This window comes from Teredinibacter waterburyi (assembly GCF_001922985.1).
Taxonomy (GTDB): domain Bacteria; phylum Pseudomonadota; class Gammaproteobacteria; order Pseudomonadales; family Cellvibrionaceae; genus Teredinibacter; species Teredinibacter waterburyi.
Genome location: NZ_MRUH01000022.1, coordinates 1 through 230,686 on the forward strand (window position 1 = coordinate 1; position 230,686 = coordinate 230,686).

Sequence of the window (230,686 nt, forward strand, 5' to 3'; positions counted from 1 at the left end):
ATGCTCTCAGTATCGCTAAGCCCAGTCATAAAAATAACGGGGATATTACGCAACGCAGGGTTTGACTTTAATTTTTCACAGGTTTCAAAGCCATCGATAATCGGCATAATTGCATCTAGCAGAATAACGTCGGGGGTGAGCTTTTGCGCAATGGTAATCGCTTGGTTGCCATCCAGGGCTACGAGCGTTGTCATACCGGTATTTTCGAGTGCGTCGTTTAGCATTCCCAGCGTATCGGGAGAGTCGTCAACGATGAGTATGAGACGGGTATCGTCTTGTAGGGTTTTCATTGCGGTATTGCCTTTACTAATTCAATGATTTTATTAAACCTCACCTCCTTGATGTAGCGTTTAAACTGGGTAACAAATACAGGGCTTATATTGGCCGTATCACTAAGCTCGGCGGCGATAGATTTTAGCCCACTTAGATGGCCAATTTCTGCAAGCTCAATAATATTTTCACATTGCTTTTGACTGGGAAGTTGCTGTTCAGCGGCTACAGAGAATTGTGTACTGGCTGCTTTGTTTTTACCGCTTGCCTGAATGTAAGATTGGTCGGCCGTTTTAGATTCGTATATCCATTCAAGATTCAAAAATTTGTCTAAACTCTGTAGCAAATCATCGAGTCGAATGGGCTTAATAAGGTAGTGGTTGTAGGGCGCTTCTTGAATTTCGGTTTTACTGCGCAACAGCAACTCGTCATCGCTTAGTATGTCTTCGTTGGCATTGGCCGTAACCATGACGATGGGAACCTGGAAGCCGATTTGACGTAGTGTTTCCGCAAGTTTCGGCCCGTCCATACCCGGCATGCGCCGATCGATTAAGAATATATTGGGGGTAAAGTCCTCGATCATATCGAGGCAGGATTCAGCATCGGGTGCCTCTACCACGCCGAAACCCAATGGCGTTAACAAGTCGCCAATCAAGCCTCTATGGGTTGCATCATCGTCCACCACCATAATTGAGCGGCGTTCACCTTGGTAACCGTAAATTTTTCGTGGCTTAACATATTCACTGCGAGGAATATCGACGCGCGACAACATTAACCACACTGTAAAAATACAGCCGCCTTCTGGATTGGGTTCTACGGATATGTCACCGCCCATAATGTCGGTTAGTAAACGGGTAATGGTTAGCCCTAAACCTGTGCCGGGTACGGCCGGGTTACCGGGCCGACGAACGCGCTCGAAGGGTTTAAATATACGTTCGAATTCGTCCTCATGAATACCGACACCAGTATCGGTAATTTTAAATTCAGCAACTTGATTGCGGTAGCTAATACTAAATTTAACTTGACCATGCTCGGTGAATTTAACCGCATTCGATAGCAAGTTGATAAGAATCTGGCGCACGCGCTTTTCATCGCCCATTACGGCTGCCGGTATGGGGGATAGCCGTTCAAAAACAAAATCTAAATCTTTGTCTTCCGCTTGAATTCTGAACATCAATTCCAGTTGATCGAGCAAGCTTTTAAAGCGAATCGGGTTGCGCTGTATTTCTAGGCGGCCTGCTTCTATTTTAGATATGTCCAGAAGACCTTCAATCAAATCCGCTAGGTGTTCACCGCTACGTTTGATAACCGAAATCTTATCGCGCGCTGATTCTGCAATGGACTGATCCATCTCCATAAGTTGGGCATAGCCTAGTACGGTATTTAACGGTGAACGCAATTCGTGACTTATACCAGTCAAGTAGCGGCTTTTAGCATTGTTCGCCGCTTCGGCCTGCTCTTTTGCCATCTGTAACTTTAAGTCGGTTTTTTCGTGAGCTTCTATTTCTTGAACAAGTTTTCGGGTTTGCGTTTGCGATTCTTCTTGGGCCACGATCTGGCTCTGATGAGCTAATACAAATAGCCAGCAAATAACGCCGGCAACAATGGTAAGAATAAAAAATACCTTCCAGAGGGTAGCTTCTAAGAGCAGGTTAATATCTAGGCTGTCGGTGCGAATGTTTGTGTAAATTAACGCTAGAAGTATGCCGGTAACGGCCGCAACAACTGAAAGCAGCAGCACGAAATGCAGTAGGCGTAAATTGATATAGTCGGCGGCAAAATCGGGTAGCCATCTTTGCGTGAGTTGAATAAAACGTGCGCCTAGATCGAGACCAGTTTTACACGAATCCTGACAGCGCGCATCAAGAGAACAGCAAAGCGAACAGATATAGCCATCATAGGCCGGGCACATGGCCATATCTTCCGTTTCAAAATGATTCTGGCAAATACTGCATTCCACATCTTCGCATTTGTCGGTAAAAATAAATGGGCTGCGCGCTATATAGTATTTTCCCTTGGTAATTACTGCCAGTAATGGCGCAATCACAAAGGCGCTTAGCAGCGCTATAAAGTGCGCGAGAGCGTGGGCATGATCACCGAAAATACCAAGGTAAGAAAGTATGCCGATAGACGATGCCGCTAGCATTGCCCCTACGCCAACGGGGTTAACGTCGTAAAGGTAAGCGCGTTTAAATTCAATATGCTTTGGGCTCAAGCCTAAGGGCTTATTCAGCACCAGATCTGCAACCAACGCGCCGACCCAACTGACGGCAACTATGGCATAGATGCTGAGCGTACTTTCAAAGGCGTGGTAGATACCTAGTTCCATAAGGAGCAGGGCAATGGCAACGTTAAATACCAGCCAGACTACACGGCCAGGATGGTTATGAGTTAGCCGCGAGAAAAAATTGGACCAAGCGATGGAGCCCGCGTAGGCATTTGTGACATTAATCTTCAGCTGAGAAATAACCACAAAAATGCCGGCTAGGGCGAGTGCGAGGTGTTGGTTATCGGTAACGAAACGAAATGCAACCGCGTACATGGTGGCAGGGTCGGCGGCATCACTAATGGTGCTGCCATACTTAACGGCGACCACGGCGAGGAACGAACCAATCAGCATTTTTATACAACCCACAACAATCCAGCCTGGCCCAGCGAGAATTAATGCTGTCCACCATTTTGCGCGGTTCTCTGGAGTTTTTTCCGGTAAAAATCGTAGGAAGTCTACCTGCTCGCCAATTTGTGCGACTAGGGCAAACATCACCGAAGCGGCGGCACCGAAGAGCAGAATATCCAAACCGATTTGTGTTTGCTTGGTGCCTTGATAGTCCTGCCAGTCTCGGTATAAGGTCGCGTCGTTGAAAAAAATAAAAATAAACGGCAGTAGTTGTAAAGCAATCCAGATGGGCTGAGTCCAGAGTTGGAATCGACTTATAAAAGTTATGCCGTAAAAAACCAGTGGTATTACCACGATGGAGCTAATCACATAGCCAATCGCGAGGGGGATGGCGAGAGTTAATTCCAGAGCCTTGGCCATAATGGCGGCTTCTAGGGCAAAGAAAATAAATGTGAAAGAGGCATATATAAGTGAGGTTGCGGTAGAGCCGATATAGCCAAAGCCTGCACCACGAGTGAGCAAATCTATGTCGACGCCATATTTTGCAGCGTAATAGCAGATGGGTAAACCCGCTGCAAAAATCAAAACGCCAACGACTAAGATAGCAGCGGCGGCGTTCTCAAAACCGTAACTAAGTGTAATGGCGGCGCCGATGGCTTCTAGGGCGAGAAAGGATATTGCCCCTAGGGCGGTGTTGGCGACGCGCCCTAGTGACCAGCGACGCGATGCCTTGGCGGTAAAGCGCAGAGCATAGTCTTCTAGGGTTTGGTTGTTCACCCACTGGTTGTAGTTTCGTCTTACGCGATAAATTTGCTGTTTCGCCGCCATAATTTCATACCCTCGGCCACGAAGCGCTTACCTCTGCCAAACACAACTGAAATGTAACTGTTTAATTTAGATCTAGCTCGGTTTAGGTGCGGCTTGTAGTTATAAACCGCGTTATGTGCTGTAGGTGTGTAAAGCTGCCCCTCCTGGATTTCCCTATGTCACACCTAATCTTTAAGGATTATGAGCGATTATCGGGCCAAGATTAATTCGTTGTTCAAATCTTCCGTATTATCGACTGATTAATTCACTCAACTTAGCTGCTTCTCACCTCGCTTACGCGCACAAAATATAAGGCTTTGTGCCGCTTTCATATGCGTTAAATAACGTAGTTAAGGGGATCATTTGTCGAATACCCAGTAGCGGCGACAACATCGACAATGGCGCTACACCACAGTTTTCCGTGATAGAACCACTACAGAGGATAAACCATGAAAGCTACATCAGTTATTAAGAGTTTGACGCGCTTTGAGTTCCGACGAGGTCTCCTAAGAGTTGTTGGGGTGAGCGCTTTTTTATTGGCGAGCTTGTCGGCGCAAGCCGATAGCGCAAATACCACAGGCCTTGCTGTTACCGATGATACGGTTACGGTTGGCATCCTTCATTCACTAACCGGCACCATGGCGATTAGTGAGACAGGCGCACAGGAAGCCGAGAAACTGGCTATCAAGCAAATTAATGATATGGGCGGCATTCTCGGTCGGCAGATTAAAGTGATTCAAGAAGATGGTGCGAGTGACTGGCCAACCTTCGCAGAAAAATCCCGTAAGCTATTGGTAAAAGATAAGGTTGCAGCTGTATTTGGTTGTTGGACTTCAGCTTCGCGAAAAGCGGCCCTGCCTGTTTTTGAAAAAGAAAACGGCTTGCTTTATTACCCAACCTTCTACGAGGGGCTTGAGCAATCTAAAAACGTGATTTACACCGGTCAAGAAGCGACTCAGCAAATTCTTGATGGCTTAAATTGGGTAGCAAAAGAGAAGGGTGCGAAAACATTTTACCTTATTGGCTCGGACTACATCTGGCCACGTACCTCGATGAAAATTGCGCGTAAGCATATCGAGAACGTTCTTGGAGGCAAAGTTGTTGGTGAAGAATACAAGCCGCTCGGCAATACCCAGTTCGGCTCTGTAATTAACAAAATTCGTTTGAAAAAGCCTGATGTTATCTATGCCGCGGTTGTTGGTGGCAGTAACGTTGCGTGGTTTAAGCAATTAAAAGCAGCCGGTATTACTTCTAAGAAGCAAACCCTACTAACCATTTCGGTAACTGAAGATGAAGTGTTAGGCATAGGCGGTGAAAACCTTGAAGGCTTCTACTCAATAATGAAGTACTTCCAAAGTCAGGATAACCCTAACAACAAAGCGTTCGTTAAAGCCTTTAAAGAAATGTGGGGTGACGATAGCGTAATTGGTGATGTGACCCAGGCAGCCTATCTCGGCCCATGGTTATGGAAGGCCGCTGTTGAAAAAGCTGGAACCTTTGATGTTGATAAAGTGGTAGCGGTTTCTGAAATGGGCGATATCGAATTGACTACAGCGCCGGAAGGCTACGTTAAATTGCATAAAAATCACCACCTATGGAGTGTTGCGCGAGTAGGTAAGTGGAACAAGGATGGTCAAGCAACTGTTGTCTATGAATCTGAGTTGTTAGAGCCAGACCCCTTCCCAGCTGGCTACCAGTAGCTGGTGAGTATACGGACAAGGACGTTCGTTTCATTGTTCCAATTAGATTAATTAATTAGCGGAGATTTCAAATGGGCGAATATACCTACAGCGAATTGGGGTCCATATTGGCAATGCAGGGCTTCGCGGGTATTAGTTTATTCAGCGTACTACTTTTAATGGCCCTCGGTTTGGCCATTATTTTTGGTCAGATGGGTGTGATTAATATGGCCCACGGTGAGTTTATGGCGGTTGGTGCCTACACCACCTACTTTATGTCTAGCCTTACTGAAAGCTACCTTCCAACTTTAATGCCTTACTACTTCTTAATTGCGATATTGCTTTCGTTTCTGGTTGCGGGGTTACTCGGCTATCTCGCCGAATTCGCTTTGATAAGGCATTTGTATAAGCGCCCACTCGATACCTTGCTTGCGACCTGGGGCTTAAGTTTAATTATGCAGCAATCGTTTCGTTCTATTTTTGGTGCACGTGAAGTAAGCCCGACGCTACCGGATTGGTTGATGGGATCTTACCAACCGACGGAAACGATTGATATTCCACTTAACGGAATGTTCGTATTAGCACTGACGGCTGTTGTAACACTAGGTGTTTTTTATCTTCTATTTAAATCGAGTTGGGGTTTGCGTGTTCGCGCTACCACCCAAAACCGAATTATGAGTGGTGCTGTCGGCATCAATACCAAGAAAATCGACCGCTATACCTTCGCGTTAGGCTGCGGCATCGCCGGTATTGCTGGGGCTGCATTTACCACCATTGCGTCTACAGGGCCAACTACGGGTTCACTCTATATTGTTGATACCTTTATGGTTGTGGTCTTCGGTGGCGCTGCCAGCTTATTTGGCACCATTGCATCGGCATTTTCTATTGCCCAGGCGCAATCTATTCTCGAGTTCTTTATTAGCGGATCTATGGCGAAGGTATACACCTTACTCGCACTGGTCATTATTTTGATGTTTAAGCCAGAAGGGCTTTTCGCTAGCAAGGTTCGTCGTTAGACGATGGTCATCTAGGGTTTATAACTAGCGGTTTAAACTTGGTTGAGCGTTAAACCCTAATACCAAACTTGCTGACGGTAACAGGCTTAAAAATATTTAGGAGACGAGTATGAGCTTTGTATATGAGAAATTGATGGGCGGAAAAAGTGGGCTTACAGGGTTCATTATTCTCGCTACATTGATCCTAGTTATATTTCCCACATTCTTAGATTTGTTCCGCTTAAACTTGGTGGGTAAGTATCTTACCTATGCGTTTGCGGCGGTAAGCTTAGTCCTGCTTTGGGGCTATGGCGGTACTTTAAGTTTAGGGCAGGGAATTTTCTTTGGCCTGGGCGGCTACGGCATGGCGATGTTCCTTAAGCTGGAAGCCTCATCGCCTGAAAATACCGCGATACAATCCACACCCGGAATTCCAGACTTTATGGACTGGAACCAAATTACCTCGCTACCGTGGTTTTGGGAACCCTTCAACAGCTTTACCTTTACGATTCTAGCGATCTTAATTTTACCCGCAGCTTTTGCTTACCTTGTTGGTGCGGCAATGTTTAAACGCCGCGTAGGTGGTGTTTACTTCGCCATTATTACTCAGGTAATCGCGGTAATTTTAACGGTACTTATTGTTGGCCAGCAGGGCTTTACCGGTGGTATTAACGGTATTACCGATTTGCGTACACTACACGGCTGGGACATTACCTCCAATAATGCCAAGTATATATTTTACTTCGTAAATTGCTTTTTATTGTTGGGCGTAATTGTACTGAGTCGATTCATTCTAACTAGCAAGTTTGGCCGCCTACTTTTAGCCATGCGCGATAAAGAAGATCGGGTGCGTTTTTCAGGCTACGATGTTTCTAACTTCAAAATCTTTATCTTTTGTATCGCCGCACTAATCTCCGCGATTGGCGGCGCTATGTTTACCTTGCAGGTTGGCTTTATGTCGCCGTCGTTTGTGGGCATTGTGCCTTCCATTGAAATGGTGATCTTCTGTGCGATTGGTGGACGTATGTCGCTAATAGGTGCGGTCTACGGAACATTGCTTATTAATTTTGGTAAAACCACTTTCTCCGAGTCGTTCCCTGAGCTTTGGTTGTTCTTAATGGGCGGTCTGTTTATATCGGTAGTCATGTTTTTCCCGAATGGATTGGCGGGAATCTGGGACGACTACGGACACTATTTGACTGACCGGCTTAAGCAGTTAAAAGACAAGTTTACGACGGTTGTATTGAATAGAGAGCCAAAACAGTTAGCGGAAGATGCTGGGTAGAGCAGTCACTAACCTAGCCTTATAAAACTAAGTTTATCTGGAGTGTATTATGAGTTCCGAAACTGATTTTACCTTGTCGATTGAAAACCTAACGGTTTCTTTCGACGGCTTTAAAGCGGTAGATGATCTAAATCTGTATATCGATAAAAATGAACTGCACGTGGTGATTGGCCCTAATGGGGCTGGCAAAACTACGGTGCTAGATCTTATTTGCGGCAAGACAAAGTCTACCTCTGGCAGCATAAAATTTCTTAATAAAGAACTCACCAAAATGTCGGAGCACGAAATTGTACGTGCTGGCGTGGGCCGTAAATTTCAAACACCTTCTATTTACGAAAATCTATCGGTGTTTGAAAACCTCGAAATTTCTTATCCCAAAGGTCGTGGTGTGGTCGGGTCGCTGTTCTTTAAACGAACCGATACGGTTTTGAATAAAGTCTACGAAATTGCCAAAGAGATTATGCTTTTTGATGCACTTGAGACCGAAGCTGGCTTGTTGAGCCATGGCCAAAAGCAGTGGTTGGAAATCGGCATGCTACTGATCCAAGACCCGCAGTTACTAATGCTCGATGAGCCCGTGGCGGGGATGAGTGTAAAAGAGCGCGAGCAAACGGCGGAATTATTAAACCGTATTAGCGAGGGCCGATCTGTATTGGTGATAGAACACGATATGGATTTTGTTGCACGTATTGCACACAAGGTAACGGTGTTGCACCAAGGTAAAATTCTGGCGGCGGGGAATATGCAAAAAGTTCAGAACGACCCCAAGGTTATTGAAGTCTATCTCGGTCACTAGTTGTGCAGGTTTGTCTGCTTTCGCTGTTGTCAGTGCTTGTTAATCCGAAAGGTGAATTATGCTAAATGTTTCCAATTTAAAAGTGTCTTATGGTCAGAGTGAAGTTATTCACGGTTTAGATTTCTCTGTGCCTCGCAACGAAACGCTCGCAATTATGGGGCGTAATGGCATGGGTAAGACCACGCTATTTAAATCCCTGATAGGAATCTTGCCGTTGTCTGATGGCGAGGTTGCGATAGATGGTGTGAATGTTTCAAAAATGGATAGCTATCAGCGTGTCGAAAATGGTATTGCCTATGTTCCGCAGGGGCGGATGATTTTCCCTTCCTTGACCGTACAAGAAAATATTGAGACCGGCATGGAGGTATCAAAATTAAAAAAGATACCCGACGAAATTTATGCGTTGTTTCCGGTGCTGCGCGATATGCGCAAGCGCAAAGGTGGCAACCTCTCTGGTGGTCAGCAGCAACAGTTGGCGATTGCACGTGCGCTGGTCACCAACCCTAAGGTGTTGTTGTTAGATGAACCTACGGAAGGTATTCAGCCCTCAATTATTAAAGATATTGCCAATGTGCTCAATGAGATTAAAAAGATGCGAGACATTACTATTATTGTCTCTGAGCAGGTGTTGAGTTTTACCATGGCCGTGGCTGATCGCATTATCGTTATCGATAAGGGTACGTTTATTCACGAAGATCTAAAAGAGAATGTTAATACCGACAAGATTAAGAAATACCTGTCGGTGTAAAACGGTAGGTATTTAGCGTTTATCTTGCAGTGATGGGTATATACGTTATTTGACGTAGTTTGGTTAGTCGTTTATCCAATACTTTTAGATTTCGCTGTAACCCATAATTAACAGCAATTGTTAGTAAATCGAAAGTTTTTAAATTGAATCGAACCTTGGGAGATTAAACAATGGCAGAAACAATCATTAAGGTAGATCTAAAAGAATCACCTTATACCAATGAAAAAATTCACAACCGTTGGCACCCAGATATTCCAATGGCGGTAAAAGTAAAGCCGGGCGATGATTTTAAGATTGAATGTTACGATTGGACCGGCGGCCAGATTTCCAATAACGACGACGCGGCCGATGTGCGTGACGTCGATTTGAGCCAAGTACACTTTTTATCTGGCCCCGTAGGTGTTGAGGGTGCAGAGCCCGGTGACCTTTTGGTTGTTGATATTCTCGATATTGGTACGTTCGACGAGAGTTTGTGGGGGTTTAATGGCTTCTTCTCGAAGAAAAATGGCGGCGGGTTTTTAACCGATCATTTTCCCGAAGCGCAGAAGTCTATTTGGGATATTAATGGCATGTTTACCAAGTCGCGACATGTTCCCGGTGTTGAGTACGCCGGTTTGATCCATCCGGGTTTGATCGGCTGCTTGCCATCGAAGAGTTTGCTTGAAGAGTGGAACACCCGCGAGCAAGCCTTATACGATACAGACCCAGATAAAACGCCACCACTGGCGACCTTGCCCTATGCCGATACCGCTCATATGGGGACGCTTTCCGGCGACGCCAAAGCGAAAGCCGCGGCGGAAGGTGCTCGTACTGTACCGCCAAGAGAGCACGGTGGTAACTGCGATATTAAAGATTTATCTCGCGGTTCTAAAATTTACTTCCCCGTATATGTTAAAGAGGCCGGCCTTTCGGTAGGCGACTTACACTTCAGTCAGGGTGACGGTGAAATTACCTTTTGTGGTGCGATTGAAATGGCGGGTTGGATTCACCTCCGTGTGAACCTTATTAAAGGCGGCATGGAAAAATATGCGATTAAAAACCCTATTTTCAAACCGAGCCCAATAACGCCGAAGTATGACGACTACCTAATCTTTGAAGGTATCTCGGTAGATGAGGGTGGCAAACAACATTATCTTGATGTGCATATTGCTTACCGCCAAGCGTGTTTGAATGCGATTAACTATCTAGAGAAGTTCGGCTACTCGCGAGCACAAGCCTATGCCATTTTGGGCACTGCGCCGGTGCAGGGGCATATCAGTGGTGTAGTGGATATTCCGAATGCCTGTGCGACTTTATGGCTGCCGACGGATATTTTTGAATTTAATGTACAGCCTGGTAGCGATGGTCCAACCATTGAATTAGATGGTTCTGTGCAGGTTCCTCTCGCACCTGATTTGGATTAGGTAATGTATTAGTTCACCGCCCCGTAAAATGCCAAGCCCGTATGTTGTTCCTGTGTTTGGTTAGCTCGTTGGGGCGGGTATTTATTAGCGCGCCGCTAGAGCGTTGATTTTTACCCGCTCCTCAAAATTAGAATTGAATATCAGTAATAACGGAGACCTTAAAATGCCAGTTTACGATTACAAGTGTGCCGAGCATGGTGTGTTTAATGATCTTGCGACGATGGATGATAGCGATAAGCCCTGTGCTTGTCCGCGCTGCGGCGAATTGTCTGCCCGTATTATTCGGCTTTCGCCAGAGCTGGTTAGGATGGCACCGGAAAAAAAGCACGCTCATGAGGTAAATGAGCGCAATCAGCACGAGCCTACTCATTCGACAAAAGATCGCCGCGCCGATGACGAGCAGCATTCGAAAGGTTGTGGTTGCGAGCGCAAGATAGGCAAGTCGAATTTACTGTATACAGCGAAGGGTGAGAAGATGTTCCCGTCGATGCGTCCTTGGATGATTAGTCACTGACGCTTGAATGGCGCAGGTTACTGCGTCATTACCATATCGCTTTTTAATTCCGCATGGTTAACTTCAGCCGTTTAAGTCGCTCGGCCTAACGGTTGTAGCCTCTTGTTGTAGTTTGTTCTAAGACGGCTCTTCTGTACCGCTTTGCTACGACCACCCTTCACCTTCCGTGATTCCCCGTATCTGTGTTACGTTACTTGGTATCTTGCCAATTTCAGTTATCGATATAAGGTTAACAAGTGTAGTATCTAGCTAGCTTGGCGATCATTTTTTGAGCTCTCCCCCGCCCGTCAGTATATAAACAATGGTCTATACTCTTCTTTAGTTATCAATGCCCCAGATTACGTCTCAATGCTCAATCGCGTGCCGCAGCAACTATTTTTGGCGTCGCTATATAGATCGGAATAGGAATATGTACTATGGCGAGGATACTTGTAGTCGTCCCTGACTTTTACCCCGCGATTTCAGGTTACGCAAACGCGAGTGTTAACGCGCTTTACGCTTATTGCAGCCTTGATCACGAAGTACACCTGTTAAGTTACAAGGCTGCAGAACTTCCGGAAGGGTTAAATTGCCACCTGCATATAGTCGATATTGATGATACGGCGAACCTTGACGAGAATATCGCGGCTTCACTTGCGGGTAAGTGGGATGGCGTTATCTTTGAGACTTTTGAAAGTAGCGATATTCATCTTCGCTTAGTTAAGTTGATTGATGTAAATATCGACAATGTTACCGTGAGGATTCACGGCTGTACCGAGACGGAAGTGTTCACTTCTGGCGAGTTGGCTTACCCAAGAGATATGTTCGCAGCGGCGCGCGAGCTAAGCGCGAAATTACGGCAGGTGTGGTCTACCACCCGCTACTATATTGACTATCATCGCACGCGCTATTTTAACCACGATCTGGAGCGCGCGCGCATTAGCTATCACCAACTACCTAACTTCCCCCCAGGTGATCATTACGCAGAAGCTCGCCACCTGCGTAAGCATCGACGGGAGTCGAACGCTAGTGTCGTGTTTCTAGGCCGGCTTTCATCACAAGGCGTACACCAAAAAAATGTCTATAACTTTCTCGGTGCGCTCTATCACTTAAAAGTGAATCAGCTTCTCCCCGAAGGATTTGTGGCCTATTTGGTTGGCGATGGAAATGAGGCGGAGCGGGTATTGGCGAGAATAGATACACTTGGCTTAGCGAGCGTAATTGCGTATCGCCCCAGCCTTGAACATAGCGAGACCTTAAAGTTGTTAGCGGAAGTGCGCGGTGCTTGTTTACTGTCGAAATACGAAGGCCATTCGATGTTTGCCCTTGAATGTTTTTATACCGGTGTTCCTATTTTGTTAAGCGAGAAAGTTGGTGCTGCGGAGCATAGAAATCTTGCCAGTAGTTTACTGGTCGACCCCGATGATATTTTTGCGATAGCCGATCAGATGCTTAGGTTGCTCGAGCTTGGAAGGGTTGTACGTGCAGATACTACTGAGCAAACGGATGGCTACCTCTCTAATTATTCATTCGATGTGCTTCGTCAACGTGCTAACACTTTAATCGACTTGTTGTGCGCTTAAATGACTGAGTCGAAAAATAAGGCGCCTAGAAATAGCATACCTAGCGTCCTATACCTGGTTTCGTCAAGAGTAGTTTGGCTTGTTGGTGTCGAGCACAGAATTTAGGTTGGCCGTCGTAGCTACGGAATGCCGACCGCTTATATCAAGGAGAATCTTAATGAGTGAAATTCAAATCCCAGAAGCCTGGTTTAAGTCGAAAACGATTGCGCCCGACTGGCAGTTGAACGAGGTGAATCGTACCTTATCGGGCCGTTCACTATCTTACCCAAGTTACGCGGACCTTATGGCGGATTTGTTTGATGGCGAAGATATATGGTCGCATTACAGTTTCGACGAGAATCTCGTTGACGATCTACACACTAGCGAACCGCAAGCGCATATAACAGAAGAGACATTAGATTTCGTTACCGAGACGCTCGGCAGCCCGCCCAAGCTCGTTATAGAAGTGGGTAGTTTTGTCGGCGCGTCGGCGCGGGTATTTGGCGATTGGGTGAAGCCGCACAATGGAACGGTGTTGTGCGTTGACACTTGGTGTGGCGACATCAATATGTGGCTGCATAAAAGATTCTCCGGTTTGATGGCCAAAGCCGATGGTAACCCGAAGATATTCGATCACTTTATTAACAATATTATTCGCTACGACCTGTGTTCACATGTTGTGCCCATACGGCTAACGTCTATTGCCGCCGCGCGGATGCTTTCGGCGCTTAATTATAAGGTGGATGTGGTCTATCTCGATTCTGCCCACGAAGCAGGGGAAACCTTTATGGAGTTGGCGCTTTATTGGGATTTGTTGCGGGATGGTGGTGTTTTGATTGGCGATGACTACACGGTATTCCCAGCAGTAAAGAATGATGTTGATACCTTTTGTAGGTGTAAGGGTATCGACAACTTACAGCTGTTAGAAGAAACGAAGGATACGTACTTGATAAAGAAGTAATCAAGTTGAACTGTGACGTTGGTTACTCAGAGTTTAGCTGCGCTCGGCAGGCTCTTGGCTTGCTTAGGGGGGCGATAGCGAGGGTAGATTAAAGTTTATAAGCAATTTTTGCGTATAGGTTGGACGGAAATTGGTCACGTTTTGGGAATGATGGGGGTGTAGGTTAGTGGTTCTTTACCATCTACCCCTTGCGGGAGATGGTAGCTAGAGGGAGACTTGAACTCCCGACCTCAGCATTATGAGTGCTGCGCTCTAACCAGCTGAGCTACCTAGCCACTATATCTAACCTAGTGCGTTATAGAGCTTAATCCATTTAGCTTTTTATATCGCATGTCGAACTATCTTACCTAGATGTTTTATCTTCTAGGCGGTTTAACGAGTTCCTTAACTTTTAAACCTTACTTCCCCTCGCTCTAGCCAGCAAAGTTAGCGGTGGTCGAGAGGGCGGCTATTTTCACTAGTCGCCCCTCTAAAGTCAAGCCCTGAGCGCTGCGCTTTTGCCTTTAAACGTTAAATCGGAAGTGAACAACGTCGCCATCCTTAACGATGTAGTCTTTTCCTTCCAAACGCCACTTGCCAGCTTCTTTGGCGCCAGCCTCGCCTTTGCCGGCGATAAAGTCGTTGTAGCCGACGACTTCTGCACGGATAAAGCCCTTTTCGAAGTCGGTGTGAATCTTGCCCGCAGCCTGTGGCGCAGTGGCGCCGATCGGGATAGTCCACGCACGCACTTCTTTCACACCTGCGGTGAAATAGGTATGTAGGCCAAGCAATTCATATCCGGCGCGAATTACTTGGTTGAGGCCGGGCTCTTCCATACCGAGGTCTTCCAGGAATTCCTGTTTCTCGTCATCATCGAGTTCGGCAATTTCGGCTTCAATCTTGTTGCAAAGGGTCACCACAATCGCATCTTCACTCTCAGCGATTGCTTTTACCACGTCGAGTAGGGGGTTGTTCTCGAAGCCATCTTCTTCAACGTTGGCAATGTACATGGTGGGCTTTAGGGTGAGCAGACTTAGCTCTTTTAGTGTTTTACGCTGTTCGTCGGTTAGGGTGAAGGTGCGTAGTGGCTGAGCCTCGTTGAGGTGAGGTTGAACAAGCTCAAGCAGTGCTTTAATCTCCATTGCATGCTTGTCTTTACCCTTGGCAGCCTTGGCGTAGCGTTGGATGGCTTTCTCTACGGTTTCGAGGTCCGCGAGTGCAAGTTCAGTGTTGATGACTTCGATGTCCGATGCAGGGTCAATACGTCCTTCCACGTGGACAATATTGGGGTCGTCGAAGCAGCGAACCACGTGGGCGATGGCGTCGGTCTCACGAATGTTGGCTAGAAACTTGTTGCCCAGCCCTTCTCCGTTAGACGCGCCAGCGACTAAGCCTGCGATATCAACAAACTCCATAGTCGTGGGAACAATTCGATCAGGTTTTACGATCTCGGCAAGCTTGTCTTGGCGAGGGTCTGGGACGGCGACAACACCGGCATTAGGTTCAATGGTGCAGAATGGAAAGTTTTCCGCGTCGATGCCCGCTTTCGTCAAGGCGTTAAAGAGCGTGGATTTCCCCACGTTTGGAAGGCCTACAATGCCGCAGTTAAATCCCATATCTAAGTGTCCGATTTGTCGTGTAACAGATGTTGTTAATGCTTAATTTTTTTGCTGTAGTGTTTAGGCTGTGCTGGTGTGCAGCTCGCGCATGGCCTTTTCCCAATCGCCGTTAACTAAATCGGGAACGGCTTTTTCGCTCTCCCGAATGGCGTCGTCAATCAACGCCTGCTCGGCACTCGGGGCCTTCTTTAAAACATAGTTACTGACCAGCTTGGCGTTGCCGGGGTGGCCAATTCCTATGCGTAAGCGGCCAAAGCCATTGTTGTTGCCTAGCGCTGCAATAATATCTCGCAGGCCGTTGTGACCGCCGTGACCGCCGCCAATCTTTAATTTGGCCGCCCCAGGTGCGAGATCTAATTCGTCGTGTGCAACGAGAATATTTTCTGGCGCTACCTTATAAAAGTTGGCTAACGAGGCTACAGCTTGGCCACTGCGGTTCATAAAAGTTGTGGGTATCAGTAACCGTACATCTTTGCCGCCAATAATAACTCGACCACTAAAGCCAAAGTGTTTGGGGGTGTTTTGTAACGTCTCGCCATAAGTTTGCGCGATTGCCTCAACAAAATCTTGGCCGGCATTATGACGGGTATGCGCGTATTCTGCACCTGGATTTCCGAGGCCTACAATGAGTTTTATGGCGTCTTTCATAGGGTCGTTGTCTGGGGTCGTGTTGAGTAGTTAGGGCGTTATTTTAGCAGCGAGTTGTATGGATGTTCGTGCTAAACGCAGACAGGCAGCCGAAGCTGCCTGTCTTTGCGGTAAATCCAGCGGTATAAACCGTTCTGAACTTACTCTGCGTCGCTTTCCGCTTCGCCATCTTCTGCAGCATCATCTTCAATTGCGCCCTTAGGCTTGTTGATAGATGCAACAGGTAGATCGTGGTCAGCGCCGTGGCTAAGAGCAACGGACTCAACACCTTTGGGAAGTGTAATGTCGGAAATGTGAACGGTTTGACCCAGTTCTACGTTAGCCATATCCACTTCGATAAACTCTGGTAAGTCAGCTGGCAAACAGCTGATTTCAAGGTCAATCATGGTGTGTGCGATTACGCCGCCCTGAACCTTAACGCCTTTACTGGTAACTTCGTTAATGAAGTGCAAAGGCACGCGAGTTTGCAATTTCTTGGTTTTCGAAACGCGCATAAAGTCGATATGCATTACTACTGGCTTGGCTGGGTGACGTTGCAAATCCTTAAGGATTACGTCTTCTGCTTTGCCGTCAACAACTAGGCTGATGATGTGCGAGTAAAAAGACTCGTGCTCAAGGTGCTTCATCAGTTCGTTGTGAGAAAGCGTAATGCTTTGTGGGTTTTTACGGCCACCGTAAACGATGCCGGGAACTAGGTTGGCTTCGCGACGCAGGCGGCGGCTCGCACCTTTCCCTGAATCGTCACGCTGCGCTGCTTCTATTGTAAAGTTATCTGCAGACATTTTATCTACTCCAAATATATGCCCAAACTATCCCGCGACCAGGAACAGTAAGGGGTTGTAGTGTGTCGACGCGATCCTAACTAGATGTTAACGAGGCGGCGCCGACGGTTGTGCCCACTAAGGGCAATTCCTAATGGAATTCTATAAGCCCTCGCCGAACATAGCGCTCAACGATTCTTCGTTGCTAATACGGCGCATCGCTTCGGCGAGCATGTTCGACAGGGTGAGCTGGCGAATCACTGGGCATTGTTTTGCTTCTAAAGATAGCGGAATCGAGTCTGTAACGACGAGTTCGTCCATCTGTGAATTATTCAAGCGTTCTATGGCCGGCCCGGACAATACTGGGTGGGTTGCATAGGCGACCACTTTTACGGCGCCGCGTTGCTTTAAGGCTTTGGCGGCATTGCAAAGGGTGCCAGCCGTATCCACCATGTCATCTACCAGTAGGCAGGTGCGACCTTCGATATCACCGATAATATTCATAACTTCGGCAACGTTGGCTTTTGGGCGACGCTTATCGATGATGGCCAGGTCGATATCGAGTTGCTTGGCAACTGCACGGGCGCGAACAACACCGCCAATATCGGGTGAAACCACCACCAGATCTTTAAAGTTTTGTTTTTCGATGTCTTGTAGCAGTACCGGCGAGCCGTATACGTTGTCTACGGGCACATCGAAAAAGCCCTGAATCTGTTCTGCGTGTAAATCAACCGTAAGTACGCGGTCAACGCCGACCGTTACCATCATATCGGCAACTACTTTTGCCGTGATAGGTACTCGTGCAGAGCGTACGCGTCGATCTTGGCGGGCGTAACCAAAGTAGGGGACTACAGCGGTAATGCGGCCAGCCGAGGCGCGGCGCAGTGCATCCACCATCACGATTAATTCCATGATGTTATCGTTGGTAGGTGCGCAGGTTGGTTGAATAACAAAAACGTCGCGACCGCGTACGTTCTCGTTGAGCTCGACCAAGATTTCACCGTCTGAGAAGTTTTCTACGGTGGCATCCCCGAGAGGTATCCCCAAATTGCTAACAACACGTTCAGCGAGTTCTGGGTTAGCGTTACCGCTAAATACCATCAAATCAGGCACTATCTGGCTCCTTCTTCAGAATGGATCGAATTTTACTTACGGAAGGATATTGGAGGAAATGCAGAGGAAAATGGCTGGGGCGGAAGGACTCGAACCTACGAATGACGGGATCAAAACCCGTTGCCTTACCACTTGGCGACGCCCCAGTGAAAACTGCCCTCAAGTGAGGCACTGATGCAATGGCGAATCGTTAATACCTTTAGCCACAAAACCGTTTATATGCTTTGGTCTATTGGCGAAAACGTTCCAAGCGCTATCTTCAGATTTAAATGATGCAAAAACACATGCACCGGTACCTGTTAATTGCGCCGAGCCATACTGATTGAGCCAATCAACCGCATCTCTCACCTGCGGAAAAAGCCTTTCAACCAAGGGTTGACAGTCATTTTTCCCGCCCTTCTCGAGGAAGGCCGCTACTGTAATGGCGGTCGTATCTCTTGTCAAATCTTTATGCGAAAAAATTGCTTTGGTGGAGACATGACAATTTGGCGCCAATACGACGAACCAGCGTGTCTCCATGTTGAGCGGTTGAAGCTTTTCACCGATTCCTTCTGCCCAGGCGGTTTGACCGCGAACGAATACGGGAACATCGGCACCCAGCGAGCGCCCTAGCATGGCTAGCTCATCGATACTTAGCTCACAGCGCCAGAGTTTGTTCAGGCCGAGCAGTGCGCTGGCCGCGTTGCTACTGCCGCCTCCAATGCCGCCGCCCATAGGTAATATTTTGCTTAGCTGCATGGTTGCGCCCTGTGTGCAGCCTGTGTGTTGCTGTAATAGTTGCGCAGCCTTATAAATAAGATTGTCTTTTGCTGCTAGGCCCGGAATGTTGGGGCTAATTTGAATCTTGCCGCTATCATTGTGGCTGATTGTTAAGGTGTCGCCAGAATCGAGCAGCTGGAAGACCGTTTGCAGCAGGTGGTAACCCTCGGCATTCTGGCCAAGGATGTGAAGGAATAGGTTGAGTTTTGCCGGACACGGCAGGATCAGTTCAGTCATTTGTTTTCTGCTGGGCTGCGAGCCAGCGCTTGAGGATGATGGTAAGCTTTAGTGCGTCGCGATTGGCGACAATCTTTGCCGGTAGGCGGAGCCCTTCCAGCTCTTGGTAGCGGGGATAACTTATCAGCCAGCCGCGCTGCTCTATGAGGGCGACAGTGCCGTCGGGGTTGTATTCGATTCTGCTCGCGACACTATCGGGCGAAGCAATGCCGCGCACCCAGTAGCGCATTTCACTTACCGGAATTGTCCAGTCAAGACGCTCAGCCAGAAGCTGTTCAGCATTGGCTGCACGCCATTGCTGGCCATCGGCGTTGAGCGTTACCTGTTTGTTTTTGCGGCTGAGGCTGGCTGCGCCTTGACCGAGTGGGCCGCTAAAGTGAATGTTGTAGTCTGAGCCGCGATTGCGCCACGTAAAATTAGCACTCTGTCCCTTGCCGTCTAGTTTGAGTCCGAATTTGCCGTCTAGATCCCAATGGGTAAACTGTTCGGCGCTAGCGGGCACAGTAACTTGGGCATCACCTTGCCTAGAGCCGAGGCTCTGGCAGCCTTGCAAAAGCACGCTTAACACAAGTGCAAGGCCTACTAAACATTGACTCGAATAACCGTAAGCTGGCGACATAATCTAATTAAGCTCTACCTGCAGGCGCTGTAGCGTTTTCTTTATGATGCTACTGCTCGGATTTTGCTGCAGTGCATCCCGCCAAACCGCGCGCGCCGCGTCACTATCGCCCGATACCCAAAGTACTTCGCCTAGATGCGCGGCTATCTCGTGGTCTGGCATGGCCTTCAACGCCGCTCTCAACCGTACTAGCGCTGCTGGGATATTGCCGCGCCGGTACTCTACCCAGCCCATGCTATCCATCACAGCGGGGTCGTCCGGCGCCAGTACGAAGGCCTTGCTGATATAGGTGTAGGCTTCGTCGAGGCGATCGGTTAAGTCCGCGAGTGTGTAGCCTAAAGCGTTAAGTGCGGCGGCATTCTCCGGGTTGAGCGCAATTATTCGTTTAAGGTCCCGCTCTGCACCCTCTAAATTATTGATGCGGGTGTAGAGCATGGCGCGCGAGTAGAGGGCGTTGGTCGCATCGGGGAATTCTTCCAGAGCTTCGCTTAACAGCAGCTCTGCTGCCGCGATTTGACCCGCGCTCAACAGGACTTCGGATTCTAGAATATAGAGGCCCTCGCGGTAGCCTGATTGCGGGGACTCCGGCGCTAAAGCCGTGCGCGCCTGACGCAGCATGGTTAGCGCTTCTAGAGACTGATCTTCAGCGACCAACAGATCTTTGGCGCGAGACAAGGCGGCGACGTAGTTATGGCCCGGCTGGACCTGCTGGTAGTGTTTGATGGCGCTGCTTCGATCTTGCTTTTGACTGTAGATAACGCCTAGGTTGAAGTTCGCCGAAGAGAGGTAGTGGCCGGTTTCGATTAAGGTTAAGAAGTGTTGCTCGGCGTCATCGGTTCGTCCTGACTCCAGCTCCACTAGCCCGAGAGAGAAGAGTATCTCGGGGTCTTGAGGTGCAACCTTAAGCAGCGACTTAAATTGTTCACGGCTTTCATTAATGTCGTATGCGGACATTAACCTCGCGTAGCGGGCTCGCAGTGCGAAATTTCCGGGGTTGGCCGCGACCAGATCCGCTAGCTTTTTAAGCGCCAGCTCCGGTTTGCCGAGCATTTGTAAAATATGCGCTTCTTGATAAGAGGCCTGTAGATTATTGGGTTCTATCGTCAGCGTGCGTTTTATCGCCGTTAACGCTTCTTCTGGGCGATTGGACTCTGTTAGCAAAATACTGGTGCCGAGGAGGAGTAGGCTGTTCTGTGGGTGGCGTTTGGCTAGCGCTTGGTAGCGACTAAGTAAGTCCTGCAGTAAGAATGGGTCGCCACCCACGGCGCGTAGTGCAATCGAGTCGAATGGCGCGGGTTGACCGAGGCCGGCAAGTTGCTCCGCTTGATATAGCGCTTCGAGCAAGCGATTTGCCTGAATCAATTCGGCCATGAAAATCAGCTGAGCATCCAGGTTGCTTGGTTCTAGTTCGTGCCATTGTTGGGCTAACGCTAAAGCGCTGCTGTGAGCTTCTAGGATGCGGGCTATTTGGGTGGCGCGTCCAGTAACGGCTGGGTCCCTAGTGGTCAGGGCCTGTTGCTGGTAATTGCTAAGTGCGATGTCATAACGGCGTCGGTCGATAGCCATTTCCGCCACTAATAGGGCGTATAGAGATTCGCTGCTAAAGGGGCGGTCCACCTTGGCGCTCGATATTGCCGCTGCATTTTCGTTTGTGTTTTTGGTTGGCGTATCGGTGGCTTGTTGGCTCGCCATATTGGCGCAGCCAGAGGTGGCAGCTATCAAAGAGCCAAGTATTAGCGAGCGCCACCAGCTGTTGCCACTATAGGAGGAGGCGTGTGCGGTCGACATTTTTGTGCGGGTGATGCGGGTGAATAGGGGCAATGTATCTAATCTCTCTCGGCTGACTCTGGTGTTTCTAGCGCTTTAGGCCATAACTAAACTATACAGGCCGTTGAGCCGGTATGGGCTTTAAGGCTTTTTCGGGAACAGGTATTTCCCCCGGCGAGTATAAGTACTAATCAATATGAGTGTAACCAGTATAGGCTGGAGTCGCTGACCTAGCTTGTGACAGGGTTTGCGCGCCAGAGTTCTGCTGTGGCTAGTTCCCCAGTATATCAAGCTTGCGTCTGGAGGGAAGTGCCCCAATTTCGGCGATAATACCGTACTACGGCGGGGGTGATTTTCGTGACCGATGTTTTTAAAACCCTGTAACTATGGGCTGCTTGGCGCAGGTGAAAACGCTTTTGCTCGGCACAGCGCTTGCCTTCTTCGGTGGTAAACAAGAAAATGGGCGGTTTTTCACGCTGTATGCTGCTGTGGGCCAAGTAGTGTTGACTCGGATTGGTTCGCGTCGGAGAGGTATCCGGCTGTATATAAATAGCCATCAGGTCGTTGGCTGATTTCGGTGTGAACGGTCGCTTAAGGAGTTGTTAGGCGGCTCTAATTTTAGGTTTTTCGGTAGATATGACGTTTATTGCGCTAGGTATCAATCACAATACCGCGAGTCTCGAAATACGCGAGAGAGTCGCATTTGCCCCTGCCGAAATCGAGCAGGCGCTTCAGAACGCGCAAAATTCCAGTGTGGCCAGCGAGATCGCAATACTTTCCACCTGCAATCGCACGGAAATCTACTGTCAGTCAGAATCCGATTCTCGGCAGTTGTTGCAATGGCTAGCCGATCACAAGAATGCCGAGTTTGAACAATTGGTTGCGGCCCACTATGTGTATCAAGGTGGTGACGCTGCTCGCCATATGATGTCGGTCGCTAGCGGATTGGATTCGCTGGTACTCGGCGAACCGCAAATACTCGGTCAAATGAAATCTTGCTACGCGGTGGCTCAAGAAGCCGGCGTGCTCGGTACGGGACTGCACGATGCTTTTCAGCGGGTGTTTGCGGTGGCGAAAAAAGTACGTTCCGAGACGGCGATTGGTGAAAACCCTGTTTCGGTTGCCTATGCAGCCGTGGCTCTGGCGCAGCAGATATTTTCGGATCTAAAGCGCGATACCGCGTTGTTAATTGGTGCCGGGGAAACCATAGAACTGGTTGCTAGACACCTAAAGAATCATGGAATTAAGCGGATTATTGTCGCCAATCGAACCCTCGGTAATGCCCGCAAGCTGGCAAATGAATTAGATGCGGAGGCGATATTGCTGGCTGACATTCCGGATTATCTATATCAGGCGGATATCGTCATCTCCTCCACCGCGAGTCAATTGCCGCTGTTAGGTAAGGGCGCTGTCGAGCAGGCGCTTAAAAAGCGTAAACACCGCCCCATGTTTATGGTTGATATTGCCGTACCGCGCGATATCGAACCGCAGGTCGCTGAACTTGCGGATGTTTACCTGTATACGGTGGACGACTTAAAAGAAGTTATCGACGAAAATAAAAAGTCTCGTGAGGAAGCGGCGCATATCGCTCGCGAGATCATTAATGCGGGGGTTGAACGGTTTGAGGCGGATCAACGAGCGCTTTCGGCGGTGACCGTAGTAAAAGCTTTTCGGCAGTCGGTCGATGGTCTGCGTGAGCAGGAACTTCAAAAAAGTTTGCGAGCCTTAGAGGCCGGCGGTGATCCGGCAGAAATAATGGCTGCACTTTCGCGCAACCTAACCAATAAATTTTTGCATCAGCCAACGTCGCAATTAAAAAAGGCCAGTGCTGATGGCCGCGACCATATGATTACCGAGTTCCAGACACTGTTTGGATTAAATACTCTAAAAGATGAAGAGTCCGATTCTTGATTGCTCGGTCGACACCCATACACATACTCAAAGTGAAATAACGAGTTTATGAAAGATTCCATTAAAGCCAAGCTAGAAAACCTTGCCGAACGCTACACCGAGGTGGGCGCCCTGCTGAGCGATGCCGGCATTATTGCCAACCAAAATAAATTTCGCGAGCTGTCTAAAGAGTACGCCGAAATTGAACCTGTGGTTGAGTGTTTTAATCGTTACCAAACCGTCATGGACGATATTGCCGAAGCCAAGGCGTTAATGGCAGACGGCGATGCCGATATGCGCGAGATGGCTCAAGAAGAATTAAAAGATAGCGAAAAACTTATCGAGCCACTTGAACTGGAATTGCAAAAGCTATTGTTGCCGAAAGACCCCAACGACGGCAAAAACGTATATTTGGAAATCCGCGCGGGAACGGGTGGCGATGAGGCTGCAATTTTTTCCGGCGATTTATTTCGTATGTATTCGCGCTTTGCCGAGGAAATGGGCTGGCGAGTAGAAGTGATTAGCGAGAACCAAGGCGAACATGGCGGCTACAAGGAAATCATTACCCGTGTCGTTGGGCAGGGCGTGTATTCGAAAATGAAGTTTGAGTCGGGTGCTCACCGTGTTCAGCGCGTGCCAGAAACGGAATCTCAGGGGCGGATTCACACCTCAGCTTGTACCGTTGCGGTAATGCCGGAAGCCGATGAGGCAGAAGAGGTCAATATTAATAAAGCGGATTTGCGCGTCGACACATTTCGCGCTTCCGGCGCTGGTGGACAGCACGTCAACAAAACCGACTCCGCTATTCGAATTATCCACATTCCTTCGGGCATAGTGGTGGAGTGTCAGGACGAACGATCACAGCATAAAAACCGAGCCAAGGCGATGTCGCTACTGGCCACCAAACTTAATAACGCGCAATCGGAAAAAGCGGCGGCAGAGCAGGCCAGCGAACGTAAAAGTTTGGTGGGAAGCGGTGATCGCTCCGAACGCATTCGAACCTACAACTACCCGCAGGGGCGTGTAACTGATCACCGAATTAATTTAACCTTGTACAAGTTAGACGAGATTATGCAGGGCGCTTTAATTGATGTAGTGCAGCCGTTGGTAAATGAATATCAAGCCGACTTGCTCGCGGCGTTAAGCCAGTAATGATCACTGCAGCTGTACATTCTGTCGCCGCCTGTTTGCGCGCGGCGCAGCTGCAATTACACAAAAGTGATTCTGCACGGCTAGACGCGGAAGTCCTGCTCGGCCATGTGTTAAACAAAAGCAGAACCTGGCTGTATACCTGGCCGGAAAAGCCCCTTTCTCCCGATAACTATCAAACCTTCCAGCAACTGCTCGCACGCCGTGAGACGGGTGAGCCAATTGCACATATTACCGGCGAGCGCGAATTTTGGTCGCTGAGTTTTTTTGTTTCTGCAGCGACACTTATACCGCGTCCTGATACCGAACAGTTGGTTGAGGCCGTGCTGGATATTGTGAATGTCGGTGCGGGAAAAGAGATTGGATGTAGCACTCCTCAGCGAATGTTGGACTTGGGAACAGGGACTGGCGCGATTGCAATTGCGCTAGCTACGGAATTGCCGCAGGCTGAAATTATTGCTGTGGATTATTCCGCAGAGGCTGTTGCGCTCGCTGAAAAAAATCGCCAGCGTCATGGCTGTGACAATCTTCGTTGTATTCAAAGCGACTGGTATGACGCGCTGCGCCGTGATGCTGGCGTGATTAACCAGTTTGACGTAATCGTAAGTAATCCACCTTATATCGCTGCCAGCGATGAGCATCTCCAGCAGGGTGATGTGCGCTTCGAGCCGCGCTCTGCGCTTGTCGCGGAACATGACGGTTTGGCGGATATTGAAATTATCATCGCGCAGGGACGAGAGTTCTTGGCTTCTGGCGGTTGGTTGTTATTGGAACACGGCTGGCGTCAAGCTGAGGCGGTGGCCGCGATTTTTAACCGTTGCGGGTATGCTGCGATTACCACCCGACAGGATTTGGCCGGAAACGATCGCGTAACGCTTGCCCAGTATAAAATTTAACAGGCTAACTCGCTAACTAGAAAGGAGCGACAAATGGACGATAAACAATTGTTGCGTTACAGCCGCCATATTTTATTGCCTCAGGTCGATATTAAAGGCCAAGAAGCGATTAGTGCGGGGCGGGTGTTGATTATAGGAATAGGTGGTTTGGGTTCGCCGGTTTCCATGTATCTTGCAGCTTCTGGTGTGGGGACTTTGGTGCTGGTAGATGACGATAAGGTCGATGTTTCGAATCTGCAGCGGCAAATTGTCCATCGCGAATACACCCTAGGCTTGAGTAAAGTTGAATCGGCGGCGCAAACACTAGCGGCGATTAATTCTACTGTTTGTATTAAAACACTTGCTCGGCGCTTGGATGAGATTACGTTAATGGAGCAGGTGGAGAAGGCTGATGTGGTAGTTGATTGCAGCGATAACTTTGTTACCCGCAAGTTGCTAAACCGTACTTGCTTAGCCACGCGAACCCCCTTGGTGTCGGGTGCAGCAATACGTTTAGAGGGGCAGCTCGCCGTGTTTGATTTTCGTGATCAAACCTGCCCCTGCTATCAATGTTTATATGCGCTTACGGGAGATGAAGATCTAACCTGCTCGCAAAATGGGGTGCTTTCGCCGGTGGTGGGTGTGGTCGGAAGTCATCAAGCTTTAGAGGCGCTGAAAATTCTAGGCAGTTTTGGCAAGTTAAACGCGGGACGCCTTGCCCTGTTCGACGGTTATGCAAATCAATGGCGCTACTTGAACGCACAGAAAGATCCGAAGTGTGAAGTCTGCGGTAATCCTTAGGCGTGTTTTTTTAAAGTAAAAAAACGGCCGCATAGGCGGCCGGTGTTGCTGTTACGCAAGTGAGGTTATTGCTTTAGAACTTAATTTTAAGCTCCAAAGCAACAGTGCGTGGACGCCGCACAAAACTGTAGAAGGTGTTGGTATTAAATTGCGAGTCGGAAAGCGGTGCATTGCCGGAGTAGGAAACCACCTCCTCGTTTAACAGGTTTTTGCCCAGTATTGCGATACTAATATTTTCTGACTCCATACCCAAACGTAAACCCATCATAGTGTAAGGGTCGATGTCGCCATTCGGGTCAAGATTTACGTGTACCTGTTGCTCGGCAACTTGCTGTAAATCCAGTAGCGCAACAAGGTTCCAGCCGTCGTCGAGTGGACGGTAGTAATCTAGTGATAGGTTAACGGTATAGTCTGGCGTGTAGACGCCACGTTTACCTGTGTAGTCGCAGGTATCCAAAATGTTATCACCGTTTAAGTCGACTCCATCACGTGTCTGGCCGGGGTAACAGTTGCCATTTTTAAAATCTTTGTATTCAAAATCGAGTAGCGATATGCCGTAGCGAGCGGTAAGGTTTTCCGTTACCAAGAAACGACCATCAACTTCCAAGCCTTGCACTAATACCTCTTTTGCATTGCCAACATTAAAGCCGACACCGCCGTCGAACTGACTGATCTGCAAATCGTGGTATGTGGTGTGGTAAAGCGAAAAGTTTAATTCAGCACGACCATCGAGCAGGGTGTTTTTCATGCCAAGTTCAATTGCGTCAGCAGTCTCTTCTTCAAATTCGAAATACAGAGTTGGGTTGAGCTCGGCTCCAGAGGCCGTGCCCGCTGGCGCGGAAAAGTAGCCAACGCTATTTGACCGAGGGTCAAAGCCACCCGCTTTAAAACCGGTAGTAAACGAGGCATAGGCCATGCTGTCGCCATTGATGTCGTACTCAATGTTGAGCAAAGGGGTAAACGCCGATTCGTCACGACTGCCGGAAATATTGTGGCCACTATTTTCTAATACCGGCCAGTTGCTGGGGTCGGTATTGGGTAGCGGGATATAGCGTGCCTGTTCACTTTCCGCTAAAAATAAGCTCAAGTAAGCGTAGGCAGCAACCGGATCGTTCAACGGTTCCGATGTGCTGGGGTCGATAATGTTGAGTACTTTACTCGCGTCTTTGGTTTCTTCGGTATAGCGGGCGCCCAAGGTAATATGCCATTCGTCATTCGCGTTCCAAGTCGCTCGCGCGAAGAGCGCCCAAGCTGTTGATTCTTGGATAAAGTCGCGTCGTAAACCGGTGTTCGACATCATTGGGGCTGAGTTTGTTAGAAAATTCCCCTCGAGAATATCGATCTGATCGACAAATGTTTGGGTGTAGTCTTGATAGAAAACGCCTGCTAGCCACTCAATCTTTTCGCCAACCGGTGAGGCCAAGCGAATCTCCTGACTAAACTGATCGTAGTCTTCGTAGAGGTTCACATTGAGGATATCGGCGGCAACAAAATCGCAGTCGCACAGTTCATGATAATTAAAGTTTAGCTTGCCGGTTATAGCGGTCAGTGCGTAATCGCCGATGTCGTAATCGGCTTTAAAGGTGTAGTTGTTGATTTTGTTGGTGCTGGTCTCAAGTGTGTTGACTTGGCGTTCATAGTTGAGCTCGGAGTCGATACTCGGTTGGCTGAGTATCTCTAGGTAGTCGGCGTAAGTTGGCTGCCCGTCGATAAGTGGCTGGTCATAAGTGATTTCAATTGCCCGTCCAATTGTGTCGAATTCACTTTGTTCTGCTTTGAAATAGAGGTTTAGGTTATCGCCGGCATCCCAGTCAACACTCAAACGCAGTGCGGATTCATCACGCTGTGGCTGGTCGCTGTTGAGGTAGGTGTTGGCCATATAGCCGTCATCGGACAGGCCTCGTGCCGCTAAGCGAACGCGGACGTCCTCGCTAACTGGGCCGGATACCATGCCGTTCACTTCCCAGGTATTAAAGTTCATTTCCTTGGACGCAGACACCGAGCCGGTGAAGTCTGATGAGGGTTTAGCTGTGGTGAGGTTGAGCGCCCCAGCAATACTGTTTTTGCCAAACAGTGTGCTTTGCGGACCGCGCAATAGCTCGGCGCGCTCCATATCCATCATCGGCGCGCGAAACAGCTGTGCGCGGCCGTAGTAGATACCGTCTATATACATGCCGACGGACTGCTCAAAACCCTGGCTGTTGTCGGAGCCGATACCGCGTACTCGCACCTGGGTGCTAAAGCCAGTTTCGGTAAAATGAATATTGGGCATGTGCACCGTTAGGTCACTGAGGTTTTCGATACCGGATGCTTCGAGCTGTTCGCCGGTAATGGCCGACACGGATAGCGGCACATCTTGTAGGCTTTCCACGCGTTTTTGCGCGGTGACAATAACCTCTTCTAGGCGCAGATGATGCGCGGGGTCGGTGACTTGTGCCTGCGCAGATAGGCCGACACTAAGGCTCGCCATGCCGACGGCAAAGGCGAGCGGTCGTAAGGCAAAACGGGGGGACGGAAGCGCTTTCTGGGGCGCGCGACCAATTGACTGCTGAAAAGAGGCTGATTTGTGCATTATTCCTCCGAACTCTATGTTGCCTACTTGGCTTTATAATTTTGTTTTCTGCTTGTTTCTTCGTTTGGCGTGCGGCGGATGGGCAAGTCGGGTGTGTAAGCGCACAGTTGGTCGCGCTTTTTGCTCGCGATTATCTGACCGCAAACCGATATGTTCGCGCAAAGTCCGTTTTGCCAGTGTATTAAGTCTAGCCAAAAATAGCGGCAAGTTAGCATTTATTCGATTGGTGCAAACTCGCGCCATATCTGCTGCCTCGGCATGATGGCTATACCGGATGGCAATAATAGCTGCAGTCGGTAAAAGTTAACACTAACCAGATCGAAAAACGCCTTAGTATTGAAGAAATACGGTTAGCCGGGTGGAAGCGTGTTGCTAAAGGCGCCAGAGTGGGATGTTTGCTGCTGCACATTGGTTGCGATCAAACAGGCCTTTTACGTCGAAAAGCGCTCCCTTGGGGCGCAAGCAGGCACCAATTTCGTGGATGGTTAGTGCTCTATATGCGTTGTGGGCAACGGTAAATACCATCGCGTCTAAGAGTTTAATGTCGTCCAGTGAGCTGAGCGCGACCTGGTATTCCTGTTGCGCTTCGGCAGCATCGGCGAGCGGGTCGTGAACGAGAAGCTCTACTTCGTATCCCTTAAAGGCATTAATAACATCGATCACTTTAGAGTTGCGTAAATCTGGGCAGTTCTCTTTGAAGGTTAAACCCATAATCGCGACGCGGGCGCCCTTTACAATTTTGCCTGCACGAATCATCTGCTTGATAACTTGTTGGGCAATATATTCGCCCATATTGTCATTTATTCGACGGCCAGCGAGTATCACATGGGGGTGGTAGCCCATTTTTTCGGATTTGTGGGTAAGGTAGAAGGGGTCGACACCGATACAGTGGCCGCCGACTAAACCGGGCCGAAACGGCAGAAAGTTCCACTTGGTGCCGGCGGCTTCAAGAACGTCTAAGGTGTCAATATCCATGCGATTAAAGATGACCGCGAGCTCGTTCATTAGGGCGATGTTTAAATCACGCTGGGTGTTTTCAATGACTTTGGCCGCTTCTGCAACACGGATTGATGCGGCTTTGAAAACCCCGGCGGTGACTACGCTAGCATAGACTTCTGCGACGATCTCTAATACTTCCGGTGTTTGCCCCGCGACGATTTTGGTGATTTTTGTAAAGGTGTGTTCTTTGTCGCCCGGGTTTATTCGCTCCGGCGAGTAGCCCACAAAAAAATCCTTGCCGCAGACCAGGCCAGATTCGGCTTCTAATACGGGTACGCAGTCTTCTTCGGTCGCACCGGGGTAAACCGTGGATTCATAGACAACAATGTCACCTTGCTTTAATTGCGGCCCCAGACTTTTCGAAGCGCTTAAAAGAGGCGTAAGATCGGGCTGCCGCGCACTGTTAATGGGGGTTGGCACAGCTATAATGTGGAAGTTGGCCTGACTAAGGTCGCTCGCATTACTGCTGAAAACAATTTTCGCTGACTGTAATTGGTCGCCGTTAACCTCAAGAGTTCTATCGTTACCCGCTTGTAGTTCTGCGATTCTGCGCGGACTAATATCAAAGCCAATAACGGAGTGCTTTTGCCCGAATGCGACTGCAACCGGCAGGCCAACATAGCCGAGCCCAATAACCGAAATTTTTCTGTCGTTCATGTTTGCCCGTGAAGTAAGCTGCTGTTTTGATGTTGGCTATCATAGCCGTTTGCCGATAAAGCTGCGGAATAGCTTGCAGTGTGGACCTTGACTGTGTACAAAGCCTAGCTCACTTTTAATGAAGATACCCCCGAAATATGTCCAATCAGCCCGATACTATAACTCCTACAGCCGCGCCAAGCACTAAGCCTGCGGTTGAGCGATTACGTTTTGACCAGATGGAGTTGTCTTCTCCTATACAGCGTGCGCTGGCTGAAATGGGCTTTGAATTTTGCTCTCCAATCCAAGAAAAGTCGTTGCCATTTAGCCTAAGCGGTCACGATGTCCTGGGTAAGGCGCAAACGGGTACAGGGAAAACAGCCGCATTTTTGATCGCGCTGTTTGAAGATTTGCTGGCAAATCCCGCGCCGGAAGAGCGCTACGGCGGTGAGGCTCGAGCCTTGGTGATTGCGCCCACGCGTGAGCTGGTGATGCAGATCGCCTCAGATGCGAAAATTATTGGCAAGTACACCGGTTTATCGGTGCACACCTTAGTTGGCGGCATGGACTACGGCAAACAACTACAGGCACTGCATTCTGGGCATGTGGATATTTTAGTGGCGACGCCTGGGCGTTTACTGGATTTTTGCGAAAAGCGTGAAGTCTACTTGGATCAGCTCGAGCTGATGGTTATCGATGAAGCTGATCGCATGCTGGATATGGGCTTTATCCCTCAGGTGAAGCGAATTGTTCGTATGGCGCCGGCTAAAACACATCGTCAAACACTGTTGTTCTCTGCGACTTTTTCCGATGATGTTTTGCGTTTGGCAGAGCAGTGGATGTTGGATCGCGTTACGGTAGAAATTGAACCTGAATCAGTAGCGACCGATACCGTCGAGCAGCTGGTGTACTTGGTTTCCGGTGACGAAAAGTTCACTCTACTGAATAATTTGATGGCGCGTGAAGATGTCACCAGTTTGATGATCTTCGCCAACCGCCGCGATCAGTGCCGACGTTTACACGAGAAACTGCGCAAGAAGGGTTATCGAGTGGGGTTGTTGTCGGGCGAGATTGCTCAGGCAAAGCGTATAAAAACGCTAGATGACTTTAAGGCGGGTCGCATACAAGCGATTGTTGCAACCGATGTTGCTGGTCGTGGTATTCATATTGACGATGTGTCTCACGTTGTGAACTACACATTACCAGAAGAGCCGGAAGACTATGTACACCGAATTGGCCGTACCGGTCGTGCTGGCAGCAGTGGTCAGTCGATAAGTTTTGCCTGTGAAGACGATGCCTTTTTACTGCCGGATATTGAAACCTTACTGGGTCGTAAGCTGGAATGCTTGCAGCCGCCAGATGAGCTTTTAAAGTAATTTACCCCCATCTCTGCCCGCTTTGCGTTCGAGGAAGGTTGTCATTCTTCCTCGTTTACTTTCTTTATTATCCGCGTTCGCTACCTGTAAATCCTCTCTGCGCGCCCTAGTTGCGGTTTGTTTATTTCTTCACGCCTTGATTGTTCGTGGCCGACTATCTGGCGCACTATCTAGCCCGTTATCGATTTGTTGATCTACCTAGTTATTCGTTTAGCCCTCTACTTTCTTGTCCAGCGTGCGCCCACATACTCCTTAGTTACCTCTCGCGGGGCGCTGTATCAACTACACTTACTGGATTAGTTGGTCTTTGTGTATGCGTGTGGGGTTCGGAGAAGGTAATGAAGAAGGTTCTTGTTGTAGAAGACAGTGTCATGGTGATGAAGGTGTTAACCCATGTTTTGTCGCGTAGTGATCAGGTGCTCCCTGTCTATGCGAAGAGCTTTTCCGAGGCGAAGGCCCGAGTGGAGTCTGGGGAGCATGAGTTTTTTGCAGCGCTAGTTGATTTGTCTTTACCCGATGCGCCGGATGGCGAAGTCGTGGACTACACCCTTGGACTCGATATTCCCACTATTGTGCTTACCGGTTCCTTCGATGAAAAGCGCCGAGCTGATCTACTGAATAAAGGTATCGTCGACTATGTTACTAAAGAGGGGCGCTATTCCTACCAATATGCGCTCGGCGTTTTACATCGTCTAATTAAAAATCAGCGAGTAAAAGTGTTGGTGGTGGACGACTCATCTACAGCCCGCAAGTTTGTCTCGCAGATGCTGCGTTTGCATCTTTACCCTGTGTTTGAGGCGGAAGATGGCGTGGAGGCGATTAAAGTATTGCTCGCCAACCCCGATATTAAAATTTTGATTACTGACTATCATATGCCGCGAATGGATGGCTTTGAGTTGGTGAAAAATATTCGCGTAAAGTATGAAAAGTCAGATTTGATCATTGTCGGTTTGTCGTCGGAAGGGGATGGCACCTTATCGGCTAAATTTATCAAGCACGGCGCCAACGATTTTTTGCGCAAACCATTTAACCACGAAGAGTTTCATTGCCGGATTACTCACAATGTTGAATATCTGGAGATGATCGAAAAATTGCGCGATGCCGTTAATCGCGATGATCTCACCGGCTGCTATAGCCGCAAATACTTTTTCCAGCACGGCGGTGAGCTTTATCGCAATGCAGTTGCTGCAAATGTACCTATCTCGCTTGCGATTCTAAATCTAGATGATTTTCGCAAGATTAATGAGCGTTACGGAAATGATGTCGGCAACGATATTATTTGCCAAGTGGCGACGAATTTACGCCGGGTATTTGGACGTTTTCTTGTGGCGAGGGCCGATGGTGAGGAGTTTTACGCACTTTTATCGGGGCTGCCAAACGACAAGGCCTGTGCATTTGTCGACCGAGCGAGGCAGGTTGTTTCCGCCGATTCTCACAGTATCGACAGTACCGGTGACGCCGCTTTTGCCGGCGTTTCCTTGAGCGCTGGAGTCACCAGTGTTACCGGTGAATCACTAGATTTGATGATTGCACGTGCGGGCGATTGCCTGCAGCGTGCAAAAGATGTCGGTGGTGATATGACAATGGGGGATGATTAGACTTGATCGCAGTCGCGTAACTCATTCAACCAAAACAGAGTTCCGCCAGTAACGGCGGCGGGCATGGCGAATATATTGAATATGGGGATAACGCTGCAGCCCATTACAATTGCCCCGAATCCGGTACTGCTGTATTTGCATTGCCAAATATTGCTGCGTAATTTCACAAAGGATAACTTGTGGTTGTCGGCTGGGTAGTCCGCATATTGTATGGTCATACACCAAGCTCCCCACGCTAGCCCTACAAGAGGTGCGAGCAATTGAATAATGGGTAGGGTGCCGAGGAAGATCATAATTAACGTGACCAATATCCCGCGGGTAATAAAATACCAAAGCTTAGTTAGTTCGCGTCCGAGGACGCGCGGGATCATAGCGCTAAGCGGTTCCGAGATTGGTTTTACGCCGGTAAGTAACTCTTCGGTTTTTTCAGCAAGTAAGCCGTAAAACGGCGCGGCGATAATGTTGGTAATAATGTTAAAGCTGTAAGCGTAAATTAACAGCGCGATAACAATTAATACCGCGCCGAGAATACGGCCCAGCAAGGTGATCGCCGGCTGTGCCCACGCTAACCAGTTTGGTGGCTCAATGGCAAGCGCGCCTGAAAAAACACCCAGATAGGATATCAGTAGGCCGGTAAGCACCACGAACAGGATGATGTTAACCAATAGCGGCACGAGTATGTAGGCTCGTAAGCTAGGGTGCCAGAGTAAACGAGCCCCCTGAAAGAAGTAGTTCACACCGCTGGCGGTTTGGTTTTTTACGGGTATTGGATCCATTGTATTCGCCGGTGATCGCGTAGCGCGTTTCGTTTTTGTAGGCTCGTTAGAGCGTGGCGCCAGCAGCGGTTAGGGCTTGCTTGTACTCATTACTTTGGCGGTGGTCGCTGACAATTTTCAGCAGGGTTTCACCACGCGGGTTTTTAGCGTTTAGGTTGTGTCCCGCCTCTTTGAAAAACTGGACAAAGGTTTCAAAATTTTCGGCCTGCATACCGCGATAGGCGCGTTCGAGAATATTAAAGTCGGCATTTACGTCGCCGTGGCTTTCTACATTAAGAAAGCTGCGGACGCGCTCGTCGTCGAAGATTTCACCAAGTACTTTTTGTTTATCTTTCTTTTGGGACATTGTTATTTCCTGAGTTCGGTTTATTTTGTGTTGGAGGACTGGCGGTTTGCGTCAGCTAGCCCTCAAGCTTTGCAAGTAAAATAGCATTCAATTGCTGCGGGTTTGCCTGGCCGCGCGATGCTTTCATCGCCTGACCTACGAAAAACCCGAGCATCTTAGGCCGCTTGGACTCGTCTGCGCTGCGATAGTTTTCAACTTGGGCAGAATTGTTGGCAATGACTTCATCAACAATCTTTTCCAGTGCGCCGGAGTCGGAAACCTGCTTTAGGCCTTTCGCCTCGATAATCTCATCGGCGTTGCCCTCGCCATCCCACATTGCCTCAAATACGGTCTTGGCAATTTTGTTGGAAATGGTTTGATCTTTAATTCGCACGATTAAGCCCGCTAACTGTTCGGGACTAACCTTGGCGGCAGCAATGCTCAGCTCCTCGCTGTTTAAGCGGGCCGATACTTCCCCCATTACCCAGTTTGCCGCCAGTTTTGCGTCACCGCAGGCCGCAGCGGTAGATTCAAAAAATGCCGAGGTAGCGGCGTCGGCGCTAAGGCTGCCAGCGTCGTAATTGGAAAGCCCAAAGGTCGCTTCGAAGCGCGCCTGTCGCGCATCTGGTAGCTCTGGGAGCATTTTGCGCACCGCCTCGATATAGTCGTCATCAATAATAACGGGCAGCAGGTCAGGGCAGGGAAAGTAACGGTAATCGTTAGCTTCTTCTTTTGAGCGCATTGAGCGAGCGGTGTGGGTATCACCGTCGTAGAGGCGTGTTTCTTGTTTTATCGTGCCGCCGTCTTCCAAAACTTCGATTTGTCGCTCAACTTCTTGGTGAATACAGCGCTCCATAAAACGGAAGGAGTTGAGGTTCTTGGTTTCGGTGCGAGTGCCGAGCTCTTCTTGGCCTTTCGGGCGTACCGAAATATTAACGTCGAAGCGCATCGAACCCTGCGACATTTCGCCATCGCAAATCCCCAGTGATGTTACCAGCGAGTGAAGTTTGCGGGCGAAGGCGACGGCTTCTTCGGAGGTGCGCATATCCGGATCGGTAACAACTTCAATTAGGGGGGTGCCGGCGCGGTTGAGGTCGATACCGCTCATGCCGTGGTAATCTTCGTGCAGGGATTTACCAGCATCTTCCTCTAAGTGGGCGTGGTGAATGCCGACACGTTTGGTGCGGCCACCCTCTAGCTGTAGGTCAACGTAGCCGCGGCCGACAATAGGCTCTGCCAACTGCGTTGTTTGATAGCCTTTTGGCAGGTCTGGGTAAAAATAGTTTTTACGTTCAAACACTGAGCGCTTGCCAATTTCGGCATTAACCGCCAAGCCAAACATCGTGGCGAAGCGAAAAGCTTGTTCGTTGGGCGAAGGCAGGGTGCCGGGCATGGCCAGATCGATGGCGCAGGCCTGCGTATTGGGCTCGGCGCCAAAGGTGATACTCGAGCCGGAAAAAATCTTGGTTTTTGTGGCCAACTGCACGTGAATCTCGAGGCCGATAACTGTTTCCCATTCCATATTTGTTTCTCTCTAACCTCGTTAAGCGATATCTGCTGGAGCTTGTTGGTGGAAGTCTGTGCGCTGCTGGAACTGATGCGCCAGATTGAGCAGTTTGGCTTCGGCAAAGAAGTTGCCAATTAGCTGCAAGCCAACGGGCTTGTTGTCGACCATACCGCAAGGAATCGACATGCCTGGCAGGCCTGCGAGGTTGGTAGCGATGGTGTAGATGTCCTCTAAATACATGGCTACTGGGTCGTCGCCCTTGCTGCCAAATTCGAACGCGGGGGATGGTGAAGTGGGCCCCATAATCACGTCGACTTGTTTGAATGCGTCGTCAAAGTCTTGTTTGATTAAACGTCGAACCTGTTGGGCTTTACCGTAGTAAGCGTCGTAATAGCCGGCACTTAGACAGTAGGTGCCAACCAAAATACGGCGTTTAACTTCGTCGCCAAAGCCTTCGCCGCGGGAGCGTTTGTAGAGGTCTTCTAAGTCTTTAGGGTTGTCGCAACGGTAGCCGTAGCGCACGCCGTCAAAACGCGACAAGTTGGCGGAGCACTCGGCTGGCGCGATCACATAATAAGCTGGGACGGACAAGCCGGTATGTGGCAGTGAGATTGATTTAATCTTTGCTCCCGCCGCTTCGTAGAGTTTGATAGCGGCTTCTACTGCCGCCAGCGTGCCGGGGTTTAAACCCTCGCCGAAATATTCTTTTGGAATACCAATGGTTACGCCTTCTAGCGAGTCGCCCAAGTTGGCGGTGTAGTCTTCTAGTGGTTGATCTACGCAGGTTGAGTCTTTGCTGTCATAGCTGGCCATAACATTGAGCATTATCGCCGAGTCTTTCGCCGTACGGGTCATTACGCCACCTTGGTCGAGGCTGGAGGCGAATGCAATCATACCCCAGCGCGAAACGCGACCGTAGGTGGGTTTGATGCCCGTAATGCCGCACAGGGCTGCTGGCTGGCGAATCGAACCCCCGGTGTCAGACGCTGTAGCGCCCGGAGTTAAACGCGCGGCAACCGATGCCGCCGAGCCGCCAGAGGAGCCCCCCGGCACACAATTGGTGTCCCAGGGGTTTTTAACCGCGCCGAAATAGCTGGTTTCGTTGGACGACCCCATGGCGAATTCATCCATGTTGGTTTTGCCCAGCATAACCGCGCCGGCGTTGAGATAGTTTTCTACGACGGTGGCGTTGTAGGGGGGTACGAAGTTGTCGAGCATTTTCGAGCCGCAGGTGGTTTTTACACCATCGGTACAAAAAATGTCTTTATGCGAGAAGGGCACGCCACACATGATGTGGGTATCGCCAGCGGCCAGCTTTATATCGGCGGCGCGAGCTTGGGCGAGGGCCTGTTCGCGAGTAACGCTGATAAACGCGTTGTAGTTTGGGTCTAAGGATTCAATACGGTTGAGGAAGTGTTCGGTAACCTCCACGCTTGAGAATTCTTTTGCCTTTAGTTTCTGGCTTATTTCGGCAATGGTCAGGTTGTGCATTGCGGGGTCCTGATGTGTTGTCAGTTTATGCTGCTAGATACCACTTCGTCAGTGCTCTAAGTAAGATGAATAACGGTTAAAACCTAACAAAGGTTGGTCATTCAAGCGGTCTTTGCCATGGGGCGTTTCGATGAAGAATCGCCCATGTCACACCACTTAAATACGCTATTCTTACTAGAGTTTGCTGAGTCTTGTGCGTTGCTTTAATTCGTTGATCTTGTTGTTCTAATTCAATGGTTATTCGATCACTTTAGGAACAAGATAGAGGCCATCTTCTGTCGCTGGTGCGATAGCTTGGAATCTTTCCCGCTGGTTGGGTTCAGATACTTCGTCGATGCGCAATTTTTGAATAGCGTCGAGGGGGTGAGCCATAGGGGCTGTGCCGTCGGTATTGGCGGCTTGCAATTGATCCACTAAGGCTAAAACGCCAGTGATACTTTTTGCAGTTTCATCGATGGTTTCATCGTTGATATTTAGGCGCGCTAAATGCGCGAGTTTTTCAATTTCGGATACGTCCACTCGATGCTCCAACAGGCTTATTACAGTAAAGCGCGTAACGTTACCATATTTGCGCCTTGCTCAAAATCCCCGGCGTTGTTAGAGTGCCCTTCATTTATGTAAGCGCAGTCTAAACTGCCTCTTTTAAATAGAGAAACACAGGTTTTGTTCTATGTTAAAACGCCTCCGCGGTATTTTTTCAAACGATCTTTCGATCGATCTCGGCACCGCCAATACCCTTATTTATGTTCGTGATCGCGGTATCGTTCTCGATGAGCCTTCGGTAGTTGCGATTCGAAACCACAATGGTCAGAAATCGGTCGAGGCTGTAGGTATGGCCGCCAAGCGTATGCTCGGGCGCACGCCAGGCAATATTACGGCAATTCGCCCACTAAAAGATGGTGTAATTGCTGACTTTCAGGTCACTGAAAAAATGTTGCAACACTTTATTCGCAAGGTACATGAAAATAGCTGGTTTCAGCCTAGTCCACGGGTGTTGATATGTGTGCCGTGTTTGTCCACCGAGGTGGAGAAACGAGCCATTCGCGAGTCTGCACTTGGCGCTGGTGCTCGCGAGGTGCGATTAATTGAAGAGCCAATGGCTGCAGCCATTGGTGCCGGGTTAAATGTCGATGATGCCACCGGCTCTATGGTGGTTGATATTGGCGGCGGTACTACTGAAATTGCGATTATCTCCCTCAACGGTGTTGTTCTATCTGACTCTGTCCGTATCGGTGGCGACCGTTTTGATGAGGCGATTGTTAATTTTGTCCGCCGTAAATACGGCAGCGTGATCGGTGATGCTACCGCTGAGCGCATAAAGAAAGAGATCGGCTGCGCCTACGCCGGTAGCGAGCTGCTGGAAATTGACGTACGCGGCCGCAATTTAGCCGAAGGTGTACCGAAAAGCTTCACCTTGAACAGTGACGAGGTGCTCGAAGCGCTCCAAGAGCCGCTGTCTGGCATAGTCCAATCGATTAAGAGTGCGTTGGAATTAGCGCCGCCAGAATTGGCTTCCGACATCGCCGAAAGCGGTATTGTTCTAACCGGCGGCGGCGCGCTACTACGCGATTTGGATCGCCTGTTAACCGAAGAGACTGGCTTACCGGTTCTGGTTGCTGAAGACCCTTTGACGTGCGTGGCGCGTGGTGGTGGTCGCGCTATGGAGCTAATGGATCAGCGCAATATCGATTTGCTTTATTAGTCTTTCTTACTTCAGTAATACTGTTTGGTTGAGGGGCGTCGTCAATAGCGTGTTGCTTACATAGCCTCGTAATTTTAGCTCTTTAGTTGTCGTTTTCCGATGAAAGTCTCTAGTCAATAGCCTGTAGTCTGCTCGGCTTGTAATTGTTCTTTCTGTTAGATTGCCGCCGCGCAAGAACGATATTGTAGAATATGTCGTCTTAGTCGTTCTGGTACAGGGGAGGTCCCATAAAGCCGTTATTTTCACAAGGCCCATCGCTGGCTACTCGGATGACGCTGCTGACGGTGTTGTCGCTTGCCATAGCGGCGATCTATACCTATACGGACTGGTTCGACGACCTTAAAAATCGTGCCACCGATATCTATGCTCCGCTCTACTGGGTGTCGGACTTGCCTGGGCGAGCTAGCGAGTGGGCCGATAACCGCAGTATGCCTCGTGCAAAGCTTGCTCAAGAGAACGAAGCTCTGCGCACCGAGTTGCTTGTCCACAAACGCAAACTACAACAACTTGCCTCTCTAAAAGCCGAAAATGTGCGACTGCGGCAACTTTTAAACTCTGCCGATACCCTCGAAGATCGTGTCATCATTGCCGAGTTGATCGGTATTGCGCCCGACCCTGAAATACACAAGGTCATTCTCAATAAAGGCAGCGCGGATGGCGTTTACGTCGGCCAAGCGATGTTGGATGCAACCGGTTTGATGGGGCAAATCGTGCACGTGGGTGTACACGCCAGCCAGGCACTGCTTATCTCGGATACCAGTCATGCCTTACCGGTGCAAGTGAATCGGAATGGCGTGCGACTAATCGTTGAGGGTATTGGCGATCTCTATAAGTTGGCGGTGCGGCACGCCCCTAACACGGTTGATATTCAGGTGGGCGACTTATTGGTCAGTAGCGGTCTCGGTCAGCGTTTTCCGGTTGGCTACCCCGTTGCAGAGGTTACTGAAGTTATAGCCGACCCTGCCAAGCCTTTTGCGCAGGTGACGGCACGGCCCATGGCTGAGCTTAATCGCAGCCGCCATGTGCTGTTAGTGTTTGATCAACCGCCAGCGGAAGAGCCATAAATGTCTTCCCGTCGGCGTGTGATGGTACTTATTTTTGCCAGTTTATTGCTGGCTTTGATTTTTTGCGTTTATCCTTTGCCACCCGCTTTTGCCTTGGTGCGCCCAGAATTATTGTGCCTGTTGATGATCTACTGGATTATGGATTCTCCTCAGCACTTCGGAATGCTGTTTGGCTGGTGTATTGGGCTGGTTCAAGATGTCGCCGAAAATACGGTTTGGGGGGCACATGCACTAGCCTTAATGCTGGTGGCCTATGTCTGTCAGGTGTCTTACCAGCGCATGCGTAGCTATTCTGTCTGGCATCAGTCGATGTGGATTTTTGTCTTTCTCGGTATGCATCAGGTTATCGCTAATTGGGTGCAGAGTATGGCCGGGTACCACGCTCAGGTTTACTCGCTATTGATGCCAGCCGTGGTGACCGCACTGTTTTGGCCCTTGCTAATACTGGTTATGCGGCAGATTCGTGTCGTCCATATCTTTCATTAAATGATAAACTCTCCCTTCTGAAGCGCACATTCTTTATTGATTGTAGTAAGTGCGTGCTTTTCCCCCTAATTTTTGAGCCTAGACTCAAACTACCAGCAACAGGATGTGCATCCCGTGTCAGCGTCTGTGTCCCTCTATCTTGCCTCTCAGTCACCGCGGCGACGTGAACTGTTAGATCAGATCGGCGTCTCATATAAAGTGGTCTCTATCGATGTTGAAGAGTGCGCTGCTCCTAGCGAGTTGCCCTTGGCCTATGTGTGCCGTTTGGCGGCAGACAAGGCGGCTGCAGGTGTAGTGCAAACGGCAGGTAACATTCCCGTACTGGGCTCCGATACTGTTGTGGTGTGCGACGATTTACTTCTTGAAAAACCTCAAAGTCGCGAACACGCCGTTGCTATGCTGCAGCAATTGTCGGGTCGTGGCCACCAAGTGATTACGGCGGTTTGTGTTGCAAATACCGAGCGCAGCGAAACTCTATATAGCCTTACTGAGGTTGAGTTTCGCGGGATTTCGGTTGCCGAGGCCGAGTCCTATTGGGAGTCGGGCGAGCCGGCAGACAAGGCGGGAGGCTACGCTATTCAGGGCCTTGGCGCTGTTTTCGTCAAGAAGATGAGTGGTAGCTATACCGGTGTGGTGGGCTTACCGCTTTATGAGACGCAGTTGTTGTTAAATCGGTTTAACGTGCCCATGTGGCAGAGAAACTAAACCATACTTAATCAACAGTAATTAAACACTTACTTAATATTGGTTTTCAAACCTATGAGTGAAGAAATTTTAGTTAATTTTGGCCCGACAGAAACACGAGCCGCACTGGTCGAAAATGGTGTGTTGCAAGAAGTGTATGTAGAGCGTGCACGCAATAAAGGGTTTGTTGGCAATATTTATAAAGGCAAGGTTGTGCGGGTATTGCCTGGGATGCAGGCTGGATTCGTCGATATTGGCCAGGAGCGCGCTGGATTTATTCATGTTGGTGATATTGCTGCAATGCGCGAAGACGATGGCGAATTGCGCATGGGTACTGCGAGTAGCGACGCCGACATTCGCCAGTATCTACGCGAGGGGCAAGAAATACTGGTGCAGGTAACTAAAGACCCTATTAGTAGCAAGGGCGCACGCCTGACCACACACCTTTCCGTGTCGGCGCGCTATTTGGTTTACATGCCAAACAGCGAGCATATTGGCATTTCAAACCGAATCGAAGATGAAGATGAGCGCGCGCGCTTGAAAGCGATTGTCGAAAAGTTAGCGGCGGAGCACAGCGAGCAATACAAGGGTGGCGGGTTCATTGTGCGCACAGTAGCCGAAGGTGCCACAGAAGAAGAAATGCGCGCAGACATCCCATTTGTTTTTCGGCTCTGGCACGATTTGGCCGACACAATTAAGGCCGCTAAAGCGCCGGACATTATCTACGAAGATTTGCCCTTGTACATGCGTACCATCCGCGATTTGATGCGCCCGAATATCGAGCGAGTAAGAATTGATTCGAGAGAATCCTTTGCGCGTATGGAAAAGTTTGCTGAGCACTATGCCCCAGAAATTGGCGGCCGGATTGAACACTATCCAGGCGAGCGGCCACTCTTCGATCTCTATGGGGTTGAGGATGAAATTCAAAAAGCCCTGGATAAAAAAGTTGTTTTGAAGTCTGGCGGTTATCTGATTGTTGAACAAACCGAAGCGATGAACACCATCGATGTAAACACCGGCGCATTTGTTGGTCATCGCAATTTAGAAGAAACCATTTTTAAAACCAACCTAGAGGCGGCTGCAGCTATCGCTCGCCAGCTGCGGCTGCGTAATCTAGGCGGTATTATCATTATCGATTTCATCGATATGAAAGATGCAGAGCATCAGCGCCAAGTGTTGCGCACACTCGAAAAGTGTTTAGAAAAAGATCGCTCTAAAACCAGTATTACCGGCGTGTCCGAATTAGGTTTGGTGGAGATGACTCGTAAGCGCACGCGCGAGTCTCTCGGTCAAGTGCTGTGCGATACCTGCCCTGTGTGTGACGGCCGCGGCAAACTGAAGTCTGCTGTTACCATATGTTACGAGATTTTCCGCGAAATATTACGCGAAGCTCGAACCTACGAGAATGAACGCTTTTTAGTGTTGGTATCGCAGGCGGTAATTGATCATATACTCGATCAAGAATCCGATAGTGTTGCAGATTTGGAAGCCTTTATCGGTCGGCCAATACAGTTTCAGGTTGAAACACTCTACAACCAAGAGCAGTACGATATTATCTTGGTGTGATTTGTCGCGGCTGGGGCTCATCTCGTCGACCCGGCGACGGTATTTGAATAGTCGACGCTGAGTATAACCATCGCAAAGCGGAAAAAAATGAAAGGACAATAGGTTAGGTGCTACGTTTTTCGAGAGCAGCTTTGAAACAGGTCTCCAAGCGCTTCTGGGGGACGGTATTCACGCTTATTATTGCGCTAGCGGTGTTGGTGCAAATAGGGCGTGAGGCATTCCCGTTGCTCAACGATTATCGTGACGATATCGCCGCTACCATCGGACGCCAACTGGGAATTAACCTTCATTTGGGGGAGCTGTCGGCTTCCTGGTCTGGATTGCGTCCGAGCATTACCTTAAGTCAGGTTGAGGCGTCCAGCCTGGATCAACAACTTATCTTTACCGCCGAAAATGTCGTCGCTGAATTGAGTTTAATCGACTCTTTAATGCGCTGGCAGTTGGCATGGCATCGTCTGGGCTTCCAAGATTTAGCAACAACCCTAGAGCAAACCGAGCAGGGCCGTTGGCGAGTGCGCGGCATGCCGCCAATGAAAGCGTCGTCAAAAAGCTTCAAAATTGATGACCCGCTCGATATTTTTCTGTTTGGTCGGCGGGTAGAAATCACTAATGCTCAGCTGCACTTGCTGTTTCGTACTGGGCAAGATTCACAAGTCTCCGTGCCCACCATCGTGCTGGAAAACGACCGAGACTTTCACCGCGTGAGGGCATCCGCCTCTGTTGATGGTGAGCCTGAATTTGTCACCTTAGTGGTAGAGGGCACCGGCGACCCACGCGATGACGAGAACTTTAATTCAAAAGGTTATCTTTCTGTACGTAACTTTCCGATGGAAAAAGCCTTGGCAGCCTTTGCGGGAAACTTTTGGGAGGGCGACGAAGAGCAGGAGTGGCGAGAAGGTCACAGGTTAAATTTACAGCTTTGGTACGAGGGCACTAGCTATAAGGGCATCGATATTACAGGTGTGCTACAAGCTGATGGTTTACCGTTAAAAGTCCCTGATCACATTCAGCTGCCAACGGGTTTGACCACGATTATTAGTGGCGGCTGGAGCGGGCTGTCGGGCTGGGATGTCAACTTGCAAAAAATGCAGTTAACCTGGCCTGAATTCCGTTCTCCGGCTATAGACGTCAATTACTACGGAGGCTTTGCGCGCGCATCCGGCTTTCGATTAAGTGACTTGGATATCGAAAGTTGGGTTAGCTTGGCGCGCAATATCGGCTTGCATCAGAGCTTTGCGGGTAACATCGTCGACACGCTCTCGCCAAAGGGAACGCTCACAAATATCAACGTGAGTTTGACCAGCAAAGAGGAGGGCTATTTTAAACTGCGTTCCCACCTAGAGGCAGGTAGCGTAAAAGCGTTTCATGAAGCGCCCGCAGCGTCGGGAATTGATGCCGATATCGAGGCAAGCCTGTGGGGCGGCACGGGCAATGTTTTCGTCAGTGATCACGCTGAACTCGATTTGGCCAAGATTTACGATCAACCCATTGTGTTTAATCACTTAGACGCCCAAGTTCGCTGGCAAATAGATCCGAAACTTCGGCGCGTGTATGTTACGACTGGGTTGATTGAGGCAACTACCGAATACGGCGACGCCCACGCTAATCTAGCGCTTACGTTACCCTTTGATCGCGCCGCCGGCGAGCCCGTCATGACCTTGGCGGTTGGCGCTGAGTCTATACCCGTTACCGCACACACCTCGTTCGTACCAAAGTTAATTCCGGCACCTTTGTATTCTTGGCTAAGTACTAGTATTCGCGCAGGAACCGCTAGCGATTTGAGCTTTATTTATCACGGTTCTCTGCTAAAAAAACCCGAGGTTACCCCCAGCATTCAGCTTTTTGCGAAGATTGAAAATGGTGACCTATCGTTTGATCCCAACTGGCCAAGGCTCGAAAATTTGAGCGGCTATATCAAGCTTGATAACGATAATCTAGATGTCCACATTGATCAGGCCTCGTTACTTGGTAACCGTGTGAACGATGCCAATATTGCGCTGCTGAACCATGTGGCTGGTGGTGATCCGGCGTTGCGTATTTCTGGCCAGCTAGACAGCAATGCTGGTGCGGCAATGGAGCTGCTAAAGCAAAGTCCGGTGCGTGAAGTGTTCGGTTCTACGTTTGATTCTTGGGGCTTCGCCGGCGATGTTTCGGCGGCGATTGAATTGTTGGTACCTTTAAGTGAATCGGGCGAAATGCGACAGGCGATCGACGTCAGTTTTACTCAGGCGCGTATCGATATGCGTGATATTGGATTACTGGTCGAGAATGTTAGCGGCGAGCTAAATTACGATTCCGATAAGGGTTTAACCGCCGAATCGATAACCGCAGAAGTTTGGGGTGAGCCGGTAAAAGCTTCGATCGATAGCCCTAGGGTAAGCGCGCCGAAAGGTGTAAAAAAACTGGATACCCGTATTCATTTTAGCGGGCGGGTTACTGTTGCCGATGTATACCGTTGGACTAATCGCCCAGAACTTGGCTTTTATTCTGGGCAAACCGGTATTGCCGGCGTGCTAACAATTCCTGCCGCTAATACTCGTGCTTACGATGCGTTGATTGAAATAAAATCGAATATGGTTGGCGTGGCCGCAGAGCTTCCGCAGCCTTTAGCGAAATCGGCTAATCAAGTACGTCAACTAGACCTGAGTTTGCAACTGCACAACGGGTTTCAACAGTACAGTATCAGCTTTGATGATTGGGTTAAGTTCAGTTTGAAAAGTGGCGAGACTATTCCCACCAGTGCTCAGCTTGCTTTTGGAAAAGATCTAAAACCTCTTACAGAAGGACACTTTGATGTATTTGGTAATGTACCATCCGGCGATTTAGAAGAGTGGAATGATGCCAAAGCGCGTTACTTTGCGTTTACCGAAATAGCCGAAGCGCGTGCGGAAACCGCTGCAACAGAGGAAGATATTCCCATACGTTTAGATATCGAAATTGGCCGAGCTTCACTGGGTTCAAGTCACGCTGATAATGTATCGGTTACAGGCTTGGGAACCTTTGAGCAATGGGGGCTACGTGTCGATAGTGAAATGATTGCTGGCAACATCATTATTCATAGTGACGACCGACCAATTGAAATGCATTTGGATTATTTGCATATTCCCGAGGTTGACGCTGCCGCAACTGAAGACGCCGAAGATGCCATAACTAAAACTGATCTCAACAAAAAGTCCTCGCCAGAAACAAACCTGCTGAGTGACAGTGTGCTCGCGGATATAGATTTGTCCGAGTTAGTTGCCGTTAATTTCTCAACGCAGCTATTGAGTATCGCGGGTCGTGAACTCGGCAATATTAAATTCGACCTGCGCTTGTTAGGCGACGGAATTATTTGTAAAAACATCTCTGGAAATCTCGATGGGATCTTAATCGGTGACGCAACCTTCTCCAAAAAAGATAAAACGGACCGAGCCAAAGCGGGGCGGAAAGAGTCAGCTGTGCCGGCTATCCCTGCTGAGCGTAGAGAGCCGGATTCAAAAGTGTCAAACCATACAGAGCAGTATGCAGAATTTATTTGGACCCAAACCGAAGCTGGTAATTACAGCCATTTCACTGGACGGTTACGCGCCTTCGACGGCGGCGAGGTGATCCAGGCTTGGGGCCAACCTAAGGTTGTAGAAATGGACGATACGATGGTGGATGCTGATTTATCTTGGGCTGGAGCGCCGGATGAGATTAGCCTGCAGACTATCCGTGGCGTCGTTGTTTTTGAAATGTTAGATGGCAGTTTTATTCGCGATGCAGCGGAAAATGAAAATGGCTTGTTGCGGTTGTTGGCGTTGTTTAACTTTGACACCTTAGCGCGACGTTTACGTTTAGACTTTTCTGACCTCGCCAAAGAAGGCTTCGCGTTTGAAAGTGTCTCGGGACGATTTGAGTTTGCCGATGGTTGGGTCTATATAAAACAGCCTTTAGTTGTAGAGTCTACATCTTCAAAAATACAAATGGCAGGCACCTTAGATCTATTGCGCGAAGAGGTTGATGCGGAGTTGGTGGCGACGCTACCACTGGGTGGTAACTTATCATTCGCGGCGGCGTTAGTGGCGGGATTACCGGCTGCTCTTGGTGTGTATCTCATTAGTAAAATATTCAAAAGCCAAGTTGATAAAGTGTCGAGCGTTACCTATGAAATAGGTGGCCCTTGGGAGGATCCCACGCTTAAGTTTCACAAGGTATTTAGTGATTCTGCGGCAGAACGAAAAGGTAAAGAAGCCGAATCATTACAGCGCGGCCGGGACTCTGAAGCTGCCGAGTCTTCACCCGCTACTGAGGCGTCGCAAGACGAGGCTGGTAATGACAGCGAGAAGCTAAAATGACGGCGCCTTTACTTGTCGCTGGTTTACAAATGGTCAGCCGGCCGGCTACAGCGCCGGGCGCGTTGCGGCACAATCTTTCTATCGCTCAACAGCAAGTCGCAACGGCAGCGCAGAAAGGCGCAGAATTAGTGGTGCTGGCGGAAAACTTTCTGGTGTTTGCCGACTCTCAACGCTACTCCCAGCAAGCACAATGTGAGTGGTTACTGGCATTAGCCGCATTGGCCAAACGCTATCAGTTGTGGCTCGTGGCCGGTAGTTTGCCGCTCAGTTATTTTGATTGGCGGCCTAACGATAGGGTTGACGAGCTGCGCTGGTCGAATAGGTCTGGCGACGAGATTGGGTCTGCGCAGAATAAACCCTATGCAACCTGCGTGGTTTTTAATAGCGAGGGCGCGATCGCGGGCGTATATCGAAAGATGCATTTGTTCGACGTGAGTGTTGCGCATAGCCAAGTAGGGAATGAACAAGTAGGGAATGAACAAGTAGGGAATGAACAAGTCGGCGATGATCAAGTGGGTGAATCAGCCGCGAGCACGTCCGTTAGCGCCAAGGCTACAACAGCCCATTCAAGCGAGACACCGACGCGACAGAGCTACCGAGAGTCGGATCAATTTCAACATGGGGATGAACCAGCGTTAGTCGAAACCCCTTGGGGGCGATTAGGTTTGGCAATTTGCTACGACTTGCGCTTTCCCGAATATTTTCGCCATCTAGCTCTTGAAGGCGCCGATTTTTTTGCACTTCCATCCGCCTTTACCTACACCACCGGCCGCTCCCACTGGGAGATTTTGTGTCGTGCGAGGGCAATTGAAACACAGAGTTTTTTTATTGCAGTGAATCAGGGCGGAGAGCATTCAGTAAACCGAAAAACCTGGGGCGATAGCATGATCGTCGACGCTTGGGGACGGGTCTTATCGAGGGCGGGCAGTGAAAGCACGACGACACGATCGGATGCACAGTTGGGCGAGACCTTAGTGCTAGCGACGTTTGATCGCGAGGCACAGCAAATAATGCGTCGCGATATGCCCATTGCCGAACACCGGCGTTTATAGGTTTTATGCCCTGCAATGCTATTCGTTTACTGTAAACAATCACGAATATATTTGAACAGCTTGCGTGCAATAACCGGTGGTTTGAGTTCGGTGCGCTTGGCGTTGTCTTCCGCTTCTTTTTGAGCTCCGCGAATTAGCTGGCGCAGATGTTGGCGGTCACAGTTGGGGAAGGATTCAATAAAGTTCTCTAGCGATTGATTCTCGCCGGCCATTAGTTGGTCGCGCCAATTTTCGATCAGGTGATGTTGGCGAACCGTTTTATGTTGGTCCTCAAAAATCTTTTCATAGGCACTGTTAATGGCCTCGTGGTCGGCGGCGCGCATAAGCTTGCCGATAAATTGAAAGTGACGCTTACGCGCACTGCGCTGGGTAACATTAGGCGCTTCTTGAATCGCTTTTAGCAGGGCGCCATCAACTGGAATAGTTGCCAGTTGAGCGGGTTTCAATTCCACCAGTTTTTCGCCTAAAACACGCAGTTCATGCATTTCCTTTTTGACGCGAGTTTTACTCTTTTCGTCAAACTCCTCGTCATATTCGTACTCTTGTTCTTTGTCATTATTCATTTGGTTCTACTCGGTAACAGGTTTTACTGGTAAAAAGTGATGGGCGGCGAGCATAAATCATTACGCGTAAAAATACGTCGCTAAACCCAAGAAGGCGAAAAAGCCGACGACATCGGTAACGGTTGTCAGGGTTACTCCGCCTGCGAGAGCTGGGTCTACCTTCATCGCCCGCAAAAATATTGGCACCAGTGCGCCGGCTAATGAAGCGGTGATTAGGTTTATCACCATGGCTGCGCCTAAGATCATTGCCAATTGTAAGTCGTTGAACCACCAGGCGACTACTAAGCCTACAATCAGCGCCCAGAGTAGCCCGTTAAATATTCCTACACGCAGCTCTCTGGATAGCAGCCAACTTAAATTACTCGGCCCAATGTGACCAAGTGCCATGCCGCGAATCACCACGGTAAGCGTCTGTGAGCCAGCTACGCCGCCCATACTGGCAACAATCGGCATAAGTACGGCTAGCGCTACAACTTTTTCAATTGTGCCTTCAAAAATATTAATGACGGAGGAGGCTAAAATTGCGGTAATTAAATTAACGCCTAACCAAATGGCGCGGCGCGGGGTTGTTTTAACGGCGGTCGCGAAGGTGTCTTCGTCTTCGTCGAGACCGGCCATACTCATTAGCGAGTGATCGGCTTGGTCGCGAATCACGTCGACCACGTCATCGATGGTAATACGGCCGAGGAGTTTGCCCTGCTTGTCCACCACCGGCGCAGAAATCCAATCGTGTTGTTCAAACAGTTTTGCCACTTCAATATCCGACATGTCGCAGCGAATCGGATCTGTGTCGGTGACCATGACTTCTCGAACCGTAACATTTGGCGCGGAGGTAAGAAGCCTGCTTAACGGCAACAGACCTAAATACTCATCTTTGCGGTTCACCACAATCAAACTGTCGGTAGATGGTGGAAGATCACTGTGGCGGCGCAGGTAACGCAGCACCACGTCAAGGCTAAAGCGCGGGCGCACGGTAATCGTATCGGTGTTGGTAAGACCGCCAGCGGTATCTTCACTGTAAGAAAGAATGGTTTCTACGCGACTGCGGTCTTGATCGGTCATGGCCAGCAACACTTCCTGAATAATTGCTTCGGGGAGTTGTTGCAATATATCTACGACGTCGTCTGATTCCAGCCCTTCGGTGAGACGAACCAGTTCTTTTGTGTTTAAGCGCTTTAAAAAATGACTCTGAATGTCGTATGACAATTCTTCAAGCACTTCACCGGAAACGTCTTTATCGATAAGTTCCCACAAGAGTGATCGTGAAGGTGGCGGTGATGACTCTATGAGTCGTGCAATTTCGACCGGACGTAAGCCGTTTAATAGTCGCCGTACTTCGCGAAATGTGCCGCTTTCGAGAAGTACCTGAAACTTACCCAATTGGGCGTGCGGCTGGCTCTCAAACTGTTCCGAGGGGTGCGGCATAGAGTAAATGTTCCTATGGGTTACGGCGTAGTGTTCATGTGGAGGTGAGGCGTTGTAACGAGAGCAAATTGTATACGTTAAACAGGTTCGCCGAAACGTTTAGTTCTGTAACGGTGTGGCCGTGCTTTGGCGTATCGAGTGAAGATAAGTATCGGCAGGAACGGTTGAGAAGGTCGTTGTACGTGGGTAATCGGTAGTAGTGAGCTGTTATTAAGGTGGAGTGTTAATTAGATCGATGGTTGCTTTGCTGTCTGGTGGCGAGGTGTTCTTTTAAAAACGTTTCGATGCTAGACGCGCGTGAAAAATACCAACCTTGGAAGTAATCGTAACCGAGATTTTTCATGGTGTTGTATTCTTCGAGCGTTTCAACGCCTTCGGCGATTACACGCATACCCAGGCGGTGAGCCATTTCTGCAATACCTGCATTTAGCGCTTGATGACGAGTGTTTGTTTGCACATCTTTTACGAGCATTTGGTCTAGTTTTAATGAATCGATCGGTAGGGATAGCAAATGGGTAATCGACGAGTAGCCGCTGCCGAAGTCATCCAGAGCGATGCTAACTCCCTTATCGCGCAGCAGGTTGATATGCGACTTGCAGGCGTCGATATTGTTTATCATTTCGCGTTCGGTTATTTCGATGCAAATGCGCTCCGGGTCTATACCGTCTTCTGTAAACCATCGCAAAAGATAGGAAGCAAAGCTGCGGTCAATTAACTGGCTCGCGCTGACATTGATATTGATGCGATCTAGTTTTAGGTTTGATTGTTCGGCTTGCGCTAACAGATCGCCACATTGAGCAACGATCCTACGGGTAAGCGCGTTGTTTACCGGGCTGCGTTCTACTACAGGGATAAAGTCGTTTGGACCGACCTTTCCCAGCGTTGGCGAGGTCCAGCGCGCTAGCGCTTCGGCACAGAGGTTACCTTTGCCCTCTAGTGGGTAGTAAGCTTGAAATTCGGCGCCAAATTCGCGATTAGTAACCGCGTTGCTGAGTTCAGATTTAATGCTCATTGTGCGAGCATAGGTGGTTTCCATGGTGGCAGTAAAAAAGCACACGTTCCCGGCATTTTTTTTAGCTTCATACATGGCTAAGTCGGCGCGCTGGATAAGTGTTTCTAGTGTGCCTGCGTCTGGGTAAAAGGCGACACCGACTGAGGCCGAGGAGAAAATTTCTTGTGTGTTAACGGTAAACGGTTCGGCAAAACAGCTTAGTACGCGTTCAACTAGGGCGTAGCACTCGTTTTTGTGGTTGGTAATGTCGGCTATGATGACAAATTCGTCGCCTCCTAGGCGTGCGATGAAATCTGAACTCCGAACAACTGTCTTAGCTCTCGCAGCTACTTGGCGCAGCAGTTCATCGCCCGTCGAATGACCTAGGCTGTCGTTGATTTCTTTAAACTTATTGATATCGAAGTAAATCAAGGCGACTTCCGAACCAGTCCGCGCGGCACGAAAGAGTGTTCGTCGGGCTTGACTGTCAAAGTAGGCGCGGTTTGGCAGTGTTGTGAGAAAGTCGTGGTGAGCACTTTGTTCTAGCTTTTGATTGCGGTCTGCGGTTTCTTCCAGTGCAGCTTTAAGTTTTAACTCGATTGCTTTGCGCTCTTGCGCGTAGCGGATGCTGCGAGAGAAGTTGGTGGAGCTAACCTCGTTTTTGGAAAGATAATCCTGTGCGCCAGAACTCAGCGCCTCAACCGCAATGCTTTCATCTTGTGTGCCTGTAAGCACCAAGATAGCGGTGTTTGGGTTTAGTTTTGATACCGCTGAAACCGTTGCGGCGCCGCTCGAATCAGGAAGGTGCAGATCCAGTAGAATGGCGTCAAATTTGCGCTCATTTAGCAGTGATGTTGCTTGTTGCAGTGTGGTTGCGAGGGTGATGTCTGCTAGGTTGTGATAAGACCCTTCTAGCATCACCTGTATCAGCTCGGCATCGGCGGGGTTGTCTTCTACAACTAAAAACTGGCCTTTAGCCGTACAAGACTGCAAGTGGGGCGGCGACTTTACTATCATCTATGCGATTTCTTAGATAACGAGGGTTAGCGAGCTGTCAGTCTGTTCCGTAGGTATAGACGACTTTCAGACCGCTTGCAATTCCGTTTTCGTAGCTGATTTTACCGCCATGTAATTGGCCGATGCGTTCACAGAGTGCCAAACCCATGCCCACGCCGGGGTAGTCTTGCTCTGCGTGACCGCGCCAAAAGTGACGCCCTAAATTGGGGCGTTGCTCTTCACTAACACCTATGCCGTTGTCTTCGATCGAAATACTGCTGTTATTCCCAATTGAACTAGAACTAATAGTGATTTGGCATCCGTCGTCTTCGGCTTTACGCTGAAACAGGATGGCATTGAGTAAGATATTTGAAAAAAATCGGTGCCAGTGTTCTGCGACGCCAGTGAAATTTGGCAGGGTGTTAACAATCTTTAATTCTGGTTGCTTGGTGTCGGGAAACTGGTTTTGATACTGGGCACAACAGTCGCGCCAAACGTTGTCGATTAGCACGTTGAGGTCGATGGCGGTGGCTGGCATACGCGTTGACAGTCGCGAGTATTCTAACATCGCATCGAGCATGATTTGCGCACGCTTGCCGCTGTCGATCATCAGTGAAAGCCAATAGATCTCGCGTTCCTCCAGGCGATCGCTGGCGCGCTGTTTTAATAGTTCCGAAAAACGCAGCATTGACCTGAGTGAAGCGCCGAGATCGTGGGAAACACCATAACTTAAGCGTTCGAGTATTTCGCGGTCATTGGTTGTGTTTTTCTTGGCTCCGGAATCGTTAGCGGTATCGCTATTCGGTTCGGTTTCCGAAGCTTTTATCGGTGTTGAACTCACGGGCTCTATTCCTTTTTGCCCGTAGGGAGTTGGACTATAGATAACCAGAAGTTCTCAATCGAGCGAATTGCATCTAAGAACTGATTGACGTCCACGGGTTTGGTAATGAAGCTGTTGGCATGCTCTCTGTAACCGATAGCAACATCCTGTTCTGCATCCGATGATGTCAAAATAATTACGGGTACGGTTTTGTAGGTGTCATTTTTACGAAGCTGCTTGAGTATTTCTAAGCCGCTAACGTTGGGGAGGTTGATGTCTAGCAGAATTAAATCGGGCGGAGCTTTTCCTTCTGTAAAATAGTGCAGGGCTTCGTTGCCGTCGGTGATCACGGTCATATCGACAAGCATCCGCGCTGACTCTAAACCGATCTTCACCAGTTCAATATCCGCTAGGTTATCTTCAATCAGCATTACTTTAATCGGTTTTGTCATCTTCTATCTCATTACTAGCTTGTAGAATTGTGGCGCGACATTAGTTAGGGGAGTGGTGACGGATCTAAGGTTGATCTCTCGCGTTTTTTGTTAGTGTTTTTCTTTTTGTTTTGGTCGATGGCCGGCTGTTCAGTAGGCATCATTTTATATTGACTATAGCTGGTATCACAGCTTTGGCGATTCTCCGTTTAGGTATTTTTTCGGTAAAGCCGATCTGCGGTTCTTAGCAACGCCGTTAGATAACCTAGTGGGGTTTGGGTGAGCTTTGCGCGTTGGAAGGTGTTGTTTACTGGACTAGGTTTGTACCGCGAGGTCGTTTCGCTGCGGGGTTAGCGGAGCCGTGACGGTAAGTAGTAGCGCTTTATTCGCCCTCGCCAAAGTAATCGTTAATAAGTGTTTCGATGGCGTCCAACGCGGCGACCTCGTCTTCACCATCAGCAGTTACGCAAACATCGGTACCTTGGGCGGCGGCTAACAACATTAGCGACATAATACCTTTGGCATCGGTAACTTTACCTTTTACTTCGACGCGAATATCACTGGAGAAGCGACCGGCTAAGCTGGCGAGTTTGGTTGCAGCCCGCGCGTGTAGGCCAAGTTTATTGATGATTTTTAGCTGTCGTTGTTGCATTGCGTTGTTATTTTGATGGGCCTTGATAATTCAAGGTGGGTTAATGAGTGCCAAGTTGACGATGGCGAGCCTGTACATTCTTATAGTCGTTTTTGAGCGCTTTTGCGAGTCGCTCGCACATATAAACTGAGCGATGCCTGCCGCCGGTACAGCCTATAGCAACGGTTAGATAGCTGCGGTTATTCTGTTCGAATTTCGGTATCCATTTCTGCAAAAAGTCGCAAATGTCGTTAAACATGTCGTTAACATCCTGCTCAGCGCTAAGAAACTCCGTCACGCCATTATCTAATCCAGTTTGTTCGCGCAGTGCTTGGTTCCAGAAGGGGTTCGGCAGACAGCGCACATCAAAGACAAAATCCATATCAATTGGAATGCCGTACTTAAAGCCAAAGGATTTAAACATAATAGCCATCCCTTTCGACTGCTCGCCAACAATAAGACGCTTTACCGCACTGCGCAGTTCATGCAAGGAGAGTTGAGTTGTATCGAGGGTGTAGTCGGCAATCTTAGCGACAGGGGCTAGTATTTCACTCTCTTCTGCTATGGCCTCGTGCAGGCCGGTTGATTCGTCTGAGAGAGGGTGGCGGCGACGCGTTTCGCTGAAGCGTTTTAGTAGTACTTCGGTAGAAGAGTCTAAGAATATAACTTGAATATTGGCGCGGGGGATGCTGCCGCTGTCGATAAAGTCGACCAGCTGGTTCAAATTGGAGTTGATGTTCCGAGCGTCAATGCCTATGGCGAAGTCGGATTGCTGTTGGCTGGCAGTGGGTAAAATTTGCTCCACTAAAGCTGGCAGCAGGGTAACGGGAATATTGTCGATACAGGTAAAGCCTTCGTCTTCAAGCAAGTGAAGTGCTGAAGATTTGCCCGATCCTGACCTGCCACTGACTACCAGTAAGCGCATGGATAATCCTTTGGGGGAGATGTTTCGAAGCCATGCTTGACTAGCTTTAGCTAGGCCAAGCTCTAGGAGGAAACACTCGATGCATGGGAAGCTTTAGTCGCTGCTAGTGAGCTTCTACGAACTCACTGCTTGCTGCGGTTTACAATAGTCGCTTGGCTGTCCTTTGCAGTACTTGCTAGGCGTAGTGTTTCCGTTCTGGGCCTAGTTTACACCAGATGCGACTCGAAACAATTCCATGTCGCTGTCGCTTTTTCTAAGTGCCTTGACGAAGGTGTCGGTTTGCAGGGCTTGGGCGAGCTCGGCCAATGTTTCTAGGTGGGATGCGGCAGCGTCTTCAGGCACCAGCATAGCGAAGATAAGATCGATGGGCTTGCCGTCTATTGCGTCAAAGTCGACAGGCTCGTCTAGGGTAAAGCAGGCACATAGTGTCTTTCCGCCCGTAGCAAAACGACAGTGTGGAATGGCGATACCTTTGCCTATGCCGGTTGAGCCAAGACGCTCTCGGTTGATTAGGTTTTGAAAGAGTTCGGTCGGGTCGGCGTCGGGAAGTGCGTCGGCAAAGGTTTGAGCCAAATTTTCAAGCAGGCGTTTTTTACTTCCACCCACTACTCTGGCTTTAGTTCTGTCGGCACTTAAAATCGATGAGATCTGCATAGCATTGTTCACTGCGTTGCTGCAATCAGGCGCGCATTCTACCAATATTGCGCGCTGTGCCAAGCTCTAATTCACATTCTTGAACTTAGACTAGTCGCTTACGCTCATTTGATGGTGGAATATTAAGCGATTCTCGATACTTGGCAATGGTTCGTCGCGCCACTTGTATACCTTGTTCGGCCAGTAGCGCGGTGATCTTGGAGTCGCTGAGGGGTTTGCGAGTGTTTTCCGCTGCGACCAACTTTCGGATAATCGCGCGAATAGCGGTGGAGGAGCATTCTCCCCCCGAGTCGGTGGCAACATGGCTGGAAAAAAAGTATTTCAGCTCGAAAATACCCTGGGGTGTATGCATATATTTTTGTGTGGTTACACGAGAAATGGTGGATTCATGCATTTCTACAATCTCGGCCACATCGTGTAATACCATAGGTCGCATCGCTTCCGGGCCGTGTTCTAGAAAGCCCTGTTGTTTTTCGACGATACAGGTGGAGACTTTTAAGAGCGTCTCGTTACGACTTTGTAGGCTTTTTAAAAACCAGCGCGCCTCCTGAAGATTGTCCCGCAAGAAGACGTTATCTGCACTGCTATCAGCGCGTTTTACTAGTGAGGCGTAATCGCTGTTAATTCGCAGCTTCGGGGCAATATCGGGGTTTAGCTCTACCATCCAGCGATTATTGATTTTGCTAACAAACACATCGGGAACGACATATTCGGTAGTGTTTTCACCGATATGCTCGCCAGGGCGAGGGTTGAGCTTTTGAATAACTTCAATTGCTGCCTGAAGTTCATGTTCCTTAAGCTTTAGCTTGCGCATCAATTGCTTAAAGTCGCGGCCACCCAAAAGTTCTAGGTAGTTTTTTACCAGCTCCTTGGCGTTCTCGACATCGCGATTGCCATTGTCAATTTGATTTAACTGGATGAGTAGGCACTCGCGAACATCTTGGCTAAATACGCCGGGCGGATCAAATTGCTGAAGCCGGTGCAGTACCGCTACCACTTCGTCTAGCTCTAGCTCTTCGTGGTGAGCCTGCAAACCTTCGAATATTTCGGCGAGATTTTGATTGAGCATACCGCTCGGTTCAACCGCATCGATAAGCGTCTCGGCGATCTCGTTGTCCAGCGCGGACATGGGGGTGAGGTTGAGCTGCCAGTAGAGGTGATCTTGGAGCGACTCTGACGATGCGCGACGCGAGTCATAGTCGTAGTCTTCGCCGTCGGGGCGCGATAGTCCAGAGCCGGTGGGGATTGGGTCGTATATGTCGTCCCAGCTGGTGTCTACGGCAAGGTCTGTAGGAATGTTGTCTTCATTCCATTCCGTTTCGGCAGTGTTGCTACTGTCGTCATTCGTTTGGGTGCTGGAGTCGCTTTTTGTCGCTTCTGCTTTGCTTTGTTGCGCTGATTCGGTGGCGCTATCGCTGGCTTCGTTGTGATTTAGATCGCCATTTTCGCCGCTTGAGCTGGCAGCGCTACTGTCGAAATCTTCCTCGCCGACGTCAAGCATGGGGTTGGAGTCGAGCGCTTCTTGGATTTCGGCCTGGAGATCCAGAGTCGATAGCTGTAACAGGCGTATGGCCTGCTGCAGCTGCGGCGTCATCGTCAGTTGTTGTCCCAGTTTTAGCTGGAGTGATTGCTTCATATTGGCTAGTCGCTGCCGTTTTGGGCTTTATTCTAAGTTGGTGTTGATTGCGACGTTGGTCGGTCTTACTGGTGGCAACTCAGTGCCGAGCGCTAGGCTGGCAGGTAGATGAGGTCTGAGCGCACAAGACTAACTAACGCCTGTTTTGCTCTAGTTTAGTCTCGCAGCGGGCGACAAGCAATGATTTTGAGCTATTTTGAAAGCAACTATTATGCCGGAAGTGGTAGCGTGCTTTAAAGGAATGTCAAGGAGGGAAGTGCTGCGCTCGTAGCTGGTCTGATAGCGGATGCGAAGATACTACTCCCATTTTTTATGGATTTCGATAGTTTTGCACCTTGCTAGGGCGTATTTCGATCACAATCGGCCGGAAATTGTTAGCCGCGGTTGATAGCGGGCGTTTGTTTCGATTGGCTTTGTTTGCAGCGGTTTCCGGTTCGCTATAGCGTAAAGTGTTGACCGAGGTACACTTCTCTCACTTTTTTGTTGTTTAGTACGTCGACGGAGGCACCTTCTGCAATGATGTGACCTTCAGACACAATGTAGGCTTTTTCGCAAATATCGAGGGTCTCGCGCACATTGTGATCGGTAATGAGCACACCAATACCGCGCTTTTTCAGATGTTGCACAATTTGTTTGATGTCGCTTACCGAAATCGGGTCGACACCTGCGAAGGGTTCGTCTAGCAATACGAATGCCGGCTCGGTTGCGAGTGCGCGCGCAATCTCCACTCTGCGGCGCTCGCCGCCAGACAGCGCCATACCCATGCTGGCGCGAATATGTTGGATATTAAATTCGCTTAACAGAGTTTCTAGCTGATCTTGGCGTTGTTTGCGATTCAGCTCTTTGCGTGTTTCCAATATCGCCATGATGTTATCGGCAACCGTGAGTTTTCGAAATACCGACGCTTCTTGAGGTAAATAGCCTAATCCCGCGCGTGCGCGCTCGTGCATTGAGAGCCGAGTGACGTCGCGCTCGCCAATACTAATACGGCCGCGATCGGCTTTTACGATGCCGGCAATCATGTAGAAGCAGGTTGTTTTACCCGCGCCATTGGGGCCGAGCAGACCGACGATTTGGCCATCCTCAACAGTAAGCGAGACATCAATGACGACTTTTCGTCCCTTGTAGCTTTTGGCTAGGTTTTCGGCTTTTAATTGCGGCATGGGGTTGTTACAGGGCTCTTATTGAAGTGCATCAGGCTGTTGATTTGTCGGCTTGTTTGCGGAGCTGGGTTGAGTATTTTCGGCGGCCGCATCATCGCTGGTTTTAGTTGTTTTGTTGAGCGCTTTAGGTGGGATGACCATTTTCACTCGTTGATCTATGGCGGAGCCGTCGGCTTTGCTGTCAGCTTTCACCACTGATTTTTTTACGTCGTATTCGATCCGGTTGCCACTCAGGCTGGTGCCTTCTTGTTTGAGTGCGGCGTTGTCGATGAGATGGAGCGTTTCTTTGCCAATAAAGTATTCTAGGCGGTCGGCCTGAGCGGTTACCGGCTGTTGCCCCGCTCGAGGTGTTTGACTGAATAGCGCCGGGTTTCCGGTTGCGACAACTTTTGAATAATTGTCGTTGTTGCCGTGAATTACAACCTTGTCGGCAACAATTCTCATACTGCCTTTTTCCATAACCACTGTGCCAGCGTAGGTGGTAGTAGCATTTAGATCGTCGAGTTCGGCCGAGTCGGCTTGAATACTAAGGGGTTTATCTTTGTCGTCAGGTAGTGCTATAGCCACGTCTGCAAACAGCGCGATAATAAGGATATGCAACACGGTCTTGCATCGCTGTATGGCGGCTTGAGCGTGATTGTTAAGGGCAGTTATCATCGGGCTAAACTTCGCTGAATTAGTTGGTTGGCTATTGTATCGATTTTTGCACTGAGGCTAATTGTGATCATTGCAATGATTGCAATGAAGGTACCGCAAACTCGTGCACGGCGCGGACCTTGCTTAATAGTCGTATTTTGCGCGCATTAAAGTCTGCGTGCAGCCCCACGGCTTCAATCGTGCCGCTAGTGGTTCGTATTGTAACAGGCTCTTCGGTCTCGGCGATTTTTTGTGCGGGATAGATGGTCAAGGTTTCGGTGCTGAATTCTGAGCGGTGCGGCTTTAGCGCTGCCGGGTTCGCGGGCAGGCTGGCTTGCGGCAACGGTAAGCGATCTTGCCAGATACGCACATTATCCCAAAGCTCGATCTGTTCTTGATTTTGGTTTATTCGTCCCTCTCGCGCTTCGATATGCCAAGGTTGGTTATTTTGGTAGAGCGTGAACTGGGGGTCTTTGATTAAGGTGTATTCTTGCCCGACTTCAGAGTTGTCTGACGCTGCGCCTGCTTGAGGCTCAATAAGGTAATGTTCTAGGCGGCGAGCGGTAAATTCGTATTCTAGTTCGCCAGCTTCGTTAAAGTGTCGAGTTGAGGCGTGATCGGCTAGGGCGTAGGGGTGCAGCGGGGCATCTGTGCGCGATGGATTGCCAGCGGGCAGGATTTTTTCCGACGAGTCCCAGAGCACCACGATACCGCAAATGGCGACAAGGATTAAGGCAAGGGTAGTGATGTTTTTGTTTGGCATGATTAGCGCGTGTACTTCTCAAGTGCTTGTTGGTAACTACCCTGTGCGGTCATGATAAGGTCGCACGCTTCACGAACAGCCCCTTCGCCACCCATGCGGCTACTTTGCCAGTGGGATAGCTCGATAACGGCAGGGTGAGCATTTTGCACGGTTAAAGCGAGCCCGACCCTGGTCATGACGGTTAGGTCGGGGTAATCGTCTCCCATAAACGCAATTTCGCTCAATTCACAAGGGTGGTTGGCGAGCAGTTCCTGCATGGCGATAAACTTGTCTTCGCGGCCTTGAATTACGCGGGTTATTCCCAAATCTTGCGCACGCTTTGCTACCAATTCACTTTTGCGTCCAGTGATAATTCCGACGTTAACCCCAGATCTCATAAGCTGCTTCAACCCTTGGCCGTCGAGGGTATGGAAGGCTTTCATCTCATAGCCTTCGCTACTGAAGTAGAGTTTGCCGTCAGTTAGCACGCCGTCAACGTCGAGCAATAAAAGCTTTATTTGCTTGGCTTTTGCGTGGATCTCATTGAGGGTCAAGTGGTGCATCTCGGTTTTACTCTAGGTTCGCGGTGTTATTGGTGTGGGGGTTCGTAACTTAAAGGAGGCCGGCCTTAAGCATATCGTGCATATGTAAAATGCCGACCGGTCGCTGATCGTCGTCGACGACTAGCAGCGCGGTAATCTTATATTTTTCCATCAAATTTACCGCCTCAGCAGCGAGCAGGTTTGGCGAAGCTGTCCGTGGCCTTGCCGACATGACCTCTGCAATGCAGGTATGTTTAACGTCGAGGTCGCGATCGAGGCAGCGTCTCAAGTCACCATCCGTAAATGCGCCGATGAGTTGGCCGTTGTCATTTGTAACACCAGTAATACCAAAGCCTTTGCGGCTGATTTCACTCAGGGCATCGAGTAGTGCGGTACTTGGCGTTACGGCAGGAATTGCGTCGCCGCTGTGCATTACGTCACTTACCCGCAACAGCAGCTTGCGTCCGATGGCTCCGCCTGGATGGGAGAAAGCGAAGTCTTCGGCGGTAAAACCGCGCGCTTCCAGCAAGGCTACGGCTAAGGCGTCGCCTAGCACCAAGGTTACAGTCGTGCTGGACGTTGGTGCCAAATCAAGGGGGCAGGCCTCGCTAGCGACGCTGATGTCGAGCCAGACGTCTGCGGCTTCCTGCAGTGGGCTGCGCTGTTTTCCGCTCATTGTTATCAGCGGAATGCCCAGACGCTTAATCATCGGCAAAAGCGTTAGCAGTTCCGGTGAGCTGCCAGAGTTGGAAATCGCAATAAACACATCGTTGCGGGTAACCATGCCTAGATCGCCGTGACCAGCCTCGCCCGGGTGGACAAAAATTGCTGGTGTGCCAGTGCTGGAAAGGGTCGCGGCAATTTTTTTGGCGATGTGACCAGATTTGCCCATGCCCGATACGATGACCCGACCTTCGCTTTTAAGCATCAGCTTGCAGGCCGCTTCAAACTGGTCGCCAATACGCTGTTCCAGCTGTGCCACAGCGTCACGCTCCATCGTTACGGTGCGGCGCCCAGCTTGAATAAAGTCAAAAGTATTTGTCATGGTACCTATTTTTAGTGCGCCTGCTGAGTCGTGAAAAACAAGACAACATAATAGCCTATATAGGCTGTGAGCAGGACGGCTCCGGCGAAACGAAAGATTGCTGCTTGTTTGTTGCCCGAGGTCTTGAGGTTGGCTTGTTCGGGCTTTACTTCCGGCGAAGCGGCGCGAGTTCGGTTTTTCCATAGTGTGGCGCCAATCAGCAAACCCAGTAGCAACGTAACGAGTAGCATGATGCCGTAATCGCGGTAGAATACCGCAGCATCTAGTGCCAGCGGGTGAATAATCGCGGGAACCGACATCACGGCAAGTAAATTAAACATATTTGAGCCGAGTATATTACCCAGGGCGATATCGTGATGACCTTTTAGGGCGCTGGCGACCGAAGCGGCCAGTTCCGGCAGGCTAGTCCCTACAGCAATAACGGTTAGACCAATAATGAGCGGGCTTACACCTGCGAGTTCGGCGGCGCTTTTCGCCCCCCAAACTAATATTTCTGAGCTTACAATCAGCGCCACCAAACCGATAAGGAACCAGAAAATCGCTTTGGATGTGGTGAGGTTGGGAATTTCTTCCTCTTCCGCCGCTTCGCTCGGGTTTAATGTCTTCTGCTTGATGATTACCAAAAATGCGACTGCGGGGATTAGCACGGCGATTAGTACATAGCCTTCGTATGTATCCAGCGTACCATCGGCCAAAAATAGGCCCGCCAGCAATGTAACCCCTAGCAAGATTGGCAGTTCATGTTTGAAAATATGGTGTTGTACGGGAATTCGAGCAACGAGTGCGGTTATCCCCAGTACCAGGCCGATGTTGGCTATGTTAGAGCCAATCGCGTTGCCCACGGCGAGATCGCCGGCTCCTTTTAGGGAGGCGCTGATAGCCACCATAACTTCTGGGGCGGATGTACCGAAGGAGACGATGGTAAGCCCAATAACCATTGGGCTTATACCAAACGAGTTCGCAATCGAGGCGCTACCCGCAACAAAACGGTCAGAACTCCAGATAAGGCCGGCGAAACCCGTTAAAATCGCGACTGCCGCAAGCAGCTCTATAGGTAGGGATTGCAACATAGTCGTGGCGTCTCGTTTGACTGGATCGGTGGTTGGGGGTGAGGTGGCGTACAAAAATTCACTTTTGTCACACCCCGCAGTTCATTACAATGCGTAACGTCTTTGGGGGCGCCATCTTACAGTGACCATTCTTGCTGGTTCAACTGCCGTTCAGGTTAGTTGTGTAAAACTTCAGACTAGCACAGAGGCCCGTCGGCCTATTTTCTTTGGATATCGAATTTTTTAGGAGTATTAAACGTGACTATATCAATGGGCTTTGCCCCTAACGTCAAACAAATTCTCGCGCGTTTCGCACTGTTCTGTTGTGCGTGCGGGGTGCTGTTTTCGTCTGTAGTCGATGCGGCTTCGCCAGCGCCTGCCGCGGTGAACAATGAAGGCCCAGTTGCTATTGTTGAGCAGGTAACAAAAGATTTGATGAGCCTAGTTGCTACTCACAAAGGACAGCTAGACACCAACCCTACAGTTTTTTTCAATAAAGTCGAAACCTTACTTGATGAGGTAATCGCCTTCCCTTACATAGCCAAAAACGTGATGGGGCCAGACTATTGGAACAAGGCTACCCCAAAGCAGCAGCAAGCGTTTGTGGAGAACTTTAAGCGTGGCATGGTAGAAACTTATGCAAAGGGCATGGCTAGCAATCTAGACCTTAAAATAGAAGTGATGGCTGCCGAGAGCGAGGTTGGCGATCGCAAGGCCAGCGTGGTTCAGCGTATTACAGGCCCAGACAGCACCAACCGTATTGTATACACCTTAGGCTTAGGTCGCAGCGGCGAATGGAAGCTATTAAATGTGGTGCTGAACGGTATTAACCTAGGTGTTACTTTCCGCGGTCAATTTAACCAGTCTGTAAAGGATCACAAAGGCGATTTGCAGGCGGCGATTGACGCCTGGCACTAGTTTCCTCTCCCTAGCTGCGCTACCGTTCCGGTACGACGCGACCCTCTCTGAATGAAAGCGGGTGCTATCCACCCGCTTTTTTATTAAAATGGCCGCCTTTTGAGCGGAACAGCCTCGGTTTCTGCTTGCGACTGTTATCTTTGTCGACCTTTCTACGATGTTTCGCCGCCTCTTTGGGTCGCGAGCCGTTAACGGAAAGGCAGAGTCTAGCCGCGAGCTCGATGCCGTCATTTCTGACGCTCACCCATGACTAATCAAGGCCATAGCTATGCAGCCACACGAAATTAAAGCCGCGCTCGAAGCGGCGATTGCAGATTCTGAAGTCGATGCCGCCACAGAGGGGAATCACGCTCATGTGACGGTTGTAAGCCCCGTCTTCGAAGGCTTATCCCCCGTTAAAAAACAGCAGCTTGTTTATGGCGCTCTGCGCGAAGCCATTGCTAGTGGCGTCATTCATGCGGTGCATATGAAAACTTATACCCCTGCAGAGTGGGCCGCGCTGCAAAACTAAGTCTTCTGGGGTTGGCTGTTTCTCCATATGATCAGCGTTTTTAGCCCATTTCCCTAATAATTACCAATTCTGCCACAGGCAAAAAAATCCCTATGGATAAACTTATTATTAAAGGTGGCGGCCCTATTAAGGGTGAGATCAAAATTTCTGGGTCGAAGAATTCTGGCTTGCCGATACTTGCTGCAACCTTGCTCGCTCGCGATCCGATGCATATTTGCAACTTGCCGCATCTCAACGACATTACCACCATGTTGGCGCTACTTCGCTGTATGGGCGTGGGTATTACCATTGATGAGAAGATGTGTGTCGAAATTGACCCGACCCTATTAACCGAGTGCGAGGCTCCTTACGAGCTGGTGAAAACCATGCGCGCCTCCATTCTTGTGTTGGGACCGATGCTGGCTCGGTTCGGTGTTGCCGATGTGTCCTTCCCTGGCGGCTGCGCAATTGGTAGTCGGCCGGTGGATATTCACCTGAAAGGCTTGGAGGCCATGGGGGCGACCATTGAAATTGATGGTGGCTATATTCGTGCGCGTGCGCCACAAGGCTTGAAAGGTGCTCATTTCGTGATGGAAAAAGTGACTGTAGGCGGCACCGAAAACCTGTTGATGGCCGCTTGTTTAGCTGAGGGTACGACAGTGCTCGAAAATGCCGCGCGGGAACCCGAAATTGTCGACCTCGCCGAATGCTTGATCGCCATGGGTGCAAAAATTAAAGGCGTTGGTTCCGACCGACTAGAGATCGAAGGCGTAAAGGATCTTCACGGTTGCGTATATAGCGTAATGCCCGACCGTATCGAAACTGGCACCTACTTGGTTGCGGCGGCGGCAACACGAGGCTCGATTAAACTGCGTCGTACCCGTGCCGACATTCTCACCTCGGTGCTGAAAAAGCTTGAGGAAGCGGGTGCGAAAATCACCTCTGGTGACGATTGGATCGAATTGGATATGGAAGGTCGGCGACCGCGTGGCGTCAATATACGTACCGCCCCTTATCCGGCGTTTCCAACCGATATGCAGTCGCAGTTTACCGCCATGAACGCAGTCGCGGAAGGCGCTTCGGCGGTGACCGAAACCATTTTCGAAAACCGTCTGATTCAAATTCACGAACTTAACCGCATGGGTGCAACCATTGGCCTTGAAGGCAATACTGCGCTGATTAATGGCGTTGAGCGGCTGAAAGGCGCGCCCGTGATGGCTTCCGATTTGCGCGCTTCTGCCAGTTTGGTAATTGCGGCGTTGGTGGCCGATGGTGAAACCATAGTCGACCGCATCTATCACATAGATCGCGGTTACGAATGTATCGAAGAAAAATTGCAGTTATTGGGCGTTGATATTCGTCGCGTACCCGGTTAACTCAAACAGTCTGAAGCAAGGAATTACCTATGTCGCAACTTACCATTGCGTTGACCAAGGGTCGAATTTTACAAGAAACCTTACCGTTATTAGCCGCGGCGGGTATCGAACCACTTGAAGATATTAGCAAGAGCCGCAAGTTAACCTTTGAAACCAGCTCGCAAAATGTGCGGTTGTTAATTCTGCGCGGAGTGGATGTTCCCACCTATGTTGAATTTGGTGCGGCGGACGTCGGCGTTTCCGGCAAGGACACACTCATTGAACACAACAGTAACAGCTATTACGAGCCGCTCGACTTACAAATTGCCAAGTGCAGAATGATGACGGCTGGAATTGTCGGCAAGCCTGTTAAGCCCGGTAGAATTCGAGTTGCCACCAAGTATGTAAACTTAGCTAAGCGCTATTATGCGGAGCAGGGCCGTCAGGTCGATGTTATTAAGCTTTACGGCGCGATGGAACTGGCTCCGATTATGAACCTGTGCGATGAAATTGTTGATATTGTTGACACTGGCAATACGCTTAAAGCCAATGGTCTCGAAGCTCGCGATAAAATTGCCGACATCAGTTCGCGACTAATTGTGAACAAGGCGTCGATGAAGATGAAACACTGTGAAATTGAAGCGCTTATCGATGCAATCGGCAGCGCCGTTAGTGAACGTAACTAGGAACTGAAAGATGTTAATCAATCGGCTTGATACCAGTAGCCCAGACTTCGATGCCAAACTTACTTCTCTGCTCGAATGGGAAGGTGCGGCGAATGCGGAGGTTGAGCGTGTGGTTAAGTCTGTGCTTAGCGATGTGCGTCAGCGTGGTGATACGGCGCTAATAGAGTACACCAACCGTTTTGATCGACGAGATGTAAAGCGGGGGCAGGACTTAATTATCGAGTCAGCCGCTTTGCAGGCGGCGCTGGCAAAAATCCCGCAACAACAAGTGGATGCCTTGAAGCAGGCAGCTGCTCGAATCGAGGCTTACCACCAGCATCAGGTTCAGGCGTCTTGGCAATATCAAGAAGCCGATGGAACTATACTTGGCCAAAAAGTTACCCCGCTGGATCGTGTTGGACTTTATGTACCGGGAGGCAAAGCCGCCTACCCATCGTCGATTTTAATGTCGGCGATACCGGCCAAGGTGGCGGGCGTAGAAGAGGTTGTACTGGTCACACCGACGCCTGATGGCATTACCAACGATATTGTACTTGCGGCTGCAGCGATTGCGGGCGTAGATCGTGTTATTACCGTAGGTGGGGCTCAGGCGGTCGCGGCACTTGCATATGGCACAGCAACGGTCCCTAAGGTTGATAAAATTGTCGGCCCCGGCAATATCTATGTGGCTACCGCCAAGCGCGAAGTGTTCGGTGTAGTGGATATCGATATGATCGCTGGCCCCTCGGAGATATTGATTGTCTGCGACGGTAAAACCAACCCCGATTGGGTGGCGATGGATTTGTTTTCGCAAGCCGAGCACGATGAGATTGCTCAGGCGATTTTACTCTCGCCGGACCGAGAGTTTTTGGCGGCCGTTGAAGCGAGCATTGCGCGTTTACTGCCGACTTTAGAGCGCGAGGCCATCGCGGCCGTTTCGCTGCGCAATCGCGGCGCTTTAATTGCGACCGATACGATGGAGCAAGCTTTAGAGCTAGTGAATCGCATCGCACCCGAACACTTGGAGTTGTCGGTAGATGACCCCGAGGCGTTACTGCCGAGCATTCGCCACGCAGGCGCTATTTTTATGGGGCGGCATACTTCGGAATCAATTGGGGATTACTGCGCCGGACCGAATCACGTGCTGCCGACATCGGGCACTGCAAGATTTTCGTCGCCGTTGGGGGTTTACGATTACGTAAAGCGCTCGTCAATTATTTACTGCTCGCCAGAAGGCGCTTCAAACCTCGGTAAGGTGGCTTCAGTTTTGGCTCGTGGTGAATCCTTGGAAGCGCATGCGCGCGCGGCCGAGTATCGAATAAAAGACGACGAATAAAGAACAGCGAATAACGAGCGACAACGAACCTGCATCGTCAGTGCTTCACTATCTTTAGGCTGTTCTGCCTGGGGCAAAGTTATAAATCTAAAAGAGACTTTGAGCAGTACTGCTTAGGGGCGAATAACAATAACGAGGATATGATCATGCCGACCAAACGTCTGGCCCAACTACTTTTTATGGCTATCGCTGCCTGCTTGTTTAGCGCCTGTAGTAAATCTGAAGACAGCGAGCTAGCGATTGAAAGCCTTGCCCCTAGCGAGAAGCCCGCTGCGCAAATAAAAGCAGAGTCAGCAAATCGCGTTAGTGAATTGATGGAAGTGTCGGGTTTTAACGATCAGATACTGCAGATGCAATCTGGAGTCCTCGCGTCGGCAGACCAGTCGCTTGCCGCCGATTTAGCCGATCGTTACACCGTACTCGATATTTTATCGAAAGCTTTTTCCCCTGCTTTTTTACAAGCCGAGGCGCAGCGTCATATCGAACGCGAGTTGTCATCCGCCGATGTTACTGCCGCTTTAGCGTGGTTGCAGTCCGAGACCGGGCAGACGATTACGGCATTAGAGATGCAATATGCGAATGCCGAAGCGCAGCAAGCCGCAGCAGAGGCTTTCCGTGACTTGTCTAAAAATACCGAGCGGTTACAGTTGGTGGGGCGTCTTGATGACGAAATTGGTGGTACTGCCAGTTCAGTAGATGTGATGCTGAGCGTCCAAAACTCGATGAAGCAGGCGCTGAATGCAAAGGCGGATAGCGGCTCCGAGCTTGCGGTGCTCAGCGAGCAGCAGTTAGCAGAGCAAGCGACTTTGCTTGTCGATCAGTTTCGGCCTTTGGTCGAGGCCAGCTATTTGTATAACTATCGCAGTTTAACGGTCGAGCAATTGCAGTCTTATATTGATTTCGCGGCTACTGAATCGGCTCGGCGTTATCACGCGGTTTTGGCCGACAGTATTAAGCGTGCCATGTCTGCTGCCGCCGGCAATGCTGGTTTGGCCATCTCGGAGATGGCGCGTTAAATATCTTAGATGTTTTCCGGCGCAACGACTGGGTGTGGTGTGTCAACTAGCGGCGCATCCTTCTCCGTCAAGTTATGTTTGTAAGTCTTTGAAATAAAAGAACAAAAATAACAATAATTTTTGGCATATTTCATGCTCCAGTGTATATCGAGTTCAACAGGAAGGTAGCCTTTGGTTACCTATTCGCAACGGAGATATATTTTGACCAGCTTTTGGTTACTGCAAAACACTTCTGACTTACGCTCTTCTAGCTTTGAATTAAACTCGGTATCGGATGATGCGCTAAAGTCTGCGAAACGCTTACTTAACGACTTGTCGGTAAAGTTGTGTGTGTTAGATAGCCGTATGTTTTTAGGTTTCTTTTCTGTCGAGAGTGCGCTTAGAGACCTTGCCTCGCTTGCAGAAAATGACGTGGTTACACTGCACCCACCGGTTGCAGAAATTGTTTCCTCGCTAACGCTGGCGATGAAAGCAATTTTTCGGGCCGGCCCATCTCAGGCAAAAAGCGGCCTATTTTTGGCATCCAATACCGTCGAATGCTTGAATCAAACCTTAACGGCCTACTACGTTGATGGCGACAAGGATGCATTGCTGCTTCTTACTGAAAACGTCCAGTCTCTACTAATGTGGATACATGAAATCGAGGGTTAGACGTTCCGCTTTCTTTCTTCAGCTAGACCTCGCAAGAAATACTCGAACAGATATAATTTGATTTACCGCATGTAGCGGGCATGGTCCCCGTGTTTTAATCCTTCCGACGATTAAAATATTACAAGGGGATAAGAATGCAATCTGCCAATAAGCCAATACCGGTAAGGAGTGCCCACCTTAACCGTTGGCCCGCGTGGATGGATATGGCACAGGGTGCGACCGGATTAATACTCGTACTTTTTATGTGGACTCATATGTTCCTCGTGTCCAGTATTCTACTTGGCAAAGACGCCATGTATTTTGTTGCGCGTTTATTTGAGGGGGAGCCTATGCTCGGCAAACCCTACCCAATATTGGTAAGTTTATTTGCCGTATTTATTCTAACCTTGATTGTTGTTCACGCCGTTCTAGCCTTGCGCAAGTTTCCAAACAGCGCGAGCCAGTATCGTACATTACACCAACATCTCGGCAACTTGAAACACGCCGACTCCTCCCTTTGGTATGTACAGGTTTTGACTGGGTTCGCGCTTTTTTTCCTCGCTTCTGTCCACCTCTATCAATTAATTACGCACCCCGCCGACATAGGCCCTTACGCTTCATCTGATCGTGTCTGGAGTGGTCGCGTTTGGCCGTTGTATTTAATCCTATTGTTTGTCGTTGAGTTGCACGCAGGTATAGGTATCTATCGGTTGGTCATTAAGTGGGGTTTGTTTTTGGGTGATAACGCTAAGCGTAACCGAAAAATACTTCATTCAATCAAGTGGGCACTAACAATCTTTTTTATCGTACTCGGCCTCTTCACCTTAGGTGCTTACATGAAAATTGGTGCGGAACACGCCGACCGTGTCGGCGAGCGCTATGTGCCTAGCTATCATCAAACTGAAAGTAATCATCAAATTCAAACTGATCTTCAGGTTGAAAGCGACGCAGATGCAGAAAGCCCTGCGAGTCCACATTGATGCAGCTACACACAAACAATCTACTTTTAGATAAATCATTTAATTCGGCAAACAATTGGAATCTAAAATGAAAACAATTTACACCGACGCATTGGTTATTGGCGGTGGCTTAGCCGGACTGCGAGTAGCCATTGGTATTCGCCGTCGCGGTCACGATGTGGTTGTGCTGAGTTTAGTGCCGCCAAAGCGCTCCCACTCTGCGGCCGCACAAGGTGGCATGCAGGCCAGCCTTGGCAACTCATCAATGGGGCAGGGCGACAATGAGGATGTTCACTTTTTTGATACGGTGCGCGGTAGCGACTGGGGTGCCGATCAGGATGTTGTACGCATGTTTGTTAACACCGCACCGAAAGCTGTCCGCGAGTTAGCGGCATGGGGGGTGCCGTGGAATCGCGTTGAACGCGGCGATCATCAAAGTGTTATCGACGGCAAAAATGTAACCCTCACGGAAAGCGAAGAAGCGCACGGGCTAATTACTGCGCGTAACTTTGGTGGTACTCAAAAGTGGCGCACGTCTTATGTGAGTGACGGCACCGGCCACTCTATGCTCTATACCATGAGTAACCAAGCTATTGCGGAAGATATACCTGTACACGAACGTATGGAGGCGGTCGCGTTAATCCATGATGGTGAACGTTGCTCTGGTGCCGTAGTGCGGAATTTAAAAACCGGTGAGTTAATTAATTATGTTGCCAAATCGACCTGTATCGCGACTGGCGGTTATGGTCGTCTCTATCGCGCGACTACAAACGCAGTCATCAATGAGGGCATGGGTACGGCTATAGCGTTGGAAACCGGTGTTGCTGCTTTGGGCAATATGGAAGCCGTACAATTCCACCCAACGGCTATTTTCCCCGCCGGTATTTTGGTGACGGAAGGTTGTCGCGGTGACGGCGGTTTACTGTTGGACGTCGATGGTCACCGTTTTATGCCGGATTATGAACCGGGCAAAAAAGAACTCGCTTCGCGCGATGTGGTAAGCCGCTGTATGGAGACCCATATTGCCAGCGGTAAAGGTGTGCAATCGCGCTTTGGTGAGCACCTTTGGTTGGATATTCGCCTGTTAGGTAAAAAACACATAGACACCCGCCTGCGCGAAGTGAAGGAAATTTGTAATTACTTTTTAGGCATTGAGCCGGCAGATAGTTTAATTCCAGTTCGTCCGGCTCAGCACTATTCTATGGGCGGCGTACGAACTGATTTTCGTGGCGAATCACCTACTTTGAAGGGCTTGTTCGCGGCAGGAGAATCCGCCTGTTGGGATATGCATGGTTTTAATCGCCTCGGCGGAAACTCGGTTGCTGAAACCGTGGTTGCCGGCATGATTGTTGGCGAATACATGTCTGACTTTTTAGAAAGCTCTGCCGGTGATATCACCGTCTCCTCCGCACTCATTCGCGATGCTTACAATAAACAAGCAAAGTACATGGCTGGGTTTGGCGACCGTAATCGAACCGAAAATCCCCTGCATATTATGCGCGAAATGCAAGAATTGATGTCTGCAAACGTGGCGATTTTTCGCAATACCGAACGCTTGTCTAGCGCCGTAGAAAAACTCCAGCAGCTTGCGATTCGAGCACAAAAAATTAGTGTTCGCAGTAGCGCTCGCGGTGCCAACCCTGATCTGGTTGCCGCTTATCGTGTGCAAAAAATGATTAAGTTGTCGCTGTGTGTTGCACAGGGAGCGTTACAGCGCGAAGAAAGTCGCGGCGCTCACTTCCGTGAAGACTTTCCTTTACGCAACGATAAAGATTGGTTGTGCCGAACCTTGGCAACATGGAGTGAAGGCGCAACGATGCCAACTCTTAACTATGAGCCACTGCATGTTAATAAAATGGAGCTGCCTCCCGGATGGCGTGGCTATGGTGTTGAAGATCGGGTAGATCACCCCGACACCGCGGCACGTCAAGCTGAGGTAGATGCGGTGCGAGCTAAGTTTGAGGGCGGGGATAGATTTGCTGCACAAGAAGCGTTGATGCCCTACAGCGATAAACTTCCCGAGAAGTTGCGTCGTCGCAATGCTCGCCTAGGTGAGAAAGGAGATACGCAATGAGCCAAAATACCAAGCATGAGGTGAGCAGCTTGAATACTATTCCTGTGAAAAATGTAGACGGTTTGCGCCGTCTTACCATTAATATCTTCCGCCACAATCCGGAAGACGCGAACAGCGTTCCGCATATGGATAGCTTTGTAATTGAAGAAGCGGATTCCATGACACTGTTTATCGCTTTAAATGAACTGAGAGAAAATCAAGATCCAACGTTGCAATTCGACTTTGTTTGCCGAGCCGGTATTTGTGGTAGCTGCGCTATGTTGGTGAACGGCCGCCCTACACTGGCATGCCGAACACTGACCAAGGATTTACCCGAGGTCATAACCCTGGCGCCGCTGCCGGGCTTCGCGCTTATTGGTGATTTATCTGTGGATACAGGTGTTTGGATGCGCGGCATGAGTGAACGCTTACAAACTTGGGTGCACTCGCAAGAGGAGCGTGACTTCTGTGAAATGGAAGAAAAAATGGAGCCGGAGTTAGCGGATAAAATTTATGAGCTGGAACGCTGTATCGAGTGCGGCTGTTGTATTGCCGCCTGTGGTACGGCGCAAATGCGGCCGGATTTTGTCGGCGCTGTGGGAATCAATCAGCTTGCTCGTTTTCGTTTAGACCCTCGCGACGAACGTACCGACGCCGATTTTTATGAGGTCGTTGGCGATGAAAATGGCGTGTTTGGTTGCATGACCCTGCTAGGCTGTGACGATATGTGTCCTAAATCCTTACCCTTAGCTCAGCAGCTCGCCTATATGCGTCGCAAGATGGCGCTGGCTTCCTAGGGTTGTTAGTAGGAGCGTGTTAGCTGTGGGGTAGGAATTTCAGTCGGAGCAGAGACGTAATCGTCACAACATAACGGAATCACAACCTAAGCGCTGGCGAATGTCGGCGCTTTTTTTTGGATGGATTCAGGCGTTAAAGTTTAGCTGGCGATAGGTTGAGAGCCCAGTACGGCTTCGACGGTACGAATCTTTCCTTCGCGGACAATTTCGATAGTGACCTTGTCGCCGGGGCGCGATTGGCCAACTTCTTGAAGCCCCCACCGGCCGTCGCCGACGAGTTCACCATTGATGCGGGTGATTACGTCGCCAGAGCGCAAACCGGCAGTATGGGCTGGGCCCTGCGGATAGATCGAGGTAATCAGCATGCCGTTGGTGGAGCGCAAGTTAAAGGACTGCGCCAGTTGCGGTGTTAACTGTTGAAATTCTACGCCCAGCCAGCCGCGTACCACGCGTCCAAATTCAACGATATCGTTTAAGGTTTGGATCGCGGTATCGGCGGGTATCGCAAAGCCAATCCCGCCGGAGCCGGATTGATCAAGGTTGGCGGTGTTGATACCAAGTAAGTTGCCATGAGCATCGACTAGCGCACCACCGGAGTTGCCGGGGTTAATGGCGGCATCGGTTTGAATGAAGTTTTCAAAGTCGGCGATATTGAACCCGCGTCGGCGAGTTGCGCTGATTATCCCTTGGGTGACCGTTTGTCCCATACCGAATGAATTGCCGATCGCCAGTACCACGTCGCCGACTTGCGCGTTGTCGGGCGAGCCAATGGGAATTGGCGAAATATTATCTAGATCAATTTTTAGTACGGCGAGATCGGTTTTGCGGTCGACGCCTTTAATCTCTGCGCGCGCTTCGCGGCCGTCTTGCAGCGCCACAACAATCTCGTCAACTCCCGAGATAACGTGATTATTGGTAAGAATGTAGCCTTCACTTGAAACGATTACACCAGAGCCGCGCGCGAGTTGCATACGCTGTTGAGCAGGGATATCGGAGCGATTGAAGTAAAGCCTGAATATGGGATTGTCAGCAAGCGGGTGGCGGCGATTCTTGATTTGTTTAAGTGTATAGAGGTTCACCACAGATGGTGCTGCACGCCTTACTGCATTGGCGTAAGAGGTTTGGCCCTGGCCGTGCCAGTTGTCGCCTTCCTCTGGTGATAGTGAAGCTGAACTATTGCCGCTGTTGCTTTGCGGTGGCCTACCCGTTTGCAGTTGGGGGAATAATACTAGTGACGCAAGCGCAACCAGCACGCCAAGTGTGGCGGGCCAGCGAAGGTAGAGGAAAAGTGCGCGTAAGCGTTGAGTCATTAGTGGCTCTAGATGTTCGCGCAGCGGTGGACGCTGCGCATCGAGGTTATTGATTAACTGGTGGTTTTTGTCTTTGGCTTAGTGGCGTGTAGAGGGTGTTGCGCGTGCAGCTCGTCGTCATCTTTCAAGCCGTAATCTTCGCTTAGAGTACCTTTTTGCCCTGGTGTTTTTGGGGCCCAGTCTTTGGGGGCTTCGTATTTGATGTCGTCCATCTCGAACTTTGCTTCGATGCCCAGATGCGGGTCGCCGGTCGCCAGCATGTCTCGACCGATTTCAGAATTGGTCAGAGATATAGCCCCCTTGGCAAGGTGCTCGTGAACCTCTCTATAGCTTTGGGTGAGATTGTTCACCAGCTTGGATGTGTCGGCAAAATGCTGAGCAACTTCTTGTTGATATTGGTTCAGCTCTTGGCGGGCGAGATCGAGGCTCTTTTCGAGGTCTCGTTGCTGTTCTGGTGGCACCAGTGAGCGACTAATAACGGCGCCAATCAAACCGCCAACACAGAACACGATTGCGCTGATCATTAATAAAATTTCAAGCGAAAACAAAGTAAGCCTCCAATAATTCCTTGCGCTATATAGTTGGCCTGATGCGTGTTGCTTGCATCGAGGGCTCTGAATGCTGCCTATAATACACCAGTGAGGGTTTGGAGCAGCCACAAGAATCGACAAAATTAGCTAAGGCTTGGAATAAACGCCTCAGCGAGCTGGTATAGTAGCGTCTTTGTGTATGCGAAATAGTCGTTGAATCTCCGCTTTCGACGTTATGTTTGAATCTATCCGCAACTCTAGCCGTTTTTTAGCAGTGTCTTTATGGTCGACTCCCCTTTACAGCGTTACACCAGCGATCTGGCCGCGGGTTATCAGCCGGATGCGGCTCAGAAACACGCCATCGAATTACTCGACGAGTTAAGTCGTCAATTAGCAGCGCCTAGTGCGAAAGCTAGCTGGGTTCGCGCCAAACTCGATACCGGTTCGCTTTGGCAGCGTATGCGCAATGCCTTACAGCCACTGCCGGCTGTACCTCAGGGGCTGTATTTTTGGGGTGGGGTTGGACGCGGCAAAACCTATTTGATGGATCTTTTTTTCGAAGCCTTGCCTTTCGAGCAGAAGTTGCGCACCCACTTTCACCGCTTTATGCGCAGCGTACATAAAGAGTTGAAAACCTTACCAGAGCAGGCAAACCCCCTAGATATTGTCGCCGAGAAAATTGCACAGGATACTCGCGTCATCTGTTTTGATGAGTTTTTTGTTGTCGACATTACCGACGCGATGATTCTAGCTAACTTGTTGCGCGCTCTGTTTGCGCGTGGTGTTGTGCTGGTGGCGACATCCAATATTGAGCCTAATGGTTTGTATCGCGACGGTTTGCAGAGGGCGCGTTTCTTGCCCGCAATCGGGTTGCTAAACCAGCATACTCAAGTGGTAAATGTGGATGGTGGTATTGACTACCGCTTGCGTGCATTGGAGCAGTTGCCATTATACCAATGGCCACACAGCGAACAGGCTGTTACTCAGCTGCAGGCTTGCTTTAATGATTTAGTTTCCGAGCATGAAGTGATCCGGCAGAATTGTACTGTCGAGATTGAGGGGCGCCATATCGCGGTTAAACGCTTGGCGGACGGGGTTGTGTGGTTTGATTTCTTAGCGCTATGCGACGGTCCGAGGTCACAGAATGACTATATCGAGCTGGCACGTGAGTTCCATACGGTGATTGTTGCGGGCGTTCCGGCGTTTACCGCAGCCAATGACGATCAGGCGCGCCGTTTCATTTATCTTGTTGATGAGTTTTACGATCGCGGAGTGAAACTGATCTTGTCGGCTGATTTGCCGCTCGCAGAGCTTTACGGCGATGGGTGTTTAGGGTTTGAGTTTGAGCGCACTATGAGCAGGCTTCGAGAAATGCAAAGTACCGATTATTTAGCTCGAGCCCACAAGTCTTAATAGGTCGTGGTATTGCGAAAGGTTTGAATGATCGCGGCATTTTCCGCTTCGCTTAATTTTGGGTTGGGTAGGATAATAATTGTCGCTTCTTTTGGAATCGGGTTCGCAAGCTGCTTTGGGAAGTGTTTTTGTAGCAGCTTGGTGAGAGAGCCATCGCTAAAAATTTGTTCTATACCATATTGATACCGAGCGGCTATGAGGGGGTTGTTACGACTCACCACTATTTGTACGGGGAGCGGGTAGTAAATGTAAATATCCGGAAGTATCGTCAAGGTAGGCTGGGTTGTCGAGGCGTTGGCTAAGGCTCCATCGACTTCCAGCACACTTAGCGGCAGGAGCTGAAAGCGCCCACTGGTAAGCATACGGAATAGATTGCCAAAGCTTTCCGATGTTACGACATTTACGTCCGCCGCTCGGTAGATCTCAACCTCAGTCCAGTTACTTCCCTGCCCAATCTTGAATTGTTTTAATTCGTCTAATGAACGAATTTGACTCAACTGAGCCAAGTTCCGGCTGTCGATAATAGATTGTCGCAAACCGATCATATGTTTGAGGTAAGGTCGCGAAAATACAGCAATTTGGTCTGTACCGTGAAACTGGTTAGAAAGGTCGCTATTTACTAGTGAGTCCCACTCGTTTTCGAGAAGCCCTTTGCGTGCTCTCGCTACCGACATTGGGCGGGAATCTGTATTGAGCTTGTAGGGGCCGAATTTATCGCTGCCGGCATCTAATATCAGCGAGATTAAGTCTAGGTAAAATGCATCTAGCGATTGGCTCCCGTAAGAGGGGATGTGGCGAATTTCCTGCGGTAAAGCTGGCGTCTCGTCGACTACTCCGCCACGAGCGAAGCCAGAAGCCGCTGACAGCGCCGCTGTTAAGGCAGCGCAGCAGATAAGAAATCGCTGAAATCTAATCAAAAGCCGCAAAGCGATCGTTTCTCCATAAGTGATGGCCGCAAGTGATGGCCGCGCCGCTTGATACTGGGTGCGGCAATATAATGGCTGAAGGCCAGTTAAGTATGGCCTAAGGTTTGTGTTTTCGCGATTAATCGGGATAAAAGCACGCTTAAATTGCGTTAATTCTATAGGTAGGTGGCGCTCTAATAGCTTTCAGTTAAGTCGTGTGCTTAAGCTAGTGATTCTTGTTCTAATAACGGAGCTAGAAGTGTCTATGGAGTTGCTTGATTATTGCTCAAGGCTTCTGTAGAATCCGCGCTCCTTTTGGTCTGTGGGCTATTCCGCGACCGCATTTTGGATTTTAAATATAAACCCGTACCTTCGTAAGGCAGATATAACATGAAGACCATCAGTGCCAACAATGAAACAGTTCAACGCGACTGGTACATCATCGACGCAGAAGGCAAGACTCTCGGCCGTATGGCTGCAGAGATTGCTCACCGCTTGCGCGGGAAGCATAAGCCTGAGTTTACCCCTCACGTGGATACTGGCGACTACATCGTTGTAGTTAACGCCGAAAAAGTACACGTGACGGGTAAAAAAGCGAAAGATAAGATGTACTATCATCACACCGGTTATATCGGTGGGATCAAGTCGATTAGCTTCGAAAAATTAATCGTTAAAGCTCCTGAGCGCACCATTGAAACAGCCGTACGCGGCATGTTGCCAAGAGGCCCATTGGGTCGTGCAATGTTCAAGAAACTCAAGGTGTATGCCGGCGATGTGCATCCACATACCGCACAACAGCCGCAAGAACTCAACATATAAGATCAGGAGCATAACATGGCAGCTGAACAATACTACGGTACGGGTCGTCGTAAAACGTCCACCGCGCGCGTATTCCTAACGACAGGAACAGGCGTAATCACTGTAAACGACCGCACTCTAGATGAGTACTTCGGTCGTGAAGTAGCTCGTATGATCGTGCGCCAGCCTTTGGTGCTTACCGATAATAATGAGCGCTTCGACGTAAAAGTCACTGTAAAAGGTGGTGGTTCATTCGGGCAGGCCGGTGCAATTCGCCACGGTGTTACGCGTGCCTTGATGGCCTACGATGAGGCCTTGCGCCAATCGTTGCGTGCCGCAGGTTACGTTACGCGTGACGCGCGTGAAGTTGAACGGAAGAAAGTTGGTTTGCGCAAAGCGCGTAAGAAGCCACAATTCTCAAAGCGTTAATTCGCACGCTTGGTTGTTTGGGTGGGGCTTTTTGTGCCACCTCAAAACCTTCGGAAAACGCCCAAGCCGTTGTGGTTTGGGCGTTTTTGTTTTCTGTCGTCGCGTGTATGGATGTGGCAAAAAACGCCTTTTTCCTTGTTACTTTTGGGGAATTTCTTTACCATATCGCCACTTTTTATGGGGGCGTTTTCTCTGTAATAGGTTGCGCAGAGCCTGGGGTTTTGCTCCAGTCCAAATAAGTCTCTTGGTTTAATTTCCGTGATCGACCCCTGCGAGTGTCGGTGGTACGGAATTAGCGACTATAATAAGCCTGACTTTTTTCAGGGCCTCTGTGGTTGTGAATGGCTGCTCGTTAAGTTCAGTAATTTACAATCCTCGCCACCTGTTCATACGAATATCATTTTCCGAGATTCGCGACATCAATCAAAACTGGCCTACAGTAAGCTGTAAGGGGAGAAGATCGTCATGAGTAATGACGGAGTTAACCAAAGTCGTCGGCGGGTACTAACCGCGATGACGTCTGTTGTCGGTGCCGCCGGTGTAGTGGGCGTTGCTGTTCCATTTGTGGGTTCTTGGAACCCGAGTGCTAAAGCGAAAGCCGCTGGCGCTCCAGTAGAGTTTAATCTATCAAAACTAGTACCTGGTCAGATGGTAACGGTTGAGTGGCGTGGCAAGCCTGTCTATGTTGTACGTCGCACGCAGGAGTCTCTTCAGAGTCTTGATGCCGTTGCAGATCGTTTGCGCGACCCAGAGTCTGCGAAATCAGTTCAGCCGGCTTACACACAGAATGTCTACCGTTCAATTAAAGAAGAATTTTTGGTTTTAGTGGGTATTTGTACTCACTTGGGGTGTGCCCCGACCTATCGGCCCGATGTAGGTGCTGAAGATCTTGGTGGATCTGAGTGGCTGGGCGGTTTTTTCTGTCGCTGCCACGGTTCAAAATTTGATTTGGCCGGTCGTGTGTTTCAAGGTGTTCCAGCGCCAATCAATCTGGAAATCCCCCCTTATAAATTTCTAAACGACGATGTGATTCTCATCGGCGTAGATCAGGAGGCTTAAGAAGATGACAAGTTGGCTTACTGGTTTGTGGAATTGGGTCGATGCACGTTTGCCTGTACAGCGTGCGTGGGATACCCACATGGGCAAGTACTACGCGCCCAAAAACTTTAACTTTTGGTACTTTTTTGGTGTGCTCTCATTGGTTGTGCTGGTTAACCAGCTGCTAACCGGTGTTTGGCTTACTATGAGTTATAACCCAACCGCGGAAGGCGCTTTCGCCTCTGTTGAGTACATCATGCGCGATGTGCCTTACGGTTGGTTGATCCGCTATATGCACTCAACCGGCGCCTCGGCGTTCTTTTTGGTTGTGTATCTGCATATGTTCCGTGGCCTTATGTACGGTTCCTACCGCGCTCCTCGAGAGTTGGTGTGGATCTTCGGGATGGTGATCTACGTTGCTTTGATGGCTGAGGCCTTCATGGGTTACGTATTGCCTTGGGGGCAAATGTCCTACTGGGGCGCGCAGGTTATTGTGAACTTGTTTGGCGCAATTCCTTATGTAGGCGAAGATCTCGTTCAGTGGATTCGCGGCGATTACCTTATTTCCGGTGCGACTTTGAATCGCTTTTTTGCCTTGCATGTTGTCGCGGTGCCAATCGTGCTGTTAGCTTTGGTGGTATTGCACCTGCTAGCGCTTCACGAAGTTGGCTCGAACAATCCCGACGGCGTTGAGATCAAAAAGAATAAAGATGAAAACGGCATACCGAAAGATGGTATTCCCTTCCATCCATATTATTCAGTACACGATCTCGTTGGTATTACGGTATTTCTGTTTGCCTTTTGTGGGGTGATATTCTTTGCTCCAGAGATGGGCGGTATGTTCCTTGAGCACGCCAACTTTGAACAGGCAAATGGTCTGAAAACGCCAGAGCATATCGCGCCGGTTTGGTATTTCACCCCGTTCTATGCGATTTTACGGGCTGTTACTTTTGATCTGGGTGGCGTGTTCACTTCCAAGCTGCTCGGCTTTATTGCCATGGCCTTGGCGATTGTGATTCTGTTCTTCCTACCTTGGTTGGATCGCTCAAAAGCAAAATCTGTACGCTACAAAGGCTTTGTCTCGAAGTTGATGCTGATTTTGTTCGCAGCTAACTTTGTTGTTCTAGGTATTTTAGGACTTAAAGCTCCATCGTTAGAGCGTACGATGCTCGCACAGATTGCAACGCTCTTTTACTTTGCGTTCTTTTTAACCATGCCATTTTGGACCAACGCAGGTCGTAAGAGCTTCTTCTCTATTGTGGTTAGTTGGGCTTTGGCATTGTGGATTGCCTATGCATCTGCTGTAACGCTTATCCATGCGATGAACGCCCCAGACTCTCACGTTGTATGGTTTGTTTACCTCTACGGTTTTGCAGTTGCAGGTTTTGTTGCGGCGCTGCCTTGGTTAACTGCGAAAGACTCTGAGAAGCCCGAGCCGGCGCGTTTGCAGATGAAAGGTTTACCTAAGACGCTTGTCTGGGGTGGGTTTGTACTGTTCTTGCTGTTGGTGATTATCCCAATTAAAGCCGTCGGTGCTACCGGCGGTGCCTGTGGTGCTGTGCCCTGTGATCATTTCGAAGCTGATCTAAGCGATAAAGAATCTTTACAAACCGGCGCTAAGTACTTCGTCAACTATTGTATGGGGTGCCACGCGGCGTCTTATTCACGTTTTGAGCGAGTTGCGACTGACTTGGATATCCCGTCTGAAGCAATGTTAGAGAACTTGGTGTTCGGTGATCAGCGGATCGGTGATTTGATGACCATTTCTATGACGCCAGAAAAGTCCAAGAAGTGGTTAGGGGCTGCTCCTCCCGATCTTACCTTAGCTGCGCGCGCGCGTTCGCCCGAGTGGATTTATACCTTCCTACGTAACTTCTACAAAGATGATTCGCGTCCAACTGGTGTAAATAACAAAGTGTTCGCCAGTGTGGGCATGCCGCATGTGCTGTTAGAGTTACAGGGCCTGCCCGAGTGTGCGCCCGGTGAAGCGCATGACGGCCACGGTGACGTGGTTCGTAACGAAATGGGTGAGCCAGTGTTAACCTCTTGTGGGTCATTACAGGTTGGTGATTTTAAGGGCTCCTTGACGGCTGAAGAGTATGATCAGGCTGTCTACGATTTAGTGAACTTTATGACTTACATGGCTGAGCCGGTTGCCGACTCACGTGTAAGAATTGGTATTTATGTATTTCTATTCCTGTCTGTACTTCTCGTATTTACCTGGTTGTTGAATCGTGAGTATTGGAAAGACGTACATTAATAAGCGCTTGGCAGTGGTAAGGCCCTAATGGGCCTTTCTCTGTCTTTGGACTACTAACATACTTTGGGGATAGAAAATGGGAGTTGTAACTAAACGCTCATCCATGACCTACTTTTCCGACAGCAAGGACCACTATAGTCATCGCGTTAGAATCGTGTTGGCGGAAAAAGGTGTAACTGTGGATGTCGTTGATGTCGATTCAACACAAATTCCCGCTGAATTGAGTGAGATCAATCCATACAACTCGCTGCCAACCTTGGTTGATCGCGATCTTACCTTGTATGAAACTCGCGTTATGATGGAGTATCTAGATGAACGTTTTCCGCATCCTCCGTTATTACCCGTGTACCCAGTAGCGAGAGCTGAGAGCCGTCAGTTTATCTACCGAATTGAGAGCGATTGGTGCCCTCTAGTAGATATATTGGCGGGAAACAAAAGCAAAGAAGCAAAAGAGGCTGCCGCTAAGGATCTAAAAGATAGCTTAGTTGCAATCGCGCCGATCTTTGCCGAAAAGCCTTATTTTATGAGCGATGAGTTCACTTTGGTGGACTGTTGTTTAGCACCGATTTTGTGGCGTTTAAAAGCCTACGGTGTCGCGTTGCCGAATACTCGTCAGGTATTGCCGTTGTTGGAGTACATGGAGAGAATTTTCAACCGTGGATCATTCATCGAAAGCCTTACCGATTACGAGCGCGAACTTAGAACTAGTTCTGTAAGTTAATTGCTGAGGAAGGATGCAGAGTTACCAATGTCGATGACATCTAGTAGACCTTATATGATCCGCGCTCTTTATGAGTGGATTGTAGATAACGACTTCACCCCCCACATAGTTGTAAATGCTTTGGCTGGAGGGGTGGAAGTTCCACAGCAATACGTGAATAAAGAGGGGCAGATTGTCCTTAACGTAGCCCCTAGAGCGGTTGCCACCCTAGAGCTGGGTAATAAAGCAATCTCGTTTAACGCGCGTTTCGGTGGAATCCCTACAGACATTTACGTGCCCTCTCACGCAGTGTTAGGGATTTATGCTCGCGAGAATGGTCAGGGCATGATGTTTGATTCGGAGCCTGGCGGCCAGCCCGATCCAGATCCAGCTGCACCAATACCTCCCTCAGGTAAGCAGGATACAAAGCGCCCTAGCTTAAGGGTCGTTAAGTAACGCCCCCTTGTCCGCCATCAAACACAGCTCAGGCTGTGTTTATCTTCCCCTTGCCAAGAATTTTGATTAGACTTGCTGTTTGCTCAGTTTCTGATCTGTATTAAGTAAACGGCCTTTTGGCGCAAGAATTCCCATTTTGTCGCTTTTGGGTGGTTTTTGATGGCGACAATCCGGTACCTGTTGCCATACAATCTTCTTAATACCACAAAAAAATTATAACTATTCAGAGGGCTCCAAATGGCAATACTACAGCATACGTTTGGTATCATGACTAATCCTGCGGCGGAGTGGTTGTTGATTCGCAACGAAAACTCGTCGTTTAAACAGGTGTTTTTGGGGCACGTACCAATTCTTGCTTTGATTCCTGCGATTTCAGCGTTTTACGGCGTTACTCAAGTAGGCTGGAGCGTCGGTTCTGCCGACCCTGTAAAGCTTTCTGTAGATAGTGCTGTGGCACTTTGTGTACTCACTTACGTTGCATTAATGGTTGGTGTATTCGTGTTTGGCGAATTTATTAACTGGATGTCGCGAACATATGGTGTTTCCGATACTGAAGAGCGTCGCCATCATGCTGGAACGGCATTGGCGGTATGTGTAACCACGCCATTATTTTTGGTGGGAATCTTTAATGTTGTGCCCTCTATCTGGGTAAATGCTGCCGCGATGTTGGTGGCGGGTAGTTATTCAGTATATCTAATTTACGAAGGCCTACCGGTGGTGATGAATATCAACAAGGAGCGTGCATTTATGTATGCTTCATCGGTAATTACAGTGGGTTTAGTGCTGATGGTAACCGCTATGATTGGTACTGTTTTGGTTTGGGGGATGGGTGTTGGACCAGTCTATGTAGACTGATTAGCATAATGCTGTATGTGCGAGAGCGGCCTGGGCTCTCTCGTAACTGCTTATTCGAACATTGAGTAAAGTCGACTATTATAATAACTATGACTATTCAACTAAGCGAAAATAACAGTTCTGCTCGCCGTGAATTTCCAAGCATTATGGATATTGAGGCATCAGGATTCGGCAATCAAAGCTATCCGATCGAGATTGGCGTGGTTGCGTCATCTGGCGCTCGCTATTGCTCGCTTATCCGCCCAGAACCCGAGTGGACTCACTGGTGTAAAGATGCTGCGAGTATTCACTGTATCCCTCGGCGCTCGCTGTTATTACGAGGAGCGCCAATTCGTGAAGTTGCCTCTGAGTTAAACGAGTTCTTAAAAGACTCTACCGTTTATAGCGACGGCTGGTCACACGACAAGACATGGTTGATAAAGCTGTTCTATGCCGCCAATATGCCGCCCACCTTTCGGCTAAGCCCGATAGAAGCGATTACCAGTGACGAGCAGTTAGCGATTTGGGATGACACCAAGCAAATTGTCGCCGCGAATATGGGCTTGTTGCGCCACCGCGCGAGTAGTGATGCTCTGATGATCCAGCAAACCTATCTCGAAACGCGACGGAAACTCCGAGATTATCAAATGCTTGGCAACCGTCGCTTAGAAGAACTCAAGCTCCGGCATGCCGATAAGCCTCTGCTAGGCTATGGTTCCGTTGCAAAATAATAGCGCTTACGTCTAGCCTCTTGTGCTCCGGCACCCGCATCATAGCAATGTCTTGCTGAGTTTTAGTCGTCCCTGGCGCATCAAACTAAGCCAGTCTCCTTTTAGCTTTCCTTAGGGGCCAGTATCAACGTCGCTAGCATTGATGAGCGGTGGTACGGGGCAATTTAACGAGTCGGCAATCGCTCGGTACAACTCCACTTCCTCTGTTGTCACCATGTTATCGCTGCCGATGGTTATCGCTAGGGCTTTCAAAAGCCGCGGTTTTTCCAGCTCTTTTAGATTGGCTATAGCGGCTAAGGCACTATCGAGCTTGCTAAACGTAAACCCTTCGCTGCTAAGTGTAAATTTAACTTTTGAGACTTCTAAGCTATTGATACCTTTTTGGAAAGCCCCGCCAGGAGATTGGCTTTTACCTGCGTACACCACAAGGCTAAATATAAGGCTAATTTCGTCTTTTAATTCTAGGAGGGAGAGCCCTTTTGAAAGGGTGACTGGGTTTAAATTATTGGTGACTATTCGGTGGAGGCACCATTCAAATAAGCTGATTTTCTTGTCGGCGTGAATAAGTGTTAGCAGGCACCTGTTGAAGACTTGCAGTTGCGGTGCTGACATCAATTTAAGCGCCGGAATACTCATCTCAATTAAGGTAATGGCCGATCGCCGCGGTAATTGGTAGACGTACTTGTGCAGCGCTGTTACCACCTTATAGGTCGCAGGGTGCGCGATAGTTCTTAATTGCTCGAGTTGAAGTTCACGTACATCGTTTGCCTTATCTAATATAAGGCAATATATCAGCGCTCGAGCACTAAAGGTTTGATGGGCTGCATCGCGCAGATTAACCGGAATTTCGTTGATTGCGGCGCTCGCGTGGGCAGCATGCTTTGGGGTGATGGGTTCTAGGCTTAGCGCTGCGACAGCAACAAACTGCGAGAGTGACTCTAGTTTCCCGCTAGCGACTGAGTGTGCCCCCGCGCCGCTAGAGTGCTGTTCGGATGAGTTGAAATTTCCGCTTTGGTTGGTTCCCAAGCTTCCCGCTTTAGAGGGTTTCGATTGCTGCGGTTCGTTTTTAATATAGCTGCCGTTCCAGCCTGGTAGCACGCGCTTGATACGTTGGTGCAGTGGTGGGTGGGTCGCCAGTGGGCTAAATGCGTGAGAGACGCCTTCGACGAAAAACATATGGCTGAACTGAGCCGCATTGCCGTTACTTATTGTCGACCCTGTAGTTGCGCCACCGATTTTACGTAAGGCGTTGCCAATACCGTTAGGATTTCGAGTGAATTGTACGGCGGATGCATCTGCAAGGAATTCTCGCTGTCGACTTACTGCGGCTTTTATAAGGTTACCGAAGAAGGTTCCGCTGTAGCCGATTGCTATAAAGGCTAGTCCGAGTAACGCAAAACTGTTGCCATTTTTTCCCTTTCGCGATGAATATGTTCGATGTGGCGAACTATAAAGAAGTAATTTACCGATTAAGCCGATAACTAAAATGCCGTGTAAAATTGCCACGAGCCGCATATTCAGGCGCATATCGCCATTGTGAATATGGCTAAATTCATGGGCGATTATACCTTGCAGCTCTTCTCGATTTAACAGTTCGATACAGCCACGAGTAATGCCGATCACGGCGTCGCGACGGGTAAGTCCAGCTGCAAAAGCGTTAATACTTTGGTCGTTGATGCGATACACCAGCGGCACTGGGTTACCTGAAGCAATGGCGATTTCTTCCACTACATTGAGTAGACGTTTTTCCGCTGGAGAGGCAGTCTCGTGGCTAAGAACATAGCCTCCGAGTGCGACGGCTACGGCACTACCACCACCGTTTAATTGCATCCACTTGTACACGCTGGCAACTAACACAGTTGCCACGACTCCAGCTGCGATTGAGTATCCGAGCTGTGATTGCGCAACATCGAGCAAAAAAGCCAGTAGAGAACTGCGATCGAACGGTTGCTGAATAAGACCGGAGTTATCGGAAAAGAAAAGTAGTGCAGCGACGGCTGCAACCGTGAGTGCGATTAGTGAAATTACCGCGAGACTAAGCAACAGTACCAGCAAAGTGGTTCGTTTTTTTGCACTTTGCTGGTGTTGGAAAAAATTCATGTGACGCGCTTAGCCTAGGCTGCCAAATTGGGGGTGTGATCTAGAAACGGCGTTAGAAGCGCACTTGTGGGGCAGCTTGAATCGCAGCGCTATCTTCAAACTCGAGAAGTTTTGCGTCCTGGCTATGGCCGAAAAAGGCGGCAAAAAATACTGGGGGGAAGCTTTGGCGATAGCTGTTGTAGGCGGTGATATTATCGTTGTAGGACTGACGAGCAAACGCGACACGGTTTTCGGTGGTGGTTAGCTCTTCGCTTAATTGCGTCATGTTGTCACTGGCTTTTAGGTCGGGGTAGGCTTCCATGACAACATTTAAGCGCCCCAGTGCGCTACTCAATGCGCCCTCTGCTCCAGCCAATCCTGCCATAGCCGTCGCATCGCCAGGGTTGGCAGCCGCTGCTTTTAGGCCGGACATCGCCGCATTACGTGCGTTAATTACCGCTTCAAGCGTTTCTCGTTCGTGGGCCATATAGCTTTTGGCAACTTCCACTAGATTCGGGATTAGGTCATAACGGCGTTTGAGCTGCACCTCTATTTGCGCAAACGCATTTTGGAATTGGTTCTTCAGGTTTACGAGTTGGTTATAGATTGAAGCTATGTAGAAAAACACGAGTAGCAATACGACTAGGGTTACGATTGTAGAAGTAGACATAAAGTGGAGCTCCAGTCGAAAAAGGGGTTAACGGCAGTCTAGCCGTAGGGCAGGGCTGTGCCAATAAAGAGGTGCGGCGTTTGTGATCTAAATTCGTAATTTATAGCGCGTGGATGCGAATGCAACAACTCACTAGGTTAGCGGCGTTAGTCTATATATTCGATAGCGCGTACAACTTTGCTAATACCCGACGCGGAACTGACAACCGTCGTTATTTTATCGGCTTGTACTTGAGTCATTTTACCCATCAGGAAAACAACCTCATCTTGAACCACTACTTTCACGCGGCTGGAATCGATATCGCGGTGCGCCATAAGTTTTAAGCGAATTTTTGATGCCAGCCAATTATCATTGGTACGAGACAAAATGCTGCTGTTAGGGCTTAGTTTAAGCTCGTTATAGACCTGACGTACTTTGTTGACAGCGCGCGCGGTTTTGCCTGCGAGCTCGTATTCGGCTTTGCTCGGCACTTCGCCACTGATTAATACGACTTGGTTATACACGGTAACTTCGATATGCGCATCGGCAAGTGCTGGGCTAGCTTTGCGAATGTTAACCGCGACGATCGTTTTTAAGTTAGCGTCGTCCCAGTAGTTGCCGAAACTACGTTTACTGGGGTCGGTTTGAATTGGCTCGTTAGTGGTAGCGTCGACGAGCGTTACGCAGCCAGTTAGTACTGAAGAAATGCTTGCCCAAAACAGAATGCTGGCAAGGGTTTTGAGCGTGGCGCTACATGGAAAATTAAACAGGAAATCAACCTTAAACAAATATTTAAACATGGATCTAGGTCACTCCAAACCAAAAAGCTTGTTGTCGATTAGGTCGCAAATACAAAATAGGCTAAGTAGATGAATTTCGTGGATTCGGCCGCGTGAATTTACCGTAACACAAATCTCTACATCATTATCGGTGAGCAGTGTTGCAATATCACCGCCATCGCGACCGCTTAACGCGACCACGGTCATGTCGCGATCGTGAGCTGCACTTACGGCTTGCACTAGATTAGTCGAATTTCCACTACTGCTGATTACCAATAAAATATCGCCAGCTTGGCCCAGTGCTCTGATCGGCTTGGCGAATACATCGCCGTAATTGTAGTCCGCGGCTATAGCGGTATAAGTAGACACATTACTGCCAAGCCAAACGGCGGGTAAGCCGGGGCGTTCTTTCTCATAACGGTCTAGCAAAGCCGAGGTGAAAATTTGCGAGAGAGCGGAGGAAGTCCCGTTACCGCAAACCAGTATTTTTTTATCGTTTAGCAGCGCAGCTACCATTGCATCGCTGGCTTGCTCGATGGGTATCGCAAGAGCCTCCCCCACCTGCATTTTGGCTTCGACACTTTTTTGAAAAAGATTGTAGACGCGTTGAGACATAAAATTTAAAAGGCCGATTTAATCCATTGCGTTTCCGATTCGCTCATGCCAATCACGTCAAAACGCAACGCCATGTTAGCAGAATTTGCTTGTTGCATAAGGTAATACTGAGCGGTGCGCTGAATCTTTTGTTGTTTGCTGCGTGTAACGGTTTCGATGGCAGAGCCAAAGCGGTTTGATTTACGAAAGCGTACCTCGATAAAAACAAGCGTATTGCCGTCACGCATAATGAGATCTATTTCGCCAAGCTTACAAGAGAAGTTGCGGGCTATTGGATGTAGACCGTGATCGCGTAAATAGTGTTCCGCAGCGGCTTCGGCTTTTGCTCCTGCTGTTTGTGGAGCCGCTTCAGGTTTTGTTGTCGTTTTATCCGCGGCTCTCTTTAACTCGATTTTCATCCCTGTAACCTTTATAGAAGTGTCAATCCGTCGCAACAGACTTATTTATTAGCTATTGCTCAGCGGCTGGTTTATCGACTGTTATAGCTGCTGTCGTTGGGTAGGCTCGGCCACGGACAAATTGCGCCCAGGTTTGTTCGCGTACGACACGACGTTCAGTGTCTAGGCGAATGACACCGGTACTACCGTAAAAGTGTGATTGACTTACGCTCTCAAGTTGTTTGAGGCGAGGGTATATGTGGAACGCGTCTACGCCGAGGGCGTAGAGCCGCTGATAGCTGTTCGCATCGTTACTGGCTTGCTCGATTGCCTGTTTTTCTGCTAAATCGGTACTGAAGAACCAGGGTAAAGTCGTGAATCGAATACCGTTCATATCGCGATCGGCATTGTCGTCGGCGTTGCCATCGTAAACATAACTCGTCGCGTAGACAGGAATATTGCCGGCGTAGTGAAAGGCAAGTATCGGTTTTAGTTGACGAGCTTGAGTGCTGTGGGCGACTAAGAAGATCAAGTCTATGTCGGCGCGTGGACGTGGTTCAAACTCGATGGTTTGGCCGAGTATTTGGCGCATTTCACGCGCACGTTCTTGACTGTCGCTGATGTCCATCGCTTGGCGAATTAAGTTGGAATACTCTTTTTGCGTCTCGTAACGGTAGTTGCCGACGAGGTGGCCGCCAAGCTCTTGCCAAGTTTGCGTGAAGGCGCTGCTATTGCGATCGCCCCATTGATTGTTCGGCGCTAGGATCATGACGCTGCGGTGCCCGTCTAGCCAAGCGCGCTCGGCTACCTGTCTGGCTTCATCCTCTACGGCTAGACCGAACTGAAACAGCTGTTCGGTGCCTCCTGTTGGGTTTTCGACATAGTTCAAGGCTAGTGTCGGCACAGGAAGGCTCGGACGCAATGCAAGCTCATCGATCCGCGCTTTGTCGAGAGGGCCAATAACTAAATCCGCGCCACTGGTTACCGCATGGTCGTAAACAAGGTTTATATCGTTGATTTCGGTGTCGTAAAACTGCATAACGGGCATGGCTTCGCCCTGTCCTGCGAGGTTGTAATACGCGGCCATCAGACCGTCGCGAACAGCTTGCGAAGCTTGGGCATATTTTCCGCTAAGTGGCAGTAACACGGCGACGTTTTGCGGTTGATGCTCGACCAGTTGCTTGAGTAGTTGCAGATCGGCAGGTAGTCGCAGGCTGGCGGGGTGGTCGGGCCAGTTCAGCGCCCAGTTTTCAACACTTTGGAGCTGCTGGCGCATATTGGTCTGGTTGTTTTTGCTTAGTGCGGCGAGGGTATACCAGCCCTGAGTAATAGTGTCGGCGGCGCGGTCGGCTTCGTGTAAAAGCTCACTGTAAGGCTGTCTCATTAAGACTTGCCAGAGGCTATCTTGATTAAGTTCGCGTTCTTCACTTTGGGGGGCGGTGCTTTCCAGTAATGCGTCCAAGCGCAAACGCTGCTGTACGGCACTGTGGAATTCAGCAATGTTTTCCAGTGTGTCGGCACGGCTAAACAACGCTTCAACTTGCTTCTCTGGAGCCGCATTTTGCAATAAGCGCGCGAAGCGTGAGTTCCAGAGTAGTCCTTTGGCGACAAAATAGCGGCCATCTTGGCTGGCTATGTGTGCAGCGAGCAGCGAGTATGTGAAATAATGCTCGTCGTTAAGCGTTGCGGGGTTAATGCTGTCGAGGCTGTTGTGAGCCCAGTCGCGTTCACCGAGTTGTAACATCGCTTGCACCGCGGTGAGCATTAACTCTGTGCGCTCAACGCCGTTGCTGGATTCGGCGTCTTTAAGTAGCGCTGAAATGGTGTCTTTGTCCCAGCTTCGTTCGCCAGCATCGCCGGTTTTCGTGGGCGTGCTGCCACAACTGCTGAGCAGTGTAAGCAGGCAGGTAATCAGTGTTGCTAGCGCTAGCGAGCGCGGTCTATTCGTTTGCGACTGAGTGAGTAACACACATCCCCCAAAATATTATTTTTTAAACGGCGTATTCGCCGCAGCATTTATCTCAAGTGACGGAAATATAACAAATGAATAACTCGAACGCGCTATACATCGTCGCAACTCCGATAGGAAACCTTGGAGATATGACCATTCGGGCGCAAGAAGTTCTGCGGTTGGTGGATATTATTGCCGCTGAAGATACGCGCCATAGTGCTCGCTTGTTACAGCATTTCCAGATTTCGACACCGTTATTGGCTTATCACGACCACACCAATGAGGCCCAAACTCAGCGCCTGTTAGACCGCCTTATCAGCGGAGACAACGTGGCACTTATATCGGATGCCGGCACGCCATTAATCTCCGACCCAGGCTACCGCTTGGTTGCCATGGCTCGACAGCAGGGTGTTAACGTGGTGCCGATACCCGGTGCCAGCGCGGTTATTACCGCTTTGTGTGCCGCAGGTTTGGCATCTGATCGGTTTGCGTTTGAAGGTTTTTTGCCAGCTAAAACCGGTGCTCGGCAGCAGCGTTTAGAGCCCTTGGCCGCCGATCCGCGCACCTTAATTTTTTACGAATCACCACACCGCATTCAAGAGTCACTGCAGGCTATGGCGCAAACCTTTGGTGAGGGACGCCAATTAGTCTTGGCACGGGAACTCACCAAAACATTTGAAACCTTTCTCAGCGGCAGTTTTATTGAGGTGCTGGCCATGCTGGAGGCTGATGCGAATCAGTTGCGCGGTGAGATGGTTGTGCTGGTGCAGGGTTATTCTGCGCCAAGCTCCGAAGCCGACAGCGTTGACCCTGAAGCTCAGCGTATTATGCGAATCCTGATGTCTGAGTTACCCCTGAAACAGGCCGCCGCTCTAGCTGCGCAGATTTCCACCGAGAAGAAAAACAAACTCTATCAGTGGGGCTTGCAAGAAAAGAATTGAGTGGCAGCCGTTGCGATAGGTTATGTGAATAGCCTATTTGCGCGCTAATCCGAATACACCCGCAGCGGCCAATAACGCCGCGGCAGTCGAAATAGACGCGTTCTGCTGCCAGTCGTAAAGTCCAAGGCAAACACTTCCAATAAGCGCTGTAACCGACAGCAAAACCACCAGCCAACCTTTGGCTTTCGTCAAGCGCGAGTATCTCTGCCGCGTCATAGCGGCGCTCATCTCTTCCAGTTGCGGCGCGATCTTAGCGAGTTGTTTAACTTCGGAGAGCGTGTCGAACAACAGGTGTGGTATTTGAGGGAATTTTTCTAGCCATTCCGGTGCTCGATACTGCAAATCCTGCCAAAGTGTTTTGGGGTGGTAGCGATTCTTTAGCCAGCGTTCGAGGTAGGGGTGCGCGGTTTGCCAAAGGTCTAGTTCTGGGTAAAGTTGGCGACCCAAGCCCTCGATGTTGAGCAACGTTTTTTGCAGTAAAACCAACTGTGGTTGCACTGGCATTTGGTAGCGTTGTGCCGTTTGAAACAGTGAGATAAGCGCCTGGCCAAACGAGATGTCTTTTAGCGGCTTTTCAAAAATGGGTTCGCATACGGAGCGAATCGCCGATTCAAAGCCGCTGATGGATGTTCCCTGTGGAACCCAGCCGCTGAGCACATGCAGTTCTGCAACTTGGCGATAGTCGCGGCGGAACATAGCCAATAGGTTACGTGCTAGGTAGTACTGATCTTCTCGGGTAAGCGAGCCGATGATGGCCATGTCGACCGCCATATAGCTCGGGTTTTGCGGGTTGCTACGCGCTACAAAGACGTTGCCGGGGTGCATGTCAGCATGAAAAAAGTTGTGTTCGAACACCTGGGTAAAAAATAATTCTACGCCCAGTTCGGCCAGTTTTTTAAGGTCGGTATTTTGCGCCTTAAGTGCGGCTACATCGGTCACCGGAATACCGTAGATACGCTCCATCACCATGACGTTTTTACGCGTATAGTCCCAGTAAACTTCCGGGACATAAAGCATGCTGGATTTTTCAAAGTTGCGGCGCAGTTGTGAAGCGTTAGCGGCTTCGCGCGCTAAGTCGAGTTCATCAAAGATGGTTTCGCGATAGTCATCGACTACCGCTACTGGTCGCAGGCGTTTCCCTTCGCGGGTATAGCGTTCTACCAAGCCGGCGAGCAGGCGCATTAAATTGACGTCTTTTTCAATAATAACGCTGATGTTGGGTCGAATAACTTTAACGACCACATCTTCGCCGGTGTGTAAGACGGCGGTATGAACCTGTGCCACTGAGGCCGAGGCTAGCGGTTGCGAGTCGAAGGTTTTAAATAAATTGTCAACGCTGTCGCCGAGACTAGCTTCTACTATGCCGATAAATATGGCGTTGTCGAATGGAGCTACATTGTCTTGCAGATGGTCGAGCTCTTCGACGATATCGGCTGGGATTAAGTCGGGGCGGGTGGAGAGAAGTTGGCCAAACTTTACAAATACGGGCCCTAATTCCTCGAGCGCATGACGCAAGCGGTTACCGCGGCTGGCTTTCGCTTTGGGGTAGAGTTTGAAGGGCAATAGCAACAAGCGTGCAAGACGGGGCACCTGATTCTTATCGATAAGCTGGTCGAGACGATAGCGTCCGAGGGTGTGAAGAATTTGGATAAGCCGAAAAAAATTACTCACGAGAAGCCTTGTGTTTTGTTCTTGTTATTGTTGTTGCTGAGCTTGCTGTAATAGCAGGCGTTGCAGGCGCGCTTCGAGACGGTCGCTAGCTTCACGTAACTGATCGACCTGCTGCACGTATTGGTCGACCTCAAGCTTGTGCGGCAACACCCGCAGTTCTTCTGTTAAAAAGTCGGCGGTGAAGCTTGCCGCTTTGCGGCTGCGCGGTTTAATCCAATTAGTTGCGGCACGTAAGGCCTGAGCAATTTGGTGCGCGGGTAGGTCGCCAAGCCGCGAGGCTAGCGCGTCTTCCCAATCAATATCCAATTGCGATAGCACTTGTTGATATTCGGACAGCAGTCCGATTTGGCCTTCAACTCTAACACCGCTGTTTGCCAGTGACGTGGAAGGTTGGGAAGCGAGTTTGATAAGGTCTTGCAGGCTGCCTTGTAGCAGGGTTGCGACGGGCGTTTCGCAATGCGCCATAACATCAAGTTGGTCTGCGAGAACAACAAAATACAGCTTTAGTTGCGGTTCGGTTATCTGCACCGCAAGAACATGGTTTTCAAGTTTCTGTAGGCCTACTTTGGTCGCTGGGTCGTAGGTTAATGCGGTATTGACGATCTTCTCTAACACCGCCGCAAGTGCGGTGACATAGGTTGGGTCGTGGTCTGCGGTTACATCATCAGCTGCCATAATTCGAGTCTCAGGCCTTAATGCCCTTGTGTAGAGCTACCACGCCGCCGGTCATATTGTAGTATTTGGTCTCGCTGAAGCCTGCGTTAGCCATCATCCCTTTTAGGGTTTCTTGGTCTGGGTGCATGCGAATGCTCTCCGCTAAGTATCGATAGCTATCGGCGTCGTTGGTGACCAGCTTGCCCATAAATGGCAGGATGCGGAACGAATAGGTGTCATATACTTTTTCGAGTAGTGCGTGTTGCGGTTTGGAAAATTCCAAGACTAACAAGCGGCCGCCGGGTTTCAGTACGCGGTACATGGCTTTTAGGGCCAGATCTTTATCAGTTACGTTGCGCAAGCCGAAGGCTATGGTAATACAATCAAAACTATTGTCGGGAAAGGGTAGGTATTGGGCATCCGCCTGAGTGTAGTGAACATTGCCGACTACGCCTTTGTCGGTGAGCTTGTCGCGGCCAACTTTGAGCATGGAGTCGTTAATGTCCGCGAGTACAACTTGGCCTTTGGGGCCAACCAAACGCGCAAATTTTGCGGTGAGGTCGCCAGTGCCTCCAGCGATATCGAGCACTGTGTCTCCGGCGCGAACGCCGGAAAGTTCGATGGTAAATTTTTTCCAGATGCGATGAACACCGCCAGACATCAAATCGTTCATCAGGTCGTATTTGGCCGCGACAGAGTGAAACACATCGGCGACGCGCTCAGCCTTTTCTTCGACCTTGACCTGCTCAAAACCAAAGTGAGTGGTTTTTTCTTCTGACATCTGGATTCCCCTTCTACTGAAGGCGGTATTGTACCCCAATTGTTGCGCCGCGCGCGTTAACCCAGAACAAAAGCGAGTGACTTTAAGCGTCTTGCTGGGGGACAGGCTTTTGCTCGCGGGATTTGGAGAAAATTAATAGTCTGGGAGAATGTTTGCTAAGTGGGGGGGACTACTGCGGGGTTGGTGGTTCCATCCACTTAACTGCGGATAGGTCCTGATCGGCTTCAGCCTGCTCTGCGGCGGCAACTCGCGTGAGGTAATCTTGCCACTTGGACTGATGGTCGCGGCCGAGTTCGTGCAGGTAACCCCAAGTAAATAGGCCTGAGTCGTGGCCATCATTAAAACTGATTCGCAGCGCGTAGTTACCTTGAGGCGCAACGGCATCGATGGCGACGTCGTGTTTGTTTCGCTGCAGTACTTCTTGGCCCGGTCCATGACCTTTTACTTCCGCAGAGGGAGAGTAAACACGCAAGTACTCCGCCGGTAGTACGTAACTGCCTTCGGCATAGTGCAACTCTAAACTGCGGGATTGGCGGTGCAGCTGTATTTTTTTCGGCTTGACCATAGGGCGCTCTAGTGTGTTCGGGCTGGTGGTTGTTGAGCCCTGCGGCCGCGGCACGCAGGGCTAAGTTATTAGAGAATAAAGCGACTCAAGTCTTCATTGTGAGACAGCTCACCCAGCTGCTCGTCGACGAATTCAGCGGTTACGGCAACACTTAACTCGGTGCCGTCGGCGGCGAATGAGACATCTTCCAAAAGTTTTTCTAGCACGGTATGCAGGCGTCGAGCACCAATATTTTCGGTATTTTCGTTGACGCGGAAGGCCGTTTCAGCAATTTGGCGAATACCCTCAGGCGTAAAGCTCAGCGTGACATTCTCGGTTGCTAGTAACGCTTGGTGTTGCTCGGTAAGTGAGGCGTCGGGCTCGGTCAAAATGCGTTCAAAATCATCAGGCGTTAGCGCCTCTAGTTCTACCCGAATAGGTAGGCGACCCTGTAATTCAGGAATGAGGTCGGACGGTTTGCTGAGGTGAAAAGCGCCGGAGGCAATAAATAAAATATGATCGGTTTTGATCATGCCGTGTTTGGTGTTGACTGTGCAGCCTTCGATTAAAGGTAGTAGGTCGCGCTGCACGCCTTCGCGAGACACGTCTGCACCGGAACTGCCGCCACGCTTAGTAACCTTGTCGATTTCGTCGAGGAAGACAATGCCGTTTTGTTCTGCTGCTTTGATGGCGCGAGCTTTTAAATCCTCTTCGTTAACGAGCTTGGCGGCTTCTTCTTCGGTGAGTTTTTTAAACGCTTTAGCGACACTAAGTTTAATTTTTTTTGTTTTGCCACTGGAGATATTAGAAAACATATTCTGCAGCTGGCTGGTCATGTCTTCCATGCCTGGCGGCGCCATGATTTCGACGCTGGGGTTGCTAGCGGACACATCTATTTCGATTTCTTTGTCGTCGAGTTCGCCTTCGCGGAGTTTTTTACGGAATATTTGTCGAGTACTGCTTTGCTGCGTTTCAGCATCGGTTCGCGCGGGTGGCAAGAGTGCATCCAGTACACGTTCTTCTGCGGCATCTTCGGCGCGGTGACGGCACTTTTCCATTTCTTGTTCGCGGAACATCTTAATCGCGTGGTCGATAAGGTCGCGGATAATTGATTCGACGTCGCGGCCAACATAGCCAACTTCGGTAAACTTGGTGGCTTCTACCTTGATGAATGGTGCATTGGCGAGCTTTGCGAGGCGTCGTGCAATTTCAGTTTTACCGACGCCGGTCGGGCCGATCATCAAAATATTTTTAGGTGTAATCTCGTTGCTAAGCTGTCCGCCGACCTGCATGCGGCGCCAGCGATTACGCAGGGCAATGGCGACGGCTTTTTTTGCAGATTGTTGACCGACGATATGCTTGTCGAGTTCGTGAACTATTTCGCGTGGAGTCATGGACGACATAAATAGGGCTCTTACATCAGGTTTGCGCCGAGGCTAAACTTTGCTCGGCCACAAATCGGGTAGGTTAAAATTCGAGGGTTTCGATGGTGAAATTGTGATTGGTGTAGACACAAATATCACCGGCGATACTTAACCCTTTTTCGACAATTTCCGGTGCCGATAGCTCGGTGTTTTCGAGTAGGGCGCGTGCAGCTGACTGGGCAAATGCGCCGCCGGAGCCAATCGCTATTAAATCGTTTTCGGGCTGAATGACATCGCCGTTGCCGGTTATGATCAGTGAGGCTTCTTTATCTGCAACGGCGAGTAGTGCTTCGAGTCGTCTTAACGCGCGGTCGGTTCGCCAGTCTTTGGCGAGCTCCACGGCGGCGCGAACTAGCTGGCCGTTGTGGGCTTCCAGCTTCGCTTCGAAGCGCTCGAAGAGGGTGAATGCGTCCGCTGTTCCGCCGGCGAAGCCCGCGATAACTTGATCTCGGTAAAGGCGTCGTACTTTGCGAGCGTTGCCTTTCATGATGGTGTTGCCCAGTGATACTTGTCCGTCGCCGCCGATAACCACTTGGTTGCCGCGTCGAATCGATAAAATAGTAGTGCCTCTGTATTGTTCCACAGTGATTCCTTGGTTTTGCCAATCCCGTTAACGTGGGGGTAGGCGTGTAAATTTCAAGCGTTGTTGATTGGGGGGGAGGGTTTTGGCTGTTGTTGAGCTTGAGTTGGCCAAATGTTGCGAGCGATAGACGCGGGTGTCGGCGAGTCGGCTATAGCTATTCGGGCAGTGCTCGCTTGAGAACGAGTGCTTGATGGCTGTTGGATACAAGGGTAGCACGTGCCTTTGCGAGTTCCGAGCGAGACGTAAATGGCCCAACGAGCACGCGGTGCCACTTTTCACCATTGCGAACACGGGCCTCTTCGACCTGCGCGTTGAGGTTGAGTAGCAGGAGTTGCACGCGCAGAGATTCCGCATCGTCTAGACCCCGAAAGGAGGCGACTTGCAGAATATATTCTTGGTTGCTCGGTTGTGCCGTATCGTTCTGTAGGGCTTTTTGTGCTGCGAGACTCTTTTCTGGCACAGCAACTTCGTTTTCTTTGAGTAGTTCGTAAAAGTCGAACCTTGGCAGCTGCGGAAGTTGGGGCTTTTTAATGAGCGGCTCGCTTGACGCTTGCGTAGGCTCGGCGCCATTGGTTATTGCTTGCACTGGGTCGAGAGACGATAAGCGCATCAGGAACATAATAAAACCACCGACCACGCATCCCGTAAACAACCATACCCAAGCGGGTACACGTGCTTCGTTCTTCTTGCGGCTGGCCGTTGGGCGGCGTTTGCGGGCGTAATCTTGCGCCATAGAGCGATTGGTTACCTTTGGGGGTTGGTGTGGAGATATTTGAGGGTGATATAGGGTCACCCAGTTTACGGCGTATAGGTGCTGTTTTGTTCGCACTGCTTTTGTTCGTGCCACTCCTAATCAGGCTGCTCTCTAAAAGTTACCACGACTAAAAAAGTTATTAGGGCGACATTTTAATGTCGCAGTATAGCTTTGTATCGCAAGGAACGCAGCGATGTATAAATATGGGCCGATAGACCGAAATAAACTGCCGCTAGACTACCACAAGATAGGTTTTGATTAAGGGAATTAACACGCTTTATTATTGACTTACAGTTGTTACCTCATCTGATATCGAGGTTTTGTATTGCCAGTCTTTACCGATGTTTGGTGGTAGTGGATACCGGCATCGACGAAGTTCGCCTAGCTTGGTTTCGGGGCGATCCCCATGCTTGATGAATTTTTCCTAAATCGGGCCCTCAATTAAAGTTCGAGTGCATCGACGTCGATAGACCAGCGCGTGCGGCGCGATAATGCGTGTTGATCTAGCTCGAAAATCACCTTTCGTAACAGTGTTTGTAATTTAGCTCGAGTCTGAGCGCGCACTTCAAATTGGTAGCGAAAGCGATCGTTTAGACGTTCCATACGTGCGGGTACGGGGCCTAGGTATTGCATTTGCGGGCTGGGCTTGGTGTGTTTGGCGCAGGCTCTTGCGACGAGGGAAAGGAATTCTTGGGCGTTTTCCGCGCGTTTAGATTCCGCGCGAAAAACGGCTAGATAAGAGAAGGGTGGTTGATTGCATGTTTGGCGTTCGTTGAGCAGTTCTCGCGCGAATCGATGGTAGCCGCGGGTTAGTAATAGTTCCAGCGCAGGGTGTTCGGGGTTGTGACTTTGGATCAGCACCGTGCCCTTGGTTTCTGCTCGTCCGGCGCGGCCCGCCACTTGAATAATAAGTTGCGCCATTCGCTCTAGCCCGCGGAAGTCAGAACTGAACAGCCCCTGATCGGCGTCGGCAATGATGACAAGTGCTAGATTGGGCAGGTGATGACCTTTCGCAAGCATTTGCGTGCCAATTAAAATCATCGGGTCGCCGCCTTGGATTTCCTCTAAACGATGCTCGAAGGCGGACTTTCCGCGAGTCGAGTCTCTATCGATACGGTGCACGGGAATGTCTGGAAATTGGCTCTGCAGCCAAATTTCAGTTTGCTCGGTGCCTTGCCCTTGAGGTTCTAGTTCACGCATTCGACATTCTGGGCATTCACGCGGTATCGGGCGCTGGGCGTCACAGTGATGGCAGTGAATGTGCGGCGGATGACGGTGAAGTGTCATCTTCGAATCGCAGTTTCGGCATTCGGCGGACCAGCCACAGTGATGGCAAAGTAATGCCGGGGCGTAGCCTCGCCGGTTAATAAATACTAATGCTTGCTGCCCTTGGGCAATGGTTTGTTGGAGTGCAACCAAGGCCTCGGGGCACAAACCTGCGTTCAGCTGTTTGCCCTTTAAATCTAACAGTTTTACGCGCGGCGGGACGGATTTTCCGGCGCGCTTGGTGAGTCGAACATGTTCGCTGCGGCCGCGAATGGCGTTATTGAGGCTTTCTAGTGACGGCGTTGCAGAGCCTAGAATGACTGGTATTTCGAGTTGACTGGCGCGATAAATAAGGAGATCGCGGGCGGAGTAACGAAAGCCATCTTGCTGCTTGAAGGAGAGGTCGTGTTCTTCGTCGATAATAACTAAACCTAAATCCTGCATTGGTGTTAGCGACGCGAGTCGAGTGCCGATGACGATTCTGGCGATACCGTCGCGAGCGGCCTGCCAGCCTGAGGTGCGCTTGGCTTCGGATACGTTGGAGTGAAGTTCGGCGATCTCGCAATTAAAGCGCTGTTGAAAGCGGCCCAGGGTTTGTGGTGTTAAGCCTATTTCGGGGACGAGCACCAGTACTTGTCGGCCAGCTTGTAACACTCTGGCGGTTAGCTGCAAATAGACCTCTGTTTTACCGCTGCCGGTAGCGCCCTCTAGTAAATAAGTGGCGTACTTGTGGTAGCGGATCGCGTCGACAGCAATTTGTTGTTCCGAATTCAGAGGTAGTGGCGCTTGCTTTAGCAGTTGTATGGGTTCTTCGTTTGGCTTGTGTAGACTGTTAATTTTGTCCTTGTCGAGATTGAAGTCTTCAATCAAGCCTTTTGCCTGCAAGGCTTTGAGAGCGCTGCGCGGGATGTCGTGAGTGTCGAGTTCATCATCGGCGAGCCAGCGATTTGCCAGCAGGTGTTGATGGGTAAGCTGTTGTTTAGGGGAGCGCTTGAGTGCATCGTTTGGCAACCCGAGGCCTTCAGTAGTGTGGCGCCAAGCTTTGCGTTGCGGCGCTAGCTTTCCCTGCCGCAATTGTTGCGGAATACTGCTTTGCAGGACTTCGCCTAGGGGCGCTTGGTAATAGTTGGCGGCCCAGGAACAGGTGGCTATGGCTTCGCTGGTCAGTATAGGTTTTGGGTCGAGAAGACTGTCGATAGCCCGTATTTTGTCGGGATTGATGCTTGGTTGTTGATGGCAGCTTGTGATAATGCCGATGAGCTCTCGATTGCCAAATTTTAGCTGGGCGCGACGCCCGATAAAGTCTAGTGGTGCCGCAGCTACCGTTGGCACAAGGCTCGCTGGTACTAGGTAGTCGAAGAGCTGCCGCATGGGAACGGGAATCGCAACGGCGAAGTACCAGTTGGCGCTGCTGGAGCTCTGTGGCAATAGGCTGGGTGTGGTCAAATTCATGTCGCGCATGATACGAATCTGCCTCGAAATTAACCACTACTAGTTTAGCGGCTGACTAGTTTAGCTGACGCCACACGCTAGCCACTAGTAAATAAGCAAGCAGCAGCGTTAAATTCCGGGATAATAAATCCCTGTTGAGCGTTTGCAGGACTTGTGCTGCATTTTTATTCTGGTAGTATTCGCGCTCTTAATTTCCCCTTTCGGGGTTATTGCGACCGATTAACGCGATACCGTGCTTGGCAAACGATCAGGTGGCGGTATCCAGAAGCGCCTAAATTAGGCGGCAGAGGCAAAATCATGCAAGAAGCTATTCAACCAAAGTACGGCCCAATGAAAGCTACCTGTAGCTGTGGCAATGTTATTGAAACTCGCTCGACTATGAAGAAAGAAATTCTTCTCGACGTATGTTCAGCTTGTCACCCGTTTTACACTGGTAAGCAGAAAGTTGCCGATACCGGTGGTCGTATCGATCGCTTCAACAAGCGTTTTACTCGCCGCGCGAGCTAAGTTAAGCGAAAATTCGCTTTTAGTTCAGTGTCGATAAAAAAACCGAGCCTAGTGCTCGGTTTTTTTATGGGAGAACGAAAGCCACTCGATCGCTCGAATGGCGCCAAGTTGAATAGCTAGAATAGCTCTTCGGTTAGGATTTCTTCTGCGCCGTAAGGAGATGCTTGCTGGGTTGGGGCGTCTTTTAGCTCGGGTACATTTTCACTGCGAAATATTTCGAAGATTGCATCTGGGTCGTCCGAGCGCGCTCTGTCTCCAGTTTCGGGGTCAATTCTTACGGTCACCAAACCTGCGGGTTGTGGGCGCTTGTATTCTGGTGTGTTGGCTAAAGCGGTACGCATAAAGTCGATCCAGATAGGCAGCGCGGCCGATCCGCCGTATTCACGTTTGCCCAGCTCGGTATTGGCGTCAAATCCTACCCACGTGGTAGCGGCAACGCTGGCGCTATACCCTGAAAACCAAGCGTCTATAGGGCCGTTAGTGGTTCCCGTTTTCCCTCCTAGGTCAGTGCGGCCCAGAACCTTGGCGCGAACTCCTGTACCTCTTTGGATCACGTCTTTTAGAATGGAGTCCATGATATAGGCGATGCGGTCGTCTAGGACTTTTGGTGCGCGGGGGTAGTCAGCAGGTTCCAGGGTGCCGAGCAGGCTTTTGATATGAAACGATAGCGCGAAAGGGTCGCCTGTGAGCTCAAAAGTTTCAATATAAGGGCCGTTCAGCGAGGCTGTTGGCAGGGGCTCTGGCTCTTCTGCTTGGGCGCTGCTCGGTGAGTTGGATTCTACGCGGAGCGGTGATTGTAGGTTTTCGTTCTCAATCTCGGCGTCGCAGTCGCGGCAAACGGTGCGTGGTTGAGCCTCAAATACGACTCTTCCATCGGTATCAACAATACGCTGAGTCAGGTAGGGCTCAACCTGATAGCCGCCGTTGGCAAAAACGGCATAACCTGTCACGACCTCTAGGGGGGTGAGGCTGAGGCTGCCTAGGGCGAGGGTTAAGTCGCGCGGCAGATCCTTTTCGTTGAACCCGAACCGATTCATGCCGGAGATCGCGTTGCCTATGCCGATCTCTTGGAGGATGCGGATCGATACGAGGTTGCGCGAGCGATATAGAGCTTTGCGAAGGCGGGTGGGCCCGTCAAAGCGGCCACCATCGTTTTCGGGTCGCCACGTACTTTCTAGCTTGGCGTCGTCGAATACGATGGGTGCGTCGTTGATAATTGTCGCCGGAGTCATACCGTTTTCGAGCGCGGCGGTGTAGACGAAAGGTTTGAAGTTGGAACCCGGCTGGCGCTTCGCTTGAGTGGCTCGATTAAAGTGGCTTTGGCTGAAGTCAAAGCCGCCTACCAAAGATAGGATCGCGCCATTTTCTGGGTTTAGGGCGACGAGCGTGGCCTGAGCTTCGGGAACTTGACTGAGCTGCCAGTTGTTATCGGGAGTTTGTTTTAGGCGTACTACGTCGCCAAGGGCGACAACGTCTGACGCTGTAGTTGGGCTCGGTCCGCGGGTGTTTTCATTGATGTAGCGGCGGGCCGCTGAGATGCCTTGCTCCCACTCAACTTTGCGCAACGAACCGTCGGCGAGAGTGGCTGTGAAGCTTTGTTCGTCTAGGGTGACGACCGCGGCTGGTAGGAGGTCTCCGTATGCCGGTATATCGGCTAGAGACTTATGCCACTGGAGTAGAGTTTCTTCGGGAACTTGGCTAAACAGCGGGGTAGGCAGGCTGTCTTCTGAGTCTGCGCCTGGGGCGTCACTCTCTGGCGCTTCGGTTTCCGGCCTCACCTGCAGGACGGTACTGGAGCTAAGCTCTAGCTGGAGTTCTGGGCCGCGATAGCCGTGACGGCTGTCGTAAGTAAGGAGCCCATCGACTACCGCTTGTTTTGCGCTATTTTGAAACTCGCCATTAACTGTCGTATATAAGCTGTAACCTTCTGTATAGGCTTTCAGTCCAAATAGGCCGATTGCTTTAGCGCGTGCCATTTCGGCAACGTAGGGCGCGTCTACATCGTTAATACTGCGGTGGTACTCCGCCGAGACCGGCTCCAGAACCGCTTGGTTGTATTGCTCATCAGTAATTTTATTTAACTCTAGCATTCGCCCCAAAATCCAATTCCGTCGTGCTAATGCTCGGGGCGGGTTGACTATCGGGTTCATTATCGATGGCCCTTTCGGGAGCCCTGCGATCATGGCAATTTGAGCTAGACTTAGCTGGTGAAGTGATTTGCCGTAATAGACTTGGCTGGCGGCTTTTATTCCGTAGGCGCGGTTGCCGAGAAATATCACATTGACATAGAGCTCTAAAATTTCTTCTTTTGTGAGCTCCTTCTCAATACGAAAGGCGAGCAGGATTTCATTAAATTTACGTGCGAAGGTTTTGCGCCGCGATAGAAACTCGTAGTTGCGCGGTATTTGCATTGTGATGGTGCTGCCGCCTTGGCCTCGCTCGCCCGTGAGTATGAGCTGAGTAGCCGCACGCAGTATACCTTTGAGCGAGACGCCAGAGTGTTCGAAGAATTCGTTATCCTCCGCCGCAAGCAGTGCATCAATATATTGCTGAGGTATCTCGTCAAACTTCACGGGGGAGCGTCGTCGCTCGCCGAACTCTGCGATAAGGTCGCCGTCAGCCGTGTAGATCCGAAGAGGTGTTTGGAGCTTTACGTCGCGCAGGCTGTCGATTGCGGGCAGCTCGGGACTAAGGTAAAGGTAGAGTCCGGATAGTACGCAGAGCACAGAGCCTGCAGCTGCGAACATCAACCATAGAGCGATGGAAAAAAGGCGCTTGTTTAATTTCATTTGATAGCTAGTTTTCGAATAATGGGTCAGAAGTTGACGTGGTTGGCTATTATAAGACCTTTTTCACACTTTACCTATGTAGTCTCTAGTTGCAGCTTGTACTTAAAGTGCTATAACATAAACATAACCTAAGTAGCGGATATAGATAGAAAAATGGGTATTCTCAGTATATTCGACAAGAAAAAGAAGCCTGTACTCGGCCTTGATGTCAGTTCAACCTCGGTAAAACTGCTGGAAATCAGTCAGCAGGGTGATGGCTATCGGGTCGAGAACTATGCCGTCCGCCCTTTGCCGCCTAATGCGGTTGTCGAAAAAAACATAAATGACCTCGAGGCTGTATCGCAAGTAGTGAAAGCGGTCGTCCAGTCGTCGCGCACTAAAATCAAAGATGCGGCCGTTGCTGTCGCTGGCTCATCGGTGATCACGAAGATTATCGAGATGCCCGGCGATCTTAGTGAGGACGCGCTCGAAACACAGATTTCCTTAGAGGCGGATCAGTATATCCCCTATCCACTTGAGGAAGTTGCGATCGATTTCGATATTCTCGGCCCCTCCGCAAAAAATCCAGACCAAATCAACGTTTTGCTGGCGGCTTGTCGCAGAGAGAATGTTGACATTCGAGTGAGCATGCTAGATTTGGCCGACCTCAAACCTAAGGTGGTGGATGTTGAGGCCTATACGATGGAGCGCGCGTTTGCTTTGATCCAAGAGCAGTTAGAGGATCAAGAAGAGCAGGTGGTTGCTATTGTCGATATTGGCGCAACCATGACAACACTCAGCGTTTTGGTTGACGGAAAGACTATCTACACCCGCGAGCAGCTGTTTGGTGGGAAGCAACTGACCGAGGAAATCCAGCGTCGTTATGGTTTGTCCGCAGAAGAAGCGGGCTTGGCCAAAAAACAAGGCGGTTTGCCGGACGACTATGAGCCTGAAGTGCTTGAACCCTTCAAAGATGCCGTGGTGCAGCAAGTGACGCGTTCGCTGCAATTCTTCTTTTCATCAAGTCAGTATAATGATGTCGATCATATCGTGTTAGCTGGTGGTGTAGCTGCATTGAATGGTCTGGCGGGCCTGATCGAAGAAAAGCTTGGGACGTCCTCCACCGTTGCCAACCCTTTTGCCAATATGTCGGTTTCATCGCGAGTAAATCACGCAGCGCTGTTAAACGACGCTCCCGCGCTTATGATTGCCGCGGGCCTAGCTATGAGGAGCTTTGTGTAACATGGCTCAGATTAACCTTTTACCATGGCGAGAAGAATATCGCTTAGAGCGCAAAAAAGAGTTTTTGTCGCAGTTGGCGGGTGTGTGTTTGCTTGCTGTCGGCGTCAGTTTTCTGTGGATCAAGTCAGTTGATGCACAGATCAGTACTCAGAATGAGCGCAACCGCATGCTGAACGCCGAAATTTCTCAGCTCAATGAGCAAGTGAAAGAGATTAAGACCCTTAAGAAAGAGCGATCTGAGTTGTTGAGTCGAATGAAGGTGATTCAGGCTTTAGAGGGAACTCGCTCAATCATTGTTCACTACTTTGATGAGTTCACCAAGGCTATACCCGACGGCGTATTTATCACGTCACTATCACGGCGTGGCAATTCGTTTCAGATCGAAGGTATAAGTGAGTCGAATAATAGGGTGTCAACTTTTATGCGACAGCTCGATGAGTCGGAGTGGTTTTCCGATCCCAACCTGCGCTCAGTTACCGCATCTCCGGCATATGGCAATCAGGCTAGCGAGTTCAAGATGCAGCTTAAAGCCGTGATTCCCGACGAATCTAACGATGGGGATAAATAGCATGGCTGATCTCAATAAGTATATCGAGCAGCTACAGGACTTTGATGTAAACAACATTGATTGGGATAAGGTCGGTGTTTGGCCTGCCCCAGCCCGCGCCTTCCTTTGTATTGTTGCCGCCGCCGCAATTATCTTTGGCGGTTATATGTTGTTTGTAAAAGATAAGAATGTGAGCCTTGCTTCTGCGCAAGCAAAAGAATCAGAACTTAAAACCTCATTTGAACGCAAAGCTTTTGAAGCCGCGAATTTAGAGCGTTATAAAAATCAGATGGTGGAAATGAAGGAGACTTTTGGTGCCCTTGTGTCTCGCCTGCCTACTGACACTGAGGTGCCAGGTTTACTTGAAGATATTGACGATAAAGGTGTGGATAGTCGTTTAACTATTAAAAGTATTGCGTTGCAAAACGAGGTCTCCACAGAGTTCCATATAGAGTTGCCAATAAAAATTGTGGTGAGCGGGGGGTATCATGAGTTCGGTGCTTTTGTGAGCGGTATCGCTGGTATGCCGAGAATCGTTACCTTGCACGACTTCACGATATCCAAAGAAGCCAAGAAAAATGCCGCGGGTAACAGTGTTTTGTCTATGGATATCTTGGCCAAGACTTACCGTTACAAATCTCAGGACAAATAGTGATGAATATTTTATTGCGCACTTCCGGTCCGCTGATTTTCGTGATGTTGCTCGCTGGGTGTGGAGCCGGTGATGAGTATGAGGATCTTCAGCAATATATCACTGAGATTCGGAAACGACCCGCGGGAAAAATCGAGGAACCACCAACATTCCGCCCGTTTGAAGCTTTCGTTTATGCGACAGCTGCGAACCGAAGCCCGTTTGATCGCCCGGTCGATATCGCACAGCGTATCGTTCTCAGTTCCGGCGAGAGTGTAAAACCTGATTTAAATCGTGAAAAAGAGTATCTAGAGAAGTTCGACTTATCCGCATTGGCGATGGTAGGGACGCTCGAGAAAGATGGCACGCTATGGGCGCTTATTGCGGACAGTAGCGGCGTTATTTTTCCGGTTACAACAGGAAATTACATTGGTACTAACCACGGTAAAATTGTCGAAACTGATGAGTCGAAAATTGAAATATTGGAGATTGTCTCTGACGGTCTCGAAGGCTGGCTCGAAAGACCTAGCGTTCTCGCTATTACAGAGAAGGATTAATTAGCATGTTCACACGAAAATATAGCGTCCTACTTGCGACACTACTACTGGCGGCTTCGGGCCTTGCTAGTGCCAGTACCTTGCAGGATATATCCTTCTCAGAGCTGCCCGGTGAGCGGGCTGAGATAAGGCTCGCATTTGACTCGCCGATTAGTGCCCCCCAAGGCTATTCGATAGATCAGCCTGCGCGAATCGTGCTTGATTTCTCTGATGTTGAGAATGGCTTGCCGCAAAAGAAATATCCCATGAATGTTGGTGACGTGACCGGTGCAGTGGTAGTCGCCGGTGGTGGTAAAACGCGGTTAATTATTAATTTGGCAGCTGCAGCTCCATACGTATCACGTCTTTCTGGTAGTGAGTTGGTTATAGAGATTGGCTCAGAAGCGTCGGTATCGTCGGTTCCTCAATCTAGTGGCCAGACGGCAAGCAATGTTGCCACTAGTGATTTTGCAGCACCAGTCAAAACAAACAAGGCTGTAATGTCAGGCCCAGCGATTACCGGTGTCGACTTCCGTCGCGGAGACGCAGGTGAAGGTCGCGTTATTATTAATTTGTCAGATGCTAATGTCACTATAGATATCGAAGAGGTATCTAGTGGTATTGATATTCGTTTTATGGGTGCGGATGTCCCTTCCGAGTTGCGACGAAAGCTGGACGTAATGGATTTTGCCACCCCAGTAAAAATGCTAACCACTGCGGTCGATTCTGGTGGTGCGTTGGTTAGCATAAACGCCGAAGGTGAATATGATTATTTGGCTTACCAAACCAATAACGAGTATGTGGTAAGTATAAAGCCTTTGACGCGTGCGGAGCTGGAAGAGAAGAAAAAGCAGTTCGCCTATACCGGTGAGCGCCTTTCGGTTAACTTTCAGGATATTCAGGTGCGGTCGGTATTGCAGCTTATCGCTGATTTTACCGATTTGAATCTGGTGGCTAGTGATACGGTTTCTGGCAGTATTACTTTACGTTTAGATAATGTTCCCTGGGATCAGGCTTTAGATCTTGTTTTGAAAACTAAAGGTTTGGATAAGCGTCAGATCGGCAATGTCTTGATGGTTGCGCCTGCCGCTGAGATAGCTGAGCGAGAAAAACAGGAAATCGAAACTCAGAAGCAGCTGCAAGAATTGGCACCTATGCGCACAGAGTATATTCGTATTCGTTACGCTAACGCTCGCGAACTATTTAATCTGTTCGTTGGAAGTGCTGGTAAAGGTGGCGCTGGCGCTGGCGGCGCCTCGTCCGGTGGCGCTGGAGGTAATGCTCGGAATTCAACTGGAAGTATTTTGTCTGATCGAGGTCAAGCTATTGTTGATGAGCGTACCAACTCAATTATTCTCACCGATACGGAAGAAAAGATTAACGACTTTAAGCAGTTGGTCGATCGGATAGATATTCCTGTAAAACAGGTAATGATTGAAGCGCGAATAGTTATAGCGAACTCCGATTTTAGAAAAGAGCTGGGCGTGCGAATGGCCGGCGATGCAGTAAAGACCAATTCATCTGGCAGTCATGTACATGAATTTACCGGCTCAATGGAGGGCCTGTATGCAAACGAAGATGGCGGTGTTACCGGCACGTTTTATGATACTAATGGAGATGGCGAGCTAGGCAGCCATGTGTTCCCAGCTAACTCCTTAGTTGATCTTGGAGTGTTTGGTGCGAATGGTAATATCGCGTGGAATATTATAAGCGGTAACTTCTTGCTAGGGCTCGAGCTGTCTGCACTGCAAGATACCGGTTTTGCCGAGATTGTATCTCAGCCAAAAGTTATTACAGGCGACAAGCAGCAGGCAACTATCGAGTCGGGTTCTGAAGTTCCTTATCAGGAGGAGTCTGCTAGTGGCGGTACGACCACGGCGTTTAAGGATGTTGTTCTTAGGCTTGATGTTACGCCTCAAATCACCCCTGATAACCGTATTATTATGGAGCTTAAAATTGACCAGGATTCGGTTAGTGGGGTTGCGGCGAATGGCGTACCTATCTTGGATATTACACACCTTGAAACATCAGTGTTGGTCGCTGACGGCGACACCATAGTGTTGGGTGGTATCTATCAAACGGAAACTATAAAGGGGGAAAGCAAAGTCCCCTTGTTGGGCGACATCCCTTTTGTTGGTCGTCTATTCCGAAAAGATATTCAATCCGAAGATAAGCGCGAGCTTTTGATTTTTGTGACCCCGCGTATTATGAAGTCAGACTTCTTAGAGTAGTCGTGAGCCAAGCCATTTTTTTAGTCGGTCCCATGGGGGCCGGCAAGTCTACAATCGGTAAGTTGCTCGCGCAGAGGTTGGGGTTAGAATTTCTGGATACTGACCATGTTATTGAAGCGCGTACCGGTGCGGATATACCGTGGATTTTTGATGTTGAAGGCGAGTCTGGGTTTCGTGATCGAGAGACTTTAGTCCTGCGGGATCTCGCGGATTTACAGGAAGCTGTAATCGCTACTGGGGGTGGTATCGTTACTCGGCCAGAGAACTGCGATATTTTGAGAGATGCTAAGCATGTTATTTATTTGACTGCTGGAATTGATCAGCTCGTCGAGCGAACCTACAAAGATAAAAAAAGACCTTTACTCCAAGTGGAAGATCCAAAAGCACGTATCGTTGAATTATTCAACGCGCGCGATCCACTCTATCGCGATGTTGCTACTACAGTCTTAGTGACCGATGGCCGCAGTCCGCGTGGCATAGTACAAGCTATTGTTGACTCGCTTTAGGCGCGGTCTTCGTCAACTGTTGGATGCATCCCAAACGCTTATATAGTCGCTATAGCTAAGGTCAGCTACAATGTTGGCCCCATTCATTCAAATTAGCTTAGCTTATGACTTTACGCACTATTACGGTCGACTTAGGTGATCGCAGTTACCCTATATTTATCGGTGAGAATTTGCTTACCAATCCCGAATATTTTCTCCCATACTTGGCGGCAAGTCAGGTGCTTGTCGTCACTAATGAAACCATTGATCCACTCTATTCTAAGCAGTTAAGGCAAGCGTTAGCGGGTGTGGCGAAGCTTGATTGGGTGGTGTTGCCGGATGGTGAACAATTCAAAACCCTCGAGACGTTAAATCAAATATTTGATAGCTTGTTAACGGGGAAGCACAACCGGAAAACAACGTTGGTGGCACTTGGTGGCGGTGTGATTGGCGATATGACGGGGTTTGCGGCCGCAGCTTATCAGCGCGGCGTGAACTTTATTCAGGTGCCCACTACGTTACTTTCTCAGGTCGATTCGTCCGTTGGGGGCAAGACGGGTGTTAACCACGCCTTAGGTAAAAATATGATCGGCGCATTCTATCAGCCGCGCAGTGTCATTATTGATACCCAAGTGTTAGCGACTCTGCCAGATAGAGAGCTGTCTGCAGGGCTTGCGGAGGTAATTAAGTACGGCCTAATCGCGGATATTCAATTTCTCGAATGGTTAGAGTTGAATCTGGAAAGGCTGCTGGCCCGAGATTCGGATGCCCTTGCCTATGCGATTGAGGTGTCCTGTAAGACCAAGGCTTGGGTGGTAAGCCAGGATGAGCATGAGTCAGGTATTCGAGCGATATTGAATTTAGGTCATACTTTCGGGCATGCGATCGAGTCATCTCAAGGTTATGGTGTTTGGGTTCATGGCGAGGCTGTGGGCGCTGGTATGGTGATGGCGGCGGATCTGTCTAATAGGTTGGGGTGGATTGATCATCAATTTTATCGCCGTGTAGTCAACCTTATTAAGGCGGCAGGTTTGCCAATAGCTCCACCCAAAAATATGACTCCTGAGGTTTTTCTTAGTTATATGTCGGTGGATAAAAAAGTACTGGATGGCAGTTTGCGATTGGTTTTATTGCGAGAGCCTGGCAAGGCAGTGGTTACAGAAGATTTCCCTGCTGAACTATTGCAGCAAACGTTAATGGCATTTTAATGGTTCAAATTCACGAAGTGCGTGATTTCGAAGCATACATAAATAGCACTGGGGTTGGTTTGTATGGATGGGCATCTAGGACGCGAATTAGACAGTAAAGCGCATGGCGCCGGAGCAGTCACGTCGGATGATGGCGGCTCAGCTGATTCTTCGGGTCCCGTTTTTTCGACGCCAGCGCTACAGGCTTTAATCCAACAGATGGTTCATCTTGTCGAATTTGGTGAGGGATTACCGCTTATCCAGGCGGTGTCTGGGGCAGGTAAAACCACCTTGCTCGCCCAGCTCCACTCGCAACTTCAGCATCACGACTACGTCGCTTCAGTAGCCGTTGTCGATGGGGAGTCGGCGCTAGAATTTGTTGAGAAGATCGCGGATGGGTTTGGTTTAGGTGGTGTTGTTGGTGATGACGTAGGCGAGGTTATTGCTGAGCTTCGCCACTTTGCGCAAGCGCTTGTACACGATCAGAAGAAGGGTATCCTACTTGTCGATGACGTGCATTTTTTGGATGACGCGGCGTTGGGCGCTTTGGTGAGCTTGTTGCAAGGGCATGGCGAGTCTGGTTATGGGCTTGGCGTAGTGATGGCCTCGGAGCTAGGCTTGGTCGAGAGAATCGATGCGCTGGGAGTCCTTGAGGTTCCCGTCTACGACTTTGATGTGCCGGAATTTTCGCCATCGGAGGTTGGTAAGTTCTTGTCTTTGCACTTTGGGAATATGCAGGCCCATACCAATTCATTGACGCCAGAATTGGTACAGAGTTTTTGGACTAGGTCTGATGGCTATCCTGGCCGAATCTTGGCGTTGGTGAAAATGGAGTTGTTAAAGTCCGAGCGCTCAACGTCGGTTAGTCGCAACGCCGGTAGTTGCGATCTTTCGTGGTGGCAGCGGGCCGCTACTTTGCCTCTAGGGCACGTCGCTGCGGTTGCGGTATTGGGTACTGTTTTAGTATGGGCGTTGCTATTTCGCGGTGGTTCTACACCGGTTAGCGACTCCAGCGAGACGCGTCGAGTTGAAACTTTACAGATAACGGCTAAATCCCCATCAATTGAGACCTCGAAGCCAGAATCTAGCGTAGTTCGTACTTCTGAGGCCGCATCTACGGAAGATTATTCTGGAGGGCAGGTAGCGATTGAGGATGATTCGATGGGTGATGGCGGCTCACCTCTATCCCTCGGGCAAGACCGGTATCTCCCTCCAGCGCCAAAGCTAGGCGAGGACGCGGATGCGCGAGCGGAATTGAAGGCTGATCGTGTGGGAGTAGCGAAGAGTATCGCCTCATCCAGCACGAAACTGGCGGTCGACGCACCAAGTTTGGGCGCAGCTGGTATCGTGCCCCCTAAATCGAGTGCTTCACCGAAAGCTTTAGCCGACGAACGTTTTTTGCTATCTCGTAAAGACTCGGAGTATACGCTGCAAATATTGGCCGCTAGTCAGCGTGAGTCCCTTGAGGGCTTTATTGCACAGCAGCCTAACCGTGACGACCTCTATTTATACCGTGGGCAGCGAGAGGGTAAGAACTGGTATGTCGTTGTCGCTGGCGTCTATCCTACTCGAGCAGCAGCCATTGTGGCGCGTAACGCTCTACCTGAACGGCAACGTAAAGCTGGCCCTTGGCCTAAGGCGCTGTCGACGGTTAAGGTTGAGATCTCTTCCGTTCGCTGATTTTTCGCGAATTTAACGAAGTTTCGACCCCCTCAAAATAGGGGGATCGCCTATAGCTCTTGCCTTAGACCATAACTGCAGTTAACATTCAGCGCCCAATTATCAATAGCCCCTCTGACTGGGGCTTTTTTGTCTTGCGGCGGCGCTATCTAGGTACCTTACTCTCTAGTAAAGTGTCGCTGGCGGGACGCATAATCAGGGGTAACCGATCGGTTTACAACTGAGCTATCTCTGGGCAAGCGACTTATAAGCCCTTCGGATCGAATTGTGCATAGTAGACTTTTGCGCCGTATCTCCTCCGAATTTTCTAACGGGAATTCGTAATACAATAGCCGCCAACGTAAAGTTTTCGGTTGTTGCTAAATACAAGAATCAGCAGATAAGAAGTGAATGAAAATAGTGAATGAGCCAAAAACAACCGGTCTCTACCGGGTGGATGAATTTAAAGACAACTGCGGTTTCGGACTGATTGCTCACCTCAAGGGGAAGCCTAGTCACAAGCTGCTCACCACTGGTATTGAAGCCTTGACCTGTATGACGCACAGGGGCGGCATCGCCGCGGATGGCAAGACTGGCGACGGTTGTGGTTTGTTAATTCAAAAGCCTGACAGTTTTTTGCGCGCGGTCGCTAAGGACGAGCTGGGGTTCGAGTTGGCTGAACACTATGGCGTTGGCTCAATAATGTTGAGTAACGACAGCGAAAAGGCAGAAGCCGCTAAGACGATCGTTGCCGAAGAGCTGGCTCGTCTTGGTTTGGCCGACATCGCTTGGCGAAAGGTTCCGACCGATTCAAGTTGCCTTGGTCCAATTGCGCTGGAAACCTTGCCGGCTATATACCATTTGTTAGTCAATTCAGCTGAGTCGAGCGAGCAGGAATTGATGTCGAAGTTGTTTGTCGCGCGCCGTAAGGCGGAGATTCGATTAGCAAAAGATCCTTCGTTTTACATTGCGAGCTTAAGTCACAAGGTGTTGTCGTTTAAGGGCCTGATGATGCCTGTCGACTTACCTATTTTCTATACAGATTTGGCAGATGAAAGATTGGAAACCGCGATTTGTGTTTTCCACCAAAGGTTTTCTACCAATACCTTGCCGCAGTGGCCGCTAGCGCAGCCGTTCCGTATGCTTGCTCACAATGGTGAAATCAACACGATTATGGGGAATCGCAATTGGTCTGTAGCGCGAACTAAAAAGTTCCAGACGCCATTGTTGCCTGATGTGAATGATATCGTTCCTTTGGTGAATCGCACTGGGTCGGATTCCTCGAGCCTCGATAACATGCTTGAGTTGTTGTTGGTGGGTGGCATGGATTTGCATCGGGCCGCTCGCATGCTAGTGCCGCCCGCTTGGCAGAACGTCGAGCATATGGATGGCGATTTAAAAGCCTTCTATGAATTTAATTCGATGCATATTGAGCCTTGGGATGGCCCGGCTGGTCTGGTGCTAACCGATGGCCGTCATGCGGTCTGTACTCTAGATCGCAACGGTTTGCGTCCGTCGCGTTGGGTAATCACAAAGGACGACATCATTACCGTCGCCTCAGAAATTGGGGTTTACAAATATAAGCCTGAAGATGTCGTGTCCAAAGGCCGGCTTGGTCCAGGCCAGATACTGTCGGTCGATACCGAAACCGGTACCCTTAGCCATACCCAAGATATTGATGCTATGTTAAAGGTGGGTCAGCCCTATCAAGCATGGATGAAAAAGCACGCCTTTAGAATCGAATCTAGCTTGAATCATGAGTTACCCGAGACGCAGCTAGATGACGACGCGGTTATGTCCGCTATGAAATTGTTCCAGGCTAGCTTTGAGGAGTGCGACCAAGTTATTCGTCCGCTCGCAGAGGCCGGCCAGGAAGCTGTAGGCTCTATGGGTGATGATACCCCTATGGCGGTCTTATCTCAGAAACGCCGCTCGGCCTACGATTATTTTCGACAGCAGTTTGCCCAGGTAACTAATCCGCCGATCGATCCTTTACGGGAAGCGATCGTAATGTCTTTGGAGACTTGTATCGGTCGCGAGCTATCGGTATTTGACGAAACCGAGCATCACGCCGACCGCGTGATTTTGACTAGCCCGATTTTGTCTCCAGCCAAGTTCAACGCGCTGATGAATCTAGAGCGTGCCAACTACGCGGCAACCGAGATTGACCTGAATTACGACCCAAAACGCCTAAATTTGTATCAGGCTATCGAACTGATGCTCGAGAATGTCGTTACTCAAGTTAAAGCGGGGAAAACACTTGTGGTGTTGACCGACTTTAACATTGCTGCTGACAAACTGCCGATACACGCATTGCTTGCGACAGGTGCTGTCCACCATCATCTGACCAAAGAAGGGTTGCGCTGCGACGCTAATATTATTGTCGAAACCGGCACTGCACGCGACTCACATCATGTTGCTGCGCTTATAGGTTACGGCGCTACTGCCGTTTATCCATACCTAGGCTATTACATAATTAACCGGCTTATCCATTCTGGCGAACTCGTTGCGGATTATGCTGATGCGAGCAAGAACTACCGTAAAGGCTTAGATAAAGGCTTGCTTAAGATCTTATCGAAGATGGGTATTTCTACCGTTGCATCCTATCGCGGCGCACAGTTGTTTGAAGCTGTAGGTTTGGCCGAAGAGGTTGTTGAGACTTGTTTCCCTGGAACGCCTAGTCGGATTAAGGGGGCGGATTTTAGTGACCTTGAAGCCGATCAAAAGTCGCTTGCTAAAGACGCTTGGAAGCGTCGTAAACCTATCGAGCAGGGCGGCCTTCTTAAATATGTGCACGGTCAGGAATATCACGCTTACAATCCGGATATTGTGCAAACCTTGCATAAAGCGGTGCGCTCTGGCGATTACGCGGACTGGCAGAGCTACGCCAATCTGGTCAATCATCGTCCAGTTGCAACGCTGCGCGATATGCTCAAGCTCTCCGATCAAATCACGCCGATTGCCATCGACGAAGTTGAGCCTATTGAGTCAATCCTAAAGCGCTTTGATTCGGCGGCTATGTCGCTTGGTGCTTTGAGCCCTGAAGCTCACGAAGCACTAGCGCAGGCAATGAACACGCTCGGCGGGCGTTCCAATAGCGGTGAAGGCGGTGAAGACCCCGTGCGCTTTGGAACCAATAAAGTGTCGAAAATCAAACAGGTCGCCTCCGGCCGGTTTGGCGTGACGCCACACTATTTGGTCAACGCTGAGGTGCTGCAAATTAAAGTTGCACAGGGCGCTAAGCCTGGTGAGGGTGGTCAGCTGCCCGGTGGCAAGGTGAACGACCTGATTGCGCGCTTGCGCTATTCTGTTCCTGGCGTCACGCTTATTTCGCCTCCGCCGCACCACGATATCTATTCTATCGAAGATTTGGCGCAGCTTATTTTTGACCTTAAGCAGGTTAATCCTAGCGCGTTGGTGTCGGTTAAATTGGTGTCCCGTCCTGGCGTCGGTACCATTGCCGCGGGCGTTGCTAAGGCCTATGCCGACCTGATTACAATTTCGGGCTATGACGGTGGTACGGCGGCAAGTCCGTTGACGTCTATTCGTTATGCGGGTTCACCTTGGGAACTAGGCTTGTCGGAAACTCATCAAACTTTGCGCGCTAACGACTTGCGCGGCAAGGTGCGCGTACAAACGGATGGTGGTTTGAAGTCGGGTTTGGATGTTGTTAAAGCCGCGATTCTAGGTGCTGAGAGCTTTGGCTTCGGAACGGCCCCAATGGTTGCATTGGGTTGTAAGTATCTACGTATTTGTCACCTGAATAATTGTGCTACCGGCGTCGCTACACAGCAGCATTTATTACGTAAAAATCATTATGTAGGCACTGTTGAAATGGCGATGAACTTCTTTAAGTTTGTTGCCCAGGAAACACGTGAATGGATGGCGAGTGTAGGCGTTCGAAGTCTTGAAGAACTGATCGGTCGAGTTGATTTGCTTGAGGCTATTGATGGTAATACAGAGAAACAGCGCAAGTTGGATTTAAGCCCGATCATATATACAGACGCATTTTTGCAGTCGAAGCCGCAATTTTGTCAGCAGCCTAGAAATGCACCGTTTGATAAAGGTGAGTTGGCTGAACGTATGGTAGAAACCGTTTTGCCTGCTATTGAAGCTAAGTCTGGCGGTGTTTTTGAATTCGATATTACCAACTGCGATCGCTCCGTTGGGGCGCGCATGAGCGGTGAAATCGCCAAGCGACACGGCAACCAAGGTATGGCCGACAAACCGATTGAACTGCACCTCAAAGGTATTGCTGGTCAAAGCTTCGGTGTGTGGAATGCTGGTGGTTTGAACATGTACCTCGAAGGCGATGCCAACGACTATGTCGGTAAAGGTATGGCTGGCGGTAAGTTGGTGATTCGTCCCCCTCGCGGCTCGTCTTTCAAAAGTAATGAAACTAGCATCATGGGTAATACCTGTTTGTATGGTGCAACTGGCGGCAAGGTGTTTGCTGCAGGTGGTGCTGGTGAGCGCTGTGGTGTCCGCAATTCCGGGGCACATGTGGTTGTCGAGAGTGTTGGCGATCACTGTTGTGAGTATATGACCGGTGGCGTTGTTACAGTGCTCGGTGAAACGGGCGTTAACTTCGGCGCGGGCATGACAGGCGGGTTCGCCTATGTGCTGGATGAGAAAAATAACTTCGTCGACAAGTACAACCATGAATTAGTCGATATCACACGAGTAAACACCGAGGCACTGGAAGCTCATCGCAATCATTTGCGTGGTGTTATTGAAGAGTTCGTCGCGGAAACAGAAAGCGCATGGGGACAGAACATACTGGATGATTTTGATAATTACATCGGAAGATTCTGGTTAGTCAAACCCAAAGCAGCAGATCTCGAGAGGATGTTGCACAGCGTAAAAAAGCGCGGAGAGTAGTTCTCGCCGATAGCTCTAAGAGTTAACGGCTCAGCAAAGTATTTTACTCACTCACTAATGTTTGGTGGGTTTAGAGATAGGTTTAACGGCATGGCTGAAAGATTAAACAACAATTTCCAGTTTATCGATGTTGGGCGCCAAGACCCAAACAAGAAAGATATTGGCACTCGCAAACATGAATTTGTGGAAATTTACCAACCCTTCCAAGAAGAGCAGGTGAAGGATCAATCGCACCGTTGTTTGGAGTGTGGTAACCCCTATTGTGAATGGAAGTGTCCGGTACACAACTATATTCCTAATTGGCTAAAACTTGCCGCAGAAGGTAACGTAATCGAAGCGGTAGAGCTTAGCCATCTCACTAACTCTCTGCCCGAAGTGTGTGGTCGTGTGTGTCCGCAAGACCGTCTTTGTGAAGGTGCTTGTACACTTAATGATGGTTTTGGTGCCGTGACGATCGGCAATACTGAAAAATACATCACAGATACAGCCTTGGCGTTAGGCTGGAAGCCCGATATGTCCAAGGTGGTTTGGACGGATAAAAAGGTCGCCGTTATTGGCGCCGGTCCAGCCGGTATTGGCTGTGCCGATGTGTTGGTGCGCAACGGCGTTAAACCGGTTGTATTTGATCGTCACCCAGAGATTGGCGGGCTGTTAACGTTTGGTATACCGGAGTTCAAGTTAGAAAAAACGGTAATGCAAAAGCGCCGTGAATTGTTTACAGAGATGGGCGTTGAATTTCGTTTAAACATCGAGGTCGGTAAAGACATTTCCATGGCAGAGCTACTCGAAGAGTACGATGCCGTCTTTATGGGGATGGGAACTTATACCTACATGAAGGGCGGGTTCCCCGGCGAAGACTTAAACAATGTTTATGATGCCCTGCCGTTTTTAATTTCGAATGTAAATCGCAATCTGGGTTTTGAAAAAGACCCGGCCGATTTTATTAGTGTTAAAGGGCAAAAAGTTGTTGTTCTTGGTGGTGGTGATACCGCTATGGATTGTAACCGTACATCGATTCGTCAAGGTGCCGAAAGTGTTGTTTGTGCCTACCGTCGCGACGAAGAAAATATGCCAGGCTCACGCCGCGAAGTTGCCAACGCTAAAGAAGAAGGCGTTGAATTTATGTTTAACCGTCAACCAATAGCAATTGTTGGGGACGACAAGGTAGAGGGCGTAAAAGTTGTCACTACTCGTATGGGGGAGCCTGACGAGAACGGTCGTCGTCGCCCAGAAGCTGTTCCAGATAGTGAAGAAATTATCCCTGCAGATGTAGTGTTAATTGCTTTCGGTTTCCGTCCTAGTCCAGCGCCTTGGTTTGGCGATCACGATATCTCGGTTAACAGCTGGGGTGGAGTTGAGGCGGCAGAAGAGCAAGAATTCAAGTTCCAAACATCAAACCCTAAGGTCTTTGCTGGCGGTGATATGGTGCGCGGATCGGACTTGGTTGTTACTGCCATCTGGGAAGGTCGCGAAGCGGCTCAGGGTATTCTCGACTATCTGGATGTGTAAATAACGCAAATGACTGAATTAAAAAACGACCGATTTTTACGAGCGCTGTTGCGTCAACCTGTGGATGTAACACCTGTTTGGATGATGCGCCAAGCGGGGCGTTATCTGCCTGAATATCGTGCTAGCCGATCTCGGGCTGGCGACTTTATGGCACTGTGTAGCAATCCGGAGCTGGCTTGCGAGGTTACCTTGCAGCCGTTGGAGCGCTACCCCCTCGATGCAGCAATTTTATTTTCCGACATTCTCACTATTCCGGATGCAATGGGCTTGGGGTTGTATTTTGAGCCTGGTGAAGGGCCGCGGTTCAAAAAGCCAGTGCAAACAGCCGCCGCAATTGAAGCCCTTGACGTTGTCGACCCCTATAAAGATTTGGGTTATGTGGTAGATGCGGTATCAACCATTCGCCGCGAATTAAATGGTCGAGTACCCTTGATTGGTTTTTCTGGAAGCCCTTGGACTCTGATGACCTATATGGTTGAGGGTGGTTCTAGCAAAGATTTTCGTCGCGCCAAAGCGATGCTTTACGATCAACCAGAAGTGGCCGGCATGTTGTTGGATAAGCTTGCCGACTCGGTCATTGCCTATCTCAATGCACAAATTAAAGCAGGCGCGCAGGCGGTGCAGATCTTTGATAGTTGGGGTGGCGCGCTAGCTCACGATGCCTACTTAAAGTTTTCATTGGCACCGATGAAAAAAATTATTGCGGGCTTAATTAAAGAGCACGAAGGACGGCAAGTACCGATCATTTTGTTCACTAAAGGTGGCGGACAATGGTTGGAGCCGATGGCCGATTCTGGGGCTACAGCTCTCGGATTAGATTGGACCACGCCTATCGCGAATGCCAAGGCACGGGTGGGCGGTAAAGTCGCCTTGCAGGGGAATATGGACCCTTCTGTATTGTATGCGAGCCCCGATCGTATTCGCGCAGAGGTAGCCAGAATACTGTCTGAGTTTGGTCGGGGTAATGGTCACGTGTTTAATTTAGGTCACGGTATTACGCCCGAAGTAGATCCGGAGCACGCCGGTGCGTTTATTCGTGCGGTACATGAATTCTCCGCACAGTATCACGCTCAACCTTAACCTGATTGTTGATGCTATAGCTGGTCATACCTATCAGTTGTAGCGTCTTATAGCTCTTAGGTCTAAAAGTTCTTTGCTGCTTAAGCCCCAGTCAGCAATTTCTGAAACCCGTTGGTCGTCCCTCCTTACGTCTATCCCCGTTTGTCCATTATACTTTCCGAGAGCTATACATTAGCTAAAATGGCGAACTTTATGGTAACTTTGATCAGTTATGGCAATTTTTAATCTTTAAGCTTCATTGGGGTTACGGTTGCAGATGGCGCTTTAGCTTTTGGCTAGAGTAATTTAGAGTTTTTGCGCATACAAGTGCATGGCGTGACTGAGGGTACGTTTTTGGGAATTAAGCAGGTTAAAATCGATGTCAACGAGCTTACGGTTGGCATGTTTGTATCTGGTTTGGATCGCCCGTGGACGCAAACTCCGTTTCCGCTGCAAGGCTTTTATGTTCGTGATTTAGATGAAATTAAAGAGCTTAAAGTACACTGTAATCACGTTTATATCGATGTTGCCAAGGGTTCCTCTCCGGTCAAAACAAATTTACGTCGTTTAACCTCTAACGCTGGTTCCTCGCGCAAAGCTATGCGCGCGGCCAAACAGTCCCGTATTTCCGATGTGGCCCCCCTGAAAATTAGACGCGATGTTTATCGTGAGGTCGCACCACTTGAAAAAGAAATTGCGCCAGCACGGGAGCTACACCAGCAGGTATACAATGCTGTGGGTGCTGTTATGGAGCAGATTGACCAGCAGCATCAAAACGTTCCGATTCATGAGACTAAGCGTGTTGCTAGTCAAATGGTCGACAGCGTATTGCGCAGCCCCGATGCTTTTACCTGGCTTAGTCGGGTGCGAGAAAAAGACCAATATACTTATTCTCATGCGGTGCGCTCTGCTGTTTGGGCTATTCTCTTTGGCCGCCATATTGGCTTACCCAAAAACGATTTAGACGTACTTGCAATGGGTGTACTGCTAAAAGACATCGGCAAAACGCGTTTGCCTAAGCATTTACTTGAGAGTAAGTCACGCACACCTACCGAGCAGGAAGCCTACGAGAAGTTTATCGAATATGGTGTGGAGATTTTACGCAAGTTACCAGATGTTCAGCCGCGTGTGACCTCCGTTGTTAAAACCCATTGTGAGCGGGTAAACGGCAGCGGTTATCCGCAGCACTTGCGAGCAGATAAGATTCCGCTCCTCGGTAAGATCGCGGGGATTGTTACTTTCTATGATGAAACGGTTAATCCGCGTGGTATTGACCAGCCGTTATCGCCGTCAAAAGCGGTTGCCAAGCTTTACGAATATCGAGAAATCGAATTTCAAGAGGAGTTGGTGGTTGAGTTTATTCGCGCTATTGGACTTTATCCTACCGGTACCTTGGTGGAGCTTTCAACCGGCGAAGTTGCCGTGGTTGTAGAGCAAAATTTTTCTCGACGTTTAAAGCCAATCGTTATGGTTGTCTTAGACACCTACAAACAGGCATTATCTAAGCCGCTACTAATGGATTTGGCTGCGGAAGAGCGCACCAAACAAGCCAAGGTTGACGCTGGTAAAATACTCGCGTCAGAGGTAGAGCGAATAGAAATTGTGCAAGACCTTGAGCCGGGTGCCTACGATATCGATATCGCTGGAATTCGCGATAAATACATCAGTCGTAAGCAGGCAAAAGGCCTGTTCTCACTATTTAAGCGCGGTGGTTAAGTCGCGCTTATTGGCTTAGAGTAAACACCCAGCGATTGCCCCATCTTAACTGCAGAGCCAGCAACTACGTCTGAGCCCCAATCTACGGCACCTTTTGGAAATAGAACAACCGCGGTGGAGCCTAGCTTGAAACGTCCCATTTCGGCGCCCGAAGGGAGTTCGATGGGTTCGGAAGCGGTATAGCTGAACTTGGTTGTTTTGTTGCCGCGAGGAGCGATTTCACCTGCCCACACCGTTTCGATTGAAGCAACGATCATGGCCCCAACTAAAACCACGGCCATAGGCCCAATCGCTGTATCAAAAATCGTGACTACCCGCTCGTTGCGGGCGAAGAGTGCATCGACGTTATCGGTGGTGGTTGGGTTCACCGAAAATAACGCGCCGGGCACATGAGTCATTTCGCGCAACTTTCCGCCCAGCGGCATATGAACGCGGTGATAGTCTTTTGGTGAGAGGTAAATCGTACAAAACTCGCCATCTTCAAATTCTGCGGCTAGAGCGGAATCTCCGCCGAGCAATGCTGTACAGCTAAAGCTTTTCCCCTTCGCTTGAAAAATAGCGTCTCTATCTATCTTGCCGCGTTGACTAACTGCCCCATCTGCAGGGCAAATAACATTTTCCGCTGTGTTTGCGAGCGGGCGGGCGTCGGATTTTAAGGCGCGCACGAAGAAGGCGTTAAAACTGGCATAGGCGTTTAGGTTTTCTTCCTCCGCTTCAGCCATATTGACTTGATAGTGATCCGCAAAGGTTTGAATGAAATAGCTTTTTAACCAGTTGTTGCGAGAGGCGGCAAGGCGGCCGATAAGTCGTGAGATCAGGTGTTGCGGCGCTAAATACTGCAATGCGATAAAAAAATAAGACTTCATAATCGACTCTGTTCGACGGGTGTATCTGGATGGTTTCCCCACTCGGCCCAAGAGCCGTGGTAGGCCTTAATATCAAAGTTTAAAATCCGGCCAACAAGGTAAGTAAAGCCTGACCGATGGTGGGATTGGCAATGGGTGACAATCTCTTGTCCTTTGCGAATACCCAGCATCCCTAGTCGTTCCTCAGCATCTTCCCGGATGCGGTAGTGATGGTTTGGGTCCATAAGGTTGGTCCACTCACAATTGATTGCACCCGGGATGTGGCCGCCTTTCTTGGCAAAGACTTTATCCCCTCGATACTCCTCCGGTGAGCGAGCGTCCCATACGGTAAAGTTTGGGCGGCCGAGATTGTTAAGAATATCGGGGATTTCTGCAACCGGTTGATGATTTATTTTCAACGCGGGGTAGGTGGGCGGAACGTGATTTTCATTTTGCTCAAGCTCTAAACCCGCTCCGCGCCAAGCAAGCATGCCGCCGTTTATGTAGGAATAGTGTTTGTGGCCGATAACATCGAGCGTCCAGATAAATCGCCCAGCCCAGCCACCGCCCTCGTCGTCGTAAACAATGAAATGCGTATCGGGTGTCAAGCCAAGGTGACCGAATAAACGCTGTAGCTGACTGAATTCCGGCAGTTTTCCGGGCGCAATTCCCTGTCCGGAAAACAGCGCTTGCACCGGCAGGTGTATGGCGCCAGGAATATGACCTGTTTGATACGACTGCTCTGCACAGAGATCAATAATCCGAATAGGGATGCGATCACTGGCGTCAGCTAAGGCTGGGGTCTCGCTAGTGGTTTCAGGCTCTTGTTGGAGTAGGGCATTGCGTTCCTCTAGGAAGCCGGCAAGTTGCTCGGGTTCCAACAGTAGCGGCAGGATTGACGAAGTCATGAGTCTAAATTCTCCGGGCTGGCTCGGCGACGGTTAGGGGCTGCTAGGGGCACGTACCGAGACATCATTTAGCGATTCAACAATGCGAAGGTAGCTTTCGAACCTAGTACTACAAATGGCGCCTTTTTCTAGGGCTTCCGCTATAGCGCAGTGCGGTTCGATTTGATGTTTACAGTCACGAAACTTACAGTGACCCGCAAGCTCGCGTAATTCGACAAAACCATAGATCACCTCGGCAGCATCGAGATGCCACAACCCAAATTCACGAATGCCGGGGGAGTCGATACAGTCACCGCCGGATTCAAAATGGTAGAGCCGTGAGTGCGTGGTTGTGTGCTTGCCTTTACTGACCTCTGCAGACAGTTCGCCAACTTTTAATTCTTCATCTGGCAGCAAGGATTGAATTAGCGACGATTTGCCAACCCCAGACTGGCCGACGAATATGCTTGTTTTGTCCTGCAGTGCTGTTTTTAGATCGCGAAACCCATCGAGTAGTTTCGCGGACACCTCAATTACGTTGTAGCCGAGTTGTGTGTAGATTGCGGTTGTCGCTTCCATTTTTGTTCGCTTTTCGGCTTGGAGCAGATCGCTTTTGTTGATCAAAAGTACTGGCGTAATATCGAGGTTTTCTGCTGCTACGATATATCGATCAATCAACCCGGCGAAGGGTTCAGGCTCTGAGGCAATAGTGATCAGCATGGTGTCGATATTGGCGGCGACTGGGCGCATCTTGCCGTAGATGTCCGGGCGATAGAGCCTGTTGCGGCTGGGTTCGATCGATGTGATTACCCCTATATCATCGCTAGCGCGCCATACTATGCGGTCACCGGTAACAAGTTCTTTAATGTTTGCGCGGATGTGACAGCGGTGCTTTACGCCATGCTCATCTTCAATTTCGGCTTGTTTGCCATAGTGAGTAATAACCAATCCGCGCTGCTCTATACCGAGCGATGTATCGTCGGTTAGGCTATCCGAATCTCGTGCTTTTCGTCGCGAACTTTGTTGCTGAGCGGCAATTCGGCGCGACTGCTGGTGGGTGAGTTTACGTTTACTCACGGTTGAGCAAATGTGTGAGTGGGACAGGTAAGCGGTAAGCGAGCGGGTAGTTCTGGCAAATGGGGACTTCCTCTTCTAGAATCGGCAAACACCAATTGTAGTGGAAAATGAAATGACAATCAGTGAAAACAACCTTATCTGGATCGATTTGGAAATGACCGGTCTCAGTCCAGAGAACGACACCATTATCGAGATTGCAACTATCGTCACCGATAGCCAGCTAAATACACTTGCCGAAGGACCTATGCTGGCTATTGTACAAGCGCCGCAGGTCATGGCCGCAATGGACGAGTGGTGTACGACGCAGCACGGTAAGTCTGGGTTAACCCAGCGGGTACTCGATAGCAAAACGTCCATGGCAACAGCCGAGGATGCAACGTTAGCGTTTTTGCGTAACTGGGTGCCGGCGGGCAAGTCGCCTATGTGTGGAAATTCGATTGGGCAGGATCGGCGTTTTTTACAGCGATTTATGCCGCAGCTCGCCGACTATTTTCACTATCGCAATATCGACGTTAGTACCTTAAAAGAGTTGGCTGCGCGCTGGCGCCCGGAAGCACTGGAAGGGTTTGCAAAGTCAGGCGCCCACTTGGCGCTTGATGATATTAGAGAGTCAATTGCAGAGCTTCAGCACTATCGAAAACACTTTATTCGCTAGTGAGAACTAACCCGCAAAGCCATTAAAACAAAGGGATTTTGTCATCTAAACGTTAACTTGCTGATGTTCGGCGTGTGTAGCATTCAGTTGCTAACGAGGGGGGTTCCCCTTAACTACACACACTTTTAGCTCGACGGATTGAGTACATGGCTTCATCAGATAGCAGTGGGCCTGGCAAGGGTTCTACCCCTAGCTCTACACCCACACGGGAAAAGCGCGGTGCACAGCCGCCAATACCTAGGAACTTAGAAGAGTTTTTGAACGAGGAGCAACTACTGTCACTGCGACTTATGCGTGGTTTCGGCTGGAGTCTTGCGTTTATAAGACGGCCGCTATTTCAGGAACCGCTAGTCGTTGTTACCAGTGACGAACAAAATAAAGTCGGCATCTTGGAACCTGACGGTTCTATCAATACCCGTGAGTCCGTCGCGATGCGCCATTAGCGTGACGGATACCTGAGCGGAATCTGAGCGCGCTTTTACCTTCTCTCGCGTATAATCACGTCTCTGTTGCCGTCTTTCGACGGCATTTTCATTTCTTAGATGTATAAAAGGTTGTTATAGCGTGCTCACCTCATTTATGTATCGGGGTCGCCACCTGTTGACGTTTGGTTTTCTCGCCGTCTTTCTTGGCAATTTTGGTCAGTCTTTTTATCTCGGTAGTTATGGTGCGAGTATTCAGCAGGCACTACACCTTTCAGCTACTCAATACGGTTTTATCTATTCGTTAGCGACGCTACTTGCCGGCAGCAGTTTAATGTTGCTGGGTGGGCGCATCGACAAGATGCCGCTGTTGCGTTTTGTCAGTTTAGTGGCGGCGGGTTTATTTGTGGCGAGCTTGCTGTTTTTACTGGCGTCGAATGTGTACGGCTTGCTGGCGGCGTTTTTTATGGTGCGGTTGTGTGGTCAGGGTTTGTTGCCGCACACAGGTATAACCACAATGGCGCGGTGTTTTGATAGTCACCGAGGGAAAGCGATTAGTATTGCCGGTAGTGGTGTTCCTGTTGGCGAAATTGTTTTGCCGCTGTTGGCCGCGTTCAGCATTGCAACCTTTGGTTGGCAGCAGAGCTGGCTATTGGTAAGCCTTGTTATTCCGCTGGTGTTTTTGCCGTTAACTTGGTGGTTGTTGCGCGCCGCCAGCGCCGAGGGCTTTGATTTTTCGGGCGGTGAGGAACCAGCAAACACAGAGACGAATAAGTCGCCTGCGGCTGGGCGTATGCAGGTGCTAAAAGATGGTCGATTTTGGCGTGTCTTACCTGCATTGTTGTCGGCACCTTTTGTGGTTACCGGTATTTTTATTCATCAGGCGTTTGTTATGCAGCAAATGCTTTGGGCGCCGGAGTGGTTCGCACTTTGTTTTGTGGTCTACGGTGCTGTTCATTGGGTTAGTTCGATCGCTATGGGGTTTCTAGTCGATCGCTTTAGCGCGCGTAAACTCTTACCGTTTTACAATCTGCCGCTGGTGCTTTCTATGGTGACCGTGGCGCTGCTGGACGGTAACTTTGTTGCGGTGTTGATGCTCGCATTTTTGGGGATGGCAATTGGTGGTAGTGGGCCAATTGGCGGTGCATTATGGGCCGAAACCTATGGAACAAAAAGTCTGGGGTCGATTCGTTCGATGGTAACTTCTTTTGGGGTTTGGTCTACCGCAATTTCGCCAATTTTGTTTGGTGTTCTAATCGATCATGGTGTGACGCTGACGGGCCTCTGCTGGGTTCTCGCCGCGGCGGTGCTGTTGGCGTGTATCAGTGCGGCGTTTTCCTATCGGGATGAACCTGGTGAGGTTAACCGCGCGAGCTAGGTGTCTTTAGGTCAAAACTGCAGTTTGAATAGGATTTCATCTAGGCTGGGTTGCCAGCCGAATTCGTGTAGTTTTACGCGGTTATTGTTTACCGTTACGCCTTCTTTTATCAGCAGCGCAGTTTGTTTTTTGGCGGCGTTTGAGTCGGGCGCGAAGGCTAGCTGGCCGTTCGACTTGAGTACGCGATACCAAGGTACTTGAATTTCATCTGACGCATAAGCCATACACTTTCCGACTAAACGCGCGCGCCCCGGCAGCCCCGCTAGATCTGCAACTTGCCCGTAGCTGGCGACTTTTCCCGGCGGAATCGCGACGACGGTTTGCCAAATACGTTGATGCTTTTCGTGACTGCTCATTTGAATATTGGTCATGTGCTTATTGGTTTTCTCTTGTCGGTTATGGCGCTAGGCCTAGTGCTTATGGGTAGGAAAATTTAGGTTCGATAATTAATTCAATTTAATGACTGGCTTTTAATTTTCGCTGCCGCCTTTTGGGTGGCGTTATTTGTCGGCTAAGTGCCCAGTCAATATGCTCGGCTACCAGTGCTGTAATAGGTGGACTTGTCTCGTTTCGCTTTTTTGTAAGGGCCTCAATGATCTGCTGGGATGCTGGTGCGTTACCTAAGCCAACGGCAAGATTGCGCAGCCAGTTTTGATAGCCAATACGGCGGATCGCGGAGCCTTCGGTGTTTTTTAAAAACTGCTGTTCATCCCATAAAAACAAGTCGACGAGGTCGCTTGACTCTAGTGAGTGGCGCGGGTGGAAGTCGGTTTCGGTGGTCGGCTTGGCAAACTTATTCCAAGGGCAAATAGCTTGGCAGTCGTCGCAGCCGAATACTCTGTTACCCATAACCTCGCGGAACTCTATAGGAATTGCGCCTTTGTTTTCGATGGTGAGATAGGAAATACAGCGTCGTGCGTCGAGCTGATAGGGTGCTGGGAATGCGTCAGTTGGACATATTTTTAAGCAGGCCTCGCAATCCCCGCAACGGTTCTCCATTTTTTTAGTCGCTAGAGGAAGCGGCAGGCTGGTGAGAATTTCCCCAAGAAAAAACCAGCTACCCGCATGTTCGTTGATAAGTAGCGTGTGTTTGCCTACCCAGCCAAGTCCAGCTTTTTCGGCGAGAGGCCTTTCTAGTACTGGCGCGCTATCTACAAATGCGCGTTGGTTTAGGGGGTGCGTAAAGTTGTTGTCGTCACAAAAAGTTTGAATTTGATTGGCAATTAGCGCGAGGCGTTTGCGGATAAGCTTGTGATAGTCTCGACCTAAGGCGTAACGTGACACATAAGCTTTTTGCGGTGACTTTAATATTTTTATCTGTTCTGTGTCGGGCGGCAAATAATCCATTCGTGCTGAGATTACTCGCTGCGCGCCGGGTAAAAGTTTTTCTGGCGATCCGCGTTTGTCGCTATTTTCGGCCATCCAAGCCATAGTGCCGTGAAAGCCGCGTGATAGCCACTGCTCTAGGTGTTGCTGTTCTGTCGTGAGGTTAACGTCGGTAATCGCGATTTGCTGAAAACCCTGCTCTCGTCCCCACTGTTGAATAAGCTCGGTGAGTTTTACTAAGAGTGCCTCTGGCGCGGGGCTGGAATTCGGCATGGCATATGACTTTTATTTGTTAGGGGTTTGGCTAGGCTCAGTATTTTGGCTTTGGGGGGCGCTCTAAGTCACGTATAATTTCGTTAAATTTCTTTTGTGATCAAGCTTTTATGGCAAATTTAAACCTTCCTGAATACTTTTATCAAAGTCACCAAGTGCGAGAGCTTGAAGCGCTGGTGTGTGAGCACAGCGGCGTCGCCAGTATACAGCTGATGAAGCGAGCCGGTACGGCGGCTTTTCACTTGGCGCGTGAACTTTGGCCCAATTGCGACAACCTTGTTGTGCTGTGTGGTGGGGGCAATAACGGCGGTGATGGTTATGTTGTCGCTGCACTGGCTGCACAAAAGGGGGTGAATGTGCGGGTGCTGGCAGCGGTCGATCCGGCGCAGTTGACGGGTGATGCGGAGCGAGCCTACCGCTACGCTCTTCAAGAATCTGTTGTTGTAGAGTTTGTTAACGACTGGTCTAAACCCTCTATAGATGATGCAAACACCGTTTTAGTCGATGCTTTACTTGGCATTGGTCTGATGGGTGACGTGCGAGCGCCTAGCGCAGCGGCAATTGCGTTTGTTAATCGCTCGGGGTTGCCGGTACTTGCCCTCGATGTTCCGTCTGGATTGTGTGCCGATTCCGGTGCTGTGCTTGGTAGTGCTGTCGTTGCCACAGCGACCTTGAGTTTTGTAGCAATCAAGCCCGGCTTGGTTAGCGGAGCTGTCAATCACGTTGGCGAGCTCTATCTTGAAGATCTCGGTTTGCAAAGGTTACGGCAAGTAAACGAGGGCTTCGAGCAGGCGCTATCAGTCGTTAAGCCAGCCTTAAAGCGTGTTACCACTAACGGCGAGCTCGAAGCGCTGCAGCCCCGCGACGCCAGTGCGCATAAGGGTGACTTTGGCCACGTAATGGTGATTGGTGGTGGTGCCGGTTTTGGTGGTGCAGTGATCTTGGCGGCAGAGGCGGCTGCGCGAAGTGGCAGCGGCTTGGTGAGTGTCGCAACAGACCCGCTGCATGTGGTGGCTGTCTTGGCGCGGCGACCAGAGTTAATGGCGGTTGGCGTACCTTCTGGGCAAGAGCTAGAGCTATTGTTGGAGCGGCCCAGCGTTTTGGTTGTTGGCCCAGGCTTGGGCCGTAGCCCTTGGGCTGAGCAGATGTTGCAGCAGGCGGCCGCAACTCAGAAGCCTATGGTTTTGGATGCGGATGCGCTCAATATATTAGCTGCAGGTCGGGTTTTAGCTAAAAGTGGTAAGCGCGCAAACTGGGTATTAACGCCTCACCCTGGTGAGGCGGCGCGACTACTAAATAGCACGGTTGACGCTGTTCAGCGAGATCGCTATAGCGCGGCGCGTAATTTACAGGCGATCTACGGTGGCGTGGTTGTTCTAAAGGGGGCGGGAACCGTTATCGCCAGTGATCAGGGGCTAATGGTCGCCTGTGTAGGCAATCCGGGAATGGCCAGTGGTGGTATGGGCGATGTCTTGGCAGGTGTTATCGGTGGGCTTATGGCGCAGGGGCTCAGTCCTCTAAATGCCAGCACCTTGGCTGTTTGCGTTCATGGTGATGCAGCGGATCTTGCCGTTTTGGATGGTGGTGAACGAGGCATGTTGGCGAGTGATTTAATCCCCTATATGCGCGAGCTGTTAAATCCATGAGCGTTAAAGCAAACTCAGCGGCAATGAGCTTTAGTGTGGTTTTGGCCGATGAGGCCGCAACCGTATCGGCGGGTCGAAAGTTTGGTGAGGCACTAAAGCAGGGAGCGGTTGTCTATCTCGAGGGTGTTTTAGGGGCCGGTAAAACCACATTTTGTCGAGGAGTGCTGCAAGCTTTTGGTCATTCAGGTGCCGTTAAGAGCCCCACTTATACACTGGTTGAGCCTTATGTGCTTGATATCGGTACGGTATACCATTTTGATTTGTACCGATTAGGTGACCCGGAAGAGTTAGAATATATGGGCATACGGGATTATTTTCAGGAATCTGCTGTGTGTCTGGTAGAGTGGCCGGTGCGTGGCGAGGGCTATCTGCCCTGCGCTGACATTGTGGCGACACTCTCGCCGCTGGGCGATGGCCGGCGGCTGGAGCTGCAAGCAATCAATGAGCGCGGAGCGGCTATACTTATTCTAATGAGCTAGTGCGCGCGAATTCGTGAAACTAGCAGGCGCTAGTATAAAAATAATGGCGAGCATTAGTGATTAAACATCAAGTTTGTGGGGTATTCAGCTTGGGCAAAATGGTATCGGTTCTGGCACTTGGGTTCGCGCTCTTTTTGTCTTCAGCGTCGTATGCGGCCGATATTACCAATATCCGTGTATGGCGAGCGCCAGATAGCACGCGCTTGGTGTTCGATCTAAGCGATGCGGTGGAACACAAGGTTTTCCCTCTTAAGTCTCCGGCTCGTTTGGTTATTGATATCGACGATGCTCAAATTAAAGCGAAATTTGATGAGCTTGATTTCGCCGGCTCGCCGATAAAGCAGCTTCGATACGGCAAGCGTGGCAATGATCATTTACGTGTTGTCTTGGATTTAAAGTCTGATGTTAAGCCGCGCAGTTTTGCTTTGGTGAAGCACGGTGACAAACAAGATCGCCTCGTTATAGATTTGTATGATGCCAATACCGAAACGATCAAGACGGTTGCCAAGGTTACCGAAAATGCCAGCGGTAAGCGCGATATTGTTATCGCAATCGACGCCGGCCACGGTGGCGAAGACCCTGGGGCCTTGGGGCCTCGAAAAATTCGTGAAAAGGATGTGGTATATAAAATAAGCCAGCAACTGGCCGCTATGATTGATGCCGAACCAGGCTATAAAGCTCACATGGTTCGCGAGGGTGACTACTATATTCCCTTAAAGTCGCGACGCAACAAAGCCCGCGAAGTTCGCGCTGACTTGTTTATTTCTATCCACGCCGACGCATTTAAAAACCCGAAGGCAAAAGGTGCTTCGGTATTCGCGCTTTCTCGTAGCGGTGCCACGTCTGAAACGGCAAGATTTCTAGCGTCGAAAGAAAATGAAGCTGACCTAATTGGTGGTGTTAGCGGTGTTAGTTTGGATGATAAGGATGAAATGCTAGCCGGAGTGTTAGTCGACTTATCGATGACGGCAACTTTAGCGAGCAGCCTGAATGTAGGTGAGCGAGTCTTGCAGCAGGTAGGTCGCGTTACTCGCTTACATAAGCGCCAAGTGGAGCAGGCAGGGTTCGCCGTGCTTAAGTCGCCAGACGTCCCTTCGATTTTGGTTGAGACCGGATTTATTTCAAACCCAGAAGAAGCGAATAAACTCAACACCTACTCTCACCGCAAAGAATTGGCAGAAGCTATTTTTGGTGGAGTAAAAGGTTATTTTAACGATAGCCCGCCAGCGGGAACTTTAATAGCGTACAAAAAAGGCGGCAGCAGTATTTTGCGGCACGTGATTGAAAATGGCGAAACACTTACCGCAATAGCCTTGCGCTACAACGTGTCGGTTGACGCGATTATCGCGACTAACGAACTTCGCAACCCCACCATTCGAATTGGGCAAATTCTTAAAATCCCTATCGGCAGTTAATCATGAATCAAATACATATTCTTAGCCCGCGCCTCGCCAACCAAATCGCGGCGGGAGAAGTCGTAGAACGTCCCGCATCGGTGATTAAGGAATTGGTTGAAAATAGTGTTGATGCGGGCGCTCGCCAGTTGGATGTTGAAATCGAAAATGGCGGCACTAAGTTGATGCGTGTGCGCGACGATGGTAAGGGAATTGGGCGAGAAGATTTGCCTCTTGCGCTAAGTCGTCATGCGACTAGCAAGATTAGTATTCTCGACGATTTAGAGGCCGTTGCTACCTTGGGGTTTCGAGGCGAAGCTTTGGCGAGTATTAGTTCTGTTGCGCGATTAAAGCTCACCAGTAACGATGGTTCGGAAGAGAGTGGTTGGAGTGTTGAAGCGGAGGGTCGCGATATGCTGGCGACCGTAACGCCAGCAGGACACCCGCGGGGCACATCGGTCGAAGTGCGCGACTTATTTTTTAACACCCCGGCGCGACGGAAATTTTTGCGTACCGAAAAAACAGAATATGGACGCATTGAAGATGTTATAAAACGCTTAGCTTTGTCACGTTTCGAGTTGGGGTTTTCACTAAAAAATAACGGTAAGGTGGTTCATTCTTGGCGGCCGGCGATGACTCAGTCGGAGCAGGAGCGTCGCGTCGCGCAAGTGTGTGGGCCAGCGTTTATAGAAAATGCTGTGCACCTTGATATAGATAGAGCTGGGTTGCGTTTGTGGGGGTGGGTGGCTTTGCCAACTTTTTCTCGCAGCCAAGCGGACCTCCAACATTTTTATGTGAATGGCCGAGCTATTAAAGATCGCCTTGTTACCCACGCGGTAAAGCAAGCGTATCAGGATGTGCTGTATCACGGTCGCCACCCAGCATTTGTGTTGTATCTTGAGCTGGATCCAGCCAATGTCGATGTCAATGTTCACCCTACAAAACACGAAGTACGCTTTCGCGATAACCGTTTGGTCCACGATTTTTTGTTTCGCAGTCTCCATAAAGCATTAGCGGATGTTCGCCCCAGCTCGGAGGTTCCTGCAGTGGCAACCGAACCCTATTCACAAGAGTCTATTCCGCAACAAAATCATTTGGGTTTGGCTACGCGCTCCGAAGCATCTAGTTTTTCTGGATCGGCTGGAGGGCAAGGGTTTGGCTTCGGTGGTTTTAATGGTTCTGGAAGGGATGTAACGGTCTCGCGAGGTGAATCGGCGGGCGATGCGATTGCCGAGGGCGCGGGTCATTACGCATCCTTCGGGAGTGCTTCCGCCGCACAGGGTTATATCGGCCCAACTATCGACCGGCAGGCTTTAACCGATCTTGAAACAACAGGTGAAGTTCCGCCCTTAGGGTTCGCCATCGCGCAACTAAAAGGTATTTATATTCTCGCGGAAAACGCCAACGGTTTGGTGGTTGTCGATATGCATGCGGCGCACGAGCGCATTACCTATGAGCGCATGAAAACTCAGCAGGCGAGCCAAAAAGTACAGTCGCAACCCTTGCTTGTGCCACGGGCAATTGCTGTAAGTGAAAAAGAAGCTGACCACGCCGATGATCACGCTGAAATTTTCACTCGGCTGGGGTTCGAGTTGGAGCGCGCAGGGCCCGAGTCGCTTTTGATTCGACAGGTTCCCGTAATGTTAAACGGGGCTGATATCGAACTGCTAGTGCGCGATGTATTGTCGGACCTAATCGAGTTTGGCACCAGCCAACGAATTCAAAATAATATTAATGAAATATTGGGAACTATGGCGTGCCACGGTTCCGTTCGAGCAAACCGCAAGCTTTCTTTGGCGGAAATGAATTCTTTATTACGTGACATGGAGGCTACCGAGCGCAGCGGTCAATGTAATCACGGGCGACCGACCTGGAGCCAAATGAGTTTGGACCAGCTCGATAAATTATTTTTACGGGGGCAATAGTTCGTTGCTTGGAGAAAATGCTAACACGACAATTGCTACGCAGGTTGACGGCAAGCCTTTAGCTATTGCCATCATGGGGCCGACGGCATCGGGTAAGACTGAGCTCGCGATTCGTTTGCACCAAGAGCTCGGCGCCGAAATAATTAGTGTCGATTCGGCGCTCGTTTATCGTGGCATGAATATTGGAACTGCTAAGCCTAGCGCGGAAGAGTTGGCGCGTGGTCCGCATCGATTAATTGACTTTCTCGATCCGAGTGAAAGTTATTCTGCCGCAGAATTTTGTAAGGATGCGAGCCGTGAGATTGAATCGATTGTTGCTTTAGGCAAAACGCCACTACTAGTGGGCGGCACCATGCTGTATTTTAAAGCTTTGCTGGAGGGTCTATCAGACATGCCGGCAGCTGCACCAGAAGTTCGCGCTGAGCTGGAGTTGGAGGCGACAGCAATTGGCTGGCCTGGTTTGCATGCTGAGCTGCAGCGGGTCGACCCCGTTTCGGCGGCGCGAATTCATCCCAATCACTCGCAGCGTATTAGTCGTGCGTTGGAGGTTTATCGGTCGTCAGGTAAAGCTTTGAGTGAATGGCAGGGAAGTTTTCAAGGTGGACTACTCGAAAAGTATCATTGGGTACAAATTGCAATTGCACCACAACAGCGCAGTGTTCTCCATCAGCGAATTGCATTGCGCTTTGACAAAATGCTGGAGGACGGTTTGGTGGCCGAAGTGCAAGCACTGTTTGATCGCGGCGATTTGCATCGTGATATGCCGGCGATTCGAGCGGTGGGTTATCGGCAGGTGTGGGAATATTTGTCTGGAGAAACTGATTTCAATGTAATGCGCGACAAAGGTGTTGTTGCGACGCGTCAGTTGGCGAAGCGTCAGTTAACCTGGCTGCGTGGCTGGCAGGGGCTGAGCTGGTTGAATACTCAGCAAGAATCGGGAGAAATATTAACTTCCCGTGAAATTGTGAATAAAGCCTTGAATTTTTTGCCTACAAGGGCCATATAATGGCTGTAGTTTTGGAATTGCGGAAGCTCGACCAACTTAGCATTTATTAAGGTAGTCTAAGTTTGTGTTTGCAGCGTATATTTGGCGAGACCTATTCCTATATGTCGGTGACATCTCGGTTATAGACGCTGGCATTGATCACCGAAACCGCTGTGCAGGTTTTACGGCAATTAGCGCGGTTCCGTCTATAGTTAGTTGAACAGTATTTATACGCTTGCGTCGGTTTGCTCCATCTTGTTGTCGGTGTTTACAAAGGTGCGTAACCCGGAAGTCGACGATTAATTTTTTTGTTCCTCATAAGGAGAATAAACATGTCAAAAGGGCATAGCTTACAAGACCCTTATCTTAACGTTCTGAGAAAAGAGCGAATCCCAGTTTCTATTTATCTGGTCAACGGTATTAAGCTGCAGGGTCAAGTAGAGTCATTTGACCAATTTGTTGTCTTGTTAAAAAACACCGTCAGTCAAATGGTTTATAAGCACGCCATATCGACCGTAGTGCCTTCTCGCCCAGTACGTGTTCCTATGTTGAACCCAGAAAATGGCGAAGAAATCGATAGCGGCAGTTAATCGGAGTATTGTTTGTTTTTTGATCGCCCTGAAAGCGGTGAGCTATCTGTTCTTGTTCACCTAGAGCTGCCGCTCCCAATCGAGCAGAATGACTCGCGAGAGTTTGAAGAACTTGTACTGTCAGCAGGTGGAGATCCGGTGGCGATGATCACCGGTAGTCGACCTGCGCCTAGCGCAAAGTACTTTGTTGGAACTGGCAAGTTAGATGAGCTGTTGTCTGCGGTGCGTGAGCACGAGGCGCAGATTGTCATCTTTAATCACGAATTATCCCCCAGCCAAGAGCGTAATCTAGAGCAAGCACTCGAATGTCGAGTGCTTGATCGCACCGGTTTGATTTTGGATATATTCGCCCAGCGCGCTCGTACCCACGAGGGTAAGCTGCAGGTGGAGCTCGCCCAGCTCAAGCATATGTCTACTCGCCTGATTCGCGGTTGGACCCACTTGGAGCGTCAGAAGGGCGGTATTGGGATGCGCGGCCCAGGTGAAACCCAGCTTGAAACTGACCGTCGATTATTGCGCGCTCGAATTAAAGCCATCGGCAAACGTTTGGACAAAGTACGCAAGCAGCGCGAGCAAGGGCGAAGGTCTCGACTTCGGGCTGATATACCGACGGTATCTCTTGTCGGCTATACCAACGCTGGAAAATCGACTTTGTTCAATGCGGTAACCGATTCTGATGTCTATGCGGAAGACCAGCTTTTCGCAACGCTTGATCCCACCATGCGACGCATTAGTGTGCCGGACTTGGGGGCGACAATCATGGCGGATACTGTTGGCTTTATTAGCAACTTACCCCACCGCTTGGTTGAAGCATTTCGTGCCACTTTGGAAGAGGCCGCAAGTGCAGATTTGCTGTTGCATCTCATCGATGCTGCTGACGATGAGCGCGCGCGCAACATAGAACAAGTTAACGAAGTGCTAGAGGAAATTGGCGCCCACACTCTGCCGCAGTTGTTGGTCTACAACAAAATTGATTTGCTGCAGGAAATGGCTCCGAGGCTCGACAGGGATGATCAAGGCCGTCCAATCGCTGTGTGGTTATCGGCGCGGAAGTTGGCGGAAACTGGTGAGGGACGAGACTTGCTGGAAGCGGCTATTGCCGAACTCTTAACCGAGAATGTTGTACATCAAAACATTATTTTAGCGACGGATGAAGGTAGTTTGCGGGCGCGATTATTTCGTCAAAACGCCGTGCAAAATGAACGCTACTTAGCTGACGGTCGCTGTGAGTTGGAGATCCGTTTGCCGGAGTCGGACTTGCGGCGTATTCTTTCAGCGGAGAGTTTGACTCTCGAAGATTTGACGCTTAATGATCAGTTTGGCGTTGATGGTCAGCAGATTGCGAGTTAGCGGCGCTCTGGTTTAAATAGTTGAAATACAATAAATTACCACCATATCTTGTTGATGCGTTTAGTCTCCCATCTTGGCCTTGCTGCTTTAGTCGCATTTATTCCTGTGCGTCTCTCTAGTGTGCAAAGTGCTTCAGCGAGTTGGGACTTTACGGCGCGGGATCGCCTATGCACGGTTAATCCGGCATAGATAATTAAAAACAATTGGAGTATACCCATGACCTGGAATGAACCGGGCGGTAACAATAAAGACCCTTGGGGTGGCAAGCGCGGTAATGACGGGCCACCCGATTTCGATGAGGCGATCAAAAACCTGCAGAAAAAACTGTCTGGAATTTTTGGCGGTAAAGGCGGATCCGGCGGCCCGGGTTCTAATGCTGGATCTGGCGGTGGTTTACTGATCGGATTAATTGTTGCTGCAGTTGTTGCCGTTTACTTTTATGCCGGTTCGGGTATCGTCAACGAGCAAGAGCGAGCTGTGGTTTTGCGATTGGGCGTATACCATGAAACTAAAGGTCCCGGCTTTCGCTGGAACCCACCTCTAATTGACAAGGTTTATGCCGTCAACGTTACCAAGGTTCGTTTGTGGACGACCTCCGAGCAGATGTTGACTAAAGACCTCAATATCGTCGATATAAAGTTGTCCGTTCAATACAGTATCAATCTATCGGATGCTCGTGATTTCGTGCTGAACGTGCGGGATCCGGAAGGAAGTTTGCAACAGGCCGCAAACAGCGCCTTGCGCCATGTAGCTGGCTCCACTCAGATGCACCAGATTCTAACGCTTGGGCGTGAACAAGTAGCTGCAGATGTGCAAGCTCGCTTGCAGACCTACCTGGATAACTACCGCACCGGTATTCGCATCGAGAAGGTGAACATTGAAGATTCAAACCCGCCGCGCGAAGTACAGGAAGCCTTTGATGACGTGATTCGAGCGCGGGAAGATGAAGAAAAGTTCAAGAATCAGGCGCAGGCCTACGCCAACGGTATTATCCCTGAGGCACGGGGTGGAGCTCAGCGCGTGATTGAAGAGGCTACTGCCTATAAAGAGCAGGTCATCGCTCGCGCCGAAGGTGAGGCAAAGCGCTTTGAATTGCTACTAGGCGAATACAAAAAAGCGCCAGAGGTTACTCGTCAGCGCCTCTATCTAGATGCAGTGGAAGATGTGTTGTCTAACTCGTCTAAGATTATGGTCGACGTCGAGGGAGGTAGTAATTTGCTTTATTTACCGCTTGATAAGTTGGTTAACAATAGTGCAGCGCCTGCCGGCGGTAGTGGTGGTTTAACCGCTGCCGATATCGACCTACTCACCAACCAGGTGGCAGATCAATTACGTCGTGAGTTAAGTACAACTCCACGCCGCAGGGAGGGACGCTAATGTCTACTAAAGCTCTTACGTTTCTAATTGCGGCTATTATTGCTATTTTTATAGGCGCGAACTCTGTTTACATTGTGAACGAATTTGAGCGCGGTGTTTTGCTGCGCTTTGGTAAAGTGCTGCAGGCCGATCTACAGCCGGGGTTACGGTTTAAGCTTCCTTGGATCGATCAGGTGCGCAAGTTTGAGTCTCGTGTTTTGACTTTGGATGCACGCGCAGAACGCTTCTTGACAGTCGAAAAGAAGTCTATGATTGTCGACAGCTTTGCTAAGTGGCGGATTATCAATGTGGGCACTTACTACACTGCAACAAATGGTGAAGAGGCTCGAGCCGTCCGCTTGTTGGAGCAGCGTATCAATGAAGGTTTGCGCAATCAGTTTGCACAGCGAACCTTGTTAGAGGTTGTGAGTGGTGAGCGCGATCAGTTGATGGTTGACCTGACGGCGCAGTTGAACGGGTTTACTCAGACTTCTCTTGGTATTGAGGTGGTTGATGTTCGCGTTAAGCGCATTGATCTTCCCGCCGAGGTTAGTGGCCCGGTATTCAGTCGAATGGCTGCCGAGCGTGAGCGTGAGGCGCGAGAGCATCGCTCAAAGGGTAAGGAGCAGGCTGAAATCATTCGTGCTGACGCCGATCGTCAGCGCACTATTCTTGAGGCCGAAGCCTATCGTGATGCTGAATTACTGCGCGGTGAGGGGGATGCGAAAGCGTCGCACATATATGCCAATGCCTATAGTCGCGATCCAGAGTTTTACTCGTTTGTGCGTAGTTTGAAGGCTTACCGAGCTACTTTTAGCGGCAAGCAGGATATTATGCTGGTAGATCCGGGTAGTGAATTCTTCCGCTACCTTAAAAACTCAAACGGTAAGCCTTAGTCACTGTCTAAAGCGTTGCCAATCGTGGTAAAATTACATAACCGGCTCAATAGAGCCGGTTTTTTTGTGTCGGGTCGATAAAGATGGCGGGTTTACGGCGCTTGCGATTGGCGTTCACTGCCGCTATTTGACCCTATGACAAACTGGAAGCGGCCCGTTTCCTACCCTTTTCTTGATCTGCCGGCTGGTTATTTATGTGGCAAAATCTCGCGCAAGCGATCTGCCTTGTGTTGATCATCGAAGGGATTTTACCCTTCCTGTATCCTAGTCGTTGGCGTCAGTTAGTTGCCTCTATGGCATTGCAGAGCGACCGTAAGCTACGAGTTATGGGTTTAGTCAGTATGTTGATTGGCGTAGGCCTGCTCTTGCTGGTTCATTGAAAACAGAGAATAAGTTGCGCATGAATAAAGTAGACCGATGGCTGTTGCCTGATGGTATTGAAGAAATGTTGCCGGATGAAGCCCGCAACGTCGAAGCCTTGCGGCGTAATTTGGTCGACCTTTTTCAGCGTTGGGGATACGATTACGTTATCGCGCCGCTAGTAGAATTTACCGACTCCCTCTTGACTGGGTCCGGCAGTGAAATTGAGCTACTGACATTTAAAATTACCGATCAACTCTCCGGTAAAACCATGGGTATCCGCGCTGATATTACCCCTCAGGCAGCACGTATGGATGCCCATAGCTTAATGCGCGAAGGTGTAAACCGTCTTTGTTACGCAGGTCATGTTATTCATACTCGGCCGAAGGCGCCGTTGGCTTCACGCACTCCGATTCAGGTTGGCGTCGAGCTGTTTGGTGAACCAGGAATTGATGCCGATATTGAAGTTTTAAGTGTGCTGCTGGAAACACTTAGTGCGGTCGGCGTACCGAAGCAGTATATCGATATTGGTCATGTCGGTATTTTTCGTGCCCTCGCAGAAGCGGCCGAGTTCTCTTCCGAGCAAGAAAATGCGCTGTTTGCATTGCTCCAGTCCAAGTCCGAGACCGATATTCGCAATTGGCTAGAAGCAAACGTCGCGGACGAAGTTAGTCGACGTTGTTTGTTAGCCTTGCCTCGTCTCGCGGGCAGCGCTTCTATTTTATCAAAAGCGGCCGAGTTGCTTGACGGCGCTCCAGATGAAGTGATGGCGGCCTTGGATGAATTGAGTGAGTTAAATGATGTTTTGCACGAGCGATATCCCGACGCGCAACTTTATTTTGATCTCGGTGAACTGCGTGGTTACCGCTATCATACGGGAATCGTATTTGGTGCTTTTGCCCCCGGTGTTGGTGCAGCCATAGCTAATGGTGGTCGCTATGACCATATTGGTGAAGCCTTTGGACGAGCAAGGGCCGCCACCGGTTTTGCTGCGGATCTTACTGCGATAAGCCGGATTGTTGAGTGGCCAATAGCAGAGAAACCTGCAGTATTTGCTCCGGCTTCTGGCAGCGAGCAAATGTGGATTGCGGTGCGTGATCTACGTGCAGCGGGAGAGCGAGTGGTTAGTGGTTTGTCTGGCCAGTTACAGCCATTTGAGCATCAAGTCTGTGATCGAATTTTGTTAGAGCGTGACGGTGTCGTTGAACTTCAGTCTATATAGACTCTGGCTGGCGAGTCGTTGTGCCTTGGTTGGTTTTAATTAAGTGAATTTCTGGTTTAAAGGCGTTGGTGATTCAAGTTAAACGCGGGTATTGCCTTAGTGGCAAGCTTGTAAAGCTTTCAAAGTCATCGGCGTGTAAGAGCAATACAATACGTAAAGAGTGTTAGATAGCAATGGGTAAAAATGTCGTTGTGCTAGGCACCCAGTGGGGTGACGAAGGTAAAGGAAAGATAGTCGATCTTTTAACAGAGCAGGTGTCCTATGTCGCTCGCTTTCAGGGCGGCCACAATGCGGGGCACACCTTGGTAATCGACGGCAAAAAAACGGTGTTGCACCTTATCCCCTCAGGAATATTACACAGCGGCGTAACCTGCTTTATTGGTAATGGTGTGGTGTTGGCTCCAGATGCGCTGATGACCGAGATTCGAGGTCTGGAAGAGCAGGGTGTGCCAGTGCGAGAGCGCATCCGGCTGTCTCCCGCTTGCCCGTTAATTTTGCCTTTTCACGTTGCGCTAGATTGCGCCCGCGAAACCAAGCGTGGCGCGGCTAAGATTGGTACCACTGGGCGCGGCATTGGTCCAGCCTACGAGGATAAGGTAGCGCGTCGAGGTTTGCGTTTGGGTGATATGCTGCACAGCGAACGCTTTGCGATAAAGCTTAAAGAGGTGATGGAGTACCACAATTTTGCGCTTACCGAGTATTACGGTGCAGAAGCGGTAGATTACGATCAAGTATTAGCTGATTCGCTGGCTTACGCTAAAGAGCTTATCCCGATGATTTCCGACGTGTCTGACGACTTACACAGCGCTCGTGAGGCGGGGAAGTCAATCTTATTTGAGGGTGCGCAGGGTTCTTTGCTGGATATCGATCACGGCACCTATCCGTTCGTGACTTCGTCCAACACTACTGCCGGCGGTACTGCTACGGGTTCCGGTTTCGGTCCGCTTTACCTGGATTACGTGTTGGGTATAACCAAGGCCTATACCACTCGTGTAGGTTCCGGTCCTTTCCCGACAGAGCTGGATTGTGAAGTGGGTGAGCACCTTGGTGTAAAAGGGCATGAGTTTGGAGCGACTACTGGCCGTAAGCGACGTACTGGCTGGTTTGATGCTGTGGCAGTGAGACACGCTGTGCGCATCAATAGCATGAGCGGTATGTGCCTCACAAAACTGGATGTTCTTGACGGTTTAAAAGAAGTGAAAATTTGTGTCGGCTATAACAGCGCTTCTGGCACTAAAATGGGTATTCCTTACGATGCTGAAGGCTGGGAGGAGGCTTGTCCTGTTTATGAGTCAATGCCTGGCTGGGATAGCTCTACTTATGGTGCTAAGTCTATGGCTGAATTGCCTCAAGAAGCTGTTGATTATATTCGGCGCTTAGAGGAGTTGGTCGGTATCCCAGTGGATATTATTTCTACCGGTCCTGACCGCAATGAAACTATCGTTTTACGCAGCCCTTTCGACGAAAAGTGATCTAGTCGGGGCTTTGCCTCTCTGCCGTAAAAGTGTCATCGATTTGACCTAATGTGTTTGGATACTCAAAGCCTCAGCGGTTAACGCTGGGGCTTTTTTTTGTCTAGTCGCCGCTGAGTGATAGTGGTGGCGTGCGCCAGGTCACAAGGTTCTGCTTAACACCTAGTGACGCCGTAATAATCTTGGGAAGTGTTAACTGTTCAGCATCATGTCTTAAGGCACTTAAATTATTATTTTTAATAACCCGAGAGTGTTTATTGATTTTTTCGGGAATAAAAAGGTAACCTGAAGCTTCATTTGGGGAATAAATAGGATATTTCTTATGCAATTTAAAAAGCTAATAACAACCGTTGCGCTCACGATGATCGCCTCGGGTATGGCACTAAGTGCCGGTGTGCATGCGCACGACAAGTCAAATAATGGTGCCTACGGATTTAAAGGCCACCACAGCTTTCACGGTTTTAAGCACTACCCCAAGTCCGAAGGAATGCCTTACATCAGCGACCCGGGCCAGTTTAAGGGGCCGTTTCACTGGGGTGGGTGGCATCATAAGAAAGATTTTGTAACCCGTTTCGGACCCTTTTTGTTTAAGAATGGGCGCCCATTCCGCTTTGTTGGTTCTAACAATTACTACCCTATGTACAAGTCTCAAGCAATGGTTGATAGCTTGTTTCAAGACGCATCTGATGCAGGTTTTGATGTAATGCGTGTGTGGGGTTTTTCGGTGGTCGGTAACGCTGACTTGACCGACACTATTCACAGCGGTGGTGAGGGTGTGTACTTCCATTATTGGGATGCAGAGGCTGGCGCGCCTGCTTTCAATGAAGGTGAAGACGGTTTGGTTCACCTCGACTATATTCTAGCTAAGTCTGCAGAGCTCGGATTGAAGGTAGTGTTTCCATTGACTAACAACTGGAAAGATTTCGGCGGTATGGACCAAATGGTTCGTTGGCGTGAAAACCAGTTGGCCGGTACGGATGCTGCTCGCGATATGTATCACGATGACTTCTACACTGATGAGGTTATTAAGCAGTGGTACAAAGATTGGATTAGCACCCTGCTGAACCGCACCAATAGCATTACTGGTGTGGTGTATAAGAATGATCCAACCATCATGGCTTGGGAATTGGCTAACGAGCCGCGCTGTAAGGGTAGCGGTGTTTACCCTCAGTCGGAGACATGTAATGTAGACACCTTGACCGATTGGGCCGACGAAATATCGACTTACATTAAGTCGGTTGACGGCAGTCACTTGGTTTCTGTCGGTGACGAAGGGTTCTTTTGTGACCCTGTGACTCAGGATGAAGATGGTAATGATGTTTGGCCGCATTGGACGGCTAACTGTAACGAAGGTGTCGACACTGTTGCGTTAGCTTCTCTACCGAATATCGATATTATGTCGTTCCACGCCTACCCAGATCATTGGGGTACAGACTCAGAGTGGACCGTTGAATATATCAAGCGTCATATCAAAGAAGGCTACAAGATCGGCAAGCCGGTTATGTTGGGTGAATTTGGTTGGGGCGATAAAGCGACACGCAATACGGTTTATAAAGAGTGGAGTGACACCTTCTACCGTTACGGTGGGGCCGGTGCTTTGTACTGGTTGCTTTCTTCCGAGCAGGACGACGGTAACTTGTATCCAGATTGGGATGGTTTCACTGTTTACTGCCCAAGTCCTGTCTGTACGACTTTAAGCAACTTTGCCGAGCGTATGGATAGTGGCCGCTTTTACTTTGCGCCAGTGGCAGATGTAGAAGAAGGTGCTACTGAATTTGAAACGCCAATTAGTTTCGACGTACTGGCGAATGATATTGCTTATGGTTTCTTTAATCAGTTACAGGTTGGCTCTATTGACTTAGACCCCTCTACCGATGCGGTCGAGCAAGAGTTAACGTTAGAAGAAGGGCTGTTCACTGTCGATGCTGACGGTGTCGTTACCTTCGAGCCTGCGGCCGGTTTTGTTGGTGAGGTAAGTATTGCTTATACCGTTCGCGATTGGTGGCAGGTTCCATCCAACGAGGCAACTATTAAGGTTCTCGTTAAGGCGGTAGCAGGAGCGCCGTTCCAGTTGTTCTCATTTGAAGACGGCACTCAGGGGTGGTCGCAAGCCTCTTGGCAGAGTGATGCTGGCGTAACCTCACAATCATCGGAAGGCGTAACTGATGGCGCTTCTAGTTTGTTGGTCGATGTTGATGCGGGCGGCTGGTTTCAAGCGAGCTTTAGTGAACCGCTAGACCTGAGCGATGGCTATGAAACTATTACCCTTGATATCAGTGTTGTGGACGAAGGTACCAGTGTGAATGTTGTACTGCAGTTGGGTGACTCGTGGACATGGTGTGAAGGTGAGTGGGGTTGGGTTGATAGTTGGAATACCTCCTATCAAGTTGATCTACTTTCTCTTACCTGTGATGATGCGGACTTAAGTAAGGTGCAGACAATGCTTGTGTACCTCACTACTGATGCTTATGTCGATAACGTTTGGGCGAATGGTCATAAACTGGCTGAGTAGTTTGATTTTATAATTGCCTTAACAAAAACCCGCTCTTGTAGCGGGTTTTTTTATGGGTCAAGGTTTTGCTCGCAAGCTTAGTTTGTACAACTTGCTATTGTTCTACCGGTGGTGCAGCTGGCTCAGCGGTGTGGTGGCGATCTAAGGTTCCAATATCAAGTACAGGTGAGGCGTCTATATCTTGGGCGTCCATCATTTCTGCAACGCGCTGAAGGGATGAAATGATCATCGTCTGCTCCCACTCTTCTAGCTTGGCAAACTCGCGAGTGAAGCGATCTTGCAGAGGGGTTGGTGCGGTCTTTAAGGTTTCGTTACCGAGTTCGGTAAGGTTGGCAAAAACCTTGCGCTTATCTTCGGTCGAGCGGGTTCGGCTGAGGAGCCCTCTTTTCTCGAGTCGGTCCATTATTGTCGTAACCGTAGCTTGGCTTAGATTGATGTCGTTAGCGACCGTGCCAATTGTGGTTGCCCCCTTGTTGTGCAGGCACTGCAAGGTAAGAATTTGTGGAGCTGTGAGTCCCGAGGTTTTAGATAGGTACTTCGAGTGAAGGTCGGTAGCGCGTATTACGCGTCGTAAAGAGATAAGCACACTATCTATTGGGTCCACGGTAATTCCTACTGCATAAGGGGTTTGGTGATGGCTGTATGCGTTTCGACCGATTCTAGGCCGTTTCACTATTTCTGCAAGAAAAAACACCACCTTTATATTTATTTTATTTAGTGTACAATATATTTCCTGTCGCTTATATAGCTTTATTTCGGCTATTTGTAGCCTTTATAGGCGATTATCACTTAATAGTCATTATATTTATATATAGATATATAAATATTACTGATCTAACGAAGCGGGTTTTTAGAACCTTCAGCAGGAAAATACAGAGAATGTGTGCAGCAAACATTGGTCGACCTGTCCGCTCACAGGAATGCTTAAAGGATGGCTCCGTAATGGAGATGAGAAACCCGGCGGCTGACGACGGACCGAAACTCACCGAATTGGTGCGCTTGTGCCCACCTCTTGACGCTAACTCGCGTTACTGCAACTTATTGCAGTGCTCCCACTTTTCCGCGACATCTATAGTTGCTCTCGTAGGCGAAAGGTTGGTAGGGGCAATTACTGGGTACATTATTCCTCAGTCGGCGATAGGCTCTCAGGCAGTAACCGCAGCTCCGGCAAAGGCTGAAGAGGAAACTCTGTTCGTCTGGCAAGTGGCTGTTGCGGCCGAGGCTCGCGGCGAGGGGCTGGCATCGCGAATGTTACAGCGACTCATCCAGATGCCGGCATGTAAAAATGTAGCCTATATAGAAACAACGATTACAGAAGATAACCAAGCCTCATGGGCATTGTTTCGCAGGTTTTCTGAGCAGCATTCAATTACGCTGACTAGCGCCCCTTTGTTTGACAGCGAAATACATTTTGAAGGCGAACACGCAACTGAACATTGCGTCCGTCTTGGCCCCCTTTCTAGCGTTAACTGATTACTGTTGCGCTACATATCTATCGGCAGCGCTAGCTGGCGATTCATCACAAACTCATTTTATGCTTTAAACCTCGATAGGAGGAATTATGAAAATTTTTGACGAAATTGAATCTGAAGTTCAATCATATGCACGGGCTTTTCCTCGCGTGTTCCATCGCGCGAAAAATGAATATCTGTACGATCAAGAAGGAAACGAATATTTAGACTTTTTAGCTGGGGCGGGCACCCTCAACTACGGACATAATAATGACATCTTCAAAAAGGCGTTGATCTCCTACGTCGAGGACGATGGCATCACCCATGGTTTAGATTTGCATACCAAAGCAAAAGGTGAGTTTTTAGAAAGTTTTAATGAAAAAATTCTTAAGCCGCGCAACCTAGAATATATGATGCAGTTTACTGGGCCGACCGGTAGTAATGCCGTTGAAGCTGCGTTAAAGCTCGCACGCAACGTTACCGGTAAGGAGAATGTGGTTACATTTACCAATGGTTTTCACGGTGTTAGTTTGGGCTCTCTCGCGGTAACAGGTAACAGTCATCACCGAGGTGCTGCAGGCACTAGTTTAGGTGGCGCCTGCCGTATGCCTTACGACGGTTATCTTGGTGAGAATAGTGATACCACCGAATATCTTGACAAGGTGTTGTCGGATTCCAGTAGCGGCTTTGATAACGTGGCTGCAGTAATTGTAGAGACAGTACAGGGTGAGGGCGGTATTAACGTTGCCTCATTGCAATGGCTGCGCGATCTCGACAAAGTTTGTAAGCGTCACGGCGTACTTTTGATCGTTGATGATATCCAAGCGGGTTGCGGTCGTACCGGAACTTACTTTAGTTTTGAAGAGGCTGGTATTTATCCAGATATTGTTACCCTTTCCAAATCACTCAGCGGCTACGGTTTACCTTTCGCTGTTGTTCTGATTCGTCCTGAGTTAGATCAGTGGAAGCCTGGAGAACACAACGGAACGTTCCGTGGTAATAACCTAGCATTTGTCACTGCCAAGGCTGCAGTTGATCATTACTGGTCCGACGATAGTTTTTCAAAGTCTATTAAGGCCAAGGGCGCCTATGTTGAGCAGCGCTTAAATAAAATAGCTGAAGAATATGGTAATGGTCAATTTACGACTCGAGGCCGAGGAATGTTTCGTGGGATTAACTGTGTGAATGGTGAAATAGCGGGGAAAATTACCCGAGCATCATTCAAACGAGGATTAGTCATCGAGACGAGTGGCGCGGACGATCAGGTGGTTAAATTTTTATGCCCGCTAACGATTAGCGATGAAAACTTAAAGCGCGGAATGGATATAGTCGAACAATCCATATCTGAGGTGTGCGCAAAAGAAAACACCATACCGGAAGAGAAAGAATTCTTTACTCCTTATAAAATGGTGATCTAACTATGATAGTAAGAAACTTAGCTGAAGCTGAAAATACCAGCCGTAAAATTGAATCTCCAGACGGTAACTGGAACAGCGTTCGAATGCTGCTTAAGTCCGACCAGATGGGGTTTTCATTTCACGTTACTACAATTTATAAAGGTGCAGATTTTCGAATGCACTACCAGAATCATCTCGAGTCTGTGTACTGCATGGCTGGTTCTGGTGAAATTGAAAATTTAGATGATGGTAAGGTGTACCCGATTGAAACCGGTACGCTGTACGTTTTAGATAAACATGACCGTCATATATTGCGAGCCCATGAAGAGATGAAAATGGCCTGTGTCTTCAACCCGCCGTTAACCGGTAATGAGGTTCACAATTCTGAGGGCGCTTATGAATTAAGTGGTGCCGACGAAATTACAGAGGTTTAATGATAATTCTATGAAACCGACTTTATCTAGCCGGAACGATAGTCAGCCAACAGTGGAAAAAATTGGTGGAACATCAATGACCAATTTTGAGGCTGTTTATACGAATATAATTTCAACTCCATCATTGCAAGGTCACACCGGCGGACGAATATTTGTGGTGTCAGCCTACGGTGGTATTACCGATAAACTTCTTGAGCATAAAAAGACTGGTCAGCCAGGCGTGTTTGCTTTTTTTGCTGGCAGCACGAGTGAAAATAGTTGGCGTGATGCGTTAGTGAGTTTGAAAACAGATATGTTGGCGATTAACGCTGAATTATTTTCCTGCGCAGAAAGCTTAGGGCGTGCGAATACTTTCATTTGTACGCGAATTGTTGAAGCGGAAAATTGTTTGTCGAATCTACAGCTAATTTGTCAGCATGGACATTTTGATTTGCAGAATCATCTCGCAACTGTACGTGAAATGTTAGCGAGCATAGGTGAGGCTCACAGTGCTTGGAATATGGCTGAATTGTTGCGGTTGCGAGACGTAAATGCGCGGTTTGTAGATCTGACCGGCTGGGATGATGAAAAGCACCTCGATCTCGATGAGCGTATTCGTTATTGTTTTGCTGATGTCGATATCGCCAACGAAGTTCCAATTGTGACCGGTTACGCGCATAGCATACATGGCTTAATGAACACCTTTGACCGCGGCTACAGTGAAATGACGTTTAGTCGCATCGCTGTGCAGCTAGAGGTGAAAGAGGCCATTATTCACAAGGAATTTCACCTCAGTAGTGCCGATCCTAAAATTGTTGGTGCCGCTAATGCTGTGCCGATTGGGCGCACTAACTATGATGTGGCCGATCAGCTTGCAAACTTAGGTATGGAAGCTATTCATCCTCGTGCCGCCAAAGGCTTGCGCCAAAAGAGTATTCCGTTACGCGTTAAAAATACGTTTGACCCAGAGCACGGTGGGACCTTAATTACGGGCGAATATATTAGTTCGCACCCGCGGGTTGAGATTATCGGCGGCTGTAATGGTGTCTATGCCGTTGAGGTTTTTGACCAAGATATGGTTGGAAATTTGAGCGAGTATGAGTGCACGATTATCGGGGTGATTAAGCGTTATCGCGCTCAGACAGTCGCGAAAGATATCAATGCAAACACAATTACGCACTATCTGAAAACAAACTTGAAAACCGTGAAACGTATTAATCGAATACTTCGCGAGGAATTTCCAGATGCTGAAATCAATATGAAAAAGGTCTCGGTTGTTTCTGCTATGGGTAGCGATATGCAGGTCCCGGGTATTTTAGCTGACGCTGTTACCGCCTTGGCAAAAAAAGGAATTAGCGTATTGGCGATGCATCAGTCGATGCGCCAAGTTGATATGCAATTTATCATTGAAGAGGGCGACTATGACGAGGCCATTTTGGCTCTGCACCAAAAGCTAATTGAAGTGCACGATCATGGGAGTGCCATATGTCTAGCCGTCTAAAGGTTTATGGGTGCAGTATTTGTTTAGCTATCGTGGTTGGGTTTTTTAATTCAAGTGCATACGGCGCAAAGTCGATAGAACAAGATGCCGCCAAGCGTCAGGATATTAAAGCGGCAGAAGTCGTAGAAAATCTCGATAAGCCGCTGTACAGCCCATTCGTAGAGCGCTATGTGCTCGACGAACTCCGTAATGTGCGTGCAGACCTCGCCGCGCAACGCGTAGAGCTTGTGCAAATGGTTGTTGACAGAGAATTAAATTCTGTCGATCGCGGTGTTACCTATGCAACTAACACCGTAACCTATTTTTTCTATCTGATTGCCGGTGTAAGTACCATTATGGTTTTGGTGGGCTGGACCTCGATTCGTGAAATTAAAGATCGAGTCGAGACACTGGCCGATGAAAAGGTTTCAAAGTTAGTCGCCGAGTACGAACATCGGTTGCGCTCGATCGAAACCCAGTTGAACCAAAAGTCTCTGAGTATTGAAGAGAACCGTGAGGAGATCGCGCTGACACAAGAACTGCAGTCGTTGTGGTTGCGTGCTGGGCAAGAGAACTTGCCTGCTAACAAGATTCCTATATACGACCAGATTTTGAAATTGCGAGGCGATGACTGTGAGGCTTTAAGCTATAAGGCAGATGCGTGCCTTGAGGTGGGCGAACCGCAGTGGGCGGCCAACCTCTGTCATCAGGCATTAGCTATAGATGCAGACAATACTCATGCGTTCTATCAGCTTGCTTGTGCTTACACCGTTTTGGAAAAGTATGAGGAAGCTGGGCATTATCTAAAGCGCGCCTTACAGGGTACTGAAGACTATAAAGAAGCAGCTCTGAATGACCCCGCGTTGGCATCGTTGCGCGAGCGCCCCGGTTTTAACGAGCTGTTCGCCGACAATTTTCTAGCCGAAAAAAAATAGCCTGATGGATTTTAATTTATGTTAATCAGCTTCGTTGTCTTCCTCAGTATATTTGCCGCTATCGGTTTAAGCTCCTTTTTCAAGAGCACACACCAAGCTGATGATTATTACCTTGCTAGTCGTTCTGTTAACCCTATGTTGGTTGGTCTTTCCGCTGTTGCCACGAATAATAGTGGTTACATGTTTATTGGTGTTATTGGCTATACCTACGCTACGGGCTTTTCTGCGATCTGGTTGATGATTGGTTGGATTTTGGGTGATTACCTCGCGTCAACATTCGTTCATCATCGCTTACGTAAACAAACTGCCAGTTTGGATCAGGTGAGTTTTATTGGGGTGATTAGCAGCTGGCAGAAAGAGCCAGACGTTAATACTGATGACGGTAATAGCGGTGGCCAAACCTCAAAAACGCAATCTCTGATGGGGCTGATTTCACTTGTGTTTTTACTCGCATACGCTAGTGCTCAGTTGGTCGCGGGCAGTAAGGCGCTGCAGGTTTTGTTTGACTGGCCGGCCTACGCGGGGGTTTTGATCGGCACTGTTTTGGTTGTTTCTTATTGTCTTGCCGGCGGTATCCGCGCATCTATTTGGACCGACGCGGCGCAGTCCTGCGTGATGATTGTAGCGATGGCCTTGTTGTTGATTACCGCTGTAGTTGAGCTTGGTGGTATTACATCTGCCGTTGACGCGATGAGTGAAGTGGACGGCTACCTCGATATTTTTCCAAGCGATTTAGTCTTGCCTGGAATTGCCGGTGGCCTATTGTTTATTATGGGCTGGGCGTGTGCAGGTTTTTCTGTGATTGGTCAGCCGCATATTATGGTCCGCTTTATGACCCTGAAAAATCTTGGCGATATGCGTAGTGCGCGGATCTGGTACTACCTTTGGTTTACAAGCTTCTACGGGCTGGCAACGGCGGTGGGAATGCTTTCTCGAGTTTATCTTCCTGATGTCGCTGGGTTTGATGCTGAGCTAGCCTTGCCGACGATGGCATTACAACTACTGCCGCCGGTACTGGTTGGTCTGGTGCTCGCGGGGATCTTTGCCGCAACATTATCGACCGCCGATTCGTTGGTATTAAGTTGTTCTTCTGCACTCACTCATGACATTTTTCCTGGGGATATTAAAAGCCCAGCCAAAATTAAATTTGCCACTTTTTTAATCGCTATCCTGGCCGCAACTTGGGCGCTGTTAAATCAGCAGAGTGTGTTTAGCTTGGTATTAATGGCCTGGTCTGGGCTGGCTAGTGCGTTTGCACCGCTGCTGCTATCGCGCTGTTTTGGTTGGCGTCAGAGTAATTTTGTCGCCTTAGTCGCGATTGTCGCGGGATTGTCGGTCGCTATTGGCTGGCGCTTGCTGGGATTGCAAAGTACTTTGTATGAGGGTGCTCCAGGTATGGTAGCGGGTCTTGTGATTTTGTTTGTTGGCCATCGTCGCCATGATGATTCACTAGATGCTAAGCCTGTGATCGTCGAATCTTAAATTCTAACTTAGGGCTTCCGATTAAACGGTAGCCTAATAGTAAGAACAGCACGGCAGCGTATATAAAGGTTTCGGCGTAATCGGCGCGAATTAACCAGACGTAATGTATTAACCCGAGTAGCGCTGTGAGATAGGCGAGCTTATGCAGCCGGATCCAATTTTTGCCCATGCGTTTGCGGAAATAATTTGCGGATGTGATGGCGAGCGGGATTAAAAGTAACCAAGCGCTAAAGCCGATGGTGATATAGGGGCGCTTGCGAATATCGTCCCAAACATAGGTAAATGAAAGAGACTGGTCGAATACCCAATAAATGGTTAGATGTAAGCACGCGTAAAAAAACGCGTATAGCCCCACCATACGCCGTAACTTCATTGGAGATTTCCAGCCGAGAATATTTTTAAGTGGTGAAATAGCTAGCCCTGTCAGCAGGAAGATTAGTGTCCACTTGCCGGTTTGATGGGTAAGGAATTCAACGGGATTTGCACCGAGATCTTGCTGAATAAACTTGAGAATTAGCCAAAGGCCGGGCGTTAACATCGCGACAAAGGCGAATAGCCGTACAGCACTAAATTTAGACAACCTCATGTAACCCTGCCGCTATCAAGTTTGGTTCTAATAATATTTAGACAGGTCCATTCCCGTGTAAAGTGAAGCGACTTCTGCTTCATAGCCGTTAAACAATTTTGTAGGTACTTTAAACAGTTCACCAATGCGACGCTCTCTCTGTTGGCTCCAGCGCGGGTGGCTAACATTTGGGTTTACGTTGGAGTAAAACCCATACTCTCGCGGTGCAATCATATTCCAGCTGGTTTCTGGCTCGGTTTCGGAAAAACGAATTTTTACGATGGATTTAATACTTTTGAATCCATACTTCCAAGGTACCACCAAGCGCATAGGTGCACCATTCTGGTTCGGCAGTGGCTTGCCGTAGAGGCCCACTGCAATAAAGCTTAGCGGGTGCATGGCTTCGTCTATTCGCAAACCTTCTCGGTAAGGCCACTCAATAGTGCGGCGTTTTTGACCAGGCAGTAACGCGGCCTTGTCGTAGAGTGTTTCAAAAGCAACGTATTTGGCTTTGCTAGTAGGTTCAAATCTTTTTAATAGATCTGCGAGAGGGAAACCGGTCCATGGGATTACCATCGACCAAGCTTCGACACAGCGAAGCCGATAAATTCGCTCTTCAAAACTATGGGGTTTTAAAATGTCTTCGAGGGTAAATGTCCCAGGTTTCGCGCACTCGCCTTCAACGCTAACCGTCCAAGCTGAGGTGTTTAATGCTTTGGCATTTTCATGTGGATCGCTTTTTGCCGTTCCAAGTTCATAGAAGTTGTTGTACTGGGTAATATCTTGATAGCTGGTGAGCTTTTCATCCATCTCCTGAGTACGTTTGGCAGCTCCTAAACGTCCGGCTAGGCTATCTAAACTCGAGTTTGCCCATAAAGGTAGCGATGCAAACGCTACTGCTGAGCCCAGCGCTCCAGAGCGTAGAAATCGTCGGCGGGCGTTGAATAATGCTTCATCGGTAACATCATTTTCCGTCAGCCCATAATTGCGATCGAATTTAGATGCCATCTGTCGTCTCCTAAATAGGTTATGTTCTGAGAGCTCTAGCGTGAGCTATTCGATCGATCACCGTAGGAAATCCGTTTACGCAGGGCAAACTGTTGGCGCTCTGCAATTGGGTTCGCAATTGAATAGGTATAGAGACTTATACGGCAGAAACACCTAAAAGTTCCCTGACGAGAGGAATGACTCAACTTTTAGTTGGTCGCGGTTAGATGCCAATCTTGCCGAGGATATCGATAATTTCACGTAGGGTTTGTGCGGCAATAGGGTGTTCAACAGCAAAGCGAGACTCGAGCTGGGCAACAATGTCTCCCAAGTCATCTCCGCTTGATTCATTAGCGAGAACGGAATCGATTTCAGCATCGAGGCCGCGTAGCATCGCAATTGTCTCTGGGTCGGAGAGATCAGAGTGTTTTAGTGCTTTATTGAGTTCAGCTAGTAGCGGTTTTAGGGAGTCTGCTGGAGGGGTCATAGTCTTGCCTTGAGTGTGCAGAATTTAAATGAGTTGTTTGGAACCGACGCCCCTGAGAGCGCCGATCCTGTACCTCTGCGTGACCTATTTACTCTTCCAAATCTACGGCGGCGGGGTCGCCGATCGTTGGCTTGCTATGTAGGTTGGATTTAACCGAACCTTTACGATGAGCCAATGCAGCTTCAAGTTTTTTTGCGCTGCCAGAGATCGCGGCGTATAGATCTTCATTTGAAGCATGAACCGAGACTGCGGCGCCAAGGTATTGTGTTTGTGCTTCAACTTTTTGTTCGTGTCGCTCTACAGTAAGGATGACGGAAAGGCTGTCTATGTGCGGGTAGTGGTTTTTGACTTTGGAGAACTTATGGGTAACAGATTCGCGAATGCTATCGGTTATGTCTAGATGGTGACCGGATATATTAATTTGCATATAGGATTTCCTGTTTAGATTTACCGCATGTTACGAGTACAAGGCAGAAACTTGGGCAGCGTTGATTTTATTGGGTAGTAATGACGCCAACTAACATTAGGTGACTTTCTCCAAAGGTGATCCGCGCACACGTAAATGATTACTTTCCCTCCCAATTTCTGTTGTCTCAATACCTAAATTAGGGGCTATCGCATTGATTTGCAAGTGCTGAGACTGTCTTATTTGCGCTGCCGCAATATAGTCGGGGTTATCCCCATTTGTTTAAGCGGAATAAGCTGCTCATTTTTAGATCAGAATATTTAAGGCTTTCGCCACAAGATAGGCCTAACGGCTACCCCAAGGCTACCGCTTTTGGTACGCTTGCTGGCTAAGTCAATTTGGCCACATTGGTAAAGTCGGATCGAGTGTTTTCGAGCGATTATCTGGGTCGAAAATTATAGGAGGAATAGCTATGCCATCGTTTGATATTGTTTCCGAGGTCGATCAGCAAGAGGTTCGAAACGCGGTCGAAAATGCACAGCGAGAATTGGAAACTCGGTTTGACTTTCGCGGTGTTGAGGCAAGTTTCAAATGGACGACAACGGAAACCACAGTGGCTGCGGAAGGCGATTTTCAGTTGCAGCAAATGGTGGATATCTTGCGCAACAAGCTTATCAAGAGAAATGTCGACCCTGAGACCATGAAACAAAGTGACCCGGTACATTCGGGTAAGACTTTCAGCTTAAAGATTACCTTTTTAGAGGGTATTGAGGCGCCAATGGCGAAAAAGGTTGTGAAACTAATTAAGGACAGCAAGCTCAAAGTTCAGGTCGCGATTCAGGGCGAGCAGGTACGGGTTACGGGTAAAAAGCGCGATGAGCTGCAAGATGTGATGGCTTTGGTGCGTAGCTCGGATTTGGGGCAACCCTTCCAGTTCAATAACTTTCGCGATTAGGTTGGCGCGATAATGTTAGAAAAAAAGCACCTTATCCAGCTAGCTAACGTGACTATGCCGTTTGGTAAGTACGCGGGCCGAGTGATTATTGACCTGCCAGAAGACTACCTACTTTGGTTTGCCACCAAGGGGTTCCCAGATAATCAGCTAGGCCAGTTGCTGGCCTTGGCTTTAGAGATAAAAACGAATGGGCAGGAATCTATTTTGGATCCGTTGCGTAATTATCCTGTGGTTCACTAATGACGGCTTAACGCCATTTATGCATCGTCGCTAAGCCTGCGAATTATTGACTGCTTCAACCTTACGTTCAATGAATAGTCGTTACACTCAGCGCTTCATCCCCTGCCATGCAGATTACGACTGTCTGGCGCCGCAAAAATAAAAGATCGGAGGCTCCATGAATATTTTGACTTTACACATAGCCAAGCTTTTTAAAACATCGCTATTGGTAGGTATGCTCGCGACTGCGACCGCGGCTTTAGCCGATGATTTCAGTGCGGTTAAAACCAAGGTGGAAGCTGCTATCTCCGCCGACTCGCGGCCAGCTAAGGACGCTCTGAGGGACGGCAATCGGAAACCGGTAGAAACGCTTGAGTTTTTTGGTTTGCGCGACAATATGAAAGTTATTGAGTTGGTGCCTGGCGGTGGATGGTACACACGCCTATTGGCCCCTACACTGGCCGACAAAGGCAAGCTTTACGTCGCCTATGGCACCGCTTGGATGGGCGACTTGCTCGAGCAGCCCGGTTTCGAAAAAGTTGAGGTATTAGCACCAAACCACAAACTCTACCGCCAAGATGGGAAACATTTATTTAGCCTCGAAAAGGCGGAATTAGGTGTTAACAAAGTCGATATGGTGCTGACCTTTAGAAACTACCATAACCTAGATGACGCGGCTCGGAAGACCGTAAACGATGCGGTCTTTAAATCGCTTAAATCCGGTGGTGTTTACGGTGTCGTAGATCACACCCGCCGCCATATGGAGGGCGATAGCGGTGAGAATGGTCGGCGCTTTGATCCCGTGCTGGCCATTAAAGAAATACAGGCGGCGGGCTTTGTATTGCAGGATTATTCCAGCTTACATTACCGGGCTGACGATGAGCTGCGCTACGAAGTCGGCCGCAAGTCGGTAACGGGCAACACCGATCGCTGGACCTTAAAATTTGTTAAGCCGTAAGCCCACGCCATAACGACTCATCTTCAACACTAACAGCTCGCGTACTATCAGAAAGGCCTTTGCGGTAACTCGCAAAGTCGATCTGATACTACGCGCCTCAATCGTTCGAACCATTTTCCCTACCCTAAAACGGCGTACTAGCTAAGCAAGAAGTACGGTTTTTGTGTGATGTGCGTCAAAGATATTTACTTTGATGTTTTTGGCGCTAGAATCTGTGACCAGCATCACTATTTATGGCGTGGTTTTAGGGATTTATCGATTATGGAATTTAGAAATGGCGAAGATGAGCGAGTGTGGTACCGGTTTGATCGTTTCTATCGCACCAGTGATGGCTGGTTTTTTACTACTCGAGAGGGTTCAGAAGTTGGCCCCTTTGCCAATCGGCGCGCAGCCGAAAATGGCGCCCGTATTTTTCTAGATAGCATCCGTAAGCGACAGGTTGTTGGTACCTATGCTTCGCAATTGGCTATGTCTGGCCTTTGGGCGACCACTCATTATCAATAACGATGTTGTTAACCCCGCAGTAGCCGACGTAATACATAATACTTGGGGAATCTGCTGTGGGTTGCTTTTCTGCAAGTCCTTTTCGCAGCGGTCCGTCCCGCTGTCTGCTCTGCCTAGTCCTCACTCGTCGTGTCGCCGTTTAATTTACTAAATGATTCCCGTCCTAGTAGCATGTATTCTGGCGGTCGGCGTTGCTCGCGTATTTTGTTGGTTCTAATCTTGGTTAGCCGTGCTTGGATCGAAAGCTGTCCCTGAGATAATCCAGCGTTTAAATTTGTGTAATTTCTCACATATTGTGGCTTAGTTCGACAGCTGATTCCTTTGACTCTTGCTATATAAACGATGTTTATATAGGGTTGTATTCGTGATATGTACATTGTAAATATAATGTACAGCAAACCTTATCCTGAGAAAATACATGGAACGAATCAGTCGAGCTTGGGCGGAGTGGGTGTTAAGGCACCGTATCGCTATTTTGATTGTCGCCGCCGTTATCGTCTGCAGTGCGCCGCTTAGTTATCATCAGCTTTATCACGACAACTCTAACGAAAGTTACTTTCTCGAGCAGGACCCAAACCTGGAGGCCTTTGATCGTTTGGTCGATTTATTTGGCGATCCAGAGTACCTTTTAGTTGGTATTGAGGCTCGCGCGAACGATCACGATATCTTCACCGCCGATACCATTCAGATGATTGATGAGATCACGCGTTTTCTCGAGGATCATCGGTATATAACCAAGGTTCGTTCGATAAGTAAGTATCAATACACTCACGACGACGGCGGAATGCTCGCTACTGATAACCTGTTTGAGGATATTGATTCACTGGATCAGTCCTCCGCGGAGCTGCTGACGGCTCGCGACATTATTGCACGAGAGCAGATCGCTCTAGAAAACATCGTTACCAGAGACTTTAAGCATACCCAGATAATTGCACGCACTATTTATCGGCCTGGCGAAAATCAGCATAAGGTTGAGCTTGTACAGGAGTTGCGAGGCTTTGTTGAGAGTCGTGGTTACGAGGAGCGAGGGCATCGCTTACACTTTTCCGGAGTGCCGGTTATTGGTGAGCGTATTGAAACTCTAACCGAACAAGACAAAGCGTGGCTAAACCCGCTAACGGGGTGTGTTATGTTCGTTATCATTTACCTCGTATTTCGGTCGATGTTTGCAGTGCTGGTACCGCTGTTAATAACTTTGGTGACCTTGGTGATAATTACTGGGATTCAGGGCGCACTAAAGTGGCCTTTTACGGCGGTAAATGCAGCGTTAATCCCTGCCATTATTATCTTGTGCATGGGAGCTAGCGTACATGTGCTGGTTGAGTTTTTTCAGTTTCGCTATGCGGGGAAGTCGCCGCTGGAAGCCGCTAGCGAAACCGTGACGGATCTTTTGTTTGCGATATTGTTTACTTGTGTGACTACTGCAGTAGGATTTCTTGCGCTATCGATAACTGAATTAAAGCCGGTGCGACAATTTGCGGTTCTTGCTGCGCTTGCACCGATGTTAATCTTTTTGCTTAGCGCTACAGTACTGCCGGTAATATTAAGTTTTGTACCTTGGTTGCCTCGTCGGAATCGCTCGAAAAATAAATATAGCTCAGGCGAAGACGCTCATGTTTCTCTCGATGATCCCGCTAGCCGCGATAAGCTTTCAACGCTGTTAACTGGTGGTATACCGAACTTTATCAAGCGCAATTGTAAAATGATTACACTCCTAGGTTGTGTTGTAGCCGTGGCAAGTTTTGTTGGTATTACGCAGATGCGTGTCGACTCTAACATAGCGAACTACTTCAAATCCTCTAGCGCGATGAGTAAAGATCTAAATTATTTTAATCGTACATTCAAGGGGATTAGTAATGTCGATCTTATCTTGAATTCTGGTGAAGAGGGTGGGATTAAAGACCCGAAATTCTTGCAGCAGGCGGATCAATTACAGCAGTGGTTAGCGAGCTTTCCCGAAACCGGCAAACCAACCTCTATACTCGATTTTTACAAACAGATTAATCAATCATTACACGAGGACGACCCTAGGTATTTTACGCTCCCAGATAGCCGCGCTATGGCAGCGCAGTTGTTACTACTGTACGAAAATTCTGGGCCAGATGAAGATTTAACCGACCTAAAAGATTTTAGCGATCAAAACTTGCGAATCCGAGTGCCGGTGGTAAATATGGATGAAACTCAGTTAAGTCGTCTCTTTAATAATATTAGAGATGAGGTTGCGCTCTCCTATTCAAACTTAGATGTTGTGATTACCGGTACTTTGGTTATGAATAACGCCCAAAATCACTATGTAAATAATGGTATGTTTAAGTCGTTTGGCGTCGCGATATTGACTATTGGTGTGAGCTTTATACTACTGTTTCGTTCGCTTACCTACGGTTTAATCGCCTTGATACCAAGTGTTGTTCCGGTACTTTTAACCGGCGCGATCGTCTCCTTGGCTGGAATACCCATGGACTTAGGCACAATGATTGTTGGCGCTATGACGATCGGCATTGCGGTTGATGATTCCATACATTTGATGAGCCGATATTTATTGATGCGGAAGCGTGGGCTAGGGGTTGATGCAGCAATAAAGTACGCGATGAATTCCTCTGGCAGAGCCGTGATATTAACTTCTATTATATTGGTTTGCGGGTTCTCTGTGATGTTGTTAGGGTCATTTATGTCCTATATCTACGTTGGGCTTTTTTCGGCGATGATTATGAGTTTGGCCTTATTGGGCGATTTAATTTTTATGCCGGCTCTGCTTTATCTTATTGATGGGAAATCTTCTCTAGCCAGCTTAGATGAACATACCTATGCCGATAAAAGCGCCGAATCAAATTTAAAGTCTCAGCATGTGACGCTAGAGAATTAGGGAGAAAAATAGTGATGTTAAAACGATATAAGTTTTGCAGTTTAGAACGTTTAGCTACGTTGTGCGTGATACTTGTAAATATTCTATGTTTGCCGACGTTATCAGCCGATGAAGGGCAAACGTTAAACGCTGCCGATATAATGTTAAAGGTTGATCAGCGTTATAGCGGCGATACTAGTCAAGCGACGAGCGTTTTAGTTTTAGTTGATAAGCGGCAGCGTCAACGAGTTCGCGATTTAGAAATGTATCGTGTGGAAACAAAAGAGGTTGAAAAAGCGCTAATTGTGTTTCGCAGTCCTGCGGATGTTGAGGGAACCTCCTATCTTTCTTATGAGTGGAGCGATCCAGCTATTGCCGACGATTCTTGGCTATATCTGCCAGCCTTACAGAAAGTAAAGCGTGTCGCGTCTTCGGAAGAGTCGGGTGCATTTATGGGCAGCGACTTTAGCTATGCCGATATTAATGGTACAGACTATGAGGACTACCGCTATAAAATAGAAGCTGTGAGCGAGCTTGTTGATGGGGTCGACTGTTGGGTTATTTCTTCTATCCCTGTGAGTGAGGATGTTATTGATAAAACCGGATATATCAGCTCAAAATCATGGGTAAGAAAAGATAACTTCGTGGTAGTTAAAGCGATCATCGATGTAAAGAAGGGTAAGCAAACAAAATATTTTAGTGCTACGGATATCGAAAAAATCGATGGTGTTTGGACGGCTAAGACTCTGCAAATGGTTACTGTTCGACGCGGTGAGAAGCAACACAGTAGCGTATTTAAGATAAATGAAATCGTTTATAACAAGCCGTTACCGGCCAATTTCTTCGATGCTCAGGCGATGCAGCGAGGGCTCTAAAGTGAAAGCCATTCTAGTATTCGCCAGCGTTGTTTTATTTTCGCCGGTGTCTGCACTTGCTGAGGAGGATTTTTTTGCAAGTGTCGAGGTGGACTTAGATAACACGGCTGAAGATTCTGGCAGCTTCTCCTATCGCGGCTATGTTCGTCAAAACCTTAAGCTTGGCATCGAGTCCCCGCGAGAGCAGTCCAATGTTCAGCGCTACGAGGCTGGGGTGAACGGTTTGCGTAGTGAGGGATTTTTGGAGTTTAGCGGTAAGCTAGCGCCGGATATTAGATGGCAGCTAAGTACCAAAACAGAGCTAGATTGGGTGCAGTGGCAGCTGGGCGAGCAACAGTGGGGGCTAACCGATTCTCGGCTTTTCCTGCGTGATGCGTATGTGGATTTTAGCTACGGTAATAATTGGCTTCGGGTTGGCCACCAAGTTTTGGCTTGGGGAGAGTCTGAGTCGCTGGCTATTACCGATGTGCTCAGCCCAAAAGATTTACGTGAGCCAGGTCAGGCCGAACTTGAAGATATTCGTGAAGCTCTTCCGGCAATTTCAATGTCGACAATTACCCCGTTTGGTAGTTTAACCTCTGTGGTAACGTTCGCGGCGAATGCAAATCGTAACGCCGAGCAGGGCGAAGAATTTTACTTGCTTAGTCCGTGGTGTTTGCCTCCTTGTTTAGAAAGCTATAAAAAACCGGATAAGGAGTGGGAGGTTGCTGCTAAGTGGGCTTATTCTATTGCTGGTAGCGACCTTATGTTAATGGCCGCCGAGGTAAATGATAACGAGCAGCAACTCGCGGGCTATGACGAGCGAGGGCCCATCTTCTATCAGCCAAGGTCACGCGTGATCGGTGGTAGTTTTGCCAAGGTGCTCGATCAATGGTTATTACGCAGCGAGTTTGCAAACAGCTGGAGCGATCGGTTACCTGTGGTGACAATCCCCGTGCAGGATCCGGCTCCGAGTGATCCCATTGCCGGGTTTGATAAGGTGCGTGAGTTGCGAGCTATGCTTGGTTTGGATTACGGTGGCTTCGAGAATTTGCAGTTAGCTTATGAGTTTTCTTTAGTGAAATTTCATCGCGACGGTCAGGTAGAGACAAACTATGGTCACTTTCTAAGTGCACGGCATAGCGCCATGAATGACCGGTTGAGCAATCAGTTGCGGCTGATTTATATGGGGACGGTCGAAATGAAAGTACTGCGTTGGAGTCTAGAGTATCAGATGTCCGATAATCTTCACTTGGGCGCTAGTGTTGCCCTTTATGAGGGCGACGAGGGATCCTATTTCGACGACTATTTTGCGACTAACGATGTGGCCAATCTATCGATAAAATATAGTTTTTAATCCTTGGCGGAGGCAACTGCAGGAGGCTTGGTACTGCGCTATTAATTCTGTATTATTTCAAGGGAATCAACTTGTCCCATTTAGGTTGATCCGCTGGTCTGATTACAAGGTGCGAACCATTTGACACTTAAAAACCCTGATAAGCAAAATACTAGTTATCACCACGGTAACTTAAAGCAAGCGCTGGTGGATGCTTACCTACAACTCCTCCACGAATTTCCCGTCGAAAAAATTTCCCTGCGGAAATTGGCGAGCCATGTCGGGGTGGCGGCTACAGCAGTTTACAATCACTTTCCCGACAAGATGGCGTTAGTCGTTGCGGTGAAATTGGAGTGCTTGGGCCATTTTACGCGGTATTTAGAGTCTCATGCGCCTGACACACTCGAGCCGGAAGTGCGTATCCGCGTTCTCGGTCAGAGCTATTACCGTTATTCTATTGAGCACGCGCAGTATTTTGAGCGAATTTTCCAAGAGCAGGTCCCAGATGAATATTTCACGCCAGAGCTTATAAATTGCGTTATGAGTGCGGAGAAGGCATTGCGTTCTGCTGTGCTGGCTCTACTACAAAAAAATAATCTACCGGTTAATCAGTATAACGAAGCGTTAGGCACCTATGCCTGTTGGTCTATGGCTCACGGAATTACAGCGCTTGCTAGTAAGCATATGAATCACACTGCCTGTGCGTCGGGGCGTTGGCCAGAAGAGTTTTTGTTGCACAATCAAACCTCGGTTAATAACTCTTTCGAAGCTATGACTGAAATATTAATACAGGGAATATTGGTTAGTGCGCGGAATCATACCGATTAGAGGCTGATCGGGTTGAAAGGTGTCTTCGAGATTGTGGTCAGTAGGTAATGTTGCGCCCCAGTGTCTAAGTTGGAAATTTACAATTCAGACGCTGGGGCGCATTAACGCTATAGGTCGAAATTACATGCTATAGACTAAAGTAACAGCTGTTTGTGTATCGGTACTTTCGATACCTACCGGTACTTCCGAGTTGTTGTTAATGGTGTAAGACGCTTTGATAGCAAAAGAGTCTGTTAAGGTTGCGGTAATTGCCGACTCAGCTTTGGTAGCCGTGTTCGAACCAGACTCGGTGGCAATATTACTGGCAACAGTTTGCGTGAACTTGGCGCTGGGGCTAAATTTATAGACGTATGAAGCGGCCAGCCGAATGATAAAGTTACTGTCAGTTTCACCGGTTAATGTTGATTTGTTAGTGGTGTAACCGGGACCGACGCTATAGTCTAGGTGAGACTTTTCTGTTTTAAATAGGCGGTCTGAATAACCAACGGCAAGCGTTGATTGGTAGTCGTAACCACTAAAGCGAGCATCTTCATAGGAGCCAAATATGAACAAGCCGCGATGTTCTTCATCCAATTTGTAATCGGCCTGAGCCGAAACGAAGTACTTTTGAGCCGTGGTTTGATCGGCGCTTGTAATTACCCCACCATCCACATTTTCGACTTCGTCTTCCTTGTAGAGGCCTTCGAGTACATACTGAGTGCGCCAGCTACTGAGATCTTGTTTGGCATCAATTTTACCTTTGAAGGCCGTAGACTTAGTGTTGCCGGAGGTCATTAGAGCGCCAACTTCAGCATCCAGTTGAAAGGCTTTTTCTTCTTCAGAAAATGCATTTAGCGCTAATAACGGTAGTACTAACGAGAGGGCTTTTTTCATGGGGAAATCCTTATAACTTCAATAGATTAGTAAAACACGAATACCCTTTGGCCTAACTAGCATATGCCGCGGGTTTCGTATAATCAGAGAATGGAAATAATGGTGGTAGGAATGTTGCGTCGGCAATTATACCACGCTGATTGGCGACACAAAAATGTAACAAGCCCACAAATTCGATAAATAATTTCATTTCTATAGCGTTTTATAGAGTGACTAGAGTGAAAAAATCAGGAATTAAATGGAATCGACTTACCACTTCCCCGTTATTGGAATCGTTCGCTCATGCTTTAAGGAGAAGTTTGGCATTCCTCGTCAGCCTGGCTTGGCAACTGCGTCAAAGGCAACCCTAGAAATTGTTGCGCCGTACAACAATCCCGATGCGTTTCAGGGCTTGGAGTTGGCTTCGCATATTTGGCTGCAGTTTGTTTTTCATCGGAATAATACAGAGCAATGGCGACCGAAGGTTCGCCCGCCACGTTTGGGGGGGAATAAAAGCATTGGCGTGTTTGCCACTCGGTCGCCGGTACGCCCTAGTCCGATTGGCTTGTCGGTGGTGAAACTCGAGCGCTTAGAGTTGGGGCCTTCGTTGGTGCGACTGCATTTGTCGGGAATTGATTTGCTCGATGGAACTCCAGTGTTGGATATTAAACCCTATGTTCCCTATGTTGATGCGCTGTCGGAAGCGACCAACCAGTTCGCAGAGCAGGAGCCAGCATTACTGCCGGTGATTTTTAGTGACGAGTTAAAGTTGGCGCTAGAGCAGCGAAGTGATCTGTTACGGCTCATTGAGCAGGTATTACAGCAAGACCCGCGCCCAAAATATCAAGCACTGGATGAGCAGCGACGTTACGGTACGCGTTTAGACGATGTAGAGGTTCGCTGGTATTACCAGTTAATAGAGGGGGAACTTTATGTGCGGGTCGATACGGTTGAGCCTGTGGCCTAGGCCCCAGAATGATCGGCTAGGGTTTACCTGCTTTGGCTAACCAAGAGTCTAGGGCGTTGGCAAACTTCTGTTTGTCGGCGGCAGAAAGCGGGGGCGGGCCGCCACTGTGAACACCGCTGCTGCGCATCGTTTCCATGAAGTCGCGAATATTAAGGCGTGCGCGAACATTGTCTTTGGTTAGTGCTTCGCCGCGATGGTTCAACACTTGCGCGCCTTTTGTTATAACTTCGTCGGCGAGCGGTATATCGTTGGTGATCACCATGTCGCCATCGACCATGCGTTTTACTATTTCATTGTCGGCAACATCAAAGCCTGCGCCTACTTGTAAAAAGCTTAACGCGGGCTGGTTAGGCAGACGTAAAAACTGATTCGCTACGAATACAGTTTGCACTTGAGTGCGAGCTGCCGCGCGATAGAGAATTTCTTTAATTGGAACTGGACACGCATCTGCGTCTACCCAAATAGTCATAGGCTTCAAGTCGATAAGGTTAAGGCTTTGAAGTATACCACCCTCTATTCGTCGACATTAATTTTTTGCGCTACGTGAGTAAATCCAAAAGCTGATACTAAACGGTTGCAAATCTCGCGATAGTTGGCGCATTGCAAAAGGCAGCAGCTTATTCTCCGCATTGTTTTCGAGGTGTTTAATTTTAGGGCGTATACCATTTACATGTAGTTTGCGGGAAGTGAGTTTTTTTGCGGTTATGACATATTGTTGCTGTAAACCGCCAAGCCCGGAAATGTCGGGCGACTGTTTCTGATCGGTAAGATTGATCATCAGAAGGGTGTAGCGCTCGCCATCGGGGTGGCGATGTAGGTAGGCACGAATTCGCCGACTGCTACTTTCCGCGCGATATACTGCGGTGCCCATCAGCCGTTTCCAGAACCAGCTTACCCAGTAGTCGGGTCGTGGCTTAAGTGTCAGCCGGTCGATCATTCCGTAGTCACCGCCGATCAAACTCTGTCGAATCATAACTTTTTGGCCAATGCGGGCGCCGCGCCCAAGTTGATCGGCCCACCAAAAACTTGAAGTAAATCGATCGGAAAGACGAGGCTCGCCACCGCATTGCGCCGATCCAGTTTCGCCCGTCCAGAGTTCAGCATTGGGTTGATATAGATCTCTCCAGTGTTTTAAGCGATCGCTAAAATGTGCGAAATCTTCAAAAGAGCTTGGCGAGAGAAACTTTTTAAGTGTTGCAGTGCGTGTGCGCAGTGGCGTGCGTGTACTTTGAAATGGGTAATAGTGCCAGTCAACAATGTCGAGCTGAGACTGACTGGTCTGTAAAAACTTTTCGCTTAAGTTAGAAACTGGCCGCACTGTTTCGCCTAGCTTTGGCCAGAACGCGCTCCCTGGCCCCGCAATTTTTATGCTGGGGTAGTAATGTCGTAATAACTGGGTGAAGGTGCTGTAGTCGTGCGCTAATTTTACCGCAGAAGGTTGTGATTTTAGGCCATGAAATGCCCAGTAGGCGTTTAGCTCGTTGCCTAGTTCACAAATGTTAATCGTGTAGTTGTGGTCTTTACTGTACTGCAGCAAGCTTTGAATTTCGGTGCCTTGCCAGTCGCCATGCTGGCGCCGATTAAACAATCCGTATTTTACCGTGAAGTAAAACTTTAAATGATTACGTTGGATAAATTTGTGCAAGTTATTCCACATGTCGCGGCTTAAAACCAGCGCATCGGGTTCGCCTTCTGGGTTGTGAAAATAATGGATCTTATCGGCTTCAGAGCCGCCAACACGCAGGTACGCTGGAGCGAGTGCTTGGGTGAGAATATCTAATCGCTGTTTGGATAAATCTAGTGCCGGTACGCGCAATGTGCCCAGTCCTCGTCTAACGCCTTTACTTCCCTCCCACCAAAACCCGCCGACGACCACGGAAATATCAATCGAAAAGGATAGATATTCGGGTGCTGTTTGATTTACTAACTGATCGGTGCTGCAGCGAATAGCGAGGTCTTTAATATTGGTTTTGGTGCGAAGGCCTAGCAGGCGGCGAGCACGGTTGCGAAGTGCAATATAGGTTAAGGCGCGCGGAAAGGGCATGAAGTCTTATCTAGCTGGCGGGGTCCAGTTAACGAAAGGTGCGGCGAAAACAACGGCAAGTACAGTCCTCGAGTTAAATTTAACGGCGGTACTGATAGGCCATTGTAACCTTGTTGGGTGACGAATTTATGACAGTGGCTGAATGTTGATTGCGCACTGCTTCTGATTACGCTTACTGAGTAAGCATTGCGATGCGGGTTAATTTTTACGGTAGAGGTGCCGACCTTAGTCTTATCTAGCCATTATGTATTTTCTGAAATTTTTTGGTGACGATGACCATAATAATCACGCTGAGACGTTCCGCTATATCGTTGATCGCATCACTGTGCTCAAGTTCGGCGCGCACTAATTTCTGTACTTCTTGATAGGGCGTGTCGGATTCGGCACTGAGCTTGGGAATGGTTTGAATAATTGTGCGGATTAATTGGTTGTAGTCGCCGCCGCCGTTCTTTAGTAGAATTTTTTGCGCGTGGCGTTCGAGTTCTTTAACCTTTAAGTGTGCAAGCTGAGGCGCTAGCTTTGCTTCGGGCAGTGTTAGAATGTCCTGCGTTTTCATATATGTATACAACTTGTCGAGTCTATAACTCAGTAGAGGCACCAAATGGCACTTACCGAATCAACGATGATGGAGCTGCACAGTGCTGCGCCGGATTTTTCTTTACCCGCAACCTCTGGCAAAACCTTGAGTTTGGCGGATTTTAGCAAGTATGACGCACTGGTGGTGCTCTTTATTTGTAATCATTGCCCTTATGTAATCCATATTGCCCCAGCCTTGGCTGAGTTGGCTTGCGACTATATGGAAAAAAACATCGGCTTCGTTGCTATTAATAGTAATGATACCGACGCATATCCCGCCGACAGTTTTGAATTGATGAAAGCAGAGCAGGCCTTGCGCGGTTACCCCTTCCCCTATCTATACGATGAGACCCAAGCGGTGGCTAAGGCCTATGGCGCAGCTTGTACGCCAGACCTATACGTCTTTGATGGCGCGCGAAAATTAGCTTACCGCGGTCAGTTTGATGACACCCGTCCGCATCGTATCTCCTCTGGCAACTATGACTCAGGCAAAGCTCCAGCAAATGGTGACAGCTTGAAAATTGTTTTAGATCAGCTGTTGAACGGAGAGCAACCACCGGCTAAGCAATACCCTTCTATAGGTTGCAATATCAAATGGCGGCCAGGTAACGAACCCTCCTAGGTGAGTGGGTTCGGTGGAGCTTCTTGCTGGATCGTTTTCGCGGAGTTGTTGGTAAAGCGCTATAGCTTAGCGGGTGTTAGGAGTTTAGAGGCGCTAGCGGTTCCGGTTCTTGGGTTTTGTAAGGTTCCAGTTCGGTTCCAGCCAAGCGGCTGCCGCGAAACGTTACCCTGCCTTTGTAGCGCCTGTCGCCGACGCTGGAGAACTCGAATCTATAGCTCCGCTCTACCGCAAAGAGTGACTGGCTAGAGCGAACTACTCGAAGGCGTTGCAAAATAACACTTTGGTCTAGCAGTACCACACCGGCTCGTTCAGTCGCTTGTCGGGCGACGATATAGGCGCGTGAACCAATGTTGAGATGCTGCCAAATAATACCGATAAAAGTGGCCATGGCCACCCAGCTCATTACGTCCGTTAACTGCATTTATATACCTGTAAGTTACTTGGTGCGCGCTTTGCCATACATAGTTAGGTTTTGCCCTGTGGCTTGGCTGGAGGCGTGGAGGTTCATGATCGCGGCCTGCCTGCTGATTTGCAAACGCCAATTTCATCAATTGCGTAAACATTCACCAGAAAATCGGGTAATTGGGCCTACCTTGCTGTACACTTGCGCCTCCCCAGCGCCGGCTATGGTGACTGGCATACCTGCACCACAGCGTTAGTGCGAAAAGCGATACCCACCCCAAGAGATACCCTATGAGTTTTACCTCCCTCGGCTTGTCAGAGCCGATTCTTAAGGCCGTTGCCGAAGAAGGCTATGAAACCCCGTCACCGGTTCAGGCTAAGGCCATTCCGGCTGTACTGGAAGGCCGAGATGTTATGGCCGCTGCGCAAACTGGCACCGGCAAAACTGCGGGCTTTACCCTGCCGATATTAGAGCGCTTGAGCCACGGCGCACCAGCGAAGCCGAATCAGGTTCGCGCTCTAATTCTTACGCCAACTCGTGAGTTGGCTGCCCAGGTAGGCGAAAGTGTTCGTACTTACGGCAAACATATTCGTTTAAGTTCCACCATTGTTTTTGGTGGTGTGAAAATCAATCCTCAGATGATGCGTTTGCGTCGTGGTGCCGATATCTTGGTTGCAACACCGGGCCGTCTGTTAGACCTCGCCAATCAAAATGCGGTGAAGTTTGATCAGCTTGAGATACTCGTTCTCGACGAAGCCGACCGCATGCTCGATATGGGCTTTATTCACGATATCCGCCGAATTATTCAGCGTTTACCCAAAGTGCGCCAAAACCTGCTGTTTTCGGCGACCTTTTCCGATGATATCCGCAAATTGGCGAAGGGTATTATTAATAACGACCCCATAGAGTTTTCGGTAACGCCTCGCAATACTACTGCGACGACGGTTACTCAGTGGATATGCCCAGTCGACAAACGCCAGAAAGCGCTCGTGCTGCAACAGTTGATAGAAGAAAATAACTGGCATCAGGTGCTGGTGTTTATGCGCACCAAACACGGTGCCAATAAGCTCGCAAGTTTCTTGGAAACCAAGAACATCAAAGCGGCTGCAATTCACGGCAATAAAAGTCAGGGGGCGCGCACTAAGGCTTTGGCAGATTTTAAAGCTGGAGCTGTACAGGTTTTAGTGGCCACCGATATTGCAGCGCGCGGGCTTGATATTGACCAGCTGCCGCAAGTGGTCAATTTCGAGTTGCCGAATGTCCCTGAAGATTACGTTCACCGCATTGGTCGTACCGGCCGTGCTGGCGCGACGGGGCAAGCCGTGTCGCTGGTGAGCGCTGATGAATTCAAGCAGCTATCGGATATTGAGAATTTAATACACAAGCTATTAGAGCGTCGTTTTGTTGATGGTTTCGAGCCGGTTCACGACCTTCCTGCATCACGTTTAAATGCTCGCCACCGTCCCGAACCCCGCCCGAAGAAGCCTCACTCTGAGCATCGCGATGGGCAGCGTTCAGGTGAAGCGGCTCGCGGCCATAAACCTGCGGGATCAAAACCTGCTGGCACCGGTCGGCCTACAGGTGCGCGCAACAAGCCTCGCCGTGGCGGCCCAGCAAGTAGCGGCAACCGCACCGGTGATGCTCGGCCAGCACCGAAAAGCCGTTAAATTTTTTATTGTTAGTCACGCGTTCAGCTAGGGTTAGTTGTTTGTAACCCTAGCTGAATTGTCATACTTCAGCGTTATTATCACTGCATCACAATGGTGCCATGCAGTAAGCTTGCACTAGCTTACGGCGTGGGGTTTTTGGGTTGATGCAAATACTTCTCAGCAACTCCCTTCCTAAACACCTATATCGGCGTAAATATCATCAAACTAAGCTTTAAACAGACATAATCCGCTATTTTTTCAAGTTGGCAAATTAATTGCAGAATAGTTTTTGCGAGCTGAAGCTTTGCCTCTGGCTCAAGTTAGTTTGCTTACTTTTTTGTCCCCGTTTTGGGGTTTACTGCAAGTTGCTATTCGCTAATACAATTGTTTATGCCGTTTGGCATTTGGGTGTTTTACCCGTTTATTTTACTGAGGATTTTTTATGAAAGTTGACTTAGCGTTTTATCGTTCGCTCACTGTTTCCTCAACCTTTGCTTTTGCCTTAATTATGGCAGCGGCCTATTTGCAGCCGAGTTCTGACAGTGCGTCAGAAAGTGTCGCTTCCGCTTTGGAATCGCCGACCCAGCTTGCCCTTAAATAGCCTGCATTTGGTGACCACTTAAGCGAATCTGTTCGCTGTGATGGATAGGATCCGGCCAACATTTGTTGGTGTATATTGTTCCGCCTTAAGTGGTCACTCGTTATTTTTCGCGGCTATCATATCAGCGGCTTTAGCCTCTTTGAGCGCTAAATAAAACGAGTCTAGTATTCGCTTAAACGAATTTCGCCACGCAATATTTTGCCCAGTAATATTGCGCACCATAGCTTTCGGAGGTGCTATCTCCGTTGCATCTTCAATTACGGCAATTAAATCTCCTGTTTGCGAGTGGGCAATTACCGCGCGATAGTAGAGTGTGCCTAAATTAGTAAAGGACTCTTCGCCAACCGTTGCGCTGTCCCAACTGCCGTCTTTTGAATGCTGCGGCACGAATTCGGTCATTCTAAACTCCACGGCTAGAACATCATCGCCGCCCGTAAAAGTGAGCTGCAAGTCGTCTTTTCTCTTGAATTTCTTTTTAGCAAAATAATCGAAAAAACCGCAAATTCTATCCATTTCCTTCCAGCTGGAATCGTTCCAATTTTTTGCCAGATCAGAACTTGTTTTTAACGAGATTTTCAAGCGATCAAAAGTCATTGGAAAGAATAAAACTTTATTGAAGTCGGCAAGGCTAAAGTTGCGATTGATAATAAATCGATCAAATTCATCGTTTTCCCAAACATCGAAGTTCGCGGCAACGTAGGCGGGGGTGTAGGAAATTTTGGTAAGGGAGTTCACCCGCTTGTTAGTCGCGGGGGCAGCAATTGGTTTAGCGGCGAGTTGGCTGGCAGTCGGGTTGGCCGTTTCGGCGGCTGTTTCTGTCGGATCTGTCGATACAGCGTTTGCACTATTAGCGCCAATGACGGTAATCGCTAGCACACTGATAATTGTGCTTAAAGCCCAACGCCGCTGGCGCCATGTCATTTTCGAATGCCTACACTGATCGATCATTGTTACACCTCCCTCGTTCTATAACAGTTTAGGGATGATGCCTTATTGCATTGCTCATCTCAACGTCTTATCGGGAGGCTTACTAACGCCGGTAGATGTCTTTGCGCATTGGCGCGAGACGAGCAAGTAGCTTGTTTTGCGCAGTGACTGGCGCATCCGCTTTGTTCATAGCGTCTATTAATAGTTCGACAATATGATTGAAATCTGCTTCGTCGATATGCATTCCTGTATGTATATCTTCCATTGAGTCGCCGCTATATTTACAGGGGCCGTCACTTACTTCGCAAAGATGTTCCGTTAAGAGTGTGCGGAACCGACTTAATTTCGCATCGGCAAAAAAGTGAAATACTTTCTTATCGTTACCTATATTCTGAATAAGCTCTTCGACAATACGGTCTAAGCCTTGCTCGCCACCTAATTGCTGATAAAGGCTTGGCTTTGACGCCGAGCTGACGCAAGCGCTAAGGCTAAGGGTTAACAGCAGAGCCAAAAAAAACTGGCAGACAAACCTGGCATCAAGCTGCAGAGGTGAGTTAGGCGAGAAGATCATTTAAAGATTCCCTGTTAACGAGAGATACCAACCGGTTTGGTCTGGAGCACCGGCGATAGTGCCTAGATCGATATAGGCCAGCGTTAGATTTACGTGCTTGTTTGGGAACCAAGCGATAAATACATCGCGCCAATCGGTTTCGCCAAGATTCAAATTGTCGGGCTTCTGGCGATACTCTATGCCGAAGGCAATATTTGGATTGAGAAATAGCGCACTGCTAAATTCGGCTTGCAAGCTTCGACCCTTGCTAGTACTGCCAAACCCTAGTAATCCCATCTCATTTGCTGAGGTACTGCGCAGGACAAAATTCCAAAATAGGTTATAGCCTGCCGCAGCACCTAGATGGAGTTTGCTCGCCGCGAGATAATAATCTACGCCGCTATCATCTTTTGCGCCGAGTAAGTTAGCGACGCTTGCATCGCTTAGTTCTTTTGATTGAACCCCAAAGCTTAGTTGCGGCCATCGGCTGTAAACAATATCGCCGTATAGGCGCACCTTAGCGGATACGATGGACTGTTCCAGCTCGGTATTAAGCGCAGGAACGTCAAATGTTTGCTTGGCGTAAGATAGTTCAACGCGATCAAATAGATTTGCCTGCACACCACAAACATCTAGATCATAATCACTGACGCTTGCTCGACTGCAAAATCCGCTCGCCGAAATTTCGTTATCTGAGGCGTAGCCCGCTAATTGGGCCCAGGGTACTAAGCCCCCGCCTGCGGCACCTTCTACTTGGGATACCCCTGGCGTCGCCAGAATTTTTCCACCCGCTGCAAACGTGAGACTGCTGGCAAAAACGGATAGAAGGATAAATATTCTAGTGGCGATTCCAGGGTTGAGGGTTAGGCTAAAACCTAAAGAATAAGTATTCATCTTAATGGGCATTGCTTTCATAGTTTTTCAGCCAGAGAGGAAAGTCGTTTGCTGCCATTGGTCGACTCAGGTGGTAGCCCTGAATAAGATCGCAACCCATTTGAGTAAGAAGCTGTAGTGATTCCTCATCTTCCACGCCTTCGGCTACCACAGAAAAGCCGAGGTTGTGACTTAGGTTTACCGTCGAGCGTACAATAATTTGGTCGGTTTCAGAGCTGGCAAGTTTAAGGATAAAACTCTTGTCGATTTTAATTTCGTGAATTGGGAGTTTCTTTAATTTGCTAAGAGATGACTGGCCAACTCCGTAATCGTCTACCGAAATGGTATAGCCCAAGGCGCGCAGGTTATGCAAAATATCTGACGCCGCCTGTTCGTTTTCCATTAAATCGCGTTCAGTGAGTTCCAGTGTTATGTAGCTTGGCTTGATTTTATAGTGGCTCGCTCGGGCAACTAAAAATTCAGTAAAGTCGGGGTGAGAAATATCTTGCGCAGAAATGTTGATCGACGCTTCGGTAAAAATATTGTCGGCTTGCCAGCGCTGTAAATCGTGTAGAACCTCGTTGATTACCCAGTGGGTTAGTTCAACAATTAAACCGGCCTGTTCTGCCAGGGCAATAAAAAGCTCCGGTGAGATCATACTGCCGTTGGGTTTGCGCCAGCGAATCAGCGCCTCTACCTTATTGACTTTGCCCATAGCTAAGTGCAGTTTTGGTTGGTAGAACATAAAGAGTTGCCCGTCGTTTTTTGACATAGCGGTCTTTAATTCTTCGATCAGGGCTAAGCGCTCCAGGTGAGATTCGTCGTCGCCAGTGTGGTAGGGCAGCAACTTAACACCGGCTTTACGCGATTTCTCCAATGCAATACCGGTGCGACGTACCAGCGATTTGGCGGTGTTAGCGTGCTCGGGGTAGAGGCAATAGCCCGCGCAAATAGGGTGGTTTAGTTTTAGTCCGTTTACGTCAAATGGAACATTTAGTGCGTCGATGAGCTGCAACGCCACGCTTTCTGCCGCGGTGGTTGTAGTAAGAGGAATTAAGGATAAAAATTGATCGTCGCCGAACCGGGCGTGGTTCATCCTGTAACTGTCGTGTCCTTCTGCGGCCTTGATGGTTAATCGCTGGGCGATAGCTTTTAAGTAGCTATCGCCAATGGCTGAACCTAGGTTGTCGTTAATGCTTTTAAATTGCCGCACATTAAATGCCATTAGCATAAAGGGGCTTTGCTGTTCTAATTGTTTTTCAACCAGTGACAGTAGGGTGTTGCGATTATATAACCCGGTGAGAAGATCGTGCTGTGCTTGGAAGAGTACTTGCTGTTCGCGCGCCTCGACTTCGTGGCCCATTTCTCTAAAGGTATTAAATAGAATGGTCATTTCTACGGAAGGGCTAAGTGTAGACAGGTCACCTTTATAATCACCGCGTGAAAACCTTTTGGCTATCGCTACCAGCTTTTCGAGTGGCGTTGTGAGGCGGTTACCAAGCCAGATACTTGCCAAAATCGCCACGAGAATTATAAACGCTGCTATCCACAGCATGGTCTGAATACGTTGTTCAAAGTCGAGGTAGCTTGGACGTAAATCTTTCGAGATAACCGCAACCTGATTTTGAGGGCTGCTCGTTTGGCTGTCGTTCTTGGTTGTGAGCAGTACCACACGGTTACTGTAATCTGGCCGGTCACGCCAAAACCAGTGGAAGCTGTGTGCCTCGACGACCTGCTGTAAAGGTATGTCGGCTGGCAAGCTCAAGGTGCTCGCGTAGAGGTTTTGATCGATGCTAACGAAGGACACCTCTAAGCCAGTAAGCCGTTTTAATTCTTGAGCGACTTTATCATCTATTTTAAAACCAACAACGGAGTAAGCAATCGTCCGTGGTGCTCGCACTGGCAAAATAAATATTTGGTAAAGGGTGTTGGCAATCACGACAAAGTTAGCTTTGCCCGGACTTTCGAGAATACCTTGCAGTGACTGATTGTTAATTGTATCGCTCGGCTGCGTTTGTTTACTTGCGCTGGTGCGAATGAGCTCGCCACGGGTGTCGAGTAACAGCATTAAGTCCGCATTAATGCGGTCGCCGTGGTTGTCCAAAACACTTTCTATTGTGGCGGCGTCGCGGCTGGCGACGGCTTGTTTGAATCCGAAGTCGTTGGTTAATACGGTTGTTGCGGTAACTAAAAGCCCCTCTTGCGCGCGCAGGTACTGTTGGAAGACGTTCTGGGCGTTGTCGATAGTTTCTTTTACGTAGGCAGCGTTGTGGTGGCTGCTAAACCACCATGAACTCGACAGTATGGAACCACTCGATACGACTACCAGCGCTACACATAAAGCGATAATCTGAGTTTTTAAGCTATTTTGGGGCATTTTGATACGGTGCTAGGTTTGTCAGTAAAAGTGTCTTACTAGACGCATTAGTTTCTGGCTGTGAGTGGCGTTGGTTGCGGCTGGGTAGCGAGCCAAAACTGTCTCGAAAGGTATCGCGCGGTTTGGGATTTGTCTGTACTGCAAGGGTAATGCTGCCGCTACTATTAATAATGGTAGCGGCAGGAATCTCTAATTGTACGTCGGGTTGGCTAAGTTGGAGTGGATGCCATAGGCGTACCACATCTGACGATGTGTCTAAGGTGATGTCGACACGTCCGGCAGCGTCAGAAATTTTAGTTTGTGCCGTTGCAACATAGATGTAGCCGACCATGGCGTCGTGAATATTGCAGCCTAAAACTACCACACCACTATTGTCGAAGGGGATGGGGCTCTTGGGCTTTCCTGCATATAGTTTGAGTTCGAATGGCTTGGTGGAGGAGAAGGAGTAAACGTGGTGGCGTATATCGTCACTATTTGGGAAGCTTACTTTGGCTCCGGCCTGAATAATAATCAGTTGCGGTTTAAATTGTTTGTCTACTTGGTCGATAATTTCTGGGGCCGATGCAGGTGGCAATGGTGGCAGGGGCTTCCCGTATTCCACCACGACACCGCTTAGCGGTTGGCCGTGTTGATCGATAATGGTCAATACAGCTGCGAACGCGGGGCTAGACAGCGTTGCACATATCGTTGTGTAAATAGTCGAAAGTATGCAAGCAGACAACAAAGAAAAGCGCTTTTTGGGGGTAAACATCGACACTCCTAGCCTGCGTGCTGAAGGTGAATTTGAGCTGTGCGCTTCCCCGTGGAAACACACGTACAGCAGGAATAAGTATGGTAGTGAAACCCAGTTTTATCAAAGTTAGTGGGAGCTAAATTGGTAATAAATCGATTGCTCTAGCCAAGCACTGCATGAGCGAGTAGGTAGGTAAGCCAATAGCCTGCCGAGTAGGCGATTAGTAGGTAGCCGGCCATAGAAAGGTAGCTGATAAAAGTAAGTTCTTTAACCTTGCTCATGGCGATGATACCGGCCGCAGAGCCGATTATCAGTACCGAGCCGCCGACGCCGGTGGCATAGGTTAGTGCTAGCCAGCTTGCAAGGTTCATCTCGATATCCGCTTTTAGCAGGGCGGCGGTTAAGGGTACGTTATCGAGTAGCGCCGACACCAAGCCCAATAGGTAGTTGGCGTAGTGAGTGTCTAGATTCTGATACACATGGGTGAGCTGGTTTAGCACCCCAATTTCTTTCAGCATTCCCACGATTAACAGAACACCAAGAAAGAACAGTAATGTTTCAAACTCAATTTCACGGATATAGTTGAGGATGTTGCGGTTGGTCTTTTTTCGCAGTAAAAACTGGGCGATTAGGAACATGCAGCTTAAGCCGAACAGGAAGGTAAGAACGGGCGGTATTTGAAAGAGCGAGTTGAGAACCAAGGTTGAAAAAATAGTAGCGACGAATATCAGTGATATCACTACGTCGGTGCTATCTATGGGTTGTCGAACTTGCTCGATTAGCACTCGGCCACGCATGTTTATTGAGAGCAGCCCGGCTAAGAGCAGAACAGCTGCAAGTGAGGGCAGAACAAGTAACAGTAAATTGACAATGCTGACTTTGCCGGCCATAAAAATCATCAGGGTGGTGACATCGCCGGTAATCAGCGAGACGCCGCCGCTGTTCACCGCAAAAATTATAAGGGTCGCATATTTTAAGCGTTCACGCGGGTCGATTTTGAGGCTGGTGATAACGGCCACTGAGACCAGTGTTGCCGTTACGTTATCGGCAAAGGAAGAAAACAGGAACGCAAATATACCGAGTAGTAATAGCAGGCTTCGCTCGTGAAGTGCGGAAGGCAGTAAGCGTTGCACGATGGCAGAAACAAACCCCTTGCTATTGAGATAGGCGACGAATGTCATCGCAGCCATTAGAAACAGCCAGAGGGTGGCAATTTCCAGCAGGTTTTCGTTGAGTTGCTCGTTGACCTGAGCATGGCTCGCACCATGCAGCGGGAACAGAAAGGCTAATATCCAGCAGAGGGTGCCGATGAACAGCGTAGATTTAGCCTTGTTGATATGAATAACGTCCTCAAACACCACCATTAAGAACGCAACAAAGGCTAAAACCCCGATTACTACTGCCATACATCACCTTTCGCTAGAAACATCTATGGGCGCGCATTCTACGGTCGATAACGAGGAAAGCAACTGTTTTAAGCCGTAAGGGAATTGCCGTTGGGACGGCAAGCTATACGGTTAGTTTGACGGCCAGGTTAAGGTGCTACTCAGCTTGCTAAATGCTTCTCGTAAGCGGCTGTCCCAGGCGACGTTAAGTTCGCGCAAAAAATTACTACCTTCATTGAGTTTGTGATGCTGGTCTAGGCTAAAAGAGTCGCTGCTATATACCAGCGACTCAATTGGAGGCCCTACCGTCAGGTTACTGCGCATGGTGGAATCCATGGAAACTAATGCGCATAGGGCCGCTGTTTCCAAGTCGGTATCGGGAGCCAAAATTCTATCGAGTATCGGCTTGCCGTATTTACTTTCACCAATCTGTAAATAGGGTGTGGTTTCTGAGGGGGCAATATGGTTGCCTTGGGGGTAAACCAAAAATAAACTCGGGGCACTATTTTTAATCTGCCCGCCAATAATAAAGCTGGCCTCGTAACTTACGTTACTGCTGCTGCCGTACTTGCTCTGTTGAGCAAGGTTGATCTGGCCAAGATAGTCGGCGGCATCGTCCATGCTGCTAACGCTCATTAGATTGAGTGCTGCACCTTCTTTGATGTCCATTTCGAGCTTCTTGATGACACCTTGAGTTGTGGCAAGGTTACCAGCACTAAGAATCACAAATTGACGCATGCCCGGAATACCAAACTGGTGCATCTTGCTATAGGTGCTAATTTGATCAACGCCAGCATTAGTGCGGGAGTCTGAAGTGAATACGAGCCCGTCGTTCACGGCGATGGCAACACAGTAGGTCATTTAGCGATACCTTGTTGAGGCGGGTAGGGGGTGAAGTAAGCCTGATTGTTCGGTATCTGGAGGGTAAAGTCTATGGGTATTTGGTGTGGTTTTTATAGGTTCCTCATGAATGAGAATCGCTATCGTGCCGATCTGCAATGCAGCAACAAAAAGCCGAATCAAACGGCGAATAGATTAGCTCGCGTTTCGTCATTCTTCTTACTAAAGCTGTAATTGCGGTGGCGACTTGGGGGTATAGCGTAAGTCCGCTGCTTCGTTCTTGTGTTGGTGTTCTGCTGGCGTTTAATCTGTTGTTACAAAACTAAAGCCTTGCGGATATTGATGAAAGCCATCGTAGTCCGCTTTGCCAATAGTTATGTTTGATTTTCGTAATATCGCGAACACCATATTGTAGTGAAATAAAAAGTTGGGGAGTGTGTACATCATAAAGTAGTCGTTGCCGTTAAATTCTATGTTGGCAAAACAGGCTTCGACTCTTTCATTTACTTTTGAATCGTTACTGCCCATCGACCGCACTTTTCGGTTAAATATGAAAAGTGCGGATAAGGTTCTACTCTAAGCGCTACTGTGAATTACAGGTGCTAGGGGAAATACAGCTCTGGCTGTTTTCCCAGCCCCAGCCGCTTGAAGTGTTGGTGCACATTGGGTAGGACGTACCGTACCAGTTACAGCTGCTGCCGCCACTTGACGACGAACTGCTAGAGCTGGACGAGCTACTTGAACTAGACGAACTGCTAGAACTAGACGAACTGCTAGAACTAGACGAACTGCTAGAACTCGAGCCACCCACGACGCCGCCACTTCCCGATTGGTTGTTACAGGTCGTCGCACCAATACAGCTTTGTTGGTTTTCCCATCCCCATCCCGAGTTCTGGTTACTACACAAGGGGGTTAGCGTACCGTACCAATTACATTGCTGCGCTCCGCCACCGGAACTTGACGATGAACTAGAACTAGAACTAGAACTAGAACTAGAACTAGAACTAGAACTAGAACTAGAACTAGAACTAGAACTAGTGGAGGAGCTTGACGAGGAGCTGGATGAAGAGCTGGATGAAGAGCTACTGCTGCCCGTTCCAGATATGCGCCACCAGTTTATATTCCAGCCTCCAGTTGTAGCGTAAATACCAAAGTCATGAGTGCCCGCGTCTACCGTTACGGTGTGCGATAGAGTCGTCCAGCTTTGCCAACCGCCAGTACTGGGGATGGTTAGGGCACCTAAGGCTGTGGCGCCAGCATTTATGTCTAAACTCAATTGCCCCCCTGTTTCGCTGGCCACACGGTATTCAACGGTGTAATTGCCGGTAGCCGGAATGGTGATATTGGCAAAGCTCAGCCAGTCGCCATTGTCTATCCAGCCAACATTAGCGCCGCCGCCGGAATCGGATGTTGTTTCGGTTTGTACGCCGCTCATGTCGGTGTAATCTTCCGCTTGGGTGGTGAGCGCGAAGTTACCTGTAGCGCCACTGCTGCTAGAGCTACTGCTGGAACTGCTACTGCTGGAACTGCTACTAGAGCTAGAGCCGGCCCCCTGCTGATATACGCGTACATAATCTACCCGCATTTGTGCTGGCAGCGCATTTTCGTCAATATCAAACCCAGGCCAATCACCGCCTACAGCGAGGTTGAGTAACAAGAAAAACTCTTCCTGAAATTCGTCGGTTCCATTTATTCCGTTGCTGATATCGGCTTCGTGATAAAGGTTATCGTCTAGATACCAGCGAATTGCGGAGCTGTTCCATTCAATGCTGTAGGTATGAAACTGGGTGACTTGCGTCGATACTGGTGATCCGTAGTTAGCGTACTCGTTGTTGTGGTCTTGCCAGTGGATAGTGCCGTGAGTTTCGCTCTCGGTATTGACGTGTTCCATGATGTCGATTTCACCGCACTGCGGCCACCCTTCGCTCGCAATACTGTTCCCTAGCATCCAAAATGCAGGCCATAAGCCGCTAGCCGACGGCATTAGAATGCGCGCTTCTATCTTGCCAAATTTAAAGCTTTTACGACCTTGAGTTTTTAGTCGAGCTGAGGTGTAGTCTGAACCGTTATAGGCTTCGCGCTTGGCGGTAATAACAAGTTCGCCATTTTCAACACTGGCGTTTTGCTGGCGGTAGTACTGCAGCTCATTGTTGCCCCAGCCGCTAGAGCCCGTGCCCGTTTCAAACACCCAGTCTGGGCCTATTTCACTATTGAACTCGTCGGACCAAACGAGTTGCCACTGTTGCGCATGACTTGGTAACGCCAGTAAACCGAGCAGCGGGATTGCGGCAAGGCTGGCGTAGCGCAGGCTCTTAACGCTTTGGGTAAGCCATGTAGGTAAAATGTTGAGCCTGATTATTCTTATTGCTCTTTTCATTCTGTGCATCCTTATTGGGTTTTTAAAAGACGAGGGTGATGATAGTGTAGGTTGTTAGAACTGTGTGAGCGCGTACGCGCCGAATTGTTGACTCGGTGACTCGGTTCAACAAGTCATTGTGGAATAAGTAGGTGTGGGATAAGTAGGTGTGAAACACATTATTTTAATAGGTTTTGTTACGAGGCTTGTGGTATGAAAATTTACGGCGATATAAAGTCGGGAAACTGCTACAAAATAAAATTGCTAGCATCAATACTCGACATCCATCACCAGTGGCAGCATGTCGATATTCTAGCGAAAGAAACACAAACGACGGATTTTTTAAGCAAAAACCCCAACGGTAAAATCCCCCTGCTCGAGTTGGCTAATGGTCAGTACTTGGCCGAGTCCAATGCGATATTAAACTTTTTATCTGAGGGGACTCACTTATCTTCATCCGACCCGTTTGTGCGCGCGCAAATATTGCAGTGGCAATTTTTCGAGCAGTATAGCCACGAACCTTATATTGCGGTGGCTCGTTATATTGCCAAGTATCTCGGCCTACCGGAAGCGAGACGTGGGGAATATAAGTCCAAGCAAGCGGGTGGCCACAAAGCGCTTAGGGTTATGGAGCGCCAGCTAAAAAATAGCGACTATCTTGTCGACAATAGGCTCACCATCGCCGATATCTCTTTGTATGGGTACACCCATGTTGCGGAAGAGGGCGGCTTTGATTTGTCGATCTATTCGGCCATTGGCGGTTGGCTAAAACGGATTGAAGAGCACCCAGCTTATGTCGGCATGGAGTAATACTAGCGGGCGCCAAGTGTTAGCCGTTTTTGTAGCCTTCCTAAAATTAGGGTTCACCGCTTTCGGTGGGCCCGTTGCCCATCTCGGTTATTTTCATAAGGAGTTTGTCGAACGACAGCGCTGGTTGAGCGAAAGTCAATTCAGTCAACTATTGGCTATCTGTCAGTTTTTACCCGGTCCTGCGAGTAGTCAATTGGGGTTTGCCATAGGTCTGCAGCGAGCGGGTTGGCTTGGCGCTACTGCAGCATTTTTTGCCTTTACCGCGCCTTCTGCACTTGTACTTTTTGGTTTAGCATTGTTTTTACCGCTCGTGCCAGTGACGATCGCCGCGCCGGTAATACAGGGTTTAAAACTGGTTGCTTGTGCGGTAGTTGCGGATGCGGTTATATCAATGGCAAAAAAACTTTGCCCAGACTTTTATCGCCGGGCTATAGCGGTAGTTGTGGCGGCGATATTGCTCGCGTTCAGTTTTTCGTGGCTTCAATTTTTGGTAATAGCCGGCGGCGCTATAGCGGGGTTGGTATTTTGTCGTGATTCTATAATCCCTGTTCGCGATCAAATAAAGCTTGGCTACGGCTTGCGCCATGCGGTTGTATTTTTACTTTTGTTTTTGTTGGTGTTTTTGATCTTGGCATTTGCGTCTAGCGGTGCGAGTTTAGCGACGCTAGGCGATACGTTTTATCGCGCGGGCGCTTTAGTGTTCGGTGGTGGGCATGTGTTGTTACCGCTACTGGAGCAACCTTTGGTTGCCAGCGGACTGTCAAAAGAAACATTTCTCGCCGGCTATGGGGCTGCACAAGCAATGCCTGGGCCGCTATTTTCGGTGTCGGCATTTTGGGGCGCGCTAATGCCGACGGGTTATCCGAGTTGGGTCGGCGCTTTGGTGGCGTTAAGTTGCGTTTTTTTACCGGGATTTCTTTTGTTGCTGGTTGCCCTACCTGTGTGGCAAAGCTTGTCGAGTAACACCTTGGTCGCGAGAGCTATTTCCGGTGTAAATGCAGCGGTGGTAGGGCTTTTAGCTGCGGCGCTTTACAACCCCATTTTTGTATCCAGTGTTGTCTCGGTGTTCGATTTAATCGCTGTTCTTATTGCACTTGCAATCTTGGTTGTTTGGCGTTTGTCGCCGCTGTGGGTTTTGTGTTTTTGCGTGGTTTGGAGTCTCGTGACCCCGCTCCTGCCCGCAACCTAGATTTAATCAATGACGTCGGTCTCGACCTTAGTGGGACACCGACAATATTTCAGTTGCTCGCTATTTCGGGTGGTCGTGCTATCTTGACGGGCTACGACGGTGCCGATGCAGGCAGCTATTTTATCGATAGCTATTCAACTGGCTTCGAAGTGACGCGGTTGTTGAGCTTTCCAAATGACGGTGAGCACGATATAGAGACCGATTACTCGTTTCTGCGGATGGCAAGTTTCTGGTTGTTCCGGCGTTACGGGATGGTGTTCAGTTCACGTTAACGCTCCCGCTGGAATAGCGGTTAGCTGTAGTGTGGTGTTTTTAAAGTGTTGATTTTAAAGGAAATAATGTCTTCTATTTTCTCTGCTCAGCTTTTTTGATGAGCGCCGGGCCGGACGGTGGTTATAACCACGTGACCGCCTCATCCACTGATCCCGCAGTGCTCGGAAAGCAGAAGCTTAATAATCTTAGGCTTCTGCTTATTATTTGCTAAAAATTTCCCACGAAATCGTGTATGGTAGCACCCATTTTTCACCCCCCAGACTTTTTTTAACCACTGACAATCAGAGCTAGAGTAATGAGCGACTTATCTAAATACAGAAACATCGGTATCTTCGCACACGTTGACGCTGGTAAAACCACCTCGACCGAGCGCATTTTGAAGCTTACGGGTAAAATTCACCGTACCGGTGAAGTGCACGATGGTGCCGCAACTACCGACTTCATGGAACAAGAGCAGGAGCGTGGTATTACCATTCAGTCTGCCGCGACGACCTGTTTCTGGAAAGATTACCGTTTTAACATCATCGATACCCCTGGGCACGTTGACTTCACCGTAGAAGTTTACCGTTCTTTGAAAGTACTCGATGGCGGTGTTGGCGTTTTCTGTGGTTCTGGTGGTGTTGAGCCGCAATCCGAAACCAACTGGCGCTATGCGAACGATTCAGAAGTTGCTCGTATTATCTTCGTAAACAAGTTGGACCGTATGGGTGCCGACTTCTACCGCGTTGTAGGACAGGTTAAAAAAGTATTGGGCGCAAACCCATTAGTCATGACCCTTCCGATTGGTATAGAAGATGAGTTCTGTGGTGTTGTTGATGTCCTCACCAAAAAAGCCTACATCTGGGATGACACCGGTCTGCCTGAAAACTTCGAAATTACAGATGTTCCCGCCGATATGGTCGACAAGGTAAATGAATACCATGAAGCCATGATCGAAACGGCGGTAGAGCAAGACGATGACCTAATGATGTCTTACATGGAAGGTGAAATTCCTTCTATAGAAGATATTAAGCGTTGTATCCGCAAGGGTACTGTCGCTCTAGACTTCTTCCCGACTTACTGTGGTTCTGCCTTTAAAAACAAAGGTATTCAGCTGATTCTTGACGCCGTTGTAGACTACCTACCATGCCCGACTGAAGTTGATCCTCAGCCGCTTACCGACGAAGAAGGTACAGAGACTGGCGAATTTGCCGTCGTTTCTACCGAAGAGCCACTTCGCGCGTTGGCATTTAAAATCATGGACGACCGTTTCGGCGCCTTGACCTTCGTACGTATCTATTCGGGTGTTCTTGAGAAAGGAATGACTGTACTTAACTCTTTCACCGGCAAAACTGAACGTATCGGCCGCATGGTGGAAATGCACGCTAACGATCGTACCGAAATCAGCCGCGCACAAGCTGGTGACATTATCGCTATCGTTGGTATGAAGAATGTACAAACAGGTCATACCCTATGTGATCCGAAATTCCCTTGTACCCTTGAGCCAATGGTATTCCCAGAGCCCGTTATCTCTATCGCTGTGAAGCCAAAAGATAAAGGCGGCAACGAAAAAATGGGTATCGCCATTGGTAAAATGGTTGCAGAAGATCCGACTTTCCGCGTTGAAACCGATGAAGATTCCGGCGAAACTATTCTTAAGGGGATGGGCGAACTTCACCTCGACGTTAAAGTGGACATTCTTAAGCGTACTCACGGTGTTGAGCTGGACGTAGGTAAGCCGCAGGTTGCTTACCGCGAAACTATTACTCAGGAAATCGACGATTCCTACACTCACAAGAAGCAATCTGGTGGTTCTGGTCAGTACGGTAAAATTGATTACCGCATCCGTCCGGCCGAAGCTGGAACTGGCTTTAAGTTCACCTCTGTTGTTGTCGGCGGTAACGTACCGAAAGAATTCTTCCCAGCTATTGAGAAGGGCTTTAAGTCTATGATGGGCGCCGGTACGCTTGCAGGCTTCCCTGTGTTGGACGTAGAAGTTGAGCTTTACGACGGTGGTTTCCACGCTGTTGACTCCTCGGCTGTAGCTTTCGAAATTGCTGCTCGTGGCGCTTTCCGTCAGTCCATCCCTAAGGCTGGCGCTCAGTTGTTAGAGCCAATCATGAAGGTAGACGTGTTCACTCCAGAAGATCACGTTGGTGATGTTATTGGTGACTTGAACCGTCGTCGCGGTATGATCAAAGACCAAGAAGCTGGTGTGAGCGGCGTGCGTATTAAAGCCGACGTGCCTTTGGCCGAGATGTTTGGTTATATCGGTCAACTGCGTACCATGACTTCTGGTCGTGGTCAGTTCTCGATGGAATTCTCTCACTACAGCGCATGTCCTGCGAACGTAGCGACAGAAGTTATCGCTGCAGAGAAAGCTCGTCAGGAAGCTGCTAAGAAGTAGTCGCTACTTCTTAGCTCGAAACAGAAAGCCCCGGCAACCAAGTTGCCGGGGCTTTTTTTGTACAGGATGTACTTATACCCCGAAGCACAAGGATGTGCGGGAGGGGTGTTTGTGGAAGGATGTACTTATACCCCGAAGCACAAGGATGTGCGGGAGGGGTGTTTGTGGAAGGATGTACTTATACCCCGGAGCATAAGGATGTGCGAGAGGGGTGTTTGTGGAAGGATGTACTTATCGTTTAACGACTAACGCCAAGTTTTTCCAGTGTATCGAAGGCTGAACGAATCACTTGGTGCATGTCGTAATATTTATACTCGGCGAGCCGGCCACCGAAAATCACCTTAGACTGCGCCGCAACTTCTTGCTGATACTGTTCTAGCAGCGCCGAATTTTGCGCGTCGTTTATCGGGTAGTAAGGTTCATCTTTTTCACCACAAGGGGTTGAATACTCCCTCGTGATTACGGTTTTTGGCGTAGTCACTTTTTCGAAGTGTTTGTGTTCGAGAATTCGCGTGTAGGGAACCGATTTGTCGGTGTAGTTAACCACCGCATTACCTTGCCAGTTTTCGGTATCCTTAACTTCGTGCTCAAACTTTAGCGACCGGTACTCTAACCGTCCAAATTTGTGATTAAAGAACGCATCAATTGGCCCCGTGTAAATCACGTTTTTGGCTAAGCTGTTGAACCTTTCTTGGTCGGCGAGGTAGTCGGTATTTGTTTCTACTTTTATTCCTGCGAGTATGGCTTCGATAAGCGCGGTATAGCCGCCAATCGGAATACCCTGATAACGATCGGTGAAGTAATTATTGTCGTAAGTAAACCGAACAGGTAGTCGCCGAATGATGAAGGCGGGTATTTCGGTTGCGGGTCTTCCCCACTGTTTTTCTGTATAGCCTTTAATAAGCTTTTCGTAAATATCTTTTCCTACTAGGCTTAAAGCCTGTTCTTCTAGGTTTTGTGGTTCCACCGAGCCGAAAAGACTTTTTTGTTTTGCGATTACCGCGCGCGCGTCTTCCGGCGTTTTAGTTCCCCAAAGTTGATAGAAGGTATTCATGTTAAACGGCAAGTTATAAATTTTGTCTTTAAACATCGCCATGGGTGAATTTATAAAGTTGTTGAACTCCACAAATGAATTAACGTACTCCCAAATTTCTAAATCACTGGTGTGGAAAATGTGGGCGCCATACTTATGGACGTTAATACCTTCGCGTTGCTCGGTGTAAATGTTTCCGCCGATGTGATCGCGCTTTTCTAATACGAGAACTTTCTTGCCGCTGCGATTGAGCTCTCTGGCGCATACCGAACCAAATAAACCGGAACCGACGATTAAGTAGTCGTACATAAAACTCACCTTTCTGCTGGGTAAAAGCCGCTAGAGGGATTGCGGGTCTTTGATGATAGCAGAAATGAATCCTCTAGGGCCGAGCCTAGTGTTTAACCTGCCGCAATACACCGGTATTGTCCGGTTGCCGCGAAAATACGCAAGAAACGGGTCGAGTTAAGTGTTGTTCACTATTAAACTGAGGCGGTCTATTTTACTCCTAGTGCCGAAAATGAATGACTCTGAGTCGCATAATTATAAGCGTATCGCTGCGGCGATTAGCTACTTACAGCAACACTACCGCGAGCAGCCAAGTTTAGCGGATGTAGCGGCACAGGTGCATTTGAGCCCTGAGCACTTCCAGCGATTGTTTCGACGTTGGGCGGGGGTGAGTCCTAAAAAGTTTACCCAATACCTCAGTCTTGAATACGCCAAGGGGTTACTACAACAGCGTAGCGCCACACTTGCTGATACCGCTGCGGCGATCGGTTTGTCGGGTACTGGCCGCTTACATGACCTATTCGTGTCGATTGAGGCTATGACGCCCGGAGACTATAAAAATGGCTCGCTTGCGCTAGGCTATAGTTTCGCGGCAACGCCTTTTGGTGAGGTTGTTATCGCTACCACCAACAAGGGCGTGTGTTATATCGCGTTTGTGGATTCTCGCGAAAATGCGCTGTCTCAACTGTATCAGTGCTACCCCAAGGCCTGTTTTACTGCAGTAGAAACACCTTACACCGCCGCGGTGTTGGCGGTGTTTCAGCCAGTTGCTAATATGCTCGCGCCGATAAAACTGCATCTCGCTGGAACCGACTTCCAATTAAAAGTGTGGGAAAGCTTGTTGAAAATCCCTCAGGGTTCGGCCTCCACTTATGGCGCTATCTCAGCGGAAATTGGTAAGCCTAAGGCGGCACGGGCGGTGGGTTCAGCCATCGGCAAAAACCCTGTTGCTTTTTTAATCCCCTGTCATCGCGTTATTCGGGCGAGTGGCGCGCTTGGCGGTTATCGCTGGGGCCTAGAGCGCAAGTTGGCGATGATGGGCTGGGAGGCTGCACACAGGTCGTGCGAGCTGGACGAAATACCTGTTCGAGCAGAAGAGCGAGAGTGATTATGGATCTATTTGATGCGTTAATAGACTCTAAGCAGAACCTTTTGCCTCAAGATGGTGAGGTTCATTATTACGGGCCGGTGTTGTCGTTTGATCATGCGGATACTTATCTTAAAAGCCTATTAGCCTCTATTGAGTGGCGAAATGACGAAGCTGTAATCTATGGCAAGCGTATTGTCACGAAACGTAAAGTTGCGTGGTATGGAGACAAGCCGTTCCGTTATACCTATTCGAAGACAACTAAAACAGCACTGCCTTGGACACCAGAGTTACTGGATTTAAAAAGCTGTGTAGAGCAGGCCTCTGGAGAACTATTTAATTCGTGCCTACTGAATTTATACAGCACTGGAGGTGAAGGTATGGCGTGGCACTGTGATGAAGAGGTCGATCTAAAAAGAGACGGGGCGATAGGCTCGCTTAGCTTGGGCGCGGAACGAAAATTTTCGTTTAGGCACAAACAGAACCAAACAGTGGTGTCGTTAGTGTTGCAGCATGGCAGCCTATTAGTCATGCGTGGTACGACACAAACCCACTGGCTGCATCGCTTGCCGCCAACTACTAAAATCTCCGAGCCACGGGTTAATCTCACCTTTCGAACCATCGCAAGAGGATATTAGATGAAGAACCAGGAGCTCCACTTGCTGTATGTGTTCGACGCCATAATGCTGGAGGGCTCGGTGACACGAGCGGCGAAGCGATTAGCCATGACCCAGCCGGCGGTTTCCAATGCCGGTGTATGTGATGTGGCATGCTCGTCATGATAAGGACCCAGGCTTAATTTGGATTAGAGACCTATTTAATACGGGGTTTCATACTGGGCTTCTGATTAAAAACTATCTAACTTGCACCGAGCGTTTTACTCAGCACTAGCCCGCCCCAAACAAAATGTCGGTCGCCATCACCGCGTTTAATCTCTGACGATTGCGCCCGAACCACATAACTAAACTTAAAGGTCGGCCCGACACTACGCGTATAGCCAGCCCAAGCTTCGACGATAATCGGCCGTAACTGATCCTGCTGTAGTTGATGTTCACTAGCGGGGAATCGGCAGGCGTTGGTGCCCCTAGCGTATAAACAGCGCCTGTAGAGCCTGTTCGAACGAAGGGGGAGCGACGTCGTTGTGGCGTACTGGAATGTCGAAGCGGATAATGTCCAAGCCGTCAAAATTGTTGGCGTCGAGGCGTCGGTTAAAATCCGATACTGATCCGTGATTACCGAACTCAGTGGCCGTGGTTAACACCAGTGTCGCGTTTAGGGTTTGGTTGGCGTTAAAGCGATCGCTTAACAGCTCGTGCCAGCCATTCGGGTTCTCGTAAAAGCTGCCGTCGAAACTCAAGTAGTTAATAAAATTTGGCGCTACAACATCATCAATAAGAAGCGCTATACCCACAAATAGCCCCCCGTAAGAGGTGCCGACCAAGGTCCGCTGGCTTTGGTCGGCTCGGTATTCTGATTCCATTATCGGTAACAGCTCGGTGACTAACACCTGAAAGTAATTCACGGCGCCCGGCAAGCGATAGTCCACCGCACGTCGATCGTTTGGCCCCTGTTCTATTGCCACTAGAATTGCGTCGATCCCAAACTGGTAAAGCTGATTGCGAAAGCCCCCAAAAACCCACTGCCCGTCGGTTGTATATATGATGGGGTAGGTGCGATCGGTCGAGTTGTAGTCCTCGGGCAGATAGACATGTACAGGATAAGTTATGCCGGTAATAGATGAATAAAGCTGGTGCTCGCGAATGTTGGGGGCCTCTTCTGGAGCCCGCGTGGGGAGTGGGGTTGGTGTTGCAGCTATTGGTGCCTGCGTAGGAGGCGTAACCGCAAACCGCGTTTGGTGACCGCCGCCGCATGCGGATAGTATTAATGCCGCAACGGTTAATAGGGCTATAAGCCGGAGTGGTTTTGCTCTACAGCGCATAGAAGAATTACCGAGTAAGTTGAATCTAGTAAAGATTAAGTTTGAGTATATCGGTTTGCGGTTCTGATGCGTTCTGATTGTTAAAGACGAACCTGCAACGAGCACTTTGATGATTCCGCGTCCATCGCACACACAATACCTGCTCAACTAATGAGCAGGTTGGAAAGCTTCTGATGATCTTGGCGGGTATAAGAAATTGCGAACCTAGATTTTAATTGTATAGATTGTCCCTGACATTAAAAACACGGCGTTACGTTCGTTTTTTTTGATAACCCAGACTAAAGAACAGTTAGTCGTTATAAATCAGTAATTTAGTGTTGCCTCCAAATGTAAACGGTTACAGGTGGTGGCGCGAGAAGCATTTAAATGTAGCGGTTTTAGGTCTTTTCTATAGCTTTTTAGTATTTATACTAAGACTAAAGGTTTAGTAGTGTGTCGACTTGGAAATAAACAGGCCCCTGCTTATTGCTGTTTAGTAGGGGGAGACACTACTGCCGTATGAGAATTAATAATATGAAAAAACCTTTTATTGCTGTTGTTGGACTCGTGGCATTGTCCGTAAGTTCTTTTTCGAGCGCCCAAGATTACCCTACTTGTTCTAGTTCTAATGCCGACCCAGATGGTGACGGCTGGGGCTGGGAAAACAATCAAAGCTGTATCGTTGCAGAGCCGACACCTACTCCAGTGGCAACCCCAGAACCAACGCCCGAACCTATTGTACCGGTTAGTGTAACTGTGGCGCTGGACAGTAACGGAAACCCAATTTGCTCTAGCGCGAGCGTAGACCCTGATGGCGACGGTTGGGGTTGGGAAAATAACGCCAGTTGTGTTGTGGTTGAGAGTGTAGAGCCGACGCCTGCGCCTACCGTCGAGCCAACACCTACTCCTACTGCAGCGCCAACACCAACGCCTACCCCGGTGCCTAGCGTAGCTCCGACTCCTGCCCCAACAGCAGTTCCTACTGAGGTGGCCGTGGATAGCAACGGCAATCCCATATGTGCTAGTGCCGATTCAGATCCAGATGGCGACGGCTGGGGTTGGGAAAACGATGGGAGCTGTGTCGTGGCTGCAACCGCGGAACCTACACCTACTGCCACTCCAACCGAAACGCCAGCGGCAACTGAAGAGCCGGTTGCCGAAAGTGGTGCAACGCCGAGCTGCTCAAACGTATCAGCCGACCCAGATGGTGATGGCTGGGGCTGGGAAAACGATGCTAGTTGTGTTGTTGACGATAGCACTAGTACATCAAGCAGTAGCAACCCTGTTGCTGTAGCGGCGACGTCCACAGCGTTGTCAAACCCAAATGCAAATCAGGCAGCGAAAGATCTTTACACTTATTTCCGAGGTCTAGCTTCTGGGACAAGTAATCGTGTTCTGTCTGGCGCCTTCGGTGGTTACTCGGGAATTGGTGGAGACGATGCATTTGGTATTGCTGAATCTGATACTACTTTGGAGTGGACAGGGCAGCGTCCGGCTATTTACGCCTGCGACTATGCGCGTGGTTGGGACACTGATAGCACCCCGGCGAACTTAATCGACTATGGTTGTAACACCTTGCTAAAAGATATTGCACTTACTAAAGGCGGTCTAGTGCAAATTAGCAACCACCTGCCAAGCCCTGTACCGGCAAACGGTGGCGGACTTAAAGATGTGATTAGCAATGCAGACTACGCGTCGATTTTAGAAAGTGGCTCAGCGATACGTACACGTTGGTTAAGCATCTTAGATAAAGTCGCAGAAGGCCTAGACGATTTGCAAGCTGCCGGTGTTACCGTCATCTATCGCCCTTTACATGAAATGAATGGTGAGTGGTTCTGGTGGGGGACAACGGAATACAACAGTAACGATGCTACACGTCATCAGCTGTACCGCGATCTCTATATCGATATGTATAACTACTTTACCCAAACTAAAGGTTTGAATAACTTGATATGGGTATTTTCACCAGACGCTAATCGCAGCTACAAATTAGATTTTTACCCAGGCGAGCAGTATGTTGATATCGTAGGTCTTGACGCTTACACCGCTGACCCAGCAGACCAAAATGTTATCGACGGATACGCCGAACTTCTCAGCCTTGGCAAGCCATTCGCCTTCGCAGAAATTGGTCCAAATACGTCAGCAGAGGGTAGCTATGATTTCGGTGCCTTCATCGATGCAATCCATACACACTTCCCTGAGACAATCTATTTTATTCCTTGGAATAACAAGTGGAGCCCAAGTCAAAACCTGAATGCCGACTTGCTATTCAACGATGACTGGACAATTAATTTAGGCGAGTTATAACGAATAAAGCCACTAGTGTCGGCTAGAGCTGAGGCTAGTATCTTTTTCACCAAGGCTTCACAGGCGTTACGCTGTGAAGCCTTTTTTATGTTGGTGTTCGGCGTGAATACGGTGGGAGTTCGCACACAGCGTCGGCTGAACGATAATTTATTGTTACCAGGGGCCGTGAGTGTGCTAAGCAGTACTCGTCGCTTAAAACAAAAGTACTTAGGTTGATAAAAGCGGCCAAGCTATGCTGGCAAAACGAGTGGACGGCTTTTCAGCTTAAATGGTGGGCCTTCCCAGACTTGAACTGGGGACCTGCCGATTATGAGTCGGATGCTCTAACCAACTGAGCTAAAGGCCCTTTGAGACGTAAAACGCGGCGCATTATAGTGGGCTGTTACAGATAAAACTAGTCGCCTAGCGCGCCCAAATTTATGTGGGCTGCTCTCGGACGATTAACTGACACCTGCAATCTGGAGGTCAAATTGAAGAAGAGAGAAACCCGCAGTGAGAGGAGCCCGGTTTCACGGTACTTACAGCATCGAATTAACGGTTACCTTCGTTCTCTATTTCGTTCCTCTCGCTCGCCTCGCTCTGGACGTTCCCTGCGGCTTTGTTCATTTGAACTTTGATCTCGCAGCTTTCTCCGTTCATCTCGTTCTTGCTTTACTTGTTCATTGCCATCTAAGTCAAAAGGCTGTCGATAGTATTCCAATTGTTGCGCCGATAAATTTTGTAGAAGCGACTCTCGTTTTTTTATTTGAGACAAGTTAAATGCTGTTTCGGGCGTTGAGTGCGCTACTGAGCTGTTGTTTCCTGTTGAATCTATGGATGATGGGAGTGTATTTTTGGAATTTACGTCCTCCCCAGATGCACATCCATTATTTATAGGTAAAATCACGCTGAGTATAACCATCACCAAGAGTCGCGAGCTGAAGAATTTTTGCCGAGAACTATATCTAAAAAATATCATATCGATTCCTTAGGGTTGAGCTATCACAAATTGCAATGAACCTGGAGATAGCGTAAACCCAGTCTCGTAAGTCTGTTCTTGTTGAGATATTCCTGTATCGGAGAACAGGCGATGAAATTCGGGCTTGCCAAATGAGCCTAAAGCGGCACTAGTAACTTTTCCGGAACGTTTTTGATCTGCAGGGAATACAATGAGCAAACGCTTTTTCGACGGTAATATTTCGAAGCTGTAGTACTCTATGTTTTCACCGCTAAGTTTCGGCTGTTGTGAGACTGGTAGCGCTACCAGTTCGGATGACGCGCCCAGCTGTTGGTATAAAAAACCCATTGCATCATTTGTCTTGGTATTCGATGCTCCTTGATCGGCGCCCCAGAAGAATGTGCGGCCTTGTGTTGCCGTCATTTTATGCTGTTGCCACCAGTCCATATATCGAGCAAATACTTGAAGCGAAGATACGCCTCCCTGATTTTGCTTTGCACGCTGTAGGCCGACTTCCTCTGTAGACCATATCGCATTTATTTTGCCTTTCTGAAACCATTTTTGATGAATGCTGTCGAGCGAGCCTCGCCAGCTAGAAACATTTGCGCTGGCGATGTAGTGCAAAGAAATAACATCTATTAGCTCATACACCTTTAAGCCTTGCAGGGATGGGCTGGTTAACCCTTGAACTTTATAGTTCAGTAATTCATCAAGAAATTTTTGTGCTTTTGGATTTGCTGCTGCGGCTAATGAGCCCAACACTATGTATATGTTCTTTCCCTTGCCTTGCGTTTTAGCGGAGCGTATAGCGTCCACACCTGGAGCGAGAAAATATTCAACATAGTAGGGGATTAATGTCGGATCGTGGGCGTTTATACGCTGCCCCGTATCTTCCCATTGGTGGATTGTTTCGCTAAACCGACGGGAATTAATTTCGTTGCCAAATTGCCAATAAACATCGCCAGATGTCGCAGGCATGGCGGCAATTATATCTACATTTTTTTGTAGTTGATCTTTCCACGTTTTGCCGAAGTCGAGCAGTATATGCGTCATAAAGTGGTCGACTGCGGCACTGCTACGCCCAGATCCAAGGCCTCCGGGGCTGTAAATAATATCCTTAGTAGATATGTAGTCTTTTAGGGTAGTTGTTTTTTCGGCGCTATAAATACCAGAAAAAAAACCGGCACCCTCAGGGTCTCGCACAGAGCCTGCCCACGGCATTTCTCTATAGTGGGAGCCTAAGTAGTTCACCCAGGGTTCTGCAACTGCGGGAAACGAAAAAAACAATCCGCAACTGAATAGTAAAACAAAGGGCGTCGTATACTTCGTCGAAGGTGTCTTTACCTTAGGGGAGATACTCATGGTTTTGGGATCCGTTTCGGTGTTGATTCCAAAATCGAGGAATCGATGAATGTTTTTATCGCGCTTTTAAAGTTCTCGCGAGAAAACTTATTTGCCCAATCAATCAGTGTTTCTTTTTTAAATACATTTGTGTCTTGTTCGAAGGCGTCTATTGCTTGACAAAGACTTTCGGCTGTTTGCTCATGGAACAGCTTTCCTGTGACACCGTCTATGACGGTGTCGAGAGCGCCGCCTTGACCGAAAGCGATAACGGGAGTCCCCGATGCCATGGCCTCTAAGGGCACGATACCAAAATCTTCGATTCCAGGAAAAATAAGGGCTTTACAATGCCGATAGTGATGCCGGATTTCACTGAAGGGCTGCCAACCTAGAATTTCGACATTGCTTGCGGCTAAGTTTTGCAGTTGAGTGAGCTGTTCACCTTCTCCTATAACCACGAGTCTTTTCCCTAGCCTATTGAAGGCCTCAACCGCAATTTCGGCACGTTTGTAGTTTACCAACTGCCCTACCATTAAGTAGTAGTCACCGGTTTCTTCGGTTGCCGAAAAATCTTCTACCGCTACGGGTGGGAATATTACTTCGGCACTGCGGCGGTAACATTTTTTAATACGGGCGGCTACGTAGCTTGAATTTGCAATAAAGTAATCAACGCGAGCGGCGCTTGCAAAATCCCAAAAGCGTAAGTAGTGCGCGAAGGGGCGCATTAACCAGCGAGTAACTCTACCACTGCTGCGTAGATAACTGGGGTACATATCCCATAGGTAGCGCATTGGCGTGTGACAGTAACAAATATGCACAGCATCAGGGCGGGTAATAACACCCTTGGCCGGCCCAGATTCGCTAGAAATAATTAAGTCGTAAGCCGAAAGATCCAGCTGCTCAAGCGCCAATGGCATTAGCGGTAAATATTTTTGATACCAGTTTTTGGCGTTCGGCAGTTTTGCAATAAAGGTTGTAAAAATCCGGTGCTTTAGCAAGCGTTCGGAGAGTTTTTTAGGGTCGTAAACATGGGTGTATATATCGGCGTCTGGGTAAAGCTCGCAGAGGGCTTCTAATACTTTTTCGCCGCCACGCATTCCCACAAGCCAGTAGTGGACTAAAGCGACGCGTTGAGGTTTGGATTGTGGCATTTGGAACAGTCCGTTTTAGGGGGGGGTACTGGAGGTAAGGTTTGGTTTTCCGATTTTGACTGCTTCTCGGTAATAGGCGGCTCCTGCCCCCAGTAGTGTGAGGACGGGGATCATCACCGATGGCGCTGCCAGTGCGTGGCCAGTGAGCGCGCAGGTTAGTATGTACACCACCAAGCCTTGGCTGGCGACATAATACGCGCGTAAATTTTGTATTGGTTTAAATAGGGTCTCAGCCTTACGGCAACGAAAGTACAATGCTACCCATATCGTTAAATATAGGGCCATGCCAAACAAGCCTGACTCGGCCAATATATGAAAATAAGAGTTGTGTGCGCTGGCCGTGTTGAAAACTTGTCGGCCGTCTAGCGCCATGTTGAACATAGGGGTGTCGGTAAGCACTAGCGTACGGTCGTTGAATCGACCCCAGCCTATACCTACCCAGGGGCTATCGACAAAGCATTTACTCGCGTACACCCACAACATAATTCGCACTAAGGTTGTTACGTCGCCAGATTCTAAATTGGAGTTGCCGTCGGTAGGGTTCCAATCGCCAACCGCCCAATCACTCTTAATACCCGCTTTCGTTTGGTCTACGATTCCGCTGATGGTGTCGCCACTTACCATTCCTACTGTACGGTTGTAGGTCTTGCTGCTCATCATTTCTATGGCCGGTATCATTGCCAGTATTACAAGTGCAACGGGGATCAACATCTTTGGATTTTTACGCTTAACACCGTAATACCAGCCGAGGGCTACGAGCACGCCAAGCAAAGCTTCTCGCGAGCCGGATGAGAATACGGGGCCGAGCAGCAGTAAGGCTACAAACAGGTGGCGAACACGCCGGCTTTCTGCCGACCAAAGTATTGCGAATACCGCTAGACACCCAAAAAATGTTCCGGCGCCGGTGTGTGAAGTGAAAAAAGCATGGAACTCATCGGCATGCCCCTCACCGGAAAGTGCGCGAGTACCAGTGACGAGCCAAATTAGATAAATGGTAACGCTAACCACCGTGAGGTAGGTTACATGCTTGCGGATACGTTCCAGTTCCCATGTGGAAAAGGGGACGACGCAAAGGGCCAGTAAGGGTAAAACTGAAATTAGAATACGTCCTTCACCATTATAAAAACGCGGAGAAGCAAAACTCGTCAGCGATATTGAACCGACTGCCAGACCCGTAGCCAGCCAGAACCCAATATTCAGCAGCAGTAGTATCCCGATGGTGTCCAGTTTTTGGCCTTTTGCCAGGGATAGATAGGTCAGGACAACGGCCATCAATAGACCTAGTGCTACAAGAACGCCCACCTCTAGAAAAAAAGTGCCCCACAGTAAGGTGACGCACATCATGCTTGTAGCGGTTAGCTTCACGGAATGTGCCTGCTACCTTGTCGGCGCTGCCGAGCTGGCCTGTTGCGCAATAGCGCAGCAATGGCACCCACACGCCTTAACAAGGGCGGCCAAACCCAAGTGTTGAGCCCGAGCGACATTCGGCAGACGAGCATCGCCGCGAGCGCTTGCACGGCAATGGCCACTGCGAAAACCACGGCGATACCGTTAATACCATGCTGGTCAACAACTAACAGAGCGGCAACTATGGCAGCCAAGGTACAAACTAGTGTGATCCGCAATACCGCTTGTTGTTGATTGGTCATTAGCAAGACTTGAATACTTACGCCGGCGATAAGACTGCCCGCTTGCCCAATCGCTAGTATGGTCAGAATATTACTGGCTCCGGCATAAAACACATCGCCATAAAGTAAACTGAGTAAACTATCTCCCCACAGCACTAATCCGCCAATAACGACGAGGGTAGGCATAGCTAAAAAGGTTGGAACCAGCTGTACAATGCGTTGCAGTTGTTCGCGATCACCGCGAGCATTTAGTTGCGCTATAACCGGTGCCGTAATGGCTACCGCGATGAGCATGGGGGTGCCGAGCAGACCAATTACCCTTGCTGCAGCACCGTAGAGTGCGACTTGGTCGTCGGCAACGTACATGCCTAAAAGCCATATATCGGCGCGTGTTAGTACAATGTTCCCTAAGCTGGCGATAAAGATGGGAAGCGCCAAGGTAGCGAGGCTGCGAGACGGTAGTGAAAATGGCGGGCGAAATATCGGTACACTACGACCTAGGCTAACAAAGGCAACAAGAAGGCTGAGCGCCATAGCGCCAAAGGAGATCCATACCGCTTGCTCTAGAGTACAAGTGCCGAGCCAGAACGCTATAGCACCGAATGCTAGCGCCATGACTATTCCAGAAAACGCACCGGCAAAAATCGAGGCCATACGCATATTGTGTATGCCGCGAAAGGCTTCACCGACACTGCGTTGCAGTGCCATGGCGACTAACCATAGGCCAATAAAAGGGATTACGCCGAGCATTTTTTCAGAATGAAAAACAGATGTTGCGAGCCACTGGCCAAGGCCGAAATTAAAGATTAGTAAACAGCTAAAAGCGACGCCGGTTGCCAATAACAGGCAGCGTTGCATCATCGCTTTAACCTCTTGCCGACCGCCGGTTTCGAATGCCTCGGCACATCGTTTAACAATGACCTGTGGAATACCCATCTGCACAAAGGTACTGGCGATAATCACAAAGTTGGCGATGATAAAGTAAACCCCCATATCGCCAGGGCTGAGTAGCCTAGCGAGAAGGCCAAGGGTAATGACTTGTGTCGCTGCAACCACTAGCCGACTTAGCAGCACCCAAACGCCGCCACTAGCCATGCGTCGGCCGGAATATGTTGGCTTATTATCATTGCCGTTAGCTACCTGGTTCACCCTAGGCACTCCTTGCGGCGTTACGTGTAGTGCGAATTAGGTGTATGAGTAGCACGAGGGTTATACCGATAAAGCTACCGATTACGATTCCGACAATAATTAAAATCATGGTGAGTTTTGGTATTGCTGGCTCTTCGGGAACAACGGCGGGGTCAATTATTTTGAAGGCGTACTGTTTGTGGACGTTGGCGGCAACCACTTTAGCCATCTGGGTTTTTATCAGCTCATTGAGTGAGGTTTTTAAGTCCAATGCGGCGGTGCGCTGTAGTTCCGACTTCAAGTAGTCTAAGGTTTGCTCCGCTTCCAAAATAGCATTTTGGCGGAGAACTTCATTAACCGTGGCGACAATATTATTGGCCCAGGCCGCCGCCATTTCGGGATTTGTCCAGCTCACAGAAATACGTAATAAACCCGATTCTGCGTCCTTGCTTACATCAAGTACTTTTCGTTGAAAGCGTTTGTAGCCATCCCAGAGTGTGGGCGCTTTTTCTGAACTCGACGTTTTCCACTGCTGTTTTTGTTCGTCCCACTTACTGCGAAACAGAATCGGCATTAAATCATTCTTGGTGATAAAGCGGTTTATGAAATCGCGCGAAGTTATCATCGCGACAGCTTCGTTCGAAACGACATCTACTGCTATATCGACCGTAGAGCTACTACTTGGGTCAGTTTTGAGTACCGAGTTTGCTTCGGCGACGATCACTTCAGCGGTGTAATTAATAGGAGATATTTTTGCCAGCAGCGCAAACAAAACGCAAAACAATAGCACTATGCCCAAGATGATGAACTTGCCTTTGTAAATTGCATGGCCAATTTCCATAAGGTGCATAGACTCAGGGACACTGCCTAATTCTAGATAGTAGTGGTTTGGCAGGCGGGGCTTTTGGTTTTCCATGACTTTTCCTGAGCGGCAAGCGATGCCGCTTTAGTGTTGAAGAGAACGTGGTCGGAGGTGAAGCTATTCGCGAATAATGATAGTACCAGCGCGATCTTCTGCGGCTTCAGCCATTTTCCATGCAGCCGCAGCATTTACCACCGCAGCGGAAGGATTGACTAAATTGGCGATAATGCCTGTAATTTCGCTCCATTTGGTCAGGCCGCGAATTTTTTCCACGTCTAAAGGTACTACTACCGTGTCGCCGGCCTCAACTCCTACTTTCTTCCAGCGCGTTTTGGCTTTTATTGCCGCGCCGTTTGCACGAACGATATAGACAAGTTTAGATTTCGACTTCTTGGTAATACCGCCACTCAAGGCAATATATTGCATGGCATTTTTGTTTGATAAGTGGAGGTGAGTTGTTGGTCGGTTAACCTCGCCTACCACAGCAACGGATTCCGTAGTAGGCGGTATATAAATTTTATCGCCATCAGTTAAGCTAATGTCGGTTGTGTCTTTATTTCCGTCGGCTAAATTTTCGAGCAGCAGCGGAAGGTCAAACACTAACCGGCCTGCGGGGTCAGCATTTCGCAATAGCGATACAACATCGCTAGCCACGTCTAGTGATTCGCCGGGGCGCAGGTTCTCATCGGCGCGCTCTAGAATGGTTGCTTTTAGTCCCACCTCAATTTGGTCGGCTAGTAACAGCATTTCTTTTTTCTCTACGGCTTTTATTGATTCGCGAACAAACACCGTGCCGCGCGGGAATGCCATATTCGTCATGCCTCCGGCTCGCTCCAGGAGTTGACTTAATTTTTCGCCGGGAGATACGCGATAACGGCCGGGATAGCGTACTTCGCCAGCTATATCGACATTAAATTGCTGGGTGATACGAGGGTCTGTTCGTACGGTGATTGTGTCATAGCTAGTCAGGATCGCATCGCTATCGCTGCCAGGTGCTAGCGTAGAAAGATTAATATTGAGGTGATGAATTCGGGGATTTCCGGTTTCATCGTAGACCATACGCGTTAGCTCGGCGGTTTGTCCTCGAGCAGATTCGGTCAAGCCATCAGCAAGTGTCAGTAGTGTACTTACGCGCATCTCTCTAGTCAGTGGATAGGTGCCAGGCTCTCTTACGCCACCTTGTATCGTCGCTACCCGAGCCGGAGCGTCTAGGCTTGCCACTGCTGTAAGTTGGCGAACGAGTGGATTTAGCAATTGACTGCGCTGGCCAATTGTTGCCGAACTGAAGAAATAAAGCGTATCGCCGGCGTTTAAAGTCGGGTCGAATTCAGAGTTGCGTTTTGATAACGCTGAGTTAGGAGAAAAGCTAATAATGCGAGGCTTAGCGCTTGCTAGTTGCTCGCCGCTGATTAATGCAATGTCGCGGTCGTATGTTTGAGTGAGTAGCCCGGGCTTTGTAAGGAGATTCGATACGCGAAGCCCAGGTTTCCAGCTGTGCTCGCCGGCCTGCTGTACGTCGCCTAAAACTGTGATGGTTTGCGAATTATTCGAGTTAACTGCGATAATTTGAATGCGGTCGCCGTCTTTTAGTAACTCGCTACGACCACTACTTCGAGTTACGTCTGCCTCAATTAATCTTTTACCATTAACATCTGTACGCTCTATTAAAACGCGTTTACTTGACGCGTTTGGCGTTAGTCCCGCCAGAGATAATAGGGTGCCTAAGGTTGTATTCGCTTCCAGCTCATAGATTGCTGGCCGAAGAATTTCTCCGCGAACGGATACGCGTTGCTTAGCAACCGGTACAAATAATGTATCACCAGAGATTAGGCGAATTTCGTCACTTGTACCGCCGGTTAGCAGTAGGTCGTAAAGGTCGATAACAGCGACGGTTTTACTCGCGCGTTTTACATAAATAGAACGGTATGAGCCTATATCGCTAATGCCGCCTGCCGCACTAAGTAGCTCGGTTACGTTACTTAATGCTCCTAGAACATAGTTTCCTGGGTTAATAACTTCGCCCACTACGCGTAAGTTGATCGCTTTTAAGCTACCAATAGAAATATAAGCCTCAACGCCGATAAGCTTTTCCGAAATTTGTTTTGACAGGAACTGTTTGGTTTCCTCCAGTGATTTTCCCGCTACAAGAACAGGGCCTATCTGCGAGATATCGACCATTCCTTCTCGGGAGACGGTGACATTCGTCGTAGAATTTTCAGAACCAAATAGTTGAATTTGAAGCTCATCTCCTGCCGCTAAAACGTAACTGCTCGGCACCGCAAGGGCGCCGAGTGGCTGTGAACTTGTGTTGGCGAACAAATCGCTACCAAACGGCCTAAGTACGCTGTCATCTATGTTCGATAGGGGGAGGATTACTAACTTAATTTCGGCGTCGGCGAGTATAGGCTCAGCACTTAGGCGCAGCGTCGCTTCAGATTCGTTTAGTCCAGCTAAATTAAAAACACCGATATTATCTAGGTGTAAATATCCGTGGGCATCGATTGAAAATATTTTTTCTGTTGGAAATAGGGCCGCTAGCGGGTTAGACGGTGTAGTTTGTATGTCAAGAAAAAGAGTAGATCGCGCGGCAATACGCAAGTTGTCAGTATTTGTGGCATTGGTCGGCGCGCTGTAGGCAATAGCATTATGCGCAGTTACGCTGGTTTTGCTGTCCAACTCTTGTAAACTAAGATCCAAAGCCGCTGGAGATGTAGCGCCGGCAACCGTAGCGTTAGCCGCGATAGCGAGCTGAGCTAGGCTAACTAACACTACGCTTAAGAGGATTTGTTGGATAAAGGTATAGCCACGCTGAAGGTTGCGTTTGTGTTTCATTTGGTTGTCAATCCTATTATTGTCTTAGGCCGAGCGTTTCATTGCTCGACATTGTACTTGTGCTGTGGTTTGAATGTCGCGTAAATAAGCGATTTAATAACGAAATACTAAAAATTTTAGAGAGTTTTAGATCTTGATATTCACGTTATAATGAATTCGATTCTTTCGCCCAATAAAATAATACGCTTGCCTCAAAAAAAGCCTACCCAACCACCGGACACTACTGTAATGCTGCAAGCTAAACGAATTTTTTTCTATATGGACGCTAACACTATTGGTGGACATGAAATATTAACTGCGCAAATCGCAAATTATTTGTCGTCCCAGCCTGATTGGGACGTACATTGTGCTTACTACTATCCTGGTACGGCATCTTTGTTTAATGGCGATATACAGCAAGTGCAATTGCCGTTTCATTGTAAGGACCCGCGTATCCTTCATAATGGCGAGTTCGATATATACTACCTAAAAAAACTTTTCTTAAGTGTTAAGCCGGACCTCATTGTAGTCGCACAAGGGTATATTGAATCGGGTGTGCGAGGACTAATTGCTGCGCGCTTAGCGGGCATTAAAGTCGGCTCTTATATTCCGTTTGGCCAAACCAATACTGAGCTTGGAAATCGTTTTGCTCGGTTGCGGGATATTATTTCAATTCCGCTATACCGAATGAGCCAATTTTATTTGACCATTAGCGATGTTCAAAGGCATTTTTTACAGCGCCTTGTACCAAGCACTCCTGTCTACGTTATAAATAATCCCGTTACACTCCAGGGCGAGACACCTGTCGACCCACCGGAAACACTTGGGAAGCGTAGCTCAAACAAACAACATTTTGCGGTTGTTGGCCGAGTGGTCTTTAAGCAAAAAAACCAAAACATTTTGGTTGAAGTTGCAAAGCTGTTTGCTTCTCGTGGAATCCACGTTCAGTTTCATATCGTGGGGGACGGGCCAGATTTAGCATCGCTAAAGCAAATGGTAAATGGCGCCGGCCTTCAGTCATCATTTGAATTTCATGGCTGGCTGCAAGCCGGACCGCTAGCCGCACTTTTGAAAACCGAAATCGACGCTGTGATAATGCCCTCTCATTATGAAGGGTTGCCCCTCGTGTTTCTCGAATCTGTATTCCGCGGGAAACCTGTTCTTGTATCGGATCTCCCGTTTACGGAAGATTACCAGTTGCCGCAGTGCTATCGCTTTAAGTCCAGTTCAGCTGAACAAATAGCCGATAAGATACACGGCCTAAGCGCTGCATACCGCCGCTCAGAGTTGCAAGCCATACAAAACCGAGTGCTGGATATTAATAGTCAAGAGCGATTCGAGGCGGACATTGCCGAAACCTTTGCAAAGTTAATCGCTCCTCAAATATAAGTTTACAGTAAATTAATATTTGCTCACTTCTAGCCTGAAATTTGTCTTGCGGGTGCTGCATCGGTGTAGCCCCACTGTGTAATTAAGTCGCGGTCCATGTATTTACTCAATTGTGCTACTTCTGGGTAATATTGTTGTTTTAGTTTTTTTTCGGTTTCTGGGTTTAATGTTTCCGATAGCTCGCCGGAAAAAATCACAGATCGGTATAGGCGTCGAAGTATTTTAAAGAGTGGCTTTGCCGTACCATGCTTTAGCCATGCTTTAAAACCAAAAAGGTGCTTATCTAAAAACTGCTTTACACGGCGGTTGCGTACAGCTACTTGGCGGTTTACTTCGGCTAGTTTTAGCTCTGATGGCGGTTCCAGCTCAAGAAAGCGCCAAACCTGATTCATTACCGCCGCATTATCATCGCGAAAATCATCATAAACAATTACCTGTATCTGCTCTTTTGGGAAGAGCCGAGCGTAGCGCGATATGTGTTCAACATAACGAAGGCGCTCACTGTAGAACAAAAACTTTTCGTCAAATACGCCAGCGGGTAAGGCTTCACCTTTTTTTCGCCGCGGCTCAAGCGCCAGCGCATCCTCAAAGCTGTCTACTTCTTCAAAGACGCAGCTATTTCTCAACAACTGTTTGTGATAGGTAAATAAAAACTTTGCAGGTTCGCGTAGCAAAATAATAATTTTAGACGCGGGGTTGAAAGCATAGATTTCTTGCGCTGCCGTGGCTGAGTACAAATAAGATGTGGAGCCCTCCATCGCATAATCGCAGGTACGTTGTGGATACAAATCGAGGTAGTTGCCCAGTTCTCGCGGAGTTTTGCTTAAATGGAAGTGTTGCGAGCGAATATCGGTACAGAAGTAGCTAGGCTCTTTTGCCGAGCAAGCATTTATTTTCGGGTGCTGTCGTAAAAATGAGAACAGCGCGCTAGTGCCTGATTTTGGCTGCCCGACAATAAATAAGTTGGGTTTGGTGGTGGCTACGCTCATGCCTTTTCCTTCAGCCAGTGTTGTAAATCTCGTTGTAGCAAGTCTTGCAGCCGCAAAATGTCGTCGCGAAAATGCGTTAGAAGCCAGTCGCGGTCGCTATCGGTAATACTATTCTTTGCCTTTGCGTCTAGTGGTTTGTAAAAAGTATTTATCATTTTACTGTTCTTTATTTTCCCCAAGGCTGAAGCAAACCCCATGTCACGAGCCTTTAACGCCGCTAATTTCATGAGTTTTGCCAGGGCTACATTTTTTGGCTGCCTAGCCTCGCGCACTTTTTCGGCGAAATCGGTACATTGTAATTGCTCAATCTCAAGAAAGTTAAATATTGAGAACGCATGTTGCTGAGGGTTGCTCGATAGCTCTTCGAAAAAGCTGATATTAATAAGCTCCTGCGGGAAGGCGCTTAGGTATCGAGCTATTGGTTCAAAATAGAGACTGCTGTTAATTATTCCGGGACGTATGCTTACGGCGTCCTGAAGAGAGCAGGTAATTAGCCCACTAGCGCGGAGGTAGAAGTAGTGGGAAATGCTACGCTCTACCGGGTTTCTAAGTGTTGTTAGTACCTTGGTGGTTGGTAGGTCTTTTCTAATGCGTGCGGGAGTATCGGCATTAAAGAGGTAGCCGTGAGAAATTTCACCGATGGCAGCTGCAGTGGTTGGTGCGCTCTTGAAAAAATTTAGATACCAATTAAATCCGCGCTCGTAGTAGTTATCAAAAAAGTAAATATCTTTTGCGTCAGGAACAAAGCACTGTGGGTGAGACGACAAAACTTTATACAGCCAGGTCGAGCCTGACTTATCTGGCCCGATATATAGAAAATTAGGTGGCGTTATCTTATTCATCTCGTTCTTTTAACCAATGTGATAAGTCCCGATTGATCAGCGCCTGTAGTTGGGTGATGTCAGACGAATACTCATGAAGTAAGTTATTGTAGGTCTCTCGTTTTAGCTCAGGTTTAGTTAAGTTTTTGTGCTTAAACTTAACGTAGGCCTCTAGCGCGAACCTTGGTGTAATCGGACGCAGTAGCGTCTTTAGCAGGGACGGTCGGGTCAGGAGACGATTAAGCGTTATGCTTTTAGGTTTTCCTCCCTGATTGTAACTTACATCGGTGGATGGTCTGTATGATGAGTCTACACCGAGAAATTCAAATGTTTCTCGAACAACTTCGGCGGTATTGGCTTGAAGATCATCCTGTAAAATGACTTTTAGCTGGTCGTTGTTGAACAGTTTTGTATAGCGCAATAGTTGCTGGTGATAGAACCCCATTGCTTGATAGTGCCATAAGTGCTCCCAGTTATCGTTAATACGCTGCTGCTCCTTTTCGAGCGCTTCTTCAAAGCTGCCGAGTGGCTCACGCCCATCGCGTAATGTGTATAGATAACTGGAATAAGCTCGCTCAACGGGGTTCCGTAAAACTACGATTAACTTCGCGTCGGGGATAAGCTTCTCTATATTTTTTGCAGCTTCGGTGGAGTATAAATAATTTGCCGACGCTTCACCTACCGCGGCGCAGTTGCCCGAACCTTGAAAAAGGCTTAGGTAGTCATCTTGTGCAGTTACTGCTTTTTTGTTTATCTGCAACGCATCGCCCGGGCCGCTAAAATTAACTTTCTGCTCGGGGAACGCAAAGTACATTGGTTCCTTTGGAGTGCTTAGAAATATGTCCGGGTGCTGCCGTAGGTATTCATATAACGATGAGGTACCACTGCGTGCGGCGCCAATAATAATAAAGTTCGGGAGTATCTGTGTTGTCACAACTAAGCCTCTGCCGGCGTATTTATAGTGTTTGAAATTGATTGTGAATGATCAAATAAAACGCGTATGTCGTGTTTGAAAACCTGTTCAGGTTCATCTCGCCACAGAGTATCTAATAGTTTACTGTAGTGTTTACACATAGTTTCAACTTTGTCGCCGTTGCTGCCTTCGATATCTCTTGGGTCTATGGGAGGTAAAAGATCTATTGTGATTTCCCCATTTGCTTTTATTCGTCCAACAATCGGAACTGCAACAGCGTCTGCCGCGAGCGCTAAATCAGCAAAGCTTGTGCGGAATTCCCGTTGCATCCCTAGGAAATCGGTGACGACAGCAGAGTTGCCGCGATATCCATCGGCCACTAAGTGCACGATGCCTTTCTTTGAAAGTGTTCGCTGACATTTAAATAAAGCTTTAACCAAGAAGTTGGATTGGTGGCGCGTACCCATTACCACGCAGGTTAGGCGTTGCGTAAGATTCGCTTTTCCTGCGTAGTTGTAGCTGTTTACTCGGTCTAGGGTAAGCACTTCGTAGCCCTTTCTTGCTAGTAGTGGCGCGGCAAGTTTTCCTGCGCCGAAATGACTGTTGCAGAGGATGATGCCGCGCGTGCCTCGATAGCGCTCTAAATGTTCTAACCCGGAAAAAGATACGTAACGATTAAATGTAGGTTCTGAGGCAAGTGGCAGGGTGCTGAGGCGCCAGTTAGAAAGGAAATTAACTTGGATAAACGTATCTCGTTGCCATGGTTTGATTGGCTTTTGTTTTAGGTGTTGATTTAGGTGTTGATTTAGGTGTTGATTTAGGTGTTGCAATGGCCGTGAGTTAGCTTTGAAGACCCACCGCAACAGCATTTTTATTAGTGTTAGATTTAAAACTCTCGTACCTAGACTGTAGGGCACTCGTCTAAGGATTCTGCGCACCAGGGTGTAGCGCTGCATTTGATCTGTTCGCGTCGGTTTATTTTGTGGATCTTGTAACTTTTGTTCTGTGTCTGACATCTATGAATTAACTCATGGTTACTATTTTTGCACGATATTGGCGATGCGGCTTTAGTCTTGCTGCGGGCGCTAAGATCAATTTTGCGAATAGTGTTTGTAATGTATTTGCTACATTCTGCATATCGTCAAAAAGTATTTCTTCCACTGGATTTTAGCGGCGAGATACTATTTTTTACTTAATGTGACCGTAGGCTCTACTAATATGCGCCAGATCGTTTGATCACAACGTTAAGGGTTTTAAATAAAATAACTATGTCGTACCAAAGGCTCCAGTTTTTGGAATACCAGGTATCTAGGTTGACTCGCTCTTCGTAAGTTACGTCATTGCGGCCGCTAACTTGCCACAGGCCGGTGATGCCGGGGCGAACCATTTGATAAAGACCTTTCTTGTCTTGATAGCGAATAATTTCTTCGTCGATTACGGGGCGAGGTCCGACCAAACTCATGTCACCTATCACTACGTTCCACAGCTGTGGAAGTTCATCGAGGCTTGTTCGCCTTAAAAACTTTCCTATGTTTGTAATTCTGGGGTCGTTTTTCAGCTTAAAGTCTCGTTGCCACTCTTTCTGCGCCGCAGGATTTTGTTTGAGGTGATCTCTTAGTAATCGGTCAGAGTCATTGTGCATTGAGCGGAATTTGTAGCAGTTAAAATAATTACCATTTTTGCCTATTCGCTTGTGACCGTAAAAGATGTTTTGTCCTGTTGAGCGAACTGCTACGGCTAAAACAGCAAATAGCGGTAGCGCGAGGAGTATGAGAAATGAAGCTGCTACTAAGTCGAAGCTACGTTTTATGAGCCGCGGAATAAATCGCGCTAGGTTATTTTGTACCGTTAGCATTAGCACGTCGTGGCGAAATACGTGTGTCATTGCCAAACCTATCATTGGTACACCGCCAATACTGGGGGCAATGGTGATTCTTGAATAGGGTACATCCGCTTCGTATAGCATGCGGATTATTTCCCAGAAATCTAATGAGTCGATAGCGACAACAATGTGCGGGTTACCTAGCGCACTGAATAGCTCGCTATTGATGTTTTGTATGTTTCGCACGGGAATGTTGTGGTTCCCGATAGATATAGAGTTCTGAGTGACAAACGGGGTTTTAGTGTGTAACGGGTCTCTGAAGTTAATAAACTCGACCAAGTGATAGCCGAGTAGCCAGTCACTTTGAATGGCTTTGGCGGCTTTAACCGCATTTCGACCTGCGCCCAAAATAACCGTTGGTTGTGCCCAGAGGCCGCGTTGATACATGCTGTGTTTGATGAGCAGGCGGGTGAACGGAATCAGTGCCAAGGCTAAAGCCCAGGTCGCGAGTAGGCCGAGTAGAAGTGCGCGATTGCCGACTAAGCCGGCAAGTACGGACTGTAACGAAATAGCGACAAAAACAGATTTTGAAAGCTCATTAAGGGTGTCTGCGATAGAAAGCTTTTTTGTGTAATTCCCTTTTAGCCAGTTATAGCTTAAGAAAGTAAAGACTATGAGTCCGAACTCCCAAAGTGAGGGCCAAATAAGTTTCGCGGCGTTGATGGCCTGCTCCGAGGCGCCGAAAGTCACAACTGCAACAATGAGCAGCGACACTACCAGTGTTAGACCGTCTCCTGCGAGCAAGAACATTTGGTGTAGTAGATGCGCTTGTTTGAGTTTTTGCTTGGTTTGCGCGGAGCGCCTATCTTGTCCAAATACCTGTGACGTCGTTTGACGGCGACTCGGCGATCGGCGCCTGTCTGGGCCATTAAAATGCCTGCGGACAGATCGCTTGTCTCGCCAGTAGTCCGTTACCGGAAGGTCTCCAAAATCTGTATTAGCGTTGTCTAACGATACGGTTGCTGTAGATTGAATCTCAGCGGTCCCCCCAGGGTTATAACTCAACTCTTCTTCTCCTTCCTTAGTTGTTTTGTCAGTTCCAGTTCTGAAAATGGTATTGCTTGGCTTGCTTTAGTGTTATTTGAATCGCAGCCTTAACATTTTCGAACCTGCCCGCTCTTCAGTGCAAAATATGAGCCGAAATTCGGTTGGTCCGTGACGGTTGATTTTATTGTTGCTCGGAAAATGATTCTGCAGGAATTTAACACAGCATGAGCTGAGTTTTTGTGAGTATATTGGTAACATTATGGGTTTGGTACTTTAGTGCTGTCTTGTATTGGGTTGTTGGGCTGGGAAGTTGCGCTGCTTATTTGGTAGTAAAGTCTCAATTTTGACCGTCGAGCGGTGGTGCTTTTTCTTTCAGCGGTTACAATTATTGAATCATATATCTTTTCGCGGTTTTCTTTTCTCCGTTTTGAAGTCGGGCAGTTTTAATGATTCCTATATCACGGTTTGTAATATCCATCTTTGCGTCACTGGTACTTTTTCTGCTAACAGCCTGTGGGGGTTCTTCCCCCTCTGTTACTGAGATGGCTCCGAGTGTTGGCGAAGTCTCGGCTGCACCCGTAGTTAGAGGAACAGGAACAGTTACAGGAACAGTTACAGGAACAGGAACAGGTACAGGTACAGATATTGGGCGTGTCGCCGATCGTTGCTCTCCAGAATCAGCGTTATATACCTTGCCGTGCTGGACCTCTTATATTGGTATCGTTGATGATACTGAACCGCCGGAGTGGGCCAGCTGGTTGCGTAGTTGGCTTGGCGCAATTACTGGATATGAACTGGTAGTGGACCCCGGAAAGGTAGACACCTTAAAGGAGCGGCTCGCGACTCGTCTTCAGAAGAGTGATGTGATGGTTCCTATCCCGGGTTACACCAAAAATGCAGAGAAAATGGCTGAGTATTTGGACTTGATTCACTCTGGGGGGGTCGCCGTTTGGCGCGACGCAGTGAGGTCGCAGGTTTTAGGGTTGGGAGAGTTAGATCCAACTAAATCGAAGGTTTTCTATCAGTTGGGGAACGAGATAACTGTAGTCGCGATGAGTGAGAATATTCGCAGCTGGGGGATTTCACATGGCCTAGAAGTGCCTGGTGCGGCTCAAGAATACGATGAGGCGATAATCCCGTTTTATGTTGAATATTATTTGGCGCCTACAATCGCCGCGGCATCGGATGCGAGTCTGCAGGTCTATGGCGACCGAGATACCGTACAGCTAGTGCTTGGTTCGATTGGCGACGGCGGTACACCGCAAGCGCAGGCATGGCTAGATAGCTTATTAGGGTATGAGCTGAAAGGCGATTTTGCGCCAAGTTTGCAGGGGAAAAAAGTCTTTGAGTTGGTCGATATAATTTCTGTCCATTACATCGGTACGACAGGGAAAATTCAGCCAATTTGGGATCGCTGGGTGGGCGCCGGGACTATAACGGGGCTTTGGACAACCGAAGAGATTGGGCATAGATCGGCCTCGTCTGGGGAGGGTGCCGGTCGCGCATTGCGCACTGTGGCAAACCAGTTAGACTGGTTCTACAGTCAGAAGATTACGCCAGCACAGAGCCGAGTAGCGTTATACGATTGGAATCTAGATGGACCAAATTCAAATACTAGCGCGGGACATGCGCTGGATACTTTGTATGATTTTTTGGGGCACTCGCCGTTAACAACTAGCGTATCTGAAATTGTTTTTACTGACTCAAATTTTAACTTGCAGCAAGTTCAGCTCGTACCCACACGAAACCCTAGTTTACTGGCAAGTGTCATTTGGGCTGACGACGGATCTGCGGCTGAAACTATAAATTCCATTTCTTTGGCGCTCCCAATGATAGATCAAGTGGTTGATGTGGTTGTACATTACTTCTCTCCTTTAGGTCACCATGTAAACGCCTACACGCTAGATGTTGCAAGTGGAGAATTACACATTGATTTGGTTTCCCCTCTTGCTTTTGGCGGCCGAGGCCATGCTTTGTTAGTGACAATTCAACCGCAAAAAGCGCTTTAGTTTTTGAAAATAGGTTCGCGATTGCGATAGACCGAGTTTGTCAGTATCCTTCCCGCTACTTTGTAGGTCGTTGCACCATCCCTAGCGGTGGTGCTTGCTAGAGACTCAAGCGGTAAAATCCTAGATGCTTTTTTCAATGTTTGCAGCAACGGCTGCCAAGTTCCCCTCTCGTGTCGCGATCGTTGAACCGGACTGCGAGCTGACATATCTACAACTTGAAACACTCGCCTCAGCTATTGCTAGTACGCTGCAGAAGCAAAGCATAACCGCTGGTGATCGAGTCATTTTGTTGCTCCCTAATTGTGCTCAGTTTGTTGCTGCGACCTTCGCAATCTCAAAGTTAGGAGCGGTGATCGTCCCTCTCAACCTTGCATACAAGGCTGACGAGCTTTTATTCTACTTCGAAGATGCTCAAGCGAAGGCCGCTGTTACCTTTGGTAGCGCAGCGTCCGTTATTGAGGACGTAACTTCACGCCTGTCAACGCCTTGCATGTTGATCAATCTAGATGATATTAATTTACTCACCGCCAATGAATCCCTTCCTATCTCTACAGCCGTAGATCCTGCTGCAACTGCTTTGTATCAATACTCGACAGGATCCACGGGTAAACCTAAACGGGTAATGCGAAGCTTTGGTGATTTGGTGAGCGAAGCTGAGAATTTCCGTAATACTGCTAAGACTACTGAGGACGACAAAATATTAGCTGTTGCGCCATTTTTTCACGCGCATGGCTTTGGCAATGGTGTCCTAGCGGCTGCCGCTTCGGGCGCAAGCTTGGTGACGCTAACCTCTTTTACTCGCCGTAAAGCGGTAATGTCAGTGCTGAAAAAGCACGCGATTACAATATTTCCCGGCGTTCCGTTTATGTTTAGCATCCTCGCCGAAGCTCCGTCGATAGATCGCGAGCCGCTGCCAGCGTTGCGTTTAGCTTTTTCGGCAGGTGCCGCGCTTGACGAGGAAACTTACCAACGCTTTTTGCAGAAATATGGTGTTCCCATTCGCCAGCTTTATGGCTCTACCGAAACCGGCGCAATGTGTTTGAATACCGGCGCTACAACTGGCGACTTGTGGCGGTCAGTGGGGCGCCCTTTGCATAATGTCAGTATCGAAATTGCGGGTGAAGATGGCATGTTGGGGCCGAACGAAAACGGCGAGATTGTAGTGCGTAGTAACGCTATGACGAGCGGTTATGCCAACTTGGCCGAGGCGACCAAAGAATCCTTTCGAGGCGATCAGTTTTGGACTGGTGACTTAGGCTACCTAGATGAAGGCGGACATTTATTTATTACTGGGCGGAAGAAGTTTTTTATCAATGCTGCTGGAAATAAAGTTGACCCTGCAGAAATAGAAAATTTAATCGCCGAGCACCCGAAGGTGAAAGAGGTCGTGGTTGTGGGGGTAGAAAGCAGTTACGGCTTAGAGGTGATTAAGGCTGTTGTTGTACTAAAAGAGCCGTGTAATGAACAAGATATTCGCGATTGCTGTCTTGGTAGGGTTGCCGATTTTAAAGTGCCGCGAATTGTTGAATTTCGAACAGAGATACCCAAAAGCCCTTTGGGGAAAGTGCTTCGAAAATACTTGATAGAGCAACCTGCCTAATAGCTTCGCCACAACGGCGAGAATAAATTTTAAGTTGGGTTGTTAATCAACCGTTTAAATTAATGGCTATTCTAACAATTGGCCATTCACATTGCTGGAGAGAAAATGACGGACAAAAGTGTAGAAGAACGTATTAAAGCGTTGTTATTAACGATACTTGAAGGTTCAGTAGCCGAGGCCGATTTAGGTTTTGATACGCAGTTAATAAATGGAGGGCTGAGCTTAGACTCCATGGTTCAGTTGCGAACGCTAAATGCGCTTGAGGCTGAATTCGATATCGAAGTGGATGACGATGATATTGAGGAAAGTATTTTTCAAAACATTCAGACACTAAGTGCGTACGTTCGAACGAAATAGGGCGCACACTCTTTTCTATTGGCGGGCTTTACCCGCTACCTCTCAGTTAGAATATTTCAGCGGGTATAGGTGAATGGCCAAATCCATAAAGGTTAAGCTGGCGCGCGCTTGGTATTGGGCGTTGTCTCCAGTGCGTTATGGTTTCGGCAGTCGAGTAATGGCGGCGCTCACATCAAGTAGTCTGTTGCAGGCTCTAGTGTTTAAGCAGGCGGTGGTTCGTTTTTTGCGGTTCAAAGAGCTGGACACGAGTCGAGAAATGAATAAAGCGATGGCCTCTCGGTACTTGTTATCTAATTGTGCGAACGACTGGCGTTTATATGCGCTTTCTCATGTTAGCCCAGCGGTATTTGAAGAGTGGGTGTCGGTTGAGGGGCTTGAGTATTTAAAGTCTGCAATAAAGTCGAGCCAGGGTGTTGTACTAGTTAATAGTCATTTTGGAGCTAGCCGTTGTGTCCCTTTAGCCATTGCCCGCAATGACGTGCCATTACATTCATTAGAGTCACTTGATGTACTTGCCAAAATTGGTGCTGCCAATCGAGAAAACCTAATGGTTCTTGAGGTGGGCGCTGGAAAGAAGTTTCTGCTAAAGCCTATACGAGCAGCGCAGAAGCTACTGTCCAAGGGTGGTGTGTTGCATATTGTTCCAGATGGGCTGCAAGGCGTCGCCGGTGTTCCTGTTAGTTTTTTAGGGCGAGAGAGGAAAGTTTCAACGAGCTTCGCGGAGCTGGCGTTTGATACTGGGGCGGTTATCTTGCCTGTAACGGCTGAGCTTGAAGTGAGTGGCAGAGTTAAAGTCATTATCTCCCCCGCACTTGAATCGAATTCAACCGTGCGTAGCGAAGCGGTAGCGCAGCTCGTTGAAAGTTATGCTCAATCGTTAGAGCGCAGTTGGCGTAAAGACCCCACTGGTATTAAATCTCATCACTTGGCCCATGTTTTAAATTTGCCGCTGTTTAAACGTTAAATTTGTTACTTTGCTTATCAGCAGGCTGTCTCATATTCCCAACAAATAAAATGCGAAAAAAACAGCCCGTAGGCTGTTTTTCCTGCACTTCTTTTTCGCTATATCTAATTACTCAAAGGTGATCGTCCAGCTGTCGATCATACCTGTATCAGCTCCTGCTAGGTCGCTTACGAGCAAGCGCCATGGCCCCAGTGCAGAGCGATTGCCAAAATCAACAAAGTAAGTGGCAATTAAATTGTCCGCATCGCCACCTTCATTCTGATGCACTGTAACCGACGTGCCATCTGGGTGGATGACGTCAACCTGTAGATCTCCGATGAAGGTGTGTTTGATTCGCACCTCTACTTTTACCAAACCGCTTACGCCGTCGTAGCTAGATTCAATGACGCTCGCTCTACCGCGAGGGTCGTTATCTGGAATGCGCACATTACGATTATTGGTAAAGGTGTTGCTGGATGTTGTTGGCGGGTTGAAACCACCAACAAGGGTTACACCGTTAAACGATTCGGCGGCGACAGCCGATACAAACCATCGTCCGCCGGGCGGGTTGGTGATTATGCATAGCTCGGAGCTACCTTGTTGCGCTGAGGCGCAGGCGTTGTCTTCTGCGGTTGGTAAGCGCCCTCGTTGCACAAAAATATCAGCGTTTCCGGTTCCATCTGCAGTTATAAATGTTAAGTCCTCTTGGCCATTGGGCACTCGTAAAGAGAAATTTAACACCTCGCCAGCTTCAGCAGACAGGTTGACCAGAGCTTGTTTATTTGCCAGCTCGATCACAACCGGGGGAGCTGGTGGAGTTTCGCACCCTTCAGCGGAGAGATAGCTAACAGCTGCTGCGGATTGAACCAATCCAAACCCAAAAATATCGTCGCGGCCGGTAGTGCCAAGATCTATTGCAGTGGCGGCTAGCGCGTCGCGAATGTTTTGCGCTCCGCATTCAGGGAACTGGCTCCAAACTAAGGCAGCCACTCCGACTACATGCGGCGTCGCCATCGATGTACCGTTATAAAACGCATAATCGGTACCAGACCTAGTGTTAAGGGTGAGGCTTGTTCCAAGCATTGACTGCAGGGTCGCGGCAGTGGCTCTATCCACGGAAACGGTAGGAATGTTTACCGCTGCATTTTCGTCAACTAGAAATGGGCTCTGTAAGCCGGGGCGATCGAGATTGGAGTAAACGATCACGCCCTCAGCGCCAGCATTAACGCATGCGAGGACAGGGTCGACTTCGGGGTACACGCCTGGGGCTTGATTGTTCCTGCGTTCGATTAGGCATAACTTATTTGTCATGTCTCCGCAGTTATAGATACCGCCATCGCTCAGTAAGCACTCGCTTAGTTCACCGCTTGCCTCGCCAGTGAGAACGCTATAGAGATAACTTTCGCCATTCACTATGTAATGGTCCTGCGGAACCACTACAGCGTTGGGAACGGCTTCTGTGCCGTCAGTGCGGGTGATTGAGCTTTGCACTCCATCGCCAACGCCAACCGTTGAAAGAATGGCTACACCAGGAGCGGATAGCTCTACTCGCGAATTGAACTGCGAAAATTCCGCTTGATCTCGATTACTATCAATCGCTGCAACTGACACTACGCTATCGTATGAGGCTGGGTAGGAGAGCGCGCTATTGCCGTCGTTGCCCGCCGCTGCAATCAGCAGTACACCAGCGTCAGCTACACGGCTCATACCCGTGCGTTCAGTATTGGATGGCAAGCCTCCGCCCAAGCTCATATTCACAACATTTGCGCCGTTGTCCGCACAGGTTTGAACGGCTGCGACAAGGGATGATGAGTAACCCCAGCCACTTTCATTAAAGACTTTTACGATATGTATATTGATTTGGCGGTTTGGCAAAATACCGATAACGCCCTCGCTATTGTTGACCGCTGCAATAGTGCCGGCCACGTGGGTGCCGTGTGAGCCGCCAGGCTCAAACCAATTGCCGGTGCCGAAGTCATTGCTACCGGAATGGTTGTTGTCCATTAAATCTGGTGAGGCGATGTCGTAACCCGAATCGATAATACAAACGGTTATAGCACCGGCATTCTCATCGCTAATTAAAGTTGCTTCAACTTCGCCTATCCCCCAAGTGCTCGATTGTGAAAGAAATCGTCGCGGTTGATCTAGCTCGACATACTCTACATCGGCATTGCCACGCAATTTGGCAAGGCCTTTGTCTCCTACTTTTACCGATACCGCGTTCATGCGAGGAAGGCGGGTCCTCACTTCTGCACCATTCGCTGAGAGCAGGCTATCTCTAGTGAGCGAGATAGCGGCCGTCGCTGTTGCCGTTCGGCTTCCTGATTGCATAGGTTCTTTAAATTTGACTATGTATCGTGTTTCTAAATCGGGAGCCTTGGCAGAGGGTGGTGTAAATGACGCTGCGTTAGCAGCAAAGGCTGTAAAGAAAAGAATGGAAAGTGAAAATATCGAGATGAGTTTGAAGAGGGGGGGCTGGTATGTACTATGAATCACGGTTAACGCTCCTTGTGAAAATACGAATATATTGATAATAAACATCAGTACGCTATTTCAATTTCGGAGCAACAATAGATTGTTGTTCCGCGTTGCAATATACGCCATCGACTTTTTTATTACATCCAGAATGTATTCTGAGTTTGTGAAAAATTGTGAACCTTCGTCGCTGCATTTTTTTGTGTATAGATTACGGCAATAAATCATGGCGGCTATCGGTTTTGAAATTGCTGCTAAGGTGTGGGTTGTTGATATTTATATGGGTTAAAAGTATTAGTGCGTGCAAATAGCCGGGGAGTGCTCGCAGAATAGGTAAGCGCGACGTTGATTTTTTGTTACTCTAGTAACTGTACTTTTCGCAAAGTAAAAGCTCTATCGGTTCTGGTTCCAATCTTGCTTTGACTGTACGGGTTATCCAATTTTTATCCCGCAGATCTTGGGCAGGCAGCTAGCTAATATCGTCCGGGCGGTTCGACGCAGGCTGTTCACGACTATAGTGTTGTGGGTGTGAATTTTAGGGTATAAATTAAAAATCTAATTGAAAAGGATCTCGATATGTTGCACCACTATTATGATTGTTGCGAGGATTCGCCCTTCTTTGGGGCCTTCAGAAGTCAGGGGTATTTGTCTGATGCCGTTATCCCTTGGGCAGATCGGGACGCTATTCAGATGGAGGCGTTGCCGCCACTATTGAGAACTCTATTGGTTACTGATGGCACTGTAACAAAATCGTTAGAGGCATACTTTTGGGAGCCGGTAAAGGTCGATACTATTCGCCTTACTACCGTTAAAACGGATAGCGCCGTAAATTGGTTAGACGTAGGGCAAGGCGAAAATGTGTTGCTTCGCGAGGTGCATTTGCGGGGCGAAGAGTCGGGGCGTATTTATGCATCCGCATTTTCTATCGTGCGCCTCTCCGCACTGCCGGATGATATCCGATCGTCTTTAGAAAGCGGTACGATCGGTATTGGCGTTCTTATTCGCGATAGTGGAATCGAAAGCTATCGAGAGATTCTCGATATTGGTGGAAGCTGCCGGCAAATGATGACTCAGCAAGAGGATGCTGTACCGCCTTACCCAGACGTAGATTTGGTTTCTCGTACCTACCGGATAATTGTAGACCACAAGCCGGTAATTTTAATTACTGAGAGCTTCCCGCTAGTTCACTTTCAAGAAACGAAGAATGTAACTTATTGATAAGTGCGGCATAAAAAAGTGAAAGGGGTTTGGTGTATACGGTATTTTGAGGTGGGCTTGGTGTGTTTAAGCCCTCGGAGACTATTGTAAATACGGTGGAAGCTATTTAGCGCTACGATATGTATGTTGAAAATGGTGGGCCTTCCCAGACTTGAACTGGGGACCTGCCGATTATGAGTCGGATGCTCTAACCAACTGAGCTAAAGGCCCTTTGAGACGTAAAACGCGGCGCATTATAGTGCGCCGCTGCAGATAAAACTAGTCGTTTAGTCGTCCAAAAAGCCACGTAGGTGGTCGGAGCGGCTGGGGTGACGTAGCTTGCGCAAAGCCTTGGCTTCGATTTGTCGGATACGCTCTCGGGTTACATCGAATTGTTTACCAACTTCCTCGAGGGTGTGGTCGGTGTTCATCTCGATACCGAAACGCATGCGTAATACTTTGGCTTCACGAGCGGTAAGGCCCGCGAGTACAGACTTAGTCGCTTCTTGTAAGCCTTGAGACGTCGCACTCTCTACCGGTGAGGTAATAGAGATATCTTCAATAAAATCGCCAAGATGTGAATCTTCATCGTCGCCGATAGGCGTTTCCATGGAGATTGGCTCTTTGGCAATCTTTAATACTTTGCGAACCTTGTCTTCAGGCATTTCCATACGCTTGCCGAGTTCTTCTGGAGTGGGTTCGCGGCCCATTTCCTGAAGCATTTGACGAGAAATACGGTTGAGCTTGTTGATGGTTTCGATCATGTGCACCGGAATACGAATGGTGCGTGCCTGATCGGCAATCGAGCGGGTAATGGCCTGACGAATCCACCAAGTAGCGTAGGTTGAGAATTTGTAGCCGCGACGGTATTCGAACTTGTCGACCGCTTTCATCAAGCCGATGTTGCCTTCCTGAATAAGGTCGAGGAACTGCAGGCCGCGGTTGGTGTATTTTTTTGCAATTGAAATCACCAGACGCAGGTTGGCTTCTACCATTTCTTTTTTCGCGCGACGGGCACGAGCTTCGCCGATTGACATGCGGCGATTAATTTCTTTAATGGTAGAAAGGTCTAGGCCGGTCTCTTCCTGAATGTGGTTCAGTTTTCGTTGAGAGCGCAGAATATCGGAATCAACGCTGCGCAATGAGTCTGAATAGTCGCGCTTTTTCTTGATAATGTCAGGAATCCAGGCTTCGTGAATTTCGTTGCCGGGGAATTCTTTAACAAATGTTTTGCGCGGCATGCCACCAACGCGAACACAGAGGCGCATACACTCGCGCTCTTCTGCGCGAACGCGGGCGAGAATATCGCGCACATAATTGTAGAGTGGGTCGAATTGACGTGGCGGCAGCTTGAAGTATTTGAACACTTCGCCCAAGGCTTCCAGCTCTTTGCCAGCAGTTTTGCTGTCGCGACCAAAGCGTTTGATCGTTCTGTTGGTTTTTTCTAGCTGAGCGCGCAATGCTTCGAAGCGTTCTCGGGCGTATTCTGGATCGATACCGCCTTCGTTTTCATCTTCTTCATCTTCATCATCATCGTCGTCTTTATCTTTGTCGTCTGCAGCTGGTCGAGCGACAACAGGAGCTGCGGGCGTGACGTCGTCAGCAGGGTCGAGCCAGCCGCTAATAACGTCGGTGAGTCGACGCTCCTCTTTCTCGACTAGGTCGTATTCGTCCATCAGCTTTTGCACCGAATTTGGCCATAAAGCCACGGCGTGCATTAGCTCGCGCAAACCCTCTTCAATACGCTTAGCAATGGCGATTTCGCCTTCGCGGGTTAGCAGCTCGACGGTACCCATTTCACGCATGTACATGCGTACGGGGTCGGTGGTTCGGCCTGCTTCGGTTTCCACTGCGGCAAGAGCTGCGGCAGCTTCGGCGGCAGCAATTTCGTCTGCGGAACCTTCGCTATCAGTCATCAGAAGTTCATCAGCATCTGGAGCGACTTCGTATACCCGAATTCCCATGTCGTTGATCATCTGAATGATGTCTTCAACTTGATCGGGATCGGAGATGTCGTCCGGAAGGTGATCGTTTACTTCGTCGTAGGTGAGATAGCCTTGTTCTCGGCCTCGGTTAATCAACTCTTTGATTCGAGACTGTTTTTGGGCCTGTTCGCTCATTAATATTCCTGCGGAAAGATAGAGAGTGGGTGGTATTTGGAAAGCCGGCGATTATAGCGGTATATGGGTTCGCTCGCCATAGAATCAACCCCAGATGATCAGTATTCACGTGATTTGGGGTCTTTAATTTCGACTTCGGCTACTGTTGCTGCAGTTTAGACGCTGTTTCGAGTGTTTGCCCGAGTTAGCCTGTTTGACTGGCTGCAAGCTGTTAAGTTCGGTCGATTCAATAAGAACGGCGGTAGGTGGCCGCTTTTAGTGCTTGCGAATGAGTTCGCGATACAGGTCTTTTTCCGCGTCGCTGAGGTTAGCCAAGCCTTTTGCTTGTAGCTCGGCAAAGCTGAGTTTGTGCTGTTGCTGCTGGATTAACCGATTAATTTTGGCAAAGGCATCGCGAATGACGGCCTGCGGTTCGGTGGCGGCCACCGCCGCGTCGAGGGTGAGTTCGTGGCTGGCGAGGAGTTTCGCAAGTTCTTGCTGTGACTCTAGGCCGTAAGTCCCGCCCCAGTGGCCGAGCAGGTTGTTAAAGTTGCTGTCGGGGCGTTTTTCGAGGTAGTCGATAAGGTTGTAGAGGCGGGCTAGGTCGGGCTCAGGCCCCTCCTTTGATAGTGGGCGCTCACCAACACTCTTTAGTAGCTGCGGATTATCAAGTAGCAGCAGGGTTGCCGCACGCACCGGATTAAGGCTTATGCTGGAACGTTTGGCTGCTGGAACGCTGTCGTCAGGGCGACGTTGCTGAAACTGGCTGCCAAGTTCGTGTAGTGGTAATTCGTTTGCTTGGGCGGCGAATTGCTCGCTGTAGTAATCGGCCAGGTGGTCGGCTTGTGGATCAACATCGGGCTCGCTGATATCTGGGTATGTGTCTTTTGGCGTCACGCCGTCCTCTGAGCGGTTTGGCGTTTCGGGGGCGGCCTTGTTGGCTGTGGTGCTAGGGCTTGAATTCGTTGTCGGAACGCCTAGCAGTTGGCTACTGTGGCTTTGTTTGGGGGCGGAAGTGGGGAGTACTAAGGCCTCCTGTGTCAGCTCCATCAACACTGTTCCACTAAGTCCAGTACGCTTTGCGAGGTTGGTGAACATTAACTCACGGTAAATGCCGGAGGGCAGAAGGTTGAGCATGGGCGCGGCGATTTTACTGAATCGAGCGCGGCCATCCATACTGTTGATATCGATACCTTCTGCGGCGACTTCGAAGACAAAGTCTTCCAATGGAACGCCATTTTTAATCTGAGCAAGGAAGCGTTCGGCGCCAATCTGGCGAACCAATGTGTCGGGGTCTTGTCCCTCTGCTAAGAACAAAAAGCGTATTTGGCGGCCGTCTTCCATTGAAGTAAGTGCCGCCATTAGGGCGCGTTTGGCGGCGGTGCGACCGGCGTTGTCGCCGTCAAAACAAAAGACAATTTCTTGCGTGTGCTTGAAGGCCAGACGTAGATGTTCTTCTCCGCAGGCGGTGCCAAGTGTCGCGACGGCATTGCGAATGTCGTATTGCGCGAGTGCAATAACATCCATGTAGCCTTCTACGATAAGAATACGTTCGAGAGCGCGGTTTGCTTGACGGGCCTGATACAGACCATAGAGCTCGCGGCCTTTCTGAAAGACTGGGGTTTCCGGCGAATTTAAATATTTTGGTTTGCTGTCGTCGAGAACGCGGCCGCCAAAGCCGATCACGCGGCCACGGTTGTCTAGAATCGGGAACATAATCCGCTCGCGAAACCGGTCGTAGCGGCGGTGGTCTTCGTCGCGTTCAATCAGCATACCGCTTTCGGTCAGGTATTCTTGGTCCGCCTCGGTTTGGCCGAGTGCCTTGAGCAGGTTGTCCCAACCGGGTGGCGCGTAACCTACGCCAAAGTCGCGGGCAATTGCACCGCTTAGGCCACGATTTTGGAGGTAGCGTACCGGGCGCTGTTTTTGGGGGTGGCTTTTTAGTTGGGTTTGATAAAAGGTGCTCGCTTTGTCGAGAATGGCGTAGAGGTTTTTCTGCCGCGATTCTTGGACGTAGTTAGTACGCGACTCTTCTCTGGGCACCTGCAAGCCGGCTAGCTTCGCGAGGTTTTCCACCGCGTCGACAAAGCTCGAGCGGTCGTACTCCATAACAAAGCCGATGGCGTTGCCAGAAGCGCCGCAACCAAAGCAGTAGTAGAACTGTTTGTCGGGGCTAACCGTAAACGATGGGGTCTTTTCGTCGTGAAAGGGGCAGCAGGCGCTGTAGTTTTTGCCCGCTTTTTTCAGTTTTACACGGGGGTCTACCACCTCGACAATATCGAGGCGGTTGAGTAGATCATCTATAAAGGTTTGCGGGATTCTGCTCATGCAGTGCTAATCATACCGAGCTTTAGGCCTGCGGTGCAGTTTCCTTTACCCAAGCTTTGTTTTCTAGGGTGCTGTACCACTCGGCTAGTGCTGGGTTCCAGTTGCGCCATTGGTAGTGGTCGAGGCGAAAGTCTAGGTATCCCAAGGCGGCGACCATAGCAATGGTGGCGATGTTGGGCTTTTTGGCGCTACCGATCATCTCCATATTGATGTGCTTGATGCCGGTTGCTAGGGCTGTTTTCCAGCGGCTCAACCAATAATCGGATTGTTCTGTTTCACGGCGATTTTCCATCACGGTATTTACCGCAGCTTCAATCAGGCCGTTGGCGAGGGCGTGGGCCGCCAATACGTCGTAGTAGTAGTCTTCTTTGCCGCAATAGAGGCTGTCGTTACCTGCCACTACGTAGAGCTCGTCCAGGTATTCGCATATCAGGGTGCTGTCGCACAGGGTGAGATCTGCATCTACCAAGGCCGGAATTTTGCCCAGCGGGTTTAGCTTGCGCAGTTCTTCGCTTTCAAAGTTGGTTTTCACCAGCTCAATGTTTGCCAGTTGCTTGGTGATGCGCAGCAGCATCATAACTTTACGAGCGGCGGGGGAGGTGGTGCTATAAAACAATTGCATGATTAAGGCTCCTTGGGAGGGTTCGCGCTGGGTCTAGCTCGGAGCGACTTTATCAGCCTGCTGAGCACGGGGTATTTTAGGCGGGGAGTTTGCCACAGCAGGGCTGGCTAGTGCTATCAGTTGTAGGCGTCAATTGTGACATTATTCGATACTAATGGCTGAAGGCATCTGAAATAATGCCTGGCACCATAACAACATCAACCTGTGCGATCTAACCATCCTAATTTGAGGCTGTGAATGAACAACAGAAAACTGTACAGACTAGTAGCCGTTGCTGCGGCTATGATCACCCCAACGACCGTGTTGGCCTTAGATAAAAAGCCAACCAATGAGGCGATTCTCGCCGAGGTCGCAATGGGCTATTCACGCATATCAATGCCAGCGCGGCTGGATTCTGTAGTAACGGTGCCAAGTTATACCTATTCGGCGCAGTCATCCCACGGTAGCTCGTATTTGGCCGGTTCATATTCAACGACCTTGGCGGAAGAGGGTGTGGTGCAAGGCGATGCCGCTGGGTCACTTAAAAACACCGATATGGAAGTTATGTTGGGTTATCGTTCCTCAAGTAATATGAATTGGTATGCGGGCTACAAAAAGGGCGAGACGGCGGTGGACTATATTGGTCGCGATGATGCTGCGGCCAGAATTGGCAGTGAGAGTTTTAACAAGTCTGGCTATTTTGCGGGCTTGGGTTACAGCATGAATATGGGAGCGCTAGGTGTTTTAACCTTGAGTGTTGAGTACAACAAGCTGGATACCGACAACCGTTTTATCTCGCTAGCAGCGACCTGTGAAGGTGATGCCTGCACCGATACAGATGGTGACACGACAGCCGGCGATACTACAACGGAGGATACAACCACCGAAGATACCGTTACTGATACTGCAGTTGAAAGTACTACAGGAAACTTTTCCGATCTGGTCGGCGATTATGAAGGTAAAGCGGATGGTTTAAACTACGGCGTTAGCTGGCAAATTCCGCTCGCAAAAAATCTCGCGTTTAACACAACCTTTAAAATAAGAAACTACGACGAAACAATAGAATCTGAAGGGGTTGTGTATAGCGCGAGCCAAAAGCAAAGTATCTTTAATGTTGGTGTCTTGTGGGCATTTTAAATATTGGCTTTAATTTTTACTGTGCTTAAAAGGTTATTAACCATAAAGGCCTAGTCGCAAAACGAATGAAAACGAGCTGTTAAAAACGTTGTTGATTGCTAGGCAATAAAAAAGGCGAACCCTTAAATAAGGTTCGCCTTTTTTATTTTGGTGTTTTACGTTGATATTTAATGTCAGGGATCGACTACCTTTAGCACATTAAATTAGTCGATCCCCGAACGGCAAGGGCCATTAACTGGCCGAATAAAACACTACAGTTTTAATGTGTATTCCAAGTAAAACACACGGCCTGTGGCATCGTAAAGATCGTAATGAGTTTCATCGAACTTACCATTACGGTCTAACACGGGGTCTTCATTGGTGATGTTGCGTCCGCCGAGTTTGATCGTGCCGTATTGTGACGCGTCATAGCTGTAAGACAGGTTCATGGTGGTCCAGCTGTCGAGTTTTTCGCTGGTGGTCACACGTTTAGTACCTTGAGTTGCATCAGCCGGGTCAACAAACTCGATGGTATCTTGCAGGCCTGAACCGCCAACATAGTCGATAATAAAATCAACGCGGTTCTGACCCAAGCTCCAGTTTAAAGCCAATTGCGCTTTGGTTTTTGGCTGCAGGTTAAACCCCTTGGTTTCCTGCGTGGGGCCGCCAACATAAATGGGCTGCTTGTAGCTTAGGGATTGGGTTAACAAGAGGTTTGAACCCAGGTGGCCGTATTTGGTATCCATACTCGCATCAAGTTGCATATCCAAACCGCTGGCTTCGAGCGTACCCTCGTTCATATAGCGGCTGTAAACAATCGGCTTGCCTCCTGAGCGGTCAACATAGGTGCCGGGTGTTTGGCTGAAGTCAAAGCCAGCAATTTCAGCGTCGAAAACATCCTGCGTTTGCGGCTGGCTGATTTTATCGTCGATGGTAATTAACCAGTAGCTTAGGTCGAGGGTAATATTTGAGTTGGCCTCCCAATTCATACCCATACTGAACGATTCCGATGTTTCTGCATCGAGATCTTTGCTGGTTTCGAAGTAGGTATCGTATTGCGAGCTACCACAGTCTTCAGGTGCAATATCGTTTAGCGAGCAGCCAAGTTGGTCGGACGCGGATTCTGCCGAGAAGGAGGCGGGGCCGTAAAGCTCATCTAGGCCGGGTGCGCGGAAGCCCTGACCAATTCTAGAACGCAGGACGATATCGTCTGTCACCACCCAACTAACACTGAGGGTTGGCGATACCGATGTGCCGTAGTCGCTGTAGGAGTCGTAACGTAATGCAGCATTAACTTCGACGCCCTCGGTAACCGGTAATAAGATTTCGCTAAACAGTGCTAGGATTTCGCGATCGCCTGTGGAGGAGTTGCCCGAGCTACCGCCAACAAAGCCGGTTTCGGAGGCGCGGTCGTATTTGTTTTGGTACGTCATGGAAATGTTTTCTACACCGGTAACGACAATAGCTTCGCCAGCGCCGAGTAGGTCGCCAACACCAAATTGCAGTTGGCCATAGCTCTTAAACATTTTGGTGTAGTTGTCTTGGGTTGTGGTGGCACTCATGGCGCCAGCACCCTCTTCCGAGAAGGGGTCGATACCCTGTGACATTACATAGTCCAAGCCGGGATACGAGAGGTAGTAATAGCCGTATTCTTTTACATCGTACTGGCTGTTTTGTAAGTACACGTCGTAACTAATATTTTCGTTAATATCGCCTTTTAATCCCATAGAGACATCAAACTGGGTGTCGGTAACATAGTTATCGCGCGGGCCTATGTTGGTCCAGCGATAGTAGCCGGTGAGTTCGTAGTCTTCGGTAATAGTACCGGCATCGAGTAGCGCATCAATATCGAAGGGAACATCGGGGTAGTCGGCGGGCATATCGTCCCAGCTCGCCGCAGGTGGAGCAAAACGACCAAATGACTCAACGCGCGAGGCGATGGAGGTCATGTAAAAATCCATGTTGTCGTTAATCTGGTAATCAACATTTACATAGGTGCTGAGCTTGTCGAGCTCAGCCTTGTTGGCCGAAACATCGGCATAGCCATACATACAATAGGTATTTTCGTTAAGGTCGGAAGGTGCTAGCCAATCGATATCGGCATCGACCACGCCGAGAAAACCGTTGCCCTCTTGGCAACTGGTGGCGGCTTGAATGCGATCATACTCGGTGTTTGGATCCCAAATAGCGATGGATGCACCGTAAATAGAATAGCCATCGGTGTCGACATAAGCATCGATAACACCATCGCCCTCGGTGTCTCTTGTCCAGGGAGCTGTGTACTCACGGTCGCGGTCCCAAATTGGATCTCGGTGGCTGCTTTCAATAGCAAAAGTCACGTTGCCTTTGTCGCCGTCAATGCCGCCAACAAGGCTTAAGGAGTGTTCAGAGCCGTCGTCATTACTGCGGTCGCCGTAGCGTGCGCTAAACTCGATGCCGTCAACGTTTTTACGCATCATCATATTGACCACACCGGCTACGGCGTCTGAACCGTAAACGGCGGAGGCGCCATCAGCGAGTATGTCGACGCGCTCTACAGCCGCCATAGGGATCATGTTAACGTTGATTACTGCGGCGCCAAGGTTGGGGGAGCCAACCATGCGGCGACCGTCGATGGTTACTAGGGTACGTTCGTCGCCAAGGCCACGTAAATTTATCGTGGCGTTAGACTGTGCCGAGCTGCCGGAGCGCTCGCTGAAAGAGCCGTAGGAGTTGAGTGGAGAACTTCGCAGTACATCGGCAACCATCAGGCTGCCCAGCGCGTCTATTTCGGTCCTGTCGATACCGACTACTTGTGAACCCTGCTGGAATTCGGATCGCTTAATGTGCGACCCAGTAACGACCATTTCTTCAAGCTTATCGGAATTGCCGTCGTCGTCCTGAGCGAAACTATGTGGTGCTAGTAAACTGGAACTGGCTAAACCCAATAGGGCTGCCCTAACGGCAAGTGACAGGTGGTTTTGTTTTCTCATTGATGCGTTCTCCGTAGATTCGCTAAAGTAATTCTGACTTCACACGCTATGGTGAACCTAGTACGAAACCCTTTCTTTGAACTGGAGTAGGTTTAATGAAAATCGCATAGGTGTATGACACGTAAAATTACAAAATAGCGGTGATATTACGGTGCGATTAAAATAACCGCACCGAGATTGTGCGCAAGCCGATATGATTTATATCTTAATGCACACATTATCTTGATTCCTGCAAATTAAACGCCAGCTCTTATATGGCTGAATTGTTGATACCGGTATTGGCCGAGAAAGACAAGTACAGATGAAAATTGATGAATAAAAAAACCCGCATTAGGCGGGCTTTTCGAGACTTACTTGAACCGGTTTTAAGCGCTTACGCGTTGTAGGTGGAGGAGGAGGTGTCTCCGCCGCGGCCGGTCCAGTTGGTATGGAAAAACTCACCGCGTGGTTTGTCGGTACGCTCGTAGGTATGGGCTCCAAAGAAATCGCGCTGTGCTTGAAGTAGGTTGGCGGGTAGGCGCGCGGTGCGGTAACCGTCGAAGTACGACAAGGCCGAAGTAAGCGTAGGCGCTGGAATACCGTTAATAGTGGCTGCGGCTACAACACGACGCCAACCCGCTTGTGCGGCTTCAACTCGCTGCTGGAAGTAAGGGTCTAGCAACAGGTTCTTAAGCGCTGGGTTGTTATCGAAGGCTTCTTTGATATTGCCAAGGAACGCCGAGCGAATAATACAGCCGCCACGCCACATAAGGGCGATACCGCCATTGTTGAGCTCCCAGCCATACTCGTTAGCCGCTTCACGCATCAACACGTAACCCTGTGCGTAGGAGACGATTTTGGCTGCGAAAAGTGCGTTGCGCAGGTCTTCGATAAAGGCTTTCTTGTCGCCGTCGAAACTAGGGGTTGGGCCGCTAATCACTTTGGACGCTTCGACACGCTCTTCTTTTTGCGCTGATAAACAGCGGGCAAATACAGCTTCGCCAATCAAGGTTAATGGCACGCCCATTTCTAATGCGGCAACACCAGTCCACTTGCCTGTGCCTTTTTGACCCGCAGTGTCCAAGATTTTGTCGACCAGCGGAGCGCCGTCTTCATCTTTGGTTTTTAAAATGTCGCGGGTGATTTCGGTGAGATAGCTGTCTAGCTCGCCTTCATTCCACTCGGCGAAAACCTCATGCATGTCGTCGGCACTCATGCCCAACAGATCTTTCATCACCTGATAGGCTTCACAGATAAGCTGCATGTCGCCGTACTCAATGCCGTTGTGAACCATTTTTACAAAATGGCCTGCGCCATTTTCGCCAACCCAATCGCAGCAAGGGGTGCCGTCGTCTACTTTGGCGGAAATGCCTTGGAAAATAGGCTTAACGGATTCCCAAGCGGCTTTTGATCCGCCCGGCATAATCGAAGGGCCTGTTAGTGCGCCTTCTTCACCACCGGATACGCCTGCACCAACGAAGAGCAAACCCTTGCTTTCGCAGAGTTCTACGCGTCGATTTGTGTCAGGGAAATGGGTGTTGCCGCCATCAATAATGATGTCGCCCTTGTCTAGGTGCGGGATCAATTGTTCAATAAACGAATCGACGGGCGCGCCAGCTTTAACCATCAACATAATTTTGCGGGGTTTTGCGAGACTCTTGACTAGCTCTTCTACTGAGTGAGCACCGCGGATGCTTTTACCTGCAGCGCGACCCGCCATAAAGGCGTCAACTTTTTCGGTGGAGCGATTGTAGGCGGTCACAGTGTAACCCTTGCTCGCCATGTTAAGAATTAGGTTTTCGCCCATTACGGCAAGGCCTACTAGGCCGATATCAGAGAGTTCTTTCATAGGTAAAATCATTATCTATTGAAGGTTACAAGGGATTGAGCGGTCATTTTCTTTAGGCGTTACAGCGAGCGTTACACAAAGGTGATAGAGCCGCTTCTGCCCAGAATGCGAAGTTTTCGCGAAAATTTGCATTGTTTTCGGCGATATTGACGAAAAGTCGCTCTTTTTGGATTGGTTTGGCTGCAAATTCGGGGAGCAACTTTACCACTTCGGGGGACGGGAATAAAATTTTTTTGTGACGCGACCCTCTGTGCGCTTGCAATTAAAGTGTTTGCAAGCAAAATGCACACGGATAATAGTGGGTCGAACTTTACACTGTTGACTGGGGGATTGAGCCGCGTTATAGCGTTAATTTTGTGTGTTTCTAGGCCGAATCTAAATGCGCTGTAAATGATGCGCTAGAATGACCTCTATTAATCCAGTTGGCGCGAACTCTGCTTGTAGACATCGGCTATATTGGCTACCAAACTACCTATACTGCCAAGCCGCTAGCCACAAAGGTGTAAAGCGCTTGTGCTGTACTTCTTTTGTTATCTCTTCGATTGACGGAAATCTATGCCTAAAAATCAGATGTTGGAAAAAATTTACCGCGAGGTAAAACTGGTCATTCTTTCTCGTCAACACCCGGTAACGGGGTTGCTTCCCGCCAGTACCGCGGTCAATAACCACGGCGACTACACCGACGCATGGGTGCGCGATAACGTCTATTCGATTATCGCGCCATGGGCTTTGTGTTTGGCATTTAAGCGCTCTGGTGATGCTATTCGTGGCGATGAGTTGGAGCAGGCGACGATCAAGTTAATGCGCGGTTTGTTGCAATCGATGATGCGCCAAGCGGACAAGGTGGAAACCTTCAAGCATACTCTCGATCCTGCGGATTCATTGCACGCTAAATACGACACGGCTACGGGGCTTACGGTCGTTGCCGATGATGCATGGGGGCACCTGCAGCTGGATGCTACCTCGCTTTTTTTGCTGATGTTGGCGCAGATGTCGGCATCGGGTTTACGGATCATTCTAACCTACGATGAAGTCGACTTTGTTCAAAACCTCACCTATTACATTGCCAGCGCCTATCGCACCGCCGACTACGGCATTTGGGAGCGCGGCAACAAAATCAATAATGGTAAGCCAGAAATTAACGCCAGCTCATTGGGTATGGCGAAGGCGGCCCTGCAGGCGTTAGATGGGTTTAACTTGTTTGGCCCCAATGCTTCGGAGCGGGCGATCGTACATACAGTTACCGATGCAATTTCGCTCGCCCGTATTAGTTTGGGGTCTTTGTTGCCGCGCGAGTCTTTGTCTAAAGAGGTCGATAGCGCACTTTTGAGCGTGATTGGGTTTCCGGCATTTGCCGTCGGCAACGAAGAGCTGGTAAATGAAACGCGCGATCAGATCTTAAAAAAACTGGGTGGTAACTACGGATTAAAACGCTTCCTTTGGGATGGTCACCAAACCGAGTTGGAAGATCATAATCGTTTGCACTACGAACATTCTGAACTGGCAGGCTTTGAGCATATAGAATCTGAATGGCCGCTATTTTATTGTTATCTTTATATCAACGCATTGTTTCGCGGCAATCCCGCTACGGCGAAACACTACCGTAAAAAAATCGAACGTCTTATGGTCGAGCGCGATGGGGTTAGCTTGATTCCAGAGCTTTTCTATTTAGAGCGTGAACATATCGCCGAAGAAAAGCGCAACCCGCGTTCGCAGCCACGCGTACCGAACGAAAACCTGCCATTAGTTTGGGCGCAGAGCCTCTACTACACAGCATTGCTAATCGACGAAGGCTTTATTGATGCGGCCAACTTGGATCGCGTTAAGTTGCGCCAGCGAACGACAAAGTTTAATCGCTCGCAAGTGGCGCTAGTGGTGTTGGCGGAAAGTGACCAAGTAAAGCAGAAGCTTGCCGCGAACGGTGTTATTGCTGAGTCGATAGGGGATATTTTCCCGTTGAAGGTTATCTCCGCGCCGCATTTGGTTGAAGCCTATGCAAAGGTTGGCGCTAACCAAGCGCTTGGTTTGTCTGGCCGGCCACGTCGACGTTTACAAAGCCTCGCGACGTCGCAAACTTACAAAATTAACGGTAATCGTTTTCTGTGCCTGTCTTGGATTCAAAGTGGAGCCGAAGATTATCGAATGCACGATGCGCGCTTAGTTAGTCGCTTAGTAAAAAAAGAAATCGACCATATTCGCAAGCATTGGCTTAATCGTGATGTCGCGGTCTTTACCTTTATGATGACCGACAAACTTTGCGAGTCGGCAGATGCGAAGGTGCTCTATAACTGTTTGCGTAATTATCAGTTGCGAACAGAAGATGAAAATATTGGTTACGCGTCGGCAAATCTTGCCTATTTAGCGTCGCGTGAAAATAGATTGTTTGCACCGGATATTTGTATTACGCCTATCCAAGAGGAAGAGCGACGGGAGCTGGCGGACACAAGTGAGTGGGATGAATTTGCAGCCAACTTTATTAAAGCGCTTGGTAAAAGCGAGATGGAGAATTGCGCTGCCTTAAGTGACATAGCAACAAAGTACCCGCTTAAATATCCGATTAGCGCAAAAAATTCACATCTATCAATGAAACACTTGTTCGAGCAAGTTTATGAGTTTGGTTACGTTCAGGGGCAATGGCGTTTAGCGCGCTTGGCATTTGTGCTTTTAGGGCGGGGTCATACAGATTTAGCCGATTATCTCTCGGTGTTGTCGGCTGGCCACTTCACTATAATTGTGGGAGCTGATAAAAATCACGAGTTTGGTTTGCCGGGACACCTTTCCAATCAGCAAATTG

At 49.0% G+C, this 230,686-nt stretch carries 197 protein-coding genes and 4 tRNA genes (1 of these 201 cut by a window edge); 105 read left to right on the forward strand and 96 right to left on the reverse strand.

Annotated elements, in window-relative coordinates:
- The coding region (locus IDZ20_RS02935) for a response regulator (protein WP_188149938.1) at positions 1-290 on the reverse strand (290 nt) is incomplete at its 3' end.
- Positions 287-3,715, reverse strand: coding sequence for a hybrid sensor histidine kinase/response regulator (locus IDZ20_RS02940; RefSeq protein ID WP_188149939.1), 3,429 nt, complete (start codon positions 3,713-3,715; stop codon positions 287-289). The genes IDZ20_RS02935 and IDZ20_RS02940, both read right to left, overlap by 4 nt.
- Before the next feature lie 428 nt (positions 3,716-4,143).
- Here IDZ20_RS02940 and urtA point away from each other — a divergent pair, with 428 nt between their 5' ends.
- The 9 genes from urtA (at position 4,144) to IDZ20_RS02985 (ending at position 13,616) form a co-directional block, all read left to right on the forward strand.
- Positions 4,144-5,394, forward strand: coding sequence for an urea ABC transporter substrate-binding protein (gene urtA, locus IDZ20_RS02945; protein WP_188149940.1), 1,251 nt, complete (start codon positions 4,144-4,146; stop codon positions 5,392-5,394).
- Positions 5,395-5,465: 71 nt separating this feature from the next.
- Positions 5,466-6,389 carry an urea ABC transporter permease subunit UrtB gene (urtB, locus tag IDZ20_RS02950; protein ID WP_188149941.1) on the forward strand — a complete coding sequence of 308 codons (924 nt, stop codon included), beginning with the start codon at positions 5,466-5,468 and terminating at the stop codon, positions 6,387-6,389.
- Between the two features lie 109 nt (positions 6,390-6,498).
- Positions 6,499-7,653 carry an urea ABC transporter permease subunit UrtC gene (gene urtC / locus IDZ20_RS02955; protein WP_188149942.1) on the forward strand — a complete coding sequence of 385 codons (1,155 nt, stop codon included), beginning with the start codon at positions 6,499-6,501 and terminating at the stop codon, positions 7,651-7,653.
- A 49-nt stretch (positions 7,654-7,702) separates the two neighbouring features.
- A complete protein-coding gene (gene urtD, locus IDZ20_RS02960; RefSeq protein ID WP_188149943.1) occupies positions 7,703-8,449 on the forward strand; it encodes an urea ABC transporter ATP-binding protein UrtD in 747 nt (248 codons plus the stop codon).
- A 58-nt stretch (positions 8,450-8,507) separates the two neighbouring features.
- Positions 8,508-9,197 carry an urea ABC transporter ATP-binding subunit UrtE gene (urtE, locus tag IDZ20_RS02965; RefSeq protein WP_188149944.1) on the forward strand — a complete coding sequence of 230 codons (690 nt, stop codon included), beginning with the start codon at positions 8,508-8,510 and terminating at the stop codon, positions 9,195-9,197.
- Between the two features lie 170 nt (positions 9,198-9,367).
- Positions 9,368-10,600: a formamidase gene (fmdA, locus tag IDZ20_RS02970; RefSeq protein ID WP_188149945.1), complete on the forward strand. Its 1,233-nt coding sequence runs from the start codon at positions 9,368-9,370 to the stop codon at positions 10,598-10,600.
- A gap of 163 nt (positions 10,601-10,763) precedes the next feature.
- Entirely contained in the window at positions 10,764-11,114 is a 351-nt protein-coding gene (locus IDZ20_RS02975) for an FmdB family zinc ribbon protein (protein WP_188149946.1), read from the forward strand.
- Between the two features lie 416 nt (positions 11,115-11,530).
- Positions 11,531-12,676: a glycosyltransferase gene (locus IDZ20_RS02980; protein ID WP_188149947.1), complete on the forward strand. Its 1,146-nt coding sequence runs from the start codon at positions 11,531-11,533 to the stop codon at positions 12,674-12,676.
- A 157-nt stretch (positions 12,677-12,833) separates the two neighbouring features.
- Positions 12,834-13,616: a class I SAM-dependent methyltransferase gene (locus IDZ20_RS02985; protein ID WP_188149948.1), complete on the forward strand. Its 783-nt coding sequence runs from the start codon at positions 12,834-12,836 to the stop codon at positions 13,614-13,616.
- Between the two features lie 198 nt (positions 13,617-13,814).
- Here IDZ20_RS02985 and IDZ20_RS02990 read toward each other — a convergent pair.
- The 9 genes from IDZ20_RS02990 to IDZ20_RS03030 all read right to left on the reverse strand — a co-directional run bounded on the left by IDZ20_RS02990 (position 13,815) and on the right by IDZ20_RS03030 (position 21,172).
- A tRNA-Met gene (locus IDZ20_RS02990) sits at positions 13,815-13,891 on the reverse strand.
- 228 nt (positions 13,892-14,119) lie between these two features.
- Positions 14,120-15,211 (reverse strand): redox-regulated ATPase YchF, encoded by a 1,092-nt coding sequence (ychF, locus tag IDZ20_RS02995; RefSeq protein ID WP_188149949.1) that lies wholly within the window; start codon positions 15,209-15,211, stop codon positions 14,120-14,122.
- Positions 15,212-15,274: 63 nt separating this feature from the next.
- Entirely contained in the window at positions 15,275-15,862 is a 588-nt protein-coding gene (gene pth, locus IDZ20_RS03000; RefSeq protein ID WP_188149950.1) for an aminoacyl-tRNA hydrolase, read from the reverse strand.
- A 140-nt stretch (positions 15,863-16,002) separates the two neighbouring features.
- Positions 16,003-16,644, reverse strand: coding sequence for a 50S ribosomal protein L25/general stress protein Ctc (locus IDZ20_RS03005; protein WP_188149951.1), 642 nt, complete (start codon positions 16,642-16,644; stop codon positions 16,003-16,005).
- Between the two features lie 141 nt (positions 16,645-16,785).
- The gene (locus IDZ20_RS03010; protein ID WP_425443412.1) at positions 16,786-17,724 is read right to left on the reverse strand and encodes a ribose-phosphate pyrophosphokinase; all 939 of its coding nucleotides are present in this window, start codon (positions 17,722-17,724) and stop codon (positions 16,786-16,788) included.
- Between the two features lie 83 nt (positions 17,725-17,807).
- A tRNA-Gln gene (locus tag IDZ20_RS03015) sits at positions 17,808-17,882 on the reverse strand.
- Between the two features lie 13 nt (positions 17,883-17,895).
- Positions 17,896-18,732 carry a 4-(cytidine 5'-diphospho)-2-C-methyl-D-erythritol kinase gene (gene ispE / locus IDZ20_RS03020; RefSeq protein WP_188149953.1) on the reverse strand — a complete coding sequence of 279 codons (837 nt, stop codon included), beginning with the start codon at positions 18,730-18,732 and terminating at the stop codon, positions 17,896-17,898.
- Positions 18,725-19,300: a lipoprotein insertase outer membrane protein LolB gene (gene lolB, locus IDZ20_RS03025; RefSeq protein ID WP_188149954.1), complete on the reverse strand. Its 576-nt coding sequence runs from the start codon at positions 19,298-19,300 to the stop codon at positions 18,725-18,727. The genes ispE and lolB overlap by 8 nt, the downstream gene beginning before the upstream one ends.
- Before the next feature lie 54 nt (positions 19,301-19,354).
- Positions 19,355-21,172, reverse strand: a complete 1,818-nt coding sequence (locus tag IDZ20_RS03030) for a tetratricopeptide repeat protein (RefSeq protein WP_188149955.1) — start codon at positions 21,170-21,172, stop codon at positions 19,355-19,357.
- 582 nt (positions 21,173-21,754) lie between these two features.
- Between IDZ20_RS03030 and hemA the strand changes: the two genes are divergently transcribed.
- Genes hemA through IDZ20_RS03050 form a run of 4 tightly spaced genes read left to right on the forward strand, consistent with a single transcriptional unit; the run spans position 21,755 to position 25,833 of the window.
- Positions 21,755-23,029, forward strand: a complete 1,275-nt coding sequence (hemA, locus tag IDZ20_RS03035) for a glutamyl-tRNA reductase (RefSeq protein ID WP_188149956.1) — start codon at positions 21,755-21,757, stop codon at positions 23,027-23,029.
- Positions 23,030-23,077: 48 nt separating this feature from the next.
- On the forward strand, positions 23,078-24,160 hold the full coding sequence (prfA, locus tag IDZ20_RS03040; RefSeq protein WP_188149957.1) for a peptide chain release factor 1: 1,083 nt from the start codon (positions 23,078-23,080) through the stop codon (positions 24,158-24,160).
- Positions 24,160-25,053 carry a peptide chain release factor N(5)-glutamine methyltransferase gene (prmC, locus tag IDZ20_RS03045; RefSeq protein WP_188149958.1) on the forward strand — a complete coding sequence of 298 codons (894 nt, stop codon included), beginning with the start codon at positions 24,160-24,162 and terminating at the stop codon, positions 25,051-25,053. Before prfA ends, prmC begins: the two co-directional genes overlap by 1 nt.
- 33 nt (positions 25,054-25,086) lie before the next feature.
- A complete protein-coding gene (locus IDZ20_RS03050; protein ID WP_188149959.1) occupies positions 25,087-25,833 on the forward strand; it encodes a HesA/MoeB/ThiF family protein in 747 nt (248 codons plus the stop codon).
- A gap of 73 nt (positions 25,834-25,906) precedes the next feature.
- On the opposite strand, the gene IDZ20_RS03055 is transcribed toward IDZ20_RS03050, so the two are convergent.
- Both IDZ20_RS03055 and IDZ20_RS03060 read right to left on the reverse strand, forming a co-directional pair.
- Complete coding sequence (locus tag IDZ20_RS03055; RefSeq protein ID WP_188149960.1) at positions 25,907-28,405, reverse strand: TonB-dependent receptor; 2,499 nt, start codon at positions 28,403-28,405, stop codon at positions 25,907-25,909.
- Positions 28,406-28,777: 372 nt separating this feature from the next.
- A complete protein-coding gene (locus tag IDZ20_RS03060; RefSeq protein WP_188149961.1) occupies positions 28,778-30,061 on the reverse strand; it encodes a nucleotide sugar dehydrogenase in 1,284 nt (427 codons plus the stop codon).
- A 137-nt stretch (positions 30,062-30,198) separates the two neighbouring features.
- On the opposite strand from IDZ20_RS03060, the gene rhlB reads away from it, so the two are divergent.
- Positions 30,199-31,416, forward strand: coding sequence for an ATP-dependent RNA helicase RhlB (gene rhlB / locus IDZ20_RS03065; protein ID WP_188149962.1), 1,218 nt, complete (start codon positions 30,199-30,201; stop codon positions 31,414-31,416).
- Between the two features lie 338 nt (positions 31,417-31,754).
- On the forward strand, positions 31,755-33,014 hold the full coding sequence (locus IDZ20_RS03070) for a response regulator (protein WP_188149963.1): 1,260 nt from the start codon (positions 31,755-31,757) through the stop codon (positions 33,012-33,014).
- Here IDZ20_RS03070 and cysZ read toward each other — a convergent pair.
- The 5 genes from cysZ to gatC all read right to left on the reverse strand — a co-directional run bounded on the left by cysZ (position 33,011) and on the right by gatC (position 37,632).
- Positions 33,011-33,790, reverse strand: coding sequence for a sulfate transporter CysZ (gene cysZ / locus IDZ20_RS03075; protein WP_188149964.1), 780 nt, complete (start codon positions 33,788-33,790; stop codon positions 33,011-33,013). The genes IDZ20_RS03070 and cysZ overlap by 4 nt on opposite strands.
- Before the next feature lie 46 nt (positions 33,791-33,836).
- On the reverse strand, positions 33,837-34,136 hold the full coding sequence (locus IDZ20_RS03080) for a PA4642 family protein (protein ID WP_188149965.1): 300 nt from the start codon (positions 34,134-34,136) through the stop codon (positions 33,837-33,839).
- Positions 34,137-34,191: 55 nt separating this feature from the next.
- Positions 34,192-35,637: an Asp-tRNA(Asn)/Glu-tRNA(Gln) amidotransferase subunit GatB gene (gene gatB / locus IDZ20_RS03085; RefSeq protein ID WP_188149966.1), complete on the reverse strand. Its 1,446-nt coding sequence runs from the start codon at positions 35,635-35,637 to the stop codon at positions 34,192-34,194.
- A gap of 21 nt (positions 35,638-35,658) precedes the next feature.
- Entirely contained in the window at positions 35,659-37,113 is a 1,455-nt protein-coding gene (gene gatA / locus IDZ20_RS03090) for an Asp-tRNA(Asn)/Glu-tRNA(Gln) amidotransferase subunit GatA (protein WP_188149967.1), read from the reverse strand.
- A 237-nt stretch (positions 37,114-37,350) separates the two neighbouring features.
- Entirely contained in the window at positions 37,351-37,632 is a 282-nt protein-coding gene (gene gatC, locus IDZ20_RS03095) for an Asp-tRNA(Asn)/Glu-tRNA(Gln) amidotransferase subunit GatC (RefSeq protein ID WP_188149968.1), read from the reverse strand.
- A gap of 151 nt (positions 37,633-37,783) precedes the next feature.
- Here gatC and IDZ20_RS03100 point away from each other — a divergent pair, with 151 nt between their 5' ends.
- From IDZ20_RS03100 to IDZ20_RS03130, 7 genes are all read left to right on the forward strand, one after another.
- Positions 37,784-38,815: a rod shape-determining protein gene (locus tag IDZ20_RS03100; protein ID WP_188149969.1), complete on the forward strand. Its 1,032-nt coding sequence runs from the start codon at positions 37,784-37,786 to the stop codon at positions 38,813-38,815.
- 227 nt (positions 38,816-39,042) lie between these two features.
- Positions 39,043-39,879: a rod shape-determining protein MreC gene (mreC, locus tag IDZ20_RS03105; RefSeq protein ID WP_281250541.1), complete on the forward strand. Its 837-nt coding sequence runs from the start codon at positions 39,043-39,045 to the stop codon at positions 39,877-39,879.
- A complete protein-coding gene (gene mreD / locus IDZ20_RS03110; protein WP_188149971.1) occupies positions 39,880-40,365 on the forward strand; it encodes a rod shape-determining protein MreD in 486 nt (161 codons plus the stop codon).
- A gap of 114 nt (positions 40,366-40,479) precedes the next feature.
- The gene (locus IDZ20_RS03115; RefSeq protein ID WP_188149972.1) at positions 40,480-41,070 is read left to right on the forward strand and encodes a Maf family protein; all 591 of its coding nucleotides are present in this window, start codon (positions 40,480-40,482) and stop codon (positions 41,068-41,070) included.
- Positions 41,071-41,124: 54 nt separating this feature from the next.
- Entirely contained in the window at positions 41,125-42,615 is a 1,491-nt protein-coding gene (gene rng, locus IDZ20_RS03120) for a ribonuclease G (RefSeq protein ID WP_188149973.1), read from the forward strand.
- 131 nt (positions 42,616-42,746) lie between these two features.
- Positions 42,747-46,931, forward strand: a complete 4,185-nt coding sequence (locus IDZ20_RS03125) for a YhdP family phospholipid transporter (protein ID WP_188149974.1) — start codon at positions 42,747-42,749, stop codon at positions 46,929-46,931.
- Positions 46,928-47,983, forward strand: a complete 1,056-nt coding sequence (locus IDZ20_RS03130) for a nitrilase-related carbon-nitrogen hydrolase (protein WP_188149975.1) — start codon at positions 46,928-46,930, stop codon at positions 47,981-47,983. Before IDZ20_RS03125 ends, IDZ20_RS03130 begins: the two co-directional genes overlap by 4 nt.
- A 26-nt stretch (positions 47,984-48,009) precedes the next feature.
- Here IDZ20_RS03130 and yjgA read toward each other — a convergent pair whose 3' ends face one another.
- The 15 genes from yjgA to IDZ20_RS03205 form a co-directional block, all read right to left on the reverse strand.
- On the reverse strand, positions 48,010-48,546 hold the full coding sequence (gene yjgA / locus IDZ20_RS03135) for a ribosome biogenesis factor YjgA (protein ID WP_188149976.1): 537 nt from the start codon (positions 48,544-48,546) through the stop codon (positions 48,010-48,012).
- A gap of 60 nt (positions 48,547-48,606) precedes the next feature.
- On the reverse strand, positions 48,607-49,971 hold the full coding sequence (gene mgtE, locus IDZ20_RS03140; RefSeq protein ID WP_188149977.1) for a magnesium transporter: 1,365 nt from the start codon (positions 49,969-49,971) through the stop codon (positions 48,607-48,609).
- A 223-nt stretch (positions 49,972-50,194) separates the two neighbouring features.
- Positions 50,195-51,979: a putative bifunctional diguanylate cyclase/phosphodiesterase gene (locus tag IDZ20_RS03145; RefSeq protein ID WP_188149978.1), complete on the reverse strand. Its 1,785-nt coding sequence runs from the start codon at positions 51,977-51,979 to the stop codon at positions 50,195-50,197.
- A gap of 37 nt (positions 51,980-52,016) precedes the next feature.
- Positions 52,017-52,799, reverse strand: a complete 783-nt coding sequence (locus IDZ20_RS03150) for a sensor histidine kinase (protein ID WP_188149979.1) — start codon at positions 52,797-52,799, stop codon at positions 52,017-52,019.
- A gap of 5 nt (positions 52,800-52,804) precedes the next feature.
- A complete protein-coding gene (locus IDZ20_RS03155) occupies positions 52,805-53,230 on the reverse strand; it encodes a response regulator (protein WP_188149980.1) in 426 nt (141 codons plus the stop codon).
- A 361-nt stretch (positions 53,231-53,591) separates the two neighbouring features.
- Positions 53,592-53,861: an HPr family phosphocarrier protein gene (locus IDZ20_RS03160; RefSeq protein ID WP_188149981.1), complete on the reverse strand. Its 270-nt coding sequence runs from the start codon at positions 53,859-53,861 to the stop codon at positions 53,592-53,594.
- A 40-nt stretch (positions 53,862-53,901) separates the two neighbouring features.
- On the reverse strand, positions 53,902-54,765 hold the full coding sequence (gene rapZ, locus IDZ20_RS03165; RefSeq protein ID WP_188149982.1) for an RNase adapter RapZ: 864 nt from the start codon (positions 54,763-54,765) through the stop codon (positions 53,902-53,904).
- Positions 54,766-54,966: 201 nt separating this feature from the next.
- Positions 54,967-55,419 carry a PTS IIA-like nitrogen regulatory protein PtsN gene (gene ptsN, locus IDZ20_RS03170; protein ID WP_188149983.1) on the reverse strand — a complete coding sequence of 151 codons (453 nt, stop codon included), beginning with the start codon at positions 55,417-55,419 and terminating at the stop codon, positions 54,967-54,969.
- A gap of 85 nt (positions 55,420-55,504) precedes the next feature.
- On the reverse strand, positions 55,505-57,055 hold the full coding sequence (locus IDZ20_RS03175; RefSeq protein ID WP_188149984.1) for an RNA polymerase factor sigma-54: 1,551 nt from the start codon (positions 57,053-57,055) through the stop codon (positions 55,505-55,507).
- A 437-nt stretch (positions 57,056-57,492) separates the two neighbouring features.
- Positions 57,493-58,218, reverse strand: coding sequence for an LPS export ABC transporter ATP-binding protein (lptB, locus tag IDZ20_RS03180; RefSeq protein WP_188149985.1), 726 nt, complete (start codon positions 58,216-58,218; stop codon positions 57,493-57,495).
- A gap of 18 nt (positions 58,219-58,236) precedes the next feature.
- A complete protein-coding gene (gene lptA, locus IDZ20_RS03185) occupies positions 58,237-58,875 on the reverse strand; it encodes a lipopolysaccharide transport periplasmic protein LptA (protein WP_188149986.1) in 639 nt (212 codons plus the stop codon).
- Between the two features lie 67 nt (positions 58,876-58,942).
- Entirely contained in the window at positions 58,943-59,617 is a 675-nt protein-coding gene (gene lptC, locus IDZ20_RS03190) for an LPS export ABC transporter periplasmic protein LptC (protein WP_188149987.1), read from the reverse strand.
- Between the two features lie 2 nt (positions 59,618-59,619).
- Positions 59,620-60,159, reverse strand: a complete 540-nt coding sequence (locus IDZ20_RS03195; RefSeq protein WP_188149988.1) for a KdsC family phosphatase — start codon at positions 60,157-60,159, stop codon at positions 59,620-59,622.
- A 49-nt stretch (positions 60,160-60,208) separates the two neighbouring features.
- Entirely contained in the window at positions 60,209-61,183 is a 975-nt protein-coding gene (locus IDZ20_RS03200) for a KpsF/GutQ family sugar-phosphate isomerase (protein ID WP_188149989.1), read from the reverse strand.
- 11 nt (positions 61,184-61,194) lie between these two features.
- On the reverse strand, positions 61,195-62,253 hold the full coding sequence (locus IDZ20_RS03205) for a calcium/sodium antiporter (RefSeq protein ID WP_188149990.1): 1,059 nt from the start codon (positions 62,251-62,253) through the stop codon (positions 61,195-61,197).
- 237 nt (positions 62,254-62,490) lie between these two features.
- Here IDZ20_RS03205 and IDZ20_RS03210 point away from each other — a divergent pair, with 237 nt between their 5' ends.
- The 10 genes from IDZ20_RS03210 to IDZ20_RS03255 all read left to right on the forward strand — a co-directional run bounded on the left by IDZ20_RS03210 (position 62,491) and on the right by IDZ20_RS03255 (position 72,451).
- A complete protein-coding gene (locus IDZ20_RS03210; protein ID WP_188149991.1) occupies positions 62,491-63,150 on the forward strand; it encodes an MlaC/ttg2D family ABC transporter substrate-binding protein in 660 nt (219 codons plus the stop codon).
- A 268-nt stretch (positions 63,151-63,418) separates the two neighbouring features.
- Positions 63,419-63,661: a BolA family protein gene (locus tag IDZ20_RS03215; RefSeq protein WP_188149992.1), complete on the forward strand. Its 243-nt coding sequence runs from the start codon at positions 63,419-63,421 to the stop codon at positions 63,659-63,661.
- Positions 63,662-63,753: 92 nt separating this feature from the next.
- Positions 63,754-65,016, forward strand: coding sequence for a UDP-N-acetylglucosamine 1-carboxyvinyltransferase (gene murA, locus IDZ20_RS03220; RefSeq protein ID WP_188149993.1), 1,263 nt, complete (start codon positions 63,754-63,756; stop codon positions 65,014-65,016).
- A 29-nt stretch (positions 65,017-65,045) separates the two neighbouring features.
- The gene (gene hisG, locus IDZ20_RS03225; protein ID WP_188149994.1) at positions 65,046-65,681 is read left to right on the forward strand and encodes an ATP phosphoribosyltransferase; all 636 of its coding nucleotides are present in this window, start codon (positions 65,046-65,048) and stop codon (positions 65,679-65,681) included.
- 10 nt (positions 65,682-65,691) lie between these two features.
- Positions 65,692-66,996 carry a histidinol dehydrogenase gene (hisD, locus tag IDZ20_RS03230; RefSeq protein ID WP_188149995.1) on the forward strand — a complete coding sequence of 435 codons (1,305 nt, stop codon included), beginning with the start codon at positions 65,692-65,694 and terminating at the stop codon, positions 66,994-66,996.
- Positions 66,997-67,142: 146 nt separating this feature from the next.
- Entirely contained in the window at positions 67,143-68,012 is an 870-nt protein-coding gene (locus tag IDZ20_RS03235; RefSeq protein WP_188149996.1) for a hypothetical protein, read from the forward strand.
- Between the two features lie 201 nt (positions 68,013-68,213).
- Positions 68,214-68,663: a hypothetical protein gene (locus IDZ20_RS03240; RefSeq protein ID WP_188149997.1), complete on the forward strand. Its 450-nt coding sequence runs from the start codon at positions 68,214-68,216 to the stop codon at positions 68,661-68,663.
- 134 nt (positions 68,664-68,797) lie between these two features.
- On the forward strand, positions 68,798-69,622 hold the full coding sequence (locus IDZ20_RS03245; protein WP_188149998.1) for a fumarate reductase cytochrome b subunit: 825 nt from the start codon (positions 68,798-68,800) through the stop codon (positions 69,620-69,622).
- Between the two features lie 67 nt (positions 69,623-69,689).
- Positions 69,690-71,675: a fumarate reductase flavoprotein subunit gene (locus tag IDZ20_RS03250; RefSeq protein ID WP_188149999.1), complete on the forward strand. Its 1,986-nt coding sequence runs from the start codon at positions 69,690-69,692 to the stop codon at positions 71,673-71,675.
- Positions 71,672-72,451 carry a fumarate reductase iron-sulfur subunit gene (locus IDZ20_RS03255; RefSeq protein ID WP_245792071.1) on the forward strand — a complete coding sequence of 260 codons (780 nt, stop codon included), beginning with the start codon at positions 71,672-71,674 and terminating at the stop codon, positions 72,449-72,451. The genes IDZ20_RS03250 and IDZ20_RS03255 overlap by 4 nt, the downstream gene beginning before the upstream one ends.
- Before the next feature lie 140 nt (positions 72,452-72,591).
- On the opposite strand, the gene IDZ20_RS03260 is transcribed toward IDZ20_RS03255, so the two are convergent.
- Positions 72,592-73,761, reverse strand: coding sequence for a trypsin-like peptidase domain-containing protein (locus IDZ20_RS03260; RefSeq protein WP_188150000.1), 1,170 nt, complete (start codon positions 73,759-73,761; stop codon positions 72,592-72,594).
- Between the two features lie 53 nt (positions 73,762-73,814).
- Positions 73,815-74,309 (reverse strand): Z-ring associated ZapG family protein, encoded by a 495-nt coding sequence (locus IDZ20_RS03265; RefSeq protein WP_245792072.1) that lies wholly within the window; start codon positions 74,307-74,309, stop codon positions 73,815-73,817.
- A gap of 264 nt (positions 74,310-74,573) precedes the next feature.
- Here IDZ20_RS03265 and zapE point away from each other — a divergent pair, with 264 nt between their 5' ends.
- Positions 74,574-75,704 (forward strand): cell division protein ZapE, encoded by a 1,131-nt coding sequence (gene zapE / locus IDZ20_RS03270; protein ID WP_188150001.1) that lies wholly within the window; start codon positions 74,574-74,576, stop codon positions 75,702-75,704.
- Here zapE and IDZ20_RS03275 read toward each other — a convergent pair.
- Entirely contained in the window at positions 75,701-76,630 is a 930-nt protein-coding gene (locus IDZ20_RS03275) for a substrate-binding periplasmic protein (RefSeq protein WP_188150002.1), read from the reverse strand. The two genes, zapE and IDZ20_RS03275, sit on opposite strands and share 4 nt — an antisense overlap.
- Before the next feature lie 369 nt (positions 76,631-76,999).
- On the opposite strand from IDZ20_RS03275, the gene rplM reads away from it, so the two are divergent.
- From rplM to IDZ20_RS03315, 8 genes are all read left to right on the forward strand, one after another.
- The gene (rplM, locus tag IDZ20_RS03280) at positions 77,000-77,428 is read left to right on the forward strand and encodes a 50S ribosomal protein L13 (RefSeq protein ID WP_188150003.1); all 429 of its coding nucleotides are present in this window, start codon (positions 77,000-77,002) and stop codon (positions 77,426-77,428) included.
- Positions 77,429-77,443: 15 nt separating this feature from the next.
- Positions 77,444-77,836 carry a 30S ribosomal protein S9 gene (rpsI, locus tag IDZ20_RS03285; protein ID WP_188150004.1) on the forward strand — a complete coding sequence of 131 codons (393 nt, stop codon included), beginning with the start codon at positions 77,444-77,446 and terminating at the stop codon, positions 77,834-77,836.
- Between the two features lie 465 nt (positions 77,837-78,301).
- Positions 78,302-78,895, forward strand: coding sequence for a ubiquinol-cytochrome c reductase iron-sulfur subunit (gene petA, locus IDZ20_RS03290; protein ID WP_188150005.1), 594 nt, complete (start codon positions 78,302-78,304; stop codon positions 78,893-78,895).
- A 4-nt stretch (positions 78,896-78,899) separates the two neighbouring features.
- A complete protein-coding gene (locus IDZ20_RS03295; RefSeq protein WP_188150006.1) occupies positions 78,900-81,134 on the forward strand; it encodes a ubiquinol-cytochrome c reductase in 2,235 nt (744 codons plus the stop codon).
- Positions 81,135-81,210: 76 nt separating this feature from the next.
- Positions 81,211-81,855, forward strand: coding sequence for a glutathione S-transferase N-terminal domain-containing protein (locus IDZ20_RS03300; protein WP_188150007.1), 645 nt, complete (start codon positions 81,211-81,213; stop codon positions 81,853-81,855).
- Between the two features lie 27 nt (positions 81,856-81,882).
- Complete coding sequence (locus IDZ20_RS03305) at positions 81,883-82,290, forward strand: ClpXP protease specificity-enhancing factor (RefSeq protein WP_188150008.1); 408 nt, start codon at positions 81,883-81,885, stop codon at positions 82,288-82,290.
- Between the two features lie 237 nt (positions 82,291-82,527).
- Positions 82,528-83,145: a Yip1 family protein gene (locus IDZ20_RS03310; RefSeq protein WP_188150009.1), complete on the forward strand. Its 618-nt coding sequence runs from the start codon at positions 82,528-82,530 to the stop codon at positions 83,143-83,145.
- Positions 83,146-83,234: 89 nt separating this feature from the next.
- Entirely contained in the window at positions 83,235-83,855 is a 621-nt protein-coding gene (locus IDZ20_RS03315; protein ID WP_245792073.1) for a 3'-5' exonuclease family protein, read from the forward strand.
- A gap of 111 nt (positions 83,856-83,966) precedes the next feature.
- On the opposite strand, the gene IDZ20_RS03320 is transcribed toward IDZ20_RS03315, so the two are convergent.
- The 6 genes from IDZ20_RS03320 to IDZ20_RS03345 form a co-directional block, all read right to left on the reverse strand.
- The gene (locus IDZ20_RS03320) at positions 83,967-85,955 is read right to left on the reverse strand and encodes a M48 family metallopeptidase (protein WP_188150010.1); all 1,989 of its coding nucleotides are present in this window, start codon (positions 85,953-85,955) and stop codon (positions 83,967-83,969) included.
- Positions 85,956-86,007: 52 nt separating this feature from the next.
- Positions 86,008-86,604 carry a LemA family protein gene (locus IDZ20_RS03325; RefSeq protein ID WP_188150011.1) on the reverse strand — a complete coding sequence of 199 codons (597 nt, stop codon included), beginning with the start codon at positions 86,602-86,604 and terminating at the stop codon, positions 86,008-86,010.
- A gap of 146 nt (positions 86,605-86,750) precedes the next feature.
- Entirely contained in the window at positions 86,751-87,383 is a 633-nt protein-coding gene (locus IDZ20_RS03330) for a BON domain-containing protein (protein ID WP_188150012.1), read from the reverse strand.
- Between the two features lie 9 nt (positions 87,384-87,392).
- Positions 87,393-87,977 (reverse strand): SIS domain-containing protein, encoded by a 585-nt coding sequence (locus IDZ20_RS03335; RefSeq protein WP_188150013.1) that lies wholly within the window; start codon positions 87,975-87,977, stop codon positions 87,393-87,395.
- A 5-nt stretch (positions 87,978-87,982) separates the two neighbouring features.
- A complete protein-coding gene (locus IDZ20_RS03340) occupies positions 87,983-88,375 on the reverse strand; it encodes a YraN family protein (RefSeq protein ID WP_188150014.1) in 393 nt (130 codons plus the stop codon).
- Positions 88,376-88,427: 52 nt separating this feature from the next.
- Positions 88,428-90,323 (reverse strand): penicillin-binding protein activator, encoded by a 1,896-nt coding sequence (locus IDZ20_RS03345; protein ID WP_245792075.1) that lies wholly within the window; start codon positions 90,321-90,323, stop codon positions 88,428-88,430.
- Between the two features lie 74 nt (positions 90,324-90,397).
- Between IDZ20_RS03345 and rsmI the strand changes: the two genes are divergently transcribed.
- A complete protein-coding gene (gene rsmI / locus IDZ20_RS03350) occupies positions 90,398-91,246 on the forward strand; it encodes a 16S rRNA (cytidine(1402)-2'-O)-methyltransferase (RefSeq protein ID WP_188150015.1) in 849 nt (282 codons plus the stop codon).
- A 33-nt stretch (positions 91,247-91,279) separates the two neighbouring features.
- On the opposite strand, the gene ubiB is transcribed toward rsmI, so the two are convergent.
- From ubiB to IDZ20_RS03390, 8 genes are all read right to left on the reverse strand, one after another.
- Positions 91,280-92,917, reverse strand: coding sequence for a ubiquinone biosynthesis regulatory protein kinase UbiB (gene ubiB / locus IDZ20_RS03355; RefSeq protein WP_188150016.1), 1,638 nt, complete (start codon positions 92,915-92,917; stop codon positions 91,280-91,282).
- 24 nt (positions 92,918-92,941) lie between these two features.
- Complete coding sequence (locus IDZ20_RS03360) at positions 92,942-93,592, reverse strand: ubiquinone biosynthesis accessory factor UbiJ (RefSeq protein ID WP_188150017.1); 651 nt, start codon at positions 93,590-93,592, stop codon at positions 92,942-92,944.
- A gap of 10 nt (positions 93,593-93,602) precedes the next feature.
- Complete coding sequence (gene ubiE / locus IDZ20_RS03365) at positions 93,603-94,352, reverse strand: bifunctional demethylmenaquinone methyltransferase/2-methoxy-6-polyprenyl-1,4-benzoquinol methylase UbiE (RefSeq protein WP_188150018.1); 750 nt, start codon at positions 94,350-94,352, stop codon at positions 93,603-93,605.
- 169 nt (positions 94,353-94,521) lie between these two features.
- On the reverse strand, positions 94,522-94,917 hold the full coding sequence (locus tag IDZ20_RS03370; protein ID WP_188150019.1) for a gamma-butyrobetaine hydroxylase family protein: 396 nt from the start codon (positions 94,915-94,917) through the stop codon (positions 94,522-94,524).
- Between the two features lie 68 nt (positions 94,918-94,985).
- Positions 94,986-96,299: an ATP-dependent protease ATPase subunit HslU gene (hslU, locus tag IDZ20_RS03375; protein WP_188150020.1), complete on the reverse strand. Its 1,314-nt coding sequence runs from the start codon at positions 96,297-96,299 to the stop codon at positions 94,986-94,988.
- 64 nt (positions 96,300-96,363) lie between these two features.
- Entirely contained in the window at positions 96,364-96,903 is a 540-nt protein-coding gene (hslV, locus tag IDZ20_RS03380; protein WP_188150021.1) for an ATP-dependent protease subunit HslV, read from the reverse strand.
- A gap of 154 nt (positions 96,904-97,057) precedes the next feature.
- Positions 97,058-97,636 (reverse strand): SPOR domain-containing protein, encoded by a 579-nt coding sequence (locus IDZ20_RS03385; RefSeq protein ID WP_188150022.1) that lies wholly within the window; start codon positions 97,634-97,636, stop codon positions 97,058-97,060.
- A gap of 462 nt (positions 97,637-98,098) precedes the next feature.
- Positions 98,099-100,384, reverse strand: a complete 2,286-nt coding sequence (locus IDZ20_RS03390; RefSeq protein WP_245792077.1) for a primosomal protein N' — start codon at positions 100,382-100,384, stop codon at positions 98,099-98,101.
- A 288-nt stretch (positions 100,385-100,672) separates the two neighbouring features.
- Here IDZ20_RS03390 and rpmE point away from each other — a divergent pair, with 288 nt between their 5' ends.
- A complete protein-coding gene (rpmE, locus tag IDZ20_RS03395; RefSeq protein WP_188150023.1) occupies positions 100,673-100,882 on the forward strand; it encodes a 50S ribosomal protein L31 in 210 nt (69 codons plus the stop codon).
- 116 nt (positions 100,883-100,998) lie between these two features.
- Here rpmE and IDZ20_RS03400 read toward each other — a convergent pair whose 3' ends face one another.
- Positions 100,999-103,671, reverse strand: coding sequence for a penicillin-binding protein 1A (locus IDZ20_RS03400; RefSeq protein WP_188150024.1), 2,673 nt, complete (start codon positions 103,669-103,671; stop codon positions 100,999-101,001).
- A gap of 153 nt (positions 103,672-103,824) precedes the next feature.
- On the opposite strand from IDZ20_RS03400, the gene IDZ20_RS03405 reads away from it, so the two are divergent.
- The 12 genes from IDZ20_RS03405 to IDZ20_RS03460 all read left to right on the forward strand — a co-directional run bounded on the left by IDZ20_RS03405 (position 103,825) and on the right by IDZ20_RS03460 (position 121,333).
- Positions 103,825-104,892 (forward strand): pilus assembly protein PilM, encoded by a 1,068-nt coding sequence (locus IDZ20_RS03405; protein WP_188150025.1) that lies wholly within the window; start codon positions 103,825-103,827, stop codon positions 104,890-104,892.
- A gap of 1 nt (position 104,893) precedes the next feature.
- Complete coding sequence (locus tag IDZ20_RS03410) at positions 104,894-105,460, forward strand: PilN domain-containing protein (RefSeq protein ID WP_188150026.1); 567 nt, start codon at positions 104,894-104,896, stop codon at positions 105,458-105,460.
- Position 105,461: 1 nt separating this feature from the next.
- Positions 105,462-106,091: a type IV pilus inner membrane component PilO gene (locus IDZ20_RS03415; RefSeq protein ID WP_188150027.1), complete on the forward strand. Its 630-nt coding sequence runs from the start codon at positions 105,462-105,464 to the stop codon at positions 106,089-106,091.
- Between the two features lie 2 nt (positions 106,092-106,093).
- Positions 106,094-106,627, forward strand: coding sequence for a pilus assembly protein PilP (locus tag IDZ20_RS03420; RefSeq protein ID WP_188150028.1), 534 nt, complete (start codon positions 106,094-106,096; stop codon positions 106,625-106,627).
- A 5-nt stretch (positions 106,628-106,632) separates the two neighbouring features.
- Positions 106,633-108,837 carry a type IV pilus secretin PilQ gene (locus IDZ20_RS03425; RefSeq protein WP_188150029.1) on the forward strand — a complete coding sequence of 735 codons (2,205 nt, stop codon included), beginning with the start codon at positions 106,633-106,635 and terminating at the stop codon, positions 108,835-108,837.
- Between the two features lie 2 nt (positions 108,838-108,839).
- Entirely contained in the window at positions 108,840-109,343 is a 504-nt protein-coding gene (gene aroK, locus IDZ20_RS03430; protein WP_188150030.1) for a shikimate kinase AroK, read from the forward strand.
- 104 nt (positions 109,344-109,447) lie between these two features.
- Positions 109,448-110,530 carry a 3-dehydroquinate synthase gene (gene aroB / locus IDZ20_RS03435; protein WP_188150031.1) on the forward strand — a complete coding sequence of 361 codons (1,083 nt, stop codon included), beginning with the start codon at positions 109,448-109,450 and terminating at the stop codon, positions 110,528-110,530.
- A gap of 63 nt (positions 110,531-110,593) precedes the next feature.
- Positions 110,594-112,189, forward strand: a complete 1,596-nt coding sequence (locus tag IDZ20_RS03440) for an SPOR domain-containing protein (protein ID WP_188150032.1) — start codon at positions 110,594-110,596, stop codon at positions 112,187-112,189.
- A gap of 390 nt (positions 112,190-112,579) precedes the next feature.
- Positions 112,580-117,049 (forward strand): glutamate synthase large subunit, encoded by a 4,470-nt coding sequence (gltB, locus tag IDZ20_RS03445; RefSeq protein WP_188150033.1) that lies wholly within the window; start codon positions 112,580-112,582, stop codon positions 117,047-117,049.
- Between the two features lie 90 nt (positions 117,050-117,139).
- Positions 117,140-118,558 carry an FAD-dependent oxidoreductase gene (locus tag IDZ20_RS03450; RefSeq protein WP_188150034.1) on the forward strand — a complete coding sequence of 473 codons (1,419 nt, stop codon included), beginning with the start codon at positions 117,140-117,142 and terminating at the stop codon, positions 118,556-118,558.
- Between the two features lie 9 nt (positions 118,559-118,567).
- The gene (gene hemE / locus IDZ20_RS03455) at positions 118,568-119,638 is read left to right on the forward strand and encodes a uroporphyrinogen decarboxylase (RefSeq protein WP_188150035.1); all 1,071 of its coding nucleotides are present in this window, start codon (positions 118,568-118,570) and stop codon (positions 119,636-119,638) included.
- 333 nt (positions 119,639-119,971) lie between these two features.
- Positions 119,972-121,333 carry a cyclic di-GMP phosphodiesterase gene (locus tag IDZ20_RS03460; protein ID WP_188150246.1) on the forward strand — a complete coding sequence of 454 codons (1,362 nt, stop codon included), beginning with the start codon at positions 119,972-119,974 and terminating at the stop codon, positions 121,331-121,333.
- On the opposite strand, the gene asd is transcribed toward IDZ20_RS03460, so the two are convergent.
- From asd to rsgA, 3 genes are read right to left on the reverse strand one after another with little or no spacing between them, the layout of a single operon-like run.
- The gene (asd, locus tag IDZ20_RS03465) at positions 121,330-122,199 is read right to left on the reverse strand and encodes an archaetidylserine decarboxylase (protein ID WP_188150036.1); all 870 of its coding nucleotides are present in this window, start codon (positions 122,197-122,199) and stop codon (positions 121,330-121,332) included. The genes IDZ20_RS03460 and asd overlap by 4 nt on opposite strands.
- Positions 122,196-123,086 (reverse strand): sulfurtransferase, encoded by an 891-nt coding sequence (locus IDZ20_RS03470; protein WP_188150037.1) that lies wholly within the window; start codon positions 123,084-123,086, stop codon positions 122,196-122,198. Before IDZ20_RS03470 ends, asd begins: the two co-directional genes overlap by 4 nt.
- A gap of 33 nt (positions 123,087-123,119) precedes the next feature.
- Entirely contained in the window at positions 123,120-124,142 is a 1,023-nt protein-coding gene (gene rsgA, locus IDZ20_RS03475) for a small ribosomal subunit biogenesis GTPase RsgA (RefSeq protein WP_188150038.1), read from the reverse strand.
- A gap of 112 nt (positions 124,143-124,254) precedes the next feature.
- On the opposite strand from rsgA, the gene orn reads away from it, so the two are divergent.
- The 3 genes from orn (at position 124,255) to IDZ20_RS03490 (ending at position 126,597) form a co-directional block, all read left to right on the forward strand.
- A complete protein-coding gene (gene orn / locus IDZ20_RS03480) occupies positions 124,255-124,797 on the forward strand; it encodes an oligoribonuclease (RefSeq protein WP_188150039.1) in 543 nt (180 codons plus the stop codon).
- Positions 124,798-124,943: 146 nt separating this feature from the next.
- Entirely contained in the window at positions 124,944-125,240 is a 297-nt protein-coding gene (locus IDZ20_RS03485) for a hypothetical protein (RefSeq protein ID WP_188150040.1), read from the forward strand.
- 121 nt (positions 125,241-125,361) lie between these two features.
- Positions 125,362-126,597: an MFS transporter gene (locus IDZ20_RS03490; RefSeq protein ID WP_245792078.1), complete on the forward strand. Its 1,236-nt coding sequence runs from the start codon at positions 125,362-125,364 to the stop codon at positions 126,595-126,597.
- An 11-nt stretch (positions 126,598-126,608) separates the two neighbouring features.
- Here IDZ20_RS03490 and IDZ20_RS03495 read toward each other — a convergent pair whose 3' ends face one another.
- Both IDZ20_RS03495 and queG read right to left on the reverse strand, forming a co-directional pair.
- Complete coding sequence (locus IDZ20_RS03495; RefSeq protein WP_245792080.1) at positions 126,609-126,968, reverse strand: MGMT family protein; 360 nt, start codon at positions 126,966-126,968, stop codon at positions 126,609-126,611.
- Positions 126,969-127,053: 85 nt separating this feature from the next.
- A complete protein-coding gene (gene queG / locus IDZ20_RS03500) occupies positions 127,054-128,196 on the reverse strand; it encodes a tRNA epoxyqueuosine(34) reductase QueG (protein ID WP_188150041.1) in 1,143 nt (380 codons plus the stop codon).
- A 110-nt stretch (positions 128,197-128,306) separates the two neighbouring features.
- On the opposite strand from queG, the gene IDZ20_RS03505 reads away from it, so the two are divergent.
- The 13 genes from IDZ20_RS03505 to IDZ20_RS03565 all read left to right on the forward strand — a co-directional run bounded on the left by IDZ20_RS03505 (position 128,307) and on the right by IDZ20_RS03565 (position 144,383).
- Positions 128,307-129,842: an NAD(P)H-hydrate dehydratase gene (locus tag IDZ20_RS03505; RefSeq protein ID WP_188150042.1), complete on the forward strand. Its 1,536-nt coding sequence runs from the start codon at positions 128,307-128,309 to the stop codon at positions 129,840-129,842.
- A complete protein-coding gene (gene tsaE, locus IDZ20_RS03510; RefSeq protein ID WP_188150043.1) occupies positions 129,839-130,321 on the forward strand; it encodes a tRNA (adenosine(37)-N6)-threonylcarbamoyltransferase complex ATPase subunit type 1 TsaE in 483 nt (160 codons plus the stop codon). The genes IDZ20_RS03505 and tsaE overlap by 4 nt, the downstream gene beginning before the upstream one ends.
- A 98-nt stretch (positions 130,322-130,419) precedes the next feature.
- Complete coding sequence (locus tag IDZ20_RS03515; protein ID WP_188150249.1) at positions 130,420-131,736, forward strand: N-acetylmuramoyl-L-alanine amidase; 1,317 nt, start codon at positions 130,420-130,422, stop codon at positions 131,734-131,736.
- A 2-nt stretch (positions 131,737-131,738) separates the two neighbouring features.
- The gene (mutL, locus tag IDZ20_RS03520; RefSeq protein ID WP_188150044.1) at positions 131,739-133,640 is read left to right on the forward strand and encodes a DNA mismatch repair endonuclease MutL; all 1,902 of its coding nucleotides are present in this window, start codon (positions 131,739-131,741) and stop codon (positions 133,638-133,640) included.
- Positions 133,641-133,713: 73 nt separating this feature from the next.
- Positions 133,714-134,646 (forward strand): tRNA (adenosine(37)-N6)-dimethylallyltransferase MiaA, encoded by a 933-nt coding sequence (gene miaA / locus IDZ20_RS03525; RefSeq protein ID WP_188150250.1) that lies wholly within the window; start codon positions 133,714-133,716, stop codon positions 134,644-134,646.
- Between the two features lie 311 nt (positions 134,647-134,957).
- Positions 134,958-135,215 (forward strand): RNA chaperone Hfq, encoded by a 258-nt coding sequence (hfq, locus tag IDZ20_RS03530; RefSeq protein WP_188150045.1) that lies wholly within the window; start codon positions 134,958-134,960, stop codon positions 135,213-135,215.
- Positions 135,216-135,227: 12 nt separating this feature from the next.
- Positions 135,228-136,565, forward strand: coding sequence for a ribosome rescue GTPase HflX (hflX, locus tag IDZ20_RS03535; RefSeq protein WP_188150046.1), 1,338 nt, complete (start codon positions 135,228-135,230; stop codon positions 136,563-136,565).
- 216 nt (positions 136,566-136,781) lie between these two features.
- Positions 136,782-137,942 (forward strand): FtsH protease activity modulator HflK, encoded by a 1,161-nt coding sequence (gene hflK / locus IDZ20_RS03540; protein WP_188150047.1) that lies wholly within the window; start codon positions 136,782-136,784, stop codon positions 137,940-137,942.
- Complete coding sequence (hflC, locus tag IDZ20_RS03545) at positions 137,942-138,817, forward strand: protease modulator HflC (RefSeq protein ID WP_188150048.1); 876 nt, start codon at positions 137,942-137,944, stop codon at positions 138,815-138,817. Before hflK ends, hflC begins: the two co-directional genes overlap by 1 nt.
- A gap of 194 nt (positions 138,818-139,011) precedes the next feature.
- The gene (locus IDZ20_RS03550) at positions 139,012-139,197 is read left to right on the forward strand and encodes a DUF2065 domain-containing protein (protein WP_188150049.1); all 186 of its coding nucleotides are present in this window, start codon (positions 139,012-139,014) and stop codon (positions 139,195-139,197) included.
- Between the two features lie 20 nt (positions 139,198-139,217).
- The gene (locus IDZ20_RS03555; protein WP_188150050.1) at positions 139,218-140,399 is read left to right on the forward strand and encodes an ATP phosphoribosyltransferase regulatory subunit; all 1,182 of its coding nucleotides are present in this window, start codon (positions 139,218-139,220) and stop codon (positions 140,397-140,399) included.
- Positions 140,400-140,572: 173 nt separating this feature from the next.
- Positions 140,573-141,871 (forward strand): adenylosuccinate synthase, encoded by a 1,299-nt coding sequence (locus IDZ20_RS03560; RefSeq protein ID WP_188150051.1) that lies wholly within the window; start codon positions 140,573-140,575, stop codon positions 141,869-141,871.
- A 322-nt stretch (positions 141,872-142,193) separates the two neighbouring features.
- Positions 142,194-144,383 (forward strand): cellulase family glycosylhydrolase, encoded by a 2,190-nt coding sequence (locus IDZ20_RS03565; protein ID WP_188150052.1) that lies wholly within the window; start codon positions 142,194-142,196, stop codon positions 144,381-144,383.
- 94 nt (positions 144,384-144,477) lie between these two features.
- On the opposite strand, the gene IDZ20_RS03570 is transcribed toward IDZ20_RS03565, so the two are convergent.
- A complete protein-coding gene (locus IDZ20_RS03570) occupies positions 144,478-144,987 on the reverse strand; it encodes a MarR family winged helix-turn-helix transcriptional regulator (protein ID WP_188150053.1) in 510 nt (169 codons plus the stop codon).
- A gap of 338 nt (positions 144,988-145,325) precedes the next feature.
- Between IDZ20_RS03570 and ectA the strand changes: the two genes are divergently transcribed.
- The 6 genes from ectA to IDZ20_RS03600 all read left to right on the forward strand — a co-directional run bounded on the left by ectA (position 145,326) and on the right by IDZ20_RS03600 (position 151,541).
- Complete coding sequence (gene ectA, locus IDZ20_RS03575) at positions 145,326-145,856, forward strand: diaminobutyrate acetyltransferase (protein ID WP_188150054.1); 531 nt, start codon at positions 145,326-145,328, stop codon at positions 145,854-145,856.
- A gap of 88 nt (positions 145,857-145,944) precedes the next feature.
- On the forward strand, positions 145,945-147,252 hold the full coding sequence (gene ectB, locus IDZ20_RS03580; protein WP_188150055.1) for a diaminobutyrate--2-oxoglutarate transaminase: 1,308 nt from the start codon (positions 145,945-145,947) through the stop codon (positions 147,250-147,252).
- 2 nt (positions 147,253-147,254) lie between these two features.
- Positions 147,255-147,665, forward strand: coding sequence for an ectoine synthase (locus IDZ20_RS03585; protein ID WP_188150056.1), 411 nt, complete (start codon positions 147,255-147,257; stop codon positions 147,663-147,665).
- A gap of 10 nt (positions 147,666-147,675) precedes the next feature.
- The gene (locus tag IDZ20_RS03590) at positions 147,676-149,145 is read left to right on the forward strand and encodes an aspartate kinase (protein WP_188150057.1); all 1,470 of its coding nucleotides are present in this window, start codon (positions 147,676-147,678) and stop codon (positions 149,143-149,145) included.
- Positions 149,130-150,059, forward strand: coding sequence for a TPR end-of-group domain-containing protein (locus IDZ20_RS03595; protein ID WP_188150058.1), 930 nt, complete (start codon positions 149,130-149,132; stop codon positions 150,057-150,059). The genes IDZ20_RS03590 and IDZ20_RS03595 overlap by 16 nt, the downstream gene beginning before the upstream one ends.
- Positions 150,060-150,077: 18 nt before the next feature.
- A complete protein-coding gene (locus IDZ20_RS03600; protein WP_188150059.1) occupies positions 150,078-151,541 on the forward strand; it encodes a sodium/proline symporter in 1,464 nt (487 codons plus the stop codon).
- On the opposite strand, the gene IDZ20_RS03605 is transcribed toward IDZ20_RS03600, so the two are convergent.
- The 4 genes from IDZ20_RS03605 to hpf all read right to left on the reverse strand — a co-directional run bounded on the left by IDZ20_RS03605 (position 151,516) and on the right by hpf (position 154,007).
- Positions 151,516-152,127 carry a protein-methionine-sulfoxide reductase heme-binding subunit MsrQ gene (locus tag IDZ20_RS03605; RefSeq protein WP_245792082.1) on the reverse strand — a complete coding sequence of 204 codons (612 nt, stop codon included), beginning with the start codon at positions 152,125-152,127 and terminating at the stop codon, positions 151,516-151,518. The two genes, IDZ20_RS03600 and IDZ20_RS03605, sit on opposite strands and share 26 nt — an antisense overlap.
- Positions 152,128-152,154: 27 nt before the next feature.
- Positions 152,155-153,114, reverse strand: coding sequence for a protein-methionine-sulfoxide reductase catalytic subunit MsrP (gene msrP / locus IDZ20_RS03610; RefSeq protein ID WP_188150060.1), 960 nt, complete (start codon positions 153,112-153,114; stop codon positions 152,155-152,157).
- A gap of 202 nt (positions 153,115-153,316) precedes the next feature.
- The gene (locus IDZ20_RS03615) at positions 153,317-153,580 is read right to left on the reverse strand and encodes a DUF4404 family protein (RefSeq protein WP_188150061.1); all 264 of its coding nucleotides are present in this window, start codon (positions 153,578-153,580) and stop codon (positions 153,317-153,319) included.
- An 88-nt stretch (positions 153,581-153,668) separates the two neighbouring features.
- Entirely contained in the window at positions 153,669-154,007 is a 339-nt protein-coding gene (hpf, locus tag IDZ20_RS03620; RefSeq protein WP_188150062.1) for a ribosome hibernation-promoting factor, HPF/YfiA family, read from the reverse strand.
- 451 nt (positions 154,008-154,458) lie between these two features.
- Between hpf and IDZ20_RS03625 the strand changes: the two genes are divergently transcribed.
- From IDZ20_RS03625 to IDZ20_RS03660, 8 genes are all read left to right on the forward strand, one after another.
- On the forward strand, positions 154,459-154,941 hold the full coding sequence (locus IDZ20_RS03625; protein WP_188150063.1) for a YajQ family cyclic di-GMP-binding protein: 483 nt from the start codon (positions 154,459-154,461) through the stop codon (positions 154,939-154,941).
- A gap of 12 nt (positions 154,942-154,953) precedes the next feature.
- Entirely contained in the window at positions 154,954-155,181 is a 228-nt protein-coding gene (locus IDZ20_RS03630; protein WP_188150064.1) for a DUF3820 family protein, read from the forward strand.
- 157 nt (positions 155,182-155,338) lie between these two features.
- Positions 155,339-156,118: a class I SAM-dependent methyltransferase gene (locus IDZ20_RS03635; RefSeq protein ID WP_245792083.1), complete on the forward strand. Its 780-nt coding sequence runs from the start codon at positions 155,339-155,341 to the stop codon at positions 156,116-156,118.
- Positions 156,119-156,379: 261 nt separating this feature from the next.
- Positions 156,380-156,622 carry a DUF6316 family protein gene (locus IDZ20_RS03640; RefSeq protein ID WP_188150065.1) on the forward strand — a complete coding sequence of 81 codons (243 nt, stop codon included), beginning with the start codon at positions 156,380-156,382 and terminating at the stop codon, positions 156,620-156,622.
- 418 nt (positions 156,623-157,040) lie between these two features.
- Complete coding sequence (locus IDZ20_RS03645; RefSeq protein WP_188150066.1) at positions 157,041-159,485, forward strand: efflux RND transporter permease subunit; 2,445 nt, start codon at positions 157,041-157,043, stop codon at positions 159,483-159,485.
- 14 nt (positions 159,486-159,499) lie between these two features.
- Entirely contained in the window at positions 159,500-160,339 is an 840-nt protein-coding gene (locus IDZ20_RS03650; protein ID WP_188150067.1) for an outer membrane lipoprotein-sorting protein, read from the forward strand.
- A gap of 1 nt (position 160,340) precedes the next feature.
- On the forward strand, positions 160,341-161,675 hold the full coding sequence (locus IDZ20_RS03655) for a DUF1302 family protein (protein ID WP_188150068.1): 1,335 nt from the start codon (positions 160,341-160,343) through the stop codon (positions 161,673-161,675).
- Between the two features lie 120 nt (positions 161,676-161,795).
- Positions 161,796-162,482, forward strand: a complete 687-nt coding sequence (locus IDZ20_RS03660; protein WP_188150069.1) for a TetR/AcrR family transcriptional regulator — start codon at positions 161,796-161,798, stop codon at positions 162,480-162,482.
- Between the two features lie 120 nt (positions 162,483-162,602).
- Here IDZ20_RS03660 and IDZ20_RS03665 read toward each other — a convergent pair whose 3' ends face one another.
- Positions 162,603-163,355, reverse strand: a complete 753-nt coding sequence (locus IDZ20_RS03665) for a DUF481 domain-containing protein (RefSeq protein ID WP_188150070.1) — start codon at positions 163,353-163,355, stop codon at positions 162,603-162,605.
- Positions 163,356-163,593: 238 nt separating this feature from the next.
- Here IDZ20_RS03665 and tsaA point away from each other — a divergent pair, with 238 nt between their 5' ends.
- Positions 163,594-164,301: a tRNA (N6-threonylcarbamoyladenosine(37)-N6)-methyltransferase TrmO gene (tsaA, locus tag IDZ20_RS03670; RefSeq protein ID WP_188150071.1), complete on the forward strand. Its 708-nt coding sequence runs from the start codon at positions 163,594-163,596 to the stop codon at positions 164,299-164,301.
- Between the two features lie 16 nt (positions 164,302-164,317).
- Here the strand turns inward: tsaA and IDZ20_RS03675 are convergent, their stop codons facing one another.
- The 3 genes from IDZ20_RS03675 to IDZ20_RS03685 all read right to left on the reverse strand — a co-directional run bounded on the left by IDZ20_RS03675 (position 164,318) and on the right by IDZ20_RS03685 (position 166,901).
- A complete protein-coding gene (locus IDZ20_RS03675; protein ID WP_188150072.1) occupies positions 164,318-164,770 on the reverse strand; it encodes a YaiI/YqxD family protein in 453 nt (150 codons plus the stop codon).
- 57 nt (positions 164,771-164,827) lie between these two features.
- Positions 164,828-166,345 carry a glycosyl hydrolase family 79 N-terminal domain-containing protein gene (locus IDZ20_RS03680; protein WP_188150073.1) on the reverse strand — a complete coding sequence of 506 codons (1,518 nt, stop codon included), beginning with the start codon at positions 166,343-166,345 and terminating at the stop codon, positions 164,828-164,830.
- A 235-nt stretch (positions 166,346-166,580) separates the two neighbouring features.
- The gene (locus IDZ20_RS03685) at positions 166,581-166,901 is read right to left on the reverse strand and encodes a hypothetical protein (RefSeq protein WP_188150074.1); all 321 of its coding nucleotides are present in this window, start codon (positions 166,899-166,901) and stop codon (positions 166,581-166,583) included.
- A gap of 45 nt (positions 166,902-166,946) precedes the next feature.
- Here IDZ20_RS03685 and IDZ20_RS03690 point away from each other — a divergent pair, with 45 nt between their 5' ends.
- Positions 166,947-167,543, forward strand: a complete 597-nt coding sequence (locus tag IDZ20_RS03690; protein WP_188150075.1) for a thioredoxin family protein — start codon at positions 166,947-166,949, stop codon at positions 167,541-167,543.
- Between the two features lie 76 nt (positions 167,544-167,619).
- Here IDZ20_RS03690 and IDZ20_RS03695 read toward each other — a convergent pair whose 3' ends face one another.
- Entirely contained in the window at positions 167,620-167,964 is a 345-nt protein-coding gene (locus IDZ20_RS03695; protein WP_188150076.1) for a DUF3301 domain-containing protein, read from the reverse strand.
- A 272-nt stretch (positions 167,965-168,236) separates the two neighbouring features.
- Between IDZ20_RS03695 and IDZ20_RS03700 the strand changes: the two genes are divergently transcribed.
- Together IDZ20_RS03700 and IDZ20_RS03705 are read left to right on the forward strand one after the other, a co-directional pair.
- Entirely contained in the window at positions 168,237-169,613 is a 1,377-nt protein-coding gene (locus IDZ20_RS03700) for a DEAD/DEAH box helicase (RefSeq protein ID WP_188150077.1), read from the forward strand.
- A gap of 424 nt (positions 169,614-170,037) precedes the next feature.
- Positions 170,038-170,196 carry a hypothetical protein gene (locus IDZ20_RS03705; protein WP_188150078.1) on the forward strand — a complete coding sequence of 53 codons (159 nt, stop codon included), beginning with the start codon at positions 170,038-170,040 and terminating at the stop codon, positions 170,194-170,196.
- Between the two features lie 93 nt (positions 170,197-170,289).
- Here IDZ20_RS03705 and IDZ20_RS03710 read toward each other — a convergent pair whose 3' ends face one another.
- From IDZ20_RS03710 to IDZ20_RS03750, 9 genes are all read right to left on the reverse strand, one after another.
- Positions 170,290-171,144, reverse strand: a complete 855-nt coding sequence (locus tag IDZ20_RS03710) for a hypothetical protein (protein WP_188150079.1) — start codon at positions 171,142-171,144, stop codon at positions 170,290-170,292.
- An 82-nt stretch (positions 171,145-171,226) separates the two neighbouring features.
- Positions 171,227-171,694, reverse strand: a complete 468-nt coding sequence (locus IDZ20_RS03715; protein WP_188150080.1) for a group I truncated hemoglobin — start codon at positions 171,692-171,694, stop codon at positions 171,227-171,229.
- Positions 171,695-172,567, reverse strand: coding sequence for a DUF3034 family protein (locus IDZ20_RS03720; protein WP_188150081.1), 873 nt, complete (start codon positions 172,565-172,567; stop codon positions 171,695-171,697).
- A 1-nt stretch (position 172,568) separates the two neighbouring features.
- The gene (locus tag IDZ20_RS03725; RefSeq protein ID WP_188150082.1) at positions 172,569-174,923 is read right to left on the reverse strand and encodes a bifunctional diguanylate cyclase/phosphodiesterase; all 2,355 of its coding nucleotides are present in this window, start codon (positions 174,921-174,923) and stop codon (positions 172,569-172,571) included.
- Positions 174,910-175,674: a methylamine utilization protein gene (locus tag IDZ20_RS03730; RefSeq protein WP_188150083.1), complete on the reverse strand. Its 765-nt coding sequence runs from the start codon at positions 175,672-175,674 to the stop codon at positions 174,910-174,912. The genes IDZ20_RS03725 and IDZ20_RS03730 overlap by 14 nt, the downstream gene beginning before the upstream one ends.
- A 143-nt stretch (positions 175,675-175,817) precedes the next feature.
- Positions 175,818-177,062 (reverse strand): sodium:proton antiporter NhaD, encoded by a 1,245-nt coding sequence (gene nhaD, locus IDZ20_RS03735; RefSeq protein WP_188150084.1) that lies wholly within the window; start codon positions 177,060-177,062, stop codon positions 175,818-175,820.
- 111 nt (positions 177,063-177,173) lie between these two features.
- Positions 177,174-177,902: a proteasome-type protease gene (locus IDZ20_RS03740; protein ID WP_188150085.1), complete on the reverse strand. Its 729-nt coding sequence runs from the start codon at positions 177,900-177,902 to the stop codon at positions 177,174-177,176.
- A 282-nt stretch (positions 177,903-178,184) separates the two neighbouring features.
- Positions 178,185-178,409: a DUF1993 family protein gene (locus tag IDZ20_RS03745; RefSeq protein ID WP_188150086.1), complete on the reverse strand. Its 225-nt coding sequence runs from the start codon at positions 178,407-178,409 to the stop codon at positions 178,185-178,187.
- Between the two features lie 55 nt (positions 178,410-178,464).
- The gene (locus IDZ20_RS03750; RefSeq protein ID WP_188150087.1) at positions 178,465-180,258 is read right to left on the reverse strand and encodes a carbohydrate-binding protein; all 1,794 of its coding nucleotides are present in this window, start codon (positions 180,256-180,258) and stop codon (positions 178,465-178,467) included.
- Between the two features lie 192 nt (positions 180,259-180,450).
- On the opposite strand from IDZ20_RS03750, the gene IDZ20_RS03755 reads away from it, so the two are divergent.
- The 4 genes from IDZ20_RS03755 to fusA all read left to right on the forward strand — a co-directional run bounded on the left by IDZ20_RS03755 (position 180,451) and on the right by fusA (position 184,895).
- Entirely contained in the window at positions 180,451-181,047 is a 597-nt protein-coding gene (locus tag IDZ20_RS03755) for a glutathione S-transferase family protein (protein WP_188150088.1), read from the forward strand.
- Positions 181,031-182,236, forward strand: coding sequence for a chromate efflux transporter (chrA, locus tag IDZ20_RS03760; protein ID WP_188150089.1), 1,206 nt, complete (start codon positions 181,031-181,033; stop codon positions 182,234-182,236). The genes IDZ20_RS03755 and chrA overlap by 17 nt, the downstream gene beginning before the upstream one ends.
- Entirely contained in the window at positions 182,191-182,508 is a 318-nt protein-coding gene (locus tag IDZ20_RS03765; RefSeq protein ID WP_188150090.1) for a hypothetical protein, read from the forward strand. The genes chrA and IDZ20_RS03765 overlap by 46 nt, the downstream gene beginning before the upstream one ends.
- A 296-nt stretch (positions 182,509-182,804) precedes the next feature.
- A complete protein-coding gene (gene fusA, locus IDZ20_RS03770; RefSeq protein WP_188150091.1) occupies positions 182,805-184,895 on the forward strand; it encodes an elongation factor G in 2,091 nt (696 codons plus the stop codon).
- A gap of 238 nt (positions 184,896-185,133) precedes the next feature.
- Here the strand turns inward: fusA and glf are convergent, their stop codons facing one another.
- The gene (gene glf, locus IDZ20_RS03775) at positions 185,134-186,237 is read right to left on the reverse strand and encodes a UDP-galactopyranose mutase (RefSeq protein ID WP_188150092.1); all 1,104 of its coding nucleotides are present in this window, start codon (positions 186,235-186,237) and stop codon (positions 185,134-185,136) included.
- Between the two features lie 211 nt (positions 186,238-186,448).
- Between glf and IDZ20_RS03780 the strand changes: the two genes are divergently transcribed.
- Genes IDZ20_RS03780 through IDZ20_RS03790 form a run of 3 tightly spaced genes read left to right on the forward strand, consistent with a single transcriptional unit; the run spans position 186,449 to position 188,085 of the window.
- Entirely contained in the window at positions 186,449-187,324 is an 876-nt protein-coding gene (locus IDZ20_RS03780) for a methylated-DNA--[protein]-cysteine S-methyltransferase (RefSeq protein ID WP_188150093.1), read from the forward strand.
- Between the two features lie 2 nt (positions 187,325-187,326).
- A complete protein-coding gene (locus tag IDZ20_RS03785; RefSeq protein WP_188150094.1) occupies positions 187,327-187,941 on the forward strand; it encodes an alpha-ketoglutarate-dependent dioxygenase AlkB family protein in 615 nt (204 codons plus the stop codon).
- Entirely contained in the window at positions 187,942-188,085 is a 144-nt protein-coding gene (locus IDZ20_RS03790) for a LysR family transcriptional regulator (protein ID WP_223144890.1), read from the forward strand. It begins immediately after the preceding gene.
- Between the two features lie 302 nt (positions 188,086-188,387).
- On the opposite strand, the gene IDZ20_RS03795 is transcribed toward IDZ20_RS03790, so the two are convergent.
- A complete protein-coding gene (locus tag IDZ20_RS03795; protein ID WP_188150095.1) occupies positions 188,388-189,242 on the reverse strand; it encodes an alpha/beta hydrolase in 855 nt (284 codons plus the stop codon).
- A 513-nt stretch (positions 189,243-189,755) separates the two neighbouring features.
- Here IDZ20_RS03795 and IDZ20_RS16295 point away from each other — a divergent pair.
- Positions 189,756-191,528, forward strand: coding sequence for a glycosyl hydrolase (locus IDZ20_RS16295; RefSeq protein ID WP_245792086.1), 1,773 nt, complete (start codon positions 189,756-189,758; stop codon positions 191,526-191,528).
- A 269-nt stretch (positions 191,529-191,797) separates the two neighbouring features.
- Here the strand turns inward: IDZ20_RS16295 and IDZ20_RS03820 are convergent.
- The 7 genes from IDZ20_RS03820 to IDZ20_RS03850 all read right to left on the reverse strand — a co-directional run bounded on the left by IDZ20_RS03820 (position 191,798) and on the right by IDZ20_RS03850 (position 201,407).
- Positions 191,798-191,874 (reverse strand) — tRNA-Ile (locus tag IDZ20_RS03820).
- A 621-nt stretch (positions 191,875-192,495) separates the two neighbouring features.
- On the reverse strand, positions 192,496-193,827 hold the full coding sequence (locus IDZ20_RS03825) for a hypothetical protein (RefSeq protein WP_188150096.1): 1,332 nt from the start codon (positions 193,825-193,827) through the stop codon (positions 192,496-192,498).
- The gene (locus IDZ20_RS03830) at positions 193,824-194,957 is read right to left on the reverse strand and encodes a glycosyltransferase family 4 protein (protein WP_188150097.1); all 1,134 of its coding nucleotides are present in this window, start codon (positions 194,955-194,957) and stop codon (positions 193,824-193,826) included. The genes IDZ20_RS03825 and IDZ20_RS03830 overlap by 4 nt, the downstream gene beginning before the upstream one ends.
- Before the next feature lie 15 nt (positions 194,958-194,972).
- Positions 194,973-196,322: an O-antigen ligase family protein gene (locus IDZ20_RS03835; RefSeq protein WP_245792087.1), complete on the reverse strand. Its 1,350-nt coding sequence runs from the start codon at positions 196,320-196,322 to the stop codon at positions 194,973-194,975.
- A complete protein-coding gene (locus IDZ20_RS03840; RefSeq protein WP_245792089.1) occupies positions 196,319-197,734 on the reverse strand; it encodes a lipopolysaccharide biosynthesis protein in 1,416 nt (471 codons plus the stop codon). The genes IDZ20_RS03835 and IDZ20_RS03840 overlap by 4 nt, the downstream gene beginning before the upstream one ends.
- A gap of 1 nt (position 197,735) precedes the next feature.
- The gene (locus tag IDZ20_RS03845) at positions 197,736-198,629 is read right to left on the reverse strand and encodes a Wzz/FepE/Etk N-terminal domain-containing protein (protein ID WP_188150098.1); all 894 of its coding nucleotides are present in this window, start codon (positions 198,627-198,629) and stop codon (positions 197,736-197,738) included.
- A gap of 63 nt (positions 198,630-198,692) precedes the next feature.
- Entirely contained in the window at positions 198,693-201,407 is a 2,715-nt protein-coding gene (locus tag IDZ20_RS03850; protein WP_188150099.1) for an SLBB domain-containing protein, read from the reverse strand.
- Positions 201,408-201,635: 228 nt separating this feature from the next.
- Between IDZ20_RS03850 and IDZ20_RS03855 the strand changes: the two genes are divergently transcribed.
- Entirely contained in the window at positions 201,636-202,775 is a 1,140-nt protein-coding gene (locus IDZ20_RS03855; protein ID WP_188150100.1) for a glycosyltransferase, read from the forward strand.
- Positions 202,776-202,804: 29 nt separating this feature from the next.
- Here IDZ20_RS03855 and IDZ20_RS03860 read toward each other — a convergent pair whose 3' ends face one another.
- From IDZ20_RS03860 to wbaP, 5 genes are all read right to left on the reverse strand, one after another.
- On the reverse strand, positions 202,805-203,764 hold the full coding sequence (locus tag IDZ20_RS03860; RefSeq protein WP_188150101.1) for a sulfotransferase domain-containing protein: 960 nt from the start codon (positions 203,762-203,764) through the stop codon (positions 202,805-202,807).
- Positions 203,761-204,606, reverse strand: coding sequence for a sulfotransferase family protein (locus IDZ20_RS03865; protein ID WP_188150102.1), 846 nt, complete (start codon positions 204,604-204,606; stop codon positions 203,761-203,763). Before IDZ20_RS03865 ends, IDZ20_RS03860 begins: the two co-directional genes overlap by 4 nt.
- The gene (locus IDZ20_RS03870; protein ID WP_188150103.1) at positions 204,599-205,519 is read right to left on the reverse strand and encodes a sulfotransferase family protein; all 921 of its coding nucleotides are present in this window, start codon (positions 205,517-205,519) and stop codon (positions 204,599-204,601) included. The genes IDZ20_RS03865 and IDZ20_RS03870 overlap by 8 nt, the downstream gene beginning before the upstream one ends.
- A 2-nt stretch (positions 205,520-205,521) precedes the next feature.
- Complete coding sequence (locus tag IDZ20_RS03875) at positions 205,522-206,514, reverse strand: LpxL/LpxP family acyltransferase (RefSeq protein WP_188150104.1); 993 nt, start codon at positions 206,512-206,514, stop codon at positions 205,522-205,524.
- A gap of 197 nt (positions 206,515-206,711) precedes the next feature.
- Complete coding sequence (wbaP, locus tag IDZ20_RS03880) at positions 206,712-208,385, reverse strand: undecaprenyl-phosphate galactose phosphotransferase WbaP (protein WP_245792091.1); 1,674 nt, start codon at positions 208,383-208,385, stop codon at positions 206,712-206,714.
- A 428-nt stretch (positions 208,386-208,813) separates the two neighbouring features.
- On the opposite strand from wbaP, the gene IDZ20_RS03885 reads away from it, so the two are divergent.
- From IDZ20_RS03885 to IDZ20_RS03900, 4 genes are all read left to right on the forward strand, one after another.
- Positions 208,814-210,376, forward strand: coding sequence for a hypothetical protein (locus IDZ20_RS03885; protein WP_188150105.1), 1,563 nt, complete (start codon positions 208,814-208,816; stop codon positions 210,374-210,376).
- A gap of 124 nt (positions 210,377-210,500) precedes the next feature.
- Entirely contained in the window at positions 210,501-211,976 is a 1,476-nt protein-coding gene (locus IDZ20_RS03890; RefSeq protein ID WP_188150106.1) for a class I adenylate-forming enzyme family protein, read from the forward strand.
- Between the two features lie 105 nt (positions 211,977-212,081).
- Entirely contained in the window at positions 212,082-212,333 is a 252-nt protein-coding gene (locus IDZ20_RS03895) for a phosphopantetheine-binding protein (RefSeq protein WP_188150107.1), read from the forward strand.
- A 73-nt stretch (positions 212,334-212,406) separates the two neighbouring features.
- A complete protein-coding gene (locus IDZ20_RS03900) occupies positions 212,407-213,297 on the forward strand; it encodes a lysophospholipid acyltransferase family protein (protein ID WP_188150108.1) in 891 nt (296 codons plus the stop codon).
- Positions 213,298-213,405: 108 nt separating this feature from the next.
- Here the strand turns inward: IDZ20_RS03900 and IDZ20_RS03905 are convergent, their stop codons facing one another.
- Positions 213,406-215,772, reverse strand: coding sequence for a S8 family serine peptidase (locus tag IDZ20_RS03905; RefSeq protein WP_188150109.1), 2,367 nt, complete (start codon positions 215,770-215,772; stop codon positions 213,406-213,408).
- A 555-nt stretch (positions 215,773-216,327) separates the two neighbouring features.
- Between IDZ20_RS03905 and IDZ20_RS03910 the strand changes: the two genes are divergently transcribed.
- Positions 216,328-216,969, forward strand: coding sequence for a chorismate--pyruvate lyase family protein (locus IDZ20_RS03910; protein WP_188150110.1), 642 nt, complete (start codon positions 216,328-216,330; stop codon positions 216,967-216,969).
- Positions 216,970-217,102: 133 nt separating this feature from the next.
- Here IDZ20_RS03910 and IDZ20_RS03915 read toward each other — a convergent pair.
- The 4 genes from IDZ20_RS03915 to IDZ20_RS03930 form a co-directional block, all read right to left on the reverse strand.
- Positions 217,103-217,179 (reverse strand) — tRNA-Ile (locus IDZ20_RS03915).
- A 56-nt stretch (positions 217,180-217,235) separates the two neighbouring features.
- Complete coding sequence (gene rpoD, locus IDZ20_RS03920; RefSeq protein WP_188150111.1) at positions 217,236-219,068, reverse strand: RNA polymerase sigma factor RpoD; 1,833 nt, start codon at positions 219,066-219,068, stop codon at positions 217,236-217,238.
- A gap of 255 nt (positions 219,069-219,323) precedes the next feature.
- On the reverse strand, positions 219,324-221,375 hold the full coding sequence (dnaG, locus tag IDZ20_RS03925) for a DNA primase (RefSeq protein WP_188150112.1): 2,052 nt from the start codon (positions 221,373-221,375) through the stop codon (positions 219,324-219,326).
- A 22-nt stretch (positions 221,376-221,397) separates the two neighbouring features.
- Positions 221,398-221,997 carry a glutathione S-transferase family protein gene (locus IDZ20_RS03930; RefSeq protein ID WP_188150113.1) on the reverse strand — a complete coding sequence of 200 codons (600 nt, stop codon included), beginning with the start codon at positions 221,995-221,997 and terminating at the stop codon, positions 221,398-221,400.
- Between the two features lie 237 nt (positions 221,998-222,234).
- Here IDZ20_RS03930 and IDZ20_RS03935 point away from each other — a divergent pair, with 237 nt between their 5' ends.
- Positions 222,235-223,113: a hypothetical protein gene (locus IDZ20_RS03935; RefSeq protein ID WP_188150114.1), complete on the forward strand. Its 879-nt coding sequence runs from the start codon at positions 222,235-222,237 to the stop codon at positions 223,111-223,113.
- A gap of 251 nt (positions 223,114-223,364) precedes the next feature.
- On the opposite strand, the gene IDZ20_RS03940 is transcribed toward IDZ20_RS03935, so the two are convergent.
- The gene (locus IDZ20_RS03940; protein WP_188150115.1) at positions 223,365-226,064 is read right to left on the reverse strand and encodes a TonB-dependent receptor plug domain-containing protein; all 2,700 of its coding nucleotides are present in this window, start codon (positions 226,062-226,064) and stop codon (positions 223,365-223,367) included.
- A gap of 373 nt (positions 226,065-226,437) precedes the next feature.
- A complete protein-coding gene (gene gnd / locus IDZ20_RS03945; RefSeq protein WP_188150116.1) occupies positions 226,438-227,892 on the reverse strand; it encodes a decarboxylating NADP(+)-dependent phosphogluconate dehydrogenase in 1,455 nt (484 codons plus the stop codon).
- Positions 227,893-228,447: 555 nt separating this feature from the next.
- On the opposite strand from gnd, the gene IDZ20_RS03950 reads away from it, so the two are divergent.
- On the forward strand, positions 228,448-230,686 hold the 5' portion of the coding sequence (locus IDZ20_RS03950; RefSeq protein WP_188150117.1) for a phosphorylase b kinase regulatory subunit alpha/beta. Its footprint extends 836 nt past the window's final position; 2,239 of the gene's 3,075 nt are visible here — the first part of the coding sequence; the start codon lies at positions 228,448-228,450; the stop codon falls past the right edge of the window.

What these genes read in the sequence shown, in the direction of transcription:
- hfq (WP_188150045.1), top strand. Translation starts at nt 134,958, where the DNA reads ATGTCAAAAGGGCATAGCTTACAAGACCCTTATCTTAACGTTCTGAGA.
- hflC (WP_188150048.1), top strand. Translation starts at nt 137,942, where the DNA reads ATGTCTACTAAAGCTCTTACGTTTCTAATTGCGGCTATTATTGCTATT.
- IDZ20_RS03420 (WP_188150028.1), top strand. Translation starts at nt 106,094, where the DNA reads ATGAATATTTTATTGCGCACTTCCGGTCCGCTGATTTTCGTGATGTTG.
- IDZ20_RS03145 (WP_188149978.1), bottom strand. Translation starts at nt 51,979, where the DNA reads ATGATAGTAAAGTCGCCGCCCCACTTGCAGTCTTGTACGGCTAAAGGC.
- IDZ20_RS03850 (WP_188150099.1), bottom strand. Translation starts at nt 201,407, where the DNA reads ATGAAACACAAACGCAACCTTCAGCGTGGCTATACCTTTATCCAACAA.
- IDZ20_RS03385 (WP_188150022.1), bottom strand. Translation starts at nt 97,636, where the DNA reads ATGGCGCAAGATTACGCCCGCAAACGCCGCCCAACGGCCAGCCGCAAG.
- cysZ (WP_188149964.1), bottom strand. Translation starts at nt 33,790, where the DNA reads ATGGATCCAATACCCGTAAAAAACCAAACCGCCAGCGGTGTGAACTAC.
- IDZ20_RS02975 (WP_188149946.1), top strand. Translation starts at nt 10,764, where the DNA reads ATGCCAGTTTACGATTACAAGTGTGCCGAGCATGGTGTGTTTAATGAT.
- fmdA (WP_188149945.1), top strand. Translation starts at nt 9,368, where the DNA reads ATGGCAGAAACAATCATTAAGGTAGATCTAAAAGAATCACCTTATACC.
- IDZ20_RS03310 (WP_188150009.1), top strand. Translation starts at nt 82,528, where the DNA reads ATGGCAATACTACAGCATACGTTTGGTATCATGACTAATCCTGCGGCG.
- IDZ20_RS03720 (WP_188150081.1), bottom strand. Translation starts at nt 172,567, where the DNA reads ATGAATACTTATTCTTTAGGTTTTAGCCTAACCCTCAACCCTGGAATC.
- IDZ20_RS03895 (WP_188150107.1), top strand. Translation starts at nt 212,082, where the DNA reads ATGACGGACAAAAGTGTAGAAGAACGTATTAAAGCGTTGTTATTAACG.
- IDZ20_RS03935 (WP_188150114.1), top strand. Translation starts at nt 222,235, where the DNA reads ATGAACAACAGAAAACTGTACAGACTAGTAGCCGTTGCTGCGGCTATG.
- ectA (WP_188150054.1), top strand. Translation starts at nt 145,326, where the DNA reads ATGGAGATGAGAAACCCGGCGGCTGACGACGGACCGAAACTCACCGAA.
- dnaG (WP_188150112.1), bottom strand. Translation starts at nt 221,375, where the DNA reads ATGAGCAGAATCCCGCAAACCTTTATAGATGATCTACTCAACCGCCTC.
- IDZ20_RS03250 (WP_188149999.1), top strand. Translation starts at nt 69,690, where the DNA reads ATGAAAACAATTTACACCGACGCATTGGTTATTGGCGGTGGCTTAGCC.
- IDZ20_RS03300 (WP_188150007.1), top strand. Translation starts at nt 81,211, where the DNA reads ATGGGAGTTGTAACTAAACGCTCATCCATGACCTACTTTTCCGACAGC.
- IDZ20_RS03235 (WP_188149996.1), top strand. Translation starts at nt 67,143, where the DNA reads ATGCCGACCAAACGTCTGGCCCAACTACTTTTTATGGCTATCGCTGCC.
- mutL (WP_188150044.1), top strand. Translation starts at nt 131,739, where the DNA reads ATGAATCAAATACATATTCTTAGCCCGCGCCTCGCCAACCAAATCGCG.
- IDZ20_RS03370 (WP_188150019.1), bottom strand. Translation starts at nt 94,917, where the DNA reads ATGGTCAAGCCGAAAAAAATACAGCTGCACCGCCAATCCCGCAGTTTA.
- IDZ20_RS03710 (WP_188150079.1), bottom strand. Translation starts at nt 171,144, where the DNA reads ATGATCGATCAGTGTAGGCATTCGAAAATGACATGGCGCCAGCGGCGT.
- IDZ20_RS03645 (WP_188150066.1), top strand. Translation starts at nt 157,041, where the DNA reads ATGGAACGAATCAGTCGAGCTTGGGCGGAGTGGGTGTTAAGGCACCGT.
- IDZ20_RS03885 (WP_188150105.1), top strand. Translation starts at nt 208,814, where the DNA reads ATGATTCCTATATCACGGTTTGTAATATCCATCTTTGCGTCACTGGTA.
- rapZ (WP_188149982.1), bottom strand. Translation starts at nt 54,765, where the DNA reads ATGCGCTTACTGGTAGTCAGTGGCAGGTCAGGATCGGGCAAATCTTCA.
- IDZ20_RS03605 (WP_245792082.1), bottom strand. Translation starts at nt 152,127, where the DNA reads ATGAGGTTGTCTAAATTTAGTGCTGTACGGCTATTCGCCTTTGTCGCG.
- gatB (WP_188149966.1), bottom strand. Translation starts at nt 35,637, where the DNA reads ATGGAATGGGAAACAGTTATCGGCCTCGAGATTCACGTGCAGTTGGCC.
- IDZ20_RS03635 (WP_245792083.1), top strand. Translation starts at nt 155,339, where the DNA reads ATGAATATTTTGACTTTACACATAGCCAAGCTTTTTAAAACATCGCTA.
- aroB (WP_188150031.1), top strand. Translation starts at nt 109,448, where the DNA reads ATGACTTTACGCACTATTACGGTCGACTTAGGTGATCGCAGTTACCCT.
- IDZ20_RS03745 (WP_188150086.1), bottom strand. Translation starts at nt 178,409, where the DNA reads ATGGGCAGTAACGATTCAAAAGTAAATGAAAGAGTCGAAGCCTGTTTT.
- IDZ20_RS03675 (WP_188150072.1), bottom strand. Translation starts at nt 164,770, where the DNA reads ATGACTATTTGGGTAGACGCAGATGCGTGTCCAGTTCCAATTAAAGAA.
- IDZ20_RS03205 (WP_188149990.1), bottom strand. Translation starts at nt 62,253, where the DNA reads ATGTTGCAATCCCTACCTATAGAGCTGCTTGCGGCAGTCGCGATTTTA.
- IDZ20_RS03595 (WP_188150058.1), top strand. Translation starts at nt 149,130, where the DNA reads ATGTCTAGCCGTCTAAAGGTTTATGGGTGCAGTATTTGTTTAGCTATC.
- IDZ20_RS03060 (WP_188149961.1), bottom strand. Translation starts at nt 30,061, where the DNA reads ATGAACGACAGAAAAATTTCGGTTATTGGGCTCGGCTATGTTGGCCTG.
- IDZ20_RS03315 (WP_245792073.1), top strand. Translation starts at nt 83,235, where the DNA reads ATGACTATTCAACTAAGCGAAAATAACAGTTCTGCTCGCCGTGAATTT.
- IDZ20_RS03640 (WP_188150065.1), top strand. Translation starts at nt 156,380, where the DNA reads ATGGAATTTAGAAATGGCGAAGATGAGCGAGTGTGGTACCGGTTTGAT.
- chrA (WP_188150089.1), top strand. Translation starts at nt 181,031, where the DNA reads ATGTCGGCATGGAGTAATACTAGCGGGCGCCAAGTGTTAGCCGTTTTT.
- rpoD (WP_188150111.1), bottom strand. Translation starts at nt 219,068, where the DNA reads ATGAGCGAACAGGCCCAAAAACAGTCTCGAATCAAAGAGTTGATTAAC.
- IDZ20_RS03890 (WP_188150106.1), top strand. Translation starts at nt 210,501, where the DNA reads ATGCTTTTTTCAATGTTTGCAGCAACGGCTGCCAAGTTCCCCTCTCGT.
- IDZ20_RS03560 (WP_188150051.1), top strand. Translation starts at nt 140,573, where the DNA reads ATGGGTAAAAATGTCGTTGTGCTAGGCACCCAGTGGGGTGACGAAGGT.
- IDZ20_RS03470 (WP_188150037.1), bottom strand. Translation starts at nt 123,086, where the DNA reads ATGACTTCGTCAATCCTGCCGCTACTGTTGGAACCCGAGCAACTTGCC.
- IDZ20_RS02940 (WP_188149939.1), bottom strand. Translation starts at nt 3,715, where the DNA reads ATGGCGGCGAAACAGCAAATTTATCGCGTAAGACGAAACTACAACCAG.
- rsmI (WP_188150015.1), top strand. Translation starts at nt 90,398, where the DNA reads ATGAATAACTCGAACGCGCTATACATCGTCGCAACTCCGATAGGAAAC.
- IDZ20_RS03400 (WP_188150024.1), bottom strand. Translation starts at nt 103,671, where the DNA reads ATGAAATTAAACAAGCGCCTTTTTTCCATCGCTCTATGGTTGATGTTC.
- IDZ20_RS03215 (WP_188149992.1), top strand. Translation starts at nt 63,419, where the DNA reads ATGCAGCCACACGAAATTAAAGCCGCGCTCGAAGCGGCGATTGCAGAT.
- ptsN (WP_188149983.1), bottom strand. Translation starts at nt 55,419, where the DNA reads ATGCAGATCTCATCGATTTTAAGTGCCGACAGAACTAAAGCCAGAGTA.
- IDZ20_RS03865 (WP_188150102.1), bottom strand. Translation starts at nt 204,606, where the DNA reads ATGAATAAGATAACGCCACCTAATTTTCTATATATCGGGCCAGATAAG.
- ubiE (WP_188150018.1), bottom strand. Translation starts at nt 94,352, where the DNA reads ATGTCAGAAGAAAAAACCACTCACTTTGGTTTTGAGCAGGTCAAGGTC.
- IDZ20_RS03010 (WP_425443412.1), bottom strand. Translation starts at nt 17,724, where the DNA reads ATGGTATTTAGCGGTAACGCTAACCCAGAACTCGCTGAACGTGTTGTT.
- yjgA (WP_188149976.1), bottom strand. Translation starts at nt 48,546, where the DNA reads ATGAATAATGACAAAGAACAAGAGTACGAATATGACGAGGAGTTTGAC.
- IDZ20_RS03750 (WP_188150087.1), bottom strand. Translation starts at nt 180,258, where the DNA reads ATGAAAAGAGCAATAAGAATAATCAGGCTCAACATTTTACCTACATGG.
- IDZ20_RS03910 (WP_188150110.1), top strand. Translation starts at nt 216,328, where the DNA reads ATGTTGCACCACTATTATGATTGTTGCGAGGATTCGCCCTTCTTTGGG.
- IDZ20_RS03625 (WP_188150063.1), top strand. Translation starts at nt 154,459, where the DNA reads ATGCCATCGTTTGATATTGTTTCCGAGGTCGATCAGCAAGAGGTTCGA.
- lptB (WP_188149985.1), bottom strand. Translation starts at nt 58,218, where the DNA reads ATGCCGCAATTAAAAGCCGAAAACCTAGCCAAAAGCTACAAGGGACGA.
- rhlB (WP_188149962.1), top strand. Translation starts at nt 30,199, where the DNA reads ATGTCCAATCAGCCCGATACTATAACTCCTACAGCCGCGCCAAGCACT.
- IDZ20_RS03295 (WP_188150006.1), top strand. Translation starts at nt 78,900, where the DNA reads ATGACAAGTTGGCTTACTGGTTTGTGGAATTGGGTCGATGCACGTTTG.
- IDZ20_RS03690 (WP_188150075.1), top strand. Translation starts at nt 166,947, where the DNA reads ATGGCACTTACCGAATCAACGATGATGGAGCTGCACAGTGCTGCGCCG.
- rplM (WP_188150003.1), top strand. Translation starts at nt 77,000, where the DNA reads ATGAAGACCATCAGTGCCAACAATGAAACAGTTCAACGCGACTGGTAC.
- urtE (WP_188149944.1), top strand. Translation starts at nt 8,508, where the DNA reads ATGCTAAATGTTTCCAATTTAAAAGTGTCTTATGGTCAGAGTGAAGTT.
- hisD (WP_188149995.1), top strand. Translation starts at nt 65,692, where the DNA reads ATGTTAATCAATCGGCTTGATACCAGTAGCCCAGACTTCGATGCCAAA.
- IDZ20_RS03320 (WP_188150010.1), bottom strand. Translation starts at nt 85,955, where the DNA reads ATGAATTTTTTCCAACACCAGCAAAGTGCAAAAAAACGAACCACTTTG.
- IDZ20_RS03550 (WP_188150049.1), top strand. Translation starts at nt 139,012, where the DNA reads ATGTGGCAAAATCTCGCGCAAGCGATCTGCCTTGTGTTGATCATCGAA.
- IDZ20_RS16295 (WP_245792086.1), top strand. Translation starts at nt 189,756, where the DNA reads ATGAAAAAACCTTTTATTGCTGTTGTTGGACTCGTGGCATTGTCCGTA.
- IDZ20_RS03590 (WP_188150057.1), top strand. Translation starts at nt 147,676, where the DNA reads ATGAAACCGACTTTATCTAGCCGGAACGATAGTCAGCCAACAGTGGAA.
- hisG (WP_188149994.1), top strand. Translation starts at nt 65,046, where the DNA reads ATGTCGCAACTTACCATTGCGTTGACCAAGGGTCGAATTTTACAAGAA.
- IDZ20_RS03390 (WP_245792077.1), bottom strand. Translation starts at nt 100,384, where the DNA reads ATGCGCGACATGAATTTGACCACACCCAGCCTATTGCCACAGAGCTCC.
- IDZ20_RS03755 (WP_188150088.1), top strand. Translation starts at nt 180,451, where the DNA reads ATGAAAATTTACGGCGATATAAAGTCGGGAAACTGCTACAAAATAAAA.
- IDZ20_RS02985 (WP_188149948.1), top strand. Translation starts at nt 12,834, where the DNA reads ATGAGTGAAATTCAAATCCCAGAAGCCTGGTTTAAGTCGAAAACGATT.
- IDZ20_RS03100 (WP_188149969.1), top strand. Translation starts at nt 37,784, where the DNA reads ATGTTAAAACGCCTCCGCGGTATTTTTTCAAACGATCTTTCGATCGAT.
- rng (WP_188149973.1), top strand. Translation starts at nt 41,125, where the DNA reads ATGAGTGAAGAAATTTTAGTTAATTTTGGCCCGACAGAAACACGAGCC.
- IDZ20_RS03790 (WP_223144890.1), top strand. Translation starts at nt 187,942, where the DNA reads ATGAAGAACCAGGAGCTCCACTTGCTGTATGTGTTCGACGCCATAATG.
- miaA (WP_188150250.1), top strand. Translation starts at nt 133,714, where the DNA reads ATGGGGCCGACGGCATCGGGTAAGACTGAGCTCGCGATTCGTTTGCAC.
- IDZ20_RS03900 (WP_188150108.1), top strand. Translation starts at nt 212,407, where the DNA reads ATGGCCAAATCCATAAAGGTTAAGCTGGCGCGCGCTTGGTATTGGGCG.
- hflK (WP_188150047.1), top strand. Translation starts at nt 136,782, where the DNA reads ATGACCTGGAATGAACCGGGCGGTAACAATAAAGACCCTTGGGGTGGC.
- orn (WP_188150039.1), top strand. Translation starts at nt 124,255, where the DNA reads ATGACAATCAGTGAAAACAACCTTATCTGGATCGATTTGGAAATGACC.
- IDZ20_RS03360 (WP_188150017.1), bottom strand. Translation starts at nt 93,592, where the DNA reads ATGGCAGCTGATGATGTAACCGCAGACCACGACCCAACCTATGTCACC.
- IDZ20_RS03780 (WP_188150093.1), top strand. Translation starts at nt 186,449, where the DNA reads ATGAATGACTCTGAGTCGCATAATTATAAGCGTATCGCTGCGGCGATT.
- zapE (WP_188150001.1), top strand. Translation starts at nt 74,574, where the DNA reads ATGGTCGACTCCCCTTTACAGCGTTACACCAGCGATCTGGCCGCGGGT.
- lptC (WP_188149987.1), bottom strand. Translation starts at nt 59,617, where the DNA reads ATGCCAAACAAAAACATCACTACCCTTGCCTTAATCCTTGTCGCCATT.
- hslU (WP_188150020.1), bottom strand. Translation starts at nt 96,299, where the DNA reads ATGTCGTCCATGACTCCACGCGAAATAGTTCACGAACTCGACAAGCAT.
- prmC (WP_188149958.1), top strand. Translation starts at nt 24,160, where the DNA reads ATGATCACTGCAGCTGTACATTCTGTCGCCGCCTGTTTGCGCGCGGCG.
- IDZ20_RS03255 (WP_245792071.1), top strand. Translation starts at nt 71,672, where the DNA reads ATGAGCCAAAATACCAAGCATGAGGTGAGCAGCTTGAATACTATTCCT.
- IDZ20_RS03080 (WP_188149965.1), bottom strand. Translation starts at nt 34,136, where the DNA reads ATGTCCCAAAAGAAAGATAAACAAAAAGTACTTGGTGAAATCTTCGAC.
- IDZ20_RS03615 (WP_188150061.1), bottom strand. Translation starts at nt 153,580, where the DNA reads ATGACCCCTCCAGCAGACTCCCTAAAACCGCTACTAGCTGAACTCAAT.
- fusA (WP_188150091.1), top strand. Translation starts at nt 182,805, where the DNA reads ATGAGCGACTTATCTAAATACAGAAACATCGGTATCTTCGCACACGTT.
- IDZ20_RS03940 (WP_188150115.1), bottom strand. Translation starts at nt 226,064, where the DNA reads ATGAGAAAACAAAACCACCTGTCACTTGCCGTTAGGGCAGCCCTATTG.
- IDZ20_RS03730 (WP_188150083.1), bottom strand. Translation starts at nt 175,674, where the DNA reads ATGTTTACCCCCAAAAAGCGCTTTTCTTTGTTGTCTGCTTGCATACTT.
- queG (WP_188150041.1), bottom strand. Translation starts at nt 128,196, where the DNA reads ATGCCGAATTCCAGCCCCGCGCCAGAGGCACTCTTAGTAAAACTCACC.
- IDZ20_RS03160 (WP_188149981.1), bottom strand. Translation starts at nt 53,861, where the DNA reads ATGCAACAACGACAGCTAAAAATCATCAATAAACTTGGCCTACACGCG.
- ectB (WP_188150055.1), top strand. Translation starts at nt 145,945, where the DNA reads ATGAAAATTTTTGACGAAATTGAATCTGAAGTTCAATCATATGCACGG.
- IDZ20_RS03830 (WP_188150097.1), bottom strand. Translation starts at nt 194,957, where the DNA reads ATGCCACAATCCAAACCTCAACGCGTCGCTTTAGTCCACTACTGGCTT.
- mgtE (WP_188149977.1), bottom strand. Translation starts at nt 49,971, where the DNA reads ATGCCGCACCCCTCGGAACAGTTTGAGAGCCAGCCGCACGCCCAATTG.
- IDZ20_RS03405 (WP_188150025.1), top strand. Translation starts at nt 103,825, where the DNA reads ATGGGTATTCTCAGTATATTCGACAAGAAAAAGAAGCCTGTACTCGGC.
- murA (WP_188149993.1), top strand. Translation starts at nt 63,754, where the DNA reads ATGGATAAACTTATTATTAAAGGTGGCGGCCCTATTAAGGGTGAGATC.
- ychF (WP_188149949.1), bottom strand. Translation starts at nt 15,211, where the DNA reads ATGGGATTTAACTGCGGCATTGTAGGCCTTCCAAACGTGGGGAAATCC.
- IDZ20_RS03585 (WP_188150056.1), top strand. Translation starts at nt 147,255, where the DNA reads ATGATAGTAAGAAACTTAGCTGAAGCTGAAAATACCAGCCGTAAAATT.
- IDZ20_RS03555 (WP_188150050.1), top strand. Translation starts at nt 139,218, where the DNA reads ATGAATAAAGTAGACCGATGGCTGTTGCCTGATGGTATTGAAGAAATG.
- IDZ20_RS03155 (WP_188149980.1), bottom strand. Translation starts at nt 53,230, where the DNA reads ATGACAAAACCGATTAAAGTAATGCTGATTGAAGATAACCTAGCGGAT.
- IDZ20_RS03335 (WP_188150013.1), bottom strand. Translation starts at nt 87,977, where the DNA reads ATGTCTCAACGCGTCTACAATCTTTTTCAAAAAAGTGTCGAAGCCAAA.
- rpmE (WP_188150023.1), top strand. Translation starts at nt 100,673, where the DNA reads ATGCAAGAAGCTATTCAACCAAAGTACGGCCCAATGAAAGCTACCTGT.
- IDZ20_RS03130 (WP_188149975.1), top strand. Translation starts at nt 46,928, where the DNA reads ATGACGGCGCCTTTACTTGTCGCTGGTTTACAAATGGTCAGCCGGCCG.
- IDZ20_RS02980 (WP_188149947.1), top strand. Translation starts at nt 11,531, where the DNA reads ATGGCGAGGATACTTGTAGTCGTCCCTGACTTTTACCCCGCGATTTCA.
- IDZ20_RS03495 (WP_245792080.1), bottom strand. Translation starts at nt 126,968, where the DNA reads ATGACCAATATTCAAATGAGCAGTCACGAAAAGCATCAACGTATTTGG.
- IDZ20_RS03875 (WP_188150104.1), bottom strand. Translation starts at nt 206,514, where the DNA reads ATGTCAGACACAGAACAAAAGTTACAAGATCCACAAAATAAACCGACG.
- IDZ20_RS03200 (WP_188149989.1), bottom strand. Translation starts at nt 61,183, where the DNA reads ATGACAAATACTTTTGACTTTATTCAAGCTGGGCGCCGCACCGTAACG.
- IDZ20_RS03515 (WP_188150249.1), top strand. Translation starts at nt 130,420, where the DNA reads ATGGTATCGGTTCTGGCACTTGGGTTCGCGCTCTTTTTGTCTTCAGCG.
- IDZ20_RS03340 (WP_188150014.1), bottom strand. Translation starts at nt 88,375, where the DNA reads ATGAAAATCGAGTTAAAGAGAGCCGCGGATAAAACGACAACAAAACCT.
- IDZ20_RS03450 (WP_188150034.1), top strand. Translation starts at nt 117,140, where the DNA reads ATGGCTGAAAGATTAAACAACAATTTCCAGTTTATCGATGTTGGGCGC.
- IDZ20_RS03005 (WP_188149951.1), bottom strand. Translation starts at nt 16,644, where the DNA reads ATGTCTGCAGATAACTTTACAATAGAAGCAGCGCAGCGTGACGATTCA.
- hpf (WP_188150062.1), bottom strand. Translation starts at nt 154,007, where the DNA reads ATGCAAATTAATATATCCGGTCACCATCTAGACATAACCGATAGCATT.
- IDZ20_RS03860 (WP_188150101.1), bottom strand. Translation starts at nt 203,764, where the DNA reads ATGAGCGTAGCCACCACCAAACCCAACTTATTTATTGTCGGGCAGCCA.
- IDZ20_RS03630 (WP_188150064.1), top strand. Translation starts at nt 154,954, where the DNA reads ATGTTAGAAAAAAAGCACCTTATCCAGCTAGCTAACGTGACTATGCCG.
- IDZ20_RS03505 (WP_188150042.1), top strand. Translation starts at nt 128,307, where the DNA reads ATGGCAAATTTAAACCTTCCTGAATACTTTTATCAAAGTCACCAAGTG.
- IDZ20_RS03795 (WP_188150095.1), bottom strand. Translation starts at nt 189,242, where the DNA reads ATGCGCTGTAGAGCAAAACCACTCCGGCTTATAGCCCTATTAACCGTT.
- IDZ20_RS03685 (WP_188150074.1), bottom strand. Translation starts at nt 166,901, where the DNA reads ATGAAAACGCAGGACATTCTAACACTGCCCGAAGCAAAGCTAGCGCCT.
- lptA (WP_188149986.1), bottom strand. Translation starts at nt 58,875, where the DNA reads ATGATAACTGCCCTTAACAATCACGCTCAAGCCGCCATACAGCGATGC.
- IDZ20_RS03325 (WP_188150011.1), bottom strand. Translation starts at nt 86,604, where the DNA reads ATGTCTACTTCTACAATCGTAACCCTAGTCGTATTGCTACTCGTGTTT.
- IDZ20_RS03485 (WP_188150040.1), top strand. Translation starts at nt 124,944, where the DNA reads ATGGCTTCATCAGATAGCAGTGGGCCTGGCAAGGGTTCTACCCCTAGC.
- IDZ20_RS03055 (WP_188149960.1), bottom strand. Translation starts at nt 28,405, where the DNA reads ATGCACAAATCAGCCTCTTTTCAGCAGTCAATTGGTCGCGCGCCCCAG.
- asd (WP_188150036.1), bottom strand. Translation starts at nt 122,199, where the DNA reads ATGAAGTCTTATTTTTTTATCGCATTGCAGTATTTAGCGCCGCAACAC.
- IDZ20_RS03650 (WP_188150067.1), top strand. Translation starts at nt 159,500, where the DNA reads ATGTTAAAACGATATAAGTTTTGCAGTTTAGAACGTTTAGCTACGTTG.
- gnd (WP_188150116.1), bottom strand. Translation starts at nt 227,892, where the DNA reads ATGAAAGAACTCTCTGATATCGGCCTAGTAGGCCTTGCCGTAATGGGC.
- IDZ20_RS03930 (WP_188150113.1), bottom strand. Translation starts at nt 221,997, where the DNA reads ATGCAATTGTTTTATAGCACCACCTCCCCCGCCGCTCGTAAAGTTATG.
- IDZ20_RS03330 (WP_188150012.1), bottom strand. Translation starts at nt 87,383, where the DNA reads ATGTTTAAATATTTGTTTAAGGTTGATTTCCTGTTTAATTTTCCATGT.
- IDZ20_RS03050 (WP_188149959.1), top strand. Translation starts at nt 25,087, where the DNA reads ATGGACGATAAACAATTGTTGCGTTACAGCCGCCATATTTTATTGCCT.
- urtC (WP_188149942.1), top strand. Translation starts at nt 6,499, where the DNA reads ATGAGCTTTGTATATGAGAAATTGATGGGCGGAAAAAGTGGGCTTACA.
- IDZ20_RS03680 (WP_188150073.1), bottom strand. Translation starts at nt 166,345, where the DNA reads ATGCCCTTTCCGCGCGCCTTAACCTATATTGCACTTCGCAACCGTGCT.
- urtA (WP_188149940.1), top strand. Translation starts at nt 4,144, where the DNA reads ATGAAAGCTACATCAGTTATTAAGAGTTTGACGCGCTTTGAGTTCCGA.
- nhaD (WP_188150084.1), bottom strand. Translation starts at nt 177,062, where the DNA reads ATGGCAGTAGTAATCGGGGTTTTAGCCTTTGTTGCGTTCTTAATGGTG.
- petA (WP_188150005.1), top strand. Translation starts at nt 78,302, where the DNA reads ATGAGTAATGACGGAGTTAACCAAAGTCGTCGGCGGGTACTAACCGCG.
- IDZ20_RS03665 (WP_188150070.1), bottom strand. Translation starts at nt 163,355, where the DNA reads ATGAAAAAAGCCCTCTCGTTAGTACTACCGTTATTAGCGCTAAATGCA.
- msrP (WP_188150060.1), bottom strand. Translation starts at nt 153,114, where the DNA reads ATGGCATCTAAATTCGATCGCAATTATGGGCTGACGGAAAATGATGTT.
- IDZ20_RS03565 (WP_188150052.1), top strand. Translation starts at nt 142,194, where the DNA reads ATGCAATTTAAAAAGCTAATAACAACCGTTGCGCTCACGATGATCGCC.
- IDZ20_RS03725 (WP_188150082.1), bottom strand. Translation starts at nt 174,923, where the DNA reads ATGCCCCAAAATAGCTTAAAAACTCAGATTATCGCTTTATGTGTAGCG.
- IDZ20_RS03740 (WP_188150085.1), bottom strand. Translation starts at nt 177,902, where the DNA reads ATGACCTACTGTGTTGCCATCGCCGTGAACGACGGGCTCGTATTCACT.
- IDZ20_RS03245 (WP_188149998.1), top strand. Translation starts at nt 68,798, where the DNA reads ATGCAATCTGCCAATAAGCCAATACCGGTAAGGAGTGCCCACCTTAAC.
- IDZ20_RS03260 (WP_188150000.1), bottom strand. Translation starts at nt 73,761, where the DNA reads ATGACTCAACGCTTACGCGCACTTTTCCTCTACCTTCGCTGGCCCGCC.
- IDZ20_RS03705 (WP_188150078.1), top strand. Translation starts at nt 170,038, where the DNA reads ATGAAAGTTGACTTAGCGTTTTATCGTTCGCTCACTGTTTCCTCAACC.
- prfA (WP_188149957.1), top strand. Translation starts at nt 23,078, where the DNA reads ATGAAAGATTCCATTAAAGCCAAGCTAGAAAACCTTGCCGAACGCTAC.
- pth (WP_188149950.1), bottom strand. Translation starts at nt 15,862, where the DNA reads ATGAAAGACGCCATAAAACTCATTGTAGGCCTCGGAAATCCAGGTGCA.
- IDZ20_RS03415 (WP_188150027.1), top strand. Translation starts at nt 105,462, where the DNA reads ATGGCTGATCTCAATAAGTATATCGAGCAGCTACAGGACTTTGATGTA.
- gltB (WP_188150033.1), top strand. Translation starts at nt 112,580, where the DNA reads ATGAAAATAGTGAATGAGCCAAAAACAACCGGTCTCTACCGGGTGGAT.
- mreD (WP_188149971.1), top strand. Translation starts at nt 39,880, where the DNA reads ATGTCTTCCCGTCGGCGTGTGATGGTACTTATTTTTGCCAGTTTATTG.
- IDZ20_RS03715 (WP_188150080.1), bottom strand. Translation starts at nt 171,694, where the DNA reads ATGATCTTCTCGCCTAACTCACCTCTGCAGCTTGATGCCAGGTTTGTC.
- IDZ20_RS03695 (WP_188150076.1), bottom strand. Translation starts at nt 167,964, where the DNA reads ATGCAGTTAACGGACGTAATGAGCTGGGTGGCCATGGCCACTTTTATC.
- IDZ20_RS03440 (WP_188150032.1), top strand. Translation starts at nt 110,594, where the DNA reads ATGGATGGGCATCTAGGACGCGAATTAGACAGTAAAGCGCATGGCGCC.
- hemA (WP_188149956.1), top strand. Translation starts at nt 21,755, where the DNA reads ATGACGTTTATTGCGCTAGGTATCAATCACAATACCGCGAGTCTCGAA.
- IDZ20_RS03845 (WP_188150098.1), bottom strand. Translation starts at nt 198,629, where the DNA reads ATGGAAAACCAAAAGCCCCGCCTGCCAAACCACTACTATCTAGAATTA.
- gatA (WP_188149967.1), bottom strand. Translation starts at nt 37,113, where the DNA reads ATGCACAACCTGACCATTGCCGAAATAAGCCAGAAACTAAAGGCAAAA.
- glf (WP_188150092.1), bottom strand. Translation starts at nt 186,237, where the DNA reads ATGTACGACTACTTAATCGTCGGTTCCGGTTTATTTGGTTCGGTATGC.
- IDZ20_RS03425 (WP_188150029.1), top strand. Translation starts at nt 106,633, where the DNA reads ATGTTCACACGAAAATATAGCGTCCTACTTGCGACACTACTACTGGCG.
- IDZ20_RS03700 (WP_188150077.1), top strand. Translation starts at nt 168,237, where the DNA reads ATGAGTTTTACCTCCCTCGGCTTGTCAGAGCCGATTCTTAAGGCCGTT.
- IDZ20_RS03175 (WP_188149984.1), bottom strand. Translation starts at nt 57,055, where the DNA reads ATGAAGCAATCACTCCAGCTAAAACTGGGACAACAACTGACGATGACG.
- rpsI (WP_188150004.1), top strand. Translation starts at nt 77,444, where the DNA reads ATGGCAGCTGAACAATACTACGGTACGGGTCGTCGTAAAACGTCCACC.
- urtB (WP_188149941.1), top strand. Translation starts at nt 5,466, where the DNA reads ATGGGCGAATATACCTACAGCGAATTGGGGTCCATATTGGCAATGCAG.
- urtD (WP_188149943.1), top strand. Translation starts at nt 7,703, where the DNA reads ATGAGTTCCGAAACTGATTTTACCTTGTCGATTGAAAACCTAACGGTT.
- hemE (WP_188150035.1), top strand. Translation starts at nt 118,568, where the DNA reads ATGACTGAATTAAAAAACGACCGATTTTTACGAGCGCTGTTGCGTCAA.
- IDZ20_RS03305 (WP_188150008.1), top strand. Translation starts at nt 81,883, where the DNA reads ATGTCGATGACATCTAGTAGACCTTATATGATCCGCGCTCTTTATGAG.
- IDZ20_RS03825 (WP_188150096.1), bottom strand. Translation starts at nt 193,827, where the DNA reads ATGAGTATCTCCCCTAAGGTAAAGACACCTTCGACGAAGTATACGACG.
- IDZ20_RS03600 (WP_188150059.1), top strand. Translation starts at nt 150,078, where the DNA reads ATGTTAATCAGCTTCGTTGTCTTCCTCAGTATATTTGCCGCTATCGGT.
- IDZ20_RS03855 (WP_188150100.1), top strand. Translation starts at nt 201,636, where the DNA reads ATGCTGCAAGCTAAACGAATTTTTTTCTATATGGACGCTAACACTATT.
- tsaE (WP_188150043.1), top strand. Translation starts at nt 129,839, where the DNA reads ATGAGCGTTAAAGCAAACTCAGCGGCAATGAGCTTTAGTGTGGTTTTG.
- ispE (WP_188149953.1), bottom strand. Translation starts at nt 18,732, where the DNA reads ATGACTGAACTGATCCTGCCGTGTCCGGCAAAACTCAACCTATTCCTT.
- IDZ20_RS03785 (WP_188150094.1), top strand. Translation starts at nt 187,327, where the DNA reads ATGGATCTATTTGATGCGTTAATAGACTCTAAGCAGAACCTTTTGCCT.
- IDZ20_RS03410 (WP_188150026.1), top strand. Translation starts at nt 104,894, where the DNA reads ATGGCTCAGATTAACCTTTTACCATGGCGAGAAGAATATCGCTTAGAG.
- IDZ20_RS03070 (WP_188149963.1), top strand. Translation starts at nt 31,755, where the DNA reads ATGAAGAAGGTTCTTGTTGTAGAAGACAGTGTCATGGTGATGAAGGTG.
- IDZ20_RS03195 (WP_188149988.1), bottom strand. Translation starts at nt 60,159, where the DNA reads ATGCACCACTTGACCCTCAATGAGATCCACGCAAAAGCCAAGCAAATA.
- tsaA (WP_188150071.1), top strand. Translation starts at nt 163,594, where the DNA reads ATGGAATCGACTTACCACTTCCCCGTTATTGGAATCGTTCGCTCATGC.